Source organism: Agromyces sp. NPDC029043, from assembly GCF_055564615.1.
This window is the reverse complement of the sequence record NZ_JBVHVX010000007.1, coordinates 17,789-221,917: the sequence shown is the minus strand read 5'-3', so window position 1 is coordinate 221,917 and position 204,129 is coordinate 17,789. Positions and strand designations below refer to the sequence as shown.

At 71.6% G+C, this 204,129-nt stretch carries 187 protein-coding genes, 5 tRNA genes, 1 other RNA gene and 1 pseudogene; 90 read left to right on the top strand and 104 right to left on the bottom strand.

All coding sequences use genetic code 11. The annotated features are described in order from the left end of the window. Positions 1-115: 115 nt before the first annotated feature. Positions 116-1,456 (bottom strand): MFS transporter, encoded by a 1,341-nt coding sequence (locus tag ACZ4TW_RS11585; protein WP_465542863.1) that lies wholly within the window; start codon positions 1,454-1,456, stop codon positions 116-118. 104 nt (positions 1,457-1,560) lie between these two features. On the opposite strand from ACZ4TW_RS11585, the gene ACZ4TW_RS11580 reads away from it, so the two are divergent. The 5 genes from ACZ4TW_RS11580 to ndk all read left to right on the top strand — a co-directional run bounded on the left by ACZ4TW_RS11580 (position 1,561) and on the right by ndk (position 7,748). Then, on the top strand, positions 1,561-1,911 hold the full coding sequence (locus ACZ4TW_RS11580; RefSeq protein ID WP_465542862.1) for a GntR family transcriptional regulator: 351 nt from the start codon (positions 1,561-1,563) through the stop codon (positions 1,909-1,911). 266 nt (positions 1,912-2,177) lie between these two features. Beyond that, entirely contained in the window at positions 2,178-5,507 is a 3,330-nt protein-coding gene (ileS, locus tag ACZ4TW_RS11575; RefSeq protein WP_465542861.1) for an isoleucine--tRNA ligase, read from the top strand. Next, positions 5,504-6,880, top strand: coding sequence for a bifunctional folylpolyglutamate synthase/dihydrofolate synthase (locus tag ACZ4TW_RS11570; RefSeq protein ID WP_465542860.1), 1,377 nt, complete (start codon positions 5,504-5,506; stop codon positions 6,878-6,880). The genes ileS and ACZ4TW_RS11570 overlap by 4 nt, the downstream gene beginning before the upstream one ends. Next, positions 6,877-7,329 carry a DUF4233 domain-containing protein gene (locus ACZ4TW_RS11565; RefSeq protein WP_465542859.1) on the top strand — a complete coding sequence of 151 codons (453 nt, stop codon included), beginning with the start codon at positions 6,877-6,879 and terminating at the stop codon, positions 7,327-7,329. The genes ACZ4TW_RS11570 and ACZ4TW_RS11565 overlap by 4 nt, the downstream gene beginning before the upstream one ends. Further along, positions 7,326-7,748 (top strand): nucleoside-diphosphate kinase, encoded by a 423-nt coding sequence (gene ndk / locus ACZ4TW_RS11560; RefSeq protein WP_465542858.1) that lies wholly within the window; start codon positions 7,326-7,328, stop codon positions 7,746-7,748. Before ACZ4TW_RS11565 ends, ndk begins: the two co-directional genes overlap by 4 nt. 79 nt (positions 7,749-7,827) lie before the next feature. Here the strand turns inward: ndk and ACZ4TW_RS11555 are convergent, their stop codons facing one another. Further along, positions 7,828-8,451 (bottom strand): vitamin K epoxide reductase family protein, encoded by a 624-nt coding sequence (locus tag ACZ4TW_RS11555; RefSeq protein ID WP_465542857.1) that lies wholly within the window; start codon positions 8,449-8,451, stop codon positions 7,828-7,830. A gap of 269 nt (positions 8,452-8,720) precedes the next feature. On the opposite strand from ACZ4TW_RS11555, the gene ACZ4TW_RS11550 reads away from it, so the two are divergent. Next, positions 8,721-11,474, top strand: coding sequence for an Rne/Rng family ribonuclease (locus ACZ4TW_RS11550; protein ID WP_465542856.1), 2,754 nt, complete (start codon positions 8,721-8,723; stop codon positions 11,472-11,474). Here the strand turns inward: ACZ4TW_RS11550 and ACZ4TW_RS11545 are convergent. After that, on the bottom strand, positions 11,460-11,738 hold the full coding sequence (locus tag ACZ4TW_RS11545; protein WP_465542855.1) for a DUF4031 domain-containing protein: 279 nt from the start codon (positions 11,736-11,738) through the stop codon (positions 11,460-11,462). The genes ACZ4TW_RS11550 and ACZ4TW_RS11545 overlap by 15 nt on opposite strands. A 243-nt stretch (positions 11,739-11,981) precedes the next feature. On the opposite strand from ACZ4TW_RS11545, the gene rplU reads away from it, so the two are divergent. From rplU to ACZ4TW_RS11495, 10 genes are all read left to right on the top strand, one after another. Then, complete coding sequence (gene rplU, locus ACZ4TW_RS11540; RefSeq protein WP_129234758.1) at positions 11,982-12,290, top strand: 50S ribosomal protein L21; 309 nt, start codon at positions 11,982-11,984, stop codon at positions 12,288-12,290. A gap of 21 nt (positions 12,291-12,311) precedes the next feature. Continuing rightward, positions 12,312-12,569 (top strand): 50S ribosomal protein L27, encoded by a 258-nt coding sequence (rpmA, locus tag ACZ4TW_RS11535; RefSeq protein ID WP_234659018.1) that lies wholly within the window; start codon positions 12,312-12,314, stop codon positions 12,567-12,569. Positions 12,570-12,639: 70 nt separating this feature from the next. Next, entirely contained in the window at positions 12,640-14,187 is a 1,548-nt protein-coding gene (gene obgE / locus ACZ4TW_RS11530; protein ID WP_465542854.1) for a GTPase ObgE, read from the top strand. After that, complete coding sequence (proB, locus tag ACZ4TW_RS11525) at positions 14,184-14,975, top strand: glutamate 5-kinase (protein WP_465542853.1); 792 nt, start codon at positions 14,184-14,186, stop codon at positions 14,973-14,975. The genes obgE and proB overlap by 4 nt, the downstream gene beginning before the upstream one ends. Positions 14,976-15,021: 46 nt before the next feature. Continuing rightward, on the top strand, positions 15,022-16,317 hold the full coding sequence (locus ACZ4TW_RS11520) for a glutamate-5-semialdehyde dehydrogenase (protein WP_465542852.1): 1,296 nt from the start codon (positions 15,022-15,024) through the stop codon (positions 16,315-16,317). Positions 16,318-16,388: 71 nt separating this feature from the next. Then, positions 16,389-16,610 carry a hypothetical protein gene (locus ACZ4TW_RS11515; RefSeq protein ID WP_465542851.1) on the top strand — a complete coding sequence of 74 codons (222 nt, stop codon included), beginning with the start codon at positions 16,389-16,391 and terminating at the stop codon, positions 16,608-16,610. Positions 16,611-16,626: 16 nt separating this feature from the next. Next, positions 16,627-17,226 carry a nicotinate-nucleotide adenylyltransferase gene (gene nadD / locus ACZ4TW_RS11510; RefSeq protein ID WP_465542850.1) on the top strand — a complete coding sequence of 200 codons (600 nt, stop codon included), beginning with the start codon at positions 16,627-16,629 and terminating at the stop codon, positions 17,224-17,226. After that, positions 17,223-18,512 (top strand): hypothetical protein, encoded by a 1,290-nt coding sequence (locus ACZ4TW_RS11505; RefSeq protein ID WP_465542849.1) that lies wholly within the window; start codon positions 17,223-17,225, stop codon positions 18,510-18,512. Before nadD ends, ACZ4TW_RS11505 begins: the two co-directional genes overlap by 4 nt. Positions 18,513-18,543: 31 nt before the next feature. Next, positions 18,544-18,951, top strand: coding sequence for a ribosome silencing factor (gene rsfS / locus ACZ4TW_RS11500; protein WP_465542848.1), 408 nt, complete (start codon positions 18,544-18,546; stop codon positions 18,949-18,951). A gap of 78 nt (positions 18,952-19,029) precedes the next feature. Next, positions 19,030-19,105, top strand: a tRNA-Ala gene (locus ACZ4TW_RS11495). Between the two features lie 52 nt (positions 19,106-19,157). Here the strand turns inward: ACZ4TW_RS11495 and ACZ4TW_RS11490 are convergent. Both ACZ4TW_RS11490 and ACZ4TW_RS11485 read right to left on the bottom strand, forming a co-directional pair. Beyond that, on the bottom strand, positions 19,158-19,373 hold the full coding sequence (locus tag ACZ4TW_RS11490) for a hypothetical protein (RefSeq protein WP_465542847.1): 216 nt from the start codon (positions 19,371-19,373) through the stop codon (positions 19,158-19,160). 12 nt (positions 19,374-19,385) lie between these two features. Next, the gene (locus tag ACZ4TW_RS11485) at positions 19,386-20,174 is read right to left on the bottom strand and encodes an alpha/beta fold hydrolase (RefSeq protein ID WP_465542846.1); all 789 of its coding nucleotides are present in this window, start codon (positions 20,172-20,174) and stop codon (positions 19,386-19,388) included. A gap of 122 nt (positions 20,175-20,296) precedes the next feature. Between ACZ4TW_RS11485 and ACZ4TW_RS11480 the strand changes: the two genes are divergently transcribed. Further along, complete coding sequence (locus tag ACZ4TW_RS11480; protein ID WP_465542845.1) at positions 20,297-20,815, top strand: hypothetical protein; 519 nt, start codon at positions 20,297-20,299, stop codon at positions 20,813-20,815. 74 nt (positions 20,816-20,889) lie between these two features. Here ACZ4TW_RS11480 and ACZ4TW_RS11475 read toward each other — a convergent pair whose 3' ends face one another. The 4 genes from ACZ4TW_RS11475 to ACZ4TW_RS11460 all read right to left on the bottom strand — a co-directional run bounded on the left by ACZ4TW_RS11475 (position 20,890) and on the right by ACZ4TW_RS11460 (position 25,168). Further along, positions 20,890-22,407, bottom strand: coding sequence for a dihydrolipoamide acetyltransferase family protein (locus tag ACZ4TW_RS11475; RefSeq protein WP_465542844.1), 1,518 nt, complete (start codon positions 22,405-22,407; stop codon positions 20,890-20,892). Next, entirely contained in the window at positions 22,404-23,432 is a 1,029-nt protein-coding gene (locus ACZ4TW_RS11470; protein ID WP_465542843.1) for an alpha-ketoacid dehydrogenase subunit beta, read from the bottom strand. Before ACZ4TW_RS11470 ends, ACZ4TW_RS11475 begins: the two co-directional genes overlap by 4 nt. Next, the gene (gene pdhA / locus ACZ4TW_RS11465; RefSeq protein WP_465542842.1) at positions 23,429-24,565 is read right to left on the bottom strand and encodes a pyruvate dehydrogenase (acetyl-transferring) E1 component subunit alpha; all 1,137 of its coding nucleotides are present in this window, start codon (positions 24,563-24,565) and stop codon (positions 23,429-23,431) included. The genes ACZ4TW_RS11470 and pdhA overlap by 4 nt, the downstream gene beginning before the upstream one ends. Before the next feature lie 108 nt (positions 24,566-24,673). Continuing rightward, a complete protein-coding gene (locus ACZ4TW_RS11460; RefSeq protein WP_465542841.1) occupies positions 24,674-25,168 on the bottom strand; it encodes an Lrp/AsnC family transcriptional regulator in 495 nt (164 codons plus the stop codon). 137 nt (positions 25,169-25,305) lie between these two features. Here ACZ4TW_RS11460 and ACZ4TW_RS11455 point away from each other — a divergent pair, with 137 nt between their 5' ends. Together ACZ4TW_RS11455 and ACZ4TW_RS11450 are read left to right on the top strand one after the other, a co-directional pair. Next, positions 25,306-26,490 (top strand): glycoside hydrolase family 3 N-terminal domain-containing protein, encoded by a 1,185-nt coding sequence (locus tag ACZ4TW_RS11455; RefSeq protein ID WP_465542840.1) that lies wholly within the window; start codon positions 25,306-25,308, stop codon positions 26,488-26,490. Between the two features lie 71 nt (positions 26,491-26,561). Further along, positions 26,562-27,128, top strand: coding sequence for a YceI family protein (locus ACZ4TW_RS11450; protein WP_465542839.1), 567 nt, complete (start codon positions 26,562-26,564; stop codon positions 27,126-27,128). A gap of 69 nt (positions 27,129-27,197) precedes the next feature. Here the strand turns inward: ACZ4TW_RS11450 and ACZ4TW_RS11445 are convergent, their stop codons facing one another. Beyond that, positions 27,198-28,304, bottom strand: coding sequence for a winged helix DNA-binding domain-containing protein (locus ACZ4TW_RS11445; protein ID WP_465542838.1), 1,107 nt, complete (start codon positions 28,302-28,304; stop codon positions 27,198-27,200). 109 nt (positions 28,305-28,413) lie between these two features. Between ACZ4TW_RS11445 and ACZ4TW_RS11440 the strand changes: the two genes are divergently transcribed. After that, positions 28,414-30,012: an ABC-F family ATP-binding cassette domain-containing protein gene (locus tag ACZ4TW_RS11440; RefSeq protein ID WP_465542837.1), complete on the top strand. Its 1,599-nt coding sequence runs from the start codon at positions 28,414-28,416 to the stop codon at positions 30,010-30,012. Positions 30,013-30,131: 119 nt separating this feature from the next. Here the strand turns inward: ACZ4TW_RS11440 and ACZ4TW_RS11435 are convergent, their stop codons facing one another. Genes ACZ4TW_RS11435 through ACZ4TW_RS11425 form a run of 3 tightly spaced genes read right to left on the bottom strand, consistent with a single transcriptional unit; the run spans position 30,132 to position 31,626 of the window. After that, the gene (locus ACZ4TW_RS11435) at positions 30,132-30,980 is read right to left on the bottom strand and encodes an SURF1 family cytochrome oxidase biogenesis protein (protein WP_465542836.1); all 849 of its coding nucleotides are present in this window, start codon (positions 30,978-30,980) and stop codon (positions 30,132-30,134) included. Then, positions 30,977-31,255 (bottom strand): hypothetical protein, encoded by a 279-nt coding sequence (locus tag ACZ4TW_RS11430; protein WP_465542835.1) that lies wholly within the window; start codon positions 31,253-31,255, stop codon positions 30,977-30,979. Before ACZ4TW_RS11430 ends, ACZ4TW_RS11435 begins: the two co-directional genes overlap by 4 nt. Further along, positions 31,252-31,626, bottom strand: a complete 375-nt coding sequence (locus ACZ4TW_RS11425) for a DUF3099 domain-containing protein (RefSeq protein ID WP_465542834.1) — start codon at positions 31,624-31,626, stop codon at positions 31,252-31,254. The genes ACZ4TW_RS11430 and ACZ4TW_RS11425 overlap by 4 nt, the downstream gene beginning before the upstream one ends. 143 nt (positions 31,627-31,769) lie before the next feature. Between ACZ4TW_RS11425 and ACZ4TW_RS11420 the strand changes: the two genes are divergently transcribed. Continuing rightward, positions 31,770-32,480: a beta-ketoacyl-ACP reductase gene (locus ACZ4TW_RS11420; RefSeq protein WP_465542833.1), complete on the top strand. Its 711-nt coding sequence runs from the start codon at positions 31,770-31,772 to the stop codon at positions 32,478-32,480. 24 nt (positions 32,481-32,504) lie between these two features. Here the strand turns inward: ACZ4TW_RS11420 and ACZ4TW_RS11415 are convergent, their stop codons facing one another. The 3 genes from ACZ4TW_RS11415 to glgC form a co-directional block, all read right to left on the bottom strand. Beyond that, on the bottom strand, positions 32,505-33,455 hold the full coding sequence (locus ACZ4TW_RS11415) for a lactonase family protein (RefSeq protein ID WP_465542832.1): 951 nt from the start codon (positions 33,453-33,455) through the stop codon (positions 32,505-32,507). A 77-nt stretch (positions 33,456-33,532) separates the two neighbouring features. Beyond that, on the bottom strand, positions 33,533-34,195 hold the full coding sequence (serB, locus tag ACZ4TW_RS11410) for a phosphoserine phosphatase SerB (RefSeq protein ID WP_465542831.1): 663 nt from the start codon (positions 34,193-34,195) through the stop codon (positions 33,533-33,535). After that, the gene (gene glgC / locus ACZ4TW_RS11405; protein WP_465542830.1) at positions 34,192-35,442 is read right to left on the bottom strand and encodes a glucose-1-phosphate adenylyltransferase; all 1,251 of its coding nucleotides are present in this window, start codon (positions 35,440-35,442) and stop codon (positions 34,192-34,194) included. Before glgC ends, serB begins: the two co-directional genes overlap by 4 nt. Positions 35,443-35,520: 78 nt before the next feature. On the opposite strand from glgC, the gene glgA reads away from it, so the two are divergent. The 3 genes from glgA (at position 35,521) to ACZ4TW_RS11390 (ending at position 37,930) form a co-directional block, all read left to right on the top strand. Further along, positions 35,521-36,711, top strand: coding sequence for a glycogen synthase (gene glgA / locus ACZ4TW_RS11400; protein WP_465542829.1), 1,191 nt, complete (start codon positions 35,521-35,523; stop codon positions 36,709-36,711). A gap of 52 nt (positions 36,712-36,763) precedes the next feature. Then, the gene (locus tag ACZ4TW_RS11395) at positions 36,764-37,555 is read left to right on the top strand and encodes an ABC transporter ATP-binding protein (RefSeq protein WP_465542828.1); all 792 of its coding nucleotides are present in this window, start codon (positions 36,764-36,766) and stop codon (positions 37,553-37,555) included. 126 nt (positions 37,556-37,681) lie between these two features. Continuing rightward, positions 37,682-37,930: a type B 50S ribosomal protein L31 gene (locus ACZ4TW_RS11390; protein ID WP_465542827.1), complete on the top strand. Its 249-nt coding sequence runs from the start codon at positions 37,682-37,684 to the stop codon at positions 37,928-37,930. Positions 37,931-38,035: 105 nt separating this feature from the next. Here the strand turns inward: ACZ4TW_RS11390 and ACZ4TW_RS11385 are convergent, their stop codons facing one another. Beyond that, positions 38,036-38,530, bottom strand: a complete 495-nt coding sequence (locus ACZ4TW_RS11385; protein ID WP_465542826.1) for a hypothetical protein — start codon at positions 38,528-38,530, stop codon at positions 38,036-38,038. A gap of 79 nt (positions 38,531-38,609) precedes the next feature. After that, a complete protein-coding gene (locus ACZ4TW_RS11380; RefSeq protein WP_465542825.1) occupies positions 38,610-39,311 on the bottom strand; it encodes an exonuclease domain-containing protein in 702 nt (233 codons plus the stop codon). A 61-nt stretch (positions 39,312-39,372) separates the two neighbouring features. Between ACZ4TW_RS11380 and ACZ4TW_RS11375 the strand changes: the two genes are divergently transcribed. Both ACZ4TW_RS11375 and ACZ4TW_RS11370 read left to right on the top strand, forming a co-directional pair. Further along, positions 39,373-40,287, top strand: coding sequence for an alpha/beta fold hydrolase (locus tag ACZ4TW_RS11375; RefSeq protein ID WP_465542824.1), 915 nt, complete (start codon positions 39,373-39,375; stop codon positions 40,285-40,287). Next, complete coding sequence (locus tag ACZ4TW_RS11370) at positions 40,284-41,378, top strand: glycosyltransferase family 4 protein (RefSeq protein WP_465542823.1); 1,095 nt, start codon at positions 40,284-40,286, stop codon at positions 41,376-41,378. Before ACZ4TW_RS11375 ends, ACZ4TW_RS11370 begins: the two co-directional genes overlap by 4 nt. A gap of 3 nt (positions 41,379-41,381) precedes the next feature. Here the strand turns inward: ACZ4TW_RS11370 and ACZ4TW_RS11365 are convergent, their stop codons facing one another. After that, the gene (locus ACZ4TW_RS11365) at positions 41,382-42,161 is read right to left on the bottom strand and encodes a Sir2 family NAD-dependent protein deacetylase (protein ID WP_465542870.1); all 780 of its coding nucleotides are present in this window, start codon (positions 42,159-42,161) and stop codon (positions 41,382-41,384) included. A gap of 151 nt (positions 42,162-42,312) precedes the next feature. Between ACZ4TW_RS11365 and ACZ4TW_RS11360 the strand changes: the two genes are divergently transcribed. Together ACZ4TW_RS11360 and ACZ4TW_RS11355 are read left to right on the top strand one after the other, a co-directional pair. Then, positions 42,313-43,110 (top strand): TrmH family RNA methyltransferase, encoded by a 798-nt coding sequence (locus ACZ4TW_RS11360; protein WP_465542822.1) that lies wholly within the window; start codon positions 42,313-42,315, stop codon positions 43,108-43,110. A gap of 23 nt (positions 43,111-43,133) precedes the next feature. Then, entirely contained in the window at positions 43,134-44,429 is a 1,296-nt protein-coding gene (locus ACZ4TW_RS11355) for a D-alanyl-D-alanine carboxypeptidase family protein (RefSeq protein WP_465542821.1), read from the top strand. 129 nt (positions 44,430-44,558) lie between these two features. Here ACZ4TW_RS11355 and ACZ4TW_RS11350 read toward each other — a convergent pair whose 3' ends face one another. The 6 genes from ACZ4TW_RS11350 to ACZ4TW_RS11325 all read right to left on the bottom strand — a co-directional run bounded on the left by ACZ4TW_RS11350 (position 44,559) and on the right by ACZ4TW_RS11325 (position 52,852). After that, entirely contained in the window at positions 44,559-45,716 is a 1,158-nt protein-coding gene (locus ACZ4TW_RS11350) for a glycosyltransferase (protein ID WP_465542820.1), read from the bottom strand. A gap of 28 nt (positions 45,717-45,744) precedes the next feature. Further along, positions 45,745-47,337 (bottom strand): ArnT family glycosyltransferase, encoded by a 1,593-nt coding sequence (locus tag ACZ4TW_RS11345; RefSeq protein ID WP_465542819.1) that lies wholly within the window; start codon positions 47,335-47,337, stop codon positions 45,745-45,747. Further along, positions 47,334-48,632: a glycosyltransferase family 2 protein gene (locus ACZ4TW_RS11340; protein WP_465542818.1), complete on the bottom strand. Its 1,299-nt coding sequence runs from the start codon at positions 48,630-48,632 to the stop codon at positions 47,334-47,336. Before ACZ4TW_RS11340 ends, ACZ4TW_RS11345 begins: the two co-directional genes overlap by 4 nt. Next, positions 48,625-49,275, bottom strand: coding sequence for a hypothetical protein (locus ACZ4TW_RS11335; protein ID WP_465542817.1), 651 nt, complete (start codon positions 49,273-49,275; stop codon positions 48,625-48,627). Before ACZ4TW_RS11335 ends, ACZ4TW_RS11340 begins: the two co-directional genes overlap by 8 nt. Beyond that, complete coding sequence (locus tag ACZ4TW_RS11330) at positions 49,272-51,821, bottom strand: galactose oxidase-like domain-containing protein (protein ID WP_465542816.1); 2,550 nt, start codon at positions 51,819-51,821, stop codon at positions 49,272-49,274. The genes ACZ4TW_RS11335 and ACZ4TW_RS11330 overlap by 4 nt, the downstream gene beginning before the upstream one ends. Positions 51,822-52,036: 215 nt before the next feature. After that, a complete protein-coding gene (locus ACZ4TW_RS11325; RefSeq protein ID WP_465542815.1) occupies positions 52,037-52,852 on the bottom strand; it encodes an SGNH/GDSL hydrolase family protein in 816 nt (271 codons plus the stop codon). A 31-nt stretch (positions 52,853-52,883) separates the two neighbouring features. Here ACZ4TW_RS11325 and ACZ4TW_RS11320 point away from each other — a divergent pair, with 31 nt between their 5' ends. Further along, positions 52,884-54,755, top strand: a complete 1,872-nt coding sequence (locus tag ACZ4TW_RS11320) for a DEAD/DEAH box helicase (protein WP_465542814.1) — start codon at positions 52,884-52,886, stop codon at positions 54,753-54,755. A 30-nt stretch (positions 54,756-54,785) separates the two neighbouring features. Here ACZ4TW_RS11320 and ACZ4TW_RS11315 read toward each other — a convergent pair whose 3' ends face one another. After that, on the bottom strand, positions 54,786-56,027 hold the full coding sequence (locus tag ACZ4TW_RS11315) for a trans-sulfuration enzyme family protein (RefSeq protein ID WP_465542813.1): 1,242 nt from the start codon (positions 56,025-56,027) through the stop codon (positions 54,786-54,788). 110 nt (positions 56,028-56,137) lie between these two features. Here ACZ4TW_RS11315 and ACZ4TW_RS11310 point away from each other — a divergent pair, with 110 nt between their 5' ends. The 3 genes from ACZ4TW_RS11310 to ACZ4TW_RS11300 all read left to right on the top strand — a co-directional run bounded on the left by ACZ4TW_RS11310 (position 56,138) and on the right by ACZ4TW_RS11300 (position 58,656). Next, entirely contained in the window at positions 56,138-56,614 is a 477-nt protein-coding gene (locus ACZ4TW_RS11310) for an Lrp/AsnC family transcriptional regulator (RefSeq protein WP_465542812.1), read from the top strand. Positions 56,615-56,797: 183 nt separating this feature from the next. Then, positions 56,798-57,892, top strand: coding sequence for a VIT1/CCC1 transporter family protein (locus ACZ4TW_RS11305; RefSeq protein WP_465542811.1), 1,095 nt, complete (start codon positions 56,798-56,800; stop codon positions 57,890-57,892). An 11-nt stretch (positions 57,893-57,903) separates the two neighbouring features. Beyond that, positions 57,904-58,656 (top strand): SDR family oxidoreductase, encoded by a 753-nt coding sequence (locus ACZ4TW_RS11300; protein WP_465542810.1) that lies wholly within the window; start codon positions 57,904-57,906, stop codon positions 58,654-58,656. A 27-nt stretch (positions 58,657-58,683) separates the two neighbouring features. Here ACZ4TW_RS11300 and ACZ4TW_RS11295 read toward each other — a convergent pair whose 3' ends face one another. From ACZ4TW_RS11295 to ACZ4TW_RS11270, 6 genes are all read right to left on the bottom strand, one after another. Beyond that, positions 58,684-59,565, bottom strand: a complete 882-nt coding sequence (locus tag ACZ4TW_RS11295; protein WP_465542809.1) for a DUF3097 domain-containing protein — start codon at positions 59,563-59,565, stop codon at positions 58,684-58,686. 101 nt (positions 59,566-59,666) lie between these two features. Continuing rightward, positions 59,667-60,839 (bottom strand): MFS transporter, encoded by a 1,173-nt coding sequence (locus ACZ4TW_RS11290; protein ID WP_465542808.1) that lies wholly within the window; start codon positions 60,837-60,839, stop codon positions 59,667-59,669. A gap of 89 nt (positions 60,840-60,928) precedes the next feature. Further along, on the bottom strand, positions 60,929-64,384 hold the full coding sequence (locus ACZ4TW_RS11285; RefSeq protein ID WP_465542807.1) for an error-prone DNA polymerase: 3,456 nt from the start codon (positions 64,382-64,384) through the stop codon (positions 60,929-60,931). Continuing rightward, on the bottom strand, positions 64,384-65,949 hold the full coding sequence (locus ACZ4TW_RS11280; protein WP_465542806.1) for a DNA polymerase Y family protein: 1,566 nt from the start codon (positions 65,947-65,949) through the stop codon (positions 64,384-64,386). The genes ACZ4TW_RS11285 and ACZ4TW_RS11280 overlap by 1 nt, the downstream gene beginning before the upstream one ends. Further along, positions 65,946-66,740, bottom strand: a complete 795-nt coding sequence (locus tag ACZ4TW_RS11275; RefSeq protein ID WP_465542805.1) for a hypothetical protein — start codon at positions 66,738-66,740, stop codon at positions 65,946-65,948. Before ACZ4TW_RS11275 ends, ACZ4TW_RS11280 begins: the two co-directional genes overlap by 4 nt. Before the next feature lie 260 nt (positions 66,741-67,000). Further along, positions 67,001-67,084: transfer RNA gene (locus tag ACZ4TW_RS11270), tRNA-Leu, on the bottom strand. Positions 67,085-67,177: 93 nt separating this feature from the next. Here ACZ4TW_RS11270 and ACZ4TW_RS11265 point away from each other — a divergent pair. Then, positions 67,178-68,533 carry a M20/M25/M40 family metallo-hydrolase gene (locus ACZ4TW_RS11265; RefSeq protein WP_465542804.1) on the top strand — a complete coding sequence of 452 codons (1,356 nt, stop codon included), beginning with the start codon at positions 67,178-67,180 and terminating at the stop codon, positions 68,531-68,533. Between the two features lie 79 nt (positions 68,534-68,612). After that, the gene (locus tag ACZ4TW_RS11260) at positions 68,613-69,434 is read left to right on the top strand and encodes an undecaprenyl-diphosphate phosphatase (RefSeq protein WP_465542803.1); all 822 of its coding nucleotides are present in this window, start codon (positions 68,613-68,615) and stop codon (positions 69,432-69,434) included. A gap of 37 nt (positions 69,435-69,471) precedes the next feature. Here ACZ4TW_RS11260 and ACZ4TW_RS11255 read toward each other — a convergent pair whose 3' ends face one another. Then, a complete protein-coding gene (locus ACZ4TW_RS11255) occupies positions 69,472-70,380 on the bottom strand; it encodes a PAC2 family protein (protein ID WP_465542802.1) in 909 nt (302 codons plus the stop codon). Positions 70,381-70,457: 77 nt separating this feature from the next. Here ACZ4TW_RS11255 and ACZ4TW_RS11250 point away from each other — a divergent pair, with 77 nt between their 5' ends. The 9 genes from ACZ4TW_RS11250 to lnt all read left to right on the top strand — a co-directional run bounded on the left by ACZ4TW_RS11250 (position 70,458) and on the right by lnt (position 80,404). Continuing rightward, entirely contained in the window at positions 70,458-71,132 is a 675-nt protein-coding gene (locus tag ACZ4TW_RS11250) for an HAD family hydrolase (RefSeq protein WP_465542801.1), read from the top strand. Further along, positions 71,132-72,142: a tRNA (adenine-N1)-methyltransferase gene (locus tag ACZ4TW_RS11245; RefSeq protein WP_465542869.1), complete on the top strand. Its 1,011-nt coding sequence runs from the start codon at positions 71,132-71,134 to the stop codon at positions 72,140-72,142. The genes ACZ4TW_RS11250 and ACZ4TW_RS11245 overlap by 1 nt, the downstream gene beginning before the upstream one ends. A 41-nt stretch (positions 72,143-72,183) precedes the next feature. Further along, the gene (locus ACZ4TW_RS11240) at positions 72,184-73,131 is read left to right on the top strand and encodes an FKBP-type peptidyl-prolyl cis-trans isomerase (protein ID WP_465542800.1); all 948 of its coding nucleotides are present in this window, start codon (positions 72,184-72,186) and stop codon (positions 73,129-73,131) included. A gap of 49 nt (positions 73,132-73,180) precedes the next feature. Then, on the top strand, positions 73,181-74,200 hold the full coding sequence (locus ACZ4TW_RS11235) for a helix-turn-helix transcriptional regulator (RefSeq protein ID WP_465542799.1): 1,020 nt from the start codon (positions 73,181-73,183) through the stop codon (positions 74,198-74,200). Continuing rightward, positions 74,197-75,216 (top strand): helix-turn-helix transcriptional regulator, encoded by a 1,020-nt coding sequence (locus ACZ4TW_RS11230; RefSeq protein ID WP_465542798.1) that lies wholly within the window; start codon positions 74,197-74,199, stop codon positions 75,214-75,216. The genes ACZ4TW_RS11235 and ACZ4TW_RS11230 overlap by 4 nt, the downstream gene beginning before the upstream one ends. A gap of 63 nt (positions 75,217-75,279) precedes the next feature. Continuing rightward, the gene (tatA, locus tag ACZ4TW_RS11225) at positions 75,280-75,567 is read left to right on the top strand and encodes a twin-arginine translocase TatA/TatE family subunit (RefSeq protein WP_465542797.1); all 288 of its coding nucleotides are present in this window, start codon (positions 75,280-75,282) and stop codon (positions 75,565-75,567) included. A 50-nt stretch (positions 75,568-75,617) separates the two neighbouring features. Continuing rightward, the gene (gene tatC / locus ACZ4TW_RS11220) at positions 75,618-76,382 is read left to right on the top strand and encodes a twin-arginine translocase subunit TatC (protein ID WP_465542868.1); all 765 of its coding nucleotides are present in this window, start codon (positions 75,618-75,620) and stop codon (positions 76,380-76,382) included. A gap of 12 nt (positions 76,383-76,394) precedes the next feature. Further along, positions 76,395-78,830 (top strand): DEAD/DEAH box helicase, encoded by a 2,436-nt coding sequence (locus ACZ4TW_RS11215; RefSeq protein ID WP_465542796.1) that lies wholly within the window; start codon positions 76,395-76,397, stop codon positions 78,828-78,830. A gap of 65 nt (positions 78,831-78,895) precedes the next feature. After that, complete coding sequence (lnt, locus tag ACZ4TW_RS11210; RefSeq protein WP_465542867.1) at positions 78,896-80,404, top strand: apolipoprotein N-acyltransferase; 1,509 nt, start codon at positions 78,896-78,898, stop codon at positions 80,402-80,404. Between the two features lie 92 nt (positions 80,405-80,496). Here lnt and ACZ4TW_RS11205 read toward each other — a convergent pair whose 3' ends face one another. The 4 genes from ACZ4TW_RS11205 to ACZ4TW_RS11190 form a co-directional block, all read right to left on the bottom strand. After that, entirely contained in the window at positions 80,497-80,862 is a 366-nt protein-coding gene (locus ACZ4TW_RS11205) for an RNA polymerase-binding protein RbpA (RefSeq protein ID WP_465542795.1), read from the bottom strand. Positions 80,863-80,948: 86 nt separating this feature from the next. After that, the gene (locus ACZ4TW_RS11200; protein WP_465542794.1) at positions 80,949-81,701 is read right to left on the bottom strand and encodes a glycerophosphodiester phosphodiesterase; all 753 of its coding nucleotides are present in this window, start codon (positions 81,699-81,701) and stop codon (positions 80,949-80,951) included. An 8-nt stretch (positions 81,702-81,709) separates the two neighbouring features. Beyond that, positions 81,710-82,630: an SPFH domain-containing protein gene (locus ACZ4TW_RS11195; RefSeq protein WP_465542866.1), complete on the bottom strand. Its 921-nt coding sequence runs from the start codon at positions 82,628-82,630 to the stop codon at positions 81,710-81,712. 17 nt (positions 82,631-82,647) lie between these two features. Next, positions 82,648-83,121, bottom strand: a complete 474-nt coding sequence (locus tag ACZ4TW_RS11190; RefSeq protein WP_465542793.1) for an NfeD family protein — start codon at positions 83,119-83,121, stop codon at positions 82,648-82,650. A gap of 120 nt (positions 83,122-83,241) precedes the next feature. Between ACZ4TW_RS11190 and ACZ4TW_RS11185 the strand changes: the two genes are divergently transcribed. Beyond that, positions 83,242-84,009 carry an SDR family oxidoreductase gene (locus tag ACZ4TW_RS11185; protein ID WP_465542792.1) on the top strand — a complete coding sequence of 256 codons (768 nt, stop codon included), beginning with the start codon at positions 83,242-83,244 and terminating at the stop codon, positions 84,007-84,009. A 72-nt stretch (positions 84,010-84,081) separates the two neighbouring features. On the opposite strand, the gene ACZ4TW_RS11180 is transcribed toward ACZ4TW_RS11185, so the two are convergent. Continuing rightward, the gene (locus tag ACZ4TW_RS11180; RefSeq protein WP_465542791.1) at positions 84,082-84,690 is read right to left on the bottom strand and encodes an HdeD family acid-resistance protein; all 609 of its coding nucleotides are present in this window, start codon (positions 84,688-84,690) and stop codon (positions 84,082-84,084) included. Between the two features lie 233 nt (positions 84,691-84,923). On the opposite strand from ACZ4TW_RS11180, the gene ACZ4TW_RS11175 reads away from it, so the two are divergent. Next, a complete protein-coding gene (locus ACZ4TW_RS11175; protein ID WP_465542790.1) occupies positions 84,924-86,552 on the top strand; it encodes a RecQ family ATP-dependent DNA helicase in 1,629 nt (542 codons plus the stop codon). 28 nt (positions 86,553-86,580) lie between these two features. Here the strand turns inward: ACZ4TW_RS11175 and ACZ4TW_RS11170 are convergent, their stop codons facing one another. Both ACZ4TW_RS11170 and ACZ4TW_RS11165 read right to left on the bottom strand, forming a co-directional pair. After that, positions 86,581-87,639 carry a 1-acyl-sn-glycerol-3-phosphate acyltransferase gene (locus tag ACZ4TW_RS11170; protein WP_465542789.1) on the bottom strand — a complete coding sequence of 353 codons (1,059 nt, stop codon included), beginning with the start codon at positions 87,637-87,639 and terminating at the stop codon, positions 86,581-86,583. A gap of 29 nt (positions 87,640-87,668) precedes the next feature. Next, a complete protein-coding gene (locus tag ACZ4TW_RS11165; protein WP_465542788.1) occupies positions 87,669-88,514 on the bottom strand; it encodes a patatin-like phospholipase family protein in 846 nt (281 codons plus the stop codon). A gap of 98 nt (positions 88,515-88,612) precedes the next feature. On the opposite strand from ACZ4TW_RS11165, the gene ACZ4TW_RS11160 reads away from it, so the two are divergent. The 3 genes from ACZ4TW_RS11160 to ACZ4TW_RS11150 are packed head-to-tail and all read left to right on the top strand — an operon-like array spanning position 88,613 to position 91,858. Then, positions 88,613-89,053: a helix-turn-helix transcriptional regulator gene (locus tag ACZ4TW_RS11160; protein ID WP_465542787.1), complete on the top strand. Its 441-nt coding sequence runs from the start codon at positions 88,613-88,615 to the stop codon at positions 89,051-89,053. Positions 89,054-89,063: 10 nt separating this feature from the next. Then, on the top strand, positions 89,064-89,477 hold the full coding sequence (locus ACZ4TW_RS11155; protein WP_465542786.1) for a VOC family protein: 414 nt from the start codon (positions 89,064-89,066) through the stop codon (positions 89,475-89,477). Further along, positions 89,474-91,858, top strand: a complete 2,385-nt coding sequence (locus ACZ4TW_RS11150) for an ATP-binding cassette domain-containing protein (RefSeq protein WP_465542785.1) — start codon at positions 89,474-89,476, stop codon at positions 91,856-91,858. Before ACZ4TW_RS11155 ends, ACZ4TW_RS11150 begins: the two co-directional genes overlap by 4 nt. A gap of 116 nt (positions 91,859-91,974) precedes the next feature. Here the strand turns inward: ACZ4TW_RS11150 and ACZ4TW_RS11145 are convergent, their stop codons facing one another. After that, positions 91,975-92,973 carry an NAD(P)H-dependent flavin oxidoreductase gene (locus ACZ4TW_RS11145; protein WP_465542784.1) on the bottom strand — a complete coding sequence of 333 codons (999 nt, stop codon included), beginning with the start codon at positions 92,971-92,973 and terminating at the stop codon, positions 91,975-91,977. A gap of 236 nt (positions 92,974-93,209) precedes the next feature. On the opposite strand from ACZ4TW_RS11145, the gene ACZ4TW_RS11140 reads away from it, so the two are divergent. After that, complete coding sequence (locus ACZ4TW_RS11140; protein ID WP_465542783.1) at positions 93,210-94,031, top strand: MBL fold metallo-hydrolase; 822 nt, start codon at positions 93,210-93,212, stop codon at positions 94,029-94,031. A gap of 91 nt (positions 94,032-94,122) precedes the next feature. Here ACZ4TW_RS11140 and ACZ4TW_RS11135 read toward each other — a convergent pair whose 3' ends face one another. The 4 genes from ACZ4TW_RS11135 to dhaK all read right to left on the bottom strand — a co-directional run bounded on the left by ACZ4TW_RS11135 (position 94,123) and on the right by dhaK (position 96,893). Further along, the gene (locus tag ACZ4TW_RS11135; protein WP_465542782.1) at positions 94,123-94,461 is read right to left on the bottom strand and encodes a hypothetical protein; all 339 of its coding nucleotides are present in this window, start codon (positions 94,459-94,461) and stop codon (positions 94,123-94,125) included. Positions 94,462-94,536: 75 nt separating this feature from the next. Then, a complete protein-coding gene (gene dhaM, locus ACZ4TW_RS11130; protein ID WP_465542781.1) occupies positions 94,537-95,241 on the bottom strand; it encodes a dihydroxyacetone kinase phosphoryl donor subunit DhaM in 705 nt (234 codons plus the stop codon). Then, positions 95,234-95,881 (bottom strand): dihydroxyacetone kinase subunit DhaL, encoded by a 648-nt coding sequence (gene dhaL / locus ACZ4TW_RS11125; RefSeq protein WP_465542780.1) that lies wholly within the window; start codon positions 95,879-95,881, stop codon positions 95,234-95,236. The genes dhaM and dhaL overlap by 8 nt, the downstream gene beginning before the upstream one ends. A gap of 10 nt (positions 95,882-95,891) precedes the next feature. Next, the gene (gene dhaK / locus ACZ4TW_RS11120) at positions 95,892-96,893 is read right to left on the bottom strand and encodes a dihydroxyacetone kinase subunit DhaK (protein ID WP_465542779.1); all 1,002 of its coding nucleotides are present in this window, start codon (positions 96,891-96,893) and stop codon (positions 95,892-95,894) included. A 268-nt stretch (positions 96,894-97,161) separates the two neighbouring features. Between dhaK and ACZ4TW_RS11115 the strand changes: the two genes are divergently transcribed. Together ACZ4TW_RS11115 and glpK are read left to right on the top strand one after the other, a co-directional pair. After that, a complete protein-coding gene (locus tag ACZ4TW_RS11115; protein ID WP_465542865.1) occupies positions 97,162-97,887 on the top strand; it encodes an MIP/aquaporin family protein in 726 nt (241 codons plus the stop codon). A 112-nt stretch (positions 97,888-97,999) separates the two neighbouring features. Next, a complete protein-coding gene (gene glpK / locus ACZ4TW_RS11110; protein WP_465542778.1) occupies positions 98,000-99,520 on the top strand; it encodes a glycerol kinase GlpK in 1,521 nt (506 codons plus the stop codon). Positions 99,521-99,603: 83 nt separating this feature from the next. Here glpK and trpD read toward each other — a convergent pair whose 3' ends face one another. Beyond that, on the bottom strand, positions 99,604-100,656 hold the full coding sequence (gene trpD / locus ACZ4TW_RS11105) for an anthranilate phosphoribosyltransferase (protein WP_465542777.1): 1,053 nt from the start codon (positions 100,654-100,656) through the stop codon (positions 99,604-99,606). Positions 100,657-100,787: 131 nt separating this feature from the next. Between trpD and ctaE the strand changes: the two genes are divergently transcribed. Genes ctaE through ACZ4TW_RS11075 form a run of 6 tightly spaced genes read left to right on the top strand, consistent with a single transcriptional unit; the run spans position 100,788 to position 106,550 of the window. Then, a complete protein-coding gene (gene ctaE / locus ACZ4TW_RS11100) occupies positions 100,788-101,426 on the top strand; it encodes an aa3-type cytochrome oxidase subunit III (protein ID WP_465542776.1) in 639 nt (212 codons plus the stop codon). Positions 101,427-101,475: 49 nt separating this feature from the next. Beyond that, on the top strand, positions 101,476-102,267 hold the full coding sequence (qcrC, locus tag ACZ4TW_RS11095) for a cytochrome bc1 complex diheme cytochrome c subunit (protein ID WP_465542775.1): 792 nt from the start codon (positions 101,476-101,478) through the stop codon (positions 102,265-102,267). A gap of 32 nt (positions 102,268-102,299) precedes the next feature. After that, positions 102,300-103,376: a cytochrome bc1 complex Rieske iron-sulfur subunit gene (qcrA, locus tag ACZ4TW_RS11090; protein ID WP_465542774.1), complete on the top strand. Its 1,077-nt coding sequence runs from the start codon at positions 102,300-102,302 to the stop codon at positions 103,374-103,376. Further along, positions 103,373-104,986: a cytochrome bc1 complex cytochrome b subunit gene (qcrB, locus tag ACZ4TW_RS11085; RefSeq protein ID WP_465542773.1), complete on the top strand. Its 1,614-nt coding sequence runs from the start codon at positions 103,373-103,375 to the stop codon at positions 104,984-104,986. Before qcrA ends, qcrB begins: the two co-directional genes overlap by 4 nt. 32 nt (positions 104,987-105,018) lie before the next feature. Next, positions 105,019-105,876 carry a putative RNA methyltransferase gene (locus ACZ4TW_RS11080; RefSeq protein ID WP_465542772.1) on the top strand — a complete coding sequence of 286 codons (858 nt, stop codon included), beginning with the start codon at positions 105,019-105,021 and terminating at the stop codon, positions 105,874-105,876. Positions 105,877-105,896: 20 nt separating this feature from the next. Further along, the gene (locus ACZ4TW_RS11075) at positions 105,897-106,550 is read left to right on the top strand and encodes a methyltransferase domain-containing protein (RefSeq protein ID WP_465542771.1); all 654 of its coding nucleotides are present in this window, start codon (positions 105,897-105,899) and stop codon (positions 106,548-106,550) included. Positions 106,551-106,619: 69 nt separating this feature from the next. Here the strand turns inward: ACZ4TW_RS11075 and ACZ4TW_RS11070 are convergent, their stop codons facing one another. The 5 genes from ACZ4TW_RS11070 to ACZ4TW_RS11050 form a co-directional block, all read right to left on the bottom strand. Further along, the gene (locus ACZ4TW_RS11070) at positions 106,620-107,066 is read right to left on the bottom strand and encodes a cytochrome c oxidase subunit 4 (RefSeq protein ID WP_465542770.1); all 447 of its coding nucleotides are present in this window, start codon (positions 107,064-107,066) and stop codon (positions 106,620-106,622) included. After that, on the bottom strand, positions 107,067-108,803 hold the full coding sequence (ctaD, locus tag ACZ4TW_RS11065; protein ID WP_465542769.1) for an aa3-type cytochrome oxidase subunit I: 1,737 nt from the start codon (positions 108,801-108,803) through the stop codon (positions 107,067-107,069). It abuts the gene before it with no gap. Positions 108,804-108,809: 6 nt separating this feature from the next. Further along, the gene (ctaC, locus tag ACZ4TW_RS11060; RefSeq protein ID WP_465542768.1) at positions 108,810-109,700 is read right to left on the bottom strand and encodes an aa3-type cytochrome oxidase subunit II; all 891 of its coding nucleotides are present in this window, start codon (positions 109,698-109,700) and stop codon (positions 108,810-108,812) included. A gap of 195 nt (positions 109,701-109,895) precedes the next feature. Next, entirely contained in the window at positions 109,896-110,246 is a 351-nt protein-coding gene (locus ACZ4TW_RS11055) for a HesB/IscA family protein (RefSeq protein WP_465542767.1), read from the bottom strand. A 97-nt stretch (positions 110,247-110,343) separates the two neighbouring features. Continuing rightward, positions 110,344-111,786, bottom strand: a complete 1,443-nt coding sequence (locus ACZ4TW_RS11050; RefSeq protein ID WP_465542766.1) for a M20/M25/M40 family metallo-hydrolase — start codon at positions 111,784-111,786, stop codon at positions 110,344-110,346. A 40-nt stretch (positions 111,787-111,826) separates the two neighbouring features. Here ACZ4TW_RS11050 and ACZ4TW_RS11045 point away from each other — a divergent pair, with 40 nt between their 5' ends. Beyond that, the gene (locus tag ACZ4TW_RS11045) at positions 111,827-112,411 is read left to right on the top strand and encodes a DUF3043 domain-containing protein (RefSeq protein ID WP_465542765.1); all 585 of its coding nucleotides are present in this window, start codon (positions 111,827-111,829) and stop codon (positions 112,409-112,411) included. 49 nt (positions 112,412-112,460) lie between these two features. Here the strand turns inward: ACZ4TW_RS11045 and ACZ4TW_RS11040 are convergent, their stop codons facing one another. Continuing rightward, positions 112,461-113,606, bottom strand: coding sequence for an alkaline phosphatase family protein (locus ACZ4TW_RS11040; protein ID WP_465542764.1), 1,146 nt, complete (start codon positions 113,604-113,606; stop codon positions 112,461-112,463). A 79-nt stretch (positions 113,607-113,685) separates the two neighbouring features. Between ACZ4TW_RS11040 and ACZ4TW_RS11035 the strand changes: the two genes are divergently transcribed. Beyond that, positions 113,686-116,154 (top strand): DNA gyrase/topoisomerase IV subunit A, encoded by a 2,469-nt coding sequence (locus ACZ4TW_RS11035; RefSeq protein ID WP_465542763.1) that lies wholly within the window; start codon positions 113,686-113,688, stop codon positions 116,152-116,154. A 135-nt stretch (positions 116,155-116,289) separates the two neighbouring features. Beyond that, positions 116,290-117,624, top strand: a complete 1,335-nt coding sequence (locus tag ACZ4TW_RS11030) for an FAD-binding oxidoreductase (protein ID WP_465542762.1) — start codon at positions 116,290-116,292, stop codon at positions 117,622-117,624. A 28-nt stretch (positions 117,625-117,652) separates the two neighbouring features. Here ACZ4TW_RS11030 and ACZ4TW_RS11025 read toward each other — a convergent pair whose 3' ends face one another. Further along, complete coding sequence (locus ACZ4TW_RS11025; RefSeq protein ID WP_465542761.1) at positions 117,653-119,731, bottom strand: DNA gyrase/topoisomerase IV subunit B; 2,079 nt, start codon at positions 119,729-119,731, stop codon at positions 117,653-117,655. 148 nt (positions 119,732-119,879) lie between these two features. Between ACZ4TW_RS11025 and ACZ4TW_RS11020 the strand changes: the two genes are divergently transcribed. Next, positions 119,880-120,116, top strand: a complete 237-nt coding sequence (locus ACZ4TW_RS11020) for a DUF7455 domain-containing protein (protein ID WP_465542760.1) — start codon at positions 119,880-119,882, stop codon at positions 120,114-120,116. A 69-nt stretch (positions 120,117-120,185) separates the two neighbouring features. Here ACZ4TW_RS11020 and ACZ4TW_RS11015 read toward each other — a convergent pair whose 3' ends face one another. The 4 genes from ACZ4TW_RS11015 to ACZ4TW_RS11000 all read right to left on the bottom strand — a co-directional run bounded on the left by ACZ4TW_RS11015 (position 120,186) and on the right by ACZ4TW_RS11000 (position 124,820). Continuing rightward, positions 120,186-120,929 (bottom strand): type 1 glutamine amidotransferase, encoded by a 744-nt coding sequence (locus tag ACZ4TW_RS11015; RefSeq protein ID WP_465542759.1) that lies wholly within the window; start codon positions 120,927-120,929, stop codon positions 120,186-120,188. Continuing rightward, positions 120,926-122,182: a MurT ligase domain-containing protein gene (locus tag ACZ4TW_RS11010; protein WP_465542758.1), complete on the bottom strand. Its 1,257-nt coding sequence runs from the start codon at positions 122,180-122,182 to the stop codon at positions 120,926-120,928. Before ACZ4TW_RS11010 ends, ACZ4TW_RS11015 begins: the two co-directional genes overlap by 4 nt. Before the next feature lie 6 nt (positions 122,183-122,188). Next, positions 122,189-123,613, bottom strand: a complete 1,425-nt coding sequence (locus ACZ4TW_RS11005) for an RNA polymerase sigma factor (protein ID WP_465542757.1) — start codon at positions 123,611-123,613, stop codon at positions 122,189-122,191. Positions 123,614-123,902: 289 nt separating this feature from the next. Continuing rightward, entirely contained in the window at positions 123,903-124,820 is a 918-nt protein-coding gene (locus ACZ4TW_RS11000) for a proteasome assembly chaperone family protein (protein WP_465542756.1), read from the bottom strand. Positions 124,821-124,907: 87 nt separating this feature from the next. Between ACZ4TW_RS11000 and ACZ4TW_RS10995 the strand changes: the two genes are divergently transcribed. From ACZ4TW_RS10995 to sucB, 3 genes are all read left to right on the top strand, one after another. After that, a complete protein-coding gene (locus tag ACZ4TW_RS10995; RefSeq protein ID WP_465542755.1) occupies positions 124,908-126,380 on the top strand; it encodes a leucyl aminopeptidase in 1,473 nt (490 codons plus the stop codon). Between the two features lie 93 nt (positions 126,381-126,473). Continuing rightward, a complete protein-coding gene (gene lpdA, locus ACZ4TW_RS10990; RefSeq protein WP_465542754.1) occupies positions 126,474-127,847 on the top strand; it encodes a dihydrolipoyl dehydrogenase in 1,374 nt (457 codons plus the stop codon). Between the two features lie 65 nt (positions 127,848-127,912). Further along, positions 127,913-129,553: a 2-oxoglutarate dehydrogenase, E2 component, dihydrolipoamide succinyltransferase gene (sucB, locus tag ACZ4TW_RS10985; protein ID WP_465542753.1), complete on the top strand. Its 1,641-nt coding sequence runs from the start codon at positions 127,913-127,915 to the stop codon at positions 129,551-129,553. Here the strand turns inward: sucB and ACZ4TW_RS10980 are convergent. Next, positions 129,550-131,145 carry a serine/threonine-protein kinase gene (locus ACZ4TW_RS10980; RefSeq protein ID WP_465542752.1) on the bottom strand — a complete coding sequence of 532 codons (1,596 nt, stop codon included), beginning with the start codon at positions 131,143-131,145 and terminating at the stop codon, positions 129,550-129,552. The two genes, sucB and ACZ4TW_RS10980, sit on opposite strands and share 4 nt — an antisense overlap. Positions 131,146-131,257: 112 nt before the next feature. Between ACZ4TW_RS10980 and lipB the strand changes: the two genes are divergently transcribed. The 3 genes from lipB to ACZ4TW_RS10965 all read left to right on the top strand — a co-directional run bounded on the left by lipB (position 131,258) and on the right by ACZ4TW_RS10965 (position 133,676). Continuing rightward, the gene (gene lipB / locus ACZ4TW_RS10975) at positions 131,258-131,896 is read left to right on the top strand and encodes a lipoyl(octanoyl) transferase LipB (protein WP_465542751.1); all 639 of its coding nucleotides are present in this window, start codon (positions 131,258-131,260) and stop codon (positions 131,894-131,896) included. Further along, positions 131,893-132,882, top strand: a complete 990-nt coding sequence (lipA, locus tag ACZ4TW_RS10970) for a lipoyl synthase (protein ID WP_465542750.1) — start codon at positions 131,893-131,895, stop codon at positions 132,880-132,882. Before lipB ends, lipA begins: the two co-directional genes overlap by 4 nt. 71 nt (positions 132,883-132,953) lie before the next feature. Further along, positions 132,954-133,676 carry a DUF4191 domain-containing protein gene (locus ACZ4TW_RS10965; RefSeq protein WP_465542749.1) on the top strand — a complete coding sequence of 241 codons (723 nt, stop codon included), beginning with the start codon at positions 132,954-132,956 and terminating at the stop codon, positions 133,674-133,676. Positions 133,677-133,739: 63 nt separating this feature from the next. Here ACZ4TW_RS10965 and ACZ4TW_RS10960 read toward each other — a convergent pair whose 3' ends face one another. Beyond that, on the bottom strand, positions 133,740-134,171 hold the full coding sequence (locus ACZ4TW_RS10960) for an RDD family protein (protein ID WP_465542748.1): 432 nt from the start codon (positions 134,169-134,171) through the stop codon (positions 133,740-133,742). Positions 134,172-134,309: 138 nt separating this feature from the next. Between ACZ4TW_RS10960 and glnA the strand changes: the two genes are divergently transcribed. After that, entirely contained in the window at positions 134,310-135,734 is a 1,425-nt protein-coding gene (gene glnA, locus ACZ4TW_RS10955; protein ID WP_465542747.1) for a type I glutamate--ammonia ligase, read from the top strand. 145 nt (positions 135,735-135,879) lie between these two features. Here the strand turns inward: glnA and ACZ4TW_RS10950 are convergent, their stop codons facing one another. Then, positions 135,880-138,894 carry a bifunctional [glutamine synthetase] adenylyltransferase/[glutamine synthetase]-adenylyl-L-tyrosine phosphorylase gene (locus ACZ4TW_RS10950; RefSeq protein WP_465542746.1) on the bottom strand — a complete coding sequence of 1,005 codons (3,015 nt, stop codon included), beginning with the start codon at positions 138,892-138,894 and terminating at the stop codon, positions 135,880-135,882. 13 nt (positions 138,895-138,907) lie between these two features. Beyond that, the gene (locus ACZ4TW_RS10945; RefSeq protein WP_465542745.1) at positions 138,908-140,245 is read right to left on the bottom strand and encodes a glutamine synthetase family protein; all 1,338 of its coding nucleotides are present in this window, start codon (positions 140,243-140,245) and stop codon (positions 138,908-138,910) included. An 86-nt stretch (positions 140,246-140,331) separates the two neighbouring features. On the opposite strand from ACZ4TW_RS10945, the gene panB reads away from it, so the two are divergent. Then, positions 140,332-141,219 carry a 3-methyl-2-oxobutanoate hydroxymethyltransferase gene (panB, locus tag ACZ4TW_RS10940; RefSeq protein WP_465542744.1) on the top strand — a complete coding sequence of 296 codons (888 nt, stop codon included), beginning with the start codon at positions 140,332-140,334 and terminating at the stop codon, positions 141,217-141,219. Positions 141,220-141,265: 46 nt separating this feature from the next. On the opposite strand, the gene ACZ4TW_RS10935 is transcribed toward panB, so the two are convergent. Continuing rightward, positions 141,266-141,451 (bottom strand): SPOR domain-containing protein, encoded by a 186-nt coding sequence (locus ACZ4TW_RS10935; RefSeq protein WP_465542743.1) that lies wholly within the window; start codon positions 141,449-141,451, stop codon positions 141,266-141,268. Between the two features lie 11 nt (positions 141,452-141,462). Here ACZ4TW_RS10935 and map point away from each other — a divergent pair, with 11 nt between their 5' ends. Both map and ppgK read left to right on the top strand, forming a co-directional pair. Next, complete coding sequence (gene map, locus ACZ4TW_RS10930) at positions 141,463-142,326, top strand: type I methionyl aminopeptidase (protein WP_465542742.1); 864 nt, start codon at positions 141,463-141,465, stop codon at positions 142,324-142,326. A gap of 31 nt (positions 142,327-142,357) precedes the next feature. Beyond that, positions 142,358-143,113, top strand: a complete 756-nt coding sequence (gene ppgK / locus ACZ4TW_RS10925; RefSeq protein ID WP_465542741.1) for a polyphosphate--glucose phosphotransferase — start codon at positions 142,358-142,360, stop codon at positions 143,111-143,113. 29 nt (positions 143,114-143,142) lie between these two features. On the opposite strand, the gene rnpB is transcribed toward ppgK, so the two are convergent. The 3 genes from rnpB to ACZ4TW_RS10910 form a co-directional block, all read right to left on the bottom strand. Then, positions 143,143-143,518, bottom strand: an RNA gene (rnpB, locus tag ACZ4TW_RS10920) — RNase P RNA component class A. Between the two features lie 28 nt (positions 143,519-143,546). Continuing rightward, positions 143,547-144,284: a zinc ribbon domain-containing protein gene (locus ACZ4TW_RS10915; protein ID WP_465542740.1), complete on the bottom strand. Its 738-nt coding sequence runs from the start codon at positions 144,282-144,284 to the stop codon at positions 143,547-143,549. A 34-nt stretch (positions 144,285-144,318) separates the two neighbouring features. Continuing rightward, positions 144,319-145,140, bottom strand: a complete 822-nt coding sequence (locus ACZ4TW_RS10910) for a Nif3-like dinuclear metal center hexameric protein (RefSeq protein WP_465542739.1) — start codon at positions 145,138-145,140, stop codon at positions 144,319-144,321. A gap of 62 nt (positions 145,141-145,202) precedes the next feature. Between ACZ4TW_RS10910 and ACZ4TW_RS10905 the strand changes: the two genes are divergently transcribed. After that, positions 145,203-146,753 (top strand): glycosyltransferase family 39 protein, encoded by a 1,551-nt coding sequence (locus tag ACZ4TW_RS10905; RefSeq protein WP_465542738.1) that lies wholly within the window; start codon positions 145,203-145,205, stop codon positions 146,751-146,753. Between the two features lie 2 nt (positions 146,754-146,755). Here ACZ4TW_RS10905 and ACZ4TW_RS10900 read toward each other — a convergent pair. Beyond that, positions 146,756-146,828, bottom strand: a tRNA-Val gene (locus tag ACZ4TW_RS10900). Between the two features lie 73 nt (positions 146,829-146,901). Between ACZ4TW_RS10900 and ACZ4TW_RS10895 the strand changes: the two genes are divergently transcribed. Continuing rightward, a complete protein-coding gene (locus tag ACZ4TW_RS10895; RefSeq protein WP_465542737.1) occupies positions 146,902-147,600 on the top strand; it encodes a hypothetical protein in 699 nt (232 codons plus the stop codon). A 28-nt stretch (positions 147,601-147,628) separates the two neighbouring features. On the opposite strand, the gene ACZ4TW_RS10890 is transcribed toward ACZ4TW_RS10895, so the two are convergent. Continuing rightward, positions 147,629-148,087: a peroxiredoxin gene (locus ACZ4TW_RS10890; RefSeq protein WP_465542736.1), complete on the bottom strand. Its 459-nt coding sequence runs from the start codon at positions 148,085-148,087 to the stop codon at positions 147,629-147,631. 163 nt (positions 148,088-148,250) lie between these two features. On the opposite strand from ACZ4TW_RS10890, the gene aceE reads away from it, so the two are divergent. From aceE to ACZ4TW_RS10860, 6 genes are all read left to right on the top strand, one after another. Beyond that, complete coding sequence (gene aceE, locus ACZ4TW_RS10885; RefSeq protein WP_465542735.1) at positions 148,251-150,977, top strand: pyruvate dehydrogenase (acetyl-transferring), homodimeric type; 2,727 nt, start codon at positions 148,251-148,253, stop codon at positions 150,975-150,977. 14 nt (positions 150,978-150,991) lie between these two features. Continuing rightward, the gene (locus tag ACZ4TW_RS10880) at positions 150,992-152,206 is read left to right on the top strand and encodes a PucR family transcriptional regulator (RefSeq protein ID WP_465542734.1); all 1,215 of its coding nucleotides are present in this window, start codon (positions 150,992-150,994) and stop codon (positions 152,204-152,206) included. Between the two features lie 91 nt (positions 152,207-152,297). Beyond that, entirely contained in the window at positions 152,298-153,218 is a 921-nt protein-coding gene (locus ACZ4TW_RS10875; protein ID WP_465542733.1) for an ACP S-malonyltransferase, read from the top strand. 27 nt (positions 153,219-153,245) lie between these two features. After that, positions 153,246-154,250 carry a beta-ketoacyl-ACP synthase III gene (locus tag ACZ4TW_RS10870; RefSeq protein WP_465542732.1) on the top strand — a complete coding sequence of 335 codons (1,005 nt, stop codon included), beginning with the start codon at positions 153,246-153,248 and terminating at the stop codon, positions 154,248-154,250. A 70-nt stretch (positions 154,251-154,320) separates the two neighbouring features. Then, a complete protein-coding gene (locus ACZ4TW_RS10865) occupies positions 154,321-154,569 on the top strand; it encodes an acyl carrier protein (RefSeq protein WP_092670197.1) in 249 nt (82 codons plus the stop codon). A 65-nt stretch (positions 154,570-154,634) separates the two neighbouring features. After that, complete coding sequence (locus ACZ4TW_RS10860) at positions 154,635-155,870, top strand: beta-ketoacyl-[acyl-carrier-protein] synthase family protein (protein WP_465542731.1); 1,236 nt, start codon at positions 154,635-154,637, stop codon at positions 155,868-155,870. Between the two features lie 157 nt (positions 155,871-156,027). Here the strand turns inward: ACZ4TW_RS10860 and ACZ4TW_RS10855 are convergent, their stop codons facing one another. Then, a complete protein-coding gene (locus ACZ4TW_RS10855) occupies positions 156,028-156,549 on the bottom strand; it encodes a DUF3145 domain-containing protein (protein WP_465542730.1) in 522 nt (173 codons plus the stop codon). A gap of 192 nt (positions 156,550-156,741) precedes the next feature. On the opposite strand from ACZ4TW_RS10855, the gene ACZ4TW_RS10850 reads away from it, so the two are divergent. Continuing rightward, entirely contained in the window at positions 156,742-157,356 is a 615-nt protein-coding gene (locus tag ACZ4TW_RS10850) for a PadR family transcriptional regulator (RefSeq protein ID WP_465542729.1), read from the top strand. On the opposite strand, the gene ACZ4TW_RS10845 is transcribed toward ACZ4TW_RS10850, so the two are convergent. After that, positions 157,338-159,092, bottom strand: coding sequence for a bifunctional 3'-5' exonuclease/DNA polymerase (locus ACZ4TW_RS10845; RefSeq protein WP_465542728.1), 1,755 nt, complete (start codon positions 159,090-159,092; stop codon positions 157,338-157,340). The two genes, ACZ4TW_RS10850 and ACZ4TW_RS10845, sit on opposite strands and share 19 nt — an antisense overlap. A 167-nt stretch (positions 159,093-159,259) precedes the next feature. Between ACZ4TW_RS10845 and ACZ4TW_RS10840 the strand changes: the two genes are divergently transcribed. From ACZ4TW_RS10840 to ACZ4TW_RS10830, 3 genes are all read left to right on the top strand, one after another. Further along, positions 159,260-159,964 carry a hypothetical protein gene (locus ACZ4TW_RS10840; protein WP_465542727.1) on the top strand — a complete coding sequence of 235 codons (705 nt, stop codon included), beginning with the start codon at positions 159,260-159,262 and terminating at the stop codon, positions 159,962-159,964. A gap of 131 nt (positions 159,965-160,095) precedes the next feature. Continuing rightward, positions 160,096-160,590, top strand: a complete 495-nt coding sequence (locus ACZ4TW_RS10835) for an NfeD family protein (RefSeq protein ID WP_465542726.1) — start codon at positions 160,096-160,098, stop codon at positions 160,588-160,590. A 50-nt stretch (positions 160,591-160,640) separates the two neighbouring features. Then, entirely contained in the window at positions 160,641-162,113 is a 1,473-nt protein-coding gene (locus ACZ4TW_RS10830; protein ID WP_465542725.1) for an SPFH domain-containing protein, read from the top strand. Positions 162,114-162,213: 100 nt separating this feature from the next. Here ACZ4TW_RS10830 and ACZ4TW_RS10825 read toward each other — a convergent pair whose 3' ends face one another. After that, a complete protein-coding gene (locus ACZ4TW_RS10825) occupies positions 162,214-163,074 on the bottom strand; it encodes an NmrA/HSCARG family protein (RefSeq protein WP_465542724.1) in 861 nt (286 codons plus the stop codon). Positions 163,075-163,262: 188 nt separating this feature from the next. On the opposite strand from ACZ4TW_RS10825, the gene dinB reads away from it, so the two are divergent. After that, entirely contained in the window at positions 163,263-164,459 is a 1,197-nt protein-coding gene (gene dinB, locus ACZ4TW_RS10820) for a DNA polymerase IV (RefSeq protein ID WP_465542723.1), read from the top strand. Between the two features lie 102 nt (positions 164,460-164,561). Next, positions 164,562-164,957 (top strand): nuclear transport factor 2 family protein, encoded by a 396-nt coding sequence (locus ACZ4TW_RS10815; RefSeq protein WP_465542722.1) that lies wholly within the window; start codon positions 164,562-164,564, stop codon positions 164,955-164,957. A 387-nt stretch (positions 164,958-165,344) separates the two neighbouring features. On the opposite strand, the gene ACZ4TW_RS10810 is transcribed toward ACZ4TW_RS10815, so the two are convergent. The 6 genes and pseudogenes from ACZ4TW_RS10810 to ACZ4TW_RS10785 form a co-directional block, all read right to left on the bottom strand. Beyond that, a complete protein-coding gene (locus tag ACZ4TW_RS10810; protein WP_465542721.1) occupies positions 165,345-165,779 on the bottom strand; it encodes a hypothetical protein in 435 nt (144 codons plus the stop codon). Between the two features lie 29 nt (positions 165,780-165,808). Next, positions 165,809-167,251, bottom strand: a complete 1,443-nt coding sequence (locus ACZ4TW_RS10805) for a hypothetical protein (protein WP_465542720.1) — start codon at positions 167,249-167,251, stop codon at positions 165,809-165,811. A 396-nt stretch (positions 167,252-167,647) separates the two neighbouring features. After that, positions 167,648-168,842 (bottom strand): annotated as a pseudogene (locus ACZ4TW_RS10800) (IS481 family transposase). A gap of 116 nt (positions 168,843-168,958) precedes the next feature. Continuing rightward, positions 168,959-169,032, bottom strand: a tRNA-Ile gene (locus tag ACZ4TW_RS10795). 10 nt (positions 169,033-169,042) lie between these two features. Beyond that, the gene (locus tag ACZ4TW_RS10790) at positions 169,043-170,284 is read right to left on the bottom strand and encodes a glycosyltransferase (RefSeq protein ID WP_465542719.1); all 1,242 of its coding nucleotides are present in this window, start codon (positions 170,282-170,284) and stop codon (positions 169,043-169,045) included. A 161-nt stretch (positions 170,285-170,445) separates the two neighbouring features. Beyond that, positions 170,446-171,366 (bottom strand): DMT family transporter, encoded by a 921-nt coding sequence (locus ACZ4TW_RS10785; RefSeq protein ID WP_465542718.1) that lies wholly within the window; start codon positions 171,364-171,366, stop codon positions 170,446-170,448. Between the two features lie 41 nt (positions 171,367-171,407). Here ACZ4TW_RS10785 and def point away from each other — a divergent pair, with 41 nt between their 5' ends. After that, positions 171,408-171,974: a peptide deformylase gene (def, locus tag ACZ4TW_RS10780; RefSeq protein WP_465542717.1), complete on the top strand. Its 567-nt coding sequence runs from the start codon at positions 171,408-171,410 to the stop codon at positions 171,972-171,974. A 25-nt stretch (positions 171,975-171,999) separates the two neighbouring features. Here the strand turns inward: def and ACZ4TW_RS10775 are convergent, their stop codons facing one another. The 12 genes from ACZ4TW_RS10775 to dusB all read right to left on the bottom strand — a co-directional run bounded on the left by ACZ4TW_RS10775 (position 172,000) and on the right by dusB (position 185,413). Then, a complete protein-coding gene (locus ACZ4TW_RS10775) occupies positions 172,000-172,305 on the bottom strand; it encodes an AzlD domain-containing protein (RefSeq protein WP_465542716.1) in 306 nt (101 codons plus the stop codon). Next, entirely contained in the window at positions 172,302-173,000 is a 699-nt protein-coding gene (locus ACZ4TW_RS10770) for an AzlC family ABC transporter permease (protein ID WP_465542715.1), read from the bottom strand. The genes ACZ4TW_RS10775 and ACZ4TW_RS10770 overlap by 4 nt, the downstream gene beginning before the upstream one ends. A gap of 124 nt (positions 173,001-173,124) precedes the next feature. Then, positions 173,125-173,197: transfer RNA gene (locus tag ACZ4TW_RS10765), tRNA-Asn, on the bottom strand. A gap of 89 nt (positions 173,198-173,286) precedes the next feature. Further along, positions 173,287-174,315, bottom strand: coding sequence for an NAD(P)-dependent oxidoreductase (locus ACZ4TW_RS10760; RefSeq protein ID WP_465542714.1), 1,029 nt, complete (start codon positions 174,313-174,315; stop codon positions 173,287-173,289). After that, positions 174,312-175,178, bottom strand: coding sequence for an ABC transporter ATP-binding protein (locus ACZ4TW_RS10755; RefSeq protein ID WP_465542713.1), 867 nt, complete (start codon positions 175,176-175,178; stop codon positions 174,312-174,314). Before ACZ4TW_RS10755 ends, ACZ4TW_RS10760 begins: the two co-directional genes overlap by 4 nt. Continuing rightward, positions 175,175-176,866, bottom strand: a complete 1,692-nt coding sequence (locus ACZ4TW_RS10750) for an ABC transporter ATP-binding protein (protein ID WP_465542712.1) — start codon at positions 176,864-176,866, stop codon at positions 175,175-175,177. Before ACZ4TW_RS10750 ends, ACZ4TW_RS10755 begins: the two co-directional genes overlap by 4 nt. Then, entirely contained in the window at positions 176,863-177,942 is a 1,080-nt protein-coding gene (locus ACZ4TW_RS10745; RefSeq protein ID WP_465542711.1) for an ABC transporter permease, read from the bottom strand. Before ACZ4TW_RS10745 ends, ACZ4TW_RS10750 begins: the two co-directional genes overlap by 4 nt. A 1-nt stretch (position 177,943) precedes the next feature. Further along, a complete protein-coding gene (locus ACZ4TW_RS10740; protein ID WP_465542710.1) occupies positions 177,944-179,035 on the bottom strand; it encodes an ABC transporter permease in 1,092 nt (363 codons plus the stop codon). Between the two features lie 86 nt (positions 179,036-179,121). Beyond that, complete coding sequence (locus ACZ4TW_RS10735; RefSeq protein WP_465542709.1) at positions 179,122-180,759, bottom strand: ABC transporter substrate-binding protein; 1,638 nt, start codon at positions 180,757-180,759, stop codon at positions 179,122-179,124. Between the two features lie 204 nt (positions 180,760-180,963). Then, entirely contained in the window at positions 180,964-182,946 is a 1,983-nt protein-coding gene (dnaG, locus tag ACZ4TW_RS10730) for a DNA primase (RefSeq protein ID WP_465542708.1), read from the bottom strand. Between the two features lie 48 nt (positions 182,947-182,994). Beyond that, positions 182,995-184,254: a deoxyguanosinetriphosphate triphosphohydrolase gene (locus tag ACZ4TW_RS10725; RefSeq protein WP_465542707.1), complete on the bottom strand. Its 1,260-nt coding sequence runs from the start codon at positions 184,252-184,254 to the stop codon at positions 182,995-182,997. Between the two features lie 4 nt (positions 184,255-184,258). Then, positions 184,259-185,413, bottom strand: a complete 1,155-nt coding sequence (gene dusB, locus ACZ4TW_RS10720; RefSeq protein WP_465542706.1) for a tRNA dihydrouridine synthase DusB — start codon at positions 185,411-185,413, stop codon at positions 184,259-184,261. Positions 185,414-185,506: 93 nt separating this feature from the next. Between dusB and ACZ4TW_RS10715 the strand changes: the two genes are divergently transcribed. Continuing rightward, positions 185,507-185,992 carry an aminoacyl-tRNA deacylase gene (locus ACZ4TW_RS10715; protein ID WP_465542705.1) on the top strand — a complete coding sequence of 162 codons (486 nt, stop codon included), beginning with the start codon at positions 185,507-185,509 and terminating at the stop codon, positions 185,990-185,992. Between the two features lie 104 nt (positions 185,993-186,096). Here ACZ4TW_RS10715 and ACZ4TW_RS10710 read toward each other — a convergent pair whose 3' ends face one another. The 3 genes from ACZ4TW_RS10710 to recO form a co-directional block, all read right to left on the bottom strand. Next, a complete protein-coding gene (locus ACZ4TW_RS10710; RefSeq protein WP_465542704.1) occupies positions 186,097-186,762 on the bottom strand; it encodes a DsbA family oxidoreductase in 666 nt (221 codons plus the stop codon). Positions 186,763-186,840: 78 nt separating this feature from the next. After that, positions 186,841-187,653: an isoprenyl transferase gene (locus ACZ4TW_RS10705; protein ID WP_465542703.1), complete on the bottom strand. Its 813-nt coding sequence runs from the start codon at positions 187,651-187,653 to the stop codon at positions 186,841-186,843. After that, positions 187,650-188,387, bottom strand: a complete 738-nt coding sequence (gene recO / locus ACZ4TW_RS10700; RefSeq protein ID WP_465542702.1) for a DNA repair protein RecO — start codon at positions 188,385-188,387, stop codon at positions 187,650-187,652. The genes ACZ4TW_RS10705 and recO overlap by 4 nt, the downstream gene beginning before the upstream one ends. A 103-nt stretch (positions 188,388-188,490) precedes the next feature. Here recO and ACZ4TW_RS10695 point away from each other — a divergent pair, with 103 nt between their 5' ends. After that, positions 188,491-189,279, top strand: a complete 789-nt coding sequence (locus ACZ4TW_RS10695; protein WP_465542701.1) for an SDR family oxidoreductase — start codon at positions 188,491-188,493, stop codon at positions 189,277-189,279. Beyond that, the gene (locus tag ACZ4TW_RS10690; RefSeq protein ID WP_465542700.1) at positions 189,276-189,935 is read left to right on the top strand and encodes a trimeric intracellular cation channel family protein; all 660 of its coding nucleotides are present in this window, start codon (positions 189,276-189,278) and stop codon (positions 189,933-189,935) included. Before ACZ4TW_RS10695 ends, ACZ4TW_RS10690 begins: the two co-directional genes overlap by 4 nt. Before the next feature lie 76 nt (positions 189,936-190,011). Here ACZ4TW_RS10690 and leuA read toward each other — a convergent pair whose 3' ends face one another. The 13 genes from leuA to hrcA form a co-directional block, all read right to left on the bottom strand. Beyond that, the gene (gene leuA / locus ACZ4TW_RS10685) at positions 190,012-191,787 is read right to left on the bottom strand and encodes a 2-isopropylmalate synthase (RefSeq protein ID WP_465542699.1); all 1,776 of its coding nucleotides are present in this window, start codon (positions 191,785-191,787) and stop codon (positions 190,012-190,014) included. Positions 191,788-192,048: 261 nt separating this feature from the next. Then, a complete protein-coding gene (locus ACZ4TW_RS10680) occupies positions 192,049-193,449 on the bottom strand; it encodes an ABC transporter permease (RefSeq protein ID WP_465542698.1) in 1,401 nt (466 codons plus the stop codon). After that, entirely contained in the window at positions 193,446-194,207 is a 762-nt protein-coding gene (locus ACZ4TW_RS10675) for an ABC transporter ATP-binding protein (RefSeq protein ID WP_465542697.1), read from the bottom strand. Before ACZ4TW_RS10675 ends, ACZ4TW_RS10680 begins: the two co-directional genes overlap by 4 nt. 91 nt (positions 194,208-194,298) lie before the next feature. Then, positions 194,299-194,967: a response regulator gene (locus ACZ4TW_RS10670; RefSeq protein WP_465542696.1), complete on the bottom strand. Its 669-nt coding sequence runs from the start codon at positions 194,965-194,967 to the stop codon at positions 194,299-194,301. After that, the gene (locus ACZ4TW_RS10665; protein ID WP_465542695.1) at positions 194,964-196,166 is read right to left on the bottom strand and encodes a sensor histidine kinase; all 1,203 of its coding nucleotides are present in this window, start codon (positions 196,164-196,166) and stop codon (positions 194,964-194,966) included. The genes ACZ4TW_RS10670 and ACZ4TW_RS10665 overlap by 4 nt, the downstream gene beginning before the upstream one ends. A gap of 100 nt (positions 196,167-196,266) precedes the next feature. Then, on the bottom strand, positions 196,267-197,160 hold the full coding sequence (gene era / locus ACZ4TW_RS10660; protein ID WP_465542694.1) for a GTPase Era: 894 nt from the start codon (positions 197,158-197,160) through the stop codon (positions 196,267-196,269). Beyond that, positions 197,157-198,476 (bottom strand): hemolysin family protein, encoded by a 1,320-nt coding sequence (locus ACZ4TW_RS10655; RefSeq protein WP_465542693.1) that lies wholly within the window; start codon positions 198,474-198,476, stop codon positions 197,157-197,159. The genes era and ACZ4TW_RS10655 overlap by 4 nt, the downstream gene beginning before the upstream one ends. Before the next feature lie 2 nt (positions 198,477-198,478). Beyond that, complete coding sequence (gene ybeY, locus ACZ4TW_RS10650) at positions 198,479-198,940, bottom strand: rRNA maturation RNase YbeY (RefSeq protein WP_465542692.1); 462 nt, start codon at positions 198,938-198,940, stop codon at positions 198,479-198,481. A gap of 10 nt (positions 198,941-198,950) precedes the next feature. After that, positions 198,951-199,985 (bottom strand): PhoH family protein, encoded by a 1,035-nt coding sequence (locus ACZ4TW_RS10645; RefSeq protein WP_465542864.1) that lies wholly within the window; start codon positions 199,983-199,985, stop codon positions 198,951-198,953. Positions 199,986-200,061: 76 nt separating this feature from the next. Beyond that, positions 200,062-200,418, bottom strand: a complete 357-nt coding sequence (locus tag ACZ4TW_RS10640) for an HIT domain-containing protein (RefSeq protein ID WP_465542691.1) — start codon at positions 200,416-200,418, stop codon at positions 200,062-200,064. 24 nt (positions 200,419-200,442) lie between these two features. Further along, positions 200,443-201,177, bottom strand: coding sequence for a 16S rRNA (uracil(1498)-N(3))-methyltransferase (locus tag ACZ4TW_RS10635; protein ID WP_465542690.1), 735 nt, complete (start codon positions 201,175-201,177; stop codon positions 200,443-200,445). Between the two features lie 25 nt (positions 201,178-201,202). Beyond that, positions 201,203-202,303: a molecular chaperone DnaJ gene (gene dnaJ / locus ACZ4TW_RS10630; protein WP_465542689.1), complete on the bottom strand. Its 1,101-nt coding sequence runs from the start codon at positions 202,301-202,303 to the stop codon at positions 201,203-201,205. Between the two features lie 61 nt (positions 202,304-202,364). Further along, complete coding sequence (hrcA, locus tag ACZ4TW_RS10625) at positions 202,365-203,384, bottom strand: heat-inducible transcriptional repressor HrcA (protein ID WP_465542688.1); 1,020 nt, start codon at positions 203,382-203,384, stop codon at positions 202,365-202,367. 207 nt (positions 203,385-203,591) lie between these two features. Between hrcA and ACZ4TW_RS10620 the strand changes: the two genes are divergently transcribed. Beyond that, positions 203,592-204,005, top strand: coding sequence for a DUF4870 domain-containing protein (locus ACZ4TW_RS10620; RefSeq protein WP_465542687.1), 414 nt, complete (start codon positions 203,592-203,594; stop codon positions 204,003-204,005). The last annotated feature ends 124 nt before the right edge of the window (positions 204,006-204,129 follow it).

The following is a 204,129-nucleotide window of genomic DNA, read 5'->3' as shown; positions in this document are numbered from 1 at the left end:
GGGACGCTAAAGCCTACGGGAGACATACGAACCATTCCGTGATCGGCCCAGACGGGCTGCCGCCGGCTGCGGCGAGCGGATGTAGCGGGCGCGCCCCGCAACCTCCCCTCGGCCCTCAGGCGACGGCGGGCTGCACCTCGCGGCCGTCCTCGGAGATGGGCGCGTGCCGCATCCGCGCTGCCGCCCACGCGGAGACGAGCGTGATCGCCGAGAGCAGCGCCAGCACCACCCCGGGATGCCACCACACGTAGCCGGTCGACTCGCCGAGCAGGGTCGTGACCAGCGGGATGAACCCGGACACCGCGGCCGCGACGGCGTACGCCACCGAGAGCGCCGAGTAGCGGTAGTGGTCGGCGAACAGGTCGTTCATGAGGCCGCCGAGCGCCGCCCACGACATGGTCGGGAGGATGCCGCCGACGATCATGGTGCCGACGAGCACGGGGAAGCTCGCGAACTGGAGCAGCCAGTACATCGGGAACGTGATCAGGAGCGTGCCGAGCGCGCCGTAGGCGACCACCCTCGCTGAGCCGACCCGGGTCGCCCACCAGCCGAAGAGCGGGATCGTCACGAGCTGCAGCAGGCCGCCGATCGTGGTCGCCACCAGGAGGTCCTGGAAGCTGAAGCCGAGCGTCGTGACGCCGTAGTTGATCGTGTACGTGTTCATGAGCGAGTACGAGCCGATGCCGAGCATCGCGGCGCCGAACGCCACGAGCAGGGCCACGGGCTGCGCCCGGAACATCGCGGCGAACGGGACCCGGTCGCGCCGGTGCTCCGCGACGACGGCCTTGAAGACGGGCGTCTCGTCGATCGAGATGCGCAGCCACAGCGACACGAGCAGCAGCGGGAACGCGAGCAGGAACGGGATGCGCCATCCCCATTCGGCGAGCTGGTCGGCCGGCAGGACGAGCGTCATCACGATGAAGACGACGGCCGAGAGGATGGAGCCGACGGGGGAGCCGAGCTGTGGCACGGCCGCGTAGAACGCGCGCTTCACCGGGTTCGCGTGCTCGGTCGCGAGCAGGATCGAGCCGCCCCACTCGCCGCCGAGCGAGAGGCCCTGCGCGACGCGGAGCAGGACGAGCAGCACCGCGCCGAGCCAGCCGGCCTGCGCGTACGTCGGCAGGAGGCCGATGAGGCCCGTCGCGACGCCCATCACGCCGACCGTCCAGAGCAGGGTCGCGCGCCGTCCGATGCGGTCGCCGAGGTGGCCGAAGATCGCGGCGCCGAGCGGGCGGACCACGAATGCGACGCCGATGGTGGCGAACGCGGCGAGCGTGCCGCCGAACTGGCCGAGCGGGTCGAAGAACAGCGGCCCGATGAAGTACGCGCTGAAGTACGCGAAGACGTAGAAGTCGAACGACTCGAGCGACGTGCCCACCATCGACGCCCAGGCGACGCGGCGGACGGGGGAGGAGCTCGGGGGAAGGGATTCCGTGGAGGGGACTGCAGTGGTCACGGCTGACCATCCTGACAGCGGCCGGATGTCGCGACAAGGCAATTGCGCTATTCGCACTAGCACAACTGCTTGAAGTGCTCGCGGGAGCGGCGTAGCGTCGATCCGTGCGCATCCGCCTCGACCCGACCGCGCCCGGACCCATCTTCGACCAGCTCGCCTCCTCGCTCCGGGCCTCCATCGTGGACGGGCGCGTCGCCTACGGCGAGCGCCTGCCGGCCGCCCGCGAACTCGCCGAGGCCCTCGAGATCAACGTCCACACCGTGCTCCGCGCGTACCGCGTCCTGCGCGACGAGGGGCTCATCGAGCTGCATCCCGGCCGCGGCGCCGTCGTGGCCAAGCGGCTCGGCCACCACACGGCACTCGCCGGCGCCATCCACGACCTCGTCGACGAGGCGCGGCTCAACGGCATCGACGCGCCGGCGCTCCTCTCGCTCATCCGCGAGGCGTACCGCTGAGGGCGCCGGAGGGGGAGCGCCCACCTGCCTCGCACGGTACTCTGGTAGCCAGCGACTGCGATCCGGCCATCACCGGGGAGTCTTCGGAAGAACGCGGAACGGGCGCCACGAGGCATCCGGGTCGTCACTAGAACCGAACGGGACCAGCCCGTCACAGCTGAGGAACGAGAGGCTCCGGCGTCGCCGGGGCAAGCGGGGTGGTACCGCGGTGGCGCTCGACGGGCGCACCGTCCTCGTGGAACCGGCGAATCCAGCAGGAGCGAGCGTTGTACCCCAAGGGCCAGGACCCCGAGCAGTCGTCCGTCACGCCGTCGCCGTCCTTCCCGGCGATCGAGCAGGCCGTGCTCGCGCACTGGAAGGCCGACGGCACCTTCCAGGCGTCCATCGACCAGCGCGAGGGCGCACCGGAGTGGGTGTTCTACGACGGCCCGCCGTTCGCGAACGGCCTGCCGCACTACGGCCACCTGCTCACCGGCTACGCCAAGGATCTCTTCCCGCGCTTCCAGACCATGCGCGGCAAGCAGGTGCACCGCCGCTTCGGCTGGGACACCCACGGACTGCCGGCCGAGCTCGAGGCCGAGCGCCAGCTCGGCATCACCGACAAGGCCGAGATCGAGCGCATGGGCATCGCGGCGTTCAACCAGGCCGCGCGCGAGGCCGTCCTCCGCTACACCGAGGAGTGGGAGGAGTACGTCACGCGACAGGCCCGCTGGGTCGACTTCGAGGACGACTACAAGACGCTCGACGTCACGTTCATGGAGTCGGTGGTCTGGGCGTTCAAGCAGCTGCACGAGAAGGGCCTCGCCTACGAGGGCCACCGCGTGCTGCCGTACTGCTGGCGCGACCAGACGCCGCTCTCGAACCACGAGCTCCGCATGGACGACGACGTCTACAAGAACGTCCAGGACCAGACCGTCACGGTCACCTTCCCGCTCACGGGCGCCAAGGCCGAGTCGCTCGGCCTCACCGCGGTGCGCGCGCTCGCCTGGACGACCACGCCCTGGACGCTTCCGACGAACTTCGCGCTCGCCGTCGGTCCCGACATCGAGTACGCCGTGGTGCCCGCCGGCCCGAACGGCACCCCGGATGCCACGGTGCTGCGCGAGCGCGGCGGCGACGCGCCATCCGACACCGAGGTGCTGGGCGCCGAGTACCTGCTCGCGCGCGACCTCGTGGGCAACTACGCCAAGGAGCTCGGCTACGACTCGGCCGACGACGCCCGCGCCGCCGTGAGCCGCACGGTGCGCGGCGCCGAGCTCGAGGGCGTCACCTACGACCGGCTCTTCGACTACTACGCCGACGTCGAGCGCTGGGGCCTCGAGAACGCCTGGGTCATCCTCGTCGCCGACTACGTCACGACCGAGGACGGCACCGGCCTCGTCCACCAGGCGCCTGCATACGGCGAGGAGGACCAGAAGGCCTGCGAGGCGGCCGGGATCCCGGTGGTGCTCTCGCTCGACGAGGGCGGCAAGTTCCTCCCCGAGGTGACGGATGTCGCGGGGCTGCTCTGGAGCGACGCGAACAAGCCGCTCACCCAGCTCCTGCGGGCCGAGGGCCGCCTGCTCCGCCAAGCGAGCTACGAGCACTCGTACCCGCACTGCTGGCGGTGCCGGAACCCGCTCATCTACCGCGCGGTGTCGAGCTGGTTCGTGCGCGTGCCGGAATTCCGGGGACGCATGGAGGAGCTCAACCAGGAGGTGAACTGGGTCCCGGCGAACGTCAAGGACGGCCAGTTCGGCAAGTGGCTCTCGGGCGCACGCGACTGGTCGATCAGCCGCAACCGGTACTGGGGCTCGCCGATCCCCGTGTGGAAGTCCGACGACCCCGCGTACCCGCGCATCGACGTGTACGGCTCGCTCGAGGAGCTCGAGCGCGACTTCGGCCGCCTGCCGCTGAACCAGCACGGCGAACCCGACCTGCACCGTCCGTACATCGACGAGCTCACGCGCCCGAACCCCGACGACCCGACGGGGAAGTCGACCATGCGCCGGATCCCCGACGTGCTCGACGTGTGGTTCGACTCGGGGTCGATGCCGTTCGCGCAGGTCCACTACCCGTTCGAGAACCGAGAGTGGTTCGACAGCCACAACCCGGCCGACTTCATCGTCGAGTACATCGGGCAGACCCGCGGCTGGTTCTACACCCTTCACGTGCTCTCGACGGCGCTCTTCGACCGGCCCGCCTTCGAGAACGTGGTGAGCCACGGCATCGTGCTCGGCAACGACGGGCAGAAGATGTCGAAGTCGCTGCGCAACTACCCCGACGTCAACGAGGTCTTCGATCGCGACGGCTCCGACGCGATGCGCTGGTTCCTCATGTCGAGCTCCGTTCTGCGCGGCGGCAACCTCATCGTGACCGAGGAGGGCATCCGCGAGGGCGTGCGCCAGCTCATGCTGCCGCTCTGGAGCACCTGGTACTTCTTCTCGCTCTACGCCAACACCGCGCGCGAGGGCGGGTACGAAGCATCCCGCTCGACCTCCTCGACCGACGTGCTCGACCGGTACCTGCTCGCCAAGCTCCGCGACCTCGTCGAGGCGGTCACCGCCGACCTCGAGGACTTCGACTCGCCGCTGGCCGCCCAGAAGCTGCGCGACTTCGCCGACGTGCTCACGAACTGGTACGTGCGCCGGTCGCGCGACCGGTTCTGGCAGGGGGTCGAGGCGGATGGCACGGGCGCCGAGGCGTTCGACACGCTCTACACCGTGCTCGAGACGCTCACCCGGCTCGCGGCGCCGCTGCTGCCGCTCGTGACCGAGCAGGTCTGGCGCGGGCTCACGGGCGGGCGGAGCGTGCACCTCGAGGACTGGCCCGTCGCCGACGAGTTCCCCGCCGACCCCGAGCTGGTGGCGGCGATGGACGGCGTGCGCGAGGTCACCGGTGCGGTGCTGGCGCTGCGCAAGCAGGCGGGCCGGCGCGTGCGGCTGCCGCTCGCGTCGCTCACGGTCGTGACGGCGGATGCCGCGGCGCTCGCGCCCTTCGAGGCGATCCTCCGCGACGAGCTCAACGTCAAGCGCGTCGAGCTCGTCGCGCTCGACGAGTCGAGCGCCGCCGCGTACGGCGTCACCAAGCGCCTCACGGTGAACGCGCGTGCCGCCGGACCGCGCCTCGGCAAGCAGGTGCAGCAGGCGATCCAGGCCGCTCGTTCGGGCGACTGGTCGCTCGACGGCGACACGGTCGTGGCGGGCGGCATCGCGCTCGAGCCCGGCGAGTACGACCTCGTGCTCGAGGTCGGCGGCGCCGGCGACGGCGGGAACGCCCTCGGCCTGCTCGCCGACGGCGGCTTCGTGATCCTCGACGTGCAGACGACGCCCGAGCTCGAGGCCGAGGGACTCGCGCGCGACGTCGTGCGGGCCGTCCAGGAATCGCGCAAGGCCGCCGGGCTCGAGGTCGGGGACCGCATCCGGCTCGAGCTCACCCTCGACGCCGCAGGCGCTGCGGCGGCCGAGGCGCACCGCGAGCTGATCGCGCGCGAGACGCTCGCGACCGAGCTGCGCATCGCCGAGGGCGACGTGGGCGGCGACGGTGCGCGTCCGGTGGGCGAGCGTTCGAGGCTGCTCGTCGCCGTCGACCGGGTCGCGGAGGTGACCGTCCCGTGACCGACGCCATCCCCGAGGCCACGCCCGACGAGCGCGACGCCGCCGACGCCGTGTACGCGGCGCTGCTCGCCCGCATCGGCGAGGCCGCACCGCAACCCCGGCTCGACGCGACCCGACGGGCCGTGGAGCTGCTCGGCGACCCGCACCGAGCGGCACCCGTCATCCACCTCACCGGAACCAACGGGAAGACCTCGACGAGCCGGATGGTCGAGAGCATCCTCCGCGCTGAGGGGCTGCGCACCGGCCTGCTCACGAGCCCGCACCTCGTGCGATTCACCGAGCGGATCCGCATCGACGGCGAGCCCATCACCGACGAGGCCGTCGCGCGCATCTGGGGCGAGATCGAGCCGTTCATCGGGCTCGTCGACGCCGAGCTCGTCGAGCGCGACGAGGAGCCGCTGACGTTCTTCGAAGCGCTCACCGTGCTCGCGTTCGCGGCCTTCGCCGACGCCCCCGTCGACGTGGTCGTCCTCGAGGTCGGCATGGGCGGCGAGTGGGATTCGACGAACGTCGCCGACGGCCAGGTCGCCGTCTTCACGCCCATCGCACTCGACCACGAGTCGCGCCTCGGTCGCACGGTCGCCGAGATCGCGCGGACGAAGGCCGGCATCATCAAGCCCGGGGCCGCGGTGGTCACCGCCTTCCAGTCACCCGAGGCGCTCGAAGTGCTGCACGAGGTCGCGGCGGCGAACGACGCGACGGTCGCGATCGAGGGCGGCGGATTCGCCGTGCTCGACTCGCGTGTCGCGGTCGGCGGCCAGCTCGTCGGCATCCGCGGGCTCGCGGGGGAGTACCGCGACGTCGCACTCCCGCTCTACGGGCGCCACCAGGCCGAGAACGCCGCCGTCGCCGTCGCCGCCGTCGAGTCGTTCCTCGGCGGCGGGGCCGTGCGCCTCGCCGACGACGTGCTCGAGGAGGGACTCGGCGCGGTGACGTCGCCGGGTCGCCTGCACCCGATCTCGACCGAGCCGACCGTGCTCGTCGATGCGGCGCACAACCCCCACGGTGCCGCTGCGCTCGTCGAGGCCCTCGGCGAGTACTTCGACTTCGACGAGCTGCTCGTCGTGTTCGGCGTGCTGGGCGACAAGGACGTGAGCGGCATCGTCCGCGCGCTCGAGCCGAGCGGCGCGCGGTTCCTCGCGACGCAGTCCCAGTCCGATCGGGCGGTGCCGGCCGGCGAGCTCGCGGCATCCGTCGCCTCTATCGTCGGCCCCGATCGGGTCGACGTCGCCGAGCGGCTCGACGACGCGCTCGACGAAGCCCGCGACTGGGCGGGCCGCGGCGAGAAGCGCGGGGTCGTCGTGACCGGGTCGATCACGCTCGTCGGCGACGCGATGGCGATCGCCGAGGACCGCGAGTGGGGGAGCCGATGAGCGACGCGGCGGCGCCGATGCCCGAGGAGCAGCCCCCGGCCGCCGATCCCGCGCGACCGGCGCGCTCGCTGCGCCAGACCCTCGCGGCGATCGTGCTCACGTTCGAGGTCGTCGTCGTCTTCCTGGGCGCGCTCGTCATCTGGGGCCTCTCACGGGAGGACGGCGGGCCGTTCGGGCTGCCGTCGTGGGCCGCGCTCGTCGCGGGCGGCGTGCTCATCCTGCTGATGCTCCTCACCATCCCGCTCCTGCGCTACGAGTGGGCGTACGTCCTCGGCTGGGCGGTGCAGGTGCTGGTCCTGGCATCCGGCCTGCTCAACCCCGCCATGTACCTGGTCGGCGCGATCTTCGGCGGCATGTGGGCCTACTGCATGGTCGTCGGCGCCCGCATCGACCGCGCCCGGGCGGCGGAGGCCGCCACGGGTACCGAACCCGGAAAGGAACCCGCATGACCACCGAGATCGAAGAGACCCTCGTCCTCATCAAGCCCGACGGGGTCGCCCGCAACCTCACCGGCGAGATCCTGCGCCGCATCGAGGCCAAGGGCTACTCCCTGGTCGACCTCCGCATGCTGCAGGCCGACCGCGAACTGCTCGCGACGCACTACGCCGAGCATGAGGGCAAGCCGTTCTACGAGCCGCTCGTCGAGTTCATGCAGTCCGGCCCGGTCGTGGCCGCGCGGGTCGCGGGCAATCGCGTGATCGAGGGGTTCCGCGTGCTCGCCGGCACGACCGACCCGACCACCGCGGCGCCGGGCACGATCCGCGGGGACTTCGGCCGCGACTGGGGCCTGAAGGTCCAGCAGAACCTCGTGCACGGCTCCGACTCGGTGGAGTCGGCCGAGCGCGAGCTCGCGCTCTGGTTCGCCTGAGTCGCGGCGCGGACACGCGGGCGGTGGGATCCGGTCGACCGGATCCCACCCCCCGTCTCGTTCCGTCTCGTTCCGGCCCTCAGAACAGGTTCTGAAGGTCGAGGATCACGCGGGGGATCGCGTTCATGTGCACCTGCGCGAGCACCACCACGACCGCGTAGCTCGCGATCGTGATCACGACCACCCAGCTCAGCGCGACGGCGCCGACGCGGCGCACCCGCTCGTCGGAGCCGAACACGCCCTCCCGCAGGTTCCGGAAGGTCACGGCCCAGAACGTCGGGATGGTCACCGCCCAGGTGAGCATGCACCAGGGGCAGAGCACGTCGAGGACGTAGATGCTCTGGGCGATGAGCCAGATCACGAGAGCGAGCGCGCCCGTGACGCCCACGTTGAGGCCGATCCAGAACCACCGGTCGAATCGGGCGCGGGCGAGCAGCGCCATCCCGATCGTGATGACCACCGGCCACGCCATGAGGCCGATGAAGGGGTTGGGGAAGCCGAAGATCGAGCCCTGCTGCGAGGCGAGGTTGGTGCTGCACCCGACGAGCACGCCCACGTTGCAGCCCGGCTCGTAGCCCGGGTCGGAGAGCGTGAGGATCTTCTCGATCGACAACTCGAACGCGGCCAGGAGCCCCAGCCCGCCCGCGATCACGAGGAACACGGCGAACGCGATCGGCCGCGCCGAGCGGGGGGAATCGGGCATGGACCGATTCTGGCACGCCGATTCCGCGCTCCGCTGGGAGACCGTGCGATAATCGGAGGAGTCGTCCGGGCCGCGCCCGGTGCGACGCCAACGAGGGCTTTGAGGATGCACCGCATCCCATCCGCGGAGCAACCGCGAGATTTGGCGTCACCGGCACCCGCCGGGCGCAGCAGTGAAGGATTGGCGATCCCGCGCACGGCGCAGGGTCGCTCTGAGGAGTACGGGCGAGATGGCGCGGCCATCGCACCCGGCGTAGGAGTGCACCAGAGATGGTGGAAGACAACGGAACACCGCCGAACGCATCAGAGCACGAGGCGCCGCGGCGCCGCGCCGGACTGTTCGGGGCACGTCGCTCCGGGCGACGTGCGCAGATCGTCCCCCGCGTCGGCGACGCGCTGAACGAGCAGGCCGGCCCGAACGAGCCGATCCAGCCGACGGATGTCGCGGCGCCCGACGCGACCGGCGAGGCCGTGCCGGCCACCCCGCCGACGGTCTCGGCCGATGCGGGCGCCGAGCCGACCGCCGGTCAGGAGACCGACGGTGCCGAGCAGGGTCGCCCCGAGACCGGCGAGGCCGGCGACGCCGGCGAGGCCGAGGAGCCCGCTGGCGGAGCCGAAGCCGACCGGCCCGAGGCCGCCGAATCCGAGGCAAGCGAGGCCGGGGCGCCCGAGGCCTCGTCCTCCGACGCCGAGCCGGAGCAGCCCGCTCCGGAGTCGCCGATCCCGGCCGTGCTGACCACCACCTCGCTCATCTTCCATGCCCCGCCCGTCTTCGCGCCGCCGGCCGAGGAGAGCCCCGAGCGCGAATCGGGCGCCGCCGAGGGTTCGAGCGTGCGCCGCCGCGCGCGCCGCCGAAGCGGCGAGGAGTCGCGGACGGTCGCTGACGAGCCCGCCAACACCGTCGTCAAGGTCCGCAAGCCCCGCGAGCCCGAGCTGATCACCGAGCCGCAGAAGGTGAAGGGCTCCACCCGCCTCGAGGCCAAGAAGCAGCGGCGTCGCGACGGCCGAGACGCGGGGCGCCGCCGCGCCGTCATCACCGAGGCCGAGTTCCTCGCGCGTCGCGAGTCGGTCGACCGCCGGATGGTCGTGCGCCAGAAGGGCGGCCGCATCCAGATCGGCGTGATGGAGGACGGCGTGCTCGTCGAGCACTACGTCGCCCGCAACCAGGACGCGTCGCTCATCGGCAACGTCTACCTCGGCCGTGTGCAGAACGTGCTGCCGAGCATGGAGGCGGCGTTCGTCGACATCGGCCGCGGCCGTAACGCGGTGCTGTACTCGGGCGAGGTCGACTGGGATGCCGCCGCCGAGAACGGCGAGAAGAACCAGCCGCGCCGCATCGAGCTCGCGCTCAAGCCCGGCGACCGCGTGCTCGTCCAGGTCACGAAGGACCCGGTCGGCCACAAGGGCGCCCGGCTGACGAGCCAGATCTCGCTGCCCGGCCGCTACCTGGTCTACGTCCCCAACGGCTCGATGAACGGCATCAGCCGCAAGCTCCCCGACACCGAGCGCGCGCGCCTCAAGAAGATCCTCAAGGAGGTGCTCCCCGAGAACCAGGGCGTGATTGTCCGCACCGCCGCCGAGGGCGCCACCGAGGAGCAGCTCACGCGCGACGTCAACCGCCTGATCAGCCAGTGGGCCGACATCTCGCAGACCATCGAGAAGGTGCAGGCGCCGGCGCTGCTGCACTCCGAGCCCGACCTGCTCATCAAGATCGTCCGCGACGTCTTCAACGAGGACTTCCAGAAGATGATCATCGCCGGCGACGACGCGCGCCGGACGATCGAGAAGTACCTGGGCCAGGTCGCACCCGACCTGCTCGAGCGCGTCGAGGCGTACACGGGCGAGCGCGACGCGTTCGACGAGTTCCGCATCACCGAGCAGATCGAGAAGGCCCTCGAGCGCAAGGTGTGGCTCCCGTCGGGCGGATCGCTCATCATCGACCGCACCGAGGCCATGACCGTCATCGACGTGAACACGGGCAAGTTCGTGGGCTCGGGCGGCAACCTCGAGGAGACCGTCACCAAGAACAACCTCGAGGCCGCCGAGGAGATCGTCCGCCAGCTGCGGCTGCGCGACATCGGCGGCATCATCGTCGTCGACTTCATCGACATGGTGCTCGAGTCCAACCGCGACCTCGTGCTGCGCAGGCTGGTCGAGTGCCTCTCGCGCGACCGCACCAAGCACCAGGTGGCCGAGGTCACGAGTCTCGGCCTCGTCCAGATGACCCGCAAGAAGCTCGGCCTCGGGCTCCTCGAGTCGTTCAGCGAGCCGTGCGAGGTGTGCGCGGGCCGCGGCATCATCGTGCACCACGAACCCATCGCCAAGCACCGCGCGCCCCAGCAGCAGGTCGAACGGCGGCGCAACCGCGGCGGCGGCAACGGCGGCGGTGGCACCTCGTCGGCGCCGGCGAACGACAAGGCGCACCAGGGCACGCACGCGATCACCGAGGATGTGAAGCACGCGCTCGCGCAGATCGCGGCCTCGACGGTCGCGCACGGCGAGCACAAGGCGCAGGCGGCTCCGGTCGCCGACGCGCCGCCGGTCGCATCCGAGGCGCCGGCGGCTCAGGCCGCCGAGCAGCCGCAGCCCACCGGCGGCGAGGCGTCCGAGCCGTCGAGCGGGCGCCGTCGCGGCCGCCGTCGGGCGTCCCGCGGTTCGGGCGGAGGCGGGGGCGCCGAGCGCCAGCATGCACCGGAGCCCGTGGCCGACGCCGAGGTCGACCGCGGTGAGGCCGCCTCGGCTCCGGCCACGGCTCCGACCGCACCGGAGGCGGCGCCCGAGGAGCGTCCCGCGCCGATCATCGAACTGCCCGAGCCGCCGGCTCGTCGCGAGCGCCCGCTTCGGGTCGCCGAGGCCGAGACGCTGCTCGACTCGGTGCTCGACGCGCTGCCGGCGCCGAAGGCGGCCGGCGAGGGGCGCGCTCGGTCGCGCGGCCGCCGCGTCTCGACCGCCGCGCTCAGCCCTGCCGGCTCGCCGCCCGTGATCACCCGGCCCGACGGCACGCCGCAGTCAGGCGCCGAGTGACCGGCGCTCGCGCGGCGTGACCCGAAGCCCGCTGGCCGCGAGCCGCCGCACGAGCTCGCGCGGCGGCACGGGCTCCGCGCCGGCGGCGACCAGCTCGTCGTATCGCTCGGCGGGCACATCGTAGTGATCCAGGTCGAATCCGCGGCGGGGGATCCCGGCACGCTCGGCGAAGGCCGTGAGCTCCTCGATGGAGGAGTCGCTGACCAGGTGCGACCACACGGTGCCGTGCTTGGGCCAGAGCGGCGGATCGATGAGCACGGTCATGGCGCCGAGTGTACGCCCCGGGGACTCGAGGCCGGCGCGTGCGGATGCGTGACACGCGGGGTGGCGCCCGTTTGACCGCCTCTCCGGCATCCGGTAAACTCGACCGTTGGTGCCGCCGCTTATCCCGGTGGGCACGCACAGTTTTCTGGCAGTGACGACCCTCCTTCCCGCTGGGGTCATCCGCGCAGTGACATCCCATCAGTTAGGCGGAGTCGCATGACTCCCTGGAGATAGGTACGAGAAGTGGTTTACGCAGTAGTGCGCGCCGGTGGCCGGCAGGAGAAGGTCGAGGTCGGCACCATCGTGACGATGGACCGGATCAAGGCCGACAAGGACGGCAACGTCCAGCTCACGCCCGTCCTCCTCGTCGACGGCGACAAGATCACCTCCGACGCGAAGTCGCTCGCCAAGGTCACGGTCACGGCCGAGGTCCTGAACGACCTTCGCGGCCCGAAGATCGTGATCCAGAAGTTCAAGAACAAGACCGGCTACAAGAAGCGCCAGGGGCACCGTCAGGAGCTCACGCGCGTCAAGATCACCGGCATCAAGTAACGGCCAGAGGAGACAGGGACAATGGCACACAAGAAGGGTGCGAGCTCCACTCGCAACGGTCGTGACTCGAACGCCAAGCGCCTCGGCGTGAAGCGCTTCGGCGGCCAGGTCGTCTCGGCGGGCGAGATCCTCGTCCGCCAGCGCGGCACGCACTTCCACCCCGGTGCGGGTGTGGGTCGTGGTGGCGACGACACGCTGTTCGCCCTCGAGGCCGGCGCGGTCGAGTTCGGCAACAAGGGCGGCCGCAAGGTCGTGAACATCGTCACGGTCGACGCGTAGTCGTCGGTCGATGTCGTGAGGGCGGGCTTCGGCTCGCCCTCACGTGTTTCCAGAGAGAGGTGACGCGGCCATGGTGAGCTTCGTCGATCAGGTGCGGCTGTTCGTCCGTGCGGGCCACGGCGGCAACGGCTGCGTCTCGGTGCGCCGCGAGAAGTTCAAGCCGCTCGCCGGCCCCGACGGCGGCAACGGCGGCGACGGCGGCGACATCGTGCTCGTCGCCGACCCGCAGGTCACGACGCTCCTCTCGTACCACGGCCGCCCCCACCGCTCCTCCGAGAACGGCCAGCCCGGCATGGGCGACAACCGGTCCGGCGCGACCGGCGAAGACCTGGAGCTTCCCGTTCCCGTCGGCACCGTCGTCAAGGACGCCGACGGCACCGAGCTCGCCGACCTCGCCGAGCCCGGCATGCGCTTCGTCGTCGCCCCCGGCGGCCAGGGCGGCCTCGGCAACGCCGCGCTCGCGTCGCCGAAGCGCAAGGCGCCCGGCTTCGCGCTGCTCGGCACGCCCGGCTTCGAGGGCGAGGTCTCGCTCGAGCTGAAGACCATCGCGGATGTCGCGCTCGTCGGCTTCCCGTCGGCCGGCAAGTCGAGCCTCATCGCCGCGATGTCCGCGGCGCGCCCGAAGATCGCCGACTACCCGTTCACGACCCTCCACCCGAACCTCGGAGTCGTGCAGGCCGGCGACCACCGCTTCACCGTGGCCGACGTGCCCGGGCTGATCGAAGGGGCGAGCGAGGGCAAGGGCCTCGGGCTCGAGTTCCTGCGCCACGTCGAGCGGTGCTCGGCGCTGCTGCACGTGCTCGACTGCGCGACGCTCGAACCCGGTCGCGACCCGATCAGCGACCTCGACGTGATCCTCGCCGAGCTGGGCGCCTACGAGGTGCCCGAAGGCCAGGTCCCGCTGCTCGACCGCCCGCAGCTCGTCGCGCTGAACAAGGTCGATGTTCCCGAGGCACGTGAGCTCGCCCAGTTCGTCCGCCCCGAGCTCGAGGCGCGCGGCTACGCCGTGTTCGAGATCTCGACGGTGAGCCACGAGGGCCTGCGGCAGCTCGGCTACGCGCTCGGCGAGGTCGTCGATCGAGCCCGCACGGAGGCCGCGCACGCCCCCGCGGCCCCCCGCATCGTGCTCCGGCCGAAGGCCGTGCAGGAGGCCGATTTCGTCGTGCGGCCCGAGGGCGGCAGCTACGGGACGATCTACCGGGTGCTCGGTGCGAAGCCCGAACGCTGGGTCGCGCAGACCGACTTCCAGAACGACGAGGCCGTCGGCTACCTCGCCGACCGCCTCGCCCGCCTCGGCGTCGAGGACGAGCTCGTCCGTGCGGGCGCCGTCGCGGGCTCGACCGTCGTGATCGGGCCGGGCGCGGGCGTCGTGTTCGACTGGGAGCCGACGCTCACCTCCACGGCCGAGCTCATCACGTCCCCACGGGGCGCCGACATCCGCCTCGACGACAACCGCCGGGCCACGCGCGCCGAGCGCCGCAGCGGCTACCACGAGCGCATGGACGCCAAGGCCGAGGCGCGTGCCGAGCTCGAGCGCGAGCGCGAAGCCGGCCTCTGGGCCGACGAGGCGGCCGATGCCGGCGAGCGCGACGCATCCGGCGGCGAGGAGGAGCGGTGACCGCCCGCCCGCTGACGCGTGATGCGATCGGGAGCGCCAGGCGCATCGTCGTCAAGGTCGGGTCGTCGTCGATCTCGGGCGAGAACGCCGGCCAGATCGAACCGCTCGTCGACGCGCTCGCGGCCGCGCATGCGCGCGGCGCCGAGGTGATCCTGGTCTCCTCAGGTGCCATCGCCACGGGCATGCCCTACCTCAAGCTCGACGCGCGGCCCGACGACCTCGCGACCCAGCAGGCCGCCGCGTCGGTCGGCCAGAACGTCCTCATCTACCGCTACCAGAACTCCCTCCGTCGCTACGGCATCGTCGCCGGACAAGTGCTGCTCACCGCGGGAGACCTCGAGAACGACACGCACCGCCTGAACGCCCAGCGCGCGATGGAGCGGCTGCTCGGCCTGCGGATCCTGCCCATCGTCAACGAGAACGACACCGTGGCGACCCACGAGATCCGCTTCGGCGACAACGACCGGCTCGCGGCGATGGTCGCCGAGCTCGTCGACGCCGAGCTGCTCGTCCTGCTCTCCGACGTCGACGCGCTGTACACGAAGCCTCCGCACCTCGCGGGCGCCGAGCGGATCGAGCACGTGCCGCACGGCGACCCGCTCGGCGGCGTCGAGATCGGGTCCATCGGCCGGGCCGGGGTGGGCACCGGGGGTGCGGAGACGAAGGTGTCGGCGGCGCGGATCGCCGCGGCATCCGGAGCCGGCGTGCTCCTGACGGCGACGACGCTCGTGTCCGAGGCGCTGACCGGCGAGCCCGTCGGCACCTGGTTCGAGCCCGCGGCCGACTGACGTCACACGGGTCCCGTCCCCCTCGGGCCGAACTAGGCTTGGCAGTATGACCGACGTCCGCACCGATCCTGCCGCCGACCTGGCGGCCGACCTCGCCACCGTGCTCGACGAGCGCCTCGCCGCCGCGAAGGAGGCGTCGCGCGGCCTCGCGCGCGCCACGACCGCCGAGAAGGATGCCGCGCTGCAGGCCATCGCCGACCGCCTCCGCGCACGCGTCGACGACATCGTCGCCGCGAACCGCCTCGACCTGGAGGCCGGCCGCGCGTCGGGGCTCAGCGCCGGCCTGCTCGACCGGCTCACGCTCGACGAGCGACGGATCGGCGCGATCGCCGACGCCGTGCTCGAGCTGGTCGCGCTCACCGACCCGGTCGGCGAGACGGTCAGCGGCCGGACCCTGCCCAACGGCGTCCGGATCGAGCAGGTGCGGGTGCCCCTCGGCGTCGTCGGCGCGATCTACGAGGCTCGGCCCAACGTCACCGTCGACATCGCGTCACTCGCGCTCAAGAGCGGCAACGCGGTCGCCCTGCGCGGCGGCTCGGCGGCCGAGCGCACCAACGGGGTGCTCGTCGACGTGCTGCGTGAGGCGATCGCGAGCGCGGGGCTGCCGGCCGACGCGGTGCAGACCGTCGACGACTTCGGGCGCGAGGGCGCCCGCCACCTGATGCGGGCCCGCGACCATGTCGACGTGCTGATCCCGCGGGGGAGCGCGGCGCTGATCCGCGCCGTCGTCGACGAGGCGACGGTGCCCGTCATCGAGACGGGCGCCGGCGTGGTGCACATGTTCCTCGACGCGAGCGCACGGGAGGACTGGTCGGTCGACCTCGTGCACAACGCGAAGGTGCAGCGCCCGAGCGTCTGCAACGCGCTCGAGACCCTGCTCGTGCACGCCGATGCGGCCGAGCGGCTGCTTCCGCCAGTGCTCGCCAAGCTCGAGGCCTCCGGCGTCACCGTCCACGGCGACGACCGGGTGCGGGCGCTCCATCCCGAAGCGGTGCCGACGACCGACGAGGACTGGGCGACCGAGCACATGAGCCTCGACCTCTCGGTGGGCATCGTCGACTCGCTCGACGACGCGCTCGCGCACATCCGCCGGTACTCGACCAAGCACACCGAGTCGATCGTGACCAACGACCTCGGCAACGCCGAGCGCTTCCTCGACGAGGTCGACGCGGCCGCGGTCATGGTCAACGCGTCGACGCGGTTCACCGACGGCGCGGAGTTCGGCTTCGGCGCCGAGGTCGGCATCTCCACGCAGAAGCTGCACGCTCGCGGGCCGATGGGCCTGCCCGAGCTGACGAGCACCAAGTGGATCGTCCGCGGCGCCGGGCACGTGCGCGCCTGAGCCGATCCGGCCCCCGCGTCCCCGCTAGACTGTCCTGAGCGAACCCCCGCGGAGAACCGAAGGAGCGGCGAATGAGCCTTGCGACCGCAGTGCTGACGAGCACGGTGCTGACCGAGACCGTGCACGCGAGGGAGCTTCCGATGGAGCCGATCGTGTACGGCATCATCACCATCGCGATCTTCTTCGTGCTCGGCTCGGTCGCCTACTCGTACCGCGACGTCGCGAACCGCCACCGCGCGAAGGCCGCCGCCTACGCGGCACGCCACGCCGGAACGGAGCCGGGCGGGCACTGAGGCCGGCGAGCCGGTCGTGACCACCGAGACGCGCCGACCACGTATCGGCGTGATGGGCGGCACGTTCGACCCCATCCACCACGGGCACCTCGTGGCGGCGAGCGAGGTCGCGCAGTCCTTCGGTCTCGACGAGGTGGTGTTCGTCCCCACCGGGCGGCCGTACTACAAAGAGGTGGTCACCCCCGCCGAGCACCGATACCTCATGACGGTGATCGCCACGGCCTCCAATCCGCGCTTCACGGTGAGCCGCGTCGACATCGACCGCGAGAAGCCCACCTACACGATCGACACGCTCCGCGACATCCGCGCGGAGCGCCCGGAGGCCGACCTCTTCTTCATCTCCGGGGCCGACGCGATCGCGCAGATCCTCTCGTGGAAGGACGTGGAGGAGCTGTGGTCGCTCGCGCACTTCGTGGCTGTGAGTCGGCCGGGACACGTGTTGTCCGTTTCGGGTCTGCCCGAGCAGGACGTAAGCTTGCTGGAGGTTCCGGCGCTGGCGATCTCGTCGACGGACTGCCGGGACCGAGTGCATCGGGGCTTCCCGGTGTGGTACCTGGTGCCTGACGGGGTCGTCCAGTACATCTCCAAGCACCACCTCTATCGGAGTGTCGAATGACGTCGTCGAACGAACCGCCGCTCACGCGCCGCGAGATCCGCGAGCGCGAGCGGCTGATCGAGCAGCAGCAGGCTGCCTCGGCGTCCCAGCAGGCGGATGGCCCGGCGCCCGCCCAGGCGCCGCAGGCCGCTCCGCCGAGCTATCCCGCAGGACAGCCGTACCCACAGCAGCAGCGAGTTCCGCAGCCGACCGGCCCGCAGGGCGGCGGGTACGGGGCGCCGTCGCGCGGCGCCCCCGCGGGCGGTGGCGGCGGCGGCGCGCCGCAACGACGTCCCGGCGAGCAGCGCCAGGCGCCACAGGCGCCCGGACGCCCGCCGCAGGCGTGGTCGGATGCGCCGGCCCGTGCCCCGCAGCAGTACCCGCAGTCCCCGCCCTCTCCACGTGACGCGTACACGTCGGGTGCCATGCCCGTGCCCCAGGGCGATCCGCGCGCGCAGGCTCCGCAGCGCCCGCCGCAGGGCGAGTCTCCTCGCCCGCCCCAGGGGCCGCCGCGCGGTGCGCCCGCACCACGCACCACTCCCGAGCGCACGCTCACGCGTCGCGAGCTCCGCGCGATGCTCGACTCCCACGCGGGCGACGGCTTCGACGAGGGCGACGAGCCCGACGAGGTCCAGCAGCGTGCTGCGTCGCCGGCCCAACGGGGGCCTGCCACTCAGCAACGTCCGCAGGGCGCACCCGGCGGGCGCGGTCCCGCGCCGCAGCAGCCGTCGCGCCATCCGCATCAGCCCGCACCCGGTCGTTCGGCCGCGCCGCACACCACCGTCGATGCCGGCCTCGACGAACCCGTCGCCGCGCCGAAGCCGGTCGGCCACTGGACGTCGCAGCTCAACCTGCCCGACGAGCGCGTCGAGCCGTACGATCAGCTGCTCTCGCGCGGCGGGTCGCCTCGCGGCGTCCCCACCACCACGAACGCGCTCATCCTGCCGACGCTGCCCGACCAGGGCGCGCTGGCCGGCACCCCGCTCGCACCGAGCGGCGAGATCATCGTCACCGGCTCGATCGACCTGCCCCGCAGCTACGGCTCGACGGGCGTCCACCCGAGCCAGATCGACTCGAGCGATGTCGACCGCATCTTCGACAGCAGCGTCGAGGATGTCGCCGGCCCGGGCGTCGCACCCGTCTCCGCGACGCGTGCGATCAGCACGCAGGGGCCCAGCAAGGCGATGATGGCGCCGCCGTCGAAGGAGGGCATGAACGTGCCGCTCGTGCTCGCGGTCACCGCCGGCGTGCTCGCGCTCGGCGTCGTCGCCACCCTCGTCGTCGGCGCGGTGGCGGGGCTCTTCTGATCGTCATGACCGTTTCCCGGAAGTCGAGGACATGACCGCAACCGACCACGCCCACCGCCTGCTCGCCATCGCCGCGCGAGCCGCCGACGGGAAGGGAGCCGAGGACCTGGTCGCACTCGACGTGTCGGAACCGCTGCCCTTCACCGATGTCTTCCTGCTCGTCAGCGGCAACTCCGAGCGCAACGTCGTCGCCATCGCCGACGCGGTCGTGGAGGCGATCCGGGATGCCGGAGAAGACGTGGTGCGCCGCGAGGGCCGCGACGCGGGTCGATGGGCCCTGCTCGACTTCGGCGACCTGGTCGTGCACGTCTTCCACCGCGAGGAGCGGATGTACTACGGCCTCGAGCGACTGTGGCGCGATTGCCCGTCGATCCCGGTGGAGCCGCTCATCGAGCGCGACGGTTCGACCGCCTCGCCGGCCACCGAGTCGTCGTCCTGAGGTCGCCTCGATTTCATTTCGCGACGGGGGCTGGTGTAGGCTGAATCCGTTGCCCCGGGCGGGCAACACACCTCATACGGGTCTGTGGCGCAGCTGGTAGCGCACCTGCATGGCATGCAGGGGGTCAGGGGTTCGAGTCCCCTCAGATCCACCAATCTCCAAGAAACGCGACGCTCGACGAGCATCGCGTTTCGTCGTTTCCGAGGTCAGGCGGCGTGCAGCGAGTCGGCGCGGCGGACGCGCGTGACGGCGTCGGGCGCAGCGGTGAAGCGCCCGGTGCGACCGTCGGGGGTCATGTAATGCACGCGGATGCCTCGGCCGACGCGCATGAGCTTCGTGATCTCGTAGACGCCGCCGGTCGCACTGACCAGCGTGTCGCCCAGGGCGAGCTCCCTGGTCTGCTTGAGTTCGACGGCTTCCATGCTGAGAGCATCTCAGGACCCACCGACATCGTCGGCCGGAACACCCGCCAGGTCCGCCAGCACCGTCGCCATCCGGCCGGGGGAGGTGCGCGGCACCACGTGCGGATCGCTCGGCACGACCATCAACCGTGCTTCCCCCGCACTCGCGTCGACCAGTCGCCGGCACCACGCCTCGCGTGCGATCGGGTCGCGCTCGCCCCGGACGATGACCGCGGGCACGCGGCATCCTCGCATGCGCTCGAGCGTCGGGTACCGCATCATCTCGCGGAGCACCTTGACGTACCAGCGCACTCCACCGCGCACGTAGTCGCGCAGCACGAGCCCGTTCACCGGCATGGGCTCGAGGACGGTGTCTCGCAGGAGGTCCGCGAACTGGCGGAGGACCGAATGCCGGCCGGGGTCGACCACGGGGCCGACCATCACGATCGCCGCGACGTCGTCGGGCCGTCGCCTCGCCAGCTCGAGCACCACCTGGGTGCCCATCGAGTGGCCGGCCGCGACGACGGGCCATGCGCCGAGCCGATCGAGCAGCGCGGCGAGGTCGGACGCATACGTCTCGATGCTGGCGGCGCGCAACGGCCGGTCGGTCGAGCCGAACCCGGCCAGGTCGACGTTCAGGCAGCGGATTCCGGGCGGAAGCTCGCGCTGGACGGGTTCGAGCGAGGCGTGCGTCATGCCGATGCCGTGCACGAGCAGGACGGCGGCCGATCCGGCCGCCGTCGCGCCTGATTCGTGGACGAGGTACTCGCGGTCGTCGATGCGCAGGTCGTGGTCGGTCGTCTCCAGCGTGTGATCCGGCACGGCATCGACCGTACTCGGATGGGCCGGGGCATGGGACCCCTTGCGCACGGCGCGCTCGCTTGACCGACCCCCGGACGCGGCACACAATGAGGGGACGATCCGAACGCAAGGGGTTCCGCGACATGAGCGACACGACCGCCCGCACCTCCGAACAGAGCTACCCCGGCGCCGGATACGGCGACACGGTGGTCTTCGGCACCGAACCCGAACCGTCCGCGACGCCCGAGCCACCCGCGGAATCCACGACCAAGTCGCCCGCGCCGTGGAGCCGCGACCTGCGGTTCATGCTCGTCGTGATCATCGCGATCGCCGCGCTCTTCCTGGCGTTCGCGCTCGTCGTCGCCTTCACGCCGACGGGCGCCGGGGTCAGCGCCCTCGCGGTGGTGGCGGCCCCGATCGCGACCATGGTCGCGGCGTACTACGGCATCTCGCTCGCGCTGCGACAGGTCGCCGACGCCCGCCGGGCGGCCGACGCCGCCGAGGCGCGCGCGCGTGCCGCCGAGACCACCGCGCGCGAGTCCGACGCCTGGGCGGCGCAGATGGAGTCCGGCCTGCGTGTCGCGGTCGCCAAGCTCGCCGCCGCCCGCATCGAGACCCGCGACGTGGAGCGCGCGGCCGGCACCCCCGACGACTTCTTCTGATCCGGCCGGAGCCCGGAAACGGCCGAGGCGCACCCCGATCGGGGTGCGCCTCGGTCGCGTCTCGACCGTGCGCGTCAGAGGTCGGCGAGGAGCGAGATCGGGCGCTCGATGCAGCGCGCGACGTAGGTCAGGAACGCGGCCGCCTCAGCTCCGTCGCACACCCGGTGGTCGAACGAGATCGTCAGCTCGGTGACGCTGCGCACCGCGAGCTGGCCGTCGACCACCCAGGGGCGCTCCACGAGCCGACCGATGCCGAGCATCGCGGCCTCCGGGTGGTTGATGATCGCGGCCGAGCCGTCGACGCCGAGCGTGCCGTAGTTGTTCAGCGTGAACGTCCCGCCCGAGAGGGCGTCGGGCGGGAACGCGCCCGTCGCCGCCTGCTCGGTGCGGGCCTGCACGCCGTCGCGCAGCTCGCGCAGCGACATCCGCTCGGCCCCGTGGACGACCGGCACGAGCAGCCCGCGCGGCGTCTGTGCGGCCAGGCCGAGGTTGATCGCGGAATGCAGCACCAGCTCGGTGCGCTCGGCGTCGAAGCTCGCGTTCAGCGACGGATGGCGCTTCAGTCCGGCCACCACGAAGCGGGCGACGAGGGCGGTCATGCCGAAGCGCTCGCCCGTGGCGTCCTGCAGCTGGCGGCGTGCGGCGACGAGCTCGGTGGCATCGACGTCCATCCAGACGGTCGCCTCCGGGATCTCGCGGCGCGACGTCGTGAAGTGCGCCGCGGCAGCGCGTGCGGTCCGGTCGAGCGGCACGCGGTGATCGCCCGTGGCGACGGATGCCACGGCCGGCGTGGTGGCGCGGGCGGTGACGGATGGCGCGGCGCCGGCGTGCGCGGCCGTGACGCCGGTGGGCGTGCCGGCCCGCGCCGCCTCGACCTCTCGGATGAAGGCCTCGACGTCACCGCGCGTGACGAGCCCGTCGGGGCCCGAGCCCACGAGCTCGGACGCGTCGAAGCCGTGCTCGCGCGCCAGGCGGCGCACGATCGGCGAGACGACGGGGGAATGGCGGTCGTGGTCGAGCGCCTCGCGCGGGTCGTCGACCGGCGCGGGTCCGGCTGCGTCCTCGGACGCGGCGGCGCCTGCGCCCGCCGGGTCGGGCGGGGTGGCAACCGGCGGCGTCGCGGCGGCGGGCGGCGCCGGTGACGGCCCCCCGCCGGATGCGGCCCGCCGGGCGCCGAAGCGCGACGGCGCGGACGCCGAGCGCGCCGTCGCGGCCGTCGTGCGCGTGCCGTAGCCGATCAGCACGGCGCCCGACTCCTCGGACGCGGTCTCGGTGGGTGCCGCCACGCCGGGCTCGGCGGCGACGGGCGCGGGCGAGGCCGCGGCATCCGTCGTCGGCTCGGCGGCCGCGCCGACCGGCGTCAGCCGCATCAGCACCTCGCCGGCGTGCAGTACCTGGCCGACCTCGCCGCCGAGCGATTCGACGACGCCGCCGAACGGCGTGGGGAGTTGCACGACCGATTTCGCCGACTCGAGCTCGACGACCGGCTGGTCGACGCTCACCTCATCGCCGGGCTGCACGAGCCAGGCGACGACCTCGGCCTCGGTGAGGCCCTCGCCGAGGTCGGGCAGGATGAACTCGCGCGCGGTCATGACAGGTCCCATTCCCACGAGGCGAGCGCGTCGAGCACTCGATCGGGTGTCGGCAGGTGGTGTTCCTCGAGCTTGGGCGACGGATACGGGATGTCGTAGCCCGTGATGCGCAGGATCGGCGCGGCGAGGTGGAAGAAGTTGCGCTCGGTCAGCCGCGCCGCGACCTCGGCGCCGTACCCGCCGAACTGGGCGGCCTCGTGGATGACCGCGGCGCGCGAGGTCTTGCGCACCGATGCGCCGACGGTCTCGTCGTCGAACGGCGAGAGGCTGCGCAGGTCGACGACCTCGATCGAGAGCCCCTCGGCCTCGGCGGCGGCCGCGGCATCGAGCGCGGTGCGCACGGTCGGGCCGTACGCGATGAGCGAGACGTCGGTGCCCTCGCGCACGACCTGGGCGCGGTTCATGGGCGCGGTGCGGACGGGCAGTTCGAGGTCGGCCTTGGCCCAGTACCGGCTCTTGGGCTCCATGAACACGATCGGGTCGTCGCTCTCGATCGCCTCGCGCAGCATCGAGTAGGCGTCGGCCGGGTTCGAGGGCATCACCACGGTGAGGCCGGGCGTCGCCGTCCAGTACGCCTCGGAGGAGTCGGAATGGTGCTCCACGCCGCCGATCGCACCCGCGCACGGGATGCGGATCACCATCGGCAGGCTCACGCGCCCCTTGGTGCGGTTCCGCATCTTCGCCACGTGCGAGACGATCTGCTCGAACGCCGGATAGCTGAACGCGTCGAACTGCATCTCGACGACCGGTCGCAGGCCGTACATGGCCATGCCGACCGCGGTGCCCACGATGCCGGACTCGGCGAGCGGCGAGTCCCAGACGCGTTCGTCGCCGAACTTCGCCTGCAGTCCGTCGGTGACGCGGAAGACCCCGCCCAGCGGCCCGACGTCCTCGCCGTAGACGACGACGCGGTCGTCGGCCTCCATGGCGTCGCGGAGGGCGGCGTTGAGCGCGCCCGCCATGGTCAGCGGCTGCGAAGCGGATGCCGCGGCATCCGCCGCTCGTTCGGTCGCGGTGGCGCTCATCGGGCGGAGACCTCCGCACCCGCGCCGACCGCGTCCGCCGCGAGCTCGGCCTCGAGGGCCGACCGCTGCTCGGCCAGGGACGCGCGCGGCGCCGCGTAGACGTGGTCGAACAGCTCGAGCGGGTCGAGCTGCGGCTGCTCGCTCATCGCCTCGCGAGTGCGCGCGGCCAGCTTCTCCGCCGCTTCGCCGATCTCGGCGCGCACGGCGTCGGTGAGCGCTCCCTCCGAGACGAGGTACTTCTCGAGCCGCTCGATCGGGTCGCGCCGCTTCCAGTGCTCGACGTCGCGCTTCTGGCGGTAGCGGGTGGGGTCGTCGGAGTTGGTGTGCGACTCGATGCGGTAGGTGAGGCCCTCGATGAGGGTGGGCCCGCCACCCGAGCGGGCCCGCTCGACGGCTGCCGACGCGACCGCGTACATCGCGGCGATGTCGTTGCCGTCGACGTGGTAGCCCGGCATGCCGTAACCCACGGCCTTGTCGGCGAGGGTCGTCGCGTGCGTCTGCCGAGTGAGCGGCGTGCTGATCGCGAACTGGTTGTTCTGCACGAGGAACACGGTCGGGGTCTGCCATACGGCCGCGAAATTGAAGGCCTCGTGCGCGTCGCCCTCGCTCGTCGCGCCGTCGCCGAGGTAGGTGAGGGTCACGATGGGATCGCGACGCAGGCGCGCGGCGTGGGCCAGGCCGACGGCGTGCAGGGCCTGCGTGGCGAGGGGCGTCGCCATCGACGCGGTGCGGTGCTCGTGCTGGTCCCAGCCGTTGTGCCAGTCGCCGCGGAACGACTGCAGGATCTCGCCGGGTGCGAGGCCCCGCGTGAGCAGGGCGATGCTGTCGCGGTAGGTCGGGAAGAACCAGTCGTCGGCGGTGATCGCCGAGATCACGCCGATCTCGCAGGCCTCCTGGCCGTAGGCCGAGGGGTACGTCGCGAGCCGGCCCTGCTTGGTGAGCGCGGTGACCTGCACGTCGAAGCGGCGCGCGACGACCATGCGCCGGTACAGCTCGAGGAGCGTCTCGACGGGCGGGAGTGCGAAGCCGCCGGTCTCGCGACCATGGAGGGCATGGCCGGCGTTGTCCAGCAGCCGGAGCGGCTTCTCTGACGGCAGGACGCGGGTCTCGTGATGCTCGACGTTGAGGCTCATACGGCCATGGTGCGCCAGTCTGAGGGCCCTCGCTCGGGGTACGCGGGAACCGTGAACGAACGGCACGACCCGGGCGAAACGGAAGCCGAGCGTCCGCGATCCGGGCCCTCAGGCGCGCCAGATGTCCAGGGACTGCGCGGGCGGCCGACCATCGATCTCGGCGAGGATCAGGTGCGACCTCGTCGACACCACACCGGGCATGTCGTGGATGTCGCGGAGGATCGCCTGGCTCAGCTGCTCGTGATCGGGTGCGCTCACCGTGAGGATGATGTCGATGTCGCCCGACACGGCCTGGACCTTCTCGACGAAGGGGAGCGTGGCGAGCTTCGCGGCGATCTCCTCCCATGAGACGTCGCCGATGCGGACCACCACGAGCGCGGAGATGTTCAGCCCGATCGCCTTCCGGTCGATCTGCGCGCCGAACCCCGTGATCACCCCGCGCTGCTGGAGCGCCAGCACCCGATTGTGCGCGGCGGTGCGGGAGATGTGCACGCGCTCGGCGAGGGTGCGCACCGAGAGCCGGCCGTCGCGGCTCAGTTCCGCGACGATGCGTCGGTCGATCGCGTCGAGCGGCTCGCCGCGATTCGATGCGTGCTGGGTCATCCTCGTCCTCGCAGGTCACCCTCAGCGTACCGGCTGCACTGCCGCACGCGTTGGAGGGATCTGCGCATGGGGATGGTGCGCACCGCCATCGGCATGCGCCCGGCTCGCGTGCAGGCGCCGCACGTAGACTCGGGCGGGTGCGTCGCCCGGTCCCGTCCCTGCTCGCCGTCGCCTCACTGGCGCTGGCGGCGCTGGCGGGCTGCGCCGGACCGGCCGAAGCGCCGCCCGCGAACCTCGGCCTGTCGCCGAGTCCGACACCGGCGCCTACCCCCTCGCCCGCCCCGGCCGACCCCTCCGACTGGGCCGAGGAGCGCGTCGACGCGATGACCGTCGAGCAGAAGGCGGCGTCGCTGCTCATGCTCCATGCGCCCGGCACCGACCCGGCGCCGCTCCGCGCCCTGGTCGACGAGGGCATCGCGGGCGTCATCCTCATGGGCGACAACATGCCGGGCGACGAGGCCTCCCTCGCCGCGCTCACGGGCGCGCTGCAGGCCGATCCCGAGGCGGCGACGCTCATCGGCATCGACCAGGAGGGCGGCATCGTGAGCCGGATCGACTGGGATCCGGCGCCCGGGCCCGAGTCGCTGCGCGGGCAGCCCGCGCCGGCCGCGCGCGACGCGTTCGCCGCGCGGGCGGCCGCGCTCGAGGCATCTGGCGTCAACGTGAACTTCGGCATCGTGGCGGATGTCACGGCCGACCCGTCGTCGTTCATCCATCCGCGTGTGCTCGGCACCGACCCCGCGTCCGCGAGCGAGCGGGTCGCCGCCGCGGTCGAGGGGGAGCGCGGGATCGTGGCCAGCACCGTGAAGCACTTCCCGGGCCACGGGGCCGCGCCGGGCGACTCGCACTTCTCGGTCCCGTCGGCGGGGCTCACGCTCGACGACTGGCGCGCGGGACCCGCGGCGCCCTTCCGGGCGGCGATCGACGCCGAGGTCGAGCTGGTGATGACCGGGCACCTCGCCTATCCGTCGGTGGACGCCGCACCCGCGTCGCTCTCGCCGGAGTGGCACCGGATCCTGCGGGAGGAACTCGGGTTCGACGGCGTCATCGTCACCGACGACATGCTCATGCTGCAGCACAACGAGCTGCCCGAGTACGCCGATCCGGGCGAGAACGCGGTGCGGGCGCTCGCGGCGGGCAGCGACCTGCTGCTCTACGTGCTGCCGGCGGATCCGTCGGAGTTCGGCATCAGCGTGGACGGCCTGACCGCCTCGATCGAGGACGCCGTCGCGTCCGGCCGGATCGCCGAGGAGCGGCTCGACGACGCCGCGGAACGCGTGCTCGAACTCCGTCGCGAGATCGCGCTCGACGATCGGGAATAGATCGCGAGCGTTCATGCGTTTGCATTGACTGTGGCCGATCGGCCGCTCAAGCAGACACACGGGAGAACCGCATGACGACGACCGCGACGACGATCGAGATCCCCGGCTACCGCGCCGGCACCTGGAAGATCGACCCCACGCACAGCGAGGTGGGCTTCAGCATCCGCCACCTCATGATCAGCAAGGTGAAGGGCAAGTTCGAGCGCTTCGACGCCACCTTCGTCACGGCCGAGGACCCGCTGGAGTCGCGCGTGACCGCGTCGGCCGAGGTCGCCTCGATCACGACGAACGAGCCGAACCGCGACGCGCACCTTCGCACGGGCGACTTCTTCGCGGCCGAGCAGTACCCGACGATCGACTTCGTCTCGACCGGCGTGCGCGTCGAGAACGGCGAGTTCAAGGTCGACGGCGAGCTCACGCTCCGCGGCGTCACGAAGCCCGTCACGTTCGACTTCGACTTCGGCGGCTTCGGCGGCGACCCGTACGGCAACTACAAGGGCGGCGCCACGGCGAAGACCGTGATCAACCGCGAGGACTTCGGCCTCACCTACAACGCGGCGCTCGAGACCGGCGGCGTGCTCCTCGGCGAGCAGGTCACCATCACCCTCGAGCTGCAGGCGGCGCTCGTGCAGGAGTGACCTCCTCGCCACACGTCCCGACGGGCGGTCCGGCTTCGGCCGGGCCGCCCGCGGTCGTTCCCGGACCGGTCACGCGCTCGCGACGCGCTCGTCGACGCCCTGCAGGTCGACGCCCGTGAACCTCGCCCACGCCTCGAGCGGACGGTGCAACCTCCGCCCCGCGTCGGCGGGCATCGCACGGAACCAGCGCAGCTCGGCCCGGGGCCTGGCTGCGGTTCCCGCGCGGGCCCACGTGCCCACGACGCGGCCGTCGAGCACGAGGATGGGCTGGAACACCCCGTTGCGCCCCGGCACCACGAGTTCTGCGAACTCCGGCTCGCACACCTCCGACCGGTCTGCGTAGCCGAGGAAGTACTCGTCGAACCCGGCGAGCGCGAGCGCGCCGCGCGGGCGCGCTGCCGCGGCATCCGTCGCCCCCGGAGCGACGTACCGATCGCCGTCGCCGAACGGCTCGACGCGGTCGCCGGCGGCTGCGAGCGCCGTGCGGGCATCGGCCATCGTGAGCCCGGCCCACCATGCGAAGTCGGCGATGGTGGCCGGGCCGTGCCCGCCGACGTAGGCGGCGAACAGCTCGGCGAGCGCCTGGTCGCGTTCGGTGGGCGAATCGGATGGCGCGGCCGCCCACTCGTCGAGGAGCGCGAAGTGCTGCACGCGGCCGTCGACCGGCCCGCCGCAGAGCACCGCCTCGAGCGCAAGCCACCAGATCAGGTGGTAGGCGCGCTGGCCGTCGACCCGGAGTCCCGCGGCCGACCACATCGTGCCGAGCTCGTCGCGGGTCGCGGTGACGCCGCCGGCCAGCTCGCGCTCGACCGTCGCGCGCGCGACGCGGTACTCGCGTTCGCCGAGCTCGAGCTGCCGGTGCCGGAGGGCGGCCTTCCCGAGCACCCGCGGCCCCGTGATCGCGAGCACCGGTCGAAGCAGGCGCGTCGGCATGAGGTGCAGCGTGCCCCGCATTGGCCAGGACCGCACGATGCGGCGCGATTCGATCGCCGCGTCGACCGCTCGCACCGACGGCCGCGCCATCCGGCTGCCGATCGCCCACTTCGCGGCGCCGAGGTCTTGCGCCTGCATCGCGCCGAGTCGCTCGATGACGTCGACCGCGTCGGCCGCGGGCGTGCGGAACCCGTGCGCCGCAAGGCGCGTCGCGCGGAGCGCGGGGGAGGAGGCCGACGCCATGGGCTCAGTCTGCCGTGCACGGCCGACACGCGACATCCGTCGACGCCGCTAGACTGGAGGGCTGTGCCGCTCGGCACGCCAACCCATCGCTACCGACCGGAGGTCGACCGTGCTCGCCGTCCAGGACCTGGAGATCCGCGTCGGCGCGCGCGTGCTCATGGAAGGCGTGAACTTCCGCGTCTCCGACGGCGACAAGATCGGCCTCGTCGGCCGCAACGGCGCCGGCAAGACCACGCTCACCAAGACGCTCGCGGGCGAGACCCTGCCGACCGGCGGCCGCATCGACCGGTCGGGCGAGATCGGCTATCTGCCGCAGGACCCGCGGTCGGGCGACCCCGAGATGCTCGCGCGCACGCGCATCCTCGACGCACGCGGGCTGGGTTCGCTCGTGCTCGGCATGCACGAGGCGTCCGAGCTCATGGGTTCCGACGACCCGGCGGTCGCGGCGAAGGCCATGAAGCGCTACGGCAACCTCACCGACCGCTTCCAGGCGCTCGGCGGGTACGCCGCCGAGGCCGAGGCCGCGTCGATCGCGTCGAACCTCAACCTGCCCGACCGCATCCTCGACCAGCCGTTGAAGACCCTGTCGGGCGGCCAGCGGCGTCGCATCGAGCTCGCCCGCATCCTCTTCTCCGACGCCGGGACGATGATCCTCGACGAGCCCACGAACCACCTCGACGCCGACTCGGTCGTGTGGCTCCGCGAGTTCCTGAAGGGCTACAAGGGCGGCGTCATCGTGATCAGCCACGACGTCGAGCTCGTCGGCGAGGTCGTGAACCGCGTGTTCTACCTCGACGCGAACCGCTCGGTCATCGACATCTACAACATGGGCTGGAAGCACTACCTGCGCCAGCGCGCCGCCGACGAGGAGCGTCGCAAGAAGGAGCGCGTCAACGCCGAGAAGAAGGCCGACGCGCTCAAGCAGCAGGCCGCGAAGTTCGGTGCCAAGGCGACGAAGGCCGCCGCGGCCCACCAGATGGTCGCGCGCGCCGAGAAGCTGCTGGCCGGCCTCGAGGAGGTGCGCCAGGTCGATCGGGTGGCGAAGCTCCGCTTCCCGACGCCCGCCGCGTGCGGCCGGACGCCCCTCACCGCGGGCGACCTCTCGAAGAGCTACGGCTCGCTCGAGATCTTCACGGCCGTCGACCTCGCGATCGACCGCGGCTCGAAGGTGGTCATCATCGGCCTGAACGGCGCGGGCAAGACGACGCTGCTGCGCATCCTCGCCGGAGTCGACCGCCCCGACACGGGCGTCGTCGAGGCCGGGCACGGCCTGCGCGTCGGGTACTACGCCCAGGAGCACGAGACGCTGGATGTCGCCCGCACCGTGCTGCAGAACATGGTGAGCGCGTCGCCGAACCTGACCGAGACCGAGGCGCGCAAGGTCCTCGGCTCGTTCCTCTTCACGGGCGACGACGTGCACAAGCCCGCGGGCGTGCTCTCCGGCGGCGAGAAGACGCGTCTCGCGCTCGCGATGATCGTCGTCTCCGGGGCGAACGTGCTGCTCCTCGACGAGCCGACGAACAACCTCGACCCCGCCTCGCGCAGCGAGATCCTCGACGCGCTCGCGCACTACGAGGGCGCCGTCGTGCTCGTCTCGCACGATCCGGGCGCGGTCGAGGCGCTGAACCCCGAGCGCGTGCTCATCATGCCCGACGGCGTCGAGGACCACTGGAGCCGTGAGTACCAGGAGCTCATCGAGCTCGCGTAGGCCGACGGTCGCCGCGCCACGCGCCGCCACTCGCCCCGCGAATCCCGGGTTCACGCGGGTCGACCCGCAGAAACGCGGGGTTCGCGGTGGAGTGCCCTCTCCTCGCGCTGTGAGCGAGCTCAGCGCCGGTCGAGGATCTCGTCCTCGACCTCGGCGTCGGTGCGGCCGGGCCGGGAGCGCGGCGGTCGCCTCGGCTCGGCCGGGCGACGCGGCGCGCCGGACGGCACCGCGGTGTCGGCCGCGAGCGACTTGCGCTCCTGGTTCGCGAACCAGCCGAGGGCCACGAAGGCGAGCAGCGCGAACACGAACCACTGGAGCGCGTACGACAGGTGCGGGCCCTCGTCGCGCACCGGACGGGGAAGCGCGAGCGGCGGCTCGTTCGCATCGGCGCCCGTCTGGATCAGGATGCCGTAGGCCCCCGTGTATGCCGGCTCGCCGATGCGCTCGGCGAGCTCGTCGAGGTCGATCGTCGCGAACTCCGATCCCGACGAGGTGCGGCCCGCGATCCGCTGCTCGCCCGCCTTCAGTCGCGCGCTGACCGACACCTCGCCCGCGGGCGCGGGCGGCACCTCCGAAGGGCGGCCGTCGGAGCCCTGCGCGATCCAGCCGCGGTCCACCATGAACACGGTGCCGTCCTCGAGCCGCATCGGCGTGATGACCTCGAAGCCGGTGCTGCCCTCGAACGGGCGGTTGCGCACGACGACCTCCTCGTCGGGGAGGAACTCGCCCGTGAGCGCGACGACCTGCCAGCGCTGGTCGATGTCGAAGCCGTCGAGCGCGGGCAGCGCCTCCGACACCGGCACCGGCTCGGCGTCGTAGTTCGCGTCGATGCGCGCGACCTCGGCGAGCGCCTCGGCGCGTCGGTTGAACTGCCAGGTGCCGAGCGCCGAGCACGTGATCGCGAACACGATCACGACGGCGAGGTAGCCCGCCCAGCGCGGCGCGACGAGGAACCGCCAGTCGCTCATGCGAGGTCACCGCCCGGAGCTCGGGCGTCGCCGAGCGGCGCCGGCGCCGCGCCATCCGTCGCGGACCCGTCGAACGTCGACACGCGCACCGGGAACGAACGCGTCGCGAGGAACTCCCGGAGGTAGTCGACGTGCTCGTCGCACGCGAGCCACGTCTTGACGCGGTCGGCGGCGTGGATCCGGGGATTGCGCCAGTCGATGCGCCAGGTCGCCGCCTCGCGGCACCCCGCGCGGGAGCAGCCGCCCGTGGGGACGGCACCGAGGGAGCCGATCACCGCTCGGCCTCCGGACCCTCGTCGTCTGCGGGATGCTCGGCGGTCTCGGTCTCGGTCTCGGTCTCGGCCTGCGGTCGATGGGTCGTCTCGGCATCGAACGGGTCGGGCCGGCCGACGGGCACGATGCCGCCGGGGCGCTCGACCTCCTGCGGGCGGTTCGTCGCGACGTTGGCGACGACCACGGCGAAGTACGGCAGGAACACCGCGCCCGCCGCGAAGACGAGGATCCACCAGCCCTGCACGAACAGCAGCGCTACGATGCACGCGACGCGGATCGCCATCATGATCGTGTACTTGATCATGCGAGCGCGACGCTCCGCCTCGGGCGACGGCGGCAGCGACGTGATCGACTGCAGGGGCTGGTGCTTCATGCTGGTCGCCGTGGCCTGCCGGCGCTCCTCACCTTCAAGACTACGACTCCGGGGCAGAGCGGATGCCGCGCATTCGGCAACCTCTATGCTGGGACGGGCCTTCCGGGCCCTGACGCGCCCCCTGGAGAGAGACGGAGTCCGCCATGACCACGAGCCGCACCGTGCTGGTGACCGGAGGCAATCGCGGCATCGGCTACGCGATCGCACAGGAGTTCGTCGAGCAGGGCCACCGCGTGGCCGTCACCGCCCGCTCCGGCGAGGGCCCCGAGGGCACGCTCACGGTCCGCGCCGACGTGACCGATTCGGAATCGGTCGACCGCGCGTTCTCCGAGATCGAGGCCGAGCTCGGCCCGGTCGAGGTCGTCGTCGCCAATGCTGGCATCACGCGCGACACGCTGCTCATGCGCATGAGCGACGAGGAGTTCACGAGCGTCGTCGACACCAACCTCACGGGCGCGTTCCGCGTGGTCAAGCGCGCGTCGAAGGGCATGCTCAAGGCCCGCTTCGGCCGGATCGTGCTGATCTCGAGCGTCGTCGGCCTCTACGGCGGGGCGGGCCAGGTCAACTACTCGTCGTCGAAGGCCGCGCTCGTCGGCATGGCCCGATCGATCACGCGCGAGCTCGGCGCCCGCAACATCACCGCGAACGTCGTCGCGCCCGGCTTCATCGAGACCGACATGACCGACGCCCTCCCCGAGGCGCAGCAGGCCGAGTACAAGAAGAGCATTCCCGCCGGCCGGTTCGCGTCGCCGGCCGAGGTCGCGAAGGTCGTCGCGTGGGTCGCGGGCGACGACGCCGGCTACATCTCCGGCGCCGTCATCCCGGTCGACGGCGGCCTCGGAATGGGGCACTGACCCCACCGACGTCGACGCGCCCGCTCAGCGGTCGATGCGCACCATGTCGTACTCGGTGTCGGGTGTGGGCGGCGTCCCGAAGCGCGCGTTCGGGAGGAACAGGCTGTTGCCGAACCGCGCGATCGTGGTGGGCACCTGGAAGTCGGGATCGGTCAGCCGGTCGATCAACGTGCCGCTCGTGCCGTCGGCCGAGAGGCGGAAGACGGAGACGGTGTTCAGCTGGTTCTGCACCACGTAGAGCGTGGTCCCGACGACGAGCAGGCCGTCGCCCGCGGTCAACGCAACGCCGCCGAGATCCACCGTCGTCGCCACGCCCGTGGCCGGGTCCACCCGGAACAGGGTGGCCGTCGACGACTGGACCACGAGCAGCGCCTTGCCGTCGGGCGTCTCCGCGATGCCGTTGGCGTTGAATCCGGACTGCTGCACCCAGTCGCCCGTGAGCGTCAGCGTCTCGACGTCGGAGGCATCCGCCAGCTCACCCGACGGGCTGATCGGCACGAAGTACAGCTCGGCGGCCGCACTGTTCGTGAACCAGGCGCCCTCGCGGGTCAGCACGACGTCGTTGATGAAGGCCGGCCCCGTGGTGAGCTGGTAGGTGGCGAGCACAACTCCGGTCTCGGCGTCCACGACGCGCGCGGTGCCCGTGGGACCGCCTGAGATGAAGAGGCGTCCGCGGTCGTCGACCTTGAGGCCCACCGATGGGGTGCCCGGGCCCTCGAGCGTCGTGATCTCCTCCCCGGTGCGGAGGTCGAACACGTAGACGTCGCCGTCGGCCAGCGATCCGACGTACCCGACGGGGCCGTTGCCGATCGCGATGCCCTCGGGCTGGAACCCGTCGGGGAGCGCGATGGGGTCCTCGACGGTGCCGCCGCCGGGCGGCGGGCTCGCAGCCTGGGCGGTGCCGGCCGCGCCGAGGGCGAGGAGCCCGGCCAGCGCGGCGGCGGTGAACGTGCGTGCGACGATGCGACCGGACATGGGCACATGTTAGGTCCGGCTCCGGGACGCCGCGGGGCTTCGGAGGAAGCTCCCAGCGGCGCCCGCGACGCGGCGCGTCAGCCGCGCAAGCCGGCCAGGGCCAGCACGCCGCTGAGGTCGACGCGGTCGATCGCGACGTCGGCCTGGGCCCGCACGACGGGTTTGGCGCAGAACGCGACGCCCAGCGCGGCGCGGTCGAGCATCCGCAGGTCGTTCGCGCCGTCGCCGACCGCGATCGTTCGCGAGACGGGCGTGCCGGATTCCGCGGCCCATTCCTCGAGCGCGAGCCGTTTGGCCTCGGCGTCGACGATGGCGCCGCGCACGCGGCCCGTCAGCCGGTCGCCCTCGACCTCGAGCCGGTTCGCGCGGCAGAAGTCGAGGCCGAGCCGCTCCGCGAGGGGGTCGAGCAGCTCGTGGAAGCCGCCCGACACCACGCCGACCCGACCGCCCGCGGCGTGGACGCCGTCGATGAGCTCCTGCACACCGGGCGTGGGCGTCAGCCGGCCGCGCGCCGCGGCCACCTCGGTGACGTGCAGGCCCGCGAGGGTCGCGACGCGCTCGCGCAGGCTCGCGGCGAAGTCGAGCTCGCCGCGCATCGCGCGCTCGGTGACGGCCGCGACGTGCTCGAGGCTCCCGGCCGCTTCGGCGAGCAGCTCGATGGCCTCCTCGCGGATCAATGTCGAGTCGGCGTCGAGCACGACGAGCAGGCCGCCCCCGCGGCCGGATGGCGCGTCGCTCACGCGGTGGCCCGCACGTGCGAGCCCTTGCCCACCACCGTGACGCCGCTGTCGGTGACCACGAAGCCGCGCGCGACGTCTTCTGCGCGGTCGACGCCGATGCGGGCGCCCTCCTCGACGACGACCTCCTTGTCGAGGATCGCCCGCTGCACGGTCGCGCCGGCCTCGATGCGGGCGCGGTCGAACAGGATCGAGTCGGCGACGTGCGCCCCGGAGCCCACGATCGCCCACGGGCCGAGCACGCTGCGCTCGACGTGCGCGCCCGAGATGACCGAGCCGAGCGAGACGATCGAGTCGATGACCGTGCCGAGCGACCCGCGCGCGTCGCGGGTGAACTTGGCGGGCGGCGAGTTCACCTGCTGGCTGAAGATGGGCCATTCGCGGTTGTACAGGTTGAAGACCGGCAGCACCGAGATGAGGTCCTGGTGGGCCTCGAAGAACGAGTCGATGGTTCCCACGTCGCGCCAGTAGTACCGGTCGCGGTCGGTCGACCCCGGCACGTCGTTGCCCTTGAGGTCGTACACGCCCGCGGTGCCCTGCTCGACGAACGCCGGGATGATGTCGCCGCCCATGTCGTGGCTCGAGTCGGTGCGCTCGCCGTCGCGCAGCACCGCGTCGATGAGCGCGTCGGCGTTGAAGACGTAGTTGCCCATCGAGGCGAGCACCTCGTCAGGCGAGTCGGGCAGGCCCTCGGGGTCGCTCGGCTTCTCGAGGAACCGGTGGATCCGCTCGGGCGCATCGGGGTCGACCTCGATGACGCCGAACTGGTTGGCGAGCGAGATCGGCTGGCGGATGGCGGCGACGGTGGCCTCGGCGCCGGAGTCGATGTGCGCCTGGATCATCTGGCTGAAGTCCATGCGGTAGACGTGGTCGGCCCCGACGACCACGATGATGTCGGGCTGCTCGTCGTAGATGAGGTTGAGGCTCTGCAGGATGGCGTCGGCCGACCCCGAGAACCAGCGCTTGCCGAGCCGCTGCTGCGCGGGCACCGACGCGACGTACGAGCCGAGCAGGCCGTCGAGGTGCCAGGTCTGCGAGACGTGGCGGTCGAGGCTGTGCGACTTGTACTGGGTGAGCACGACGATCTGGCGCAGCCCCGAGTTGACCAGGTTCGACAGCGCGAAGTCGATCAGGCGGTACTGCCCGCCGAAGGGCACCGCGGGCTTCGCTCGGTCCTCCGTCAGGGGCATGAGGCGCTTGCCCTCTCCGCCTGCGAGGACAATGCCGAAGATCTTTCGCGTGGCCACCATGTGCCCAGCGTAGTCAGGCGGATGCCGCGGGGGACAGGTGGTTGACGGCGCGTGACCCCGACGGGCTAACGTTGCGGCATGCGAGTCGACCTCCTCACGCGCGAGTACCCCCCCGAGATCTACGGAGGGGCGGGCGTGCACGTCGCCGAGCTCGTCCGAGCGCTCCGCAGGGACATCGACGTGCAGGTGCGATGCTTCGGGGCCCCGCGCGATGAGGCGGGCACCACCGCGTACGCCACGCCGGCCGAGTTCGCCGCGGCGAACGCGGCCCTCGCCACGATGGGCGTCGACCTGCTGATGGCGCAGGATGCCTCGGGCGCCGACCTCGTGCACTCGCACACGTGGTACGCGAACTTCGCGGGCTTCACCGCGAAGCAGCTGCACGGGATCCCGCACGTCGTGACGGCGCACAGCCTGGAGCCGCTCCGGCCGTGGAAGGCCGAGCAGCTCGGCGGCGGGTACCGCGTCTCGAGCTGGGTCGAGAAGACCGCGTTCGAGGATGCCGATGCCGTCGTCGCGGTGAGCGACGGCATGCGCCGCGACATCCTGCGCTCGTACCCCGACATCGACCCCGACCGCGTCTCGGTGGTCTACAACGGCATCGACCTGACCGACTGGAAGCCGAACGACGACCCCGACCAGGTGCGGGCCCTCGGGGTCGACCCCGACCGCCCGTCCATCGTGTTCGTCGGCCGGATCACGCGGCAGAAGGGCCTGCCGTACCTGCTGCGCGCCGCCCGCTCGCTGCCCGCCGACGTGCAGCTCGTGCTCTGTGCGGGCGCACCCGACACCCCCGAGATCATGGCCGAGGTGTCCGGGCTGGTCGCCGAGCTCGGCGAGACGCGCGAGGGCGTCGTCTGGATCGACCGCCACCTTCCGCGAGCCGAGCTCACGGCGCTCCTCACGGCGGCGACGGCGTTCGTCTGCCCCTCGGTGTACGAGCCGCTCGGGATCGTGAACCTCGAGGCGATGGCGTGCGGCGCCGCGGTCGTCGGCACCGCGACGGGCGGCATCCCCGAGGTCGTCGACGACGGCGTCACCGGCGTGCTCGTGCCGATCGAGCAGCGCGACGACGGTACCGGCACGCCGCTGGATCCCGACCGGTTCGTGGCCGACCTCGCGGAGGCGCTGACGAGGGTCGTGAGCGATCCCGCGCGGGCCCGCGAGATGGGCGCGGCCGGGCGGTCGCGCGCCGAACAGCACTTCGCGTGGGACGCGATCGCGAACGCGACGCGCGCGCTGTACGAGCGGGTGCTCGCGGGCCGCTGAGGCCCCCGGGGCTGGGCGGGGGCGCAGCATCCGTCCCACTAGCATGGAACGCATGGCGTCTACGGTTCTCCAGTTCCAGCATGTGTCGGTGGTCCGCGACGGCAACACGATCCTCGACGACATCGACTGGAGCGTCGAATCCGACGAGCGCTGGGTGATCCTCGGGCCGAACGGCGCCGGCAAGACCACGCTGCTGCAGATCGCCGCCGCGGCCATGCATCCCACGAAGGGCTCCGCCGAGGTGCTGCAGGAGTCCCTGGGCAAGGTTGATGTGTTCGAGCTGCGGCCGATGATCGGGTTCGCGTCGACCGCGATGGCCCGGCGCATCCCGAAGAACGAGACCGTCCTCGACGCCGTGCTCACGGCCGCGTACTCGGTGACGGGCCGGTGGAACGAGGAGTACGAGGCCATCGACGACCGCCGCGCGCAGCGGGTGCTGAAGGAGTGGGGCCTCGAGGGCTTCGCCGGCCGCCGCTTCGGCAGCCTCTCCGACGGCGAGCAGAAGCGCGTGCAGATCGCCCGCTCGGTCATGACCGACCCCGAGCTGCTGCTGCTCGACGAGCCCGCCGCGTCGCTCGACCTCGGCGCGCGCGAGGAGCTCGTGTCGCTGCTCGGTGGCTACGCCTCGTCGCCGTCGTCGCCTGCGATCGTCATGGTCACGCACCACGTCGAGGAGATCCCGCAGGGCTTCACGCACGCGATGCTGCTCGCCGAGGGGAAGATCCGCGCCGCGGGTCCCATCGGCGAGGCGCTCACGGCCGAGACGCTCGCCGAGACCTTCGGCATGCCGATCGAGCTCGGCGAGTCCGACGGCCGCTACACGGCCCGGCGCGCCGCCGCCTGACGACGGCCCGGGTGCACGCGGCAGCCGCTCGTCGTCTCTGCTAGACTCGTGTTTTGGCCCAACGGCCGACACGCTTCCCTGCCCTGAGGCGGGGCGAACCCACCATCCGACCAGCAAGGATTCACCATGAAGGCCGACATCCACCCCGCCTACAACGCCGTCGTCTTCCGCGACCTCGCCTCGGGCGCCACGTTCCTCACCCGTTCGACGGTCTCGAGCGACAAGTCGATCGAGCTCGACGGCGAGACCTACCCGGTCATCGACGTCGAGATCTCGTCGGAGTCGCACCCGTTCTACACGGGCAAGCAGCGCATCATGGACTCGGCCGGCCGCGTCGAGAAGTTCAACAAGCGCTTCAAGGGCTTCGGCGCGTAAGACGCCACCACGAGAGGGCGGGCGACTCAGGTCGCCCGCCCTCTCGTCATGCCGCCGGCCAGTGCGCCCCGAGGGCCGGCCGATCGCACCGCGGCCTCGAACGCCTCAGGACTCCGACGACGACGCGGCGAGATAGCCGGTCGCCCAGTCGATCGCCGCGAGCTGGGCCTGGTGCGGCGTCGAACGGCCCGCATCGAGCGACACGCCGATCTCGAGCAGCGGATCGGCACCGACGGCGCCCGCGGTGTCGCCCGCCAGCGCGCGGGCGCGGTCGATGAGCTCGCGCACCGAGATCCGGTCGTGCAGGAACAGCGCGCACAGCTCGCGCAGCGCGAGGCGCGTGGTCTCGGGCGATGCGGCGTCGGGCATCGCCAGTCCGAGCTCGTCGAAGGTGCGGCCGAGCGCGGCGCGGATGTCCCACGGGTCGTCGGCGTCGGACATGCCGGCGAGTTCGCGCAGCGCCGCGGCATCGGTGCCGGCGACGATGAGGTCGACGGCGGCGTCGAGCACCGGATTGACCGGGGTGTCGCCGAGGATCCAGAGAGCGCTCGCGTCGATGAGCGCGTCGATCTCGGAACGGTTCACGCGGGGCGACTCCATGCCCCAAGGATTCCACGGCGACGGGCGTTGCGCGACGGTGGATCGGCGGGTCGCGGCGACACGCCCGGCGGGCGCGCGCTCATCGGAGCGGCCAGGCTCCCGAGGTCGTGAACTCGGGCTCGCCATTGCGCCGGCGCCAGTCCTGGTAGCTCTCGGCCTGCTCGCGGCACCACCCCACCTGCTGGGCGTGCAGGTCGGCGACCGCGCACGCCGCGAGCTCGGGGAACGCGCGGGCGATGGCCTGCGCGACCCGGCCGGCGGCGATGGCATCGGCGCCCGCGTCGTGCGCCGCGAGCAGTTCGACGCCGTAGTGCTCGCACGCCGCCGTCAGCGTGCGCTTGCCGCGGCGGAACCGATCGACGGCCTTGTCGATCACGAGCGGGTCGACGACGTACCCGGGCCCGCGGAACGCCTCATGCCCGTAGCGTTCGGCTTCGCGGTGCAGCACCGAGAGGTCGTAGGCGGCGTTGTACGCGACGATCGGCAGGCCGCGCCCCGCGGCATCGCGCAGCGCGTCGATGATCTCGGCGACGGCCTGCACGGCGGCGAGCCCCTCGAGTCGGGCCTGCTCGGTCGTGACGCCGTGGATGAGCGTGGCCGCCGTGGGGATCTCGACGCCGGGATCGACCAGCCACTGCCGCTGCTCGAGCACCTCGCCGCCGGGGCCGATCACGCCGACGTGGGCGGTGACGATGCGGCACGTGTCGATGTCGATGCCGGTGGTCTCGAGGTCGAAGACGGCGAGGGTGTCGGCCCAGCATGCGGCGGGGGAGTGCTCCATGCCGGTCACGGTATCCGCGCCCGCCGACAGGGCTCAGGTGCCGCGCCGTAGGATGACACGGATGATCGCCTCACCGTACGCCGACGACCTCGCGCGCATCCCGGTGCGCGAACGCCGCGCCCTCGTGCGCGGCAGCGACACCGCGTGGTGGGAGTACGGCGAGCCCGAGGCGCCCGTCATCGTCATGGTGCACGGGTTCCGCGGCGATCACCACGGACTCGAGCCCATCGTGGCCAAGCTCCCGGGCTACCGGATCCTCGTGCCCGACCTGCCCGGGTTCGGCGAGTCGTCGACGTTCGCCGAGGACCGGCACGACATCGACGGGTACGCCGCGTGGCTCGCCGAGTTCGCGACAGTTGCGGGCGTGTCGGATGACGCGCCGCCGGCCGGCCGCCGGCGATGGACGCTGCTCGGCCACTCGTTCGGCTCGATCATCGCCTCGGCGGCCGTGGCAGCGGGCCTCGCGCCCGACGAGCTCGTGCTCGTCAACCCGATCGGCGCACCCGCCCTCGAGGGTCCGCGCGCCGTCATGACGCGCCTCGCCGTCGGCTACTACCGCGCCGCCGCGGCGCTGCCCCGCAGCCTGGGCTTCGCGCTGCTGCGCAACCGTGCGATCGTCCGCGTGATGAGCGTGACCATGGCCAAGACCGAGGAGCCCGACCTCCGCCGGTTCATCCACGACCAGCACGACCGGTACTTCTCGGCGTTCAGCGACCGCGACGCGGTGCTCGAGGCGTTCGAGGCGTCCGTGGGCCACGACGTGCGCGAGTACGCGCCGTCGATCCGCATGCCGGTGCTGCTCGTCGTCGCCGAACGCGACGACGTGACCCCGCTCGCCGCGCAGTACCGGCTCCAGCCGTTGTTCGCCGACGCGACGCTGGCCGTCATCCCCGGCGTCGGGCACCTCATCCACTACGAGACGCCCGCCGAAGCGGCCGGGCACATCCGAGCCTTCGTCGAGGGGGATCCCGCGTGAGGCTCGTCGTCGACTGCCGCTACGTGCGCATCGACCACCACGACGGCATCAGCCGGTTCACCGCGGCGATCGTGGGCGAGCTCGCCAAGCGCCATCCGCTCACCATGCTCATCAGCGACCACCGGCAGCTCGCCAAGCTGCCGGCCCTGCCGTGGGAGCTCGTCAGCAGCCCGACGAGCCCCCGCGAGCCGTGGGTCGCCCGGCAGGTGCGCAAGCTCAAGCCCGACGTCGTGTTCTCGCCCATGCAGACCATGGGCTCGTGGGGCCGCGACTACGGCCTGGTGCTGACGCTGCACGACCTCATCTACTACGAGAACCGCACGCCGCCGCGTGACCTGCCGGCGTTCGTGCGGGGCCTCTGGCGGCTCTACCACCTCGCTTGGTGGCCGCAGCGGATGCTGCTGAACCGGGCCGACGCGATCGTCACCGTGTCCGAGACGAGCGCCGGCCTGATCCGGAAGCACCGGCTCACCCGGCGCCCGCTCACCGTCGTGCACAACGCCGCAGACGAGCTCGGCACGCCCGACCTGCCGCGCACCCGCCCGACGGCCAAGCGGCTGGTCTACATGGGCTCGTTCATGTCGTACAAGGGCGTCGACACGCTCGTGCGCGCCGTCGGCAGGCTGCCCGACCACGAACTGCACCTCATGAGCCGCGTGCCCGACGACGAACGCCGGCGGCTCGCGCGGCTCGCGCCCGACGCGAGGCTCGTGTTCCACGACGGGGCGAGCGACGCCGACTACGCGGCGGCGCTCGCCGGCGCCACCGCGCTCGTGACCGCGTCGAAGGCCGAGGGGTTCGGGATCCCGCTCGTCGAGGCCATGCGGTTCGGCACGCCCGTCGTCGTCACCGACATCCCCATCTTCCGCGAGATCGGCGGCGACGCGGCCACGTACTTCCCCGCCGACGACGCCGAGGCGCTCGCCCGCGCCATCGCGTCGCTCGACGCGCCCGGCGAGTGGGAGCGCCGCTCCGCGGCATCCGCCGAACTCGCCGGACGGTTCACGTGGAGTGCGTCGGCCGAGCGCCTCCTCGGGGTCCTACTCGAGGTCGGCGAGGCGAACGGGCGCGCCGCGCACGCGCGCCGCTGACGATCAGGCCAGCGCCGCGGCCATCGCCGTGAGCGTCTCGGTCGCACCCGCGTCGAGCTTGACCGTCGCCCGCGCGTCGCCCTTCGTGACGCCGCGGTTGACCACGATGATCGGCACCTTGCGACGCCGGGCGATCTCGAGCAGCCGGACCCCGGAGTTCACGACGAGCGACGAACCCGCGACGAGCAGGACGTCGGCGTGCTGTACGAGGGCGGCCGCCTGCCGGTACACCGGCGTCGGAACGAACTCGCCGAAGAACACCACATCGGGCTTCAGCACGCCGCCGCACACCGTGCACTCGGGGATCACGATCGCATCGGGGTCGTCGACGTCGACGTCGCCGTCGGGGTTCGGGCGGATCGCGACCTCGAGGTCGATGTGCGGGTTCAGCTGCTCGAGCCGGTCGGCGACCGCCTGGCGCGCGAACACCTGCCCGCACGAGAGGCACAGCACCCGATCGGAGGCGCCGTGGAGCTCGACCACGTGCGTGCTGCCGGCACGGCGGTGCAGGCCGTCGACGTTCTGCGTCACCACACCCGACACCACGCCGCCCGTCTCGAGTGCGGCGAGCGCGCGGTGCCCGTCGTTCGGCTGGGCGGCGCCGAAGTGCCTCCAGCCCAGGTGGCTGCCGGCCCAGTAGCGCTTTCGCGCCGTCTCGGAGTTCAGGAACGTCTGGAACGTCATCGGCGAGCGGACCGGCGCGCCCTCGCCGCGGTAGTCGGGGATACCGGAGTCGGTGCTCACGCCCGCGCCCGTGAGCACGGCGACGCGCGCGCCGCGCATGAGGCGGATCGCCTCGTGCAGCAGCACGTCGGACGGCGCCGGCGCCTCGATCCCAGTGGCCACGGGTGCTCCCTTCGAGCGGTGCTTGATTCTAAACGCCCCGCTTTACCGGAATGTTTCCACGTGCTGGCAGGCTTGCGGGGGAGGAGCCATGCGAATCGAACACGCCCGCGACGCGGCATCCGATGCCGTCGCCGACTACGCCCGGTTGACGGATGTCGCACTGCGGAGCATCACCGAGCCCGAACGCGGCATCTTCATCGCGGAGTCGGCCAAGGTGATCCGGCGCGCGATCGACGCCGGATGCACGCCGCGGTCGGTGCTCATGGAGGAGAAGTGGCTGCCCGGCCTCGAGTCAGCGCTCGCGCCGTTCGACATCCCGGTGCACCTGGCCGACCCCGCCGAGCTCGAGGCCATCACCGGGTACCGCGTGCACCGCGGCGCCCTCGCCGCGTTCGAGCGGCCCGCGCTGCCCGAGGCGGGCGAGCTGCTCGCCGCGTCGCGCCGCGTCGTGATCCTCGAGGACATCGTCGACCACACCAACGTCGGCGCCATCTTCAGATCCGTCGCCGCGCTCGGCGCCGACGCCGTGCTCGTCACGCCGCGCTGCGCCGACCCGCTGTACCGCCGCAGCGTGCGGGTCAGCATGGGCACCGTGTTCCAGGTGCCGTGGACGCGCCTGCCGGAGTGGGCCGCCGCTCGCGAGCTGCTCACCGCCCGTGGGTTCGGGGTCGCGGCGCTCGCGCTCGCCGACGGCGCGGTCACGCTGCGTGCGCTCGCGGCCGACCCGCCCGAGCGCCTCGCGCTCGTGCTCGGCGCCGAGGGCGACGGCCTCTCGCGCCAGGCGCTCGCCGCCGCCGATACCGTCGTGACCATCCCCATGGCCCACGGCGTCGATTCGCTCAATGTCGCCGCCGCCGCTGCCGTGGCGTTGTACGCGCTCGCATAGGTCCGCTCGGTATCCTGCTGGGGATGTCCCGCACGCTCGATCCCGCTCCGCCCGCGCCGCCGGCGGCCCCGCCTCGGCCCTCCGCGCGCGTGTACCGCCGCCGCCGGATCGTCGTATTCGGGACGCTCGGCATGCTGCTCGCAGGCCTCGTGGGCGGCGGCGCGTACGCCACGACCACCCTGAACGCGCCGATCCCGGTCGCCGCCCCGTCAGTCCGCGATCCCGCCCCCGTCGTCGCGGCCGCGCAGGTCGTCGACCAGCCCGAGTTCGGCGCGTGGGCCGTGGGAGCGGTCGGCTTCGACGGTGCGCTCGCGAGCGGCAACGACACCACGTCCATGCCGATCGCGAGCATCGCGAAGGTCGTCACCGCGCTCGTGCTGCTCGAGGAGCAGCCGATCCCGGCGGGCGAGGGCGGCCCCGACGTCGCGTACACGGCGGCCGACGTCGCGATCTACTGGGACATGATCGCCCAGAACGGCTCGGTCGCGCGCGTCGCCGAGGGCGCGACGCTGAGCCTGCGCGAGAGCCTCGAGGCGATGATGCTGCCCTCAGGCAACAACTACGCGAACTCCCTGGCGATCTGGGGGTTCGGCTCGATCGACGCGTACGTTGCCCGGGCGAACGCCTGGGCGGCCGAGAACGGCCTCGGCTCGCTGCGCATCGCAGACCCGAGCGGGCTGTCGCTGCAGAACGTCGCGACCGCGGCCGACCTGGTCCGGCTCGGCGAGCTCGCGCTGCAGGATCCGACGCTCGCCGAGATCGTCGCGACGCAGCGCGTCGACATCCCCGAGCTCGGGGTGCTCGAGAACTCGAACAAGCTCCTCGGCTCGCACGGCGTCGACGGCATCAAGACCGGCACGACGGATGACGCGGCGAACCTGCTGTTCTCCGCCGACGTCGCGGTCGGTTCGTCGTCGGTCACGATCGTCGGCGTCGTGCTCGGCGGCGCGAACCACCCGGCCGTGCGGCAGGCGATCGCCGAGATGATCGACACGATCGCGCCCGGCTTCCGCGAGGTCGTCGCGATCGAGGCCGGCACCGAGGTCGCGACGTACGTCACGCCCTGGGGCGACACCGCGACGGCGATCACGGCCGAGGGCGCCACCGTCACCGTCTGGTCGGACACGCCGGTCGACGTCGCCGTCGAGGCCGACCCGATCACGCTGGCTGCCGATGGCGCAGCCGTCGGCACCGCGGTCGTCACCGCCGGCACGCAGCTCGTCGAGGTGCCGCTCGTGCTCGACGGCACCGTCGACGACCCGGGCGCCTGGTGGCGCCTGACGAACCCCGGCGCGCTCGACGCCTCGTCGCTGAGGTGACGAGCGCCGCGTGAGCGCATCCGGATCGCGGCGCGTCGCGGGGCAGCCGATGGGAGGGCCGTCCTGCGACCCTCCCACCGTTTGGAGGCGGCGCGCGACCGGTGACCCGACGACCGGCCGCCCGCCGACTCAGTCGACTCCATCCACGCCGGACGGCGATCTGGAGCGACCGGGGAGCGGCCACCGCGCCGAAGCCAGCAACGGGCTGACCGGCGTGGTACGCCGCGGTCGGTAGACGATCCGCGAGTGGAACGCGAACCGCAGCAGGAAGGCCGCCACCAGGGTGGCTCCCTGGGCCACCACGCTGTGCAGCGACGCCGCCTCGACGAGCCACCACAGCACCGGCAGCCTCGCTGCCGAGTCGGCGGCGTTGTAGGCGAACGAGTGCGCGAAGCGGTTCCACGTCGTGCGCCCCTCGTTCCGGAGGTCGCGGAAGACGAACCGCTCCTGCAGCGCGAAGTTCATGATGATCGTCGCGATCGCGGCGACGACCGCTGCGGCCAGGTAGCCGACGCCCATCGCCACGATCGCCGCCATGAGCAGGAGGTTGACGACGGCGCCCACGGCGCCGATGGCCGCGAACCGCGACATCCGCCCGAATCGCAGCGCCGCCAGCTGGTGGACGAACCGGAGGCCCTGCCTCAGGTCGGCCTTCGACTCGCCGGCGTGGCGCCGGCCGAACACGAACGGCTCCTCCACGACGCGCAACCGGTGCCGCGCGAGGATCTCCAGCAGGATCTTGAAGCCCTCGGGGTGCAGCCGGTCGAGGGCGACGGCGTCCCGCCGGAACGCGAAGAATCCCGTCATGGGGTCGGTGCAGTTGCGCAGGCGGTTGGGGAACATCGCACGCGTGAGCAGGATCGAACAGCTGGAGACGCTTCGGCGCACCCAGCCGCTCAGGCCGGCGCTGCTCCCGCCCGGGGTGTGACGGGACGCGACGACCACGTCCGCGGCGGTCGCGCGTCCGGTCTCGAGCAGCACGGGGATCAACTCGGGCGGATGCTGGAGGTCGCCGTCCATGACGAGGCACCACTCGCTCGAGGTCTGCTCGATGCCGGCGACCACGGCTCCGCTCAGGCCTCCCAGCGGATCCTCGCGGTGCAGCAACCGCACGGGCAGCCGGCTCGCCTCGGCGACCCGGGCGATAGTCGCCGGCGTGTCGTCCGTCGAGTCGTCGACGAAGAGGACGTCGGCGTCCAGGTCGCCGGCGGCGGCGTCGATCCTGCGCACGAGTTCCTCGACGTTCGGTGCCTCGTTGAAGGTCGGCACGATCACGGTGACGCTCATTGCGGTCTCCATCCGGATGGAGCGGCGATCAGCCGCCGTCGGTCGCCGGGGCATCGAGCACCCGTCGGATGCTCCACGCACCGAAGGTCTGCACGACCTCCGAGGCGGCGTAGGCGCGCCCGGCCTCCTCGAGGTCGAGGTTCTCGATGTTGGGACGGACGGTCGGCCCGTCGACGATCCACTCGATCTCGCGCCATCCGCCCGGATGGTGCTGGTCGAACTCGGAGTCGAGGTCGACCTTCTCGAGCGCGATGAGCGTCCACGGATCGTGCCATCCGCGTTCGTCGAGGTCGTGCCACATCGAGTACGGCACGAGCGTGACCGCGTCGTGCGGGATGTTCGCGGCGGCCCAATCGAGCGTGCGATGCCAGTCGGCGTTCGCGTCGCGGGCGACCAGCTGCACATCCCGCTCGAGCGAGCTCGCGGCCGGCACCAGCACCACGGTCGTCGCGAGCACGGCGGTGACGAGCATCGGCCCGGAGACCCGGGCACCGGGCGCCCGGTGGTGGATGAGTCCCTGCAGTCGGTCCCAGACGCGTTCGGCGGCCGCGCCGATCGCGATCGCGAGGAACGGCAGCACACCGATCACGTACATGGCCGGGAGGTAGCCCCGGCTCGCGACCATCGGGACGGCCCAGCACCCGACGGCGACCGCGATCCACCGCGTGCGCCGAGCGGTGAGGCAGACCAGTGCGGCGAGCGCCCCGCCGAGTATGAGGTACGCGTCGGCGGCGACCCAGCTCGCCAGGAGTTCCGACCGATGCGAGCCCTGTTCCCAGATCCAGCCCGATCCGGGTCGGGCGAAGAACTGGTAGGCCACGGCGTCCTGCAGCGACACATGGTCTGGGCCGGAGAAGAGCTCGCCGCGCAGGGCCGCCATGAGGGGGTACACGGCGAAGGTGAGCGCGCCGAGGGCGAGGAAGCCGACGACGGAGAAGGCCCGGCCCCGCCACGCCCCGCGATCGAGGAGGGCGACGAGCAGCGCCGGACCGAACGCCGCGGCGGTGAGCTTCGACAGCAGTGCGATCGCGGCCGCGACGCCGGCCGCGATGTGCGGCCACAGGGCGCGCCGGGGCGAGAGCGCGAGCCAGAACGCGAGGAGCAGCCATGTCGTCGCGATGCGGTCCAGGAAGACCTGGCGACCGAGCTCGAGGGACAGCGGCGACAGGGCGTACGTCAGCGCGGCGATCACCGAGAACGACCGTCGCGTGCCGACCCGCCGGCACACGAGGTAGACCAGCACGCACGAGGCGACCGAGAAGACGGCCATGGCGACCCGCATGGCCTCGATGTCGGTGCCGTCGCCGACGCCGAGGAGCTGGGGGAGCCAGGCGAGGGCGGCCAGCTGCACCCAGCCGAACGGCGGGTGGTCGTACCAGTAGGTGTAGGGCGCGAGGTCGCCGCGCTGGACTGCGACCGCCTGTGCCGTGTAGGTGCCCTCGTCGTCCTGGAATGCCGGCGCATCAGTGACGTTCCAGCACCCGACCACGGAGGCCGTCACCACGAGCGACAGGACGGCGATCGCGTCGGGCGAGGCGAGCATCCGCTCGACGGCGCGACGCGGTATCCGCAATGGTTCCGGCGTCCGGATGCCTCCCGGAGCGGGCGTCGTGATCGTCATGGCGACGTCTCCGCGCCGAGGTAGCCGAGGTGGCTTCCGGAATGATCCGTCTTCTCCCAGCGGAAGTCGCCGATCCGGAACTTCGCGTACGCGCGCACCGCGGCGATGGCCAGCACCGCCTGGTACGCCGGAGTGCCCAGGGCGAGGCGGAGGTAGTCGAGGGGGCGGATCGCGAAGCCGTGATCCCGGCCGAACTCCCACAGCATGCACGCCTCGATCGCGACGGTGCCCATCGTGGTGATGAGGGGCAGGTAGGCGATCAGCGTGACCGGCAGCGAGAAGTCGCCCGCGATCGCGAGCGCGATCGAGACCGGGATGGCGATTCCGGTCAGGGCCATGAAGTGCTGCTGCGTCAGCGTCCACCGCGCCGTCAGGCGCTCCCCGACGGTCCCGAGCCGGCGCCAGACGCCCTTCGCGTAGACCTGCATGAAGCCGAGCGACCAGCGGGTGCGCTGGCGGATGAGCGCCGCGACCGAATCCGGGGTCTCCTCGCGCGTGACCAGCTCGGGCGAGTACGCGACCACGATCTTGCGCCCGAGCGTGGAGAGGCGCACGCCCAGCTCGCAGTCCTCGGCGAGGCATCCGTCATCCCACCCGCCGATCGATTCGAGCAGGTCGCGGCGGATGAAGACGGTGTTCCCGCCGAGCGGGATGAACCCGAGCTCCGCGTGCACGTGCAGACGGGACCGGAACCAGACGAAGTACTCGAGGCAGTTGCGCAGGGCGAACCAGCTGTCGCGGTAGTTGACGAGCTGCACGGCGCCCTGCACCGCGTCCGCGCCCGTGGCCCGGAAGCTCGCGTCGATGTTCGCGAGCAGGTCGCGCGCCGCGATCGACTCGGCATCGAAGACGCCCACGATCTCCTTGCGGCACAGCCGCAGGGCGGTGTTCAGCTGCTTCGGCTTGTTCTTCCGCTCGCCGTGGTCCACGCTCACGCGGACCCGGTCGCCGTGCTCGGCGGCGAGGCGTTCGGCGATGTCGACGGTCTGCGGGTCGTCGTGGCCGACCGAGATGATCACCTCGAGGTCGGGATGGGACTGGCCCAGCAGGCGATCGAGGGTCGCACGCATGACGGACTCCTGCTCCATGCGGCACGGCATGATCAGCGAGAAGCTCAGTTCGGGGGTTCCGGCGTCGAGCGGGTAGGCCGTGCGATCCCGCCGCTTCGGGTCCCACCACGCGTACGTGGCGACGTAGAGCGTCGACACGGACAGCGCGAGCAGCAGCAGCGAGAACGCGATCAGCAGGAGCGAGGCGACGAGCATGGCATCTCGATTCGGGTTCGGGTCAGTCACCGGCTCCGCAGGCAACAGCGTCGCCGTCGGAGTCCAGTCGCAGGGGATCGGTTCCGGGTTCGCGGAGCGCGATCCCGTCGGGGAAGTAGGTGCGCACCTCGCCGCAGGTCCATGGATGCGCCATCGCGGCAGGGTCGCGGCCGGCGGCGCGCATCTCCTCGGCGTGCCCGGCCAGGCTGGGCGGCACGGCGCTCAGGCACTGACCGTCCTCGCCGTACGCGGCGAGGCAGCCGCCGAGGGCGCGGTCGCCGGGGACGACGTCCGACGGATCGACCGGGTCGCGCGGCGCACCGAGCTCCTCGGCACCGTTCCGCGTCGTCGTCGACGCGTCGGATGCGGCGTCGGCGAGCGTCGTGCCGGGTTCGCCACCGACGGGGGAGTCGGGCGGTGGGGCGAGCGGGACGGAGCCCGGCGGCGGTCCGTCGATCGACTGGGTGGGCGGAGTGGGCGCCGGAATCCGCGTCGGTGCGGGATGCTGCGCGGCCGACGTCGGCGCGAGGCCCGCGTGGTGCGCCGAGAGCACCGGAGGGCCCGCCTCGGTCGCCGGCCGGGGCCAGAAGGCGACCGCGGCGATCACCAGGAGGACCGGGAGCACCACCGCGGCGACGAGGCCGCGAGCGCGTCGGGACGGTGGCCGGGTCACGAGATCCACACCCACTTGGCGGAGCTCGGGACGCCGGCGGCGTCGAGCACCGTGAGCATGTACGGGCCCGGGGGCACCAGGTCCGGATCGAGCGGGATCTGCGCCGTCCGCACGCCTCCCGTGCCCGTGATGGGCAGGTCGACGAGCCGGGCGTTCGTGTCGGTCTGGTGCGTCGCCGACATGGGCGGCATCAGCGCCGCCGAGACGACCTCTCCCGTGACGCGGAGCTCGACGACCTCGCCGTAGGTGGCGGCGGCCGGCACCGACTCGATCGCCGGGCGCGCTCCGCGGAAGAGGTACGGCGGCGAGTACAGCGAGATCCGGTGCTCGAAGGTGTTGTCGGCGGGGTTCGACCCGAGCACGGCGACGCGACCGTCGGGCAGCAGGATCGCGCTCGAGTGGTAGTTCCGTCCGATCGGGTCGGCGGCCACGCTGCGCCACGTGTTCGCCGTCGGGTCGTAGACGGCGGCCGTGTGCACGTCGCCGGCCCGGTTGTAACGGGCGCCGTTCGCGGCCAGCACGGTGCGATCGGGCAGGTTCAGCAGGTTGACGTACGCCTTGCCCGGCCCGGGGAGGTCGGGCCCGGGTACGTAGGCCGGCGCGGGCTGCGAGAGGTCGATCAGGTCGACGAGGGCGATCGCCGGGAGGTTCGTGTCGGTGTTGCCTCCACCGACGATCATGACCCGCTGATCCTGCGCGGGCGGCAGCAGCACGGAACCGGCCGCGTCGCGCAGGTCCTTCTGGCGAAGCCCCGGCACATCCCAGATCCGCGCGGTCCTCCAGTCGTACAGCGAGGCACCCGTCCCGGGCAGGCCGTTGCCGAACGTGTGGCCGCCGGCGTAGAAGAGCATGCCGTCGTCGAGGAGGTACATGTGGGGATACGTGCCCCAGAAGCTCCACGTCTGCGGGACCTCGCCGGAACTCAGCCATCGCAGCTGCGACGTGTCGAAGATCTCCGTCAGAACGGTTCCCTCGGCCTTCTCGTCGAGTCCTCCGGCAGCCCAGACGTCGCCGTCGCCGAGCTTGGTGAGGGACGGGTACCAGTGGGCGCCGGCCATGTCCCCGGTCGCGTGGAAGGCGTCGTCAGCAGGATCGAAGTAGTAGCTCCGCTTCGAGCCCCGGAACGTGTTCGGTCCCTGCGTCTCCGCGGGGTAGGCCTCCGTGCCGCCGGCCAGCAGCACCTTGCCGTCGGGAAGGGTCACGTGGCCCGCGCAGAACATGTCGTACGGAACCGGGATCTCCTCGAACGCGTCGGTCGCCGGATCCCACACGGCCGCGCGGAACGTGCCGGCGGCGAACTGGCGACCGTCGTTGCCGGAACCGGCGACGAGCAGCAGGCGCCCGTCGTGGAGCAGTGTCGTGTGGACCGTGCGGAGCGGCATCTCCGCGGCCAGGACCTCCCAGGCGCCCGCCGCCGCGGGGTCGGTGGGCTCCGGTTCCGGGGTCGGGTCGGGGTCGACCGGCCTCGCCGTGAGGGAGTAGCCCGTCGTGGCGAGCACCCCGTCGGCGGAGACCGAGACGCCGAACGAGATGCGGTCCACGTCGGCCGGGATCGGCGGGAGCTGGGCGGTGGCCGTCGTCCACCCCGTAGTCGCGGGCAGCGCGGCCACGTCGGTCCAGTACGACCAGCCGAGCGGCGTGTGCGCGAAGACCGTCAGCCCGTTCGCAGGCGACGTGGACCGGTAGTCGACGGCGACGACGTAGCGGCCGCCGGGCACGACGGTGGGTGCGCAGCCGGCGGCCTCCGACTGGAGGAGCTTGAGGTCGCCGGAGAGCCTGCCGGACATCTCGATCGTGAACGATCGCGCGCCGGCCGGCGCCCAGGCGGGCAGGTCGGTCGTGATGGCACGGGTCGCCGTGTGCTGACCCCAGCCGCCCACCTGGAAGCAGCTCGGGACCACGTCGCCCTGGGCAAGGTGCGGATTCACGACGAGGTTCGCGGGCTCGTCGGGCGGCGATGGCGGTCGGGAGTCGACGAGCGAGTAGTCGTCGGTCGTGACGGTGCCGTTCGCGGCCAGCGACAGGCCGAAGACGAGCCGGTCGGTGCCATCCGGGATCGGCGGCGTGGTGGCCGTCGCCGGGGTCCATCCGGGCGTCGGGGGGAATGTGCCGAAGTCGCCCCAGTGGCTCCATCCGGCGGCGGTCAAGCGGAACGCGGTGAGGGTCACCGAGGCGGTGGAGTGGTACCAGACCTCCATCGTGTAGCTGCGCCCGGGCGTCACGATGGGCGCGCACGCGGCCGTCTCGCTCTGCATGAGCTTGCGATCGCCCTTCCGGTAGCCCGAGATCGTGAGCGAGATCGAGCGGGCTCCGGTGCGACCGGGGCTGGCCGACCAGGTCGGCTTGGTGCCCCAGCCGCTCGGCGAGAAGCAGTCGGGCCAGGACGCGCCCGCCTCGAGGGACGGGTTCGCGACCAGGTTGTCGGGGGCGGCGTCGGCGGTGGTGGGCAGGCCGGCAGCGCCTGTGGCGACGAGCGTGAGCACGGCGAGCGCCGCGGCGATGGCACCGGGGCGCCCGGCGCGCCGCCGGCGCGCGAGGGCGGGCATTGTGGGACTCCGCGTCTAGGGGTGACACATCCCGGCGGATTTCGGGTCGGCCGGATCTTGCGGCTAGCGGCTTCGGGGGGTGACGCTCGCCGGGAGCATTCCTGCTCGGCGGTGCGGGGTTCTGGGAAATGTAGTCGCGATCCTCGTTCGTGGACAACACCCCCCAATTGGGGCTACCCAATCCTCGCTCGGAAGAGCGCGCGACGCGGTCGTGTTCAGGGCGCGGATGGCTCCGTGGCGTCATCGCCGACGCGCGCCGCGTAGGGCCCGGCGTCCGGCCGCTTCGCGGTGACGAGGTCGCCCGAGGACTGGTGCCTGATTCGCCGGATGACCCAGGGGACCAGGTACTCGCGCGCCCACGAGAGGTCCTGCGTGCGGGCCTGCCGCCAGGAGTGCTGGGGCAGGGGCTCGGGCTTCATCGGCTCGAGGTCGTTCTCGACGTTCAGCGCGCGCAGCACCATCCGCGCCACCTCGTGATGACCGAGCGCGTTCAGGTGCAGGCGATCGCGGTCCCACATGCGCTGGTCCTGGATCTCGGCGAGCGCCCACTGGTCGGCGACGATGCAGTCGTGCTTCTGCGCGATCGCGCGGAGGTTCTCGTTGTAGATGGCGACCTTGCCGCGGATGCCGCGGAACACCGGGGAGAAGCCGACGTCGACGCCGGTGAAGAGCACGATGGTCGCGCGGTCGCGCGAGAGCCGCTCGATCGCGTACTCGAAGCGCGCCGAGATCTCGTCGGGGTCGGTGCGGGGCCGGATGACGTCGTTGCCGCCCGCGGAGATCGTGACGAGGTCGGGTCGCAGCTCGAGCGCCGGCTCGATCTGCTCGTCGATGATCTGCTGGATGAGCCTCCCGCGGATGGCGAGGTTCGCGTACGCGAAGTCATCGGCGCCCTGCGAGAGCACCTCGGCGACGCGGTCGGCCCAGCCCCGGTGGCCGCCGGGCACCCCGGGCTCGGGATCGCCGATGCCCTCGGTGAACGAGTCGCCGATCGCGACGTATCGCGACCACGGATGCTGTTGGGTCACCATCCCTCCATTGTGCACAGCCAGCCGAGTGGTCATGTGTCAGCCGGCTCGGGTAGCCTCCCATCCAGTGAGCACAGCGACCCCCTCCGGCCAGCACCTGCCTGGCACCTCGGCCGCCGAGCACCTCTCACCGTCGTTCCCGGCCCGTGCGCCCTGGGGTACCGCATCGAAGCTGCGCGCGTGGCAGGCCGAGGCGCTCGACCGCTACTTCGCGACCGAGCCGCGCGACTTCCTCGCGGCTGCGACCCCGGGCGCAGGCAAGACGACGTTCGCGCTGCGGCTCGCGGCCGAGCTGCGCGCCCGTCGCACGATCGACCGCATCACCGTGGTCGCCCCGACCGACCACCTGAAGCGGCAGTGGGCCGATGCCGCGGCGCGCGTCGGCATCCGGCTCGATCCCGGGTTCCGCAACGCGCACGGGCGCAGCGCACGCCATTACCACGGCGTCGCCGTGACGTACGCGCAGGTCGCCGTGCGGCCCGCGCTGCATCGCGAGCTGACCCTGTCGGGTCGCACGCTCGTGATCCTCGACGAGGTGCACCACGGCGGTGACACGCTCTCGTGGGGCGACGCCATCCGCGAGGCCTTCGAACCCGCCATCCGGCGCCTCTCGCTGACGGGCACGCCGTTCCGCAGCGACACCGCGCCGATCCCCTTCGTGCACTACGAGCCCGACGCGCAGGGCATCCGCGTCTCGAGCACCGACTACGACTACGGCTACGGCCGCGCGCTCGCAGACGGCGTCGTTCGACCCGTGATCTTCATGGTCTACGCGGGCAGCATGCGCTGGCGCACGAAGGCGGGCGACGAGATGGAGGCGCGCCTCGGCGAGGATGCGACGAAGGACATCCACTCGGCCGCGTGGCGCACCGCACTCGAACCGACGGGCGAGTGGATCCCGTCGGTGCTGCAGGCCGCCGACCGGCGCCTCACCGAGGTGCGGCATGCGATCCCGGATGCCGGGGGGCTGGTCATCGCCACCGACCAGTCCGTCGCGCGCGCCTATGCCGAGATCCTCGAGGGCGTCTGCGGCGAGAAGGTCACCGTGGTGCTCTCCGACGAGAAGGAGGCCTCCGCGCGCATCGAGGAGTTCTCGAACGGCACGAGCCGGTGGATGGTGGCGGTCCGCATGGTGTCCGAGGGGGTCGACGTGCCGCGCCTCGCCGTGGGCGTCTACGCCACGAGCTCGTCGACGCCGCTGTTCTTCGCGCAGGCGATCGGGCGGTTCGTGCGCGCCCGCCGTCGCGGCGAGACCGCGTCGGTCTTCCTCCCCAACGTGCCGGTCCTCATGGCGCTCGCGTCCGAGCTCGAGCGGCAGCGCGACCACGCGCTCGACCGCCGCTCCGGCGACGGCGACAACGACCCCGGCCTCGACGACGGCCTGCTCGAGTCTGCCAATCGCGAGGAGAAGGGCTCCGACGAGCTCGAGGCCGAGTTCACCTGGCAGGCCCTCGGGTCCGACGCGAACTTCGACCGCGTCGTCTACGACGGAACCGAGTTCGGCACGTTCGCCGAGCCCGGCAGCGACGAGGAGCTCGACTTCATCGGCATCCCCGGCATCCTCGAGCCCGAGCAGGTCTCCGAGCTGCTGCGACACCGGCAGGCGCGGCAGGCGCGCCGCGCCGCCGACCGGCGCAAGCACGCCGCGGCGACCGACGGCGCCGACGCCCACGGCGACGCGGCGGCGGGCTCGGCCGAGCCGGTCGCGCTCTACCGCACCCTCAAGGAGCAGCGGACGCTGCTCAACAGCCTCGTCGGCCTGTACGCCCGGCAGAACGGGCAGGCGCACTCGCTCGTGCACGCCGAACTCCGGCGCGCGTGCGGCGGCCCCGAGGTCGCGCAGGCGACCGTAACGCAGCTGCAGTCGCGCATCGAGTTGCTGCGCAAGCGCCTGTCCGGGCGCTGAACCGTCGGCGCGCCCTCGATGCCGCGCGGCTCAGCTCGCCGCGTCGACCGTCGCCGGTGCCGCGGGTTCGTGCGAACGACCGAGGTCCCGGGGTTCCGCTGCCGCGTCGAGCGCGGCCATGAGGTCGGCGGTGAGGTCCTCGACGTGCTCGAGCCCGATCGAGAGGCGCACGACGCCCGCGTGGGGCTTGGCGTGGGCCGCGACCGGTCGGTGGGTGAGCGAGGCGGGGTGCTGCACGAGCGAGTCGACGCCGCCGAGCGAGACCGCGTGCGTCACGAGCTCGCACGCCTCGGTGAACCGGCAGGCGGCATCGAAGCCCCCGGCGAGTTCGACCGCGATGATCGAGCCCGGACCTGCGAGCTGCCGGCCGATGAGGCCCTGCGGGTCCTGGCCGGGCAGGCCGGGATACCGGACTCGCGCGACCGCGGGGTGGGCCTGCAGGCGAAGAGCCAGCTCGGCCGCCGTCTCCTGCTGCGCGCGAACGCGAACCGGGAGGGTGCGGATGCCGCGATGCAGGAGGTAGGCGCCCATCGGGTGCAGCAGGCCGCCGGTGAGCGCGCGGACGCGGCGGAGGCGCTCGACCCATCCGGTCGGGCCGGCGACGACGCCGCCCATCGCGTCGCCGTGCCCACCGAGATACTTGGTCGCGCTGTGGAGCACGAGCGTCGCGCCGTGCTCGATCGGGCGCTGCAGCACGGGCGTCGCGAAGGTATTGTCGACCAGGAGCGGCACGCGCCCCGCGGCATCCGCCACCGTGCGCAGGTCGACGAGCTCGAGCGTCGGGTTCGCGGGGGTCTCGACGATCACGAGGCCGGTGTCGGGGCGGATGGCGCTCGCGATGCCGTCGACGTCGGTCCACGTCACCTCGGTGCCGAGCAGCCCGCCCTCGAGCACGTGGTCGGTGCCGCCGTAGAGCGGCCGCACCGCGACGACGTGCGGAGTCCCCGCGGAGGCCGTCGCGATCAGCGTGGCCGCGAGCGCCGCCATCCCGCTGCCGAAGGCGACGGCCCCCTCCGCACCTTCGAGGTCGGCGAGCGCGGTCTCGAACCGGGCGACGCCCGGGTGCCACAGTCGCTGGTACACCGCCGAGCGGTCGTCGCCCAGCGAGCCGCCGGTGGCGAGCGCCTCGTAGGACAGGCCGCCGTTCTCGACGTCGCCGAGCGGGTTCGTCGTGGAAAGATCGATCGTGGGGACGTGGGAGCCCTGCTCGCGCACTCCCGCCATCCCAGCATGGACGGCACGGGTCTCGAGGTTCGACGTCGTTGTCAGCATGCGAGCAATGAAGCAGAATCTGTGACGTTTTTCAAGTCCGCATGCAGAGTCTTGCACTTCTTGCTCTGCGGGCGCAGAATCTTCGTAGTCATATGAAAGGGAAGCGAGTCATGGTGCAGAAACCCGAACTCGATCGCGTCGACCGGTCGCTGCTCGCCGCCCTGTCGAAGAACGCCCGCGCGTCGGGCGCCGCACTCGCGGCCGAGGTCGGCGTCGCCGAGTCGACCGTGTCGCTGCGCCTCCGCCGATTGCAGACGCTCGGAACGGTCCGCGGGTACCGCGTCGACGTCGACCTCGCCTCGCTCGGCGTCTCCCTGCAGGCGCTGATCGCGATCCGGCTCGTCAAGCACGACCGCTCCGAGATCGACGCGTTCCGCAACGCGGTGCCCCACCTGCCCGGCGTGCTCGGCGTGTTCCACATGGCCGGCGCCGAGGACTACCTCCTCCACGTCGCCGCGCGCGACGCCGAGGAGCTGCGGGAGTTCGTGCTCGCGCACCTCACGGGCCACCCCGCGGTCGCCCACACCGAGACGAACCTGATCTTCGAGCACGTCGACGGCGACGGCTGGCAGCAGCTCGTCGGCTGACCGGCGGGCCGGCGCGGCCGGCCGCGTTCGGCACTCCGAAATGCTGCCAATCCGGCCGCTCGGCGCGTGTGCGCGCCATCCGTGCCGCTAGCCTTTCGGGGGCCCCGCGGGGCCGAACGCGACGAGGCGGGCGCCGGAGCCGACGGGATCGCGACGGGCCGCCCGCGACCCGATGGAGCCGACATGACCACCGAGCAGCCCCTGGGCACCCCGGCCGACCGCGCCCGCTGGAAGCGGTACCTCGCCGCCGAGCGCGCCGAGGCCGCCGTCTACCGCGAACTCGCGGCGCGCCGCGACGGCGAGGAGCGCGCGATCCTGCTCGCGCTCGCGGCCGCCGAGGGCCGCCACGAGGCCCACTGGCTCGCCCTCCTCGACGGGGACGACACCGGTATCCCGCGTGCGGATGTCCGAACGCGCGTGCTCGCGGCACTCGCCCGCACATTCGGGTCGATCTTCGTGCTCGCGCTCGCCCAGCGCGCCGAGGCTCGCTCGCCCTACTCGAGCGACCCGCACGCGACCGCGGCGATGGCGGCGGACGAGCGCATCCACGGCGAGGTCGTGCGCGGGCTCGCGGCGCGTGGCCGGCGCCGGCTCGCGGGAACCTTCCGTGCCGCGGTGTTCGGCGCCAACGACGGGCTCGTCTCCAACCTCGCGCTCGTGCTCGGCATCGGCGCCACCGGCGTCCCCGCCCCCGTCGTGCTGTTCACGGGCATCGCCGGCCTGCTCGCCGGTGCGCTGTCGATGGGCGCGGGGGAGTACGTCTCGGTTTGTTCGCAACGCGAGCTGCTCGAGGCATCCGCCCCCGATCCCACCGCCCGCGAGGCGCTCGGCGACCTCGACATCGACGCGAACGAGCTGGCGCTCGTCTACCGTGCTCGCGGCATGGCCGAGGACGAGGCCATCGACCAGGCCGCCCTCGTGATCGCGCGCGTGCAGGCGGCCGAGCGGCGGCAGGCACCGACCGACGCGATCGGCACGGTCGACCACGACGACGAGGCCGTCGGCACGGGCATGAGCGCGGCGATCTCGAGCTTCCTCTTCTTCGCGTCGGGCGCGCTGATCCCGGTGCTGCCCTGGCTGATCGGGATGTCGGGCACCGCCGCCATCGTCACCGCGACGGTGCTCGTGAGCCTCGCCCTCCTGCTCACCGGAGCGACCGTGGGCCTGCTCTCCGGCGCGTCGCCGCTCAAGCGCGCGCTGCGACAGCTCGCGATCGGGCTCGGCGCGGCGGCCGTCACGTACCTCCTCGGCCTCGCCTTCGGCACCACCATCGGATAGGAGCCCGTCACATGTCCCGACCGGTCGCCCTCGTCACCGGCGCAGGCCGGCGCAACGGCATCGCCGCGGCGATCGTCCTCGGCCTCGCTGCCGACGGCTGGGACGTCGCATTCACGTACTGGCGCGACTACGAGCGGCGCATGTCGTTCGGGGGCGAGCCCGACGCCGACCCGGTCACGCTCGCCCGCGATCTCGAGGCGGCCGGAGCACGAGCCCTCCCGATCGAGGCCGACCTGGCGCGCCCCGAGGCGCCCGACCGCATCGTCGAGGAGGCCTCGAGCGTGCTCGGCCCGGTCGGCGCGCTCGTGCTGGCGCACTCCGAGAGCGTCGACAGCGGCATCCTCAGCACCTCGGTCGAGAGCTTCGACCGGCATTTCGCCGTGAACGCGCGAGCAGCGTGGCTGCTGATCCGCGCGGTCGCCCGGCAGCTGCCCGACGGTGGCGGGCGGGTCGTCGCGCTCACGAGCGACCACGTGGTGGGCAACATGCCGTACGGCGCGAGCAAGGGCGCGCTCGACCGCATCGTCGTCGCGTCGGCCGGCGAGCTCGCCCGGCTCGGCATGACGGCGAACCTCGTCAACCCCGGACCCGTCGACACCGGATGGATGGACGAGCCGACGCGCAGGCTCCTCGCCGAGCGGCAGCCGACCGGGCGGCTCGGCACGCCCGACGACGCGGCGCGGCTCGTCCGGTTCCTGGTGTCGCCGGAGGCGCGCTGGATCACCGGCCAGCTCATCACCTCCGACGGCGGCTTCTCCATCTGAGGGCGTGGCGGGTCGCTCGGGCGCCGTTCAGCCGACGGATGACTCGGCCGGCGCGGTCACGAAGTCGATGAGCTCCTCGACCCGGCCGAGCAGGGCCGGTTCGAGGTCGCCGTAGCCGCGCACCCGGCCGAGGATGCGCTGCCAGGCGCGCGCGATGTCGGCCTGCTCCTCGTGCGGCCAGCCGAACGCGGCGCAGATGCCGTGCTTCCACGGGGTGCCCCGGGGGATGGTGGGCCACGCGTCGCGGCCGAGCCGCGCGGGCTTCACCGCCTGCCAGATGTCGACGTACGGGTGCCCCACGACGAGCACGTGTCCGCGGTGCCGACCGCGCATGACGGCGTCGGCGATCCGCTGCTCCTTCGAGCCCGGGATGAGGTGGTCCACGAGCACGCCGACGCGGCGTCCGGGCCCGGGACGGAAGTCGTCGAGCACCTCGCCGAGCACGTCGACACCCTCGAGGTACTCGACCACCACCCCCTCGACCCGCAGGTCGGCGCCCCAGATCTTCTCCACCAGCTCGGCGTCGTGTCGGCCCTCGACGAAGATCCGGCTGGGCACGGCGACCTTCGCCGGGCCGGAGGCGGTCGCGAACGAACCCGATGCGGTGCGCAGCCGGCCCTGCGGCGCCGACGGCGTGGGTGCGGTGAGCCGGACCGGCTCGCCGTCGACCAGGAAGCCGGTGCCGAGCGGGAACATGCGCGTGCGGCCATGGCGGTCCTCGAGGGTCACGGTCTGCTTCTCGACCGCGACGACCGCGCCGCAGTAGCCGTCGGCTGCGAGCTCGACGACGAGGTCACGGGTCGCCGGGACGTCCGGGATGGTGCGGCGCCCGGCGGCCCGCCAGTCGCCGGCGAGCACGTCGCCGCCGTAGCGGTCGGGGCCGAATCGATCGTTGGTCGCGGGAGGCACCGGACGAGGCTAACCGAGCCGGGTTCGTGCGACCGGGCGACACGGCGTGGTCTCGAAGCGCTGTGGCGCTCCTCGACCAGCGGGTGCGACGCGCTCGTGGGCTACTCGACCGCTGGTCGAGGCACCGCACGGCGGCGCGTGAGCAGCACCATCCACGCCGACCCCGCGAACGCGACGCCCGCGGCGAGTGCGAACGCCCACGGGATGCCGTACGGTGCGGCGACGAAGCCGAGCAGGATCGGTCCGATTCCGAGTCCGAGGTCGATCGCCGCGCTCGCGGTGCCCGAGGCGATGCCGCGTTCCGCCGGGCCGGCCGTGGCGAAGATCGCCGAGAAGAACGCCGGTGTGCTGAAGCTGACGCCGACGGCGATGACGGCGATGCCCGCGAAGACCCCCGATGGATCCGGCCAGACCGCCGCGAGCACCAGGCCGGTGCCGATCGTCGCGAGGGCCGCGGCGCCCAGCGGCAGCGATGGCAGTCGGTCGGGAACCCGGGCGAAGGCGATGCGGCAGGCGACCACGATGGCCCCGTAGGCGAACAGTGCGAGGCTCGGGTCGGCGATCCCGACCCGGGTCGCGTGCAGCGACGCGAAGGCGAGGAATCCCCCGATGGCGGCGAGCGAGGTGAGGAAGCCGATCGACGCCGGGATCGATGGCCGGTGCACGATGCGGAACGGTTCACCCCGTTCGGTGCGCGTCGAGCTCGTCTCGCCGATGACGAGCACGAGCACGGCCGTGACGAGCGCGAGCGCGGCGGCGCCGAGCCACGTCGCCGGGTAGCCGAGGTTCTCGAGCAGCACCTCGCCGAGGAGCGGCCCCAGCGCGATGCCGAGGTAGAGGCCGAGCGAGTTGTACGACAGGGCCTCGCCGATGCGCTCGACCGGGGCGATGTCGGCAAGGGCGGCGAAGCCGGCGACGAAGAACGCGGCCTCGGCGACGCCCGCGGCCAGGCGCAGGACGATGATCGTCACCAGGTCGGCGGCGACGGCGGTGAGAGCGAGGCATGCCGCGGCGAGCAGTGCGCCGCCGACGAGGAGCGGACGCCGGCCGATGCGGTCGGTCAGCCGCCCGGCGAACGGCCGGAGCACCAGCGCGGAGACCGCGAACACGCCGAAGGCGAAACCCGCCGCGACCTCGTCATGGCGGAGGGGCCCGGTCACGTACAGCGGGAGGGCGAAGATCGACACCCCCGCGGCGGTGAAGTAGGCCAGGTCGGCGATCGTCAGGGCGACGAACGAGCGGGTGAACAACGGCGCCCGTGCCGTTTCGGCCATGACGCACCCCCTTGCCGCGGTGCGCTCCGCACCGTTCGCCCGGGTCGCACTCAGCGTACCGCCGAGCGGATGCCGCGGCGCCCGGCACGTCAGCGGAAGTCGCGCGATCGGTTCGTCGTCGACACCGTGAGGGGCTCGAACCGGTCGGCGACGAGGTTGACGACGCCCTCGCTCGAGCGTTCGAGGATGCCGCGGACGACCATCGCGGGCGCCTCGCGCGCGATGCGGCGGTACCTCGTCCAGACGCCGACGCTCGCGATCACGTTGAGCGTCCCCGACTCGTCCTCGAGGTTCATGAACGTGATGCCGCTCGCGGTGGCCGGGCGCTGACGGTGCGTGACCACGCCGCCGACCTCGAGGCGCCGACCCGACTCGGCCTCGCGGAGCAGGTCGATGCGCACGACCCCGCGGGCATCGAGGCGGTCGCGCACGTGCCGGATCGGGTGGTCGTCGGGGGAGATGCCCGTCGCCCAGAGGTCGTACACGACCTGCTCGGCATCGTTCAGCATCGGCAGGAGCGGCGGCTGCACGACGACGACCGCGCCCGGCAGGTAGTCGGCACGATCCTGCGCTGCCTCGCCGGCGAGCCACAACGCCTGCCGGGGCGCGAGATCGAAGCACTCGAACGCGCCGGCCGCCGCGAGCGCCTCGAGCTGCGTCGCATCGAGGTCGGCTCGGCGCGACAGGTCGGCCATGTCGCGGTACGGACCGTGCTGCTCGCGTTCGGCGACGATGCGCTCGGCGACCTTCGCGCCGATCGAGGTGACGTCGGCGAGGCCGAGCCGCACGGCGAACGCGCCGTCGCGACGGTGCTCCGCCGAGCGGTCGGGCGCGTCGCGATGGAACTCGCCGACGGGCGGCTGCGTCGCGTCGGCGCACGCCGGCATGCCGGTGTGGCGACGGATGCCGCTCGCCCCCGCCGCGGCATCCGTCGCCGGCTCATCGGGGCCGTCCGCCTCGCGCGGTTCGAGCCCGGCGTTCACACCCGATCGCGCGAGGTCGGGTCGGAGCAGCTCGACGCCGTGCCGGCGCGCGTCGGCCGTGAGCGTGTGCGGCGAGTAGAACCCCATCGGCTGCGCGCGCAGCAGCGCCGCGAGGAACGCCGCCGGGTAGTGCAGCTTCAGCCACGAGCTCGCGTAGACGAGCAGCCCGAAGCTGATGGCGTGGCTCTCGGCGAAGCCGAAGTTCGCGAACGCCTCGATTTTCTCGTAGATCGCGTCGGCCACGTCGGGCGCGATGCCGTTGCGCTCCATGCCGGCGTAGAGCTTCGCGCGCAGCTTCTCGATCTTCTCGACGCCGCGCTTGGAACCCATCGCCCGGCGCAGCAGGTCTGCGTCGGCCGCGTCGCAGTCGCCCACCGCGACGGCCATCTGCATGAGCTGCTCCTGGAACAGCGGCACGCCCAGCGTGCGCCGCAGCACGGGCTCGAGCTTGGGATGCAGGTACGAGACCGGCTCCTCGCCCGTGCGCCGACGGATGTACGGGTGCACCGCGCCGCCCTGCACCGGACCCGGACGGATGAGCGCGATCTCGACGACGAGGTCGTAGAAGCAGCGCGGCTTGAGCCGGGGGAGCGTGCCCATCTGCGCGCGCGACTCGACCTGGAACACGCCGATCGAGTCGGCGCGGCAGAGCATGTCGTAGACCGCGGGCTCCTCCTTCGGGATCGTCGCGAGCTCCCAGTGCTCGCCCGTGTGCTCGCGCACGAGGTCGAACGTGTACTGCAGCGCCGCGAGCATGCCCAGCCCGAGCAGGTCGAACTTCACGAGGCCCATCCACGCGCAGTCGTCCTTGTCCCACTGCAGCACGGTGCGGTTCTCCATGCGCGCGTGCTCGATCGGGCAGACCTCGCCGACGGGACGGTCGGTGAGCACCATGCCGCCGGAGTGGATGCCGAGGTGGCGCGGGAACGTCAGCAGCTGCTCGGCGAGCTCGACGACGGCCTCCGGGATGTCATGGTCCTGCGTCTCGACCACCGCGCCCCAGCGCTCGACCTGGCGCGACCACGCATCCTGCTGACCGGTCGAGTAGCCGAGCGCCTTCGCCATGTCGCGCACGGCGCCCTTCGGCCGGTAGCTGATCACGTTCGCGACCTGCGCGGCGTTGTGCCGGCCGTACTTGCCGTAGACGTACTGGATGATCTCCTCGCGCCGGTCGGAGTCGAAGTCGACGTCGATGTCGGGCTCCTCGTCGCGCAGCGACGACAGGAACCGCTCGAACGGCAGCTCGTAGAAGATCGAGTCGACGCCGGTGATGTCGAGCACGTAGCAGACCGCCGAGTTCGCCGCCGACCCGCGACCCTGGCAGAGGATGCCGCGGCGGCGCGCCTCCTGCACGAGGTCGTGCACGATGAGGAAGTAGCCGGGGAAGTCCTTCTGCTCGATCACGTCGAGCTCCTTCGCGAGCCGGTCGCGCACGGAGTCGGGTACGCCCGGGTAGCGTCGCTCGGCGCCGCGCCAGACGAGCTCGCGCAGCCACGACATGGGCGTGTGCCCTTCGGGCACCTCTTGCCGGGGCAGCTTCGGCCGCGCGCTGCGGAGCCGGAACGTCAGGTCGCGCGCGAGGGTCACGGAGTGGGCGACGGCGCCGGGGTAGCGGTCGAACCGCGCGAGCATCTCGGCGCCCGAGCGCAGGTGCAGCCCATCGGAGGCCGGCAGCCAGCCGTCGAGCTCGTCGAGGCTGCGCCGGGCCCGCACCGCCGCGAGCGCCGACGCGAGCCGGTGCTCGCCCGGCGTCGCGTAGTGCACGGCATTCGTCGCGAGCACGGGCAGGCGCGCGCGGGTCGCGAGCTGGGCGAGCGCGTCGTTGCGGACCTGGTCGAGCGGGTCGCCGTGGTCGGTGAGCTCGACGACCACCTGGTCGCGGCCGAACAGCGCGACGAGCCGGTCGAGCTCGCGCCGCGCGGCATCCGTACCGCCCTCGCCGGCGAGCGCCCGACGCACGGCGCCCTTGCGGCACCCCGTGGAGACCACCCAGTGTCCGTCGGCGCGCGCGGCGAGCTCCTCGAGCGAGTACGTGGGGCGACCCTTCTCGCCGCCCGCGAGCTGGCCAGCGGTGATCGCCGACGCGAGCCGATGGTAGCCCTCCTCGCGCGCGGCGAGCACCAGCAGGTGGTCGCCCTCGGGGTCGGCCGCCCCCATCTGCGGCTCGGTGAGCCCGAACGACAGCTCGGCGCCGAACACCGTGTCGAGCTCGGGGTACGACTCGGCGGCCTCGGCGAAGCGCACCACGCCGTAGAAGCCGTCGTGGTCGGTGATGGCGATGCCGGTGAGGCCGAGCCGGTGCGCCTCCTCGACCAGCCGCTCTGGCCCCGACGCGCCGTCGAGGAAGCTGAACGTCGAGTGCGCGTGCAGCTCGGCGTACGGCACGACGGGCCCGGCGGGTCGCTCGTCGGCGGTCTGGGACGGGCGGTACGGATGTCGCTTCCGGCTCCACCCCGGGCTGTCGCCGCCGTCGGCCACGACCTTCGAGGCGCTCGGCCGCTGCCGGTCGGAGAGCCGCCGCTCGAGCTCGGACCACGGGATCTCGGGGTTGTTCCAGCCCATCAGTCGTACCTCGCCTCGGCCCACCAGCCGTCGGCGTCGCGGACCAGGAGCCATGCGCAGCCGTCGTGGTCGACGACCTGGAACCGGTGCACGCGGCGGGCGCGCTCGGCATCCCACCAGCGCTCCACCACGGGCCACGGACCCGCCCACGCGCGCACGGCCGCGGGCGCGGCCCGCCCGGCAGCGCCGACCGCGAACGAGGCGGGCGCCGCCGAGATCGCGCCGCGCGCATCGACCGCCACGGCCGTGCCGCCCGCGTCGACGAGCGCGACCGGAAGCCGCTCGCGGAACACGCTGGCCGGCGCGAGCGCGGGCAGGCTCCCCGGCCACGGCGCGTCGGCTGAGCCGCGCTCGGGGGCGCGGTCGCCCCACGGCACGAGGACCTGCCGGTCGGCGAGCATGCGCCCGCCGCCGATCGCCGCGGTCACGACCCCCTCGTGGCCGAGCATGCTCTGCACGCGGGTCAGCCCGTGATGCACGCGCTCGTCGGGCCCGCCGCCCCAGAGGCCCTGCTCGTGGTTGCCCGTCGAGTCGACGCGCTCGGGCACCACGCGCAGCCGCACGACGGGGGAATCGAGCCCCGCATCGACCGTGCCCGCGCCCTGCAGCTGCCAGCGCACCCGGTCGACCACGTCGGCGGGCGTGAACCAGTGCGGGTGCAGCCAGCTGCGGCTCGAGTGCCCGCCGCGTTCGTCGTCGAGCTCGACGCGGATGCCGGTGCACACCAGCCGCACGGCCCGCATGCGCTCGATGAACTCCTCGGCCCGCACACGGAACGCGAACGCGAGCTGGTCGATGCGGTCGAGCGGCGGCTCGAAGTGCTGCTCGACCTCGAAGTCGGGCGGGGGAGTGCGCGGGGCGACGCGCGACTGCTCGCGCCCCGCGGCGCGGTCGTGCGCGAACGCGCCCGCCGCGCCGAACCGTCGCCGGACGTCGTCGTCGGGCAGCGCCGCGAACTCGCCGAGCGTGCGCACGCCGAGCCGGTGCAGCAGCGTCGCGGTGCGCGCGTCGACCACGAGCGCGACGGGCAGCGGTGCGAGGAACGCGGCCGCCCCGCCGGCCGGCACCACGTGCACCGCCGTGCCGGGTCGGCCTGCCGCGGCGGCACGCGCCGCCTGCTCGGCCGCGAACGGACCGTCTGCCACGCCCACCCGGGCGCCCACCACCCCGAGCCCCGCGGCGGCCTCGAGCAGCGCCCGCGCCGCGGCATCCTCACCGCCGTAGTACCGGGCCGGGCCCCGTGCCCGCATCGCCAGCGTGCCCGGCCGAAGCACCTGCACGCCCGGCACGATCGCCTCGATGCCGCGCACGACCGGCTCGAACGCGCGATGGTCGAGCGCCGCGTCGTACTCGAGCACCGTGAGCGAGGTCGAGCGGTACTGCGCCTCGCGGAGCCGCAGCCCCCGCGCGACGCCGTCGCGCCGGGCCGCCGCCGAGCACGAGTGGACGAGCCCCGCCTCGGTGAGCGCGACCGGCGCCGCCGAGTCGATGCCCGCCTCGCGGCACGCGGCGAGCACCGGCCAGTCGGGGCACCAGAGCACGATGGTGCGCACGGCCGTGCTCACGACGCCCTCGCCGCGAAATCGGGCCGGTGCACGAGGCCGCCTGCAGCTGCGTCGAAGGTGGCGGATGTCGCGTCGCGCTCCATCGCGCCGACCTCGTCGACCGCGGCGAACCCCAGATCGCCCGCGGGCAGCCGCAGGCGGCGCCGGCTGCCCCGGCCGACCTCGCCGCGCCCCGTGACCCGGACGACGACCTCGCGCTCGGCCAGGTGCCCGTGCCCGTGCTCCAGTCCGCTCCAGTCGCTCTGCTCGAGCTCGAGCCGTGCGTCGCTGCCCGGCCAGTCGCCGTCGACGAGCAGCAGCGCGCCCCGCTGGCGGAGCCTGGCCGTGAACCGCGACGCCTCGGCGGGCGCGAGCCGGCCGACGGGTCGAACCGCGACCACCGGGATGACGTCGGCGAGCGCCGCCGCGACTGTGAGCCACTGCCGGCCGGGGTCGGGCACGAGCACGAGCCGCTCGAGGTCGATGCCGAACCGCGCTGCCGCCTCGACGCCGAACTCGGGGATGCCCGCGACCGCGACCCATCGGCCGCTCTGCGACGGCCCGGCGAGCGCGGCCATGAGCAGCGTGACCGACCCCTCGACCTGCACGACCGCGCCCTCGCGCAGCGCGCCGCCGGGCAGCACCGAGGCGAGCGCCGGATGCGTGGGCACCGCTCGCGAGTCGAGTCTGGTGGCCTGCATGCCGCGGATGCGCGCCTGCAGCGCTTCGACGCGCTCGAGCCGCGCACCCGGCTCCGCACCCGGCTCCGCAGCCGGCGGGGAAGCGGCCGGTGCTGGTCGGGGAGCGGTCATCGTCACCACTCAATGTTCGAACACATGTTCGAATACGGCAAGTCGCGGATGCCACGCGTCCACGCCCCCGACCGGGGGTCGCCCGTCCGCCGGCCCCCTCCTCGAGTTCGTTTCTCAGGTCGGACGCGCCGGATCCACACGCATCTCAGGCGAACACGCCGTCGATGACGGCGACCCGCCGGATAACGCCTGAGAAACGCCACGCAACCCCGGAAACGCGAGAAGGCCGGATCCGAAGATCCGGCCTTCTCGACAACGCGTGCGCGAGGGGGGACTTGAACCCCCACGCCCGTTAGGGCACTAGCACCTCAAGCTAGCGCGTCTGCCATTTCCGCCACCCGCGCGTTGTCTCAGCCCCCGATCGCTCGGCGGCCGTAGAAGACATTAGCACGCTTTTCCGGGCCCACCGACCACGCCCCGGCGCTACGGTGGAGCGCATGGCCGAGACGACCCCGACCGACGCACGACCCCCCGCCGCGGCGGCCGCCGAGCCGTCCGAGGCCGTCCTCGACGAGACCGCGGTCATCGCGCGCGACCTCATCCGGTTCGACACGACCAACCACGGCGAGGGCCGCTCGAACGGCGAGCGCGAGGCCGCCGAGTACGTCGAGGCCCGCCTGCGGGCGATGGGCCTGGAGCCCGTGCTCCACGAATCGGCGCCGCGTCGCGCGAACGTCGTCGCGCGCGTCCCCGGCGCGAATCCCGACAAGCCCGCGCTGGTGCTGCACGGCCATCTCGACGTCGTGCCGGCCGATCCCCGCAACTGGAGCGTCGACCCGTTCGCCGGCGAGATCCGCGACGGCATGCTCTGGGGGCGCGGCGCGGTCGACATGAAGGACATGGATGCCATGATCCTCACCGCGGTCGGCGACATCCTCGCCGCAGGCCGACTGCCCGAACGCGAGCTCGTCGTGGCGTTCTTCGCCGACGAGGAGGCCGGCGGCCTGTACGGCGCGAGCTGGATGGTCGACGAGCATCCCGAGCTGTTCGCCGGCGCGACCGAGGCGATCAGCGAGGTCGGCGGCTACTCGATCACGGTCGGCGGCACGCGCGCGTACCTCCTGCAGACGGGGGAGAAGTCCCTCGTCTGGGTCCGACTGGTCGCGCACGGTCGAGCCGCGCACGGCTCCCGGCTCGTCCGCGAGAACGCGGTCACGACGCTCGCCGAGGCCATCGCGAAGATCGGCCGCCGCGAATGGCCCGTGCGACTGACCGGGACGACGCGCGAGCTGCTCGCCGCGATCGCCGCCGCGCTCGGCGTCGACCCCGAGCAGGCCGCGCCCGACGAGCTCGCGATGGCGACCGGCTCCGCATCGGGGTTCATCACGGCGACCCTGCGCACGACCTCGAACCCGACCCTCCTCGACGCCGGCTACAAGCACAACGTGATCCCCGATCGTGCGGAGGCGCTCGTCGACATCCGCACGCTGCCCGGCGAGGAGGATGCGGTGCTCGCCGAGATCCGCGAGCTCATCGGACCCGACATCGAGATCCAGATCGTGCACCGCGACGTCGGGCTCGAGGCGCCGACGCACGGCCCGCTCGTCGACGCGGTGACGACCGCCCTGCGGGCGCACGACGCCGAAGCGAACGTCTTCCCGTACCTGCTGAGCGGCGGGACCGACAACAAGTCGCTGTCCCGGCTCGGCATCTCGGGATACGGCTTCGCCCCGTTGCGGCTGCCCGAGGGGATCGACTTCCCCTCGATGTTCCACGGCGTGGACGAGCGCGTGCCGCTCGACGCACTAGTCTTCGGTAGGCAGGTCCTGCGCGACCTGCTCCTCGCGTACTGAGCTGCGCGGTCCACCCCCAGCCCGACCACGACGGTCCGATGCCCTCCGCCGTGCCGGAGGGCGGGAAGGCGATTCGCCGTTGTTCGAAGCCATCATCCTCGGCCTCGTGCAGGGACTGACCGAGTTCCTGCCGATCTCCTCGAGCGCGCACCTGCGCATCCTCGGCGAGTTCCTGCCCAACGCGGCCGACCCGGGGGCGGCGTTCACGGCCATCACGCAGCTCGGAACCGAGACCGCAGTCGTGGTCTTCTTCTGGCGCGACATCGTGCGCATCATCAGCCACTGGTTCCGGGCGATCCGCGGGAGGATCCCGCACAGCGACCCCGACGCGCGCATGGGCTGGCTCATCATCATCGGCTCGATCCCGATCGTCGTGCTCGGCCTGCTCTTCCAGGACCAGATCGAGACGACGTTCCGCTCGCTGTACATCGTGGCGACGATGCTCGTCGTCTTCGGCGTCGTGCTCGGCCTCGCCGACTGGGCGGGCGCGAAGCGCCGCAAGCTGGAGGACCTCACCTACCCCCACGGCCTGTACTTCGGGCTCGCACAGTCGCTCGCCCTCATCCCGGGCGTCTCGCGTTCGGGCGGCACGATCACGATGGGCCTCCTGCTCGGCTACGAGCGCGCGGCGGCGGCGCGGTACGCGTTCCTGCTCGCGATCCCCGCGGTGTTCGGATCGGGCTTCTTCCAGCTGTTCAAGAGCATGGGCGAGCCCGCGGTCTACGGTCCGCTCGAGACGGCGGTCGCGACCGCCGTCGCGTTCGGCGTCGCCATCCTCATCATCGCGGTCTTCATGAAGTGGATCTCGCGGCACAGCTTCCTGCCGTTCGTGATCTACCGGATCGCGCTCGGCGTCACGATCTTCATCCTGCTCGGCGCCGGCGTCCTCGAGCCGTACTGATCCGCGGCAGGCGCCGCGGCCGAGGCGAGCGGATGGCTCAGCCGACGTCGCGCGGACGCCACGGCCCGCCGCCGGGCTGGTCGCCGCGTCGGCGGAGGTACCGCTCGAACTCCTGCGCGATCGCCTCGCCCGAGGCCTGCGGCGCGTCGACCGCGTCGCGCGCCTGCTCGAGCTGCTGGATGTAGCCGGCCATCTCCTCGTCGTCGGCCGCGAGCGCGTCGACGCTCGCCTCCCACTGCTGCGCCTCATCCTCGAGCGAGCCGCGCGGGATGCTGAGGCCGGTGAGCTCCTCGACCTTGCCGAGCAGCGCGAGCACGGCCTTCGGGGACGGCGCGTTGTGCACGTAGTGCGGAACCGAGGCCCAGAGCGACACGGTCGGGATGCCGACCCGCTCGGCCTGGTCGGCGATGACCGAGAGGATGCCGACGGGCCCCTCGTACGTGGATCGCTCGACCCCGAGCGCGGCGCGCACCTCGGGGTTCTCGCTCGAGGCGAAGACGGCGAGCGGCCGCGTGTGGGGTGCGTCGGCGAGCATCGCGCCGAGCAGCACGATGCCCTCGATGTCGGCCGAGAGCGCCGCGTCGATGAGCTCGGCCGCGAAGCCCTTCCACGTGCGCGCCGGCTCGGCGCCCAGGAGCACGTGCAGCGTGTCGGCGCCGGGACCCGTGACGACCTCGTCGTCGTCGGCGGGCGGCATGCCGCTCGGGCCGAGGATCGCGGCACCCGGCCACGTGAGCCGGCGGACGCCGTCGTCGTCGGCCTGGATGGTCGGACGCGTGAACTGGTAGTCGAAGTACAGCTCGGGATCGACCGCTGCGATCTCGACGAGGCCCAGCCGCTCGGCCAGCAGCCTGGCTGCACCGGTGGCCGACTCGCCTGCGTCGTTCCAGCCCTCGAACGCCACGATGAGGAGTCGTCCGCCCTCGAACCCGGTCGGATGCTGCACTCGGTTCGCCCCGCTTCCCGAACCCGGGACCTCCGGGCTCACCTCCACAATAGGCGGTGCGGATAGAATCGCCCGTTGTGACCAAGCGCCTCCCCGCCGCCGTCCTCTGGGACATGGACGGCACCCTCGTCGACACCGAGCCGTACTGGATGAAGGCCGAGATCGAGCTCATCCGCGAGTTCGGGGGCACGTGGACCGAACAGGACGCGCTGCAGGTCGTCGGCGCGGGCCTGTGGGATGCCGCAGCGGTGTTCCAGCGCGCGGGAGTCGACCTGCCCGCCGACGAGATCGTGCAGCGGCTCACCGAGCGCGTGCGCGAGCAGCTCGCGCAGCACGGCGTGCCGTGGCAGCCGGGCGCGCAGGCGCTGCTGAAGTCGGTGCGCGATGCGGGCATCCCGACCGCCCTCGTCACCATGTCCGTCCGCTCGATGGCGCAGGACATCGTCGGCGCCATCCCGTTCGCGGCGTTCGACGAGCTCGTGACGGGCGACGAGGTCGCCGCGCCGAAGCCGCATCCCGAGCCGTACCTCGCCGCCGCCGGGCGTCTCGGGGTCGACATCGCCGACTGCGTCGCGATCGAGGACTCGCCGACGGGACTGGCCGCGGCGATGTCCGCGGGCGCCGTCTCGATCGGCGTGCCGCACATGCTGCCGCTCGACGAGGCGCCGTCGCACGTGGTGTGGCCGACCCTCGACGGCCGTTCACTCGACGACGTCGTCGAGGTCGCGGCATCCGTCTGGGAACGCGCGTGATCCGCGGGGAGGCGAGCGGGCCGTTCCGCACGGGCGACCGCGTGCAGCTCACGGGCCCCAAGGGGCGCCTGCACACGATCACGCTCGAACCGGGCAGGGTCTTCCATTCGCACAAGGGCCCGATCGCGCACGACGACCTGATCGGCCTGCCCGACGGCTCGGTCGTCGCGAACGCGGTCGGCGTCGAGTACCTCGCGCTGCGGCCGCTGCTCAGCGACTTCGTGATGTCGATGCCGCGCGGCGCCGCGATCGTCTATCCGAAGGACGCCGCCCAGATCCTCGCGCAGGCCGACGTGTTCCCGGGGGCGACGGTCGTCGAGGCCGGGGTCGGGTCGGGGGCGCTGTCGCTCTGGCTGCTCCGCGCGATCGGCCCGACGGGGCGCCTGCTCTCGTTCGAGCGCCGTGAGGAGTTCGCGTCGGTCGCGCGCGGCAACGTGGCGACGTTCCACGGCGAGGACCCGTCGAACTGGTCCATCACGCTCGGCGACCTCGCCGAGACGCTCCCCGAGCAGGCCGCCGACGCGACGGTCGACCGCGTCGTGCTCGACATGCTCGCCCCATGGGAGTGCGTCGACGTCGTCTCGACCGCGCTGAAGCCCGGCGGCGTGCTGCTCTGCTACGTCGCGACCGTGACGCAGCTCTCGCGCGTGGCCGAGGCGATCCGGGCGACCGGCTGGTACACCGAACCGCAGGCGAACGAGACCATGGTGCGCGGATGGCACGTGCAGGGCCTCGCGGTCCGGCCCGACCACCGGATGATCGCGCACACCGGCTTCCTCCTCACCGCTCGTCGGCTCGCACCCGGCAGCGTGCTGCCCGAGCTGAAGCGCCGTCCGTCGAAGACCGAGTTCAGCGACGAGGACGTCGAAGCCTGGACGCCCGGCGCGCTCGGCGAGCGCAACGTCAGCGACAAGGTCCTGCGCAAGCGGGCCCGGGCCGCGGATGCCGCGGCGCGCACCTCGCGCGGCGACGACGCCGAACCCACCATCCCGCCCGCCGACGCCGACTAGGCTGTCTGCCGCCCGTGCTCCATCCGACGAAACGAGGATCCGTGCGCCTCCCGCTCGCACTCATGGCCACCGCGACCGCCCTCGCGGTCACGCTCACCGGCTGCACCGCTCCGGCGCCCGAGCCCGAGGCGACCGCCGGCGCGTCGTCCGACCTCATCGAGGTGACCGGCGACTTCGGCGAGGCACCGCGCGTGGACTTCCCGACGCCGCTCACCCCCGAGACGACGCAGTGCACCGAGGTGATCGAGGGCGATGGCGAGCGCCTCGTCGAGGGCCAGCAGGCGCTCGTCGGCCTCGCGGTGTACAACGGCGCGACGGGCGAGGAGATCCAAGCGCCGCAGGGCTTCGGCGACGAGGAGGCGCTGCCCGTGCTGCTCGGGCAGAACACGCTCGCGGGCCTGCGCAAGGGACTCTCGTGCGCGAGCGAGGGGTCCCGCGTCGTCGCCGTCGTGCCGCCCGCCGACGCGTTCGGCGAGGAGGGCAACGACTCGTTCGGCATCGGGCCCGACGACAGCCTCGTCGTCGTCTTCGACGTGCAGAAGGCGTTCCTCACGCGGGCGAACGGCGCGCCGCAGATCACCCGCGACGGCTTCCCCGCGGTCGTGACCGCGCCCGACGGCCGGCCCGGCATCACCGTCCCCGACGACGAGCCGTTCGAGACCACCCAGGTCGAGGTCCTCAAGCGAGGCCACGGCGAGGAGGTCGAGTCGGGCGACCGCGTCGTCGTGCACTACACGGGCGTCCTCTGGGACGACAACAGCGTCTTCGACTCCAGCTGGGAGCAGGGCGGTCCCGCCTCGTTCGTCGTGAGCGACGACGCCGATTCGGAGGTCATCCCGGGCTTCGCCGAGGCGGTGATCGGGCAGCCCGTCGGTTCGCAGGTGGGCGTGGTCGTCTCGCCCGAGGACGGCTACGGCGAGCAGGGCAGCGGAAGCATCCCGGGCGACGCCACGCTGTTCTTCGTGATCGACATCCTCGGCGTGGTGTGACGGCCGGCGGCCGCCGTGCCGCCGCGGGCGCTTCAGTATGATCGCTGACGTGGCGTCATCCAAGCGCTCGGGGGAGCCGAGGATCCCGGTCGAGGACCGGCTGTTCAGCCTCGTCCTCGCGCTGCTCGCGACCGAGACCGGGCTGCTGAAGTCCGAGATCCTGTCGACGGTGCGCGGCTACGCCGAGCGCTACGACGCGCGCGGCGGGAACGCGAACCTCGAGCGCCAGTTCGAGCGCGACAAGGATGACATCCGCGACCTCGGCATCCCGCTCGAGACGGTCGAGTCGCCCGATCGCCCCGGCGACAACCAGGCACTGCGCTACCGCATCCCGAAGGGCGAGTACGACCTGCCGGTCGACGTGCGGTTCACGCCCGACGAGCTCGCGTTGCTCGGCCTGGCCGCCGAGGTATGGCGCGAGGCGTCGCTGTCGGCCGACTCGCAGCGGGCGCTCACCAAGCTGCGTTCCCTCGGCATCGAGCCGCGCGAGCCCGTCATCGGGTACGCGCCGCGGTTGCGGGTGCGGGATGCCGCGTTCGAGCCGATCCGGCAGGCCCTCGACAAGCCCCAGCGCGTGCGGTTCCGCTACCTCAAGCCCGGCGAGCGCGAGCCGCGCGTCCGCACGGTGGAGCCGTACGCGGTCGTGCTGCACGAGGGGCGGTGGCACCTGCACGGACGCGACGTCGACGCGGCGGCGGGGCGGACGTTCCTGCTCTCCCGGATCGTGGGCGACGTGCAGACGCTGCCCGGCGCCCCCTTCGATCCGCCGCCCGCCGACATCCAGGACCGCGTCCTCGCCGACCTGCAGGAGCTCCGGCTCGCGAACGCCGCCGACCTCGCCGTGCGTGCCGGATCCGATGCCGAGGTCCGCCTCGGCAAGCGCGCCGTCACGGCCGACGAGGATGCCGGCGTCATCCGCCTGCACTACACCGATGCGGCGATCTTCGCCGACGAGCTCGCCTCGTACGGGCCGGAGGTGCGCGTGCTCGCGCCCGCGGCCCTGCGCGAGGCGGTGCGCGAGCGGCTCGAGGCGGTCGCGTCGGCGCATCGCGCGGGAGGCGCCGCATGAGCGGACCGTCCGTGCGGCGGCCTGCGGGCCTGCGCGCCCCCGACAAGCTGGTCTTCCTGCTCTCGCTCGTGCCCTACCTGCTCGAGCAGCGCGTCGTCGACGTCGCCGAGGCCGCCGCGCACTTCGGCGTCGGCGAGCAGGAGATCCGCGACGCGGTGATGCTCATCGCCACGTCGGGCCTGCCCGGCGCGACCGGCACCTACCAGCCCAACGACCTCTTCGACATCGACTGGGACTCGTTCGAGGAGGACGACGTCATCGTCATCGTCCACCACGTCGCGATCGACGACGCGCCGCGGCTCTCGGCGCGGGAGGCCGCCGCGCTCATCGCCGGCCTGCAGTACCTCTCCGCGCTTCCCGAGAACGCGGGCAGCGCCTCGCTCGCGGCGCTGACCGAGAAGCTGCGGGCCGGGGCGTCGGCCGCGCCGAGCCGGCTCGCGGTGGCCGAGGAGTCGGCCGACGAGTCCCTCGCGACGGTGCGCCGCGCCGTGGCATCCGGCCACCGGCTGGAGTTCGACTACCTGAACGCGCGCGGCGAACGACGCCGCCGGCGCGTCGACCCGCTGCGGATCGCGTCCCTCGGCGCCGACTGGTACCTGCAGGCGTACGACCACACGCGCGAGGACGTACGGAACTTCCGCGTCGACCGCATGAGCGCCCTCGAGGTCACCGATGAGGCGATCGCCGACCACTCGGGCCGCGCCATCCCCGAGACGCTCTTCCAGGCATCGCCCGACGACCTCGAGGTCGTGGTCGACGTCGCGCCGGCGACGCTGCCGCTCCTCGCGGACTACCTCGCCGACGCGAAGACCACCGAGGTCGAGGGCCGTCTCCGGGTGACCCTCCGGCTCGCGCACGTGCACGGCCTGAAGCGGCTGGTGGCGGGGCTGCCCGGGCTGGTGACGGTCGTCGCCCCGCCGGAGGCCCGCGCGGCCGTCGCCGAGTGGGCCGCGGCCGGGCTCGCGGGCTACGGCGAGGCGTCGTCGGAGCCCCGTGACGGCGTGACCGAAGCGTGAGAACCGCACTCCTCGCGAGCAGGTAGACTGGCCGCACCATCCCGCCAGAATGGACGAGCACCTATGTTTGGAAACGCCTTCACCGGTTGGCACGCGCTGATCATCCTCCTGGTGATCCTGCTGCTGTTCGGTGCGCCGAAGCTTCCCGCGCTCGCGCGGAGCCTGGGCCAGTCGATGAAGATCCTGAAGACCGAGGTCCGTTCCGACGGCGATGCCGAGGCGACCGACGGCACGGCGGCAAATGCCCCGGCCGCCCAGGCGCCCGCTCCGTCCGCGACGGCGACGCCCGCGTCGACGACTCCCGCTCAGGTCGAGCAGCCCAAGCGCACGGACTCCGGCCCGAGCGCCTGACCCGCATGACCGCGGTGAAGGATCGCGGGGAGAAGAACCGCGAGAAGCGGATGTCGCTCGGCGCGCATCTCATCGAGCTGCGCAAGCGCCTCTTCCGCTCCGCGATCGCGATCGTCGTCGGCATGGCCGTCGGCTGGTGGCTCACGGACGCGTTCGTGTGGCAGGCGATCCAGGAGCCGGTCAACCTCGTGGTCGAGGCGCAGCAGGGCACCGACGCGGCATCGACGGGCATCATCTTCCCGACGATCTCCAGTGCGTTCGACCTGCGGCTGCAGATCGCGTTCACGCTGGGCATCGTGATCTCGGCCCCGGTGTGGCTCTACCAGGTCTTCGCGTTCCTCGTGCCCGGGCTGAACACGCGCGAGCGCAAGTACACCTTCGCGTTCTTCGCGACCGCCATCCCGCTCTTCTTCGCGGGCTGCGCGGCCGGCTGGTTCGTGCTGCCGAACATCGTCAAGCTCATGACGGGCTTCGTCCCCGAGGGCGCCGAGACGCTGCTCACGGCGAAGGAGTACATCGACTTCGTGCTGAAGCTCGTCGTGGCGATCGGCATCGCGTTCGTCGTGCCCGTGTTCATCGTGCTGCTGAACTTCGCCGGCATCCTGAGCGCGGCCTCGATCATCAAGTCCTGGCGTATCGCCATCCTCGTGATCGTGCTGTTCACGGCCTTCGCGACGCCGTCGGCCGACGTGGTCTCGATGTTCATGCTGGCGATCCCGATGATCGGCCTGTACTTCGCCGCGTACGGCATCGCGTACCTGCACGACCGGCGCGTGGCAAAGCGCAATGAACTGGAGTTCGGCACGGCTGTCTAGGCTGGAGGGGTGATGAGCCTCTCACCGGCGGAGCGCTACGCGCTCTCACGGCAGCAGCGCAGACAGCCCAGGCTGCAGGAGTTCGCCGCCGGTCTCTCCTTCGACCTCGACCCGTTCCAGCGCGCCGCCTGCGGGGCGCTCGACCAGGGACGGAGCGTGCTCGTGGCGGCCCCAACGGGCGCGGGCAAGACCGTGGTCGCCGAGTTCGCAGTGCACCTCGCGATGCAGGCCGGAGACGAGAAGGTCTTCTACACGACGCCGATCAAGGCGCTGTCGAACCAGAAGTACCAGGAGTTCGTCGAGACCTGGGGTGCACGCAACGTGGGCCTGCTCACGGGCGACACGAACATCAACTCCGGAGCACGCATCGTGGTGATGACCACCGAGGTGCTGCGCAACATGCTCTACGCCGACTCGCCGTTGCTCGACCGCCTCGCGTACGTGGTCATGGACGAGGTGCACTACCTCGCCGACCGGTTCCGCGGGGCCGTGTGGGAGGAGGTCATCATCCACCTCCCGGAGCAGGTGCGGCTGGTCTCGCTCAGCGCGACGGTGTCGAACGCCGAGGAGTTCGGCGACTGGTTGCAGGCGGTGCGCGGCGACACCGACGTGATCGTCTCGGAGCAGCGACCGGTGCCGCTCGAGCAGCACGCCCTGGTAGGCACCAAGCTCGTCGACCTCTTCGACTCGTCGGGTCAGGCCGCCACGCACCGGGTCAACCCCGAGCTGCAGCGGCTCGCACGGGCCGGCGGCCGGTCGATCCAGGGCCGATCGCAGCGCGGCCGCCGCGGCAGCGATCGCGGCCGGTTCCACGGCCCGGGGCCGGGGGCCGGCGGCGGACGCGCCGAGCGCTCCGACGTGGTCGAGCTGCTGCGGAGCAAGCACCTGCTGCCGGCGATCGTCTTCATCTTCTCGCGCGCCGGGTGCGACCAGGCGGTGCTCCAGGTGCTGCGCAGCGGCATCCGCCTCACCGATGCGGCCGAGCGCGACGAGATCCGCGCGATCGTCGAGGAGCGCGCGCGCCTGCTGCGCGACGACGACCTCGCGGTGCTCGGGTACTGGGAGTGGCTCGAGGGCCTGCAGCGCGGGGTCGCCGCGCACCACGCGGGCATGCTGCCCACGTTCAAGGAGACCGTGGAGGACCTCTTCCAGCGCAAGCTCCTGAAGGTCGTCTTCGCCACCGAGACGCTCGCGCTCGGCGTGAACATGCCCGCGCGGTCGGTGGTGCTCGAGAAGCTCGAGAAGTTCAACGGCGAGGCGCGCGTCCCGATCACGCCGGGGGAGTACACGCAGTTGACCGGCCGTGCGGGGCGACGCGGCATCGACGTCGAGGGCCACTCGGTCATCCAGTGGATGGACGGACTCGACCCCGAGGCGGTCGCCTCGCTCGCCTCGCGGCGCAGCTATCCGCTCAACTCGAGCTTCAGCCCCACGTACAACATGGCCGTCAACCTGGTGGACCAGTTCGGCCGCGAACGGACCCGCCAGGTCCTCGAGCTCTCGTTCGCGCAGTTCCAGGCCGATCGCGCCGTGGTCGACCTCGCCCGCACCCTGCGCAAGCAGGAGGAGTCGATGGCCGGGTACGAGCAGGCGATGGCCTGCCACCTCGGTGACTTCGGCGAGTACGCGGCGATGCGCCGGCGCATCGGCGATCTCGAACGGCAGCAGGCCAAGGGCAATCCGACGCATGCGCAGCGCGAGCGGATGCAGCGCGAGCTCGCCGCCGAGCGCAAACGCCTGCGCGCCCACCCGTGCCACGGCTGCGCGGAGCGCGAACAGCACGCGCGATGGGCCGAACGCTGGTGGCGCCTCAAGAAGGATCACGACGACCTCTCACGGCAGATCCGCACGCGGACCGGGCAGGTCGCGAAGCGGTTCGACCGCGTGGCCGAGGTGCTCGAGGAGCTCGGCTACCTCGAGTCCGACGGGCGGGGCGGGCTCGCCTCCACGGCCGCGGGCCGAACGCTCAAGCGCATCTACGGCGAGCGCGACCTGCTGGTGGCGGAGTCGCTCCGTCGCGGGTACTGGGACCGTCTCGACGTGCCGTCGCTCGCGGCGATGGCCGCATCGCTCGTGTACGAGCCGCGTCGCGACGAGCGAGGCATGCAGTTCCGGCTCCCCAAGGGTCCGTTCCGCGAGGCGTTCGAGCGCACGACCGACGCGTGGAGCGAGCTCGACGACGTGGAACGCGACCACCGCCTGCCGGGCAGCGAGCAGCCCTCGCCCGCGCTCGCCTCCGCGATGCACGCGTGGGCGCGGGGAGTCGGGCTCGGCGTCATCCTGGCCGACACCGAGCTCGCCGCGGGCGACTTCGTGCGACTCGCCAAGCAGGTGATCGACCTGCTCGACCAGGTGTCGATCGTCGCCGACGCCGAGCTCGGCGCCACCGCCCGCGCGGCGATCGACGCGGTGCGCCGCGGCGTCGTCGCGTACGGGGCGGCGGCGTGAGCGCCGCACCGCCGCAGCCCGACGCCGCGACGGCCGAGCCGGCCGTCGACCCGGCGCGACCGTTGATGCCGCTGTGGGCCGCGCTGCTGGTGTCGGCGCTCGGCGGGTTCGTCTACGATCTCGGCTTCCCGGGCGCGAACGTGTGGCCGCTCGCGTTCGCCGGCATCGCGATGGCGCTCGTGAGCCTCATCGGCCGGTCGTCGTGGGCGGCCTTCCACATCGGCCTCGCGTTCGGCCTCGCGTTCTACCTGACGCACGTGTCGTGGACCTCGCTGTACCTCGGCCCGGTGCCGTGGCTGGCGCTCTCGATCCTCGAGTCGCTCTTCGTCGCGGGCGGCGCGGTGCTCATCGCGCTGGCGTATCGCTGGATGCCGCGGGCGACGCGTTCCCGGTGGGCGCGCCTCGTGCTCCTGCCACTGCTCGTCGCGGGTCTCTGGGTCCTGCGGGAGACCGCGAACGGAACGCTGCCCTATGGCGGATTTCCGTGGGGGCGCGCCGCGCAGAGCCAGTCCGAGAGTCCGTTCGCCGAGATGGCCTCCTGGGTCGGCTCGTCGGGCCTCGGGTTCGTGATGGTCGCGATCGTCGCCGGCGTCATCGAGTGGGTCAGGGCACGCGGATGGCGCGACCTGCGCACCGCGATCCCCGTCGCCGCACTGCTCGTCGTCGCCGCGGCCGTGCCGGCGTGGCAGACCGTGCCGAACGGCGAGTTCCGGGTCGCGAGCGTGCAGGGGAACGGCCCCTCGGGCTACTTCGACGAACGCGAGCCCGGCGACGTGCTCGAGGCGCAGCTCGCCGCGACCGAGCCGATCCTCGACGAGCCCGGCATCGACGTGCTGCTCTGGCCGGAGGGCGGCTCCGACATCGATCCCACGCGCAGCGACGAGGTCGCGCGGATCTTCGACGACCTGAGCGAACGGGTCGGTGCGCCGGTCGTGCTCAACACCGTGACGGTCGACGACGAGGAGCGCTTCTTCAACACCTCCCTGCAGTGGGAGGCCGGCGACGGCGCGGTGGACCGGTTCTCGAAGCGGAATCCCGTGCCGTTCGGCGAGTACATCCCCGACCGCTGGTTCTACGACGCGCTCGCCCCCGAACTCACCGGGCTGATCCAGCGCGGGTACTCCCCGGGTACGGAACCGCCGGTGTTCGACCTCGGCGGCACGGTCGCGGGCCTGGCGATCTGCTTCGACGTGATCTACGACGGACTGATCTGGGAGGGCGCGCGCGACGGCGCGGAGGTGTACCTGCTCCAGACGAACAACGCCGATTTCCGGGGAACCGACGAGAACCAGCAGCAGCTCGCGATCGCACGCCTGCGAGCCATCGAGACCGGCCGGTCGATCGTGAACATCTCGACGGTCGGCACGAGCCAGGTCATCGACCCGAGCGGTCGGACCGTCGAGTCCCTGCCCGCCTACGAGGCGGGGGCGATGGTCACCGACGTCGAGCTCCGGACGGGCTTCACTCCCGCGGTGGTGCTCGGCGGAATCGTCCCCACGCTCATCGGACTCGGAAGCATCGCGGGTCTGGTGTTCGCCGGCGTCCGGTCGGCCAGGCGCAGCACTCGCCGGTGACATCGGGGCCCGTCGAACCGGGTCGCGCACCGGGCAGACGAAACGCCCCGCGCCGGAAGCGGTCCGGGCGGGGCGTCGGCGGGGAGGCGGCGCTATGCGCCGATCTTCTGCTGCCCACGCCGGGCGCGCAGGTAGTTGAGGCGCTCCTGCAGGATCTCCTCGAGCTCGGCGCGCGTGCGGCGCTCGAGCAGCATGTCCCAGTGGGTACGGGCGACCTTCTCGCCTGAACGGTCGATCTCGACCGGCTTGGAGTCGACCAGGAGCACCGCGGAGTTGCCGCAGTGACGGCACTCCCACGTCTCGGGGATCTCGGCCTCGGTCGAGAAGACCATCGTGGTCTCGCGACCGCACGTCTCGCACTGGTACGTGTACTCGGCACGGTCGGCGAAGACGACGCCGTCCTCGCTCTGCAGGCTCTGCGCGCCGATTCGCATGCCCCGAAGGCTCCGGTCCGCCATGGCGTACTCCTCTCGATCGTTCATCAGGTATAAACGATCAAGCTGGGCGTCTTCTTTCCACCGGCTGGTGTTTTGCCGGGGAACTCTCAGTTTTCCGCGGCCACCCGCAAGGCCAGGTCGACCCGGTCGGTCACCAGTCCGTCGACTCCGAGCGCGAGCAGGCGCCGCATGTCGGCCTCGTCGTTGACGGTCCAGACGTGCACCTCGACGCCCGCCTCGTGAGCGGCACCGATGAGTGCGGGGGAGAGCAGCGCCATCCGCCCGATCCGCTCGGGGATCTGCAGCGCCCCCACACCGGCGGTCGCGCGTCGCATGAGCGCCGCGTTGCGGGTGACGGATGCCGCGCGCGCCCGCAGCACGGACGTGCGGCCGGCCGACGTGGCCGCCTCGGGGACACCGGCGACGAGCCGTCGTCGGCGCGCATCGGAGAACGACGTGAGCAGCACGCGGCTGCCCGCATTCGCGCGCCGGACCGCCTCGATCGTGGCCGGGACCGCGGCATCCGCCTTCACGTCGATGTTCAGACGCGCCCTGGGGAAGGCGTGCAGCAGCTCGTCGAGCGTGCCGTAGCCGTGGCCGCCGCCCAGGTCGACCCGGCGGAGCTCGGCGAGCGGGAGGCTCGCGACCGCATCGCGCCGCGCGGCGACGCGTTCGAGCGTCGGGTCGTGCGCCAGCACGGCCGCGCCGTCGGCGCTGACGTGCACGTCGGTCTCGAGGTACGTGGCCCCGGCACGCACCGCGTGCTCGAACGCGGCGAGCGTGTTCTCGGGAACCTGCAACGCGAGACCGCGGTGCGCGAGCACGCGCGGCCGGGGCGGGTCGAACCAGTGCGAGGACACCGGGTCGGTCAGGCGGACCCGCCGGGCCGCGAGCCGCCGATGCCGCCGGGTCCGGACGCGCCGTCGCCGTTGGGCGTGAACGCGCGGCCGATGCCCTTGAGCGCCTCGGTGAGCTCGCTCGGGATGATCCAGAGCTTGTTCGACGCCCCCTCGGCGAGCTGCGGGAGCATCTGCAGGTACTGGTAGCCGAGCAGCTTCGGGTCGGGGTCGCCCTTGTGGATCGCGTCGAAGACCGTGAGGATCGCCTCGGCCTCGCCCTGGGCGCGCAGCACCGCCGCCTTCGCATCGCCCTCGGCCTTGAGGATCGCGGCCTGCCGGGATCCCTCGGCCTCGAGGATCGCCGACTGCTTCGTGCCCTCGGCGGTCAGGATGGCGGCGCGGCGGTCGCGCTCGGCGCGCATCTGCTTCTCCATCGAGTCCTGGATGGAGAGGGGCGGGTCGATCGCCTTGAGTTCGACCCGGGACACGCGGATGCCCCACTTGCCGGTGGCCTCGTCGAGCACGATGCGCAGCTGGCCGTTGATGTTGTCGCGGCTGGTCAGGGCCTCCTCGAGGTTGAGCCCGCCGACCACGTTGCGCAGCGTCGTGGTCGTGAGCTGCTCGACGGCGCCGAGGTAATTGTTGATCTCGTAGGTCGCGGCACGCGCGTCGGTCACCTGGAAGTAGACGACCGTGTCGATCGAGACCACCAGGTTGTCCTCGGTGATCACCGGCTGCGGTGGGAACGAGACGACCTGCTCTCGCATGTCGACGAGCGGCAGGAGCCGGTCGATGAAGGGCACGAGGATGTTCAGGCCGGGGGTGAGCGTCTTGTGGTAGCGGCCGAGCCGTTCGACCACGCCCGCGTAGGCCTGCGGCACGATCCGGATCGACCGTGCGATCACCACGATCGCGAAGATCGCGATCGCGAGGACGACGATCAGGGTGATGACGGGTCCGACCTCGCTCACGCGTCCGTGCTCCTCTCCACCGGGACGACGACCGCCGTCGCCCCGTCGATGCCGGTCACGAGCACGTGCTCGCCCACGGCGACATCGGCCTGGTCGGTGATGGGCGAGAGCCGCGCCGTCCACACATCGCCGTTCTGCAGCTTGACCTGGCCGCCGGTCGCCGTCACCGTACGGACCACCGCGCCGTCGGCGCCGATCAGCGCGTCGATGTTGCTGCGCGCCGGATCGGCCCCGCGCCGCAGCATCCTGAGCAGGGGCGGACGCAGCACCAGGATGAGCGCGATCGACACGACCGCCGCGACGATGAACTGCGCCCACCAGGGGATGCCCGTCAGCCCCGAGAGCAGGCCGGCCACACTGCCGAGCGCGAGCATGAGGAAGGTCATCTCGAGGGTGAACACCTCGATCGTGGCGAATACGAGGATCAGCACGAGCCAGGCGATCCACGCGTACTGCGTCAGCACATCCACTTCGTCTCCTTCTGGACCCCGTCACGAACCTAGCAGCGCGGGGGGAGCGGATGGGGGAGTTGGTAGTCTCGGTGCGGCGCGTCCGCGTGCGCCGACATCCGCACCATGGAGGAGCCCACCGTGACCAACCCGCTCGCCCCCGGATCGCTCGACGGTCGCGTCGCCCTCGTCACGGGCTCGTCCCGCGGCATCGGCGCCGACACCGCCCGCTACCTCGCCGAGGCCGGCGCCGCCGTGGTGATCAACTACCGCAGCAAGGCCCCGCGCGCCGAGAAGATCGTGGGCGAGATCACGGCGGCGGGCGGGCGTGCACTCGCGGTGGGGGCAGACCTGACGGACTCGGCGTCGGTGCAGTCGATGTTCGAGCAGGCCGTCGCCGAGTTCGGACCGATCGACCTGCTCGTGCTCAACGCGTCGGGCGGCATGGAGTCCGGAATGGGCGAGGACTACGCCATGCGCCTCAATCGCGATGCGCAGGTGAACGTCGTCGACAACGCCCTGCCCCACCTCGCCGACGGCGCGCGCATCGTGTTCGTGACCAGCCACCAGGCGCACTTCATCCGCACCACGCCGACCATGCCCGAGTACGAGCCCGTGGCCCTCTCCAAGCGCGCCGGCGAGGATGCGCTCCGGGCGAGGCTGCCCGAGTTCGAGGCCGCGGGCGTCGAGTTCGTCGTGGTCTCGGGCGACATGATCGAGGGCACGATCACCGCCACGCTGCTCGAGCGCGCGAACCCCGGCGCCATCGCCGCGCGCAAGGAGGATGCGGGCCGGCTCTACAACGTCGCGGAGTTCGCCGCCGAGGTCGCCGCCGCCGCCGTCGAGCCGGTCCCGGCCGACCACACGCGGTACGTCGGCGACGTCTCGGGATTCGCGCCGGAGCAATAGGCCCGTGCACGTGAACGGGGCCGGTCGGATGCGTTCCGACCGGCCCTGTCGCGTCGCACCGCGACGGCGGTGTCAGCTCGAGAGCTGCAGCCCCCGGCCGAACGTGAACGCGCGCACGATCTGCACGATTCCGAGCACGATAAGCGCGATGCCCGTGACCCAGAAGAGGATCGCAGCGCCCCAGAACGGCGAGAAGAGCAGCACGATGCCGGCGACGATGCTCAGGATGCCGAAGAAGATGCTCCATCCCCTCGACGACGAGCTCCCGGACTGCGCGAGCGCCACGGCGCCCTCGATGATCCACAGGATCCCGATGAGCACCCCGAGGAAGATGCCGATCACGACGGCGCTCTCGGTCGGGTTCGCGAGCATGAGGATGCCGCCGATGACGAACAGCACGCCGAGGATGATGTCGAGCGCCCTCGCGCCGCCGGAGAGGCCCCTCGAGAAGATCCCGAGCCCGACGTAGGCGAGGCCGGCGATGAGGAAGTAGATCCCCAGCATCACAGTGAGGACGATCGCCGAGTTCTTCGGCCAGAACGTGATGAAGATGCCGGCGATCAGGGCGAGCACGCCCGTGACGCCCAGGGCGACGCGGATGGTGTTGACCGCCGACTTCGTCAGATCGGCGGAATCGAACGAGAATGCGGCGAAGGTGCTGTTGTACTGCGGGGACGACATACCGACGACTCCTTCCGGCACGCCCCGACTGGCGCGCTCGGCATCAGGCTATTGCCGTCGACCCGGCGGGCGGGGGAGCCTTTCGTCCCGCCGTCGGCGTGTCGTGACCGCATCGTGTCCTCAACCGGCCGGCCGGTCGCGGCGGCGTGCCGCGCCATCCGCTCGCCTGTGGAGTGTCGCAGCACTCGTGGGTACGACAGACTTGGGAGACCGACCGGCGACAGGGGAGTGGCGTGACGAGACCGACCGACAGGATGCACGAGATCGCCCGGGACCGCTTCGGCTGGAGCGAGCTCAAGCCCGGCCAGGCCGACGCGATCCAGTCGGTCGTCGAGGGGCGCGACGTGCTCGTCGTGATGCCCACCGGGTACGGCAAGTCGGCGGTCTACCAGATCGCGGCGCACCTGCTCGACGGGCCCACGGTCGTCGTCTCGCCGCTGATCGCCCTCCAGGCCGACCAGGTCCGCCACCTCGAGCGCGCCACCGGCGAAGGCGCCGCGGTGGCCGTCAACTCGGCGCACAGCGAGGGCGCGAACCAGCGCTCGTGGGAGGCCGTGGCGTCCGGCGAGGCCGAGTTCGTGTTCCTCGCCCCCGAGCAGCTCGCGAAGCCCGAGGTCGTCGACGAGCTCGCCGGTCTCGGGGTGTCGCTGTTCGTGGTCGACGAGGCGCACTGCGTGTCGTCCTGGGGCCACGACTTCCGGCCCGACTACCTGCGCCTCGGAGCGGCGATCGACGCCGTCGGCCGCCCGCGCGTGGTCGCGCTCACGGCGACCGGGTCGGCTCCGGTGCGCGAGGAGATCATCGAGCGCCTCGGGCTGCGCGAGCCCCGCGTGCTGGTCGGCGGCTTCGACCGGCCCAACATCCACCTCGCGGTCGTGCGCCACGAGGACGAGGCGGCGAAGGAGCGCGCCGTCATCGAGTCGGCAGTCGCCGCCGAGAAGCCGGGGCTCGTCTACGTCGCGACGCGGAAGGACACCGAGCGGTTCGCGGAGCGGTTCGCCGAGGAGGGCCTGCGCGCGGCCGCGTACCACGGCGGGATGCCCGCCCGGGCGCGCCGCGCGGTCCACGAGGCGTTCCTGCACGACGGGCTCGACGTCGTGGTCGCCACGAGCGCGTTCGGCATGGGCGTCGACAAGCCGAACGTGCGCTTCGTCGTGCACGGCGACGTCACCGAGTCGCTCGACGCGTACTACCAGGAGGTCGGCCGGGGCGGTCGTGACGGGAGCCCGTCCCGGGCGACCCTGCACTACCGTGCCGAAGACCTGGGGCTGCGAGCGTTCTTCGCCTCGGGCCGCCCTCGCGAGGATCGGGTCCGCGCGGTCGCCGCGGCGCTCTCCTCGAGCGGCGCACCGCAGACGGGCCGCGCCCTCGCAGCCGAGCTCGGCCTGCCCACGCGAGCCGTCACCGCGATCCTGAACATCCTCGTCGAAGCGGATGCCGCGACCGCCGTCGATGACGGCATCGTGGCACACGACGCGATCGATCCCGCGACGGCGGTGGCCCTGGTCGACGAGGTGGTCGAGCGCCGCAAGCGTATCGAGGAGTCGCGGCTCGCGATGCTCCGCGGCTATGCGGAGACGTCGAGATGCCGACGCGCCGCGCTCCTGGAGTACTTCGGCGACGACCTGCGCGCCCCCTGCGGCAACTGCGACACGTGCGACGGCGGATCGGCGTACGAGTCCGCCCAGTCCACGGCAGGCGGCGAGTACCGCCTCGACCAGACCGTGCGTCATCGCGACTGGGGCGACGGGCGCGTCATGAGCATCGAGTCCGACCGGATCACCGTGTTCTTCGACGACGAGGGCTACCGCGTGCTCTCGCTCGCGGCCGTGCAGGAGGGAGACCTCCTGAGCGCGAGCTGACGGCCCATCGGCCGCCCGCGGGCCACCGTCATCGCGTTGTCCGGGCCGGCCGCCCGCGTCGGAGGCGCGCCGCGGGCGGCGCCACCGCCTCGGCATCCGGGCGGTGCCGGTCGATCCACTCGTCGATCCGCTCCCACTCCAGCATGAGCCAGTCGTTGCGCTCATCGTGGTCGACGGGGATCTCGGCCCGCGGGACGTTCCAGAACCGCATGACGATCGTCTTGTCGGTCGGCAGCTCGCGCCACACGTCGGCGATCGTCCGGATCCGGTCGAGACCCGTGTGCGCCACGAAGAAGACGTCGGCGTCGGGCGCGGCATCCATGGCGGCGAAGAACCCGCCCGGCCGTGGTGCCATCACGTTCGTCAGCCGCGACGCGCGGTCGGCGGCCGCGTCGAGCCCCGCGGCGCGCAGCCGCTCGATCGCCCGGGTCCGCCGGCGCTCGGTGAAGTTCCCGCCCTCGGGGAAGATCACGAGCGCGTCGTGCGGCCCCATGTCGGCGGCGAGGTCGCGGATGCGCTCCTGGAGGCCGTGGTCGGACGGCCGCGCCGCACCCGCGAACGGCGGTGGTGCGATGAACCGGTTCGGCAGCCGGTTCAGCACCACGTCGACCGCCGGGTCCCACTGCAACGTGTCCTTCATGACGATGCGGGGGGACCGCTCGAACCAGTTCAGGACGGCGTGGATCAGGATGAACGAGTCGCCGGGACCCGCGTGCCGGCTCGCGATGACCCGCGGGCGGTCGTCGTCGTGGAAGCCGGCGGGCACGCGCACGTCGATGTCGAGCCTGAGCACCCAGTACGCGTTCCAGAACAGGAACTCGAGCATCCTCGCGACCAGGCGGTAGTGCGTGCGCTGGAAGGCCGGCGAGTGGATGCGCCATCCGAACCCCGAGGCGATCCAGAGGGCGAACAGCGCGATCAGCGCCGCTGCATCCCACAGCAGGTAGAGGTTGAGCATCCAGAGCAGCCTCGGGGTGCGCAGCCGCGGCTCGAGGAAGATTGACACCGCGGTGGCGATCACCAGCCAGACCGGCAGGAGCGCCGTGACCAGGAGGGCCGCGAGCACGACGAGTGGCGCGAGGACCATGCGGCGCACCCATCTCGGCGGCACGCGCATCAGACTCGCGACCCATCCGGCCCCCGCGCGGCGGCCGCGACCTCCCGGTCGAGGTAGTCCGACGCCGCCCGGTGGGCGCTCTCGATGCGCCGACGCACGGCGGCGGGGGAGAGGTTGCGTGCGATCCGGTTCTCGCGCTCCGACGTCGTGCCCGTGGGAAGGACGTGCAGGCGCGTTCCGGCGGGCAGGTTCGCCGAGTCGCGGGCGAAGCGGTGCCGACGGGAGATCTCGAACGCGACGCGGGCGTTGTCGAACTGGTTGCGCGGCGCCGAGAGCGGGTGCTCGATGCGTCCGACCTGCATCACGTGGATCTCCGTCGCCCCCGCCGCGGCCGCCTCGCTGATCGGGATCGAGTTCACGATGCCGCCGTCGACGAAGTGCTCGTCGCCGATCCGCACCGCCGGGAAGATGCCGGGAAGTGCGGCCGATGCGAGCACGGCCGGGATGATCGGTCCCTCGTCGAACCAGTGCTCGGCGGCTCGCTCGATGCTCGCGGCGACGCAGCGGAACTCCACCTCGAGATCGTCGAACGTGCGGGCTCCCGGCAGCCCGGCCTCGAGCAGGCGGACGAGCGGCCCGGTCGACATGACGTGGGCGCGGCCGGGCCGGAACCCCATGCCGGTCGTCAGCACGCGGGCATCCGGCGAGGTCCACGCGTGCTCGAGGCGCTCCAGCGAACGATCGACGTCGGCGGCGATGATCGCCCCGTTGATCGCCCCGATCGAGGTGCCCACGACCAGGTCGGGGCGGATGCCGCGTTCGAGCACCGCCCGGAGCATGCCGACCTGCACGGCCCCGAGGACGCCGCCACCCCCGAGGACGAACGCCACCTTGGTGGTCACCATGGCGTCATTGTCGCATCGCGTCGCGGAGCGGACGCGTGACGTTCGACCCGGCCGGACGTCGCTGGACAACCTGCGGGTGAGGTGGCACCATCGCGCAGGTGGGCAGCAGTGACACGGCGCAGCACCTCGCCGACCTCGCGGTCCTGCGGCGAGTGCGCGACCGGATCGACCGCGAGTACGCGCGGCCGCTCGACGTCGAGGCGCTCGCGCGCGGGGCGAACCTGTCGGCCGGGCACCTGAGCCGGCAGTTCAAGCTCGCCTTCGGCGAGTCGCCGTACTCCTACCTGATGACGCGGCGCATCGAGCGTGCGATGGCGCTGCTCCGCCGCGGCGAGCTCAGCGTCACCGAGGTCTGCTTCGAGGTCGGCTGCTCGTCGCTCGGCACCTTCAGCACGCGATTCACCGAGCTCGTCGGCGTGCCGCCCAGTGTGTACCGCGAGCGGTACGCCGGAGCCACGCTGGGCATGCTCCCGTGCGTGGCGAAGCAGGTCACCAAGCCGGTCAGGAATCGAGAAGCGGTGGTGGGTGGCCGCCGCTAGCGTGACTGACATGAGCCTCACCATTCACTCCAGCTTCCTGCCGCACCTCGACCCCGACGCGTCGCTCGCCTTCTATCGCGACGTGCTGGGCTTCGAGGTCCGCAACGACGTGGGCTACGAGGGCATGCGCTGGATCACGGTCGGGCCGGCCGACCAGCCCGACACCGCCATCGTGCTGCACCCGCCGGGGGTCGGCCCGGGCATGTCCGACGACGATCGCCGCGCCCTCCTCGAGATCATCGCCAAGGGCAGCTACTTCGGCGTGAACCTCGCTTCGACCGATCTCGACGACACGTTCGCGAAGCTCGAGGCGGCGGGCGCCGAGGTGGTCCAGGAGCCGGTCGACCAGCCGTACGGGCTCCGCGACTGCGCGTTCCGCGACCCGGCCGGCAACATGATCCGCATCCAGCAGGTGGCCCGATGACGGCGTCGGCGGCCGCGAGTGCGACGGCCACCGCCGTGACGATCGCCGACAGCCACGACCTCATCCGCGTCCAGGGTGCGCGCGAGAACAACCTGAAGGACGTCTCGGTCGAACTGCCGAAGCGCCGACTCACGGTGTTCACGGGCGTGTCGGGCTCGGGCAAGAGCTCGCTCGTGTTCGGCACGATCGCGGCCGAGTCGCAGCGGCTCATCAACGAGACGTACAGCGCGTTCGTGCAGGGGTTCATGCCGTCGCTCGCCCGGCCCGACGTCGACCTGCTCGAGGGGCTGACGACCGCGATCATCGTCGACCAGGAGCGCATGGGCGCGAACGTGCGCTCGACCGTGGGCACGGCGACCGACGCCAACGCGATGCTGCGGATCCTCTTCAGTCGCCTCGGGCAGCCGCACATCGGCTCGCCGCAGGCGTTCTCGTTCAACATCCCCTCGGTGACCGGAAGTGGCGCCATCACCATCGAACGGGGCAGCGCGACCGAGACGCTGGAACGCACCTTCACCCAGCTGGGCGGCATGTGCCCGCGGTGCGAGGGCATGGGAACCGTGTCCGACCTCGACCTCGCCGAGCTCTTCGACGAGACGAAGTCGCTCGCCGACGGAGCGATCACCATTCCGGGCTACACCGCCGACGGGTGGGGTACGAAGATCATCGGCGCGGTCGTGCCCACCGACATCCCCATCGCCGACTTCACCGACGACCAGCGTCACGAGTTCCTGTACGCCGAGCCCCGCAAGGTCAAGGTCAACGGCATCAACCTCACGTACGAGGGCCTCGTCCCCAAGATCCAGAAGTCGATGCTGTCGAAGGATGTCGACGCGATGCAGCCGCACATCCGCGCCTTCGTCGAACGCGCCGTGACCTTCGCGGCGTGCCCGGAGTGCGACGGAACGCGGTTGAACGCGCCGGCCCGCGCCTCGAAGATCGGCGGCGTCAGCATCGCCGATGCGTGCGCGATGCAGATCAGCGACCTGGCGGAGTGGGTTCGCGGCCTCGACGAGCCATCCGTCGCGCCGCTGCTGGCCGGCCTGCAGCAGATCCTCGACTCGTTCGTCGAGGTGGGGCTCGGGTACCTCTCGCTCGACCGCTCGTCCGGAACGCTCTCCGGCGGAGAGGCGCAGCGCACCAAGATGATCCGGCACCTCGGGTCGTCGCTGACCGACGTCACGTACGTCTTCGACGAGCCGACCGTGGGGCTGCACCCGCACGACATCCAGCGCATGAACGAACTGCTGCTGCGCCTGCGCGACAAGGGCAACACCGTGCTCGTCGTCGAGCACAAGCCCGAGTCGATCGCGATCGCCGACCACGTGGTCGACCTCGGACCGGGTGCAGGCGCGGCCGGGGGATCGGTCGTGTTCGAGGGGAGCGTCGACGAGCTCCGGGCCGCCGACACGCTCACCGGACGGCACTTCGACGACCGGGCCGCGGTCAAGCCGTCGGTCCGCACCCCGACGGGCGCGCTCGAGGTGCGCGGTGCGACGGCGCACAACCTGCAGGGCATCGACGTCGACATCCCGCTCGGCGTGCTCGTCGTCGTGACCGGCGTGGCCGGTTCGGGCAAGAGCTCCCTGATCACCGGGTCGGTGTCCGGACGCGACGGCGTCGTGACCGTCGACCAGGGTGCCATCCGCGGTTCCCGGCGAAGCAACCCCGCGACGTACACGGGCCTGCTCGACCCGATCCGCAAGGCCTTCGCGAAAGCGAACGGCGTGAAGCCGGCGCTGTTCAGCGCGAACTCCGAGGGCGCGTGCCCGAACTGCAACGGCGCGGGCGTCGTCTTCACCGACCTCGGCGTCATGGCCAGCGTCGCGAGCACGTGCGAGGTGTGCGAGGGCAAGCGGTTCGACGAGGCGGTCCTCGAGTACCACCTCGGCGGTCGCGACATCAGCGAGGTGCTCGGGATGTCGGTGACCGAGGCCCTGGCGTTCTTCGCCGACGGCGAGGGCCGTGTGCCGGCGGCGCACGCGATCCTCGGTCGTCTCGCCGACGTCGGCCTCGGCTACCTCACGATCGGTCAACCGCTCACGACCCTCTCGGGCGGCGAGCGGCAGCGGCTCAAGCTCGCCACCCACCTCGCCGAGCCGGGCGGCGTCTACGTGCTCGACGAGCCCAGCGCCGGCCTCCACCTCGCCGACGTCGAACAGCTCCTCGGCCTCCTCGACCGTCTGGTCGACTCGGGCAAGTCCGTCGTCGTGATCGAGCACCATCAGGCGGTCATGGCCCACGCCGACTGGATCATCGACCTCGGGCCGGGCGCCGGCCATGACGGCGGACGAGTCGTGTACGAGGGCACGCCCGCCGATCTCGTGGCCGGGCGGTCGACGCTGACGGGGGAGCACCTCGCGGCCTACGTCGGGGCCTGACGCCCCGCCATCCATATCGAAGGAGGATGAATGTGCCTGCATTCGGCCCATGAGGCCGGGGGAGTCGTCTACGTGCGCGGGCTCATGCCGAAGCCCCCTCCAGCAACCTATTGCGGTCAGCCTGCGAATCTCGCTACGGCATCGCGGAGGCAGCGTTCGGCCTCGCTCGCCATGTCGGAGACGATCTGCGCCGCCGGTCTCACGTCGCGCACGATGCCGGCACTCTGGCCCGCGTACAGCGAGAGCGCCTCGACGTCGCCGGTGATGCCCACCACGGGCTTGGCGTTGTCGTAGCGGCGCACCGCAGATCCGTCGGCGTTGGTGGCGAGTTGCTCGCCTTCCCCCGGCCGCTCGCCTGGAAGAGGACGTCCGGCGGCCTCCCAGACCTCGTAGGTGCTGTTTCGCAGGACGCGATGTGGTGCTGGCCAGCCGCCGTCGAACAGCGTGGTGTACACGGTTCCGGCTTCGTCCGCGGCGATCACCGCGTTCTTGTACACGTCGTGCGCGGCGGACTCCGCGCTCGCAAGGAACCGGGTGCCGACCCAGACACCCTGGGCTCCGAGGACGAGGGCCGCCGCCATTCCGCGTCCGTCGCCGATCCCGCCCGCGGCGATGACCGGCACAGGCCCCGCCGCGTCCACGACGGCCGGAATGAGGGGCATCACGGCGACCTCGCCCCAGACGTGCCCTCCGGCTTCCCATCCTTGGGCGACCAGGATGTCGACGCCGTTCGCCACCTGTCGCTCGGCGTCTTCGGCGCTCCCGACCGTCTGCATGACCAGCGCGCCGGCAGCGTGGACCCGTTCGACCAACGGCGCGCAGTCACCCCAGAAGAACGAGATCACGGGAACCCCGGCCTCGAGGCAGATCCTCAGACGCTCGTCCTGGTCCCACTCGAGCCCGAGGTTCACCCCGAACGGCCAGTCTGTGCCGGCTCGGATGGCAGAAATGAGTCGTTGCAGCTCGTCGGGCCCGCGCCAACTGCCCGACAGCATGCCGAGGCCGCCGGCGTTCGAGACGGCCGCGACGAGTTCGGGCGTGCTCGCAGCGCCGATCGGCGCCTGCACCACCGGCACCTCGATACCCAGCATGGCGGACAACGCCGTCCTGATCATGACTCCAGCGTAGGGAAGGCCGCGCGCGGAGTGGTTCCCGCACGATCCCGGGGCGCTCGTGTCGCCACGTCTCGGACAACCTGCGGTGAGCCGATAATGTACATTATGTCCGTTCGGATTTCCGGGGGGTCGCCATACGCCCTTCCGAGCCGCGCGTGCACGAGCGCTCCCCCGATGCCGGTGGGCAGGGATACGGTCGCAACGAGCGATTGCGCTCCACGAGCGGAAGGCACGTCATGCTGAAGCACGTCGCCGAGGGCGTCCTGGTCCACGAGAGCGAGTTCATCCAGAGCAATGCCGTCATCGTGCAGGGCCGCGATGGCGTCCTGCTGATCGACCCCGGGATCACGAGCCACGAGCTGGCGACCATCGCCGCCGACCTCCGCACGGCGGGTCGCACCGTCGAGGTGGGCTTCTCGACGCACCCCGACTGGGACCACGTGCTGTGGCACGCCGATCTCGGCGACGCTCCCCGGTACGGCACCGCCCGCTGCGCGGCGTCCATGCGCGATCTGCGATCGGAGTCCGACTGGGAGTCGCGCGTCGCCGAGGGCCTCCCGCCGGAGTACGCCGACGAGATCCCCATGGACCTGCTCGGCCTCATCACCGGTCTGCCGGCCGACACTGCACGGATCCCGTGGAACGGCCCCGAGGTGCGCATCCTCGAGCACCGAGCGCATGCTCCGGGCCATGCCGCACTGCTGATCGAGGAGCCCGGCGTGCTCGTCGCCGGCGACATGCTCTCCGACATCCTGATGCCGTTCCTCGACCTCGAGGCCGCGGATCCGGTCCAGGACTACCTCGACGCGCTCCGACTGTTCGAGCGCGTGGCCGACCGAGTCGAGATCGTCATCCCCGGCCACGGGTCGATCGGTGGAGCCGAGAAGCTGCGCGCTCGCATCGCACAGGATCGCGCCTACGTACAGGCCCTGCGCGACGGCGGCGACATCGACGACCGCCGGGTCGGGCCGTCAGCTCCCCTGGACTGGTTGCCCGACGTCCACCGATGGCAGCTCGAGCGCCTCGCCCGGCAGACGCAGGTCGAGGCGACGGAGTAGGCCGACGGCAGGATGATGCGGAAGCGGGCACACTGTGAATCGACTTCACAATCCGCCCGACCCCAATGACCAGGGCGCGCGCCTCTGACGTTCAGGTGCTGCGCTTCTCGGCTCGCTGCCTCATCTTCTCCAGCCGCGCCTCACTGGCCGGCATGCCGAACTCGTTGAGCGGACCGCTCGCAGCCCGCTCCGGCAGGCGCTCGTCGGTCGGGCATTCGAGCAGCACGTTCGACGTCGACTCGTCGATGCGGTGCTCGAACATCGGGTGCCCGCAGATCGGACACGGCTTCTCCCCCAGATGACTGCGGTCATCCGGGTCCTCTTGGGCCACCTGCGGGGACTCGAACGCCGGACTCAGGGTCCGATCGACCCGGTCGAAGAACCGGGTGAACGCGTTGCCGTCGCCAGGGCCCGCCTCTTCGCGTGCCATGGCGCCGATGCTACTCCCGGCCGCGCGCCGAGCGCGAGGAAAACCGTGGATGTCGCCGAGTCCGCCGGTTCGGGGTCAGGACTCGCCGAACCCCGATCGGGCGAGTTCCGCGATCGCGTCGACGGCCGGTCCGCCGTCGGGCGCGTCCGTGGCGATCTCGATCTCCGCGCCCTTCACCAGGCCCAGGGCCATGATCGCGAGCAGGCTCTTCGCATCGGTGCCGTTCACCGTCACGCGTTGCGAGAACGTGCTCGCGAGCTTGACCAGCTCGGCGGCCGGCCGCGCGTGCAACCCGTCGGCGTTGGTGAGCGTCACGCGACGGCTGATCCGACCGGGCGCGTCATCGGTGGCCGGCGGTGTCGCGGCCGGCTCCCCTCCCCCGCCGCCGGCGCTCTCGGCCGCGCGCACGACGGCGTCGAGCGGGTCGCCCGCCTCGGCGGCGACGGATGCCGCGACACCGCCCTCGACGAGCGGTGCGTCCGCGATCCGCACGCGGGAGCGCACGTCGTCGTCGAGGAAGTCCAAGGCGGTCTCGGCGGTCAGGATGGCGGAGCCGAGGTCGCACATCACGACGACCCCGGCGCCGCCATCGGCCGCTCCGATCGCTTCGGACACGAGGTCGAAGCTCGTGCCGATGCGCCCGTCGTCGGTTCCGCCCGCGGGTTCGAGCCGCACCGTCGGCGCCATCTGCCGCGCGAGCTCGACGAGCCCTTCCGCGAGCTGCCGCGAGTGCGACACGAACACGACGCCGACGCGCGGGCCGATCGCCACCTCAGGCACTCGTCCCGTTCGTCGCTGCGGCGGCCGCCGCGGCCAGCAGGTACGCCGTCGACTGCGCGCCCGGGTCGCGGTGCCCCGCCGACCGCTCGCCCAGGTAGCTCGCCCGCCCCTTGCGCGCGACGAGCGGGATCGTCGCGTCGGAGCCGGTCGCCGCGGCATCCGCCGCTGCCTGCAGGGTTTCGGCCGCACTCGCGCCGCGTTCGGCCGCCGCTCGAGCCGCATCGACGGCCGGCGTCCAGGCATCCACCATGGTCTTGTCGCCCGATTCGGCCTTGCCTCGCACCACGATCCCGTCGCGCCCCGCCGTCAGCAACGCGACCACGCCCGACGCGTCGATCGCGATCTCGCCCGCCGTCGCGGCCGAGGCCTTCAGGTACGCGGTGCCGTACAGCGGCCCGGCTGCTCCGCCGACCGTCGAGATGAGGGTCGTCGCCACGAGCTTCAGCACGTCGGACGGCGTCGACCCCGCCGGAAGGTCGTCGAGCTTGGGCAGCACGGCCTGGAACCCGCGGTCCATGTTCTCGCCGTGGTCGCCGTCGCCGATCTCGCGGTCGAGCGTGATGAGCTCGACGCGGTGCTCCGCCATCGACTCCGCGCTCCGCCGCACCCAGTCGACCGCCCAGGTGATGTCCAGTCCCACCGCGGCCGCCCTACCGGCCCCACCGCAGGGCCGCGGTGTGCACCGGCGCATCCCACAGCTGGATCATCTCGTCGTCCAGCTTCAGGAGGGTGATGGAGAACCCCTGCATCTCGAGCGACGTGATGTAGTTGCCGACCAGCGACCGCTCGATGCGGATGCCGCGCTCGGCGAGAACCTCGGCGGCGCGACGGTACGCGATGTACAACTCGACCTGCGGCGTGCCGCCCATGCCGTTCACGAACAGCAGCACCCGATCGCCCGACGAGAACGGGAGGTCGTCGATCACGGGCGTCAGCAGGCGGTCGACCAGCGAGTCGGCGGGCTCGAGCTTGATGCGTTCACGGCCCGGTTCGCCGTGGATGCCGATGCCGATCTCGACCTCGTCCTCGGCGAGCGTGAAGCTCGGCTCGCCCGCGTGCGGCACGATGCACGGCGTGAGCGCCATGCCCATCGACCGGACGTTGGCGTTCACGCGCTCGGCGATCTCGGCGACCTGGTCGAGCGAGTCGCCGCGCTCGGCCGCCGCGCCGGCGATCTTCTCGACGAGGACGGTGCCCCCGACGCCCCGGCGGCCCGCGGTGTACAGCGAGTCCTTGACCGCGACGTCGTCGTTGATGACGACCGCGCGCACGTCGATGCCGTCAGCCGCGGCGAGGTCGGCGGCGGTCTCGAAGTTGAGCACGTCGCCCGTGTAGTTCTTCACGATGTGCAGGACGCCCTTGCCGCCGTCGACCGCCTTCGTCGCGTTGAGGATCGGGTCGGGCGTCGGCGAGGTGAACACGGCGCCCGGTACCGCGCCGTCGAGCATCCCGTGGCCGACGTACCCCGCATGCAGCGGCTCGTGTCCGCTGCCGCCACCGGAGACGATCCCGACCTTGCCCGCCACCGGCGCATCCGCGCGGACGACGTGGATCGGGTCGGTCGCGACCGTCACGAGGTCGGCGTGCGCGAGCGCGAACCCGGCGACGGACTCGTCGACGACTCGCTTGGGGTCGTTGATGATCTTCTTCACGGACGTCCCTTTCCCCTCGGCTGCACGCGTCGGGCCCCTCGCACATCGACGCTGACGCAGCACTCCCCCGCAAAACTACTCCCGCGAGCGACGCCCATGAAAGGGCTCTCCCGGAAAAGCGGAGCGGCCCTTCCGCCTGCGTTCGCCACGCGAGTAGGGTGGGCGCTGATCCGCCCCTGGGGCGTGCCCCTCGGGCTCGGCGAAAGGATGGAAGGTCAACGTGGACAATCTCGGTGTGTTGATGCTCTCCGAGCTGGTGGGCACGGCGATGCTCGTGCTCCTCGGCTGCGGCGTCGTCGCCAACGTCGCCCTGGCCAAGACCAAGGGCTTCGGCGGCGGATTCCTCATGGTGACGTTCGGCTGGGGCTTCGCGGTCTTCGCGGGTGTCATCGTGGCCTACGTCTCCGGCGCCCACATCAACCCGGCGGTCACGCTCGGCCTCGTGGCGAACGGCGCGACCGAGTTCGGCAACGCCGGGCTCGACATGACGGTCCCGGTCTCACCGCTCAGCGTCCTGGGCTACATCGGCGCGCAGCTGCTGGGAGCCATCATCGGCGCGGTCATCGTGTGGCTCGCCTACAAGCAGCACTTCGACCAGGAGCCCGACCCGGCGCCCAAGCTCGGCACGTTCTCGACGGGCCCCGGCATCCGCAACTACGCCTGGAACCTCGTCACCGAGATCATCGGCACGTTCGTGCTGGTCTTCGTCGTCATCGGCTTCGGCCGCCAGGGTGACCCGGGCGGTCTCGCCGCGCTCGGTGCGCTCCCGGTCGCGCTCCTCGTGGTCGGCATCGGCGTCTCGCTCGGTGGCCCGACCGGGTACGCGATCAACCCGGCCCGCGACCTCGGCCCGCGCATCGCGCACGCCGTGCTGCCGATCCACGGAAAGGGCGCCTCCGACTGGGCGTACTCGTGGGTCCCGGTCGTCGGCCCGATCATCGGCGGGCTGCTCGCGGGATGGGCCGCCATCCCGCTGCTTCCCATCGAGTTCTGACCCTCCGAGGGGCCGGTCGATCGACCGGCCCCTCGCTGGTCCGGCTGCGCCGCGACCCGTCGTGCGGACCGGACGTGAACCCCACCAATGCGACAGAGAGGACGCAACGGACATGGCGGACTACATCCTGGCGATCGACCAGGGCACCACCAGCACGCGAGCGATCATCTTCGACAAGAAGGGCTCGATCGTCTCGACCGGGCAGCTCGAGCACGAGCAGATCTTCCCCAGGGCCGGCTGGGTCGAGCACGACCCGATGGAGATCTGGCGCAACACGCGCGAGGTCATCGGGCAGGCGCTCGGCAAGGCCGACCTCACCCGGCACGACATCGCTGCCGTGGGCATCACGAACCAGCGCGAGACCGCGGTCGTGTGGGACAAGAACACCGGCGAGCCGGTCTACAACGCGATCGTGTGGCAGGACACCCGCACGCAGCCGATCGTCGACCGCCTCGCCGCCGACGGCGGGGTCGAGCGGTTCAAGCAGGATGTCGGCCTGCCGCTCGCGACCTACTTCTCGGGCACCAAGATCGTCTGGATCCTCGAGAACGTCGAGGGCGCGCGTGAGAAGGCGGACGCAGGTGACCTGCTGTTCGGCACGACCGACTGCTGGGTGCTGTGGAACCTCACCGGCGGCACCGACGGCGGTGTGCACGCGACGGATGTCACGAACGCGAGCCGCACGCTCTTCATGGACCTCGAGACGTTGTCCTGGCGCGACGACATCCTCGAGACGTTCGGCGTGCCCCGCTCGATGATGCCCGAGATCCGCTCCTCCTCCGAGGTGTACGGCACGGTCGAGCCCTCCAGCCTGCTCCGCGAGGTGCCGGTGGCGGGCATCCTCGGCGACCAGCAGGCGGCGACGTTCGGTCAGGCTGCGTTCGATGAGGGCGAGTCGAAGAACACCTACGGCACGGGCAACTTCCTCATCTTCAACACCGACACCGAGATCGTCCACTCGAAGAACGGCCTGCTGACGACGCTCGGCTACAAGCTGGGCGACCAGCCGGCGCACTACGCGCTCGAGGGCTCCATCGCCGTCACCGGGTCGCTGATCCAGTGGCTGCGCGACAACCTCGGGTTGATCTCGAGCGCGCCCGAGGTCGAGGAGCTCGCCAAGACCGTCGACGACAACGGCGGCGCGTACTTCGTGCCCGCCTTCTCCGGACTGTTCGCGCCCTACTGGCGTCCCGACGCGCGCGGCGCGCTGGTCGGCCTGACACGGTACGTCAACAAGGGGCACATCGCGCGGGCGGCGCTCGAGGCGACGGCGTTCCAGACCCGCGAGGTGCTCGACGCGGTCAACGCCGACTCGGGCGTCGAGCTGACCGACCTCAAGGTCGACGGCGGCATGATCAACAACGACACGCTGATGCAGTTCCAGGCCGACATCCTCGGCGTTCCCGTCGTCCGACCGGTCGTCGCCGAGACCACGGCCCTCGGCGCCGCGTACGCGGCCGGGCTGGCGGTCGGGTTCTGGTCCGACCTCGACGAGCTCCGCGCCAACTGGCAGGAGGATCGCCGTTGGGAGCCGAAGATGGACGCCGCCGAGCGCGAGCGCCAGCTGCGCCTGTGGAAGAAGGCCGTGTCGAAGACCTTCGACTGGGTCGACGCCGACGTCTCGCACGAGTGACGATCGCTCACCGATCCGACACGACGGGCCTCGCGGCATCCGCGGGGCCCGTCGTCATGCGTCCGCGAACCGGGAATCCGCGATCAGGCCCTGGTGGCCGTGACCCACTCCTCGAGCTTGCGGGCCGCCGCGCCGCTGTCGATGGCGCCCTCGGCGACCGCCATCTTCTCGTGGAACCGCTCGAGGATGGTGCGCTGGACCTGGCTCGGATCGTTGGCCAGCTCGAACGCGACCAGGCCGGCCGCGGCGTTGAGCACGACGATGTCGCGCACGGGGCCGCGTGCCCCCGCGAACACGTCGTGGACGATCTGCGCGTTGTGCTGCGCGTCACCGCCCTTCAACTGCTCGATCGACGTGCGCGGGATGCCGAGCTCGCGCGGGTCGAGGTCGTGCTCCTTCACCGTTCCGCGCGACACCTCCCAGATGTGGCTGTGCCCTGTGGTCGTGAGCTCGTCGAGGCCGTCGTCGCCGCGGAACACCAGGGCGGTCGCACCACGCGTCTGGAAGACGCCGACGATGAGCGGCACGCGGTCGAGCTGCGCCACGCCCACCGCCGAGGCCTCGGGTCGGGCGGGGTTGCAGAGCGGGCCGAGGAAGTTGAACACCGTCGGGACGCCGAGCTGCGCCCGGACCGGGCCGGCATGCTTGAACCCGGGGTGGAAGGCCGCGGCGAACGCGAACGTGATGCCGGCCTCGCCGAGCACCTCGGCGACGCGATGAGCCGGCAGCGTCAGGTCGATGCCGAGAGCGCCGAGCACGTCGGAGGAACCGGACGCCGAGCTGGCGGCCTTGTTCCCGTGCTTGATGACCGGCACGCCGGCCGCAGCGCAGATCACGGAGGCCATGGTCGAGACGTTCACCGTGCCGAACCGGTCGCCACCCGTGCCGACGATGTCGAGCGCCATCGGGTCGACCGGCAGCTCGACCGCGTGCTCGAGGATGGCGTCTCGGAACCCGACGATCTCGTCGACGGTCTCGCCCTTCAGGCGCAGCGCGATGAGGAACGCGGCGAGCTGGGCGTCGGTCGCGACCCCCGTCATCACCTGCTCCATGCACCATGCGGCATCCGACACGCTGAGGTCGTCGCCCTCGATGAGGGCGTTCAGGACCGCGGGCCAGGACTGGATCGACGACATGGTCCGATCCTATCCACGCGGATTCGAGGCGGATTCACGGAGCTTCATCAGCCCCGCCGCAGCATCGGGACAGGTCGCCCAACCTTGAAGCGAGCCGTGACGTCCAAAACTCGGCCTCCGAATCAGCCATAATGGGGAGCGTGACGAGCACCTCATTGACGTATCAGGCGAGCGCGCCCGTGATCAAGCGTCCCAACACCGTTGCTGTGGGCACGATCGTGTGGCTCGGCAGCGAGGTGATGTTCTTCGCGGGACTGTTCGCGATCTACTTCACGCTGCGCTCGACGTCCCCCGAACTGTGGGCGTTCGAGGCCGACCGCCTGAACTTCCCGTTCTCCCTGACGAACACGATCATCCTCGTGGCCTCGTCGTTCACCTGCCAGTTCGGCGTCTTCGCTGCCGAGCGCAGCCAGCCGTACCGCACCGGGTGGAAGCCGACGCAGTGGGGCATGGTCGAGTGGTTCTTCCTCACCTACGCGATGGGCGCGATCTTCGTCGCCGGCCAGGTCTGGGAGTATGCGACGCTCGTCTCCGAGGGCATCGCGATCGACTCGAACTCCTACGGCTCGGCGTTCTACCTGACCACCGGCTTCCACGGCCTCCACGTCACGGGTGGCCTGCTCGCCTTCCTGTTCGTCATCGGGCGCACCTTCGCCGTGAAGAACTTCGGGCACCGCGAGGCCACCAGCGCGATCGTCGTGTCCTACTACTGGCACTTCGTCGACGTCGTCTGGATCGGCCTGTTCCTCGTCATCTACGTCCTCAAATAGGCCGCGCAGAGGAACGCCACCCGCAATGCCCGCGAACAGGAAGAGATCAATGACCCGCTCGAAGCGACGCACCGGTCGCCGGCACCCGCTCGCCACCGCCGCGCTGCTCGCGCTCGGCCTCGTCTTCACCGGCGGCGCCTACGCCGCCTTCAGCACGACCACGGCGCAGGCCGAGGCCTCCCCCACGTCGCAGGAGACGATCGAGGAGGGCGGGAAGCTCTTCCAGGCCAACTGCGCCACCTGCCACGGGCTCGAGGCCCAGGGCACCGACGAGGGGCCGAGCCTCATCGGCGTCGGAGCCGCCGCGGTCGACTTCCAGGTCGGCACCGGGCGCATGCCCATGCAGATGCAGGGCCCGCAGGCGCAGGTGAAGCCGGTCCAGTTCACCGACGAGCAGGTCAAGCAGCTCGCGTACTACGTCGCATCGCTCGGGCCGGGTCCCGACATCCCCGCCGACAGCCTCGTCAACGGCGGCGGCGACGCGGCGAACGGCGCAGAGCTGTTCCGCATCAACTGCGCGATGTGCCACAACGTCGCCGGCGCGGGCGGTGCCCTCACCGAGGGCAAGTTCGCTCCCGCCCTCACCGACGTCTCGGGCGTCCACATCTACGAGGCCATGGTCACGGGCCCGCAGAACATGCCGGTGTTCAACGACCTGAACATCTCCCCCGAGGACAAGCGCGACATCATCACGTACCTGCAGTACGTCCAGGACAACCGTTCGCCCGGCGGGTTCGAGCTCGGCTCGCTCGGTCCGGTCGCGGAGGGCCTGTTCATCTGGATCTTCGGTCTCGGCGCCATCGTCGCGATCACCGTGTGGATCACGGCGAAGTCCAACTAGGGCCCGCACCGAAGAAGCGAAGAAGGAGAACCATGGCACAGGACGACCACAGCGGCACCGAACTCGCCGCTGCCGACTCGTCGCACGCCGCGAACGTTCCGGCCGTCAGGGCGGGTACCGCACTCATCCAGACCGACGGGTTCGAGAACCCCGGGTTCGAGCCGCACCGGCCCCGCGTGACCGATGAGGACCCGCAGCGCGCGAAGCGCGCCCAGCGGACGGTGTACACGCTCTTCTACCTGTCGATCCTCGGCAGCGTGTGGGCCATCGCGGCCTACATGCTCTTCCCGATCGAGTCGAACGACGTCGACGCCGTCCGCCTGAACAACATGTTCTTCGGGCTCGGTGCCGCGCTCGCCCTGCTCGGAATCGGGTTCGGTGCCGTCCACTGGGGCAAGTCGCTCATGACCTCCGCTGAGTCGGTCGACATCCGGCACCCGATCGGGTCCACCGAGACCACGAAGCAGGGTGCGGTCGAGGTCTTCCGCCAGGCCGACGAGGAGTCGGGCTTCTCGCGTCGCACCGTGATCCGCAACAGCCTCATCGGCGCCCTCCTCGTCTTCCCGCTCCCGGCGGTGGTGCTCTTCCGCGGGCTCGCTCCGCAGGACCAGCACCCGGTCGAGCTGCTCTCCCACACCATGTGGAAGCAGGGCACCCGGCTCACGCTCGACCCGTCGGGCGTGCCCATCCGGGCCGCCGATGTCACCATCGGCAGCGCGTTCCATGTCATCCCCGAAGGTCTCAGCGAGCTCCACCACGGTCGGCTCGAGGAGAAGGCCAAGGCGGCCGTGCTCCTCATGCGCCTCAACCCGGAGGAGCTCAACGAGACCGAAGAGCGCAGCTCGTGGTCGTACGACGGCATCGTCGCGTACTCCAAGATCTGCACCCACGTGGGCTGCCCCGTCGCCCTGTACGAGCAGCACACGCACCACCTGCTCTGCCCGTGCCACCAGTCGCAGTTCGACGTGGCCAACCACTGCGAGGTCATCTTCGGGCCGGCCGCTCGGCCGCTGCCCCAGCTGCCCATCACGGTCGACGACGAGGGCTACCTCGTCGCGCAGAGCGACTTCACCGAACCCGTGGGCCCGAGCTTCTGGGAGCGTCATTGAGCACCGCAACCACCCCTCCGCCGGCAGCGCCGAGTAGGCGCTCCTTCACCGCCGCGGCATCGGAGTACGTCAACGACCGCACGGGCATCGCGGTGGCCATCAAGGGCCTCGGCCGCAAGGCGTTCCCCGACCACTGGTCCTTCCTGCTCGGCGAGGTCGCACTCTTCAGCTTCATCGTCATCCTGATCACCGGCACGTTCCTCACCTTCTTCTTCCAGGCCTCGATGGCAGAGGTCGAGTACGAGGGCTCGTACGTGCCGCTCAAGGGCGTCGAGATGTCGGTCGCGATGGCGTCCACGCTCGACATCTCGTTCGACATCCGGGGCGGCCTGTTCGTGCGCCAGATGCACCACTGGGCTGCGCTGCTGTTCGTCGCCGCGATCGGCCTGCACATGCTGCGCATCTTCTTCACGGGCGCATTCCGCAAGCCGCGCGAGATCAACTGGGTGTTCGGGTTCATCCTCTTCATCCTGGCGATGGGCGAGGGCTTCACCGGCTACTCGCTTCCCGACGACCTGCTCTCGGGCAACGGCCTCCGCATCATCGACGGCATGATCAAGGGCATCCCCGTGATCGGCACGTGGACCTCGTTCCTGCTCTTCGGCGGCGAGTTCCCGGGTACCGACATCGTGGGTCGCCTCTACACCCTGCACATCCTGCTGCTTCCGGCGCTGCTCGTCGCGCTGATCGCCGTGCACGTCGGCTACGTGTTCATCCACAAGCACACGCAGTTCGCGGGTCCCGGGCGCGACGTCACGAACTCCGTCGGCCCGCCGATCCTCCCGATCTACGCCGCCAAGGCCGGTGGGTTCATGTTCATCATCTTCGGCGTGGTGGCCCTGATCGCGTCGCTGTTCACGATCAACCCGATCTGGAACTACGGCCCGTACGACCCCTCCCCCGTCTCCGCGGGCACGCAGCCCGACTGGTACATCGGATTCGCCGACGGCGCCCTGCGCCTCATCCCGCCGGGCTGGGAGTTCGTGCTGTTCGACCGCACGTGGTCGTTCAACATCCTCGTCCCGCTCATCGGCCTCGGGCTCTTCATCGTGACCGTCCTGATCTACCCCTTCATCGAGGCGTGGGTCACCGGTGACAAGCGAGAGCACCACATCGCCGACCGCCCGCGCAACATGCCGACCCGCACCGCGATCGGCGCGGCGGGCGTGACGTTCTACGCCGTGCTGTGGGCCGCCGCGAGCTCCGACCTCATCGCCACCCACTTCCTCCTGACCATGGAGGGCGTGATCCACGCGCTGCAGGCGTTGCTCATCCTCGGGCCGATCATCGCCTACGTCGTGGCGAAGCGCGTGTGCATCGCGCTCCAGAAGAAGGACCGGGAGATCGTGATGCACGGCTACGAGTCGGGTCGCATCGTGAAGCTCCCCGGCGGCGAGTTCATCGAGGTGCACCAGCCCCTCGACGAGTACGACCGGTGGCGCCTGGTGAGCTACGACTCGTACGAGCCGCTCATGCTCCGCCCCAACGCGCGAGGCAAGATCACCGTCGGCGAGCGTCTCCGTGCGGGCATGTCGCGATGGTTCTTCGAGGACCGCATCGCGCCCGTGACGAAGGGCGAGCTCGAGGCGTCGCACTCGAACCACCACTGACTCGCAGCACCACCACGTTCGGGCGCCGGACCATGTCGATCGACTCGACCTGGCTCCGGTGCCCGAACTGCTTCGCCGACCTCTCGGCCGCCGACGATCGGGTGTTCGGCTGCGCGCACGGCCACCGCTTCGACGTGGCGAAGCACGGATACCTCACGCTGCTGCCGCCCAAGGCACCGCGCACGGTCGGCGATGACCGAGCGATGCTCGACGCTCGATCGCGACTGCTCGACAGCGGCGCGTACCGGCCGATCGCCGAGGCGGTGACCGCGGCCGCGCTGTCGGGTCGCGAACCCGGTGCCCGCGGAGCGCTCCGCGTGGCCGACCTCGGATGCGGGACCGGCTACTATGCGGCGCACCTGCACGATGCCGCGGCCGGCGTCGAGGTCCTGCTCGCCGACCGGTCGCCGGATGCCGTGCGCGCCGCACTGCGCGCCCTACCGACCGCCAGCGGCGTCGTGTTGGACATCTGGCGCCCCCTCCCCATCAAGGACACCGCTGCGGACGTCCTCCTGAACGTGTTCGCGCCGCGGAACCCGGTCGAGTTCGCCCGGATCCTCAGCCCCGGCGGCCGGCTCGTGGTCGTCGTCCCGAGACCCGAGCATCTCCGCGAATTGCGGCAGGACGGCGTGCTGCTCGACGTCCCACCCGAGAAGGCGAACGCGGTGACCGAGCAGTTCGCCGCGGCCGGACTCGACCGGCGTCGCGTCGACGCGGTCGATCACGTCATCGATGCCGATCGCGTGACGAGGGATCTGCTCGCGGGCATGGGGCCGTCCGCGCACCACGCCGCCGCCCGCAGCAGCCCGTCGAACGAGACCGGCAGGGTCGCCGTGACGGTCGCCGTCGACGTCCTGACCTTCGAGCACGCAGCGCGCCGCGACGACTGACGCGGGTGCATACTGGGCGCATGCCGGAATGCTGCGACCCGGGTTCGGCACGCTACGAAGACGTGTTCGACGGCGACTTCGCGAACCAGGCCGCCAGCCGATTCCGGCGTCGCGGGTTGACGGTACCGGAGCGTCGCATCGTGGACCACCTCGTCGCGCAGGGGGTGGCCGAGTGCACCGTGCTCGAGGTCGGCGGCGGTGTCGGGCAGATCCAGCTCGAGCTCCTCGCGCGCGGCGCGGGTCGCGCGACGAACCTCGAGTTGTCGGGGGCATACGAGACCGAGGCGCGCTCGCTGCTCGACGAACGGGGTGTCGTGGACCGCGTCACCCGGTTCGTGGGCGTGGACCTCGCGACGCAGGGCGACCGGATCGCGCCGGCGGACTTCGTCGTGCTCCACCGCGTGGTGTGCTGTTACCCCGAACCGGATCGGCTGCTGGACGCTGCGGCGGCCCACGCGCTCCGGGGACTCGTGTTCAGCCATCCGCCCCGCACCTGGTTCACGCGGCTCCCCGTGGCCGTCGAGAACTGGATCATGCGGGTCCGCGGCCGGGAGTATCGTGCGTACATCCACCCGCCGGCCGCGATGTACGCCACCCTCGCACGGGCAGGGCTGCAGGTCGCGCCCCTTCGGACAGGGCCGCGATGGTGGATCGTCGGTGCCATGCGGACGTGATCGGGCGGACCCCCGGAATGGGCGAAGGTCCCGGCAGATCCGTGCCGGGACCTTCGTACGGGTCAGCGATCAGCGCGCGAAGTTGCCGCGGTAGTACTCGTACACCCAGCCCACGAGGGCCACGAGCGCGATCGGCACGGCGATGAAGGTGATCCAGACCCCCACGGCGAGGCCGAGGAACGCGAGCGCCGCGCCGCCGGCGAGCACGATCGGCCACCAACTCCACGGGCTGAAGAAGCCGAGCTCGGCGTCGCCGTCGTCGATGTTCGCGTCGAGCCGGTCCTCGGGGAGCGTCCCGCCCTGTTCCTTCCGCACACGCCCGAGGTAGAACGCGATGAAGGCACCGAGGATGGACGTGAGGGCGAGGGCGATCGTCCCGGCCCACTCGGGCCCGACCGGCACATGCGCGTCGGCGATACGGGACGCGCTGTCGATAGAGCTCCAGAAGGCGTAGACGGCCGTCGCCAGTGCGAAGAACCCGGCAAGGATCCAGAACAGGATGACGTTGGCGCGCATCTACTTGACTTCCTTCGTCTCGGCGTCGTACACCGGAGCCTGGGGCGCATCCTTGGCGGGACCGATGCCCACGGGGATGCCGGCCTCCGGGTGGTTCAGGTCGAACGCGGGACGCTCCGAGCGGATGCGCGGGATCGACGTGAAGTTGTGTCGCGGCGGCGGGCAGCTGGTCGCCCACTCGAGCGATCCGCCGTAGCCCCACGGGTCGTTCACGGTCACCTTCGGGGCCCGGCGGGCGGTGATGTAGACGTTCAGGAAGAACGGCAGCAGCGAGATCGCCAGGATGAACGCGCCGATCGTGGAGAGCTGGTTCATCCAGGTGATGTTGTCTTCAGGCAGGTACGAGTAGTACCGGCGGGGCATGGCCACGACGCCCAGCCAGTGCTGGATGAGGAACGTCGTGTGGAAGCCGATGAACAGCAACCAGAAGTGCCACTTGCCGAGCGTCTCGTTCAGCATCTTGCCGGTCCACTTCGGCCACCAGAAGTAGAAGCCCGCGAACATCGCGAACACCACGGTGCCGAACACCACGTAGTGGAAGTGCGCGACGACGAAGTAGGTGTCGGACACGTGGAAGTCGAGCGGCGGCGACGCGAGGATGACGCCGGTGAGACCGCCGAAGACGAACGTGATGAGGAAGCCGAGCGACCAGATGAGCGGTGTCTCGAACGTGATCGAGCCGCGCCACATGGTACCGACCCAGTTGAAGATCTTCACGCCGGTCGGCACCGCGATGAGCATGGTCATGAGCGCGAAGAACGGCAGCAGCACCGAGCCGGTGACGTACATGTGGTGCGCCCAGACGGAGACCGACAGTGCCGCGATCGCGATCGTCGCGTAGATCAGGGTCTTGTACCCGAAGATCGGCTTCCGGCTGAAGACCGGGAAGATCTCCGAGACGATGCCGAAGAACGGCAGCGCGATGATGTACACCTCGGGATGCCCGAAGAACCAGAACAGGTGCTGCCAGAGGATGACGCCGCCGTTCTCGGGATCGTAGATATGCGCGTTGAAGATGCGGTCGGCGGCGGCGGCCAGGATCGCCGCGGCGAGCACAGGGAACGCCATGAGGACGAGGATCGAGGTCACGAGGGTGTTCCACGTGAAGATCGGCATCCGGAACATGGTCATGCCCGGCGCGCGCATCGTGATGATCGTCGTGATGAAGTTCACGGCGCCGAGGATCGTGCCGAAGCCCGAGAGACCGAGCCCGAGCATCCAGAGGTTCCCCCCGACGCCTGGTGAGAACGTCGTCGAAGCGAGCGGTTGGTAGGCGAACCATCCGAACGACGCCGCGCCCTGCGGGGTGAAGAAGCCCGCGACGGCCATGAGCGACCCGAAGTTGAACATCCAGTACGCCAGCGCGTTCAGGCGCGGGAAGGCGACGTCGGGAGCGCCGATCTGAAGCGGCATGAGCACGTTCGCGAAGCCCGCGAACAGCGGCGTCGCGAACATCAGCAGCATGATCGTGCCGTGCATCGTGAACAGCTGGTTGTACTGCTCGCGCGTCTGGACGATCTCGAGGCCGGGCTCGAACAACTGGGCGCGGATGATGAGGGCCATCACGCCGCCGATGCAGAAGTAGATGAACGACGTGATCAGGTAGAGGTACCCGATCACCTTGTGGTCGGTCGAGGTGATCCACTTGACGAGGACGTTGCCCTTGCGCTCGACCTTCAGCGCGCCGAACGGCTGGGACGACGCCGTGGGGCGAGCCGGTGCGGTGGTGGTGCTCATCGCGGCTTACTCTTCCTCTTCGAGTTCGGGCGCGCCCGTTCCGGGCAGGTTCTGGTTGCGGTCGTACTCGCTCGACAGCTGGCCCTCCTGGCCGGCGTCGCGGAGCGACTCGATGTAGTCCTCGTACTCGGCCTCGGAGACGACCTCGACATTGAAGAGCATCAGCGAGTGGTACTCGCCGCAGAGCTCGGCGCACTTGCCGGCGTAGGTGCCCTCGCGCTCGGGGACGAACGACATGTAGTTCGTCTTGCCGGGGAACATGTCCTTCTTGTAGAGGAAGTCCACGACCCAGAACGAGTGGATCACGTCACGCGCCTCGAGGGCGATCTCGACGTTCGCGCCGACGGGGAGGACGAGCGTCGGCAGCTCCTCCTGCTTGACGGAACCGCTGCCGTCGCCCTCGGCCTGGGCCTGGATCCCGGCGGAGTAGACGTCCTCGTTGACATAGTTGAAGTCCCATGCCCACTGCTTCGCGATCGCCTCGATCTTGACGTCGACCTCGTCTTCGGCGAAGCGGGCCTCGATCGCGGCCTGGTCGCGCGCGGTGAAGGCGAAGAAGCCCAGCACCAGGATGAGCGGCACGACCGTGTAGAACACCTCGATCGGCATGTTGTACCGCAGCTGCACCGGCAGGCCGGTCTGGCCCTTGCGCCGGCGGTACGCGATGACCGCCCAGATGGTGAGGCCCCACGTGATCATGCCGACCACCAGGAGGACGATCCAGGACGTCACCCACAGACCCGAGACGCGCTCCGTGTGGTTGGTCACGGGCGGCTCGCCCTCGACGAACCCGGGGAGGAATCCGTTCAGCTGTGCCTGCGTGCATCCGGCGAGGACGAGGCTGAGCGTCGCTGCGATCGGAACTGCAGCCCATCGGAGACGGCGATTGTGGCGCACCGGTGACCTTTCGGGAGATTCGAAGGCGCCTCTCAGCGAAGCGCATTGATCATGCCTAGCCTACTCCGAGTCGACAGCCCGCTCGTGCACCCTCGGCGCGCGTTCAGGTGAGTGTGCGAGGAATCCCGCGACCATCGGCCGAAACGAGGAAGGGGAGACCGCGTGAGCGGTCTCCCCTTCCGGGTCGCGGGCGTCTCAGTGGAAGGAGTCGCCGCACGCGCAGCTGCCCTGCGCGTTGGGGTTGTCGATGGTGAAGCCCTGCTTCTGGATGGTGTCCTCGAAGTCGATCGTCGAGCCGTCGAGATAGGGCACGCTCATCTTGTCGACCACGACCTCGACGCCCGAGAAGTCGACGACGGCGTCGCCGTCGAGCAGCCGCTCGTCGAAGTAGAGCTGGTAGATGAGCCCCGAGCAGCCGCCCGGCTGGACGGCCACGCGCAGACGGAGGTCGTCGCGGCCCTCCTGCACGAGGAGGCTGCGGACCTTGTCGGCGGCGGGCTCGCTCAGCTTCACGCCGTGGACGGCGTCGGTGATGGTGTCGCTCATGTCACTCCTCGAAGAAGTACGGATGCCTCGATTGTACCCGCGCCGGCTGGGCACTCCCCCAGCGCGCTGCGCCGCATGACGCGCACGCAGACGACGCTCAGCCCCGGACCCGAGACTCGAGTCGGGCGAGGAACGCGGCCTCGGCGAGCACCGCGCGCCGGAAGACGCCGAGATGCAGCGACTCGTTGGGGCTGTGCGCCCGCGAGTCCGGGTCCTCCACCCCGGTCACGAGGATCTGGGCAGAGGGGAACTCCTCGACGAGCTCGGCGATGAACGGGATCGATCCGCCGACGCCGATGTCCACGGGCTCGCGGCCCCATGCATCGGCCATCGCCGCCTTGGCCTCCGCGACGGCCCACCCGCTCGTGTCGACGAGGAACGGTTGGCCGGTGTCGACGTCCTCGATCTCCAGGTGCGCGCCGAACGGCGCGTGCGCGAGCAGGTGGGCGCGGAGCGCCTCGTAGGCCTCGCCCGCGTCCTGGCCCGGGGCGATGCGAGCGCTCAGCCTGACCGCCACGCGAGGCAGCAGCGTGTTCGACGCGTTGGCGACCGACGGCGCATCGATGCCCGTGACGGTGATGGAGGGCTGCGCCCAGATGCGCGAGAGGATGCTGCCGCGACCGATGGGCGAGACCCCGTCGAGCAGGCCGGTCTCGGCGCGCAGCTGCGCCTCGTCGTAGTCGGGCGTCGCCAGGTCGGCCGAGCGGAGCCCGTCGACGGCGACCGCGCCGTCGGCATCCCAGAGCGAGTCGAGCAGGCGGATCGCGGCGAGCATGGCGTCGGGCACCGCTCCCCCGAACATGCCCGAGTGCGAGGCGTGGTCGAGGGTCGCGATCGTGAGGCGGAAGGTGACGTTGCCGCGCAGCGCGATGGTCAGCGCGGGCGTGTCGACGTCCCAGTTGTTCGAGTCGGCGACGACGATCGCGTCGGCCTCGAGCAGGTCGCGATGCTCGCGGAGGAAGTTCGCGAACGAGCGCGAGCCGTACTCCTCTTCGCCTTCGATGAAGAGCGCGATGCCGAGGTCGAGGTCGTCGCCGAGGACGTCGACGAGGGCACGGATCGCCGCGACGTGCGACATCACGCCCGCCTTGTCGTCGGCGGCGCCCCGGCCGTAGAGCCGGTCGCCGCGCAGGGTCGGCTCGAACGGCGCCGACTCCCAGTCCTCGTCGCGGCCCGGGGGCTGCACGTCGTGGTGCGCGTAGAGGAGCACGGTCGGGCGGCCGTTGCGGGCGGGACGGCGGGCGACCACGGCGGGCTGGCCGAGCCGGTCGCCATCCGGCAGGGGCGCACGGCGGATGTCGACGACCTCGAACACGCCGAGCCCGCGCACCAGCTCGGCGACCGCCTCCGCGCTCCTGGCCACGTGCTCGGGGTCGAAGGCGCCCCACGAGACCGATGGGATGCGCACCAGCCCCGTCAGGTCGGCGACGGTCGACGGGAACCCCTGCTCCACCGCCGTCCGGAGGCGCTCGAGGGTCGCCGTCTGCGGGCGATCGCCGCGTTCGCGGGCAGGCTGGACGTCGGTTCGGGGCTCGGTCATGCGGGTAATCTTAAGACGAACCGATCGACGAGGACTCCCCGTGGCCAAGCACCCCAGCACCGACATGCCCGCGCCCCAGACCGGCGACGGCGACACGCCCGCGTCCCCGAAAGCGGGCAAGGGCGTTCCGACGCCGAGCCGCGCCGCCCAGGAGGCGGCCCGCAAGCGTCCGCTCGTGCCGAACGACCGCAAGGAGGCGGCGCGCCAGGCGCGTGCGAAGGCGGCCGACCAGCGCGAGCGGGCGCGGCTCGGCCTGGCCGCCGGCGAGGAGAAGTACCTCCCGGTCCGCGACCGCGGCCCGCAGAAGAAGTACGTGCGCGACTACGTCGACGCTCGCTTCAGCATCGGCGAGGTCCTCATCCCCGTCATGTTCGCGGTGATCGTGCTGACCTTCATCCCGAGCTACGAGGTGCAGACCATCGGCATCTTCGCCCTGTGGGCGTTCTTCCTCGTCTCCGTGGTCGACGTGATCATCCTCGGCGTGGTGCTCAGGCGCAAGCTGGCCGCGAAGTTCGGCGCCGACAAGGTCGAGCGCATCCGCTGGTATGCGGCGATGCGTGCGCTGCAGTTGCGCCCGCTGCGACTCCCGAAGCCCCAGGTCAAGCGGGGCCAGTACCCCGCCTGATCGGGTCGGGCCGGGCGGAGGGCACCCGGCGCCGTCGGACGCTCGGAGTTCAGTCGCGGCTGAACGCACCCAGGCGGATCAGCGGCACCCGGGTCTCCTCGTCGGTGAGCGAGCCGTGCTGGCCCACCATGTCCTCGCCGCGCCGGTCGGGCTCGCGTCGGTCGTAGTACGCCACGCCGGCCCGCGCCGCGACCAGGATGTCGGCGATCCGGTCGCGATTCCCCGGCTCGACGTCGCCGTACAGTCCCGCCGCGACCGCCTCGTCGCCGGAGAGCACCCACGCCCGGTCGCCCTCCACGGCGCGCCACCGCTCGAGGAGCGCGGCCCGCTCCCCTGCGTCGAGCCCGGGTTCGAGCACGAGGCCGAGGCAGCGCGGCTCACCGGCGATGTGCCGGATGCCGTCGAGCAGTTCCGGCGACGCGTCGACGAACACGTGCCGGTGCGCCGGGACGTCGACCACGCCGTGGTCGGCGGTGAGGAGGACGCCCGTGCCCCGCGGCATCCGTCGCTCGAACGCGGCGACCTCGGCGTCGAGCGCCTCGAGCGCGGCGATCCAGCGGTCGGACTCCCAGCCGTGCGCGTGCGCGATCTGGTCGAGCTCGGATACGTAGACGTAGACGAGCGCCGGCCCCTCCTCGGTGACGCGGAGGGCCTCGGCGAATCGGTCGGGCACCTTCGCTCCGGAGCGGTACTCCGCACCCCGCAGCACGGCCCGGGTGAAGCCGGACTCCGCGTAGCGGGTGCCGCCGACCGCGACGGCCCGGAACCCCCGCTCGATCGCCTGGTCGAAGACCGTCGGATGGCGCTGCCACTGCTCGGGCACCATCCGCTCGTCCCACCCGCTGAGCTGGTTGACGATGCGGTCGTTCGCCCGGTCGGGCACGCGATAGCCCATGAGCCCGTGAGCGCCGGGCATGAGCCCCGTGGCGAAGCTCGCGACGGCAGCGGCCGTCGTGGACGGGAAGACGGTGCGGATCACGTCGCGCCTCGCCATCCGGCCGACGAGGGACCGCGCGTGTCCTGCCCGCCCGCGCAGGTTCGACGCGCCGAGGCCGTCGACGAGCACGACCACCGCCGAGTTCGCGCGGGGCAGGTCGAACGGGTTGGGCGTGCCCGCGAGCGATGCGAGCGCCGCGCCGAGCACCCCGGTGAGCCTCGGGGCGCCGTCGGTGGGCACCGGTAGCATTGCAGGCATCGCGCCCAGTCTGGCACAGGCCGGCCGCGGCCCCCCGCTTCCCCGTGCGTGCCCGTCACGCCCTGTTCAGAGACGACGAATGACCCCAGGCAAGAACGAGCCCATCTCCTCCCAGATCGCCGAGCGGATCGATGACATCGACGTCGCGGAGGAGATGCAGGGGTCGTTCCTCGAGTACGCCTACTCGGTCATCTACTCGCGCGCGCTGCCCGACGCGCGCGACGGCCTCAAGCCGGTCCAGCGACGCATCCTCTACATGATGAGCGACATGGGGCTGCGCCCCGATCGCGGCCACGTCAAGTCCGCGCGCGTCGTCGGCGAGGTCATGGGCAAGCTGCACCCCCACGGCGACTCCGCGATCTACGACGCGCTCGTGCGCCTCGCCCAGCCGTTCACGCTGCGCGTGCCCCTCGTCGACGGACACGGCAACTTCGGCTCGCTCGACGACGGCCCGGCCGCGGCGCGGTACACCGAGGCGCGCATGGCGCCACCCGCCATGTCGATGACCGAGAGCCTCGACGAGGATGTCGTCGACTTCATCCCGAACTACGACAACTCGCACCAGCAGCCCGAGGTGCTGCCCGCCGCCATCCCCAACCTGCTCGTCAACGGTGCGAGCGGCATCGCGGTCGGCATGGCCACGAACATGGCGCCGCACAACCTCGTCGAGGTCGTCGCGGCCGCGCGGCACCTGCTGGTCGACCCCGAGGCCACCCTCGACGAGCTCATGGAGTTCGTGCCGGGCCCCGATTTCCCGTCCGGCGGCACGATCGTCGGGCTCGCGGGCGTACGCGACGCCTACGCGACCGGCCGCGGCTCGTTCAAGACCCGCGCGAAGGTCTCGATCGAGCAGTTGACGGCGCGCAAGACCGGGCTCGTCGTCACCGAGTTGCCCTACCTCGTCGGGCCCGAGAAGGTGATCGAGAAGATCAAGGATGGCGTGAACGCCAAGAAGATCACCGGGATCGCCGACGTCACCGACCTCACCGACCGCACCCGCGGCCTCCGGCTGGTCATCGGCGTGAAGACGGGCTTCAATCCGCAGGCGGTGCTCGAGCAGCTCTACCGGCTCACGCCGCTCGAGGATTCCTTCAACATCAACAGCGTGGCCCTGGTCGACGGCCAGCCGCAGACGCTCGGGCTGCGCGAGTTGCTCGAGGTCTACCTCGCGCACCGCATCAGCGTCGTCACCCGGCGGTCCGAGTTCCGCCTCGCGCGTCGGCGCGAGCGCCTGCACCTCGTCGAGGGCCTGCTGATCGCGATCCTCGACATCGACGAGGTCATCCAGGTCATCCGCTCCAGCGACGATGCGGATGCCGCCCGTTCGCGCCTCATGGAGGTCTTCGACCTCAGCCAACTCCAGTCCGAGTACATCCTCGAGCTGCGCCTGCGGCGACTGACGAAGTTCTCGCGCATCGAGCTCGAGGCCGAGCGCGACCAGCTCCTCGCCGAGATCGCCGGGCTCGAGGAGCTGCTCGGCAGCGACGTTCGGATCCGCGCTCAGGTCGCCGACGAGCTCGACCGGGCCGCCGACCTCTACGGCACGCCGCGTCGCACGATGCTCACCGAGGCGCGCGTGCTCCCCAAGACCCGCAAGGCGGTCGACCCGGCCACGCTCGAGCACGCCGACGTGCCCTGCCGGGTCATCCTCAGCGCCACCGGGCGCATCGCCCGGGTCGACGCGCCCGACGGCGAGACGACGGTCGCCATCATGCCCCCGAGCCGGCGGTCCAAGCACGACGGCGTCCGGTCCGAGCTCGAGACCACGAGCCGCACCGAGATCGGAGCGGTCACCTCGAAGGGCCGGGTCATCCGGTTCTCGCCGCTCGAGCTGCCCGTGCTGCCCCCGAACTCGGTGCAGCTCGCCGCGGGCGTGCGCGTCCCGGACTACCTCGCGCTGCCCGATCGCGACGAGAAGGTGCTCGCGATCGTGTCCCTCGAATCGTCGCAGCCGATCGTGCTCGGCACCGAGCAGGGCGTCGTCAAGCGGGTCGCCCCGGGCGGCTATCCGAACCGGCCCGACTTCGAGGTCATCGCGCTGAAGCCGGGCGACCGCGTCGTGGGCGCCGCGCAGGGCGGTGACGACGACGAGTTGGTGTTCGTCACGAGCGACGCGCAGCTGCTGCACTTCCCGGCGTCCGCGGTCCGCCCTCAGGGCTGCCCGGCCGGCGGCATGGCGGGCATCAAGCTGGCGCCGGGGGCGAAGGCCGTCGAGTTCACCGCACTTCCGCGCCCCGACGTCGAGCGTGCCGTGGTCGTCACGGTCGCCGCATCGAGTGACACGCTCCTGGGTGCCGATCCCGGCGCCGCAAAGGTCTCCGATTTCGCCGAGTACCCGGCCAAGGGCCGCGCGACCGGCGGCGTCCGCGCGCACCGCTTCCTCAAGGGCCAGGACGCCCTCTCGCTCGCGTGGGTCGGCCCCGGCCCCGCGCACGCGCTGGGGCCCGACGGCTCGGTGCGGCCGCTGCCCGACGGCGGCGGCCGGCGCGACGGGTCGGGCCAGCAGCTCGAGGCGGTCGTGCAGGTCGTCGGTCGCGCCATCCGCTGACCACCGCCGGCCCTGGTCCGGGGTCGGACTCGCCCGCGGCTTGACCTCGCGAGCGCCGAGTGGCATCTTCGGCCGTGATCGGGCGGGTCGTCGCGAGGTCGGGCGGGAACCCGCATCCAGCATGCGAGGTGGTCGATGACGGGGTGGATGCTGCGGAGCAGGGTCGACGGGCCGGTGCTCGAGCGCGGCGATCCGGGCTACGACGAGGCGCGATCCGTGTGGAACGCGATGATCGACCGTCGGCCGGAATTCATCGTCCGCTGCACGAGCGCGGCCGATGTCGCGGCGGCGCTGCGGTTCGCCGACGAGCATCGATTGGAAGTCGGGATCCGGTGCGGCGGTCACGGCATCGTCGGCCACGCCGTCCCGGAGGGCGGGATCATGCTCGACCTCCGACCGATGGGCGGGGTGAGGGTGGATGCCCGGACGCGTCGCGCGCGCGTCGAGGGCGGTGCACTCCTCGGTGCGCTCGACCGTGCGGCCCAGCGGCACGGGTTGGCGACGACCGCGGGCAACGTGTCGCACACCGGGGTCGGGGGTCTCACCCTCGGCGGCGGCATGGGCTGGCTCGCGCGCCGGCACGGGCTCGCGTGCGACAACGTCGTCTCGTTCGAGGTCGTGACGGCCGCAGGCGAGACCCTGCGGGCGGATGCCGGCTCGCATCCCGAGCTGTACTGGGCGCTGCGCGGGGGCGGCGGCAACTTCGGCGTGGTGACCGAGTTCGAGTTCGCGTTGCATCCCGAGCCGGGAGCGGCGCTGTCGGTCGAGTTCCTGTTCCCCGTGGCATCCGCCGCGGGCCCGATGCGGGTCTGGCGCGACGCGAGCCGCACGGCCGACCGGCGCGCAACGTGGAATGCGACCATCGTGGAGCAGACGGTCTCGCTCGGTTTCGTCTGGGTGGGCGACCCCGCCGAGGGCGCCGCCCTGGCGGATGATCTCGGCGCCCGGCTGGCCGCCGCGGGCGAGCCGGCCGGGCGGATCGTCGCGCCCCTGTCGTATCTCGAGCTGCAGAGGCGCGAGGACGACGTGGAGGCGCATGCGTGGCGCCGGTACTGGAAGGGCCACTACTTCAGTGAGCTGGGCGACGCGGTGATCGATGCCATCCTCTCCCGAGAGGCGGACCGCCCGCCGAACGTCAGCCTGCAGGCGTACGGCGGTGCGATCGCGGAGGTGGCCGACGCCGACACGGCGTTCTCCCGACGCGACACCGCGTTCGAGCTCGTCGCGGCGACCCGGTGGGAGGATCAGGCCGAGGATGCGCGGCGGATGGAGTCCGCCCGACGATACGCCGGCACCATGGAACCTTTCGCCAGCGGCGCCTACGTCAACGTGCTCGGCGATGACGGCGCCGCAGGGCTCCGGCGCGCGTACACCGAGGAGAAGCTCACGCGGCTCCGATCGGTCAAGGACGCGTACGATCCGGGCAACGTCTTCCACCTCAACCAGAACATCTCCCCCACGCGAGCCTGACTCCGTGCGGGCAACGGCGTCGGGCCGGTCAGGCGTCGATGCGGTCGCGCGTCAGCGCCGCCGCGCTGTCGACGATGAACTCCTTGCGGGGCGCGACCTCGTTGCCCATCAGCAGCTCGAACACGCGGCCGGCGTTCTCGGCGTCGGCGACCCCCACACGCCGGAGCGTGCGGTGACGACGGTCCATCGTGGTCGTCGCGAGCTGGTCGGCATCCATCTCGCCGAGGCCCTTGTAGCGCTGGATGGGGTCTTGGTACCGCTTGCCCTGCTTGCGGAGGGTGGCGAGCACGCCCTGCAGCTCGGCCTCGGAGTACGTGTACAGGACGTCGTTCGGCTTGGAGCCGGGGTTCAGGACGACGACGCGGTGCAGTGGCGGCACGGCGGCGAAGACCCGGCCGTCCTCGATCATCGGGCGCATGTAGCGGAAGAACAGCGTCAGCAGCAGCGTGCGGATGTGGGCGCCGTCGACGTCGGCGTCGCTCATGATGATGACCTTGCCGTACCGCGCGGTCGCCAGGTCGAAGCTCCGACCCGACCCGGCGCCGATCACCTGGATGATCGAGGCGCACTCGGCATTGCTCAGCATGTCGGCGATGCTCGCCTTCTGCACGTTGAGGATCTTGCCGCGGATGGGCAGCAGCGCCTGGTGCTCGCTGTCGCGAGCCAGCTTGGCCGTGCCGAGCGCAGAGTCGCCCTCGACGATGAACAGCTCGCTCTGCGCGACGTCGCTCGAGCGGCAGTCCACGAGCTTCGCGGGCAGCGACGACGTCTCGAGGGCGTTCTTGCGCCGCTGGGTCTCCTTGTGGGTGCGCGCGGAGATGCGCGCCTTCATCTCGGCGACGATCTTGTCGAGCAGCAATGACGTCTGGGCCTTGTCGTCGCGCCGGGTCGACGCGAACCGCTCGCCGAGCGCCTTCTGCACGACCGAGGCGACGATCGAACGCACCGCGGGAGTGCCGAGGACCTCCTTCGTCTGGCCCTCGAACTGCGGTTCGGGCAGCCGCACGGTCAGCACGACGGTGAGGCCGGCCAGCACGTCGTCCTTGTCGAGCTTGTCGTTGCCGACCTTCAGGCGACGGGCGTTCTGCTCGACCTGCTGGCGCAGGAACCGGAGGAGGCCCTGCTCGAAGCCGGCCTGGTGCGTGCCGCCCTTGGGCGTGGCGATGATGTTCACGAAGCTGCGCATCACCGTCTCGTAGCCGGTGCCCCAGCGCAGCGCGATGTCGACGTGGCAGTGGCGCTCGACGTCGGTCGGGATCATCGCCCCGTGGTCGTTGAGCACCGGGACCGTCTCGGTGAACCGGCCGTCGCCGGTGACGCGCCAGACGTCGGTCACCGGGCCGTCGACCGCGAGATGCTCGACGAACTCGGAGATGCCGCCGTCGAACTGGAAGCGGTGCCTCTCGGGCTCCTCCCCCCGCTCGTCGATCACCGAGATCGCGAGGCCCGGGACGAGGAACGCGGTCTGCCGCGCGCGGTTCAGCAGCTCGTCGACCTGGAACGCGGCGCCCTTCGTGAAGATCTGGGGGTCGGCCCAGTAGCGCACCCGCGTACCGGTCACGCCCTTCGCGACACGCCCGACCTTGCGCAGTTGGCTGGATTGCTCGAAGGGCGTGAACGTCGCAGCGGGCGAGGGCGCCCCGCGGTCGGCGAAGATGCCCGGCTCGCCACGGTGGAACGACATGGCCCACGTCGCGCCGCCGCGGTCGACCTCGACGTCGAGCCGCTCGGACAGCGCGTTCACGACCGAGGCGCCCACGCCGTGCAGGCCGCCCGACGCCGAGTAGGAACCCGAGCCGAACTTGCCGCCCGCGTGGAGCTTGGTGAAGACGACCTCGACGCCCGTGAGGCCGGTCTTCGGCTCGACGTCGACCGGGATTCCGCGCGCGCGGTCGCGGACCTCGACGCTGCCATCGGCGTGCAGCACGACGTCGATCTCGCTACCGTGCCCACCGAGCGCCTCGTCGACCGAGTTGTCGATGATCTCCCACAGGCAGTGCATGAGGCCGCGGGAGTCGGACGAGCCGATGTACATGCCCGGCCGCTTGCGGACGGCCTCGAGGCCCTCGAGCACGGAGAGATGGCGGGCGGAATAGTCGGAACTCACGTCGCCCAAGCCTAGTGATGCCCACCGGCATCGCCGGCCAGGCGCTTCGCGCTGAGCGAAATGCGCAGCCATCCGGAAGGAACCGCCCCGCGCACGTGTTTTCATTGGTAGACGAAGGAATCGGATCGTGAGCTACGGAGGAGGCGCCATGAACCAGACCACCGACACCGCCGGTGCGGTCGACGAACTCGACACCCCGAACGAGCTCACGGCCCTCGACCGGTGCGACGCCTGCGGAGCGCAGGCCTACATCCGCGTGGTCGTCGCGAGCGGCGAGCTCCTCTTCTGCGCCCACCACGGCCGCAAGCACCAGGAGAAGCTCTCGCAGATCGCCCACAGTTGGCACGACGAGTCGAGCCGGCTCCTCACCGACACGCGCGACTGACGCGGTCCCCGAACCATCCGACGGCCCCGGAGCGATCCGGGGCCGTCGTCGTGTGCGCGGGCATGGGCGTCAGGCGCCGACGGATGCCGCGACGCCCGCGGCACGCAGCTGGGCTGCCCGCGCGGCCTCGGCGTAGCCGTCGACGACGGTCGCCTGCTCGCCCGCTTCGTAGGTCATCCCGGCACGCGAGCACATGCGCTGGAGCAGCGAATCGGCCAGCCGGGGGTTCTTCGCGAGGACCGGGCCGTGCAGGTGCGTGCCGATGACGTCGCCCATGCGCACCCCCTCCTGGCCCGACCCGCGACCGTTGCCCGAGCCCGCCTGCACGCGCCCGAGCGGCGACCCCTCCGCCCCGACGTAGTCGCGCGCGTGGTTCTCGAAGCCGACCAGGAGACCGAGTCCGCCGGTGGCCTTCACGACGAGGTCGCCGGCGACCCGCGTCTCGCGGGGAACCGCGCGCCCGGCGAGGATGCCGAGGCCTTCCACGGTGCTGCCGTCGGTGCGCTCGATGCCCCAGCTCAGCAGCTCCCATCCGGTGCCGACGGCCAGGATCGGGATGCCTTCGGTCCCCCAACGGCGCAGCTCGTCGTGGAGCCCGAGCAGGCGAGCCCGGCTCGCCTCGAGCGACGCGTCGCTGCCCGAGCCGAGGACGACGGCGTCGACCTCGGCGGGCAGGTCGGCGGCGTCTTCGACGGGCACCACGCGCGCCGCGATCCCGCCCCAGCGTGCTCGCGCGGCGAGGACGGCCGCGTTCTCCGCGTCGCCGTTCGTGTTCTGCAGCGAGGGCAGCAGCGAGACGATCGTGAGGCTCATTCCGCTCCTGGGAGTCCGAGGTGCGCGCGGGTCCGACGCATCGAGTCGGCCGAGAAGACGATCGTCTTCCGGCCCTGGGCCGGTGCGGGTGCCGCGAGGAAGTCGTCCAGCGCGCGCGCGAGGTCGGCTTCGACGCGGTCGATCGCGACGCCGTCGTACGCGAGCATGAGCGCCGCCTCGTTCGCCTTGGAGCCGCTGACGATCGAGACCCGGCCGAGCGACGAGGCATCCGTGGGCCAGAGGTACGACGGGTCGCGCACGTCGGACCCGATCGCGAAGAGGATCTGCTCGGTGCCGGGGGGAATGCTGTCGACGTTGAGCTGGTAGCTCGCGGGATTCTGCACGAGCACGAAGTCGACCTCCTGGCCTCGCACGGTGACGCGCTCGCCGCGCCCGAAGACGGCGGGGATGGCGCTGAGCGCAGCGGCCGCGGTCTCCGACGAGAACCGCTCCCCCAGCACCGATCTCGCGGTCGCGTACGCGGCGGCCGCGTCGACGGCGTAGTGCGTGCCTCGCGCGGGCAGGCCGACGGGTACGGATGCCCCGTGGTCGGCGAGCACCGCCGACGCGCCGTCGACCGAGTCCACGACCACGCCCTCGGCCGGGTCGAGCCGTCGCGCGCTCGTCTCGGTGTGCCCGAGGCCGCGCGGCGCGGCGGCGAGGACCGCCTCGGAGACTCCGAAGCGGTGCACGCGCACCTCGGGACGCAGCCCGCCCGCGAGTCGCTCGAGATAGGCGTCGTCGGCGTTCACCACGACCGCCTCGTGCGCCCGCCCGGCGATGCGGGCGAGCATGCCCGCCACCATCTCGGAGTCGTGGAAGCGGTCGATCTGGTCGACCATCACGTTCGTCAGGGTCACGACGCGGGCATCGACGCCGTCCATGACGAGCGCGCCGTGGCCCTCGTCCATCTCGAGCACCGCCATGTCGCCCGGGACGCGCCCCCGCCAGTCGGCCCGCTCGAGCAGCGCCGAGGTGAGTCCCTGGCTGATGTTGGCCGTCGAGGGGTTCGTGAACACCTCGACGGCGTGCGCGCGCAGGATGGCGACGAGCATCTTGGTGGTCGTCGACTTGCCGCTCGAGCCCGACACCACGAGCAGGCCCTGCGGGAACCCCGACAGGGTGGTCCGCAGGTATCCCGGCGCGATCCGGTTGACGATCAGCCCGGGGACCGCGGAGCCGCCGCCCGGCTTGCGCAGCCGGGCGGCGATGCGGACGAGCCTGCCGACGAGGATCGCCGGCGCGTAGCGCACCTCGGCCTACTCGAGGTAGTCGCGCAGCGACTGCGAGCGGGACGGATGGCGCAGCTTCGCCATCGTCTTCGACTCGATCTGGCGGATGCGCTCGCGCGTCACGCCGAACGTGTCGCCGATCTGGTCGAGCGTCTTCGGCATGCCGTCGCCCAGGCCGAAGCGCATGCGGATGACACCCGCCTCGCGCTCGCTCAGCGAGTCGAGCAGCGACTCGAGCTGCTTCTGCAGCATGGTGAAGCCCACCGCGTCGGCCGGCACGACCGCCTCGGTGTCCTCGATGAGGTCGCCGAACTCGCTGTCGCCGTCCTCGCCGAGCGGCGTGTGCAGCGAGATCGGCTCGCGGCCGTACTTCTGGACCTCGATGACCTTCTCGGGGGTCATGTCGAGTTCCTTCGACAGCTCCTCGGGCGTGGGCTCCCGGCCCAGGTCCTGGAGCATCTGCCGCTGGACGCGGGCGAGCTTGTTGATGACCTCGACCATGTGCACCGGGATGCGGATGGTGCGGGCCTGGTCGGCCATCGCGCGCGTGATGGCCTGGCGGATCCACCACGTGGCGTAGGTCGAGAACTTGAAGCCCTTGGTGTAGTCGAACTTCTCGACCGCGCGGATCAGGCCGAGGTTGCCCTCCTGGATGAGGTCGAGGAACTGCATGCCGCGACCCGTGTAGCGCTTCGCGAGCGAGACCACGAGGCGCAGGTTCGCCCCGAGCAGGTGGCTCTTGGCGCGCTGGCCGTCGCGCGCGACCCACTGCAGCTCGCGGCCGAGCTGGGACTTCCGCTCGGCGTCGGACATGTGCGAGAGCTTCTCCTCGGCGAAGAGGCCCGCCTCGATGCGCATCGCGAGCTCGACCTCTTCGGCCGCGTTCAGGAGCGCGACCTTGCCGATCTGCTTGAGGTAGTCCTTGACCGGGTCGGCGGTCGCGCCGGTGATCGTCGTCGAGTAGACGGGGATCTCGTCCTCGTCGTCGGACGCACGGAGCACGAGGGCGCCGGTCGGGTGCGGCTCGACCGGAATCGGCTTGGCCTCCTCCTCGTCCTCCTCGGGCGCGGCGGCCTCGGCCTCGGGTGCGGCGGCCTCGGGCGCGTCGTCGACGGCCTCGGCATCGCCGACCTCGGCATCGCCGACCTCGGCATCGTCGACCTCGAGGTCGGCGGGCTCGAGCTCCTCCTCGTCGTCGAGCGCCGGCTCATCGCGCGCGGCGCCCTTCGCCTTCGCGCCCTTGGCGGTCGCGGTTCGGGGCGTCTTGGACGCGGTGGCGGCCTTGCCCTTGGTCGGCTTCGACGCGGTCTTCGCTGCGCCCGACTTGGCGGACGCGGACTTGGACGACGAGGTCGTCGTCTTGGATGCGGCGGCGCGCGTCGTCGCCGAGCCGACGGCCTCTGCCGCCTCGTCGGTCGGCGCCGCGGTGGCCTTGGTGGCCTTGGTTGCCATGCGTTAGAACCTCTTCCTCACCGTCGCGCGGTCGGTGCCCGAGATCGGGCCCTGGAGATGTGCGTCGCGATCCGGTGATTTCGGACACGATGAGGACCCATGTCAAGTCCGCATGGAGTGCGGCGAGCACCGCACAGCGGACCAGAACGGGTCCTTCCCACTATTATACAGGGCTGCGCGCGTCGACCGTTCCGCGACACCGCCGGATCCGGGGCGCGTCGCACCCGTCCTCATGGCCAACGTCCGCGGCGGGGAAGACATTCCCCGCGAGCCGGTGCACTTCGGCCGATCAACCCCGGTCGTCGTCCCGATTCCGACGGTAGGCGAGGAACTTCTCGAGCTCCGCGGCGATGTCGTCGGCCGACGGCACCTCGCCGTCCTCGTCGGTCAGCGGCGACCGGACGTTCGTGCCCTCCATGTACGCGTCGTGCCGTTCCTCGAGCGCATGCACCAGCTTGGCGAGCTCACCGTTCTCGGACACCTGCTCGTCGATGCGGGCCGTGAACTCGCGCCCCTGCTCGCGCAGCGCGTCGGTCGGGAAGATCCGCCCGGTCGACGCGCTCATCGCCTCGAGCGCCGCGACCGCCGCCGACGGCCACTCGGCGTCGGAGAGGTAGTGCGGCACGAGGAGCACGAATCCCGTCGTGGGGTGGCCCTGTTCCTGGAGGCGGTACTCCACGAGGTGCAGGGCGTTCGCCGGCACCTGCGTCGTCGGCTTCCAGACCGACATGGCGTCGATGAGGTCGGCGCGGTTGCCGCTCACCGTGACGCCGATCGGACGCGTGTGCGGGACGGGCATCGGGATCGAGTTGATCCAGGTCGTGGAGCCGACCTCGAAGCGCTCGATGAGGCCGAGGACCGCCGCGCCGAACCGCTCCCACTGGAAGTCGGGCTCGAACCCGGTGAGCAGGAGGAACGGCTGGCCCAGCTCGTCGCGGGCCAGGTCGAGCGAGAGGCGCGGCGGCCGGAAGTCGGTGAGGTGGTCGCCGTCGAACAGGATGATCGGGCGACGGGCCCGGTAGTCGAGGAGCTCGTCGGCATCGAACGTCGCCACGACGGTGGTGTCGAGGGTGTCGAGCAGGTACTCCGTCGTCTGCGCCACCGCGCCGCCGGCGTCGGCGAACCCGGTGAGCCCCGCGACGAGCGGAAGCCCCGCCGGCACCACGACGTCGGCATTCAGCTCGTACAGGGAGCGGGGATCTCGCATACCTCAAGGGTACTGACGCGCCGTGAGCGGACCGCCGGCATCGGCGCCGTGCCGTGATGCCGAGAGCGAACACCTAGCATCGAACGCATGTCCGTTCCCACGATCGCCCTCACCGACGCCCCTGCCGTCGATTCCGATTCCGACGCCGTCGTCATCGCCGCACGCCGCACCGGCGATGGGCCCGATCTCCTCGCGCCGGTCGGATTCGAGTGGGTGTCGGCCGCGTTGGCCACGCTCGGCGCCAAGGGCGCGGCCGATGAGGCGACGAGGCTCGTGGAGCCCGGCGGGGCCGGACGCATCGTCGTCGTCGCGGGCGTCGGCGAGTCGGCGGATGCCGCGACCCTGCGTCAGGCCGTCGGTGCCGCGGTGCGCGGACTGTCGTCGGCGACGTCGATCGCCGTCGCCGTACCGGCGACCGAGCCCGCAGTCGCGACCGCGGTCCTCGAGGGCGCGGCGCTGGGCGCCTACGCGTTCACCGAGTACCGCGAGGGGCCGACCGGCCCCGAGCGGATCACGCTGCACACCACTCACGATGCCGACGCCGTCGGGCTCGATCGCATTCGATCGATCGTCGCGGCCGTGGCGCGCACGAAGGACCTCGTGAACACGGCACCCAACGACCTCCCGCCGTCCGTGCTCGCGGAGCTGGCGGCCGAGGCGGCCTCCGCTGCGGGCGTCTCGGTCCGGGTGCTCGACGAGCACGCGCTCGCCGCCGAGGGCTTCACGGGGATCCTGTCGGTGGGCAACGGATCGTCGCGGCCGCCGAGGCTCGTCCGCCTCGAGTTCGCCCCCGATGGCGCATCCACCCACCTCGCGCTCGTCGGCAAGGGCATCACGTTCGACTCGGGCGGGCTCTCCCTCAAGCCCGGCGCCTCGATGGTGGGCATGAAGTCCGACATGGCCGGCGCCGCCGCGGTGCTCTCGGCGATCGTCGCCCTCGCGGAGCTGCGCGTGCCGCTGCGGGTCACGGGCTGGCTCTGCCTCGCCGAGAACATGCCCTCGGGGCACGCGGTGCGTCCGAACGACGTGCTCCGCATGAAGGGCGGCACGACCGTCGAGGTCCTGAACACCGATGCGGAGGGCCGGCTCGTCATGGCCGACGCACTCGCCGCCGCGAGCGAGGAGCAGCCCGATGCGATCGTCGACGTGGCGACCCTCACCGGCGCGCAGGTCGTCGCGCTCGGCAACCGCATCTCCGGGCTCATGGGCGACGACGACCTCGTCGCCGAGGTGCGCCGAGCGGCGGATGCCGCGGGCGAGCCGGTCTGGCCAATGCCGCTGCCCGACGACCTGAAGTCGCTCCTCAAGTCGGACGTCGCCGACCTCGCCAACACGAAGCTCGGCACGGTCGTGCCGGGCATGCTCCTGGCGGGTGTCTTCCTCCAGCAGTTCGTCGGCCGCCGCGAGGGTGAGGACGCGCCGCGGATCCCCTGGGCGCACCTCGACATCGCGGGGCCCTCGTTCAACAGCGGAGCGCCGTGGGGATTCACCGGCGCGGGGGCCACCGGAGCGGCCGTCCGCACGCTCGTCGCACTGGGCGAGCAGCTCTCCGCCAGGTAGTACAGTCGACTGGGGCGATCGTCGCCCGAGGGCCTGCCCGGCCACGAGCCGACGCAGTTCGTGCCGCTGATCCGATGCGCAAGGGAGATCCGTTTGTCCGAGCAGAACTTTGACCTCGTCATCCTCGGAGGCGGCAGCGGAGGGTACGCGGCGGCGCTGCGCGCCGTCCAGCTCGGCCTCAGCGTGGCCCTCGTCGAGAAGGACAAGCTCGGCGGCACGTGCCTGCACCGCGGCTGCATCCCCACCAAGGCGCTGCTCCACGCCGCCGAGGTGGCCGACAACTCCCGCGAGTCGGCGAAGTTCGGCGTGCGCTCCACCTTCGAGGGCATCGACGTCCCGGCGGTGACCAAGTACCGCGAGAGCATCGTCGCGAGCAAGTTCAAGGGCCTGCAGGGCCTCGTCAAGGCCCGCGGCATCACGGTCGTCGAGGGCGAGGGCCGACTCGTCGGCGCCGACGCCGTGCAGGTCGGCGACCAGCGCCTGGTCGGCAAGAACGTCGTGCTCGCCACCGGCTCGTACTCGCGCTCGCTGCCCGGTCTCGAGATCGGCGGCCGCGTGATCACGAGCGAGCAGGCGCTCGAGCTCGACTTCGTCCCGCAGAAGGTCGCAATCCTCGGCGGCGGCGTCATCGGCGTCGAGTTCGCGAGCGTCTGGAAGTCGTTCGGCGCCGAGGTCACCATCATCGAGGCGCTCCCCCACCTCGTGCCGAACGAGGAGGAGGTCATCTCCAAGCACCTCGAGCGCGCGTTCCGCAAGCGCGGCATCGAGTACAAGCTGGGCGTCCGCTTCCAGGGCGTCACCCAGCACGACGACGGCGTGGTCATCACCCTCGAGAACGGCGACACGGTCGAGGCCGAGCTCCTGCTCGTCGCCGTGGGCCGCGGCCCGGTCACCCAGGGCCTCGGGTACGAGGAGGCCGGCGTCACCGTCGACCGCGGCTTCGTCATCACGAACGAGCGCCTGCAGACCAGCGTGCCGGGCGTGTACGCGGTCGGCGACATCGTCCCGGGACTCCAGCTCGCGCACCGCGGCTTCCAGCAGGGCATCTTCGTCGCCGAGGAGATCGCTGGGCTGAACCCGATCGTCGTCGAGGACGTCAACATCCCCAAGGTCACGTACTGCGAGCCCGAGGTCGCATCCATCGGCTACAGCGAGGCGAAGGCCGCCGAGAAGTTCGGCGCCGACAAGGTCTCGGCCTACGAGTACAACCTGGCCGGCAACGGCAAGAGCCACATCCTCGAGACCAGCGGCATCATCAAGGTCGTCCGAGTCGAGGACGGCCCCGTGGTGGGCGTGCACATGATCGGCGCTCGCGTCGGCGAGCTCATCGGCGAGGCCCAGCTCGCGGTGAACTGGGAGGCCTACCCCGAGGACATCGCTCCGCTCATCCACGCCCACCCGACCCAGAACGAGGCGCTCGGCGAGGCGTTCCTCAAGCTCGCGGGCAAGCCGCTCCACGCGCTCTGAGCACGGCCCGCCGCAACACGACTGCAATAAGCTAGAACGCGTAACGCTGTGAAGGAGACAAGCGCATGAGCGAATCCGTCAGCCTCCCGGCACTCGGCGAGAGTGTCACGGAGGGCACGGTCACCCGCTGGCTGAAGAACGTGGGAGACCGTGTGGAGGTCGACGAGCCGCTGCTCGAGGTCTCGACCGACAAGGTCGACACCGAGATCCCGTCGCCGGTGGCCGGGGTCATCGAGGCGATCCTCGTCCAGGAGGACGAGACCGTCGAGGTGGGCACCGCGCTCGTGACGATCGGCGACGGTTCCGGTGCCGGCGCGGCTCCCGCCGCCGAGGCGCCCGCCGCAGAGCCCGCTCCGGCCCCGGCCGCCGAGGCGGCTCCGCAGGCTCCGGCGGCAGCACCCGCGCCCGAGGCGGCGCCCGCACCTCAGGCCGCACCCGCACCGGCCCCTGCGGCGGAGACCGCCGCGGCGCCCGCCGGACAGGGCGGCTACGAGGCTCCCTCGCCCGCCGCAGAGGCCCCGGCCCCGGCCCCCGAGGCCGCGCCCGCACCGCAGGCGGCACCCGCACCCGCTCCCGCCCCGGCACCAGAGGCGGCACCGGCACCGGCACAGCCGGCCGCCCCTGCTCCTGCGCCGGCCGCACCTGCGCCGCAGGCGGCACCGGCACCTGCGCCCGCTCCCGCCCCTGCCCCCGAAGCGACGCCCGCACCGCAGGCCGCGCCCGCAGCTCCGGCGGCACAGGCAGCACCGGCGCCCCAGGCCGCTCCGGCTCCTGCCCCGCAGGCCGGAGGCGCGCACGCCGGAACGTCGGGCTACGTCACCCCGATCGTCCGGAAGCTGGCGAACGAGCAGGGCGTCGACCTCACCTCCGTGCAGGGCACCGGCGTGGGCGGCCGCATCCGCAAGCAGGATGTGCTCTCGGCGGGCACCGCGGCTCCGGCCGCTGCCGCGGCCGAGGCGAAGCCGGCGCGCCAGCCGCTCGAGACCTCGCCCCTGCGCGGCACGACCCAGCCGATGACGCGCCTTCGCAAGGTCGTCGCCGAGCGCGCGGTCGTCTCGATGCAGTCGACAGCGCAGCTCACGTCGGTGGTCGAGGTCGACGTGACGCGCGTGGCGCGTCTGCGCGATCGCGTGAAGGGCGCCTTCCAGGAGAAGACCGGAACGAAGCTCTCATTCCTGCCGTTCTTCGCCCTCGCGGCGGTCGAGGCGCTCCGCGCCTACCCGATCATCAACTCGACCGTGGACGGCGAGTCGATCGTCTACCCCGAGCGCGAGAACCTGAGCATCGCCGTCGACACCGAGCGCGGCCTGCTCACCCCGGTCGTCCGCGATGCCGGCGAACTCGACATCGCCGGCCTCGCCCAGCAGATCGCCGACCTCGCCGAGCGCACCCGCAACAACCAGCTCAAGCCCGACGAGCTCGCCGGTGGCACGTTCACCCTGACGAACACCGGCTCGCGTGGCGCGCTGTTCGACACTCCGGTGGTGTTCCTCCCGCAGACCGCGATCCTGGGCACCGGCGTCGTCGTCAAGCGGCCCGTGGTGATCTCCGAGGACGGCTCCGACGCGATCGCGATCCGCTCGATGGTCTACCTCGCGCTCTCGTACGACCACCGCATCATCGATGGCGCCGACGCCGCACGATTCCTCACCGCGGTCAAGGCCCGTCTCGAGGAGGGCGACTTCGAGGGCGAGCTCGGCCTCTAGTCGAACCACTCGCGCAACCGCCAACCGGCCTCGCTCCGCATCATCAGGAGCGAGGCCGGTTCGCGTTCACCCGTCACGGTGGGCACCGACACGACGACGGCGTCGCCCAGGTCGGCGACGAGCGTGATCGCGTCGAGGTCGACCTCCGGTGGTGCGACTCCCGGGCCCTCGGCGATGGCGGCGCGGTCGCGCGCCTCGATGGCCGACCCGGGCTGCTCGACCGCCCGGAGGCAGTCGAGGTCGGCCGAGGCCAGGCAGGTCGCCCGGACCTCGAGCAGGGAGGCGGCCGCGGCGACCGGATCGTCGGTCGGCACGGCGAAGGGTTGCTGGGGGGCCGGGCTCGAGGTCGTGTCGGCGCCGATCGGATCGGCGGCCGGACGCGCCTCCTCGGTCGCGGCGACCTCCGTCGGCGCCTCCGTCGCGGGCGTGTCGCGCCCGGGCTGGGCGCGCACATCGGCCGCGGACGGCGGGACCGCCGTCAGCACGGCGACGAGGGCTGCGGCGCCGACGAGACCTCCCATGGCGAGCGCCCCGCGGTGCCGCTGCGTCCACCCTGCCGCGCGACGCACGAGTGCGCCGCGCGGAGACCGGTCGAGCGAGGCGGCGAGATCGTCGGCCATCCCGCCCGGCAGCTGTGCGAGCTCGGCCAAGCGGGTCCATCCGCCGCCCCGAGGGTCGCGAGCAGGCGACTCTCCGCCGATCGCCGACGACGGCTCGGCGGGGGCGGGGACGTGCGCGATCGCGGCGACCCGGGAGGGGACGGCACGCGGGCGGACCTCCGGCGGGACCCCGGGGAGCGGGATCGGGGTCGCCGCGGCGAACAGCGCCCGTTCGAGTTCGGCGTCGGCACCGACGAACGGGCGCGCGTCGAGCGCGCCGCGAGCGACACGGACGATCTCGGCGAACGCGCCGGGGTCGCGCGTCGCCGCGACGACCTCATCGATCAGTCGGACGAGTGCGGCGTGCCCGCCGCGGAGCACTCCGACGCGCTCGGCAGTCGTGGCGAGACCGTCGAGGCGGGCGAGTGCGCCGAGGCCGATCAGTCGCGGCCGGCCGGTCTCGTCGACGAGCACGTCGGCGGCGGCGAGTCGCGTGTGCACGAGTCCGAGCGCGGCCAGCGACCGTACCGCCACGAGCATCGGGGCGAGCGCGGTGACGGCCTGGCCGGGAAGGAGGTCGCCGTTCGCGAGGAGCCGGCCGAGCGACGGGCCGCCCACGCGCTCGACGATGAGGCATGCGCGGCCGTCGGCGAGCGTGGCGACATCGAGCAACGCCGGCGTCGGGCCCGACCCGCCGTGCTGCATCGCCTCGATCTCGGTCGCGATGGCCCGGTCGTCGGTGTCCGGACCGTACACGCGCATGACGACGAGCCCCTCAGGGGGCGCTGCGGGTTCGCCGGGGGCGCCTCCGTCCTCGCCGCGGTCGACCGCGGCGAGGTAGACATCGGCTCGATCCCCCACGGCGAGCCGCCTGAGGAGCCGGTAGCCGGCCAGCGCGGACTCCCCTGGGGCGGCGGTCTCCGGATCCGCGGCGACGACCGCCTGGACGGTGCGGGCGGCGGTCGCGCCGGAACGGCTTCGGAATCGGGCCATGTGCTCACACTTCCCCCGGGCGGTCGCGACCGGGCGGGCATGCGACGCCGGTGTGGAGCGCCATCCGCCGCCGCAGCCTGGGGAGGAGTGGTGGCCACCTAGACTGGACCCCATGCTCGACTACGTCGTCACGGGGCTAAGCGCCAACTCCGTGCCGTACAGCGAGGGCCTCTCCCTCCAGCGCGCCGTCCATCAGGCGGTGGTCTCCGGTGAACGACCGGACACCGTCATCCTCCTCGAACACGAGCCGGTCTACACCGCCGGCAAGCGCACCGCCCCCGATGAACGACCGACCGACGGCACGCCCGTCGTCGATGTCGACCGGGGCGGCAAGATCACCTGGCACGGCCCGGGCCAGCTCGTGGGGTATCCGATCCTGCGCCTCGCGGAGCCGATCGACGTGGTCGGCTACGTCCGGCGCCTCGAGGGCGTCCTGATCGACGTGCTCGCCGGGTTCGGCATCCACGGCCGACGCGTCGACGGCCGCTCCGGCGTCTGGATCGTCCGCGACGGCGTCGAGGAGAAGATCGCCGCCATCGGCATCCGCGTCGCCGAGGGGGTGACCATGCACGGCTTCGCCCTCAACTGCTCCAACTCGCTCGACCCGTACGCGAAGATCGTGGCATGCGGCATCCGCGACGCCGGCATCACCACCATGTCCCGTGTGCTGGGCCGAACGGTGGAGCCCGCCGACGTGGTGGAGCCGGTCCAGGCGCGGCTCGCCGCCGAGTTCGCGGCGGTCGCGGCATGAGCGCCGATCCGGCCGGGCGGCGGATGCTGCGCCTCGAGGTCCGCAACGCGCAGACCCCGATCGAACGCAAGCCCGAGTGGATCAAGACCCGTGCCCGGATGGGCCCGGAGTACCGCCAGTTGCAGCACCTCGTGAAGACCGAGGAGCTGCACACCGTCTGCCAGGAGGCGGGCTGTCCCAACATCTACGAGTGCTGGGAGGACCGCGAGGCGACCTTCCTCATCGGCGGCTCGCAGTGCACCCGGCGCTGCGACTTCTGCCAGATCGACACGGGCAAGCCGGCCGACTACGACGTCGACGAGCCGCGACGCGTCGCCGAGTCCGTCGTGCGCATGCAGTTGCGGTACTCCACCGTGACCGGCGTGGCGCGCGACGACCTGCCCGACGAGGGCGCGTGGCTGTACGCCGAGACGATCCGCCAGATCCACGCGCAGTCCCCCGGCACCGGCGTCGAGATCCTCGTGCCCGACTTCTCGGGCAACCCCGAGCTGCTCGGCGAGGTGTTCTCGGCGCGGCCCGAGGTGTTCGCGCACAACGTCGAGACGGTGCCGCGCATCTTCAAGCGCATCCGCCCCGCGTTCCGGTACGAGCGATCGCTCGACGTGATCACGCAGGGGCGGGAGGCGGGCCTCATCACGAAGTCGAACCTGATCCTCGGCATGGGCGAGGAACGCGACGAGATCTCACAGGCGCTCCGCGACCTGCACGATGCGGGCACCGACATCATCACGATCACGCAGTACCTCCGGCCGAGCCCGCGGCACCTGCCGGTGGCGCGATGGGTCCGGCCCGAGGAGTTCGTCGAGCTCAAGGCGGAGGCCGAGGAGATCGGGTTCCTGGGCGTGCTGGCCGGTCCGCTGGTCCGTTCGTCGTACCGGGCGGGTCGGCTCTGGGCCCAATCCATGCGGGCCAAGGGGCGCGACCTGCCGTCCGAGCTCGCGCATCTCGCCGACGAGTCGCTGGGATTCGCACAGGCCGTCGGCTGACCCGCGTCGACGAGCCGTCCGGGCGTCCTGCCGCGGTCGGACGGCTCGTCCACCCCCGGTATCCTTGTCGCATGGCACGAACCAAGGACGCCGGGTCCGCTCCAAAGCCCCCCAAGGAGCCCGGCCGCATGAAGCAGATGTGGCAGGTCTTCCAGATGACCCGCCGCTACGACTCGAGCGCCCAGTGGCTCATGCTCCTCGGCTTCCTGCTGCCCGTCCTCGTGGGCCTCGCGCTCGCGCTCTGGCTGAGCGAGGGCAACGGCTTCACCATCGCGCTGTGGATCATCGCGGGCGTGCTCGCCGGGCTGCTGATCGCGCTCGTCATCCTCGGCCGCCGTGCGGAGCGTGCGGCGTACTCGCAGATCGACGGCCAGCCCGGCGCGGTCGGTGCGGTCCTCCGCAGCGGGCTGCGAGGCGGATGGGTCGGCAACGAGATGCCCATCGCCGTGAACGCCAAGACGCAGGATGCGATCTACCGGGCGGTCGGGCGCGGCGGCGTCGTGCTGATCAGCGAGGGCCCCCGCTCGCGCACCGATCGCATGCTGGAGGATGAGAAGCGCAAGGTGAGCCGTGTGCTCCCGAACGTGCCGGTGACCACGCTCTCGGTCGGTCACGAGGAGGGCTCGGTCGAGCTCCACCGACTCGCGGCGCGGCTGCGTAAGACCAAGCGAACGCTGACCAAGCCCGAGGTCCTCGCGGTGTCCAATCGCCTCAACTCCCTGCAGGCGCCGCTGCCGATCCCGAAGGGCATCGACCCGATGAAGGTCCGCCCGCAGCGCGGCAAGATGCGCTGACCCGCGTACGACTCGAGGCGCGGCATCCGTCACGGATGTCGCGCCTTCGCGTTGCGCGGCGCCTCAAGAGCGCAGCAGCACGGTCCCGGCCACCTTGTCGTGGAAGCCGCGCTGGTCGGAATCCCACACGAGCGCGGGCACGACGACGAGGAGCAGCAGGGTGCGGACCACCGGCCGCCAGGGGCCGACCCATCCCCCGCTCATCGGGACCACGCGCAGGCCGAGGATCCGGTGCCCCACGCTTCCGCCGATCGTGGGGATGAAGAGCACCTGCATGAGCGCGAACACGCCGAGCGTGGTCCACGACTGCGCGGGCGATGCGTAGGGCCCGGCCAGCAGGGCGATCAGGTTCGCGAGCGCCCAGTCGACCAACAGCGCGGCGACGCGGCGGCCGACCCGGGCCACCGACCCGACGCCCTCCTCCGGGAGGCCGAGGCGTTGCCCCGGGTAGCGGCTGGGCGGGAGGTCACCGGAGACGGGGGCTGGGTCGGGCACCGGACGAGTCTACCGATGGCCGATCGTGTAACACGGTGGAAACATTCGCGTCACGGTCGGGAAACTCCGTCCGCGTAGCGTCGCAACCGGTCGAACGACTGCGTCCGCGCCCTCTACCCGCCCTTGGAGCATCGTCACATGTTCAGTGATTCTTCCGAAGTCCTCAAGTTCATCAAGGAGACGGACGTCAAGTTCCTCGACATCCGTTTCACCGACCTCCCGGGTGTGCAGCAGCACTTCAACATCCCGGCCTCCACCGTCGACGAGGACTTCTTCACCGTCGGCCAGCTCTTCGACGGCTCGTCGATCCGCGGCTTCGCGTCGATCCACGAGTCCGACATGCAGCTCATCCCCGACGTCTCGACGGCGTACATCGACCCCTTCCGGGCCGAGCGCACGCTGATCATGGTGTTCGACATCTACAACCCGCGCAACGGCGAGATCTACGCCAAGGACCCGCGCCAGGTGGCCAAGAAGGCTGAGAAGTACCTCGCCTCGACGGGCATCGCGGACACCGCCTACTTCGCCCCCGAGGCCGAGTTCTACATCTTCGACGACGTCCGCTACGAGGTGAAGCAGAACGCGAGCTTCTACTCGGTCGACTCCGAGGAGGGCTCGTGGAACTCGGGCCGCGCCGAAGAGGGCGGCAACCTCGGCAACAAGACGCCGTACAAGGGCGGCTACTTCCCCGTCTCCCCCGTCGACAAGCAGGCCGACCTGCGCGACGACATCTCGCTGAAGCTCATCGAGGCGGGGCTCATCCTCGAGCGCGCGCACCACGAGGTGGGCACCGGCGGCCAGGCCGAGATCAACTACCGCTTCGACACGATGGTGCACGCGGCCGACGACATCCTGAAGTTCAAGTACATCGTCAAGAACACGGCCGACCAGTGGGGCAAGACCGCCACGTTCATGCCGAAGCCGCTCTTCGGCGACAACGGCTCGGGCATGCACACGCACCAGTCGCTCTGGAACGAGGGCAAGCCCCTGTTCTACGACGAGGCCGGCTACGGCGGACTGTCCGACATCGCGCGCTGGTACATCGGCGGCATCCTCAAGCACGCCCCGGCGATCCTCGCCTTCACGAACCCCACGGTGAACTCCTACCACCGCCTCGTGCCGGGCTTCGAGGCCCCCGTCAACCTCGTCTACTCGGCGGGCAACCGCTCGGCGGCCATCCGCATCCCGATCACGGGCACGAACCCCAAGGCCAAGCGCATCGAGTTCCGCGCGCCGGATGCCTCGGGCAACCCGTACCTCGCGTTCGCCGCGCAGCTCATGGCCGGCCTCGACGGCATCAGGAACCGCATCGAGCCGCACGAGCCGGTCGACAAGGACCTCTACGAGCTCCCGCCCGAGGAGGCCAAGTCGATCCCGCAGGTGCCGGGCTCGCTCGACGCCGTGCTCGACGCGCTCGAGGCCGACCACGAGTTCCTCCTCGAGGGCGGCGTGTTCACCCGTGAGCTCATCGAGACCTGGATCGACTACAAGCGCGAGAAGGAGCTGAAGCCGCTGGCCCAGCGTCCGCACCCGTTCGAGTTCGAGCTCTACTACGGCGTCTAGACTCTCTCCCCCCATCCCCCCAGAGAGCCGAGGGCCCGTGTCGCGTGCGACACGGGCCCTCGTGGGTGTCCGGGGGGCATCGGTCGGATGTCGCGACCGGACCGTCGCCTCCGCGTGACGCGGCGAAGCGGACGGATGGCGCGGCTCAGCCCGTGGTCGGCTCGCGCCGCGGCTCGAGTCCGTAGAAGCCGCGTTCGAACACCGCGCGGGCGCGTCGCGTGACCTGCAGGTAGTCGTGCTCGAGCCGGGTCGCGGAACCCGGCGGATACCCCATGATGCGCGCCACGCCCTCGAGCTGCGTACGCTCCACCGGCAGGACGTCGGTCGTCTTGTCGAGCCACAGCGTGAGCGCCGAGCGGGCCCGGGAGGCGAACACCCAGGCCGCCCGCAGCGTGTCGGCGTCGCGGGCGTCGACGAGCTGCGCCGCGACCGAGGCGGCGAGGGCGTCGAGCGTCGACGTGGTGCGAAGCGAGGGCGCGTTCGCGGCGTGCTCGAGCTGGATCAGCTGTACGAACCACTCGACGTCGCTCAACGAGCCGCGGCCGAGCTTGAGGTGACGCGTGGGGTCGGCGCCCTGCGGGAGCCGCTCGTTCTCGACGCGCGCCTTGATCCGCTTGACCTCCCGCACCTCGCGCTCGCCGATCTCAGCCGGGTAGCGGACGCTGTCGGCGAGCTCGGTGAAGGCGTCGACGAGAGCGCGGTCGCCTGCGACGCCGCGGGCGCGCAGGAGCGCCTGCGCCTCCCAGGTGAGCGACCAGCGCGCGTAGTAGGCGCGGTACGCGTCGAGCGATCGAGCGACCACGCCGTTGCGGCCCTCGGGGCGCAGGCCCGCATCGAGCTCGAACGGCAGCCGCGCATCTTCGCTCACCCGGACGAGCTCGGAGACGATCTTGAGCGCGCGCGAGTGCGCGGCGTCGGGTTCGGCCCCGGCGGCGCGGTAGACGTAGAGGATGTCGGCGTCGGAGCCGATGCCGAGCTCGCGCCCGCCGAAGCGCCCCATGCCGATGACCGCGAACTCGATGCCGTCGTCGCCCCGGCGGATTGCGCGGACGAGTCCGTCGATGTGAGTCTCGACCACGTCGCTCAGGCCGTGGCCGAGCTCCTCGACGGTGCACACGTCGAGCATGGCCGCGAGCGCGAGCCGGAGCACCTCGCGCCGGCGCATCGCGCGGAGCACCCTGGCGGCGGGGTCGAGCTCGGAATGTCGCGCGAGCACGGCCGATGCCTCGTCACGCAGCGCCGCCAGTTGGCGCGGGCGCAGCTCGTCGAGATCCTCCAGCCACGCGACGGCTTCGGGGATGCGCTCCAGCAGCTCGCCGGCGAAGCGCGAGCCCGACAGCACGCGGGTGAGCCGGAGCGCGGCGTCGGACGAGTCCCGGAGCAGGCGCAGGTACCAGTGCGTCGTGCCGAGCGTGTCGCTGATCCGGCGGAACGCGAGCAGCCCGTAGTCGGGATCGGGTCCTTCGGCGAACCACGAGATGAGGACGGGCATCAGGTGGCGCTGGATCGTCGCTCGCCGGGAGACGCCGGCGGTGAGGGCGCCGATGTGCGCGAGCGCTCCCTTCGGGTCTTGGAAGCCGATCGCGGCGAGACGTGCGGCGGCCTGCTCGCTCGTCAGCTCGAGCCCGTCGGCCGGCAGCGCCGCCACCGCCGACAGCAGGGGCCGGTAGAAGAGCCGCTCGTGCAGCCCGCGCACGCGTCGCCGCGTGGCCTGCCATACGGTCGTGAGCTCCTCGGCGCTCCGGGCGAGTCCGGAGGCCCTGGCGAGCACGCGGGTCGCGGCGTCGTCGCGCGGCATCAGGTGCGTGCGTCGGAGACGAGCGAGCTGGAGCCGGTGCTCGAGCACGCGGAGGATCCGGTAGTCGCGCGAGAACTCGGCCGATTCCTCGCGCCCCACGTAGCCGTGCTCGGCGAGGGCGGCGAGGGCGGGAAGGGTGCCGGCCTGGCGGATGGCGCCATCGGTCGCGCCGTGGACGAGCTGCAGCAGCTGCACGGTGAACTCGATGTCGCGCAACCCGCCGGGACCGAGCTTGAGCTGCACGTCGACCTCGTCGGCGGGGATGTGCTCGGTGACGCGCTCGCGCATGCGCTGCACCGATTCGACGAAGCCCTCGCGGGACGAGCTCGACCAGACCTTCGGGGCCACGCCGGCCGCATACCGCTCGCCGAGGTCGGGGTCGCCCGCGAGCGGCCGCGCCTTGAGCAGGGCCTGGAACTCCCAGCTCTTCGCCCACCGGTCGTAGTACTGCAGGTGCGACTCGAGGGTCCGGACGAGCGCGCCGTCCTTGCCCTCGGGACGGAGGTTGGGGTCGACCTCCCACAGGGGCGGTTCGATGCCCGGTTCGCCGATGAGCCGCATCGCGGTCATCGCGAGGCGGGTCGCCACGTCGAGCGCTCGCGCGGTCGAGACGCGCTCCTCGTCGGCGGATCCGCCCACGAAGATCACATCGACGTCGCTGACGTAGTTGAGCTCCCGTGCGCCGGCCTTGCCCATGCCGATGATCGCCAGCCGCGTCGCCTCGACCTCGGCCGCGGGGAAACGGCCGGGCGCGGCGGGCTCGCCGTCGGCTCGACCGACGACGCGGCGCGCGAGGTGCAGCGCCGCGTCAAGTGCGGCACCCGCGAGGTCGGCGAGGCCGGCGGCGACGGTGTCGACCGCGGCGACCGCGTCGGAGCGCGTGAGGTCCCAGATCGCGATCTGGGTGAGCAGTCGCCGGTACCGCACCCGGAGCACCCTCGCCCCCGACTCGGCGAGCGTCGCCGGTGGTGCGTCGACGGTGCGCACCGCATCGACGAGCTCGGCCGCGGCCGCCTCGGCCGAGGGGGGCGGGGCGGGCTCGGCGCGGAGCACCGCGAGCTCGTCGGGGTTGCGCAGCAGGAACTCGGCGAGTCCACGGGACCCGCCGAACAGGCGTGCGGCGCGATCGAGCGACGCCGGCTCGTGCAGGATGCCGCGGACGGTGTCGGGCGCGCGTTCGAAGAGCCGCTGGAGCTCGGCGAGCGCCTGGTCGGGGTCGCCGGCGGCGGCGAACGCGTCGAGGAGTGCCTCGGGCGGGAGCCCGGCGGCGGCGGCCAGATCGCCGAGCCGGGCCGCCGCCCGATCGAGGTCGTCGAAGCCGGCGCGCGCGAGTGCGCCGAGCATGGGCACCTGACGCGTCATCCGCTCGCGCTCGTCAGAGGATCTCGAGGTTGCGGTGCAGCTCGAACGGCGTCACCTGGGTGCGGTAGTCGCGCCACTCGGCGCGCTTGTTCGCGAGCACGTAGTTGTACACGTGCTCGCCGAGCGTGTCGGCGACGAGCTCGGACTCCTCCATGTACTCGATCGCATGGTCGAGGCTCGCGGGCAACGGCCGGTATCCGAGTGCACGGCGCTCGCTGTCGGTGAGCGCCCACACGTCATCCTCCGCCTCGGGCGGCAGGTCGTAGCCCTCCTCGATGCCCTTCATCCCCGCCGCGAGGAGGAGGGAGAAGGCCAGGTAGGGGTTGGCCGCGGAGTCGATCGCGCGGTACTCCACGCGAGCGCTCTGGCCCTTGTTCGGCTTGTAGAGGGGCACGCGCACGAGCGCGGACCGGTTGTTGTGACCCCAGCAGATGAAGCTCGGCGCCTCGTCGCCGCCCCACAGGCGCTTGTACGAGTTGACGAACTGGTTCGTCACGGCCGAGATCTCGTTGGCGTGGCGCAGCAGGCCGGCGATGAACTGCCGGCCGATCTTGGACAGCTGGTACTGCGCGCCCTGCTCGTAGAACGCGTTCGCGTCGCCCTCGAAGAGCGAGAGATGCGTGTGCATGCCCGAACCCGGGTAGTGCGAGAACGGCTTGGGCATGAAGGTCGCGTAGACGCCCTGCTCGATCGCGACCTCCTTCACGACCGTGCGGAAGGTCATGATGTTGTCGGCCGTGGTGAGGGCGTCGGCGTACCGCAGGTCGATCTCGTTCTGCCCCGGGCCCGCCTCGTGGTGGCTGAACTCCACCGAGATGCCGAGGTCTTCGAGCATGCGGACCGAACGCCGGCGGAAGTCGTGCGCGGTGCCCCCCGGCACGTTGTCGAAGTACCCGGCCGAGTCGACCGGCTGCGGGCCCTCCGGGCCGTACTTGCTCGACTTCAGGAGGTAGAACTCGATCTCGGGATGCGTGTAGAACGTGAAGCCCCGGTCGGCGGCGCGCGCCAACGTGCGCTTCAGCACGTTGCGCGGATCGGCCACCGCCGGCTCGCCGTCGGGCGTCGTGATGTCGCAGAACATGCGCGCGGTCGGGTCGATGTCGCCGCGCCACGGCAACGTCTGGAAGGTCGTCGGGTCGGGATAGGCCAGCAGGTCGGACTCGAAGGTGCGGCTCAGCCCCTCGATGGCCGAGCCGTCGAAGCCGATGCCCTCGGTGAACGCGCCCTCGACCTCGGCCGGTGCGATGGCGACCGACTTGAGGGTGCCGACGACATCGGTGAACCAGAGCCTGACGAACTTGACCCCTCGTTCCTCGATGGTCCGAAGAACGAAGTCGCGCTGCTTGTCCATGCACACCCTTCCTCGATGCACTTCAGCGTACTGGGTCCCGTCGCCCCGCCCCGCCGGGTGACGGCCCGCTGTGCGAGGATGACGACATGTCCGACACCGCATCCACCGACGCAGCGTCCGCAGGCGAGTCCGCCGTTCCCGAGAACCCGTACGGCGGTGCCGCGGCGGTCAAGGGGGGCCCGAAGCGGGTCCGCACGAGGCACTTCCAGAACGCCAAGCGCGAGGGCATCAAGATCACCGGCCTCACGAGCTACGACGCGCTCACCGCGCACATCTTCGACGAGGCCGGCATCGACTTCCTCCTCGTCGGCGACTCGGCCGGCAACAACGTGCTCGGCTACGAGACGACGCTGCCGGTCACCGTCGACGAGCTTATCCCGCTCACCCGAGCCGTCGCGGGCGCCGTCCAGCGCGCATTCGTCGTCGCCGACATGCCGTTCGGGTCGTACGAGAACGGTCCCGACGAGGCCCTGCACACGGCCATCCGCTTCATGAAGGAGACGGGCGCCCACGCGGTCAAGCTCGAGGGCGGTGAGCGCAGCCACAAGCAGATCCGGCGCATCGTCGGCGCGGGCATCCCGGTCATGGCGCACATCGGCTACACGCCGCAGAGCGAGCACGGGCTCGGGGGCCACATCATCCAGGGCCGGGGCGAGGGCGTGAAGCAGCTGCTCGCCGACGCCGAGGCCGTGCAGGATGCGGGGGCGTTCGCCGTCGTGCTCGAGATGGTGCCCGCCGATGCGGCGCGACAGGTCACCGAGCTGCTGCACATCCCGACGATCTCGGTCGGCGGCGGCCCCCACTGCGACGGCCAGCTGCTCGTCTGGACCGACTGGGCGGGCCTGACGACGGGCCGCATCCCCAAGTTCGTGAAGCAGTACGCGAACCTGGCGGCGGTCCTCAGCGACGCGGCGAACGCCTGGCGGGCCGATGTCGCGTCGGGCGCCTACCCGACCGAGGAGCACTCCTACTGAGGCGCGCGTCGACGCCGGCGCGCTCGCACGCGTGCCGGTGCCCGGCTCACTCCTCGGCGGCCTCCTCCTCGGCCCACTTGGCGCTGTTGGCGCGGAGGATCTCGAGCGCGTGCTCGGCCTCGGCCCGCGTCTCGAACGGCCCGACGCGCTCGACCGCCGGGGAGACCATCCCCTCCTCGACCTCGCCGGTGTTGAGGTTGTACCAGAACTGATGCTCGGCATCCCGCGACATAGGCTGATCCTATGCCCAAGGACCCCGCCGGCCACCTGATCCCCGGCCGCCCGTCGCCCGCGCGCGCCGTCCCCGCGGCGATCGTCCGGCCCGAGTACGTGGGTCGCGCCGCTCCCTCGCCGAACATCGGGGGCGACCGCTACTCCACCGGCGAGATCGAGCGGATCCGGGCGGCCGGGCGTGTCGCCGCGGGCGCGATCGAGGCCGCCTCGGCCGCCATCCGCCCCGGAGTCACGACCGACGAGCTCGACCGCATCGCCCACGAGTACGTGGTCGCGCACGGCGCCTACCCGTCGACGCTCGGCTACCGCGGATATCCGAAGTCCTCGTGCACGTCGGTCAACGAGGTGATCTGCCACGGCATCCCCGACGACACCGTGCTCGAGGAGGGCGACCTCGTGAACATCGACGTCACGGCGTACCTCGAGGGCTACCACGGCGACCTCAACCACACGTTCCTCGTCGGCGAGGCCGACGAGGAGACGCGCCTGCTCGTCGAGCGGACGCGAGAGGCGCTCGCTCGCGGCATCCGCGCCGTCGCGCCCGGTCGGCAGGTGAACGTCATCGGGCGCGCGATCGAGTCGTACGCGAAGCGGTTCGGCTACGGAGTGGTCCGCGACTACACCGGACACGGCGTCGGTCGTGCGTTCCACACGGGGCTCGTCATCCCGCACTACGACGCGCCCGAGGCGACGACCGTGCTCGAACCCGGCATGGTGTTCACGATCGAACCCATGCTCACGCTCGGCACGACCGACTGGGACCTCTGGGCCGACGACTGGACCGTCGTCACGCGCGACCGGTCGCTCACCGCGCAGTTCGAGCACACGCTCGTCGTCACGGAACGCGGCGCCGAGATCCTCACGCTGCCCTGAACGAGCCGGACGCCCGCGATAGGGTGGCGCCATGACGACGGAGCGTGCGATCGGCATCGACATCGGCGGCACGGGCATCAAGGGAGCGGTCGTCGACCTCGGCACCGGCGAGCTCGTCACCGAGCGCGTGAAGATCAAGACGCCCGCGGGCGGCCGCCCTCGCGACATCCTCGATGCCACCGGCCAGCTGCTCGCGATCATCGCCGGCCAGGGCCACGCGTCGCTGCCGCTCGGGGTGTGCTTCCCCGCGATCGTCAAGCACGGGCGCACCCTCTCGGCCGCGAACGTCTCCGACGAGTGGATCGGGCTCGAGGCCGAGCAGCTGTTCGAGCGCGAGCTCGGCACTCCCATCCACTTCATCAACGACGCGGATGCCGCCGGCTACGCCGAGTCGCAGTTCGGCGCCGCGAAGGGCGAGCGCGGCCTCGCCATCCTCACCACGCTCGGCACGGGCATCGGCTCGGCGTTCGTCTACGACGGCGTGCTCGTGCCGAACACCGAGCTCGGCCACCTCGAGATCGACGGGCACGACGCCGAGGATCGCGCCGCCTACTCGGCGATGGAACGCGAAGAGCTGTCGTGGGCGGATTGGGCGCAGCGGCTGCAGCGCTACTACTCGCACGTCGAGTTCCTGTTCTCGCCCGACCTGTTCATCGTCGGCGGCGGCGTCTCCAAGCACCATCACGAGTTCCTGCCGCTGCTCTCGCTGCGGACCCCGATCGTGCCGGCGGCCTTCCGCAACAACGCCGGACTGCTGGGCGCCGCCGCGCTCGCCGCCCGCTTCTAGCGGATGGCGCGCTGCGACGCGGCGGGGTGCGAGCGGGCCGGCTGATACGCCGGGTTCTGTTGACCGGGCGCTTGCGCGACACCGGCTGGACGGCCATCTCTCTCGGAGCTGCGTCACCGCAGCCCTCCAGCGGCCTACCCGGGGACGGGACGGGCCGCCCCATGGTCCCCTGTCTGGCCTTGCTCCGGACGAGGTTTACCGAGCCGACCGCGTCACCGCGGCCGCTGGTGGGCTCTTACCCCACCGTTTCACCCTTACCGCGGGCCGAGGCCCGTGGCGGTCTGCTTTCTGTGGCACTGTCTCGCGGGTCTCCCCGGGTGGGTGTTACCCACCGTCCTGCCCTGCGGAGCCCGGACGTTCCTCGGCGCCCGATCGCTCGGGCGACGCGGCCGTCTTGCCGACCCGCTCGCCCTTCCAGCGTACCGGAGGGGGCTCAGAGCCCCGACTCGTCGGTGCGCACCAGGATGCGGTCGCACTCGGGGCACTGCACGACCTCGTCGGGCGCGGCGCGGCGGACCGCCTCGAGGTCGGAGCCCGTCAGCGTGATGGTGCAGCCGCCGCAGGTGCGCTGCCGCAGCAGTGCGGCGCCCACGCCGCCGCCCCGCGCCCGCCGCTGCTCGTAGAACGCGAGCAGCTCCGCCGGGACGGTTCCGGCGACTGCGGCGCGGTCGCGCTCGGCGCCGTCGCGCTCGGTCGCGAGCCCGCCCGCGGCCTCGTCGCGCTCCCCCTCCAAGCGCTCGACGTCGGCCGCGACGTCGGCCCGCTCGGCATCGATGTCGGCGACGTGCGCCTCGGCGGCCTCGACCTTCTCCATGACCACGAGCTCCTGGTCCTCGAGGTCGCTGAGGCGTTTGCGGAGGGAGACGAGCTCGGACTCGAGCGCCGCGACATCCTTCATCGACGAGGTGTGCGTCAGGCGCTCGCCGTCGCGGGCGATGCGCTTCTCGACGACGTCGACGTCGGACTCGATGCGACCGAGCTCGGTGCGTGCGTCCTCGAGCGCGCCGACCGCCTCGGCACGACGCGTGCGCACGCCGGCGTCGCGGTCGGCGAGCGCCGCGAGCTCGGCGGACTGCGGGAGCGAGCGGAGCCGGTGGGCGAGCTGCTGCAGTCGCGTGTCGATCGACTGGAGGCGCAGCAGCTGCTGCTGGTCGGCGGGGCTGGCCTTCACGTGGTGCTCCTCGAGGGGGTGGGGGCGGGATGGGTCACTGCAGGACCTGGAAATCCCACGGGTCGGTTCGGAGGTCGCTCACGACGACCTGGAGGTCGGGGTGCGCGGCGCGCAGCTCGTCGGCCGCGGCATCCAGCCACAGCCACTCGCTCGCCCAGTGCGAGACGTCGATGAGGGCCGGGCCACCGCCGAGCACGGCCTGCTCGCGCGCCTCGGACGCGGGATGGTGGCGCAGGTCGGCCGTGACGTAGACGTCGGCGCCCTGCACGGCCGGGTGCGAGAGCAACGAGTCGCCGGCGCCGCCGCAGACCGCCACGGTCTCGACCGGGTCGTCGAATCCGCCGGCCGCGCGCACGCCGCTCGCCGTGGGCGGCAGCACCTCGGCCAGGCGACGGGCCAGGCGACCGAGGGTGGTCGGCTCGGCGAGCCGCCCGATGCGACCTAGTCCGCGCGCGGCATCCGTCGCACCGGGCACGATCGGCGCCGCCTCGACCAGGCCGAGCCGGTCGGCCAGGACGGCCGAGGTGCCGGTCTCCACCACGTCGGCGTTGGTGTGCGCGGCGACGAGCGCGCAGTCGGCACGGATGAGCCTCGCGAGCAGCGCCCCCTTGTAGCGGTCCTCGGCGATCGAGGTGACGCCGCGCAGCAGCAGCGGGTGGTGCGCGACGAGCACATCGGCTCGGGCCGCAACGGCCTCGTCGACCGTCGCGGCGACCGCGTCGACCGCGAGCAGCACGCGCGACACGCCGCGAGCCGGGTCGCCGGTCACGAGGCCCGGCGCATCCCACGGCTCGGCGCCCGATACGGGCCAGAGTCGCTCCACGGTCTCGAGCAGGTCGGCGAGGAGGACGGGCACCCGCCCAGCCTAGCGCCGCACCCCGTGGCCGATTCCGCCCGGCCTCCATAGGATCGGGTCAGATGCAGGATCTCCGCGGGACCGCGAGGCGGACGCGCGGCGCGCCCGTCCTGGGGGCGGTTCGCGCTCCGAACGACCTCGCGGTCGCGGCCCTCGTCGGCGCGGCGGCCGCGGTCATCGCCGTGAGCGGGTCGTGGGTGCCGTCGCTCTGGGGCGACGAGGCCGCGACGATCATGTCCGCGCGGCGCGACTGGCCGTCGCTGCTCGGGCTCCTCGGCACCGTCGACGCGGTGCACGGTGCGTATTACGCGCTGATGCGCGGCTGGATCGAGCTGGTCGGCGCCACGCCGTTCGCGGTGCGCCTCCCGTCCGGCCTCGCCGTGGGCGCCGCGGCCGCCGGACTGTACCTGCTCGTCCGGCGGCGCACCGCGCGGTGGGTGGCGCTCGTCGCGGTGGGCGCGTTCACCGCGATGCCCCGCGTGACGTACGTGGCGACTGAGGCGCGGTCGATGGCGTTGGCGACCGCACTGGCCGTCTGGCTGACCCTGCTGCTCCTCCGGCTGCTCGACCGTCCGGCGCGACCGGCCTGGTGGACCGCCTATGCGGGAGGCCTCGCGGCAGGAACGTACCTGTTCCTGGTCCTCGCGCTGCTCATCCCCGTGCACGCCGTCGCCGTCGTCCACCGGGTGGCGCGCCGGCACCGGCTCGACGGCGGCCCCGCCACTCCGCTCGGCCCGTTCGCACTGGCGTGGTCGGCCGCGGCGACGCTGGCCGCCCCGATCGCGCTGCTCGCCCTCGCGCAGCGGGAGCAGGTCGCGTTCAGGGGGCGGCAGGACGTCGTGAACGCCGCCTCGCTGCTCGTCGCGCCGTGGTTCATGCTCCCCGCGGTCGCCGTGGGGTCGTGGTGCCTCATCGCGGTCGCGGTGGCTGCGGGCATCGCGCACCGTTGCGACGGCGAGTGGGCCGGACGGCGAGAGCTCCTCGTGCTGGCCGGTGCGTGGGCCGTGCTGCCAGCCGGGGTGCTGCTCGCCGTGACGGCGTCGACCACACCGGTCTACACGCCGCGCTACCTCGTCGTCTCCGCGCCGGGCGTGGCGATCATGATCGCCGTCGGGATCTCGGCGCTGGCGGGCGAATGGCTGCGCGGCACCGCGATCGCCGCGGTCGTCATGTTGTCGGTTCCCGCGTACGTCGACCAGCGCACCCCGTACGCGAAGAACGCGCGCACGGACTGGCAGTCCGTCGCCGCCGTCGTCGACGAACTGGCCGTCGCCGGCGACGGCGTGGTGTTCGACGAACAGACCCGTCCGTCCCGACGCCCGCGCCTGGCGATGCACGCGTACCCGGAGGGATTCCGCGGACTGGTCGACCTCACCCTCGTCCGTCCCTATCACCGGACCGACGGGCTGTGGGACGTCTCGGCGCCCCTCGCCGACATCGCACATCGGCTGGACGACCTCGATCGCGTCGTCGTGGTGTCGCGGAGCGCCCACGGGGCCGACGCCGAAATCGCGGTGCTTCGACGGGAGGGGTTCGCGCCCGTCGAACGGCGCGTGCTCGTGTCGCACGTCGTCGAGGTCTACGCGCGGGGGGGGACTGAACGCCGCGAATGACGTGGGCCCTGCCGGGCTCGAACCGACGACATCCACGGTGTAAGCGTGGCGCTCTACCAACTGAGCTAAAGGCCCCTCGCCGCGCCGGGCCGCTCGGCCCGCCGTGCGGCGCACGCCCATGCTATCCGAGCGGCCTAGACTCACGGGCATGGAGGTGGCTGAGCGGCATCCGAGCCGGACGGCCGAGCCCGAGTACCGCTGGCCGGCGGTGGTCGCGCTGCTCGGCGCGCTCGCCCTGTACGCGTTGCTGCCCAACTCGCTCGTGGGCGTCCAGCGGTTCGTCGTCGTCGGCGCCGGTGTCGCCTTCCTCATCACGCTCTCGATCGTGAATCCGCACCGGCTGGTCCGCCAGACGAGGTGGTACCGGATCGTCTCGGTCGGGTTCGCGCTGCTCCTCGTGCTCGTGAACCAGGTCGCGCTGGTCATCATCGTCTACAAGCTCGTCGGCGGGCATCACGACGCCCCCGAGCTGCTGCTCGCGGCGCTGCAGGTGTGGGTCGTGAACGTCATCGGATTCGCCCTGCTGTACTGGGAGCTCGACCGCGGCGGGCCGGTCGTGCGGACCATGTGGGCGCGCACCGAGCTGCCGGCGGCCGACCTGCGCTTCCCACAGGACGAGGATCACACCGCCGTGGCCGAGGTCGCCGCCCGGTCGTCGGCGGTCATGGACTGGACGCCTCGTTTCGTGGACTACTTCTACACCTCGCTGTCGAACAGCATGGCGTTCAGCGCGAGCGACGCCATCCCGCTCTCGCAACGCATCAAGCTGCTCATGGGCCTGCAGGCGTTCGGCGGGTTCGTGATCCTCGCGCTCGTGATCGCCCGGTCGGTCGGGATCCTGGGCTGACGCCGCGTCTGCGACCGCGAGCCATCCGTCACAGCGCCGACAGCGCCTCGCGATACGCCGAGATCGGTCGGGCCTCGCCGGGCGGAGTCGAGAACGACGAGCGGATGACGCCGTCGGCGCCGATCACGAATGACGCACGTCGAGCGTGTCCCGCGTCCTCGTCGAACGCGCCGTACGCTCGCGCGATCGCACCGTGGGGCCAGAAGTCCGAGACCAGGGTCACGCCCACTCCCTCGGCCTCGCCCCACGCGCGCAACGCGTACTTGGCGTCGACGGATGCCACGAGCAGGTCGGCGCCGGCGGAGGCGAACAACCCGGCGTGGGCATCGAGCTCGCGCAGCTCGCCCGTGCACGTGCGCGAGAACGCGAACGGCACGAACACGAGCACGACCGGCCGGATGCCGCGGCGGTCGGCGAGCCGCTGCGGGGTGCCGTGCTGGTCGGGCAGGGCGAACTGGGGTGCGATCGCACCGGGGCCGAGGATCATGGGCGCCTCCTCACGACCGGGTCCGGACCCGCGCCAGCCTAGCCCCGTCACACCGGCCGTAGAATCACTAGGATGGCGTGGTGCCCCCGACCGTGACCCGGTCGCTTCGTCGTGCGCACGCACCGAACGAGAAGGCACGATCTGCTGAAGAGAGAGGTCGAGTGTGACTGTCAACGACCAGGACCCGTACTCGGTCGAGGCGATGGACTCCGATCCGGAGGAGACCACCGAGTGGGCGGAGTCCCTCGACGCCCTCGTCGCCGAGAAGGGCCACCAGCGCGGGCGTGAGATCATGCTCAGCCTGCTCAAGCGCTCCAAGGAGCTGCACCTGGGCGTGCCGATGGTGCCCACCACCGACTACCTGAACACCATCGCGCCGGAGAACGAGCCCGAGTTCCCCGGCGACGAGGAGATCGAGCGCCGCTTCCGCGCCTGGATCCGCTGGAACGCGGCCATGCTCGTGCACCGCTCGCAGCGCCCCGGCATCGCGGTCGGCGGCCACATCTCGACGTACGCGTCCTCGGCGGCGCTCTACGAGGTCGGGTTCAACCACTTCTTCCGCGGCCAGGACCACCCCGGCGGCGGCGACCAGATCTTCATCCAGGGGCACGCCTCCCCCGGCACCTACGCGCGCGCGTTCCTCGAGGGCCGGCTCTCCGCCGACCAGCTCGACGGCTTCCGCCAGGAGAAGTCGCACGCCCCGAACGGCCTCTCGTCGTATCCCCACCCGCGGCTCATGCCCGAGTTCTGGCAGTTCCCGACCGTGTCGATGGGCCTCGGCCCGATCAACGCGATCTACCAGGCGCAGCTGAACAAGTACCTGACCAACCGCGGCATCAAGGATGCCTCCGACCAGCACGTCTGGGCGTTCCTCGGCGACGGCGAGATGGACGAGGTCGAGAGCCGCGGCCAGCTGCAGGTCGCGGCGAACGAAGGGCTCGACAACCTCACGTTCGTCATCAACGCCAATCTGCAGCGCCTCGACGGGCCGGTCCGCGGCAACGGCAAGATCATCCAGGAGCTCGAGAGCTTCTTCCGGGGCGCCGGATGGAACGTCATCAAGGTCGTCTGGGGCCGCGAGTGGGACGACCTGCTCGCGCGCGACCACGACGGCGCGCTGCGCAACCTCATGAACGTCACGCCCGACGGCGACTACCAGACCTACAAGGCGGAGTCCGGCGCGTACGTCCGCGAGAACTTCTTCGGCCGCGACCCGCGAGCCCTCGAGCTCGTCAAGGACCTCTCCGACGAGCAGGTGTGGGGCCTCAAGCGCGGCGGCCACGACTACCGCAAGGTCTACGCGGCCTTCAAGGCGGCGGTCGAGCACAAGGGCCAGCCGACGGTCATCATCGCGAAGACCATCAAGGGCTACGGCCTGGGTCCGGCCTTCGAAGGCCGCAACGCGACCCACCAGATGAAGAAGATGACGCTCGACAACCTGAAGACCTTCAGGGACACGATGCGCATCCCGATCACCGACGCGCAGCTCGAGGAGAACCCCTACCTGCCGCCGTACTACCACCCCGGTGGCGACGACGAGGCCATCCGGTACATGCACGAGCGTCGCCGCGAGCTCGGCGGCTACCTGCCCGAGCGCCGCACCACGCACACCGCGATCTCGCTGCCCGACGACTCGGCGTACGCGATCGCCAAGAAGGGCTCCGGCACGCAGGAGGTCGCCACGACCATGGCGTTCGTCCGGCTGCTGAAGGACCTCATGCGCTCGAAGGACTTCGGCAACCGCATCGTGCCGATCATCCCCGATGAGGCCCGCACGTTCGGCATGGATGCGTTCTTCCCGAACGCCAAGATCTACAACCCGAACGGCCAGCACTACACGTCGGTCGACCGAGAGCTGCTCCTGGCCTACAAGGAGAGCCCGCAGGGCCAGATCGTGCACGTCGGCATCAACGAGGCCGGCGCGCTCGCGGCGTTCACCGCGATCGGCACCTCGTACTCGACGCAGGGCGAGCCGCTCATCCCGATCTACGTCTTCTACTCGATGTTCGGATTCCAGCGCACGGGCGACGCGATCTGGGCGGCCGGCGACCAGATGGCCCGCGGCTTCATGATCGGCGCGACCGCCGGCCGCACCACGCTCACGGGCGAGGGCCTCCAGCACGCCGACGGTCACTCGCCGCTGCTCGCCGCCACCAACCCGGCCGTCGTCTCGTACGACCCGGCCTACGGCTACGAGATCGGGCACATCGTGCGATCCGGACTCGACCGCATGTACGGCGGCGCGCACCAGGATCCGAACGTCATGTACTACCTGACGGTCTACAACGAGCCGCTCGTGCAGCCGGCCGAGCCCGAGGGAGTCGACGTCGACGGCATCGTCCGCGGCATCCACCGCATCTCCGAGGGCTGGGGCGACGGTCCCCGGGCGCAGCTGCTCGCGTCGGGCGTCGCGGTCCCGTGGATCATCGAGGCGCAGCACCTGCTCGGCCAGGACTGGGGCGTCGCGGCCGACGTGTGGTCGGTCACCAGCTGGTCCGAGCTGAACCGCGACGGCCTCGCGGCCGACGAGCACAACTTCCTCCACCCCGATGCCGAGCGCCGCGTGCCGTACCTCACGCAGAAGCTCGCGGGGGCCCGGGGGCCCTTCGTCGCCGTGTCCGACTACATGCGCGCGGTGCAGGAGCAGATCCGTCCCTACGTGCCCGGACAGTACGCCACCCTCGGCGCCGACGGCTTCGGCTTCTCCGACACGCGCCCTGCTGCGCGTCGCTGGTTCAAGATCGACGGCCCCTCGGTCGTCGTCCGGACGCTCCAGCTGCTCGCCGACCGCGGCGAGGTCGACCGGTCCCTCCCGGCCCGGGCGATCGAGAAGTACCGGCTCCACGACGTGAACGCGGGCACGACCGGCACCGCCGGCGGCGAGAGCTAGCAGGCGTTCCGACGGTGGCGACGAAGCCCAAGACCAAGGCGGAGACCCTCGCGTGGTTGCGCACCATCTCCGGTGAGCTCTCCACGCAGACGCTCAAGCGTCTGGAGGACACGCTGCCCTGGTACGGCGAGATGCCGCCGAGCCGGCGCTCCGCCGTCGGCCTCGTCGCACAGGCCGGCATCACCTCGTTCATCTCCTGGTTCGACGATCCACGGTCCACGCCGTGGATCGCGGCCGACGTGTTCGGCGCGGCACCACGGGAGCTGCTCCGCTCCGTGAGCCTGCAGCAGACGCTGCAGCTCATCCGCGTCACCGTCGAGGTCGTCGAGGAGCGGGTCAAGGACGGCGGCGAGCTGCTGCGGGAGGCGATCCTGCTCTACTCGCGCGAGATCGCCTTCGCCGCCGCCGACGTCTACGCACGTGCCGCCGAGGCGCGCGGCCTCTGGGACGCGCGCCTCGAGGCGCTCGTCGTCGACTCGATCCTCTCGGGCGAGTACGACGACGAGCTGCCGAGCCGCATCGCGGCTCTCGGCTGGCACGGCCACGGCGAGGTCGCGGTGCTCGTCGGCACGGCGCCGAAGCTGTTCGACGTCGACCAGGTGCGGCGTGCGGCCCGTCACATGCACGCCGACGTCCTGGTGGGCGTGCAGGGCAACCGACTCGTCGTGGTCATCGGCCGCGCCGACCCGCGCGGCCGCGAGGCCGAGGAGTCGGTCGGCACGGCGCCCGCGCTGACCTTCATGGAGATCGCGACCCAGCTCGAGCCGCACTTCGGCTCGGGACATCTCGTGCTCGGTCACGAGGTCGCGAACCTCGTCGACGCCGGCAAGAGCGCGAAGGCGGCGCTCGCGGGCTTCGCGGTGGCCCGGTCCTGGCGGCACGCGCCGCGGCCGGTGCACGCCGACGACCTGCTCCCCGAGCGGGCCCTGGCGGGCGACCCGCTCGCGCGCGCGACGCTGGTGCACCGCATCTACCGGCCGCTGCAGGCCCACTCCACCGAGCTGCTCACCACGCTCTGGAGCTACCTCGACAACGGCCGGTCGCTCGAGGCGACGGCGCGCGAGCTGTTCGTGCATCCGAACACCGTGCGGTACCGCCTGAAGCGCGTGTCCGACGTGATCGGGTGGGATGCCACGGGCGCACGCGAGGCGCTCATCCTCCAGTCGGCGCTCATCATCGGGTCGATGAGCGACCACGACGCGGCGCCACGCCGCCGGCCGTCGAGTTGACGTTCCCTATGTACTGTCGGGACAACGGCTCCGTCGATACCTTGTCGCGAGTGCACACACGCGGCTCCAGCCGGATTGGCAGACTGGAGCGGTGATCGTCGTCGTCTGCCCTGGACAGGGCTCCCAGACCCCCGGTTTCCTCGCTCCGTGGCTCGCCGAGCCGTCCTTCGCCGAGCGCCTCGCCGGGCTCTCCGAGGCCGCGGGCATCGATCTCGCGCTGCACGGCACCGAGAGCGACGCCGACACGATCCGCGACACCGCGATCGCCCAGCCGCTCATCGTCGCCGCGGGCATCCTGACCTTCGGCGCGCTCGTCGCCGGCGCTCGTGCGAAAGGACTCGGCGGCGTGGCCGGTCACTCCGTGGGCGAGATCACCGCTGCCGCAGCGTCCGGCGTGCTCGACGACGCCGATGCGATGCGCTTCGTCGCCGCGCGCGGCCGTGCCATGGCCGAGGCCGCGTCGCTCGCGCCCACCGGGATGAGCGCGGTCATCGGAGCCGACGAGGCCGAGTTGCTCGCCCGCCTCGAGGCGCTCGGCCTCGAGCCCGCCAACTTCAACGGCGGCGGACAGGTGGTGGTCGCGGGCGCCGTCGACGCCCTCGAGCAGCTGAAGGCCGAGCCTCCCGCTGGGGCGCGCGTGATCCCGCTGCAGGTCGCTGGGGCGTTCCACACGCGATACATGCAGCCCGCGCGCGAGCGCCTGGCCGAGGTCGCCGCCTCGTTCGACGTCTCCGATCCCGGCATCACCCTCTGGACGAATCGCGACGGTTCGCAGGTCGGCTCGGGCGCCGCGTTCCTCGACCTGCTCGTAGGCCAGGTGGCCTCGCCGGTCCGCTGGGACCGCTGCATGGACTCGTTCGCCGCGGCCGGCGTCACCGGCCTCATCGAGCTCGCGCCCGCCGGCGCGCTCGTCGGCCTCGCCAAGCGCGCGCTCAAGGGCGTGCCGACCGTCGCCGTCAAGACGCCCGACGACCTGCCCGCGGCGGTCGAGCTGCTCGAGCAGGCCGCGTAACCCACCCGAATCCCGACGAGAGAACGCATGACGCACCCCACGCTCACCCAGTCGCACGGACCCGCCTTCACCCGCCTCTACTCGGTGGGTGCGGCCCGCGGCGAGAACGCCGTGCCGAACGACGACCTGGTCGGACCGATCGATTCGTCCGACGAGTGGATCCGCCAGCGCACGGGCATCGTCACGCGCGTCCGCGCCGGGGCCGACGTGCTCGCGGTCGACCTCGCGACCGATGCCGGGCGCGAGGCGATCGAGCGGTCGGGCGTGCCGGCCGACCGGATCGACCTGGTGATCGTCGCGACGATCTCGAACGTCCAGCAGACGCCGTCGATCGCGGCGGTCGTCGCCGACCGCGTGGGCGCGAATCCCGCCGCGGCGTACGACATGAACGCAGCGTGCGCCGGGTACGCGTACGCCGTCGCGCAGGCCGACGCCTTGATCCGCGCGGGTGCGGCGCAGTACGCGCTCGTGATCGGCGCCGAGAAGCTCTCCGACGTGGTCGACCCGACCGACCGGACGATCTCGTTCCTGCTCGGCGACGGCGCCGGCGCGGTCGTGGTCGGGCCGAGCGAGGAGGCCGGCATCGGCGCGACCGTGTGGGGCTCCGACGGCTCGAAGGCCGGTGCCGTCGGCATGAACCACACGCTCCTCGAGTTCCGCGAGGGCGCGTCGGTGTGGCCGACGCTCCGCCAGGAGGGCCAGACGGTGTTCCGCTGGGCCGTGTGGGACATGGCGAAGGTCGCCAAGGAGGCGCTGGATGCCGCGGGCATCACCGCCGACGACCTCGCGGCGTTCATCCCCCACCAGGCGAACATGCGCATCATCGACGAGTTCGCCAAGCAGCTGAAGCTGCCCGAGTCGGTCGTGATCGCGCGCGACATCGCGACGACCGGGAACACGTCGGCGGCATCCATCCCCCTCGCGATGCACCGCCTGCTCGACGAGCACCCCGAGCTCTCGGGGGGCCTCGCCCTCCAGATCGGCTTCGGCGCCGGACTCGTGTTCGGCGCCCAAGTGGTGGTTCTGCCCTGAGCCGCCGTTCCCCGTCCATCTAGACTGTGTCTCGGTCATACGACGAGACACCCCTGCAAGGAGAAGAACCATGGCATTGTCCCGCGACGAAGTGCTTGCCGGCCTGGCCGAGCTCATCAACGACGAGACCGGCATCGCGACCGACACGGTCGAGGCGGACAAGTCGTTCACCGACGACCTCGACATCGACTCCATCTCGATGATGACGATCGTCGTCAACGCCGAGGAGAAGTTCGACGTGAAGATCCCCGACGAGGAGGTCAAGAACCTCAAGACCGTCGGCGACGCCGTCGACTTCATCGTCAACGCCCAGGCCTAGTGACGAACGGACGGGTCGGCGCGAGCCGACCCGTCCGGCGTCCCGCCCCCACGGAGTGATTTCGTATGACCAAGAAGATCGTGATCACCGGCATCGGTGCGACCACGCCCATCGGCGGCACCGCCCGTGACAGCTGGAAGGCCCTGCTCGCCGGCGAGTCCGGCGCGCGCACCATCGAGCAGGACTGGGTGGCGAAGTACGAGCTGCCCGTGACCTTCGCCGCCACCGCCAGGGTTCCCGCGGCCGACGTGCTCGAGCGGCACGAGGTCAAGCGCCTCGACCCGTCGAGCCAGTTCGCGCTGATCGCCGGCCGCGAGGCCTGGGCCGACGCCGGAGCCCCCGAGGTCGCGCCGGAACGCCTGGCCATCGACTGGGCGACCGGCATCGGCGGCGTGTGGACCCTGCTCGACGCGTGGGACACCCTGCGCGAGCGCGGTTCCCGCCGCGTGCTGCCGATGACCGTGCCGATGCTCATGCCCAACGGACCGGGCGCCGCGGTCGGCATGGACCTGCACGCCCGTGCCGGCATCCGCACGGTCGTGTCGGCCTGCGCGTCGAGCACGGAGTCCCTCGTGAACGCATGGGAGCACCTGCAGGACGGCGTCGCCGACGTCGTGATCGCCGGCGGCTCCGAGTCGGCCATCCACCCCATCACCATTGCGTCGTTCAACTCGATGCAGGCGCTCTCGCGTCGCAACGACGAGCCGGCGATCGCGTCGCGTCCGTACGATGTCGGCCGCGACGGCTTCGTGATGGGCGAGGGCGGCGCCGCGCTCGTGCTCGAGACCGAGGAGCACGCGAAGGCGCGCGGCGCGCGCATCTACGCCGAGCTGCTCGGCGGGGCGATCACCAGCGACGCGTACCACATCACCGCGCCCGACCCCGAAGGGTCGGCGGCGGCCCGCGCGATGAAGGCGGCCATCGAGGGCGCCGGCGCGAGCCTGGGCGACGTCGTGCACGTCAACGCGCATGCGACGAGCACACCCGTCGGCGACATCGCGGAGTACAACGCGCTGCGCCGGATCTTCGGCGACCACCTCGACGACATCGCGGTCACCGCGACGAAGGCCTCCACCGGGCACCTGCTCGGCGGCGCCGGGGCCATCGAGGCGATCTTCACGGTGCTCGCGCTCCACGAGCGCACCGCACCGCCGACGATCAACCTCACCGAGCAGGACCCGGAGATCCCGCTCGACGTGGTGACCTCGCCGCGCGCGCTCGGCGACGGCGAGCTGGTCGCCATCAGCAACTCCTTCGGCTTCGGCGGCCACAACGCCGTTGCGGCGTTCCGCACGGTCTGACCTGCGAGCGGATGCCGCGGCATCCGTCACCCCGAGCTGCATCGGGCCCCGGTCGCCTTTCGGCGCCGGGGCCCGCTGCATCGCCGCATCGGTTACGGTCGTGCGCCGCCGGGACTTCGTCGACCGACGAACGCGTCGCGCCACCTGGCGGCGGGTCTCACCCCACCCGGTGCAGCCACACCACGGGTGCGAAGTCGCTGGCGTGCCGGAACGGCTCGAGCTCGTCGTCCCACGCCTGGCCCAGCGCGAGGCGCAGCTCGCGATGCAGCTCCCCCGCGTCGAACGCGGCGACCTCCATCGCGTAGCGGATGCGGTCCTCGGGCACGACCACGTTGCCGGCCGAGTCGGTCTGCGCATAGAACACGCCGAGTTCGGGCGTGTGCATCCATCGGGCGCCGTCGCCGCCCACGCCCGGGTCCTCGCTCACCTCGAAGCGGAGCTGCTCCCAACCGCGCAGCGCGGAGGCGATACGCGCACCGGTACCCGGCTCCCCCGTCCACGAGAACTCGGCGCGCATGGTGCCGGGCAGCACGGGCTGCTCGGCCCAGTCGAAGTTCACGGCCGTGCCGATCGCACGGCCCGCCGCCCATTCGACATGCGGGCAGAGCGCCCGCTGCGACGAATGCACGAACAGCATCCCTCGCGCGGCGCGTACGGCCCGCGTGACCTGCTCCGCCATCTCCTGCTCCGTTTCTCGTGAGGTGCGTCTTCCCCTACGACCTCGGAAACGTGCGGGCTCGGCGTGAGCGCAGTGTTCGATTGGCGACGACGAGTCGTCAGGTCGAGTATGCCCGCCTTTCCCCGGTTCGACAAGGGTCGAGCACTAAACTGCTCACCGGGTGAGTGATTGCCCGAGGGCGAAGGAGACCTGGTGGCCGTACGCGATGCACTGCTGGTGCTGCTCCTCGACGGACCCGCGTACGGCTTCCAGCTGCACGGCGGACTCGCCGAGCGCACCGGCGGCCGGCGCGAGATCAACGCGGGCCAGACGTACGCGACGCTCGACCGCCTCGCCGCGCAGGGGCTGATCGAGCCCGCGGGCACGACCGATGACGGGCTGCCGCTGCATCGGGTCACGGCGGCGGGCCGGGCCGCGGCGACCGGATGGCTCGCGGGCGCCGATGCCGCTGGCGCCGATCCCTGGCACGAGACCGTCGATCGCGTGCTCCTGGCCCTGTCGCTTCCCGCGGTCGACGCCGGCCCGGTGCTCGCGGGCGAGCGGGAACGCTGGTCGTCGCGCCGCGACGATGCCGAGCGGTCCGAGGCCGGCCGCTCGCCTTCGACCAGGGGCGGCTCCGGATCCACCGGCCTCGCCGCGCTCGCCGACGGCGCCGATCTCGCCAGGGCCGAGGCGGCGATCGCGTGGCTCGACCTGGTCGGCCGGGCGGATGCCGCCGCGCTCGAGTTCGCAGCGAGCGCGGAACGCCCTCGCCGCGGTCGGCGCCCCTCGCGCGGGGCGCCGTCGCCTCACCCCGTCGACGCGTAACTCGGTGTCGCCTCGAGGTCGAGCGGGAACTCCACGGGCGCCGACCCGAACAGCATCCGACCCGCCTCGTCGGCCGCGGCGCGTACGGCGGCGGCGACGTCGTCGGCGAGTTCGGCGGGCGTGTGCACGATCAACTCGTCATGCAGGAAGTACACGAGGTGCGGCATCCGCTCGAATGCCGGGCCCGAGGCCGTGGCGGGGGGCGCCGTCGCTCGCTCGCCGAGCGCCGCGAGGCGATTGCGCACGCCGGCGAGCCAGCACAGCGCCCACTCGGCGGCCGTGCCCTGCACCACGAAGTTGCGGGTGAAGCGACCCCAGTCGCGCGCCGCCGACCGGGCGCGCCGCTCGTCGGCCTCGGTGGCGTCGGGCTGGGTCGCGTGCGCCTGCAGCTCGTGCCAGCGCGCCGGCGGAACCGGTGACGAGCGCCCGAGCAACGTGGTGACCGTGCGGCCCGCCTCCCCGTCGCGCGCCGCGCGGTCGACGAGCGCCATCGCTCGCGGGTACGCGCGTGCGAGCCGGGGAACCAGGCGGCCGCTGTCGCCGGTCGTCGCGCCGTACATCGCGCCGAGCAGGGCCACCTTCGCCTCGTCGCGGCTCGCGACCACGCCTGCGTCGACGATCGCCCGGTACATGTCGCGGCCCCGCCCGGCCGCCGCCATGGCGTGGTCGCCCGCGAGCGCAGCGAGCACGCGTGGCTCGAGCTGCGACGCGTCGGCGACGACGAGCATCCACCCCTCGTCGGCTGCGACCGCGCCGCGGACCGCCTTCGGCAGCTGCAGCGCTCCCCCGCCCGCCGTCGCCCAACGCCCCGTGGCGGTGCCGCCCGCGACGTAGTCGGCGCGGAACCGGCCGTCGACGATCCATTCGTCGAGCCAGCTCCACCCGTTCGCCGAGAGCAGCCGTGCCAGGCGCTTGTACGCGATGAGCGGCGCGATCGCGGGGTGGTCGTGCTCGCGGAGCTCCCACCGCGCGGTCGAGTCGACCGCGATCCCTGCGCCGCGCAGCGCGCGCAGCAGGTCGGCCTGCGAGTCGAGGTTGAGCCTCGGGGCGTCGAGTGCCGTGCGGACGACGTCGGCGAGCTCCTCCATGCGGACCGGCTTCCGCCCCGGCGACGGGCGCGGGCCGAGCGCGTCGCGGAGGACCTGCTCGTGGACGTGCCGGTCCCACGGGAGTCCGGCAGCGCGAAGCTCGGCCGCCACGAGCGCGCCGGCCGATTCGGCCGCGAGCAGGAGCCGGAGCGACGACGGCCGCTCGGACGCGCCGACGAGCGCGAGCTGCCGGTCGTGCTCGGCGACGAGGTCGGTGGGCGCCGGCTGTGCTCGCACCCCTGCATCGGAATCAGGGTCGGTATCGGCGTCGAGGTCGAACAACGCCGGACCCCGGTCGACGGATGCCGCGGCGGGGATCGCGCCGAGCGCGCTCGCCTCCGCCGGCCCGGGCGGCAGCCATGCCGGCCGGGCCGGATCGCGCCGCAGCTCCTCGGATACGAGCGAGGACGACGCCAGGATGGCGCCGCAGAGTCGGAGATCGTGGCACCGCGCGACCCGCACGCCCTTCTCCAGCAGCCCGGGCGCCCATTCCGCGGTGTCGCGCCATACCCATCGCGGGCGCAGCGACGACTCGAGGCGGGCGACCTCGGCGGGCAGCGCGTCGCGTTCGACCTCGAGGAGGAGGGTGCCGTCGGGGTCGACGAGTTCCACGCGCCCGGCGCGCGTGGACGCGACCGCGATCCGCATGTCGTCGATTCTCCCCCCGGCCGGCGACATCCCGCGTGGGCCGGCCGGCCGCGTCCTGCCGGTGTCGGCGGCACCGGTCATGATGTCGGCATGAACGACGGGCGTGCGACATGGTCGCGGTGAGGTTCGGGTGCGGCCACGGAGCGGCGCCGGAGGATCCCGGCGCGGTGGGCATCCGCCGCCCGTGTCCGCTGTGCATGCTGCTCGACGAGACGCAGCGCACCCGGCGCGAGCTCCTCGATCGTGTGGCACCCCCGCAGCGTGCGGCGCTCGCGGCCGAGACCCGCGTCGGCGCCGAGTACGACTGGCTCTGCCGCCGCGGTCACGACCGGTATCGCTCCACCGTGATCGACGTGCTCACCGGGCCCGGCTGCGACAAGTGCCGAGCGAACGCGGCATCCCCCGGCGCAGCCCGTGAAGCGGGGATGCCGTTCATGAAGCCCGGACTGCGCGTCGGCACCTCGATGACCGAGCAGCGGCTGCGAGTGCTCCTCGGCGAACGGGTGCGGCTGCACCACCGCGCGAACGCGGTCCGCACCGCGCGCATGTTCTACGGTCGGCAGGAGGTCTGGCCCGACATCCTCGTCGCCGAACTGCGCATCGCCATCGAGTACGACGATCCCGGCCGATCCGGCCGCGCCCATCGCGGCCTGAAGGAGGGCTCCGACGTCGAGAAGGATGCCGCCCTGCGCGAAGTCGGCTGGGAGGTCATCCGGATCCGCGGAGGCGGGCTGGAACCCCTCGGTCCGTACAGCGTCGCCTGCCGAAGCGTGACCGCTGAAGTCGTCGATGAGGTCGTTCGCCTGATGGCCGTCATCCGCGGCGCCGCCGCGGTCGATCGCATCCGCATCGTCGGAGCCGCGGCGTCGTGAGCACGCCTCGTCGCGGGGCCGATGCGGTTTCCGGACCGATTCCTCCGCGTGGGCGGTTCGTCCTCTGGTGAGCGGGGCCACCGCCCCACTATGGTGAGTCCGTCCCCGTCGACCCGGGCGGGGACTTCCGCATGCAGAGAGGCCGCTCGGTGCTCCTTCCGTTCCTGATCGTCGGGGGCCTCGGCCTCGTCCTGCTCGTGGTCTCGCTCGTCATCGGCGACGTGCTCGACCACTTCGAGATCGGCGACGGCATGATCTCGGGCACGGCGCTCGCCGTGGGCCTCACGGTCTTCGGCGCCTCGGGCGCCCTCACCGTGAGCGCCGGACTCGACCTCGTCTGGGCATACGTGCTCGCGGGCGTACTGGCGCTCGCGGCCTATGCGGCATCCGTCGCGTTCGTCCGTTCGCTCGCGCGGAGCTCCGACGGGGTGCCCGCGTCGGCCGTCGGCCTCACCGGCGTCGCCACCGCCTCGATCTCCGGGGCGGGCGGCGAGGTCAGCCTGGACGGCCCGGGCGAGCTCGAGCGCCGGCTGGCGTACGCCGACGTGCCCATCGCCGAGGGCTCGCGCGTGAAGGTCGTCGAGCACGCCGGCGGTCGCGTCAAGGTCGTGCCCGAGCACTCCTGAGGCCTCCGCCGCCGCCATCCCCAGCAGCAGACCCGAACCGGAAGGATCCAATGCTCTCCCCCGCACTCATCCAGATCGTCGCGATCGTCGCGATCGCCGTCGCCTTCCTCGGGCTGCTCGGCTTCATCGCCGGGCGCATCCGCCGTGTCCCGCCGAACGAGGCGCTCATCATCGTCGGCCGCGGCGCGGGCCGCGCGCCCGCCGAGATCGGCACGGGCCAGCGCGTCGTGATCGGCGGTCGGACGTTCGTCTGGCCGGTCCTCCAACAGGGCTTCTCGATCTCCCTCGAGCAGCGCCAGATCGGCATCACGGTCGAGGGCGTCGACAAGCACCGCATCAAGATCGCGATCAAGGCGTCCATCAACTTCAAGGTCAGCGGCACCGAGGAGGGCGTGCGCCGCGCCGCGCAGCGGTTCCTCTCCCAGCAGGACCTGCTGACCGAGATCATCAAGGAATCGCTGGAGGGCTCGCTGCGCTCGATCGTCGGTGACATGACCATCGAGCAGATCATCTCCGACCGCAAGTCGCTCTCCGACCGGGTCGTCGCCGAGACCAAGGCCGACCTCGCCGAGCAGGGTCTGCAGGTCGACCTGCTGAACATCAGCGACATCTCCACCCCGGGCAGCGACTACCTGGCCAACCTGGGCCGGGCCGAAGCCGCACGCGCCCGCCAGGTCGCCGAGGTCAGTGAGGCGGAGGCCGCCCGGGTCAGCGAGTTCGCCCGCATCGAGGCGGCCGAACAGGTCGCCGAGCGCCAGAAGGCGCTGAGCCTCAAGCAGGCCGTCATCAAGGCCGAGACCGACAAGGCGAATGCGGAGGCCGAGGCGGCCGGCCTGCTCGCCAAGGCTGAGCAGGACAAGCTCGTCGCCGTGCAGGAACGCGACGCGCTCTCGGAGCAGGCGCTGGTCACCCAGGAGCGTCTCGACATCGAGATCCGCAAGCCCGCCGAGGCACAGGCGTACGCCGAGGTACAGAGGGCGAACGCGCAGCGCGACGCCGCGAACGCCGCGACCGAGGCCGACGCATACAAGCGCACGAAGATCGCCGAGGCGAACAAGGTCGCCGCCGTGCAGGATGCCGAGGCCGCCGCGACGAGCGTCCGGTTCGCGGGCGAGGCCGAGCGCGACCGCCAGGTCGCGCTCGCGGCCGGCATCCGCGCGGAGGGCGAGGCGCGCGCCGCCGCCATCCAGGCCGAGGGCGTGGCCGACGCCGCGGCGACCGACGCCAAGGCCGAGGCGCTGAAGAAGTACGGCGAGGCGGCGCTCGCGCAGGAGATCATCTCGCGCCTGCCCGAGATCGTGCGGGCCGCTGCCGAGCCGATCGCCAGCATCGACACCCTGACGGTCGTCTCGACCGACGGGGCGAGCGCCATGACGAAGACCGTCGGGCAGGTGCTCGGCGAGGGCACCGAAGTCGTCAAGTCGCTCACCGGCCTCGACGTCGGCTCGATCCTCGCCGGGCTCGCCGGCGGCCGGATCGTCGCCGCGCACGACGCGGCAGCGGTGCCGCGGAAGGCCGACTGACCGTTCGACGCACGGCGCCCGGGCCCGCGATCGCGCGGCCCGGGCGCCGCCTCGTCATCAGGGGCCGCCGGGTGTGAACCGTGCACTGCGGTTCAGTCGCTCAGGGCGTGCTGCCCAGCCACGTCCGCACGTCCATCGCGTCCGGGAGGATCTCGAAGGTCACGCGCGTGTCCAGCTCGACGGGGTGGACCCGCAGCCATCGCCACATGTCGAGCACGTCGTCCCCCACGAACCTCCGGAACAGGAAGAGCGGCATGGGGAAGCGCGGCGGGTTCCTGCGTTTCACGTCTCGATAGATCGCGCCGCACTCCGCCAGCGACCTGACGTCGGCGGCCAGCCGCAGGTCCGTCCCGATGAAGCGGTCCGGATCGGCGAAGGCCTTGGCGGCGATGGCCCCGAAGTCGCGCACGCTGAGCCACGGGATCCGGCACTCGAGGCCGGCGAGGTTCGGCATCGTGTACCAAGTGGAGCTCTGCGGGTAGAACGACGGGTCGACCATCAGTTCCATGAACGCCATCGGACGGAGGACGGTCAGCGGCAGCCCCAGCTCCCGCATCCGGCGGGCGACCTCGACCTTGGCGTCCCACTGCTGGATGCCGGTTTCGGTATCGCCCGGCCCGGCCGAGCCGTAGACCACATGTCGGACTCCCGCTCGCTGCGCCGCGCCGGCGGCGTTCACGCCCTGGCGGATCTCTCGCTCCATCGAGCCGGGCCGCGGCGGCTGCATCGTGAACACCCCATGCGCTCCGGTGAAGGCCGCGTCGAGTGACGCCGGATCCTCGAGATCGGCCTCGACGACCTCGGCTCCGCGTTCCGCGAGCACCGCGGCGCGCTTTCCGCCGGAGTTGCGAGTCATCGCCCGCACGTGCCATCCGTCGGCCAGCAGGTGTCGGACGACCTGACCGCCCTGACGGCCCGTGGCTCCGACGACGGCGATCGTCTGATCCGTACTCGCGCTCATGCCGCTCGCCACCTCTCCACCGCATCAGTAGGTGCCGGCACCGCCTGGGCTGATTGTATGACGGTCTCGCCCTTCCGTGGTCGGCACTGAGTCGGGCTATCCCAAGGGGGCGCCCAGGCACGCGCATCCCGTGTCTCCGGTGCGTGCGACGATCGGCAGGACGGACATCGGCGGAAGCTGGAGGCGGGATGCGGGGCGAGGCGACCGTGCTGCACGCCGATCTCGACGCGTTCTACGCCTCGGTCGAGCAGCGTGACGCGCCCGAGCTCCGCGGCCGGCCGGTCATCGTCGGCGGTGGTGTCGTACTTGCAGCCAGCTACGAGGCGAAGGCGCGTGGGGTGCGCACCGCGATGGGCGGACGGCAGGCGCGCGACCTGTGCCCCGATGCCGTCGTCGTCTCGCCACGGATGGAGGCGTACTCGGAGGCGAGTCGAGCGGTGTTCGCGATCTTCCGCGACACGACGCCGTTCGTGGAGGGGCTCTCCATCGACGAGGCGTTCCTCGAGGTCGGGGGTCTCCGACGCATCGCGGGCACGCCTGAGCAGATCGCGGTGCGGCTGCGTGAGCGGGTTCGCGCGGAGGTCGGGCTTCCGATCTCGGTCGGGATCGCGCGGACCAAGTTCCTCGCCAAGGTCGCCAGCGCGGTCAGCAAGCCCGACGGGCTGCTGGTCGTCGAGCCCGATCGGGAGGAGGCGTTCCTGCTCCCGCTGCCGGTGGAACGGTTGTGGGGCGTCGGCGCGGTCACCGCCGAGAAGCTGCATCGGCTCGGCATCCGAACGGTCGGGCAACTGGCCGAGCTCGAAGCCGCGACCGCCGAGCGGCTGCTCGGCAAGGCGACCGGCGCGCACCTGCACGCGCTGGCGCGACTCCGGGATCCGCGCCCGGTCGACACCACCCGTCGTCGGGGTTCCATCGGTTCCCAGCGCGCACTCGAGAGCCGCCCGCGCGCAGCCGACGAGCTGGACCTCATCCTCACGCAGATCGTCGACCGGCTCGCTCGCCGCCTCCGCGACGGGGACCGGATGTGCCGCACGGTCGTGCTGCGGCTTCGCTACGGCAACTTCGCGAAGGCCACGCGCTCGCGCACGCTTCGCGCCCCGTCCGACCGCACCGCCGTGCTGCTCGCTGTCGCGCGCGGGCTCCTCGCCTCCGCTCAGCCCGAGATCGCTGAACGCGGCATCACCCTCATCGGGGTGTCGCTGTCGCAGCTGGCACGCGCCGACAACGTCCAGCCGGAGCTGCCGATCGATTGGGAGGAGGGCGTGCTGCTCGACACCGTACTCGATGCGGTGCGCGACCGCTTCGGCGCGGCATCGGTCGCGCGAGCCGCCCAGCTCGGTCGTGACCCCGGATGGTCGCCGCCGCAACTGCCCGAGCACGAATGAACGCGATGAAGGATGCGCGTCGTCATCGCGGCCCCTCCACTCGGAGTGGCGCCACTCAGTAGGCTCCGGAGGAAAGCCTGCCTCGGGAAGGAGCCTCCCCTCATGCAGACGTACACGCAGGTGTTGCGGGCGTACATGGAGGCCTTGGGCCGCAGCGATTACGCCACCATCGCGGCACTCTTCGCTCCCGACGGGATGGTGCGATCTCCGTTCCTCGGCGAGCTGGCCGCCGAGTCGTTCTTCGCACGGCTATCGCAGGCGTCTCAGACGAACGTCATAACGCCGATCGACATCTTCCTCAGCGAGAGCGGCAGCGCGTGGGCCGTGGCTTACTTCCGGTACGACTGGACGGTCAGAGACGGAACGCTCATCACGTTCAACGTCATGGACCTCTTCGGGTTCGCCCAGGGCACCGACCAGGTGACCTCCCTCGACATCATCTACGACACGCACCCGATCCGCGCTGCTCACGGGAACAAGTACGAGTCGCCGGTGTGAACGCCGTAGGGAACTCCGTAGGGCGGACGGGACTTGAACCCGTGACCGATGGATCACTCGGCCGGAAGCGTCGTTTCGGCATGAGCCGGGCTACCTCGAATAATCTCGACATGATCACGAGTTCCTTGCCTCAGACATCGGTGACAGTTCTTCTTCAGGACATAGGTGACAGCTGATGTCTCGGAACATCGGTGCAGGTGGGAGGGTCTTCGGTCATCGACCGCGTGGCTCCTGCACGGATAAGTCGACGCTGACCTTCGCCGACTGGCTGGCTGGCCAGTCGGCGAAGATCAGGTAGGCGGGGGCGCCGTCAAGGCGCCCGCGCCGACAGAGGCCGGCCCTTTCGTCCGTCGTCTTCGACTAGGCACGGCTCACATGATCTAACGGTCAATCCCAGCTGTCCTTGGGCGGGGTGGCGCTGGACCGAGCGTCGTACATTGCCTGCGATTGCCACCAGTGCCACATCTGAACGGTTCCGATCGGAAGCACGACGCTGACATAACTCCGTCGGAGGGTCGCCGCACCGGACTCGTACCGGACATCGATCTCCAACTTGGCAGGCAGACCGGCCTTGAAACAGAAGTCGGCGATCTCATCCAGCGCGTTCCAGAGCTTCGTACTGATATACGCCTGGTCAAACGCATACGCGATCCTTGGAACGACCGGCGGTCCCCAGGCGACTCGCGCGTCTTCGATCGTGCGCACGTCGTTCTTGAAGGCCTGCAGACCCGCATCGCCGAAGTAACTGCCGACCTTCGCCGCGTCACGCGTACTCGGAACAGCCGTCTGCCATGAGGCGACGGTGGCGAACGTGTTGAGCATTCGATCACCTCTCTCTGTTCGATGCGCCATCAGCTCACTGCGTCGCAGTCGACGTAGCGCACACGAGTCATCCAGTTGAAGCCCCGGTCGGTGACGGCCTGGAATCCCACGCGGATGTGATTCGTGTTGACTCCTCCCGAGAAGTTCGCCACGGTGCCTCGCTGGTCGGCAGGCCAGCCCGACCACACACTCACCGAGACGATGCGGGCGCCAGGGCGATTCCATTCGACATGACCGGTGACCTGGCCGAAGGTCCAGTCCTTCGCGCAAGGGAGGTCGACCGTTTGAACGTCGACGCCGGTCGGGACTGTCGTCGCGTCGCCGTTGGTTCCGATACCCGCAGAACCGCCACCGGGGACGATGCTGTGGTATCCGCCGTCGTTCGAGGCCGTGACTCGCACCCGTTCGAAGAATGCCACGATCGGACCGATCTGCGACGTGAGCGCGTCGGCCTTCGTCTGCAGGCCGTCGAGAAGATCCGGGTGCTGCTCGAACTGCGCGCGGGAATTGTGCGTGGCGCTGATGAGGTCGTCGACCTGGCTCTGGTACTTGGCCGCGAACGCCTTCGGAAGCGCGTCGAGGAGTCGCGTGGTGTCGGCGAGCGACTCATCGAGGTGGCTCAACTTCGTGAAGAAGTCGGGCGAGACATCCAGGTCGCGACTGATGCTGGAGTCGATCGCGTTGTAGTGAGTCATCTCGACAACGAGGTACCCCTCGTCAGCGTTGAGCTTGAACCACTCCAGCGCAGTGAGGACTCCAGCAGGCGTCAGGTTCCCGGCATCAGCCCCGGTCTGTGCCGGCGGCTTGCCACGCGTCGGCGACATCGTGATGGAGACTTCGATCGAGATGCTGCTCTTCTGCGCCTGCTGAACGAAGGAGGCAGACGCATTCGCGGTGAACATTTCGGGTGCGCTTGCGCCCACGGCTGCATGGAAGCTGTTGAGCGACTCCTCGCTTGTGGCCCGAAGCACGTAGACCGCGGTAAACACCGATTGCTGCCGGGCGCCACTGATGAAGTAGTCGCCGAAGTTCTTCCTGAAGCGCGCCGGGTCATTGATCTGCGCTTGTGCCGCAGCGCTCAGCGCAGGCTGCTCCAGTCGGTCGAAGTCGACGTTTCGCGAGATATAGGTGGCGATTAGCGTCGAGGAGACACTCGAATACCGGACCTTATCAAGGTAATCGGCGCTTCCCGTGACCGTAACCCCCTCGATGTCGCCCGAGCCGGAGAGCGACGCCCCGACCTCACGATTGAAGTCATCCTGCGTCCTGACGAACCTCATCTTGGTCGTCGAGTCCTGCACCTCGCTTCGCTTCAGCGTCGATGCGACCAACGCCGACCCGACCTGCTTCCCCGTGATGAGGTCGAATCCGCGGCCAAGCACATAGGTGCTGTCCCACGGCCGATACAGGTATGCATCACACGTGTAGACGGCCGAACCGGCACCGGCGTTCGTTGTTTGAATTGTCGACATGGACCGCTCCCCTCAGAAGTCCGGGTCGCTCCACAGTCTGTTCGAGCGCGTGAGGGCTGTCGAGAGCTGGCCCCGAACTGGGGGTTGAGCGGGCGAGTGCGCCCGTCCTGTCGCGCCCCGGGTCTGGTGGAGGCTCCTGAGATCCGGGGCGCAACTTTGATCACGGCGAGCACGGCCTGATACTGCTGGTCTGACACGCGTCACTCCCGCATACTCGGGAGTGACACCATCAACCGAAACAGGTACAACCCATCAAGCGGGACACCGACAGCAATCACCGGAATGCCGAACGGCACCATTCAGGCGAAGTCATACATTTCGAGGTAGGGCTGTAAGTCTTCGGCTTGATGCCTGACAGTCGAGCGTCGGGTGATGGTTGACACTCTCGTGGTCAGACTAGGCCCCTCGCGGGGCGGTGGTGAATGCCTGCTTCACCCGGATCTCCTTCCCTGGAGTGGAGCGGGCGGCGGTCTTGAGCAGCTCGGCGCCGTCCCAGATCTGCGGCAGCTCGTCGGTCACGTGGATGTCGACGCGGGCACCGGCGCGATGCTTGCCGACACTGATCTGCTGCCATGCCACGCAGACCACGCCGACCGCGGACACCGTCCTGGTGATCCAGTCGTTCCCGCTCCGATCCCGCTCCAGCGCCGACGCATCCACACTCACCGGCACCTCGGACGCCAGCGAGGCAGCGAACCGGGCCGCGGGCGTCTGCATCGCGATCGCCTGATGCGGGCGATCAGTGTTGTACTCGGCGACCCACCCGTCCAGTTCGGCCTGCGCCTGCCCGAACGAGTCGAACACCCGCCCGGTCAGGAACTCGGACCGTAACGACCGGTGGAACCGCTCGATCTTCCCCGTCGTGGTCGGCGACCTCGGCGCGGTCAAGAGGTGATCAATACCGTTCTCCCGACAGATCCGCTCGAACAGCATCTCCACCGGCGGATGGTTGAACCGGCCCGTGAACACCTTCCCGTTATCGGTGAGGATCTGCACCGGCAGCCCGTACCGGCGCAGCGCGCCGACCAGACCGTCGCACACGGTCCGGGACACCTCGCGGCGCATCAGATGCGCGCACACCACCAGCCGGGAGTGATCATCGATCCCGGTCAGACATTTCAGGTGCGTGCCGTCGCGCAGGGCGAAGCCGCCCACCACATCCATCTGCCACAACTCCATCGCCGCGGCCCGTTCCCACCGCTTCCAGGTGTCCTTGCGACGGCGCCGCGCACCGGGCTCGATCATCCCCGCCCGACGCAGCGCCCGATACACCCCGGACTCTGACGGCAGCGCAACCACGCCACGCCGCCCTAACTCGTGGACGTCGCCGCGGACCCCAGCCGCGGTGCGCCCGCCGCAACTCCAACACCAGCGCCTCGATATCCGCCGGCATCTGCACCGGAGACGAACGCGGCCGATGCGAATGATCCTCCAGGCCGGCCACACCCTCGGCCTCGTACTTCGCCAGCCAGGCATGCACGCTCTGCCGCGACACACCGAACCCGCCGGCGACCTCGACCACCGAAGCGCCCTCGGCGATCACCGCGAGAACGGCCTGATACCGCTGCTCAGCCACAGCCAACTCCCTCAACATGGAGAGAGTGTCAACCATCACCCGACACAACCGTCAAGGATCAGCCGAAACACCGTCAAGCATCATCCGACGATCAAACGTCAAGGATCAGCCGACTCAATACAGGCTGTTCGTAGGGCGGACGGGACTTGAACCCGTGACCGATGGATTATGAGTCCACTGCTCTGACCGGCTGAGCTACCGCCCCGTGCGCCGGATCACTCTGGGAGTGCGGCCGGCGCGATGTCGGTGACCGGGTCGGTCACCGGCTTCCCACGATACAGATTCTCGAACGTCGTGATGGTGCGCTGGATGTCGTGCGCGGCGATGAGGCGCACCGACCCCTCCTTCAGGGCGCGGTAGTCCTCGGGTGCGGCCTCGAGTACTCGGCGCAGCTTGGCCGCGAGGTCCTCCGGGCTTCCGGGCTCGAACAGGTACCCGTTCTCGCCGTCGTGCACGAGGTGCGGCAGCGCCATCGCGTTGGCCGCCACGACCGGCAGCGCCGAAGCCATGGCTTCCATGGTCACGATGCTCTGCAGTTCGGCGATGGAGGGCATAGCGAGCACCGAGGCGCGGTGGTACGCCTCGCGCAGCTCCCCATCAGTGACGTAGCCCGTGAACGTCACCCGGTCGGCGATGCCGAGCTCGGCCGCGAGGTGCTCGAGGTTGCGTTTCTGGTCGCCGCCGCCGACGATCTCGACCTTCACGTCGAGCTCGGACGGCAGCATCGTGACCGCACGTAGGAGCACGTCGATGTGCTTCTCGCCGGTGACGCGTCCGACGAAGATGATCCGGTTCTCGGTTCGGGGCGCCCAGTTCGGCGAGTACTTGTGGGCGTCGATGCCGCACGAGATCGCGTGCACGCCGCGCAGGCCGGTGGCCCGTTCGAGGAAGTCGGCCGCGCGCCGCGTCGGCGTGGTGACGGACTCGGCGCGGACGAAGCTGCGGCGTGCGGCCTTCCAGGCAAGCCCGACGGCCCACTCCTGCCACGCCTTGGGGATGAGCGAGAACTCGAGCATGTTCTCGGGCATCATGTGATTCGTTCCGACGAGCCGGATGCCGCGCTTCTGCGCTTCGACCGAGAGACCGCGGCCCACGACGAAGTGGGATTGGAAGTGCACGACGTCGGGCCGGACCTGGTCGAGCACGCGAGCGGCGTTCTGCTTGATGCGCCACGGCAGGGCGAAGCGGAGCCAGTCGTGCGGGTACCAGCGCCAACTGTAGATCCGATGCGCAGTCATCTCCTGCCCCTCGTGGACCTCCTTCCACGTGCCGTGCTTGCGGCTCGCGGCGGGCGCCATGATGTGCACGTCGTGACCCCGCTCGACCAGGCCGGCCGCCAGGCGCTCGGCGAATCGAGCCGCGCCGTTGACGTCGGGCGCGAACGTGTCGGCGCCGATCAGGATGCGGAGCGGAAGCTCCGTGTCGTCGTCGGCGGAGACGCGCGGTGAGTCGGACACGTGGCGTGGTACCTCGCTGTTCGTGGAACGGGTGTCAGGCCCTCGCCGGGATGTGGCGAGGCCGGGTGCGGCGGGTTTCTCCGAACATAGTCTACGAGAGCGCCATCCGTATGGCCTGTGGATGGCGCGCCGCCCCGCTCGCACGCGCAGGGCGACGATGCTCAGAGACGGGTCTGGGGATGGTTCTTCGCGAGCAGGAACACGCCCCACACCGCGACCGCGCCGGACACGGCGAAGACGATGTTGGCCCACAGCGGTGCCTGCGAGGCCTCGCCGAGCACGATGATGCCGATGAGCACCGCCACCATCGGGTCGACGACCGTGAGCCCGGCGATCACGAGGTCGGGCGGTCCGCTCGCGTACGCGTTCTGCACGAAGTACGCACCGAGCGCCGTGGCGAGGATCAGCGCGAGCACGCACGTGAACGTGAGCCACTCGAACTCGCCCTGCTGCAGCCGGCCGAGCACCACCTTGGCGAGCGTCGCCACGAAGCCGTACAGGACGCCGGCCATGATGACGTAGAACAGGGCGCGGATCCGCCGCCGGAACAGCGCGAAGGTCACGGCCGCGATCGCGAGCACCACGGCGAGCACGATCAGGATGATCACGAGCTGGCGCGCCGTCACGGGCCGGTCGACCGCGGTGAACGCGGCGACGCCCACGAACAGGAACACGCCGCCCACGCACATGACGATCGCGATGACCGACTTGCGCTTCAGCTCCACGTGGTTGATGCGCGAATTGAGGATCGACGTGATCACGAGCGCGAGCGCGCCGAGCGGTTGCACCACGATGATCGGGGCGAAGTAGAGGCTCGCCAGCTGGAACACGATGGCGAGCCCGAGCATGAGGGTGCCGAGCACCCACGATGGGCGCGCGAGCAGCAGGGCGAGCTGGCGCCCGTTCAACCCCTTGCCGAGCGTGTCGACCGTCTGCGCCTCGACCTTGACGACGCCGCGGTGCTGGAACTGCGCGCCGAGCGAGAGGAACACCGCGCCGATCAGCGCGAGCGGGATGCCGATGAACTGAGTGGGATCGAGCGGGATCAGCTCGGTCAGCTCACTGAGGTCGTCCGGATCCACGCCCTCGACCATACCCGCTCCCCCGTCGATATCCTTGGCGAATGGCCGTGCTCCCGATCCGAATCACGGGCGACCCCGTGCTCCATTCCCCGGCCGCGCCGGTCGACCGCATCGACGACGAACTCCGCGCGCTGGTGGGCGACCTGTTCGAGACGATGGATGCCGCGCCCGGCGTCGGGCTCGCGGCGCCGCAGGTCGGCGTGCCCCTCCGGGTGTTCACCTACGGATGGACCGATGAGGAGGAGCAAGCGTGGCGCGGCGTCGCGATCAATCCCGAGCTGTGGATCTCACCGCCGATCCCCGGGATGCCCGACGACGATGACGAGTCTGAGGGGTGCCTGTCGTTTCCCGGCGAGCGGTTCGCGCTACGCCGCGCCGAGCGGGCGATCCTGCGCGCGACCGACCTCGATGGCGAGCCGTACGAGATCGTCGCCGACGGATGGCTCGCCCGCATCTTCCAGCACGAGTACGACCACCTCGACGGCATCCTCTACATGGACCGGCTCGACGACCACGACCAGCGCATCGTGCAGAAGATCGCGAAGAAGCGCGGCTGGGGCCGGCCCGGCTCGAGCTGGACGCCCGGGGTCGAACGCCTCGAGGGCTGACTCCGCGGCATCCGTCGCACCCGATTCAGGCGACGAAGCGGATGCCTGCGGCGACGAGCGCCGCCACCGCCACGACCACGATGAACGGCGTGCGCACCGCGTAGAGCGCGGCGGCGACGATCACCGCGGGCACACGCGCGTCGACCACGAGCGACTGGCCCGCGCCGAGCGTCTGCACGGCGATGAGGGCGGCGAGCAATGCGACGGTGAGCAGGTCGGCGATGCGTGCGGGGCGCTCCCGCTCGAGGAATCCCGCGGGCACGAGGTGACCCGCGAGCTTGAGCGCGAGCGTCGCGGCGCTCGCGAGCAGGATCACGTGCCAGATCGTCATCGTCCCTCCCGCCGGCGGAACAGGTCGAACCAGCCGATGACCACCGCGACGACCGCGGCGACGAGCACGGGAACGCCGGGCGTGAGCAGCGGCGTGGCGATCGTGGCGACGACGGCCGCGATGACCGCAGTGGCGCCGGCCTGCGACTTCTTCAAGCGCGACCAGAGCAGCCCGAGGAAGGCGGCCGCGGCGGCCGCGTCGAGACCGTACGCGCGGGTGTCGCCGAGCGCGTCGCCGATGAGCGCACCGGCGAGCGTGGTGAGGTTCCATCCGACGAAGATGGCGATGCCGGTGACCCAGAAGCCCACCCTGGCGGCCCGCTCGGTGGACTGCGCCAGCGCGACCGCCGTCGACTCGTCGATCGTGAGCCACGCGGCCGCGATGCGGTGCCCGAGGCCGTGCTCGCCCACGACCGGGCGCATCCGCATGCCGTAGACGACGTTGCGCACGCCGAGGAGCGCAGCGGCGGCGATCGCCGAGCCGCCGGCCGCGACGCCGCCGGCGCCGAGCACGCCGACCAGGGCGAACTGCGATCCGCCGGTGAACATGACGAGGCTGAGGAAGCACGTCTGCCAGACGTCGAGGCCCGACGCGACCGACAGCGCCCCGAACGAGATGCCGTACGCGGCCGTGGCGAGCCCGACCGCGAGCCCGTCACGGCGGGCGGCGCGGACCTCGGCGGCCTTCGGCGGCATGGGAGCCTCCGGCGGATCGGCGGACTCGCGCGGCACGCGGTCCTCGGACAGGGCGGCCTCCTCGGACGTCGAGCGTGCGGTGGGAACGGAAGAACCCCGGCCTCGTGGAAGCCGGGGTTCGAAGCTCCCCCACTTGGACTCGAACCAAGAACCTATCGGTTAACAGCCGATTGCTCTGCCAATTGAGCTATGGAGGATCGCGTATCGCGCAGAGACACTCTAGCAAAGCGCGAGCCGGACTCCCAATCCGAGCCGCGCTCAGCTCCGCGCCTGGCGGAGCTCGCCGTCAGTATCCCGCCTCGAGGTCGACGAGGCCCTCGAACCGCCCGCCGCCGAGGAACGCGGCCGCATTCGCCGCGACGCGCTCGGCGAACAGCGGCACCGTCATCGCGTCGGTGTCGGCCACGTGCGGCGTGACGATGCAGTTCGGGGCACGCCAGAGCGGATGCCCCGGCGGCAGCGGCTCCGGGTCGGTGACGTCGAGGCCCGCCCCGCCCAGACGGCCCGCCTCGAGCGCCTCGACGAGGGCCGTCGTGTCGACGAGTGCACCGCGCGCGACGTTCACGAGGATCGCGCCGGCGGGCAGCGCGCCGAGTTCGCGGCGGCCGATGAGCCCGCGGGTCGCGTCGGTGAGCGCCGCGACGACGAACACCACCTCGGCCGTCGCGAGGGCCTCGGCGAGGCGATGGGTCGGCAGCGTCCGCGCGGCGCCCGGCACTGCGGCATCCGACCGCCGGACGATCGTCGCCCGCACATCGAAGGGTGCGAGCAGCCGCAACAGTTCGACGGCGATGCCGCCCGCGCCGACGATCACGACGTCGGCGCCGTAGAGGGTGCGCCCGCGTTCGTCGGCCCGCCACTCCCCCGCGCCGACGCGTGCCGGCAGTTCGCGGAGCGCAGCGAGCGCGAGCATGAGCGCGTGCTCGGCGACGGGCTGCGCGTACGCGCCCTTGGCGCTCGTCCAGACGCGCCCGTCGCCGCGATGGCGCTCGAGCAGGCCGGCGAACGCGTCGACCCCGGCCCACGGCAGCTGCACCCACGATATCGACGGATGCGCGGCGAGCAGCGACTCGAGCTCCTCCTCGCCCTCCGAGCTCGTCCAGACGAGTCCGCGGGTGTCGGGCGACAGCGGCGCGACGCGGCCGCCGGCACGTGCGACGGCGTCGGCGAATCGCGGCTCGGTGTCGGGCACGATCGCGATCGGACCGGGTTCGGGGCGGTGGGCCGGGCCCGCGACATCCGCTCGCTCGCCCGCACCGTCGCCGGTCGGCGCGCCGGCCACCGCGCGATGGCGCGACGGGGCGCGGTCGGTCACGCCGGCGGCTCCGGCATCAGGTCGTCGGTCACCGCGTGCCCCGCGTCGAGCGCGCCCGCGAGGGCTTGCACGTAGGGGTGCGACGGGTCGTGGAAGACCTCGTCCATCGTGCCGATCGCGACGAGCTCGCCCCGGTCGAGCACCGCGAGGCGGTCGGCCACGCGGCGCAGCACCGGCAGGTCGTGCGTGATGATGATCGCCGAGAACGTGTGGCCGTCGCGCAGCTCGCCGATCAGCTGCGCGACCGCGTCGCGGACGGTCAGGTCGATCCCGGCGGTGGGCTCGTCGGCGATGAGGAGCTTCGGGCCGAGCACGAGCGCCCGAGCGAGGGCGACGCGCTGGCGCTGGCCGCCGCTCAGCTCGTACGGGTATTTCTCGAGCATGCCGAGCGGGAGCCGGACCGCGTCGACCATCGTCGCCACGCGGGTCGCGAGCGCCTTGCTGTTGTAGCGGTGGTCGCGCTCGAGGATGGGCTCGCCGATGATCTCGGTCACCGTGCGATCGGGCGGCAGGGTCGCGGCCGCGTCCTGCGCCAGGTAGCCGACGTGGAAGCGCAGCTCGTTCAGCCGGCGACGCGTCACGCCGCGCAGCGGCGTGCCCAGCACGAGCGCCTCACCGCCGGTGATGACGGGGCGCACGTCGCCGCCGGGACCGGCCGACTCGAACGCCACGCCCGAGAGCACCCGGGCGAGCGTCGACTTGCCGCTGCCGGCCGAGCCGAGCAGGCCGAGCACCTCGCCCGGCGCAACGCGCAGGCTGACGCCGTGCACGGCGACGTGGGCCGCGCTGGCGCCGTGCGCGGGGTACTCGACCGACAGGTCGCTCACGACGACCGGGTACCCGTGCGTCGCGCCGCGGGTCATCGAGCGCCCTCCCGGATGCGGCGAAGTTCCTCCCGCCGCTCGGCCTGGGCCACGGGGTCGGGCACGGGCAGCGACGCGAGCAGCCGCTGCGTGTACGGGTCCTTCGGTGCCCCGAGCACCTCGGCGCCGGTCCCCTCCTCGACGAGGCGTCCGTGGTAGAGCACCGCGATCCGGTCGGCGAGCAGGTCGACGACCGCGAGGTCGTGGCTGATGAACAGGCAGGCGAATCCGAAGTCGCGCTGCAGCTGCGCGAAGAGCTCGAGCACGCGCGCCTGCACCGACACGTCGAGCGCCGAGGTCGGCTCGTCGGCGATGAGCAGCTCGGGCTCGAGCGCGATCGCCCGCGCGAGGCTCGCGCGCTGCCGCTGCCCGCCGGAGAGCTCGTGCGGGTAGCGGTCGCCGTACGCGGCCGGGAGCTGCACCGCCTCGAGGAGCTCGTTCACGCGCGGTCGAGCATCGCGGGCGTCGACCGCACGCTCGTGGATGACGAGCGGCTCCGCGACGCACTCGGCGATGGTGAGCAGCGGGTTGAAGCTCGACGCCGGGTCCTGGAAGACGAAGCCGATCCGACTGCGCGACGGACGGAAGTCGCGTTCGCGGATGCCCAGCATCTCGTGACCGAGCACCTTGAGCGACCCGCCGGTGACCTTCGTGAGGCCGGCGATGGCGCGGCCGATCGTGGTCTTGCCCGACCCGCTCTCGCCCACCAGGCCGACCACCTCGCCGGGGCGGATCACGAGGTCGACACCCTGGACGGCGCGGAAGCCGGCGCGTCCGAAGCGTCCGGGGTACTCGATCTCGAGGCCCTTCGCCTCGACCACGGGCGGCTGCTCGACCCAGTCGGCGGGCCGCGCCGCCGCGCGCTCGGCGGCGCGCGCGACGCCGTGCCCCACGTACGGGACGGCGGCCAGCAGGGCCTTGGTGTAGTCGTGCTTCGGCGCGGCGAACAGCTCGGTCGCACTCGCCTCCTCGACCACGCGGCCCTGGTACATCACCGCGACGCGATCGGCGAGGTCGGCCACGACACCCATGTTGTGCGTGATGAGCACGATCGCGGTGCCGAACTCGTCGCGCACGCGGCGGAGCAGGTCGAGGATCTCGGCCTGCACCGTCACGTCGAGCGCCGTCGTCGGCTCATCGGCCACGATGAGGCCCGGCTCGAGCACGAGCGCCATGGCGATCACGATGCGCTGCTTCTGCCCACCCGAGAACTGGTGCGGGAAGTGGTCGACGCGATGCTCGGGGTCGGGGATGCCGACCTTGCCGAGGATCTCGATCGCCTTGGCGCGCGCCTCCTTCTTCGAGAGCCGGCCGTGCGCGAGCAGCCCCTCCATGATCTGCCACCCGACCGTGTAGACCGGGTTCAGCGCGGTCGACGGCTCCTGGAACACCATCGCGACGTCGGTGCCTCGGATGGCGCGCAGCCGCTCGCCCGAGAGCGCCACGACGTCGTTCTCCTCGCTGCCCGCGCGATTGGAGAGGACGACCGCGCCGTTCGTGGTCGCGGTCTCGGGCAGGAGCCCGAGGATCGTCTTCGCGGTGACGGTCTTGCCGCTGCCCGACTCGCCGACGATGGCGAGGACCTCGCCGCGCTCGACGGACAGGCTCACGTCGTCGACCGCCTTCACCGCGCCCGCGTCGGTCGCGAACGACACGCCGAGCCGCTCGATGCTGACCACCGTGCTCATCGCTTGACCTCGATCCCCTGCTCGCCGAACGTCTCCCCGTCCTCCAGGCCGGCCAGTCCTCCCGGTCCGGCGGTGAGGGTGCCGCCGGGGACAACGGAGGTCTGCGCGACCTCGCCCGCCGACTGCGCGACCCGTCGCCGGCCGCGCAGGCGCGGGTCGGCGAGGTCGTTGAGGCTCTCGCCCACGAGCGTGATGCCGAGCACCGTGAACACGATCGCGAGGCCGGGGAACATGGCCGTCCACCAGATGCCGCTCGTGACATCGGACTGGGCCTTGTTCAGGTCGTAGCCCCACTCGGCCGCCGCCGTCGGCTCGATGCCGAAGCCGAGGAAGCCGAGCCCGGCGAGCGTGAGGATCGCCTCGGACGAGTTCAACGTGATGATGAGCGGCAGCGTACGCGTGGCGTTGCGGAAGACGTGCTTGAACACGATCCGCGAGTTCGACGCCCCGAGCACCTTCGCCGACTCGACGAACGCCTCGGCCTTGATGCGCACCGTCTCGGCGCGGATCACGCGGAAGTACTGCGGGATGAACACCACCGTGATCGAACCGGCCGCCGCGAGCACGCCGCCCCACAGGTTCGACTGCCCCTGCGAGATCACGATCGAGAGCACGATCGCGAGCAGCAGCGAGGGGAAGGCGTAGATCGCGTCGCAGATCACGACGAGCACGCGGTCGAGCCATCCGCCGAAGTAGCCGGAGTACAGGCCGAGCGCGACGCCGATGAAGATCGACAGCAGCACCGCGACGATGATCACGAGGATCGCGGTCTGGGTGCCCCAGATCACGCGCGAGAGCACGTCGTAGCCGCCGACGGTCGTGCCGAACGGGTGCTCGGCCGAGGGCGGCTGCTGCGTGCCGAACGAGCCGGCGTCGTCGGCGCGCTGCGCGAAGCCGTACGGTGCGAGCAACGGCGCGAAGATCGCGCAGAGCACGAACACCAGCAGGATGAGCAGGCCCGCGACGAGCATGCCGCGCTGCAGGCCCACGCTCTGGCGCAGCTGGTGCACGACCGGGATGCGATCGCGCCAGCGGCGACGCGGGGCCGCGGCGGTGGTGACGGTTGCGGCGGTCATGTCAGTACCTCACCCTCGGGTCGATGAACGCCGCGATGATGTCGACGATGAAGTTCGTCACGGCGACGATCACCGCGAGCAGGACGACGATGCCCTGCACGGCGACGAAGTCGCGCGACTCGAGGAACTCGGCGAGGATGAAGCCCAGCCCGCGCCACTCGAACGTGGTCTCGGTGAGCACCGCGCCGGCGAGCAGCAGCGCGATCTGCAGGCCGATCACCGTGATGATCGGGATCAGCGCCGGCCGGTACGCGTGCTTGCGCAACAGCCGCGACTCCGCGACGCCGCGCGAACGGGCCGCGTCGACGTAGTCGGTCGCGAGGGTGCCGATCACGTTCGTCCGCACGAGCCGGAGGAAGATGCCAGCAGTCAGCAGGCCCAGGGCGATGGCGGGGAGCACCGCGTGCGAGAGCACGTCGATGAGCACCTGGGGGTTGCCGGTGAGGAGTGCGTCGATCGTGTAGAAGCCGGTCGCGTTGGGCAGCGACTCCATCTCGATCTCGGAGCGGACGCTGGCGCGGCCGGCGATGGGGAACCATCCGAGCCACACGCCGAACACGAGCTTGAGGAGCAGGCCGGCGAAGAAGATCGGCACGGCGTACCAGACGATCGCGAGGACGCGGAAGATCGCATCCTGGGCCTTCTCGCGGTGGTAGGCCGCGAGCAGTCCCAGCGGGATGCCGACGGCGAACGCGACGATGAGCGAGTAGAACACCAGCTCGAACGTCGCCGGCCCGTAGGTGAGCAGCACCTCGATCACGGGACGGTTCGTGGTCGCCGTCGACCCGAAGTCGCCCGTGGCGAGCTGGCCCAGGTACTCGAGGTACTGGACGATGAGCGGCCGGTCGTACCCCGCCGCGGCGCGGAGTTCGGCGAGCTGCTCCGGTCCGAGCCGGCCGCCCTGGGCGGCGGTGATGGGATCGCCCGTCGTGCGGGCCAGGAAGAAGACGACCGTGACGAGGATGAAGATCGTCGGGAAGATCAGCAGGAAGCGGATGAGGAGGTACCGGCCGAAGCCGCCTCCCTGGGATTTCGGCTTCGGGCGGCCGGCGGCCGGGCCCTCCGCCGTGGAGATGGTGTCAGCAGTGCTCATGGGTTCCTCAGGGCTACAGGGGAACGGGGGCGACCCGCGGTAGCAGATCGCCCCCGTCGTCGAGCTTCAACGACTCTAGCCCGTGCCTAGCCCTTCGAGAGCGCGGCGTAGCGGAACTTGAACGAGGCGTCGAGCGTCTCCTCGGCGCCCTCGACGTCGGCCCCGACCACCGCGATCTGCGCACCCTGCATGTACGGGATCGTGGACAGGTCGGCCGCGACCTTGTCCTGGATCTCGCCGATGAGCGCCTCGCGCTCGGCGGGGTCGGCCGTCACGGCCTGCTGCAGGATGAGGTCGTTGACCTCGGGGTTGTCGTAGTGGTTCGCGAGGAAGTTCTCCGTGAGGAAGAACGGCGTGAGGTAGTTGTCGGCGTCCGAGTAGTCCGGGAACCAGCCGAGCTGGTACGCCGGGTACAGGTCGGCGACGCGGTCCTCGGAGTACTGGACCCACTCGGTCGACTGGAGGTTGACCGTGAAGAGCCCGCTCGACTCGAGGTTGTCCTTGATGATGGCGTACTCGTCGGACGACGACGGGCCGTAGCGCTCGGCGACGTACTGGATGCTGATGTCCAGCGGCGTCGTGACGCCGGCGGCCTCGAGCACCTCGGTGGCCTTGTCGGGGTCGGGCGCGCCGTTGCCGTCGCCGTAGAGGCCCTTGAGCGCCTCGTTGGCGCCGGTCAGGCCCTCGGGAACGTACGAGTACAGCGGCGTGAAGGTGCCCTTGTACACGTCCTCGGAGATCGCGTCGCGGTCGATCAGGTGGGCGATCGCCTGGCGGACGGCGAGCGCCTTGGCCGGGTCGGCCTCGGCGGTCTCGGCGCCGAACGGCATCGTGTTGAAGTTGAACACGAGGTAGCGGATCTCGCCGCCGGGGCCGTCGATGACCTTGACGTTGTCGTTGCCGCGGAGGTCCTCGATGTCGGTCGCGCTGAGCGTGCGGTGCGCGACGTCGACGTTGCCCTCCTGGACGTCGAGCTTCAGGTTCGACGCGTCGGTGTAGTAGCTGACGTTCACCGTGTCGGTCTTCGCCTCGCCGAGGATGCCCTGGTAGTCGGGGTTCGCCTGGTAGGACACGAGTTCGTTGAAGCGGTAGTTGGTGATCGTGTACTGGCCGGCGAAGGCCTCGCCTTCGACGATCTCGTCGTCGGAGGTGAGCTCGTCGGGCGAGAAGACATCCTCGTCGATGATCGGACCGGCCGGGCTGGAGAGGATCTGCGGGAAGATCTGGTCGTTCGGCGACTTGAGCTTGAACACGACCGTGAGGTCGTCGGGCGTCTCGACGCTCTCGAGGTTGTAGAGCAGCGAGGACGGGCCGTTCGGGTCGGCGATCGCGAGCTGGCGGTCGAACGTGAACTTCACGTCGGACGAGGTGAGCTCGTTGCCGTTGGCGAAGGTCAGGCCCTCCTTGAGGGTGACCGTGTACTCCGAATCCGAGGTGAACTCGGCCGACTCCGCGATGTCGGGCTCGACGTCGGGGCTGCCGTACGGGGTGTTCATGAGGAACGGGTACACCTGGTTCATCACCGCGAACGAGCCGTTGTCGTACGAACCCGCCGGGTCGAGCGCCGTGATCTGCTCGGTCGTGCCGATCGTGAGCGTGCCGGCGTCGCCCGAGTCCTCGTCGTCGCCGCCGCCGGCGGCGCAGCCCGCGAGCACGAGTGCCGCGGCGGAGAAGCCCGCGGCGAGGGCGATGCCGCGCCGGCGGTGCATGGATGCGGATGCCATATCCGTCTACCTCTTCCTGTCGGGAGATCGCGCGCGGGGTCGCCGCATCGCGATCATGTATCCCTCAGGCGTAGCACACGCAGCCTCCCCCGTTCGGGGCTGCACCCCCGCGGAGTCGCGAATGTGACCGATCTGCAACGTTGCGCTCATCTGCGCACGAACGATCGAGGCGGGCGAGCGCCCGAGCAGCGATGCCGCGCGGCCTCAGTCGCCGCGCAGTTCCCGCCGCTCGCGTTCGAGGTCGACGAGGGCGCGCTGGATCGCGGTGAACGTGGTCCGGTCGGCGGGGTCGCTGCGCTGGAGCCGACCGAGCAGCTCCTGCTTCTGGCGCAACAGCTCGCGGTCGACGAGCCCGCCGACCACGCCCCGGACGTACGAGGCCAGCTCGGCGTCGCCGCGTTGCGGGACCGGCAGCACGGCGAGCTGCTGCACCACCGTCGCGAAGGACGGGGGCACCTCGGCGACCACGCGGTCGACGGTCAGCGTGGTGGTGGTCGTCGCGGCGCGGCCGGCCGCGCCGGCCGCCAACGCCGACGCGATGCCGTCGCGCACGACCGCGAGGGTGGCGTTGCCGAATCGGCAGTCGAGCCCCTGGCGCAGGAGGTGGTCGCCGACGGACTCGGGGTACTGGAGCATCGCCTGCAGGGCATCGCGTTCGAGCCGCGTGGCGGGGTCGTTCGGCAGCTGCACGATCGAGAACGGCCGATCGGATGTCGCGGCGGCGGCCTCGCGCGGATCCCCTGGTCGGGCGACCGCCCCGGCGTCGCGAGCCCCGGGCGGCATGCGGGGATCGGATCGCGTGCCGCGCCCCTCGCCCGCACGATCCCGCTGCCCGTCGGCGCCGCGATCGCGTCCGTCTGCGGGGCGCTCGCGCGGCCCGGCATCGCGCACCGCCCGGGTGACCTCGCCGAGCTCCATGCCGAGCATGCGCGCGAGCTCGCGCGTGTACCCGGGCCGCAGCGCGGGATCGCGCAGGTCGGCCACGATCGGCGCGGCGGCGCGCAACGCGGCCACGCGGCCCTCGACGGTCTCGAGGTCGAACCGCGACAGGGTGTGGCGGATCACGAACTCGAACATCGGCGTCTTGGCCTCGACGAGCGAGCGCACCGCCCCGTCGCCCCGGGCGAGGCGCAGGTCGCACGGGTCGAGCCCGTCGGGCGCGACGGCGACGAACGTCTGGGCCGCGAATCGCCGCTCCTCGGCGAACGCGCGCATCGCGGCCTTCTGCCCGGCCGCGTCGCCGTCGAACGTGAAGACGACCTCGCCCACGCCCGAGTCGTCGCCGAGCACGCGACGGAGCACCTTGATGTGGTCGACGCCGAACGACGTGCCGCACGTCGCGATCGCGGTGGTCACTCCGGCGAGGTGGCACGCCATGACATCGGTGTAGCCCTCGACGACCACGACGCGGTGGGTCCTCGCGATGTCGCGCTTGGCGATGTCGAGCCCATAGAGCACCTGCGCCTTGTGGTAGATCGCCGTCTCGGGGGTGTTCAGGTACTTCGGGCCGGGGTCGTCGTCGAGCAGCTTCCGCGCTCCGAACCCGACCGTCTGCCCGGTGACGTCGCGGATCGGCCAGATGAGCCGTCCGCGGAACCGGTCGTACACGCCGCGGTCGCCCTGGGAGACCAGCCCGCCCGCCGCCAGTTCCTCGGTCGTGAACCCGCGCGCCCTCAGGTGGTCGGTGAGCGCATCCCAGCTCTTCGGGGCGAAGCCGACGCCGAAGTGCGCCGCGGCCGCGGCGTCGAAGCCGCGCTCGCCGAGGAACCGGCGGCCGACCTCGGCCTCGGGCGACGTGAGCCGCTCGACGAAGAACTCCGCCGCCGCCTGGTTGGCCGCCAGCAGCCGTGCTCGGTTGCCGTGGTCGGCGGCCGGACCGCCGTCTTCGTAGTGCAGCTCGTACCCGAGGCGGCCCGCGAGGCGCTCGACGGCCTCGGTGAACGAGACGTGGTCGATGCGCTGCAGGAACGTGTAGGCGTCGCCGGATTCGCCGCAGCCGAAGCAGTGATAGAACCCGCGTTGCGGCGTGACGTGGAAGCTGGGGCTGCGCTCGTCGTGGAACGGGCAGAGCCCCTTGAGCGAACCCACCCCCGCGGACTTCAGCGAGACGTGCTCGCCGATGATGTCGGCGATGTTCGTGCGGGCCTTGACCTCCTCGACATCGCTCTGTCGAATGCGGCCCGCCATGGTTCCGATCCTATTCCCCGGATGCCGCGGCGCGGCCCGTCGCGCACGTCATCGTTGCGCCAGCCGTTCGTGCCAGGCGATGGCCGACTGGTCGGTGAGGCTGGCGACCTGGTCGACGACGACGCGCCTGCGCGTCGCGTCATCGGCCGCCGCCCGCCAGTCCTCCGCGAAGCCCGGGTCGAGGTGCGCCTCGCCGGTCTCCCAGAGGGTGTCGGCGAGCGAGGCGAGGACCTCTCGCTGCTGGCTGTAGATCGGCTGCCGGGTGTTCTTCGACATCACGAATGCCGCCACGATGCCCTTGAGGACGGCGATCTCGGCCTGGACGTCGCGGGGCACGACGACGTCGGCGTCGAACCGGATCAGGCTCGCGACGGGATGATGGGCACGGGTCGCCTCGGTCGCGGCGTGCGCGAACCGCCCGATGAGCTGGCTCGTGAGGTTCTTCAGTGCCGCCTGGTCGCCGCGGCTGCCGGTCCACGACGAGATCCAGACGTCGAGCGAGTCGAGCCGGTCGAACGCGGCGATGAGCTCGTCGTGGCCGATGGCGCCGCCGATCCACTCGTACATCGAGGTGACGAGCTCGTCGTGGTCGACGCGGCGACCGAGCGCGGCCACGTCGATGTACCCGCCGACGATCGCATCTTCGAAGTCGTGCACCGAGTAGGCGATGTCGTCGGAGAGGTCCATGACCTGCGCCTCGATGCAGAGCCGCCGCTCGGGAGCGCCGTGACGCATCCACGAGAACACGTCGAGGTCGTCGGCGTAGAAGCCGAACTTGTTGCGTCCGCTTGGGTCGCCGACACCGGCGGCCTCGGGCCACGGGTACTTGCAGCTCGCGTCGAGGCTCGCGCGCGTGAGGTTGAGCCCGAGCGGACGCCCCTCGGGCGAGAACACCTTCGGCTCGAGCCGCGTGAGGATCCGCAGCGTCTGCGCGTTGCCCTCGAAGCCGCCGATGTCGGCGGCCCACGCGTTCAGCGCCCGCTCGCCGTTGTGCCCGAACGGCGGGTGCCCGAGGTCGTGCGCGAGGCAGGCGGTGTCGACCACGTCGGGGTCGAGCCCGATGCTGCTCGCGAGCTCGCGGCCGACCTGCGCCACCTCGAGCGAGTGCGTGAGCCGATTGCGTGCGAAGTCGAGCCCCGCCGTCGGGCTGAGCACCTGCGTCTTCGCCGCGAGACGCCGGAGCGCGCTCGAGTGCACGAGGCGAGCGCGGTCCCGCGCGAAGTCGCTCCGGCGCCGGTTCTCGTGCTGCTCGGGCAGGAAGCGTTCGGCGTCGACCTCGTCGTAGCCGCCGAAGAGTCGGTCGCGCACCCGGTCAGCCGCCGCTCGTGTCGAGTTCGGCGTCGACCAAGGTGGTGCGATCGTGCCCGGCGAGCTCCTGCGAGTCGAGCCATCCGTCGGGCAGGGCTGGGTTCTTCGGCGTGCCCGCGCGGCCGCGGGGGCCCTCGGCCCCCTCGCCGGGGTAGGGCATCGACCAGTCGAGCGTGCCGAGCAGCTCGTCGAGCTGCGCGAGCGACTCGACGGTCGCGAGCCGCGCCCGCAGGTCGCCGCCGACGGGATAGCCCTTGAAGTACCAGGCGACGTGCTTGCGGATGTCGCGGCAGCCGCGCTCCTCGCTGTCGAAGAACTCGGTGAGCAGCTCGGCGTGCCGGCGGAACGTGCGCGCGACGTCGCCGAGGCTCGGCTCGGCCTTCGCCGCATGGCCGCGGAACGCCGCCGCGAGGTCGCCGAACAGCCACGGACGGCCGAGGCAGCCGCGACCCACGACGACCCCGTCGCATCCGGTCTCCTCGACCATGCGCAGTGCGTCATCGGCCGACCAGATGTCGCCGTTGCCCAGCACGGGGACGCTCGTGACGGCCTGCTTCAGCTGCGCGATCGCCGACCAGTCGGCGTGGCCCGAGTAGAACTCTGCCGCCGTACGTGCGTGCAGCGCGATCGACGCCACGCCGGCGCCCTCGGCGATGCGGCCGGCCTCGAGGTAGGTGAGGTGGTCGGCGTCGATGCCCTTGCGCATCTTGATCGTGAGCGGCACGTCGCCCGCCGCCCTCACCGCGCCCTCGACGATGCCGCGGAACAGGCCGGACTTCCAGGGCAGCGCCGCTCCCCCGCCCTTGCGCGTGACCTTGGGCACCGGGCAGCCGAAGTTGAGGTCGATGTGGTCGGCGCGATCCTCCGCGACGAGCATCGTCACCGCCTCGGAGACCGTCTTCGGGTCGACGCCGTACAGCTGGATGGAGCGGGGCGTCTCGGACTCGTGGTGCGTGATGAGGCGCATCGACTCGGGCGTGCGCTCGACGAGGGCGCGGCTCGTGATCATCTCGCTGACGTACAGGCCGGCGCCGAACTCGCGGCAGAGCCGCCGGAACGCCGTGTTGGTGATGCCCGCCATGGGTGCGAGCACGACCGGCACCTCGAGTTCGAGGCCGCCGATCGTGAGCGGGCGGGCGGGGGTCGTGGTCGTTGGCATCGCCTTCGATTCTCCCAGACGTCGCGGGGCTCCGGCCCGGCGGCATCCCGGCTCGGCCTAGGATGCCGTCATGGCTGCGCTGTGGAGGACGGCATGACCGCGTTCGAGGGGCTCACCGGCGTGGAGCGGGTGCAGGCGGATGCCGCGGCTCGCGGCCTCCACGTCGACGTCATCGAGCGCCCCGCCGCGCGCAGCCTCGAGGAGGCCGCCGAGCTCATGGGCATCACTCCGGCCGACATCGTGAAGTCGCTCGTCGTGAAGCGCAGCGACGACACCTACGTCTTCGCGCTGGTGCCGGGCGGCCGCAAGATCAGCTGGCCCAAGCTGCGTGCGCTGCTCTCCGTCAACAAGCTGCAACTGCCGGATGCCTCGCTGGCCCTGGCGGCGACCGGGTACGAGCGCGGCACGATCACCCCGCTGGGCTCGACGCACGCGTGGCCCGTCGTCGTGGACGCGACGATCCCGGGCCGCCGCGTCTCGATGGGAGCCGGCGAGCACGGTCGCAGCCTCTTCGTCGACGCCGACGCGCTCGTGCGCGCGTTCGACGCGACGGTCGCCGACATCAGCGACCCCGAGTAGCGCCTACTCGACGGGCGGAGCGGCGGCCGGGGGGATCTCGCACACGTCGCCCTCGCAGACGACGCCCGCGCCACCGAGCATGGTGAACGGCGAGACGGCGTCGTTCACGCCGCCGCCTCGTCGCGTTCGCCGGCGACCTGCGTCAGCACCTGGGCGAACACCTCGGCGGGCTGGGCACCGGACACGCCGTACTTGCCCTCGAACACGAAGAACGGCACGCCCGGGATGCCGTACACACCCGCCTGCGCGATGTCGGCCTGCACCGCCGCCCCGTACCGGCCCGACTCGAGCGCCTCACGGGCGGCGTCCGCGTCGAGTCCGACCTCGGCGGCCAGCTCGATGAGCTCGTCGACGCGGCCGACGTGCCGGCCCTCGGTGAAGTAGGCGCGGAACAGCCGCTCCGACAGCGCGAGCTGGAAACCCTGCTCCTTCGCGAAGTGCAGCAGCTCGTGCGCCTTCAGCGTCTTGGTGTGCTGCAGCGCGTCGTAGTCGTAGGCGAGTCCCGCCTGGGCGGCGACGCCCGTCACGCGGTCGATCATCATGCGCGCCTGCTCGACCGCGATGCCCTTGTGCCCGGCGAGGAAGTCGACCTCGCTGCCCTCGAAGTCGACGGGCGTGTCGGGCGCGAGCTCGAACGAGTGGTACTCGATCTCCACGTCGGGCGCGTCGGTGCCGAGCGCGGCGATGCCGGCTTCGAGATGGCGCTTGCCGATGTAGCACCAGGGGCAGGCGATGTCGGACCAGATGTCGATCTTGATGGGGGACGTCACGACGAGGGCCAACGGGCCGCGCGGCATCCGTATTCCCATGCATGCATCCAGGTGCACACGGCTGAGGAGCAGCCGGGCTCAGACCGTGGCCGCATCGGGCGCGTCGACCGCGCCGCCGAACCGGCGGTTGCGCGACGCGTAGAGCTCGATCGCACGCCACAGCTCGGTGCGGTCGAAGTCGGGCCAGAGCGTGTCGAGGAAGACCATCTCGGCGTACGCCGACTGCCAGAGGAGGAAGTTCGACGTGCGCTGCTCCCCCGAGCTGCGCACGAAGAGGTCGACGTCGGGCAGGTCGGGCACGTAGAGCCGCTTCTGGATGAGCTTCTCGGACACCGCCGAGGGGCGCAGCCGGCCGGATGCCACGTCGTCGGCGATCGAGCGCACCGCATCGGTGAGCTCGTTCCGTCCGCCGTAGTTGACGCACATCGTGAGCGTCAGCGTGTCGTTGCCGGCCGTGAGCTTCTCGGCGAACTGCAGCTCGTCGATCACCGAGCGCCACAGCCTGGGCTTGCGGCCCGCCCAGCGGATGCGCACGCCCCACTCGTTGAGCTGGTCGCGACGCCGGTGCAGCACGTCGCGGTTGTAGCCCATGAGGAAGCGCACCTCGTCGGGCGAGCGCTTCCAGTTCTCGGTCGAGAACGCGTACACCGAGAGATGCCTGACGCCGATCTGCACGGCCCCGGCGACCACGTCGAGCAGCGCCGCCTCGCCGGCCTTGTGCCCCTCGATGCGCGTGAGCCCCTGCCGGTTCGCCCATCGGCCGTTGCCGTCCATGACGATGGCGACGTGCTCGGGCACGGCGCCCTTCGGCATCGCGGGCGGGTAGAGACCCGTCCAGTCGATCGGGCGGTAGGGCACCGCATCCTTGTGGGTGTAGGGCTTGGGGGTCACTGCTGGGCCGTTTCTCGGGAGACGTGGGAGAGCGAGCGGAGGCCGCGCTCGAGGTGCCACTGGGCGTACGCGGCGACGATACCGCTCGCCTGCGCCCGGTCGCGTTCGGGGGCGGCCTCGGCGACGTCCCAGTCGCCGGCGAGCAGCGCACCGAGCAGGCCGACGGTGGATGGCGCGATGCGCGGCGTTCCCGGCGGCGCGCACTCGTCGCACACCACACCGCCGAGCTGCACGACGACCGCCGTGTGCGGGCCCTCGCGGCCGCAACGGGCGCAGTCGGCGAACGTCGGCGCCCACCCCGCGATCGCGAGCGCGCGCAGCAGGTACGAGTCGAGCGTGAGCGCCGGGCCGTGCTCGCTGCGTGAGAGCGAGCGCAGGGCGCCGACCAGCAGCAGGTACTGCTGCAGCGACCCCTCGGCCTCGGTGAGCCGATCGGCGGCCTCGACCATCGCGTTCGCGGCGGTGTAGGCCGCATAGTCCTGGCTGATCTCGGCGCCGTACGCGCCGATCGACTCGGCCTGCGTGATCACGTCGAGCGTGCGGCCCTCGTAGAGCTGCAGGTCGGCGACCATGAAGGGCTCGAGCCGTGAGCCGAACTTCGACGCCGTGCGCCGGACGCCTCGTGCGACGGCGCGGATCTTGCCGTGGCGGCGCGTGAGCAGCGTGACGATGCGGTCGGCCTCGCCCAGCTTGTGGGTGCGCAGCACGACGGCGTCATCTCGGTACACGGGCACCCGTCGATTCTCCCACCGTCCACCCCCACGCCGTCCGACGGCGGCGGCCCGGCGGGCGGATGACACGGCGGAGTGGTGCCGGATGACACGGCAGAATGGTGCGGTGACCATCGCGTCCGCACCCGTCCTCGTCACGGGAGGCACCGGCACCCTCGGCCGTGCGGTCGTCCGCGCGCTCGCTGCCCGCGGCGACGACATCCGCATCCTCAGCCGGAGCGGCGCGCCGGGCACCGTCCGGGGCGACCTGGCCACGGGTGAGGGCGTCGAGGCGGCGCTCGAGGGCGTCCGCGCCGTGCTCCACCTCGCGACCACGCTCCGCGACGACACCGAGATCACCCGCACGCTCGTGCAGGCGGCGGAGCGCTCGGGCCGGCCCCGCATCCTGTACACGTCGATCGTCGGCATCGACCGCATCCCGCTGGCGTACTACGCGGGCAAGCGCAACTCCGAGCAGATCATCCGGGAGTCGCGGCTGCGGTGGACGGTGCTGCGCGCGACGCAGTTCCACGACTTCATCGCGACGCTCTTCGGCGTCCAGCGATTCTCCCCCGTGGTCTTCGCACCGGCGTTCTCGTTCCAGCCGATCGCGGCCGACGAAGTCGCACGCCGCGTCCTCGAGCTGCTCGACACCGATCCCGCGGGCCTCGCGCCCGACATCGGAGGTCCCGAGGTGCGCCCGGCCCGCGACCTGGCACGCGCCTACCTCGCCGCTCGCGGCTCGCATCGCCCCACGATGCAGTTCCGGCTCCCCGGCACCCGCTTCGCCGCGTTCTCCTCCGGGGCGAACCTCGTGCCCGGCGAGCCGTACGGCCGGGTCACGTTCGAGCAGTTCCTCGCGTCGCGCGCCGCCGCCGCAGCGCACCCCGACCCGCGTGGGACGACCGGGCAATGACGGTCGCGCCCTTCGAGATCCCCCTGTGGGCCGACCTCGCGGCGGTCGGGATCGGCGCACTCCAGGGGGCGATGTTCGCCGGTCGCCTCAAGGAGCGACGGCTCGACCTCCTGGGCGTCGCGTTGATCGGCATCCTCGTCGGGCTCGGCGGCGGCCTGCTCCGCGACATCCTGCTGAACCAGCTGCCGGCGGCGATGCAGAGCAACTGGTACCTGGTGGTCGCGACGGTGGCCGCGCTGCTCGGGATGGCGCTGCTGCGCCTGTTCACGCGGCTGAATCCGCTCATCATCGCGCTCGACGCCGTGACCATCGGGCTCTTCGCCGCGATCGGGACCACGAAGGCGCTCGCCTACGGCGTGCCCGAGGTCCCGGCGGTCTTCGTCGGCGTGGTGTCGGCCGTGGGCGGGTCGATCCTGCGCGACGTCTCGCTCAACCTGCCCATCGCCCTCATGCACGTCGGCTCGCTCTACGCCGTCGCGGCCGGAGCAGGCACCGTCCTCATCGTCGTGCTCGTCGCGCTCGGTGCGAACATCACGGTCGCCGCGATCGCGTGCGTCGTCGTGACCACGGTGATCCGGCTCGGCTCGGTGCGATTCGGCTGGAGCCTGCCCGAGCAGCGGGCGATCGCGAGCTGGCGGGTCTGGCGCCGCGCCTGAACGACGGCGGTTCCGGCATGCGAAGCGGGCGGGGCGACGGATGCCGCACCCGCCCGCTCGGACGTCGAAGGCCGCCTCAGGCGAGCGCCGGCGCCTGGGCCTCCTCGCGCACGCGCGCCGCACGCAGCGCCCGGTTGACGGCCGACACGACGGCCTTCAGCGACGCGGTCGAGATGTCGGCGTCGATGCCGACGCCCCACAGGGTGCGGCCGTCGACCTGGCACTCGACGTACGCCGCGGCGAGGGCGTCGCCCCCGGCCGAGAGCGCGTGCTCGCTGTAGTCGAGGACGCGCACGTCGACGCCCTCGGCGGCGAGCACCGAGAGGAACGCGGCCACCGGACCGTTGCCCGAGCCGTCGGCGTCGACGCGCTCGTCGCCGTCGCGGAGTCCGACGCGCACGCGCACGTCGCCCGTGAGGTCGCTCTCGGTGCGCAGCGACAGCAGCTCGAACCGGCCCCACTTCTCGTCGGGACGGTCCTGCGGCGCGGGCAGGTACTCGTCGGTGAAGATCGACCAGATCTGCTCGCTCGTGACCTCGCCGCCCTCGGCGTCGGTCTTGGCCTGCACGACACCCGAGAACTCGATCTGCAGGCGACGCGGCAGGTCGAGCGCGTGGTCGGTCTTCAGCAGGTAGGCGACGCCGCCCTTGCCCGACTGGGAGTTGACGCGGATGACGGCCTCGTAGCTACGGCCCAGGTCCTTCGGGTCGACCGGCAGGTACGGCACGGCCCACTGCAGGTCGTCGACCGAGACGCCGCGCTCGTCGGCGCGCGCCTCCATGGCCTCGAAGCCCTTCTTGATCGCGTCCTGGTGCGAGCCCGAGAACGCGGTGTAGACGAGGTCGCCCGCCCACGGACTGCGCTCGGGCACCGGCAGCTGGTTGCAGTACTCGGCGGTGCGCTTGACCTCGTCGATGTTCGAGAAGTCGACCTGCGGGTCGATGCCCTGGGTGAACAGGTTGATGCCCAGCGCGACGAGGTCGACGTTGCCGGTGCGCTCGCCGTTGCCGAACAGGCATCCCTCGATGCGGTCGGCGCCGGCCATGTATCCGAGCTCGGCCGCCGCGATCGCGGTGCCGCGGTCGTTGTGGGGGTGCAGCGAGAGGATCACGTTCTCTCGGTGCGCGAGGTGCCGCGACATCCACTCGATCGAGTCGGCGTACACGTTGGGCGTGGCCATCTCGACGGTCGCGGGCAGGTTGATGATGACCTTCCGCTCGGGCGTCGGCTCGAAGACCTCGATGACCTGGTTGCACACGTCGACCGCGAACTCGAGCTCGGTGCCGGTGTAGCTCTCGGGCGAGTACTCGTAGTAGACGGTCGTGCCGGGCACGGTCGCCTCCATCTCGCGGCACTTGCGGGCGCCGTGCAGGGCGATGTCGATGATGCCCTGCTTGTCGGTGCGGAAGACGACCTCGCGCTGCAGCACGCTGGTCGAGTTGTAGAGGTGCACGATCGCCTGCTTGGCGCCGCGGATCGACTCGTACGTGCGCTCGATCAGGTGGTCGCGCGCCTGCGTCAGCACCTGGATGGTGACGTCGTCGGGGATCGCGCCCTCGTCGATGAGGCTGCGGACGAAGTCGAAGTCGGTCTGGCTCGCCGACGGGAAGCCGACCTCGATCTCCTTGTAGCCCATCTTGACGAGCAGGTCGAACATGATGCGCTTGCGCTCGGGGCTCATCGGGTCGATGAGGGCCTGGTTGCCGTCGCGCAGGTCGACCGCGCACCAGCGCGGCGCCTTCTCGATGCGCGTGGACGGCCACGTGCGGTCGGGCAGGTCGACGCGGATCTGCTCGTGGAACGGGCGGTACCGATGCACGGGCATCGGAGACGGCTTCTGCTGGTTCTGCATTGGGTGCTCTTCTCGCTATTCGGGGGTTTCAGCCGACGACGAACTCCGCAGCGAGGGAGGCCTGTGAACTAGGACTCGCTGCGGCAGCTAAGGAGAAGCAGGCCGTGAAGCACGAACCAAGGCTAACATCGCCCCGCAGTGCGCGCGCAACGGGATGACGTCGACGGATGGCGCGGCCGCGCGCCGCACGCGCTGTGGCGGGTGCCGCCCCCCAGGCCACGGCACCCGCCACGCGTCATCCGCTCGCCGTCCCGACCGCGCTCAGTCGACCGCGAGCGCCGTCACCGGTGAGACCCGCGTCGCACGCCGCGCAGGCGCGAGCGACGCGACGACGGCGAGCACCGCGGCGGCACCGACGAGCACCGCGACGACGCCCCACGGGATCGTCGGCGCGATCACGAGCGGCTCCCCCTGCACGCTGCCGAGCATCGACTGCGCGCCGGCCCAGCCGTAGAACACGCCGAGCACGAGGCCGGTCGCCGTCGCGGCGGCCGTCAGCGCGGCGGCCTCGGCGACGACCATCGTCCGGAGCTGCCGCCGCTCGAAGCCGAGCGCGCGCAGCAGCCCCAGCTCGCGGGTGCGCTGCAGCACGCTGAGCGAGAGCGTGTTGACGAGCCCGATCGCGGCGATCACCGCGCTGAAGCCGACGAGGATGCTGAACACCGCGACGGTCGCCGCGACCATCTCCTCGATGGCGGCGCGCATCTCGGGCCGGTCGTCGGTCGCCGCGAGCAGCAGCGTGCGGTACGACTCCATCGCGACGGCGAACATCGTGACGAGCGTCACGCTGATCACGAGCCCGATCGTCATGCGCGAGCTGCGCTCGGGGTGGCGCACCGCATTCTCCGCGGCCAGGCGCGCGGCCGGCGAGCTGCCGAGTGTCCGCCCGACGAGCCGCAGCACTGGCGGCATGACGACGTGCGCGCCGAGCACGATGCCGGTGAACGAGAGGATGCCGCCGAGCAGGCCGACGAGCACCCCGAGCGGGGTCACGAGGCCGAGCGCCACGCCCCCGAGCAGCAGGAACAGCCCGACACCGGCGAGCACGGCGGCGGTCGCCGTTCGGCCGCGCCGTGCCGCGAGCTCGTCGCGCGACGCCTCCGCCGCGGTGCCGAGCGCCTCCGCCGGGCGCACCGCGAGCACGCGGCGCGAGCCGACCCAGGCCGCGAGCCACGTGGTGAGGGCGGCCACGACGGCGGGCGCCGGCACCGAGGCATCCGCCCATGCGTGCTCGACGCGCGGCAGGACGTCGGCCGCCGCAGCGAGCTCGGCGAGGAGCATCGCCGTGCCGGTGCCGACCAGCACGCCCGCGATCGCGCCGATCGCGCCGATCACGAGTCCCTCGCGCGCGATCGCGGCACGCTGAGCGCGGGCGCTCGACCCGACGAGCCGGAGCAGCGCGATCAGCCGCGTGCGGCCGGCGACGACCGTCGCGACGGTGTTCGAGGTGACGATCGCGCTGACGTAGATCGCGATCACGATGAAGACCCACGCGGCGATCTGCACCATGATGGCGGCCGTGCCGCTTTCACCGGTGACGTCGTCGGCGCGGATCGCCGAGCCGAGGTAGCCGGTGACCTGGAGGAGTGCCACGCCGAACGACGACGCGAGCGTCGCGACGAGCAGCGTCGGCCCATGCTCGGCGAGGAGCCGCCGGATCACGCGGCACGCTCCATGGCGAGCATGTACGTCGAGATCTCCTCGGCGGTGGATCGAGCGGCGTCGCGCACGATCCGGCCGTCGGCCAGGAACAGGATGCGGTCGGCGTGGCTGGCCGCGATCGGATCGTGCGTGACCATCGCGATCGACTGGCCCGATTCGCGGCTCGCATCGGCGAGGATCGCGAGCACCTCGCGCCCGGTGCGCGAGTCGAGGTTGCCCGTCGGCTCGTCGGCGAAGACGAGATCCGGGCGCGTGGCGAGCGCGCGGGCGATCGCGACGCGCTGCTGCTGCCCGCCCGAGAGCTCGTGCGGCCGATGGCGCAGGCGCGGTCCGAGGCCGAGCCGCTCGATCAGTCCGTCGATGCGCGCTCGCTCGTCGCGGCTCGGACGCCGGCCGTCGAGCTCGAACGGCAGCAGCACGTTGCCCTCGACGTCGAGCGTCGGCACGAGGTTGAACGACTGGAACACGAAGCCCACGCGGCGGCGGCGCAGCACCGTCAACGCGCCATCCGGGAGCTCGGTGATGTCGGTGTCGCCGAGCCATACGCGGCCCGACGTCGGCGTGTCGAGGCCGGCCATGATGTGCATGAGCGTGGACTTGCCCGAGCCGGACGGGCCCATGATCGCGGTGAACTCGCCGCGCCGCAGGCCGAGCGAGACGTCGTGGAGCGCCGTGACGCCGCCGGCGCCGGTGCCGTACTGCTTGCCGAGCCCGGCGACGCGGGCGACCAGACCGAGGTCGGAAGGTTGGATCTGCATGTCCTCGACGCTACGAACGCGGCGCCGGCTCCCGCGTCCGTCGCGCGTCGCGCCCGCGTCATCCGCTCGGATGACCTCGCAGCGGCCCGCCTCAGCCGGCGGTCAGGTCGTGCTCGTACGCGAAGACGACGAGCTGCACGCGATCGCGCAGGCCGAGCTTGGCGAGCACGCGGCTCACGTGCGTCTTGACCGTGGCCTCGCCGAGGAACTCGGATGCCGCGATCTCGGCGTTCGAGAGCCCCCTGGCCGCCAATGCGAAGATCTCGCGCTCGCGCGCCGTGAGGTCGGCCCATGCCGCCGGCGCCGCACGCCGGCCGCCCCCCTGCGAGGCATTCGCGAGGAGTCCGAGCGTGGCGTTGGCGGCGATGACCGCGTTGCCGCGGTGCACGGTGCGGATGGCGGCGAGCAGGAACTCGGGATCGGCGTCCTTCAGCACGAAGCCGCTCGCGCCCGCGCGGATCGCGCGCGCCGCGTTCTCGTCGAGGTCGAACGTCGTGAGCACGATGATCCGGGGCGGTTCGCGGCCGTCGCGGTCGGCGTCGGCGAGGATCCGCTCGGTCGCGGCGATGCCGTCGAGCTGCGGCATCCGCACGTCCATCAGGATCACGTCGGGCCGGCTGCGCTCGGCCAAGGCGATCGCCGCCCGCCCGTCGGCGGCGTCGCCCGCGAACGCGAGGTCGGGCTGCGATTCCACGAGCATGCGGACGCCCGCCCGGAACAGCGCCTGGTCGTCGACGAGGGCGACGCGGATGACGCTCACGACGCCGCCCCGGCGGGGATCCGCGCCGCGATGCGGAAGCGACCATCGGCGCTCGCCTCGGCGGCGAACGTGCCGCCCGCCAGCTCGGCGCGTTCGCGCATGCCGGGGATGCCGTGCCGCGGCCCGTTCGCCGCCTCCACGGGAGCGGACTGCGCCTCATCGGAGGTCGCCGCGACCGCGTTCTCGACCGTGACCGCGACGCCGTTCGCGTCCCACTCCAGCTCGAGGTCGACCGGCTGGGCCGTATCGCCGTGCCGGAGCGCGTTCGTCAGCCCCTCCTGCACGATGCGGTACACCGCGATCTGGTGGCCGGCTCCGAGCGGCACCCGCTCCCCGCGGTCGACGCGACGCACGTCGAGTCCGGCGCCGCGCACCTGGTCGACGAGGTCGTCGAGGTCGTCGAGCTCGGGCTGCGGCGCCGAACCCTCCCGGTGGCGCAGCTCGCCGAGCAGCAGTCGCACGTCGCCGAGCGCACCGCGCGCCACCCCCGAGATCGTCTCGAGCGCCTCGACGGCCGCCGCCGGGCGCGTTCGCGCGGCGAACCGCGCACCGTCGGCCTGCGCGATCACGACGGCGAGCGAGTGCGCGACGACGTCGTGCATGTCGCGCGCGATGCGCGTGCGCTCCTGCTCGACCACGTACCGGTACTCGGCGTGCTCCCGCTCGCGCCGATCGAGCTCGGCGCGCCGGCGCTGCTCGCGCGAGTCGCGCACGGTGCGGGCCAGCAGCCCGATCGTCCACGCGAGCACGAGGCCGGCCAGCGCCGCGCCGAACAGGATGGCGCCCCACATCAGCCGACCGGCGAGATCGACCGTGGGCACGATGCCGGCGCCTTCCACGAGCGGCACCACGAATCCCAGGTAGACCGTCGCGAGCAGCGCGCCGGCTCCCGCCGAGCCGAGGCCCCACCACCGGACGGCGCGCGAGCCGTAGGCGGCGGTCGAGTACACGACGACGAACACCGCGGCATCCGCCGGCTGCAGGTCCCGCAGCATGAGCATCTGGGCGCACGCGGCCACCCACGCCACCACGAGCGCGGCGCCGGGGGCGACGCGGCGCAGGGTGAGCGCTGCGGCGAACAGGACGACGACGACGAGGTCGGGCGGTCCGCCGACGAACGCGTAGAGCGAGCAGACCGCGAGGAACAGCGCCGCGAGGATGCCGTCGACGACGAGGATCGTCCGCTGGGAGGAGCTCATCGATCCACGGTACGCGGTCGGCGGCGCCGGGCACTCCCGGTCACGCCGGAATCATCCTCCGGACGGATGCCGCGTGCGAGCACGGCAGGCCGGGCGGAGGTCAGAAGCCGAGCCGGCCCAGCTGCTTCGGGTCGCGCTGCCAGTCCTTGGCGACCTTCACGTGCAGCGCCAGGTACACCTTGCGGCCGAGCAGCTGCTCGATCTGGGCACGGGCGCGCTCGCCCACCTCGCGGAGGCGCGCGCCGCCCTTGCCGATGATGATGCCCTTCTGGCTGTCGCGCTCGACGTACACGTTGGCGTAGATCTCCACGAGATCCTTGTCGTCGCGCTCGACCCAGTCGTCGACCGTCACCGCGATCGAGTGCGGCAGCTCGTCGGAGACGCCCTCCAGGGCGGCCTCGCGCACGAACTCGGCGATGCGCTCGGTCGTCTCCTCATCGGTCGTCGTCTCGGCCGGGTACAGCGGATGCTCCGACTGCGGCATGAGCTCCAGCAGCTCGTCGACGAGCACGTCGAGCTGCTCGCCCTTCGGTGCCGAGACCGGGATGATCGCGTCCCACTCGCGCAGCTGCGACACCGCGAGCAGCTGCTCGGCGACCTTGGCGCGGCCCGTGGCATCGGTCTTGGTCACGATCGCGACCTTCTTCGCCCGCGGGTACTGGTCGAGCTGCTCGTTGATGAACCGGTCGCCCGGGCCGATCGCCTCGTTCGCCGGCACGCAGAACCCGATGACGTCGACGTCGCCGAGCGTGGACTGCACGAGCGAGTTGAGGCGCTCGCCGAGCAGCGTGCGCGGGCGGTGCAGGCCCGGCGTGTCGACGACGATGAGCTGACCGTACGGTCGGTGCACGATGCCCCGGATGGCGCGACGCGTGGTCTGCGGCTTCGAGCTCGTGATCGCGACCTTCTCGCCCACGAGCGCGTTCGTGAGCGTCGACTTGCCGACGTTCGGGCGCCCGACGAACGAGACGAATCCTGCGCGGTAATCGGTCATGCCCGCTCCCCCTGGTCTGCGCCTGCCTCGTCGCCGGCGAACGCGGCGCGCACGTCGATGAGCGCCTGGTCGGCCTCGACGAGGATCGTGGCGATGCGCTTGCGGCGCCCCTCGGTGCGCTCGGCCTCGAGCACGAGCCCGCTCACCATGGCGCGGTCGCCGCGCTGCGGCAGGTGGCCGAGCTCCTTGGCGAGCAGGCCGCCGGCGGAGTCGACATCCTCGTCTTCGAGGTCGAGCCCGAAGAGTTCGCCGAGCTCATCGACCGGCAGGCGCGCGTTCACGCGGTATCGGCCCTCGCCGAGCTCCTCGACCTGCGCGGCCTCGCGGTCGTACTCGTCGGCGATGTCGCCCACGAGCTCCTCGATGAGGTCTTCCATGGTGGCAAGGCCCGCGATGCCGCCGTACTCGTCGACGACCATCGCCAGGTGGTTCGACTCGAGCTGCATCTGCCGCAGCAGCCGGTCGGCCTTCATCGACTCGGGCACGAACGCGGCCGGACGCGCGAGTTCGCCGACCGTGAGCGTCTCGGCGTCGAGCGGGCGTTCGAAGCCGAGCCGCGCGAGGTCCCGCAGGTACAGGATGCCGACCACGTCGTCGGCCTCGCGGTCGACGACGGGGATGCGCGAATAGCCCGCCTTGAGGAAGAGCGCCATCGCCTGCGGCAGGTGCGCGGTCGTCTCGATCGTGACCATGTCGGTGCGGGGCACCATGACCTCGCGCACGAGCGTGTCGTTGAACTCGAAGATCGAGTGGATGAGCTCGCGGTCGCCCTGCTCCAGGACCTCGAGCTCGGTGGCCTCGTCGACCATGCTGAGCAGCTGCTCCTCGCTCGACACGCCCGCGAACCGGATCCGGCTCGGCGTCACGCGATTGCCGAGCGAGACCAGCGCGTTCGCGAACGGACCCAGCAGGACGCGCACGAACCGCACGAGCGGTGCGGAGAGCCGCAGCACCGTGCCCGGGTGGGCGCGGCCGACGCTGCGAGGGCTCGCGCCCACGAGCACGAACGACACCGCCGTCATGACGAGCGCGGAGACGAGGAGGACGAGCCAGACGTCGTCGAGGAAGAACGTGAACGCGAGCGTCACGAGCACGGCCGCGGTCGTCTCCGCGAGGATGCGCATGAAGTTCACGGCGTTGACGTGCGCACCTGTGTCGTCGGCGATCGCACGGAGCGACCGCGCGGCGCGCGCCCCGATCGACAGGTCGACGATGTCGGCCCGCGACGTCACCCCGATCGCGGCGTCGACGGCGGCCATCAGGCCGCCGAACGCGACGAGCACGAACGCGGCCGCGAGGAAGAGCCAGGGCAGCATGGTCAGCGGCGGCGCTCCTGCATGGAGAAGCCGACCAGGATGTCGCGCTGGATCCCGAACATCTCCTTCTCTTCGTCGGGCTCGGCGTGGTCGAACCCGAGCAGGTGCAGGATGCCGTGGGTCGTCAGCAGCAGCAGCTCGTCGAGCAGGCCGTGGCCGGCGGTCTTCGCCTGCGACTCGGCGACCTGCGGGCACAGCACGACGTCGCCGAGCAGCCCCGGCGGGGCGGGCTGGTCCTCGGTGCCCGGACGCAGTTCGTCCATGGGGAAGCTCAGCACGTCGGTGGGCCCGGGCTCGTCCATCCACTGCACGTGGAGCTGCTCCATCGCGCCCTCGTCGACGAGCACGATCGCCAGCTCCGCGTCGGGATGCACGTGCATCGCGTCGAGCGCGTAGACCGCGAGCCGCTGCAGCGCCGCCTCGTCGACCGCGATCGCCGACTCGTTGTTGATCTCGATGCTCACGACGCTCCTCTCAAGGCTGTCTCTTCCGGGGGAGGTGGTCGCGCGGGCCGGGCGCGGTGCGGCGCTCGGCGCTGCGGCGCTCCGCGCGGTTGGCGAACTCGCGCGCCTGCTCGCGCTCGTAGCGGGCGGCCTGCTGGCGCTGGTCGTACTCGGTGTAGGCGTCGACGATGCGCCCGACGAGCGAGTGGCGCACGACGTCGTCGCTCGTGAGCCGGGCGAAGTGGATGTCCTCGACGTCGTCGAGGATGCGCGTGACGAGCCGCAGGCCCGACGAGCCGCCCGGCAGGTCGACCTGCGTGACGTCGCCGGTCACGACCATCTTCGAGCCGAACCCGAGGCGGGTGAGGAACATCTTCATCTGCTCGGGCGTCGTGTTCTGCGCCTCGTCGAGCACCACGAACGAGTCGTTCAGCGTGCGCCCGCGCATGTACGCGAGCGGCGCGACCTCGACGGTGCCCGACGCGAGCAGCTTCGGCACGATCTCGGGGTCCATCATCTCGTTGAGCGCGTCGTAGAGCGGCCGGAGGTAGGGGTCGATCTTCTCGGTGAGCGTGCCCGGGAGGAACCCGAGCCGCTCCCCCGCCTCGACCGCCGGACGCGTCAGGATGATGCGGTTGACCTCCTTGCGCTGCAGCGCCTGCACGGCCTTCGCCATCGCGAGGTAGGTCTTGCCGGTGCCCGCCGGGCCGATGCCGAACACGATGGTGTGCTCGTCGATCGCGTCGACGTAGGAGCGCTGGCCCTCCGTCTTCGGACGGATCGACTTGCCGCGGCTGGAGACGATGACCTGGCCGAGCGTGTCGGACGGTCGGGCGGCCGGATCGGCGTCGAGCATTCGGGCGGAGCTCCTCACTTCGATGGGCGTCGGGTCCTCGCCGCCTCGGACGAGCTCGAGGAGCTCCTCGATGAGGCGGCGCACGCGGGAACGGTCGCCGGCCTCGCCGCGGATGGCGATCTCGTTGCCGCGCACGTGCACGGCGACGCCGGGATACTCGCGCTCGATGCTCGTGAGGAGGCGATCCTGCGGACCGAGGAGGCGCACCATGGCGATGCCGTCGATGCGGAGCCGCTCCTCGTCGGGCTGCAGCTGGTAAGCGGGAAGCGGGTTCTCGCCCGCGTCGTCAGCCGGCAAGCGATCCCTCCTTGAGGCCGCCGCCGAGCAGGTGCGCGTGCACGTGGAAGACCGTCTGGCCGGCGGCGGGACCGGTGTTGAAGATGAGCCGGAACTCGCCGTCGGTGAGGTCGTCGGCGATGCGCTTGGCGACCGCGACGAGCTCGGCGAGCAGTTCGGGATCGGCGGCGGCGAGCTCGACGACGTCGCGGTGGCGACCGTCGCGAGGCGTCACGATGACGTGCACGGGCGCCTGCGGGGCGATGTCGTGGAACGCGATCACGCGATCGGTCTCCACCACCATCCGCGCGGGGATCTCCCCCGCCGCGATGCGCTCGAAGACCGTGGGTTCGGCGGTTCCGCTCATTGCTCCATCGTAGCGACGGATGGCTCACCACCGCCCGAGCGCCACCGACAGCACCGCGATCCCCGCGGGCCCTGCGGTGGAGGTGCGCAGCACTCCGTCGCCGAGCCGGACGGGCTCGCCGCCCGCCTCGCGCAGGCGCTCGATCTCGGCCGGATCCATGCCGCCCTCGGGCCCGACGACGAGCGCGAGATCGCGGCCGTCCGGGCGGATGCCGGACAGCGCCGTCTCCGCGCCGGGCACGAGCAGCAGCATCCGCTCGCCCTCGAGTCGTGCCGGCAGCTCGCGCGTCGACGCGACGGGCTCGACCGCCGGGATGCGGGCGCGGATGGACTGCTTGACGGCCTCGCGGACGATGCTCGACCAGCGGGACCGGCCCTTCTCCGCCTTGGGGCCGTCCCAGCGCGACACCGACCGGCCGGCGGCCCACGGCACGATGCGGTCGACGCCGAGCTCGGTCGCCGCCTGCACCGCGAGCTCGTCGCGGTCTCCCTTCGCGAGCGCCTGCACGAGCGTGAGCCGCGGCGCCGGCGAGGGAACGTCGCGCACGTCGTCGACCTCGAGCTCGAGCCGGCGGCCCTCGGCGGAGGTCACCGCACCGGTCACGATCCGCCCCCGGCCGTCGCCGACCGACACCCGCTCGCCCACGCGCACGCGCGCCACCGTGACCGCATGGCGCGCCTCGTCGCCCTCGAGCGCGACGGCGTCGCCGCGGCCGACCCGGTCGAGGTCGAGCGACTCGTCGAGGTACAGGCTGCTCATCGCGGCATCCGCTCGGCCGACGCCGTCAGCCCAGGAACCGGTCGCGCAGCCGCGCGAACAGGCCCTGCTGGAAGTGCCCGAGCTGGGGCGGCTGCGCCTTGCGCGCCTTCGCGAGCTGCTGCACGAGCTCGCGCTCCCTGTGACTGAGCTTGGTCGGCGTCACGACGTGCACCGCGACCTTGAGGTCGCCGCGCCCGCCGCCGCGCAGGTGCGTGATGCCGCGATCCTTCACCGTGAGGATCTCCCCGCTCTGGACGCCGGCCTTCAGCTCGAGGTCGACGTCGCCGTCGAGCGCCTCGACCGTCGCGGTCGTGCCGAGCACGGCATCGGTCATCTGCACCTCGAGGGTGCAGAGGAGGTCGTCGCCGTTGCGGCTGAACACCTCGTGGTTGCGCACCTTGACCTCGAGGTACAGGTCGCCGTTCGGGCCGCCGGCGGGGCCCGCCTCGCCCGAACCCGGCATCTGCAGCCGCACGCCGGTGTCGACGCCGGCCGGCACGTCGACGGGCACGGTGCGGCGCGCGCGCACGCGACCCTGCCCCTGGCACGTCACGCACGGCGTCGCGATGATCGTGCCGTAGCCGCGGCACGAGCCGCAGGGGCTCGAGGTCATGACGTTGCCGAGCAGCGAGCGCACCGAGCGCTGGATGTGGCCGGTGCCGCCGCAGATGTCGCAGGTGACGGGCGAGGTGCCGGGCTGGCAGCACGAGCCATGGCAGGTCTCGCAGGTGACCGCGGTGTCGACCTCGAGGTCGCGGTGCGTGCCGAAGATGACCTCGTCGAGGCTCACCTCCAGGCGGATCAGCGCGTCCTGGCCGCGCTCGCGACGCGAACGCGGCCCGCGGCTGGCCTGCCCCGCGCCGAAGAACGTCTCGAAGATGTCGCCGAACCCGCCGAAGCCGGCGCCGTTGAACCCGCCCTGGCCACCGCCGAGGTCGTACTGCTGGCGCTGCTTCGGGTCGGAGAGCACGTCGTAGGCGTGCGTGACCTGCTTGAACCGCTCGGACGCCTCGGCGCCCGGGTTGACGTCGGGGTGGAGCTCGCGGGCGAGGCGGCGGTACGCCTTCTTGATCTCGTCGGGGGTGGCGTCGCGCGAGACGCCGAGGACCTCGTAGTGGTCGGCCACAGGGGGCGGGTTCCTTTCGATTGCGGTGACGGATGCCGCGACTCGGGCGGCTCCGGTCGAGTCAGCTCTCGCCGAGCGTGCGCGAGAGGTAGCGAGCCACGGCGCGCACGGCGGCCATGCTCTGGGAGTAGTCCATGCGGGTCGGACCCACGATGCCCAGCCGCGACACGTCGCGGCCGGGGATCTCGAACGAGCTCGAGACGACGGAGGTCTCGCCGAGGCCGTACGCGGCGTTCTCGCGGCCGATCCGGACCGCGATGCCCTCCTCGGAGGTCATCTCGCCGAACAGCTTCAGGATCACGACCTGCTCCTCGATGGCCTCGATCACGCCGAGGATGTTGCCGGCGAAGTCCTGCTCGGTGCGAACCAGGTTGGCGGCGCCCGCGACGACGAGCCGATCGCTTCGGGTGAACTTCGCCTGGTCGGCGAGCGTCGCCGCGAGGGTGCGGAGCACCTCGGCGTGGGCCCGGTCGGCCGTCTCGGTCTCGACGGAGAGCGCCGCCGCGGCATCGGTCATGGTCAGGCCCGCCGCGACCTCGTTCAGCCGGTTGCGGAGCCGGCCGAGCGTCTCCTCGTCGGCGGGCTGGTCGAGCTCGGCGAGTCGCTGCTCGACCTGCCCCGTGTCGGAAATGAGGATGCACAGCACGCGCGTCGGCGCGAGCGAGACGAGCTCGACGTGGCGCACGCGAGCGCGCTGGAAGCTCGGGTACTGCACGACCGCCAGCTGGCGCGTGAGCTGCGCGACCAATCGCACGGTGCGGGCGAGCAGCTCGTCGAGGTCGTTGGACTCGCCGAGGAACGTCTCGATCGCCTGCCGCTGGGCCGTCGTGAGCGGCCTGACGTCGGCGAGCTGGTCGACGAAGACCCGGTAGCCCTTGTCGGTGGGGATGCGGCCCGACGAGGTGTGCGGAGCCGCGATGAGCTCCTCCTCCTCGAGCACGGCCATGTCGTTGCGGATGGTCGCCGCGGACACGCCGAAGTGGTGACGCTCGACGATCGTCTTCGAGCCCACGGGCTCGCGGGACGCGACGTAGTCCTGCACGATCGCGCGGAGCACGGCGAGACTGCGTTCGGAGACCATGGCCCTCGCTTCCCTCGACCGGCGTGACGGCGGCGGACCGGCGCTTAGCACTCGGTTCCCGTGACTGCCAATCCTACCGCGACATTCAGGGCTCGCACCGTTGCCCGCCCGAACGGCACGGCAGTAGCGTGTGCAACGTCGCGCGCACCCACCCGATGCACCCCCGCCCCGTTCGAGGTGCCCGCGTCCGATCCGAAAGGCACGCACATGACCGATCCCAACGTCCCCCCGCACGATCCCAACGCCGGCCCGCAGCCGGCACCGGCCGCCCCGCTCTCGCAGGAGCAGGACGTCCAGTGGGGGTCGTTCGCGCACCTCGGCGGCATCCTCGGCATCCTGCCGTCGCTCATCATCTGGCTCGTCTTCAAGGACCGCGGCTCCTTCACCAACACCGAGGCCAAGGAGGCCCTGAACTTCCAGATCACGCTGCTGTTCGCCACGATCGCGCTCTGGATCGTCGTGACCTTCCTCACGGTCGTGACGTTCGGCTTCGGCGCCTTCCTCTCGTTCCTCACCTGGATCCCGTGGGTGCTCGGCGTGGTCTTCTCGATCATCGCGTTCCTGCAGGCCAAGGAGGGGCGCCACTACCGCTACCCCTTCGCGGTGCGCCTCATCAAGTAGGGCGCCGCAGGACGGCTCGGGGGGGGGGGGGGGGGGGGGGGGGGGGGGGGGGGGGGGGGGGTGGGGGGGGGGGGGGGAGGGGGCAGAGGCCGGGCGGGGGCGATGCGGGGAGGAAGGATGGCGC

Bases quoted from the DNA above. Each gene is read 5' to 3' on its own strand.
- ACZ4TW_RS11515 (WP_465542851.1), top strand. From the start codon at position 16,389: ATGAGCCTTGCGACCGCAGTGCTGACGAGCACGGTGCTGACCGAGACC.
- ACZ4TW_RS10735 (WP_465542709.1), bottom strand. From the start codon at position 180,759: ATGGCATCCGCATCCATGCACCGCCGGCGCGGCATCGCCCTCGCCGCG.
- ACZ4TW_RS10965 (WP_465542749.1), top strand. From the start codon at position 132,954: ATGGCACGAACCAAGGACGCCGGGTCCGCTCCAAAGCCCCCCAAGGAG.
- dnaG (WP_465542708.1), bottom strand. From the start codon at position 182,946: ATGGCGGGCCGCATTCGACAGAGCGATGTCGAGGAGGTCAAGGCCCGC.
- ppgK (WP_465542741.1), top strand. From the start codon at position 142,358: ATGACGACGGAGCGTGCGATCGGCATCGACATCGGCGGCACGGGCATC.
- ACZ4TW_RS10770 (WP_465542715.1), bottom strand. From the start codon at position 173,000: ATGCCGCCGAAGGCCGCCGAGGTCCGCGCCGCCCGCCGTGACGGGCTC.
- ACZ4TW_RS11170 (WP_465542789.1), bottom strand. From the start codon at position 87,639: ATGGTCCTCGCGCCACTCGTCGTGCTCGCGGCCCTCCTGGTCACGGCG.
- ACZ4TW_RS10805 (WP_465542720.1), bottom strand. From the start codon at position 167,251: ATGTCGACAATTCAAACAACGAACGCCGGTGCCGGTTCGGCCGTCTAC.
- ACZ4TW_RS11520 (WP_465542852.1), top strand. From the start codon at position 15,022: ATGACCGACGTCCGCACCGATCCTGCCGCCGACCTGGCGGCCGACCTC.
- def (WP_465542717.1), top strand. From the start codon at position 171,408: ATGGCCGTGCTCCCGATCCGAATCACGGGCGACCCCGTGCTCCATTCC.
- ACZ4TW_RS11300 (WP_465542810.1), top strand. From the start codon at position 57,904: ATGTCCCGACCGGTCGCCCTCGTCACCGGCGCAGGCCGGCGCAACGGC.
- ACZ4TW_RS10755 (WP_465542713.1), bottom strand. From the start codon at position 175,178: ATGACCCGCGGCGCGACGCACGGGTACCCGGTCGTCGTGAGCGACCTG.
- ACZ4TW_RS11385 (WP_465542826.1), bottom strand. From the start codon at position 38,530: ATGGAGTCGCCCCGCGTGAACCGTTCCGAGATCGACGCGCTCATCGAC.
- ACZ4TW_RS11155 (WP_465542786.1), top strand. From the start codon at position 89,064: ATGAGCCTCACCATTCACTCCAGCTTCCTGCCGCACCTCGACCCCGAC.
- ACZ4TW_RS10855 (WP_465542730.1), bottom strand. From the start codon at position 156,549: ATGGCGGAGCAGGTCACGCGGGCCGTACGCGCCGCGCGAGGGATGCTG.
- ACZ4TW_RS11545 (WP_465542855.1), bottom strand. From the start codon at position 11,738: ATGACCGTGCTCATCGATCCGCCGCTCTGGCCCAAGCACGGCACCGTG.
- qcrA (WP_465542774.1), top strand. From the start codon at position 102,300: ATGGCACAGGACGACCACAGCGGCACCGAACTCGCCGCTGCCGACTCG.
- ACZ4TW_RS11140 (WP_465542783.1), top strand. From the start codon at position 93,210: ATGCTGAAGCACGTCGCCGAGGGCGTCCTGGTCCACGAGAGCGAGTTC.
- ACZ4TW_RS11320 (WP_465542814.1), top strand. From the start codon at position 52,884: ATGTGTCAGCCGGCTCGGGTAGCCTCCCATCCAGTGAGCACAGCGACC.
- ACZ4TW_RS11070 (WP_465542770.1), bottom strand. From the start codon at position 107,066: ATGCGCGCCAACGTCATCCTGTTCTGGATCCTTGCCGGGTTCTTCGCA.
- sucB (WP_465542753.1), top strand. From the start codon at position 127,913: ATGAGCGAATCCGTCAGCCTCCCGGCACTCGGCGAGAGTGTCACGGAG.
- ACZ4TW_RS11490 (WP_465542847.1), bottom strand. From the start codon at position 19,373: ATGGAAGCCGTCGAACTCAAGCAGACCAGGGAGCTCGCCCTGGGCGAC.
- ACZ4TW_RS11180 (WP_465542791.1), bottom strand. From the start codon at position 84,690: ATGTCGTCCCCGCAGTACAACAGCACCTTCGCCGCATTCTCGTTCGAT.
- ACZ4TW_RS10620 (WP_465542687.1), top strand. From the start codon at position 203,592: ATGACCGATCCCAACGTCCCCCCGCACGATCCCAACGCCGGCCCGCAG.
- ACZ4TW_RS10645 (WP_465542864.1), bottom strand. From the start codon at position 199,985: ATGGTGCGCCTCCTCGGTCCGCAGGATCGCCTCCTCACGAGCATCGAG.
- ACZ4TW_RS11460 (WP_465542841.1), bottom strand. From the start codon at position 25,168: ATGACCCAGCACGCATCGAATCGCGGCGAGCCGCTCGACGCGATCGAC.
- trpD (WP_465542777.1), bottom strand. From the start codon at position 100,656: ATGTCGTCGATCCAGTCCTGGCCCGCGGTCCTGAACGCCCTCATCGAG.
- ACZ4TW_RS11470 (WP_465542843.1), bottom strand. From the start codon at position 23,432: ATGAGCGCCACCGCGACCGAACGAGCGGCGGATGCCGCGGCATCCGCT.
- ACZ4TW_RS11135 (WP_465542782.1), bottom strand. From the start codon at position 94,461: ATGGCACGCGAAGAGGCGGGCCCTGGCGACGGCAACGCGTTCACCCGG.
- pdhA (WP_465542842.1), bottom strand. From the start codon at position 24,565: ATGAGCCTCAACGTCGAGCATCACGAGACCCGCGTCCTGCCGTCAGAG.
- ACZ4TW_RS11080 (WP_465542772.1), top strand. From the start codon at position 105,019: ATGTCGATCGACTCGACCTGGCTCCGGTGCCCGAACTGCTTCGCCGAC.
- map (WP_465542742.1), top strand. From the start codon at position 141,463: ATGCCCAAGGACCCCGCCGGCCACCTGATCCCCGGCCGCCCGTCGCCC.
- ACZ4TW_RS10825 (WP_465542724.1), bottom strand. From the start codon at position 163,074: ATGAGCGCGAGTACGGATCAGACGATCGCCGTCGTCGGAGCCACGGGC.
- ctaD (WP_465542769.1), bottom strand. From the start codon at position 108,803: ATGAGCACCACCACCGCACCGGCTCGCCCCACGGCGTCGTCCCAGCCG.
- ACZ4TW_RS10835 (WP_465542726.1), top strand. From the start codon at position 160,096: ATGCAGAGAGGCCGCTCGGTGCTCCTTCCGTTCCTGATCGTCGGGGGC.
- ACZ4TW_RS11265 (WP_465542804.1), top strand. From the start codon at position 67,178: ATGGCCGAGACGACCCCGACCGACGCACGACCCCCCGCCGCGGCGGCC.
- ACZ4TW_RS11380 (WP_465542825.1), bottom strand. From the start codon at position 39,311: ATGGAGCACTCCCCCGCCGCATGCTGGGCCGACACCCTCGCCGTCTTC.
- qcrC (WP_465542775.1), top strand. From the start codon at position 101,476: ATGACCCGCTCGAAGCGACGCACCGGTCGCCGGCACCCGCTCGCCACC.
- ACZ4TW_RS11565 (WP_465542859.1), top strand. From the start codon at position 6,877: ATGAGCGACGCGGCGGCGCCGATGCCCGAGGAGCAGCCCCCGGCCGCC.
- ACZ4TW_RS11435 (WP_465542836.1), bottom strand. From the start codon at position 30,980: ATGAGCGACTGGCGGTTCCTCGTCGCGCCGCGCTGGGCGGGCTACCTC.
- ACZ4TW_RS11285 (WP_465542807.1), bottom strand. From the start codon at position 64,384: ATGGGCTGGAACAACCCCGAGATCCCGTGGTCCGAGCTCGAGCGGCGG.
- ACZ4TW_RS11415 (WP_465542832.1), bottom strand. From the start codon at position 33,455: ATGTCCGGTCGCATCGTCGCACGCACGTTCACCGCCGCCGCGCTGGCC.
- ndk (WP_465542858.1), top strand. From the start codon at position 7,326: ATGACCACCGAGATCGAAGAGACCCTCGTCCTCATCAAGCCCGACGGG.
- ACZ4TW_RS11365 (WP_465542870.1), bottom strand. From the start codon at position 42,161: ATGCGCGGCGCGCGCGTCGCCGTGCTCACGGGCGCGGGCGTGAGCACC.
- ACZ4TW_RS10905 (WP_465542738.1), top strand. From the start codon at position 145,203: ATGCAGGATCTCCGCGGGACCGCGAGGCGGACGCGCGGCGCGCCCGTC.
- ACZ4TW_RS10860 (WP_465542731.1), top strand. From the start codon at position 154,635: ATGACCAAGAAGATCGTGATCACCGGCATCGGTGCGACCACGCCCATC.
- ACZ4TW_RS11505 (WP_465542849.1), top strand. From the start codon at position 17,223: ATGACGTCGTCGAACGAACCGCCGCTCACGCGCCGCGAGATCCGCGAG.
- ACZ4TW_RS11015 (WP_465542759.1), bottom strand. From the start codon at position 120,929: ATGAGCCTCACGATCGTCTCGCTGCTGCCCTCGCTGCAGAACACGAAC.
- ACZ4TW_RS11375 (WP_465542824.1), top strand. From the start codon at position 39,373: ATGATCGCCTCACCGTACGCCGACGACCTCGCGCGCATCCCGGTGCGC.
- ACZ4TW_RS10865 (WP_092670197.1), top strand. From the start codon at position 154,321: ATGGCATTGTCCCGCGACGAAGTGCTTGCCGGCCTGGCCGAGCTCATC.
- ACZ4TW_RS11360 (WP_465542822.1), top strand. From the start codon at position 42,313: ATGCGAATCGAACACGCCCGCGACGCGGCATCCGATGCCGTCGCCGAC.
- ACZ4TW_RS10815 (WP_465542722.1), top strand. From the start codon at position 164,562: ATGCAGACGTACACGCAGGTGTTGCGGGCGTACATGGAGGCCTTGGGC.
- ACZ4TW_RS11305 (WP_465542811.1), top strand. From the start codon at position 56,798: ATGACCACCGAGCAGCCCCTGGGCACCCCGGCCGACCGCGCCCGCTGG.
- ACZ4TW_RS11390 (WP_465542827.1), top strand. From the start codon at position 37,682: ATGAAGGCCGACATCCACCCCGCCTACAACGCCGTCGTCTTCCGCGAC.
- ACZ4TW_RS11355 (WP_465542821.1), top strand. From the start codon at position 43,134: ATGTCCCGCACGCTCGATCCCGCTCCGCCCGCGCCGCCGGCGGCCCCG.
- ACZ4TW_RS10635 (WP_465542690.1), bottom strand. From the start codon at position 201,177: ATGAGCAGCCTGTACCTCGACGAGTCGCTCGACCTCGACCGGGTCGGC.
- ACZ4TW_RS11310 (WP_465542812.1), top strand. From the start codon at position 56,138: ATGGTGCAGAAACCCGAACTCGATCGCGTCGACCGGTCGCTGCTCGCC.
- ACZ4TW_RS11075 (WP_465542771.1), top strand. From the start codon at position 105,897: ATGCCGGAATGCTGCGACCCGGGTTCGGCACGCTACGAAGACGTGTTC.
- ACZ4TW_RS10715 (WP_465542705.1), top strand. From the start codon at position 185,507: ATGACCGCGTTCGAGGGGCTCACCGGCGTGGAGCGGGTGCAGGCGGAT.
- ACZ4TW_RS10890 (WP_465542736.1), bottom strand. From the start codon at position 148,087: ATGATCCTCGGCCCCGGTGCGATCGCACCCCAGTTCGCCCTGCCCGAC.
- ACZ4TW_RS11000 (WP_465542756.1), bottom strand. From the start codon at position 124,820: ATGCGAGATCCCCGCTCCCTGTACGAGCTGAATGCCGACGTCGTGGTG.
- ACZ4TW_RS10895 (WP_465542737.1), top strand. From the start codon at position 146,902: ATGGAGGTGGCTGAGCGGCATCCGAGCCGGACGGCCGAGCCCGAGTAC.
- ACZ4TW_RS10845 (WP_465542728.1), bottom strand. From the start codon at position 159,092: ATGCGGATCGCGGTCGCGTCCACGCGCGCCGGGCGCGTGGAACTCGTC.
- ACZ4TW_RS11005 (WP_465542757.1), bottom strand. From the start codon at position 123,613: ATGGCAACCAAGGCCACCAAGGCCACCGCGGCGCCGACCGACGAGGCG.
- glpK (WP_465542778.1), top strand. From the start codon at position 98,000: ATGGCGGACTACATCCTGGCGATCGACCAGGGCACCACCAGCACGCGA.
- ACZ4TW_RS11050 (WP_465542766.1), bottom strand. From the start codon at position 111,786: ATGACCGAGCCCCGAACCGACGTCCAGCCTGCCCGCGAACGCGGCGAT.
- ACZ4TW_RS10870 (WP_465542732.1), top strand. From the start codon at position 153,246: ATGACGCACCCCACGCTCACCCAGTCGCACGGACCCGCCTTCACCCGC.
- era (WP_465542694.1), bottom strand. From the start codon at position 197,160: ATGACCGATTACCGCGCAGGATTCGTCTCGTTCGTCGGGCGCCCGAAC.
- ctaE (WP_465542776.1), top strand. From the start codon at position 100,788: ATGGGGAGCGTGACGAGCACCTCATTGACGTATCAGGCGAGCGCGCCC.
- ACZ4TW_RS11450 (WP_465542839.1), top strand. From the start codon at position 26,562: ATGACGACGACCGCGACGACGATCGAGATCCCCGGCTACCGCGCCGGC.
- obgE (WP_465542854.1), top strand. From the start codon at position 12,640: ATGGTGAGCTTCGTCGATCAGGTGCGGCTGTTCGTCCGTGCGGGCCAC.
- panB (WP_465542744.1), top strand. From the start codon at position 140,332: ATGTCCGACACCGCATCCACCGACGCAGCGTCCGCAGGCGAGTCCGCC.
- lipA (WP_465542750.1), top strand. From the start codon at position 131,893: ATGAGCGCCGATCCGGCCGGGCGGCGGATGCTGCGCCTCGAGGTCCGC.
- ACZ4TW_RS11420 (WP_465542833.1), top strand. From the start codon at position 31,770: ATGACCACGAGCCGCACCGTGCTGGTGACCGGAGGCAATCGCGGCATC.
- ACZ4TW_RS11165 (WP_465542788.1), bottom strand. From the start codon at position 88,514: ATGGTGACCACCAAGGTGGCGTTCGTCCTCGGGGGTGGCGGCGTCCTC.
- ACZ4TW_RS11480 (WP_465542845.1), top strand. From the start codon at position 20,297: ATGAGCGACACGACCGCCCGCACCTCCGAACAGAGCTACCCCGGCGCC.
- ACZ4TW_RS11115 (WP_465542865.1), top strand. From the start codon at position 97,162: ATGCTCGTGCTCCTCGGCTGCGGCGTCGTCGCCAACGTCGCCCTGGCC.
- ACZ4TW_RS10655 (WP_465542693.1), bottom strand. From the start codon at position 198,476: ATGCTGCCCTGGCTCTTCCTCGCGGCCGCGTTCGTGCTCGTCGCGTTC.
- ACZ4TW_RS10980 (WP_465542752.1), bottom strand. From the start codon at position 131,145: ATGGCCCGATTCCGAAGCCGTTCCGGCGCGACCGCCGCCCGCACCGTC.
- rpmA (WP_234659018.1), top strand. From the start codon at position 12,312: ATGGCACACAAGAAGGGTGCGAGCTCCACTCGCAACGGTCGTGACTCG.
- ACZ4TW_RS11345 (WP_465542819.1), bottom strand. From the start codon at position 47,337: ATGACGATCACGACGCCCGCTCCGGGAGGCATCCGGACGCCGGAACCA.
- ACZ4TW_RS10665 (WP_465542695.1), bottom strand. From the start codon at position 196,166: ATGAGCTCCTCCCAGCGGACGATCCTCGTCGTCGACGGCATCCTCGCG.
- ACZ4TW_RS10935 (WP_465542743.1), bottom strand. From the start codon at position 141,451: ATGTCGCGGGATGCCGAGCATCAGTTCTGGTACAACCTCAACACCGGC.
- ACZ4TW_RS11040 (WP_465542764.1), bottom strand. From the start codon at position 113,606: ATGCCTGCAATGCTACCGGTGCCCACCGACGGCGCCCCGAGGCTCACC.
- ACZ4TW_RS11215 (WP_465542796.1), top strand. From the start codon at position 76,395: ATGAGCCTCTCACCGGCGGAGCGCTACGCGCTCTCACGGCAGCAGCGC.
- rsfS (WP_465542848.1), top strand. From the start codon at position 18,544: ATGACCGCAACCGACCACGCCCACCGCCTGCTCGCCATCGCCGCGCGA.
- ACZ4TW_RS11475 (WP_465542844.1), bottom strand. From the start codon at position 22,407: ATGACCGCGCGCGAGTTCATCCTGCCCGACCTCGGCGAGGGCCTCACC.
- ACZ4TW_RS10810 (WP_465542721.1), bottom strand. From the start codon at position 165,779: ATGCTCAACACGTTCGCCACCGTCGCCTCATGGCAGACGGCTGTTCCG.
- ACZ4TW_RS10775 (WP_465542716.1), bottom strand. From the start codon at position 172,305: ATGACGATCTGGCACGTGATCCTGCTCGCGAGCGCCGCGACGCTCGCG.
- tatC (WP_465542868.1), top strand. From the start codon at position 75,618: ATGTCGCTCGGCGCGCATCTCATCGAGCTGCGCAAGCGCCTCTTCCGC.
- ACZ4TW_RS11020 (WP_465542760.1), top strand. From the start codon at position 119,880: ATGAACCAGACCACCGACACCGCCGGTGCGGTCGACGAACTCGACACC.
- ACZ4TW_RS10690 (WP_465542700.1), top strand. From the start codon at position 189,276: ATGACGGTCGCGCCCTTCGAGATCCCCCTGTGGGCCGACCTCGCGGCG.
- ACZ4TW_RS10830 (WP_465542725.1), top strand. From the start codon at position 160,641: ATGCTCTCCCCCGCACTCATCCAGATCGTCGCGATCGTCGCGATCGCC.
- ACZ4TW_RS11350 (WP_465542820.1), bottom strand. From the start codon at position 45,716: ATGAGCGTCACCGTGATCGTGCCGACCTTCAACGAGGCACCGAACGTC.
- ACZ4TW_RS11290 (WP_465542808.1), bottom strand. From the start codon at position 60,839: ATGGCCGAAACGGCACGGGCGCCGTTGTTCACCCGCTCGTTCGTCGCC.
- glgC (WP_465542830.1), bottom strand. From the start codon at position 35,442: ATGGTGGCCACGCGAAAGATCTTCGGCATTGTCCTCGCAGGCGGAGAG.
- ACZ4TW_RS11550 (WP_465542856.1), top strand. From the start codon at position 8,721: ATGGTGGAAGACAACGGAACACCGCCGAACGCATCAGAGCACGAGGCG.
- ACZ4TW_RS11395 (WP_465542828.1), top strand. From the start codon at position 36,764: ATGGCGTCTACGGTTCTCCAGTTCCAGCATGTGTCGGTGGTCCGCGAC.
- ACZ4TW_RS11205 (WP_465542795.1), bottom strand. From the start codon at position 80,862: ATGGCGGACCGGAGCCTTCGGGGCATGCGAATCGGCGCGCAGAGCCTG.
- leuA (WP_465542699.1), bottom strand. From the start codon at position 191,787: ATGCAGAACCAGCAGAAGCCGTCTCCGATGCCCGTGCATCGGTACCGC.
- ACZ4TW_RS11445 (WP_465542838.1), bottom strand. From the start codon at position 28,304: ATGGCGTCGGCCTCCTCCCCCGCGCTCCGCGCGACGCGCCTTGCGGCG.
- ACZ4TW_RS11555 (WP_465542857.1), bottom strand. From the start codon at position 8,451: ATGCCCGATTCCCCCCGCTCGGCGCGGCCGATCGCGTTCGCCGTGTTC.
- glnA (WP_465542747.1), top strand. From the start codon at position 134,310: ATGTTCAGTGATTCTTCCGAAGTCCTCAAGTTCATCAAGGAGACGGAC.
- glgA (WP_465542829.1), top strand. From the start codon at position 35,521: ATGCGAGTCGACCTCCTCACGCGCGAGTACCCCCCCGAGATCTACGGA.
- ACZ4TW_RS10995 (WP_465542755.1), top strand. From the start codon at position 124,908: ATGTCCGTTCCCACGATCGCCCTCACCGACGCCCCTGCCGTCGATTCC.
- ACZ4TW_RS11315 (WP_465542813.1), bottom strand. From the start codon at position 56,027: ATGCTGACAACGACGTCGAACCTCGAGACCCGTGCCGTCCATGCTGGG.
- ACZ4TW_RS11035 (WP_465542763.1), top strand. From the start codon at position 113,686: ATGACCCCAGGCAAGAACGAGCCCATCTCCTCCCAGATCGCCGAGCGG.
- ACZ4TW_RS11425 (WP_465542834.1), bottom strand. From the start codon at position 31,626: ATGAAGCACCAGCCCCTGCAGTCGATCACGTCGCTGCCGCCGTCGCCC.
- ACZ4TW_RS11055 (WP_465542767.1), bottom strand. From the start codon at position 110,246: ATGAGCGACACCATCACCGACGCCGTCCACGGCGTGAAGCTGAGCGAG.
- lipB (WP_465542751.1), top strand. From the start codon at position 131,258: ATGCTCGACTACGTCGTCACGGGGCTAAGCGCCAACTCCGTGCCGTAC.
- ACZ4TW_RS10945 (WP_465542745.1), bottom strand. From the start codon at position 140,245: ATGGACAAGCAGCGCGACTTCGTTCTTCGGACCATCGAGGAACGAGGG.
- ACZ4TW_RS10740 (WP_465542710.1), bottom strand. From the start codon at position 179,035: ATGAGCACTGCTGACACCATCTCCACGGCGGAGGGCCCGGCCGCCGGC.
- dusB (WP_465542706.1), bottom strand. From the start codon at position 185,413: ATGCCAACGACCACGACCCCCGCCCGCCCGCTCACGATCGGCGGCCTC.
- ACZ4TW_RS11150 (WP_465542785.1), top strand. From the start codon at position 89,474: ATGACGGCGTCGGCGGCCGCGAGTGCGACGGCCACCGCCGTGACGATC.
- ACZ4TW_RS11030 (WP_465542762.1), top strand. From the start codon at position 116,290: ATGACGGGGTGGATGCTGCGGAGCAGGGTCGACGGGCCGGTGCTCGAG.
- ACZ4TW_RS10745 (WP_465542711.1), bottom strand. From the start codon at position 177,942: ATGACCGCCGCAACCGTCACCACCGCCGCGGCCCCGCGTCGCCGCTGG.
- ACZ4TW_RS11145 (WP_465542784.1), bottom strand. From the start codon at position 92,973: ATGATCAGGACGGCGTTGTCCGCCATGCTGGGTATCGAGGTGCCGGTG.
- ACZ4TW_RS11275 (WP_465542805.1), bottom strand. From the start codon at position 66,740: ATGACCGCTCCCCGACCAGCACCGGCCGCTTCCCCGCCGGCTGCGGAG.
- lnt (WP_465542867.1), top strand. From the start codon at position 78,896: ATGCCGCTGTGGGCCGCGCTGCTGGTGTCGGCGCTCGGCGGGTTCGTC.
- ACZ4TW_RS11230 (WP_465542798.1), top strand. From the start codon at position 74,197: ATGAGCGGACCGTCCGTGCGGCGGCCTGCGGGCCTGCGCGCCCCCGAC.
- dinB (WP_465542723.1), top strand. From the start codon at position 163,263: ATGCGGGGCGAGGCGACCGTGCTGCACGCCGATCTCGACGCGTTCTAC.
- tatA (WP_465542797.1), top strand. From the start codon at position 75,280: ATGTTTGGAAACGCCTTCACCGGTTGGCACGCGCTGATCATCCTCCTG.
- ACZ4TW_RS10750 (WP_465542712.1), bottom strand. From the start codon at position 176,866: ATGAGCACGGTGGTCAGCATCGAGCGGCTCGGCGTGTCGTTCGCGACC.
- hrcA (WP_465542688.1), bottom strand. From the start codon at position 203,384: ATGGTCTCCGAACGCAGTCTCGCCGTGCTCCGCGCGATCGTGCAGGAC.
- ACZ4TW_RS10675 (WP_465542697.1), bottom strand. From the start codon at position 194,207: ATGCAGATCCAACCTTCCGACCTCGGTCTGGTCGCCCGCGTCGCCGGG.
- ACZ4TW_RS11325 (WP_465542815.1), bottom strand. From the start codon at position 52,852: ATGGTGACCCAACAGCATCCGTGGTCGCGATACGTCGCGATCGGCGAC.
- ACZ4TW_RS10950 (WP_465542746.1), bottom strand. From the start codon at position 138,894: ATGACGCGTCAGGTGCCCATGCTCGGCGCACTCGCGCGCGCCGGCTTC.
- ACZ4TW_RS10640 (WP_465542691.1), bottom strand. From the start codon at position 200,418: ATGAGCGGAACCGCCGAACCCACGGTCTTCGAGCGCATCGCGGCGGGG.
- ACZ4TW_RS11330 (WP_465542816.1), bottom strand. From the start codon at position 51,821: ATGCCCGCCCTCGCGCGCCGGCGGCGCGCCGGGCGCCCCGGTGCCATC.